The sequence below is a fragment of the Mesorhizobium sp. M0410 genome, assembly GCF_040321435.1.
Classification (GTDB): Bacteria; Pseudomonadota; Alphaproteobacteria; order Rhizobiales; family Rhizobiaceae; genus Mesorhizobium.
This window is the reverse complement of the sequence record NZ_JAMYRN010000010.1, coordinates 1-228,036: the sequence shown is the minus strand read 5'-3', so window position 1 is coordinate 228,036 and position 228,036 is coordinate 1. Positions and strand designations below refer to the sequence as shown.

211 protein-coding genes, 4 tRNA genes, 5 pseudogenes and 1 riboswitch are annotated in these 228,036 nt (G+C 62.4%); of the genes and pseudogenes, 116 read left to right on the top strand and 104 right to left on the bottom strand.

Annotated elements, in window-relative coordinates; all coding sequences use genetic code 11:
• Positions 1-41: 41 nt before the first annotated feature.
• The 3 genes from NKI63_RS17490 (at position 42) to trmB (ending at position 2,795) form a co-directional block, all read left to right on the top strand.
• Positions 42-461: a helix-turn-helix domain-containing protein gene (locus NKI63_RS17490; protein WP_023676895.1), complete on the top strand. Its 420-nt coding sequence runs from the start codon at positions 42-44 to the stop codon at positions 459-461.
• A gap of 331 nt (positions 462-792) precedes the next feature.
• Positions 793-2,082 (top strand): methionine adenosyltransferase, encoded by a 1,290-nt coding sequence (gene metK, locus NKI63_RS17485; protein ID WP_023719567.1) that lies wholly within the window; start codon positions 793-795, stop codon positions 2,080-2,082.
• 11 nt (positions 2,083-2,093) lie between these two features.
• On the top strand, positions 2,094-2,795 hold the full coding sequence (trmB, locus tag NKI63_RS17480; protein ID WP_352506139.1) for a tRNA (guanine(46)-N(7))-methyltransferase TrmB: 702 nt from the start codon (positions 2,094-2,096) through the stop codon (positions 2,793-2,795).
• Between the two features lie 58 nt (positions 2,796-2,853).
• On the opposite strand, the gene NKI63_RS17475 is transcribed toward trmB, so the two are convergent.
• On the bottom strand, positions 2,854-3,018 hold the full coding sequence (locus NKI63_RS17475) for a hypothetical protein (RefSeq protein WP_254816264.1): 165 nt from the start codon (positions 3,016-3,018) through the stop codon (positions 2,854-2,856).
• Between the two features lie 281 nt (positions 3,019-3,299).
• Here NKI63_RS17475 and rimP point away from each other — a divergent pair, with 281 nt between their 5' ends.
• From rimP to NKI63_RS17420, 11 genes are all read left to right on the top strand, one after another.
• Positions 3,300-3,932 carry a ribosome maturation factor RimP gene (gene rimP / locus NKI63_RS17470; protein ID WP_254816265.1) on the top strand — a complete coding sequence of 211 codons (633 nt, stop codon included), beginning with the start codon at positions 3,300-3,302 and terminating at the stop codon, positions 3,930-3,932.
• A gap of 46 nt (positions 3,933-3,978) precedes the next feature.
• Positions 3,979-5,574, top strand: a complete 1,596-nt coding sequence (nusA, locus tag NKI63_RS17465; protein WP_023719563.1) for a transcription termination factor NusA — start codon at positions 3,979-3,981, stop codon at positions 5,572-5,574.
• A gap of 38 nt (positions 5,575-5,612) precedes the next feature.
• Positions 5,613-6,263: an RNA-binding protein gene (locus tag NKI63_RS17460; RefSeq protein ID WP_352644408.1), complete on the top strand. Its 651-nt coding sequence runs from the start codon at positions 5,613-5,615 to the stop codon at positions 6,261-6,263.
• Positions 6,260-8,827 carry a translation initiation factor IF-2 gene (gene infB, locus NKI63_RS17455; RefSeq protein ID WP_352506141.1) on the top strand — a complete coding sequence of 856 codons (2,568 nt, stop codon included), beginning with the start codon at positions 6,260-6,262 and terminating at the stop codon, positions 8,825-8,827. The genes NKI63_RS17460 and infB overlap by 4 nt, the downstream gene beginning before the upstream one ends.
• 213 nt (positions 8,828-9,040) lie before the next feature.
• Positions 9,041-9,391: a hypothetical protein gene (locus NKI63_RS17450; protein WP_352506142.1), complete on the top strand. Its 351-nt coding sequence runs from the start codon at positions 9,041-9,043 to the stop codon at positions 9,389-9,391.
• 96 nt (positions 9,392-9,487) lie between these two features.
• Positions 9,488-9,913 carry a 30S ribosome-binding factor RbfA gene (gene rbfA / locus NKI63_RS17445; RefSeq protein WP_254816270.1) on the top strand — a complete coding sequence of 142 codons (426 nt, stop codon included), beginning with the start codon at positions 9,488-9,490 and terminating at the stop codon, positions 9,911-9,913.
• The gene (truB, locus tag NKI63_RS17440) at positions 9,913-10,866 is read left to right on the top strand and encodes a tRNA pseudouridine(55) synthase TruB (RefSeq protein ID WP_352506143.1); all 954 of its coding nucleotides are present in this window, start codon (positions 9,913-9,915) and stop codon (positions 10,864-10,866) included. The genes rbfA and truB overlap by 1 nt, the downstream gene beginning before the upstream one ends.
• Positions 10,867-11,012: 146 nt before the next feature.
• A complete protein-coding gene (gene corA / locus NKI63_RS17435) occupies positions 11,013-12,107 on the top strand; it encodes a magnesium/cobalt transporter CorA (protein ID WP_254816272.1) in 1,095 nt (364 codons plus the stop codon).
• 140 nt (positions 12,108-12,247) lie between these two features.
• Entirely contained in the window at positions 12,248-12,559 is a 312-nt protein-coding gene (rpsO, locus tag NKI63_RS17430) for a 30S ribosomal protein S15 (protein ID WP_280940423.1), read from the top strand.
• Between the two features lie 407 nt (positions 12,560-12,966).
• Complete coding sequence (gene pnp, locus NKI63_RS17425) at positions 12,967-15,114, top strand: polyribonucleotide nucleotidyltransferase (protein WP_352686808.1); 2,148 nt, start codon at positions 12,967-12,969, stop codon at positions 15,112-15,114.
• Positions 15,115-15,202: 88 nt separating this feature from the next.
• Positions 15,203-16,216, top strand: a complete 1,014-nt coding sequence (locus NKI63_RS17420; protein WP_352686806.1) for a class I SAM-dependent methyltransferase — start codon at positions 15,203-15,205, stop codon at positions 16,214-16,216.
• Between the two features lie 36 nt (positions 16,217-16,252).
• Here the strand turns inward: NKI63_RS17420 and fabI are convergent, their stop codons facing one another.
• From fabI to fabA, 3 genes are all read right to left on the bottom strand, one after another.
• The gene (gene fabI / locus NKI63_RS17415) at positions 16,253-17,065 is read right to left on the bottom strand and encodes an enoyl-ACP reductase FabI (protein WP_352475969.1); all 813 of its coding nucleotides are present in this window, start codon (positions 17,063-17,065) and stop codon (positions 16,253-16,255) included.
• Between the two features lie 13 nt (positions 17,066-17,078).
• Positions 17,079-18,299, bottom strand: coding sequence for a beta-ketoacyl-ACP synthase I (gene fabB / locus NKI63_RS17410; RefSeq protein WP_352686801.1), 1,221 nt, complete (start codon positions 18,297-18,299; stop codon positions 17,079-17,081).
• Positions 18,300-18,423: 124 nt separating this feature from the next.
• Positions 18,424-18,942 (bottom strand): 3-hydroxyacyl-[acyl-carrier-protein] dehydratase FabA, encoded by a 519-nt coding sequence (fabA, locus tag NKI63_RS17405; protein ID WP_352506149.1) that lies wholly within the window; start codon positions 18,940-18,942, stop codon positions 18,424-18,426.
• Positions 18,943-19,182: 240 nt separating this feature from the next.
• On the opposite strand from fabA, the gene irrA reads away from it, so the two are divergent.
• The gene (gene irrA / locus NKI63_RS17400; RefSeq protein WP_023676913.1) at positions 19,183-19,614 is read left to right on the top strand and encodes an iron response transcriptional regulator IrrA; all 432 of its coding nucleotides are present in this window, start codon (positions 19,183-19,185) and stop codon (positions 19,612-19,614) included.
• A 253-nt stretch (positions 19,615-19,867) separates the two neighbouring features.
• Here the strand turns inward: irrA and NKI63_RS17395 are convergent, their stop codons facing one another.
• A complete protein-coding gene (locus tag NKI63_RS17395) occupies positions 19,868-20,425 on the bottom strand; it encodes an SH3 domain-containing protein (protein WP_023676915.1) in 558 nt (185 codons plus the stop codon).
• 155 nt (positions 20,426-20,580) lie between these two features.
• Here NKI63_RS17395 and NKI63_RS17390 point away from each other — a divergent pair, with 155 nt between their 5' ends.
• Positions 20,581-21,582, top strand: coding sequence for a 2-hydroxyacid dehydrogenase (locus NKI63_RS17390; RefSeq protein WP_254816279.1), 1,002 nt, complete (start codon positions 20,581-20,583; stop codon positions 21,580-21,582).
• Positions 21,583-21,647: 65 nt separating this feature from the next.
• Here NKI63_RS17390 and NKI63_RS17385 read toward each other — a convergent pair whose 3' ends face one another.
• The 9 genes from NKI63_RS17385 to NKI63_RS17345 all read right to left on the bottom strand — a co-directional run bounded on the left by NKI63_RS17385 (position 21,648) and on the right by NKI63_RS17345 (position 31,198).
• Positions 21,648-22,136 (bottom strand): GNAT family N-acetyltransferase, encoded by a 489-nt coding sequence (locus tag NKI63_RS17385; protein WP_352644389.1) that lies wholly within the window; start codon positions 22,134-22,136, stop codon positions 21,648-21,650.
• On the bottom strand, positions 22,133-22,894 hold the full coding sequence (locus NKI63_RS17380; RefSeq protein ID WP_352822507.1) for a molybdopterin-synthase adenylyltransferase MoeB: 762 nt from the start codon (positions 22,892-22,894) through the stop codon (positions 22,133-22,135). Before NKI63_RS17380 ends, NKI63_RS17385 begins: the two co-directional genes overlap by 4 nt.
• A gap of 76 nt (positions 22,895-22,970) precedes the next feature.
• A complete protein-coding gene (gene recF / locus NKI63_RS17375; RefSeq protein ID WP_352822504.1) occupies positions 22,971-24,119 on the bottom strand; it encodes a DNA replication/repair protein RecF in 1,149 nt (382 codons plus the stop codon).
• A 25-nt stretch (positions 24,120-24,144) separates the two neighbouring features.
• Positions 24,145-25,263 (bottom strand): DNA polymerase III subunit beta, encoded by a 1,119-nt coding sequence (gene dnaN, locus NKI63_RS17370; protein WP_352822502.1) that lies wholly within the window; start codon positions 25,261-25,263, stop codon positions 24,145-24,147.
• A gap of 199 nt (positions 25,264-25,462) precedes the next feature.
• A complete protein-coding gene (dnaA, locus tag NKI63_RS17365) occupies positions 25,463-27,010 on the bottom strand; it encodes a chromosomal replication initiator protein DnaA (protein WP_502894179.1) in 1,548 nt (515 codons plus the stop codon).
• 839 nt (positions 27,011-27,849) lie between these two features.
• A complete protein-coding gene (rpsT, locus tag NKI63_RS17360; protein ID WP_023676922.1) occupies positions 27,850-28,116 on the bottom strand; it encodes a 30S ribosomal protein S20 in 267 nt (88 codons plus the stop codon).
• A gap of 159 nt (positions 28,117-28,275) precedes the next feature.
• Complete coding sequence (locus NKI63_RS17355) at positions 28,276-29,049, bottom strand: enoyl-CoA hydratase (RefSeq protein ID WP_254816283.1); 774 nt, start codon at positions 29,047-29,049, stop codon at positions 28,276-28,278.
• A gap of 24 nt (positions 29,050-29,073) precedes the next feature.
• Positions 29,074-29,964, bottom strand: a complete 891-nt coding sequence (mutM, locus tag NKI63_RS17350; protein WP_352506154.1) for a bifunctional DNA-formamidopyrimidine glycosylase/DNA-(apurinic or apyrimidinic site) lyase — start codon at positions 29,962-29,964, stop codon at positions 29,074-29,076.
• Entirely contained in the window at positions 29,957-31,198 is a 1,242-nt protein-coding gene (locus tag NKI63_RS17345; RefSeq protein ID WP_352506230.1) for a phosphopentomutase, read from the bottom strand. Before NKI63_RS17345 ends, mutM begins: the two co-directional genes overlap by 8 nt.
• A 157-nt stretch (positions 31,199-31,355) precedes the next feature.
• Between NKI63_RS17345 and NKI63_RS30745 the strand changes: the two are divergent.
• A pseudogene (locus tag NKI63_RS30745) lies at positions 31,356-31,484 on the top strand (phosphate/phosphite/phosphonate ABC transporter substrate-binding protein); the annotation flags it as partial.
• A 102-nt stretch (positions 31,485-31,586) separates the two neighbouring features.
• On the opposite strand, the gene NKI63_RS17340 reads toward NKI63_RS30745, so the two are convergent.
• The 3 genes from NKI63_RS17340 to NKI63_RS17330 form a co-directional block, all read right to left on the bottom strand.
• Positions 31,587-32,207, bottom strand: coding sequence for a TadE/TadG family type IV pilus assembly protein (locus NKI63_RS17340; protein WP_254816287.1), 621 nt, complete (start codon positions 32,205-32,207; stop codon positions 31,587-31,589).
• 30 nt (positions 32,208-32,237) lie between these two features.
• Positions 32,238-32,798, bottom strand: coding sequence for a TadE/TadG family type IV pilus assembly protein (locus NKI63_RS17335; protein WP_352506155.1), 561 nt, complete (start codon positions 32,796-32,798; stop codon positions 32,238-32,240).
• A 152-nt stretch (positions 32,799-32,950) separates the two neighbouring features.
• Positions 32,951-33,373, bottom strand: a complete 423-nt coding sequence (locus NKI63_RS17330; RefSeq protein WP_352506156.1) for a pilus assembly protein N-terminal domain-containing protein — start codon at positions 33,371-33,373, stop codon at positions 32,951-32,953.
• A gap of 335 nt (positions 33,374-33,708) precedes the next feature.
• On the opposite strand from NKI63_RS17330, the gene NKI63_RS17325 reads away from it, so the two are divergent.
• The 9 genes from NKI63_RS17325 to NKI63_RS17285 all read left to right on the top strand — a co-directional run bounded on the left by NKI63_RS17325 (position 33,709) and on the right by NKI63_RS17285 (position 42,772).
• Positions 33,709-33,879, top strand: a complete 171-nt coding sequence (locus NKI63_RS17325) for a Flp family type IVb pilin (RefSeq protein WP_254816290.1) — start codon at positions 33,709-33,711, stop codon at positions 33,877-33,879.
• 152 nt (positions 33,880-34,031) lie between these two features.
• Entirely contained in the window at positions 34,032-34,550 is a 519-nt protein-coding gene (locus NKI63_RS17320; RefSeq protein ID WP_254816291.1) for an A24 family peptidase, read from the top strand.
• Positions 34,551-34,738: 188 nt separating this feature from the next.
• Complete coding sequence (gene cpaB / locus NKI63_RS17315; RefSeq protein ID WP_254816292.1) at positions 34,739-35,554, top strand: Flp pilus assembly protein CpaB; 816 nt, start codon at positions 34,739-34,741, stop codon at positions 35,552-35,554.
• Positions 35,551-37,080: a type II and III secretion system protein family protein gene (locus NKI63_RS17310; RefSeq protein WP_352506157.1), complete on the top strand. Its 1,530-nt coding sequence runs from the start codon at positions 35,551-35,553 to the stop codon at positions 37,078-37,080. Before cpaB ends, NKI63_RS17310 begins: the two co-directional genes overlap by 4 nt.
• Before the next feature lie 14 nt (positions 37,081-37,094).
• Positions 37,095-37,829, top strand: a complete 735-nt coding sequence (locus tag NKI63_RS17305; RefSeq protein ID WP_352506158.1) for a CpaD family pilus assembly protein — start codon at positions 37,095-37,097, stop codon at positions 37,827-37,829.
• A gap of 55 nt (positions 37,830-37,884) precedes the next feature.
• Positions 37,885-39,168: a CpaE/TadZ family protein gene (locus NKI63_RS17300; protein ID WP_254816295.1), complete on the top strand. Its 1,284-nt coding sequence runs from the start codon at positions 37,885-37,887 to the stop codon at positions 39,166-39,168.
• 29 nt (positions 39,169-39,197) lie between these two features.
• Positions 39,198-40,703 carry a TadA family conjugal transfer-associated ATPase gene (locus NKI63_RS17295; protein WP_352475953.1) on the top strand — a complete coding sequence of 502 codons (1,506 nt, stop codon included), beginning with the start codon at positions 39,198-39,200 and terminating at the stop codon, positions 40,701-40,703.
• Between the two features lie 29 nt (positions 40,704-40,732).
• Positions 40,733-41,746 (top strand): type II secretion system F family protein, encoded by a 1,014-nt coding sequence (locus tag NKI63_RS17290; protein WP_352506159.1) that lies wholly within the window; start codon positions 40,733-40,735, stop codon positions 41,744-41,746.
• A gap of 9 nt (positions 41,747-41,755) precedes the next feature.
• Complete coding sequence (locus NKI63_RS17285) at positions 41,756-42,772, top strand: type II secretion system F family protein (protein WP_254816298.1); 1,017 nt, start codon at positions 41,756-41,758, stop codon at positions 42,770-42,772.
• A gap of 114 nt (positions 42,773-42,886) precedes the next feature.
• On the opposite strand, the gene NKI63_RS17280 is transcribed toward NKI63_RS17285, so the two are convergent.
• Positions 42,887-43,708: a tetratricopeptide repeat protein gene (locus NKI63_RS17280; RefSeq protein WP_254816398.1), complete on the bottom strand. Its 822-nt coding sequence runs from the start codon at positions 43,706-43,708 to the stop codon at positions 42,887-42,889.
• Positions 43,709-43,831: 123 nt separating this feature from the next.
• Here NKI63_RS17280 and NKI63_RS17275 point away from each other — a divergent pair, with 123 nt between their 5' ends.
• The 5 genes from NKI63_RS17275 to pdeM all read left to right on the top strand — a co-directional run bounded on the left by NKI63_RS17275 (position 43,832) and on the right by pdeM (position 49,793).
• Entirely contained in the window at positions 43,832-45,196 is a 1,365-nt protein-coding gene (locus NKI63_RS17275; protein WP_352822494.1) for a leucyl aminopeptidase family protein, read from the top strand.
• Positions 45,197-45,265: 69 nt separating this feature from the next.
• Positions 45,266-45,616 (top strand): MarR family winged helix-turn-helix transcriptional regulator, encoded by a 351-nt coding sequence (locus tag NKI63_RS17270; RefSeq protein WP_023676939.1) that lies wholly within the window; start codon positions 45,266-45,268, stop codon positions 45,614-45,616.
• Positions 45,579-46,490: a C40 family peptidase gene (locus tag NKI63_RS17265; RefSeq protein ID WP_502900481.1), complete on the top strand. Its 912-nt coding sequence runs from the start codon at positions 45,579-45,581 to the stop codon at positions 46,488-46,490. The genes NKI63_RS17270 and NKI63_RS17265 overlap by 38 nt, the downstream gene beginning before the upstream one ends.
• A 67-nt stretch (positions 46,491-46,557) precedes the next feature.
• A complete protein-coding gene (locus NKI63_RS17260; protein WP_352702300.1) occupies positions 46,558-49,080 on the top strand; it encodes a ligase-associated DNA damage response DEXH box helicase in 2,523 nt (840 codons plus the stop codon).
• Positions 49,077-49,793, top strand: coding sequence for a ligase-associated DNA damage response endonuclease PdeM (pdeM, locus tag NKI63_RS17255; RefSeq protein WP_352506163.1), 717 nt, complete (start codon positions 49,077-49,079; stop codon positions 49,791-49,793). The genes NKI63_RS17260 and pdeM overlap by 4 nt, the downstream gene beginning before the upstream one ends.
• A 2-nt stretch (positions 49,794-49,795) precedes the next feature.
• On the opposite strand, the gene NKI63_RS17250 is transcribed toward pdeM, so the two are convergent.
• Genes NKI63_RS17250 through NKI63_RS17240 form a run of 3 tightly spaced genes read right to left on the bottom strand, consistent with a single transcriptional unit; the run spans position 49,796 to position 54,406 of the window.
• Positions 49,796-50,731 (bottom strand): dimethyl sulfoxide reductase anchor subunit family protein, encoded by a 936-nt coding sequence (locus tag NKI63_RS17250; RefSeq protein WP_352506165.1) that lies wholly within the window; start codon positions 50,729-50,731, stop codon positions 49,796-49,798.
• Positions 50,732-50,741: 10 nt separating this feature from the next.
• Positions 50,742-51,476, bottom strand: coding sequence for a 4Fe-4S dicluster domain-containing protein (locus NKI63_RS17245; protein ID WP_352506166.1), 735 nt, complete (start codon positions 51,474-51,476; stop codon positions 50,742-50,744).
• Positions 51,473-54,406 (bottom strand): molybdopterin oxidoreductase family protein, encoded by a 2,934-nt coding sequence (locus NKI63_RS17240; RefSeq protein WP_352822488.1) that lies wholly within the window; start codon positions 54,404-54,406, stop codon positions 51,473-51,475. Before NKI63_RS17240 ends, NKI63_RS17245 begins: the two co-directional genes overlap by 4 nt.
• A 279-nt stretch (positions 54,407-54,685) precedes the next feature.
• On the opposite strand from NKI63_RS17240, the gene NKI63_RS17235 reads away from it, so the two are divergent.
• Entirely contained in the window at positions 54,686-55,588 is a 903-nt protein-coding gene (locus NKI63_RS17235; RefSeq protein ID WP_352506168.1) for a LysR substrate-binding domain-containing protein, read from the top strand.
• 5 nt (positions 55,589-55,593) lie between these two features.
• Here the strand turns inward: NKI63_RS17235 and NKI63_RS17230 are convergent, their stop codons facing one another.
• The 4 genes from NKI63_RS17230 to NKI63_RS17215 all read right to left on the bottom strand — a co-directional run bounded on the left by NKI63_RS17230 (position 55,594) and on the right by NKI63_RS17215 (position 62,719).
• A complete protein-coding gene (locus tag NKI63_RS17230; protein ID WP_352506169.1) occupies positions 55,594-56,850 on the bottom strand; it encodes an Hsp70 family protein in 1,257 nt (418 codons plus the stop codon).
• A 108-nt stretch (positions 56,851-56,958) separates the two neighbouring features.
• A complete protein-coding gene (locus tag NKI63_RS17225; protein ID WP_254816308.1) occupies positions 56,959-57,750 on the bottom strand; it encodes a TIGR02186 family protein in 792 nt (263 codons plus the stop codon).
• Positions 57,750-58,673 (bottom strand): sulfite exporter TauE/SafE family protein, encoded by a 924-nt coding sequence (locus NKI63_RS17220; protein ID WP_352506170.1) that lies wholly within the window; start codon positions 58,671-58,673, stop codon positions 57,750-57,752. The genes NKI63_RS17225 and NKI63_RS17220 overlap by 1 nt, the downstream gene beginning before the upstream one ends.
• A gap of 191 nt (positions 58,674-58,864) precedes the next feature.
• On the bottom strand, positions 58,865-62,719 hold the full coding sequence (locus tag NKI63_RS17215) for a peptidoglycan-binding protein (protein ID WP_352506171.1): 3,855 nt from the start codon (positions 62,717-62,719) through the stop codon (positions 58,865-58,867).
• Positions 62,720-63,271: 552 nt separating this feature from the next.
• Between NKI63_RS17215 and NKI63_RS17210 the strand changes: the two genes are divergently transcribed.
• From NKI63_RS17210 to NKI63_RS17175, 8 genes are all read left to right on the top strand, one after another.
• Complete coding sequence (locus tag NKI63_RS17210; RefSeq protein ID WP_352506231.1) at positions 63,272-63,733, top strand: MerR family transcriptional regulator; 462 nt, start codon at positions 63,272-63,274, stop codon at positions 63,731-63,733.
• 248 nt (positions 63,734-63,981) lie between these two features.
• Positions 63,982-65,778, top strand: a complete 1,797-nt coding sequence (locus NKI63_RS17205; protein WP_352506172.1) for an acyl-CoA dehydrogenase — start codon at positions 63,982-63,984, stop codon at positions 65,776-65,778.
• Between the two features lie 238 nt (positions 65,779-66,016).
• Positions 66,017-67,186 (top strand): acyl-CoA dehydrogenase family protein, encoded by a 1,170-nt coding sequence (locus NKI63_RS17200; protein WP_352506173.1) that lies wholly within the window; start codon positions 66,017-66,019, stop codon positions 67,184-67,186.
• An 8-nt stretch (positions 67,187-67,194) separates the two neighbouring features.
• A complete protein-coding gene (locus NKI63_RS17195; protein WP_254816313.1) occupies positions 67,195-67,650 on the top strand; it encodes an OsmC family protein in 456 nt (151 codons plus the stop codon).
• Positions 67,651-67,667: 17 nt separating this feature from the next.
• Complete coding sequence (locus NKI63_RS17190; protein ID WP_352822482.1) at positions 67,668-68,876, top strand: acetyl-CoA C-acetyltransferase; 1,209 nt, start codon at positions 67,668-67,670, stop codon at positions 68,874-68,876.
• 12 nt (positions 68,877-68,888) lie between these two features.
• Positions 68,889-71,108: a 3-hydroxyacyl-CoA dehydrogenase NAD-binding domain-containing protein gene (locus NKI63_RS17185; protein WP_352506175.1), complete on the top strand. Its 2,220-nt coding sequence runs from the start codon at positions 68,889-68,891 to the stop codon at positions 71,106-71,108.
• 81 nt (positions 71,109-71,189) lie between these two features.
• Positions 71,190-71,834: a S24 family peptidase gene (locus NKI63_RS17180; RefSeq protein WP_352506176.1), complete on the top strand. Its 645-nt coding sequence runs from the start codon at positions 71,190-71,192 to the stop codon at positions 71,832-71,834.
• Between the two features lie 11 nt (positions 71,835-71,845).
• Positions 71,846-72,685, top strand: a complete 840-nt coding sequence (locus NKI63_RS17175) for a thermonuclease family protein (protein ID WP_352738427.1) — start codon at positions 71,846-71,848, stop codon at positions 72,683-72,685.
• Here the strand turns inward: NKI63_RS17175 and NKI63_RS17170 are convergent.
• Entirely contained in the window at positions 72,648-74,303 is a 1,656-nt protein-coding gene (locus tag NKI63_RS17170; RefSeq protein WP_352506178.1) for a lysine--tRNA ligase, read from the bottom strand. The genes NKI63_RS17175 and NKI63_RS17170 overlap by 38 nt on opposite strands.
• Positions 74,304-74,551: 248 nt before the next feature.
• On the opposite strand from NKI63_RS17170, the gene NKI63_RS17165 reads away from it, so the two are divergent.
• On the top strand, positions 74,552-74,962 hold the full coding sequence (locus tag NKI63_RS17165) for a tellurite resistance TerB family protein (protein ID WP_352506179.1): 411 nt from the start codon (positions 74,552-74,554) through the stop codon (positions 74,960-74,962).
• A gap of 8 nt (positions 74,963-74,970) precedes the next feature.
• On the opposite strand, the gene NKI63_RS17160 is transcribed toward NKI63_RS17165, so the two are convergent.
• Complete coding sequence (locus tag NKI63_RS17160) at positions 74,971-75,822, bottom strand: ABC transporter substrate-binding protein (RefSeq protein WP_352822477.1); 852 nt, start codon at positions 75,820-75,822, stop codon at positions 74,971-74,973.
• Positions 75,823-76,092: 270 nt separating this feature from the next.
• On the opposite strand from NKI63_RS17160, the gene NKI63_RS17155 reads away from it, so the two are divergent.
• The 3 genes from NKI63_RS17155 (at position 76,093) to NKI63_RS17145 (ending at position 78,325) form a co-directional block, all read left to right on the top strand.
• Positions 76,093-76,824 carry a helix-turn-helix transcriptional regulator gene (locus NKI63_RS17155; protein ID WP_352506181.1) on the top strand — a complete coding sequence of 244 codons (732 nt, stop codon included), beginning with the start codon at positions 76,093-76,095 and terminating at the stop codon, positions 76,822-76,824.
• A gap of 97 nt (positions 76,825-76,921) precedes the next feature.
• Positions 76,922-77,560, top strand: a complete 639-nt coding sequence (locus tag NKI63_RS17150) for an acyl-homoserine-lactone synthase (protein ID WP_023677342.1) — start codon at positions 76,922-76,924, stop codon at positions 77,558-77,560.
• A gap of 15 nt (positions 77,561-77,575) precedes the next feature.
• Entirely contained in the window at positions 77,576-78,325 is a 750-nt protein-coding gene (locus tag NKI63_RS17145) for an enoyl-CoA hydratase-related protein (RefSeq protein ID WP_352506182.1), read from the top strand.
• A 24-nt stretch (positions 78,326-78,349) separates the two neighbouring features.
• On the opposite strand, the gene ppk2 is transcribed toward NKI63_RS17145, so the two are convergent.
• Complete coding sequence (ppk2, locus tag NKI63_RS17140; RefSeq protein WP_352506183.1) at positions 78,350-79,252, bottom strand: polyphosphate kinase 2; 903 nt, start codon at positions 79,250-79,252, stop codon at positions 78,350-78,352.
• A gap of 213 nt (positions 79,253-79,465) precedes the next feature.
• On the opposite strand from ppk2, the gene NKI63_RS17135 reads away from it, so the two are divergent.
• From NKI63_RS17135 to NKI63_RS17125, 3 genes are all read left to right on the top strand, one after another.
• A complete protein-coding gene (locus NKI63_RS17135) occupies positions 79,466-80,731 on the top strand; it encodes a sensor histidine kinase (RefSeq protein WP_352506184.1) in 1,266 nt (421 codons plus the stop codon).
• Positions 80,732-80,848: 117 nt separating this feature from the next.
• Positions 80,849-81,574 carry a phosphate signaling complex protein PhoU gene (gene phoU, locus NKI63_RS17130; RefSeq protein WP_352506185.1) on the top strand — a complete coding sequence of 242 codons (726 nt, stop codon included), beginning with the start codon at positions 80,849-80,851 and terminating at the stop codon, positions 81,572-81,574.
• A gap of 117 nt (positions 81,575-81,691) precedes the next feature.
• Positions 81,692-82,699 (top strand): magnesium and cobalt transport protein CorA, encoded by a 1,008-nt coding sequence (locus NKI63_RS17125; protein WP_023677347.1) that lies wholly within the window; start codon positions 81,692-81,694, stop codon positions 82,697-82,699.
• Positions 82,700-82,823: 124 nt separating this feature from the next.
• Here the strand turns inward: NKI63_RS17125 and NKI63_RS17120 are convergent, their stop codons facing one another.
• Positions 82,824-83,348: a GcrA family cell cycle regulator gene (locus NKI63_RS17120; protein WP_352475925.1), complete on the bottom strand. Its 525-nt coding sequence runs from the start codon at positions 83,346-83,348 to the stop codon at positions 82,824-82,826.
• A gap of 355 nt (positions 83,349-83,703) precedes the next feature.
• Between NKI63_RS17120 and NKI63_RS17115 the strand changes: the two genes are divergently transcribed.
• From NKI63_RS17115 to NKI63_RS17105, 3 genes are all read left to right on the top strand, one after another.
• Positions 83,704-84,903, top strand: coding sequence for an aspartate aminotransferase family protein (locus NKI63_RS17115; protein WP_352506186.1), 1,200 nt, complete (start codon positions 83,704-83,706; stop codon positions 84,901-84,903).
• A 14-nt stretch (positions 84,904-84,917) separates the two neighbouring features.
• Entirely contained in the window at positions 84,918-85,829 is a 912-nt protein-coding gene (argF, locus tag NKI63_RS17110) for an ornithine carbamoyltransferase (protein WP_352506187.1), read from the top strand.
• Positions 85,830-86,006: 177 nt separating this feature from the next.
• Positions 86,007-87,017, top strand: coding sequence for an Hsp33 family molecular chaperone (locus tag NKI63_RS17105; RefSeq protein WP_352506188.1), 1,011 nt, complete (start codon positions 86,007-86,009; stop codon positions 87,015-87,017).
• A 6-nt stretch (positions 87,018-87,023) separates the two neighbouring features.
• Here the strand turns inward: NKI63_RS17105 and apaG are convergent, their stop codons facing one another.
• Entirely contained in the window at positions 87,024-87,416 is a 393-nt protein-coding gene (gene apaG, locus NKI63_RS17100; RefSeq protein ID WP_352506189.1) for a Co2+/Mg2+ efflux facilitator ApaG/CorD, read from the bottom strand.
• Positions 87,417-87,644: 228 nt separating this feature from the next.
• Here apaG and NKI63_RS17095 point away from each other — a divergent pair, with 228 nt between their 5' ends.
• Positions 87,645-88,799 carry a ceramide glucosyltransferase gene (locus tag NKI63_RS17095; RefSeq protein WP_352506190.1) on the top strand — a complete coding sequence of 385 codons (1,155 nt, stop codon included), beginning with the start codon at positions 87,645-87,647 and terminating at the stop codon, positions 88,797-88,799.
• Positions 88,800-88,834: 35 nt separating this feature from the next.
• Here the strand turns inward: NKI63_RS17095 and NKI63_RS17090 are convergent, their stop codons facing one another.
• Positions 88,835-90,025: an O-succinylhomoserine sulfhydrylase gene (locus tag NKI63_RS17090; protein ID WP_352506191.1), complete on the bottom strand. Its 1,191-nt coding sequence runs from the start codon at positions 90,023-90,025 to the stop codon at positions 88,835-88,837.
• Between the two features lie 69 nt (positions 90,026-90,094).
• Positions 90,095-90,172: riboswitch (SAM riboswitch) on the bottom strand.
• A 135-nt stretch (positions 90,173-90,307) separates the two neighbouring features.
• On the opposite strand from NKI63_RS17090, the gene NKI63_RS17085 reads away from it, so the two are divergent.
• The gene (locus tag NKI63_RS17085) at positions 90,308-91,402 is read left to right on the top strand and encodes a 2'-deoxycytidine 5'-triphosphate deaminase (RefSeq protein ID WP_352506192.1); all 1,095 of its coding nucleotides are present in this window, start codon (positions 90,308-90,310) and stop codon (positions 91,400-91,402) included.
• Positions 91,403-91,457: 55 nt separating this feature from the next.
• On the opposite strand, the gene araD1 is transcribed toward NKI63_RS17085, so the two are convergent.
• From araD1 to chvE, 4 genes are all read right to left on the bottom strand, one after another.
• Complete coding sequence (gene araD1 / locus NKI63_RS17080) at positions 91,458-92,450, bottom strand: AraD1 family protein (RefSeq protein WP_352475920.1); 993 nt, start codon at positions 92,448-92,450, stop codon at positions 91,458-91,460.
• A 191-nt stretch (positions 92,451-92,641) separates the two neighbouring features.
• A complete protein-coding gene (mmsB, locus tag NKI63_RS17075; RefSeq protein ID WP_352506193.1) occupies positions 92,642-93,934 on the bottom strand; it encodes a multiple monosaccharide ABC transporter permease in 1,293 nt (430 codons plus the stop codon).
• On the bottom strand, positions 93,931-95,463 hold the full coding sequence (gene mmsA / locus NKI63_RS17070; protein ID WP_352506194.1) for a multiple monosaccharide ABC transporter ATP-binding protein: 1,533 nt from the start codon (positions 95,461-95,463) through the stop codon (positions 93,931-93,933). Before mmsA ends, mmsB begins: the two co-directional genes overlap by 4 nt.
• A 99-nt stretch (positions 95,464-95,562) precedes the next feature.
• Positions 95,563-96,627, bottom strand: a complete 1,065-nt coding sequence (gene chvE, locus NKI63_RS17065) for a multiple monosaccharide ABC transporter substrate-binding protein (RefSeq protein WP_023719486.1) — start codon at positions 96,625-96,627, stop codon at positions 95,563-95,565.
• A gap of 317 nt (positions 96,628-96,944) precedes the next feature.
• On the opposite strand from chvE, the gene NKI63_RS17060 reads away from it, so the two are divergent.
• The gene (locus NKI63_RS17060; protein ID WP_352475919.1) at positions 96,945-97,934 is read left to right on the top strand and encodes a LysR family transcriptional regulator; all 990 of its coding nucleotides are present in this window, start codon (positions 96,945-96,947) and stop codon (positions 97,932-97,934) included.
• A 287-nt stretch (positions 97,935-98,221) separates the two neighbouring features.
• On the opposite strand, the gene NKI63_RS17055 is transcribed toward NKI63_RS17060, so the two are convergent.
• Positions 98,222-98,295: transfer RNA gene (locus NKI63_RS17055), tRNA-Gly, on the bottom strand.
• A 133-nt stretch (positions 98,296-98,428) separates the two neighbouring features.
• Between NKI63_RS17055 and NKI63_RS17050 the strand changes: the two genes are divergently transcribed.
• A complete protein-coding gene (locus tag NKI63_RS17050) occupies positions 98,429-98,692 on the top strand; it encodes a DUF6460 domain-containing protein (protein WP_352475918.1) in 264 nt (87 codons plus the stop codon).
• 3 nt (positions 98,693-98,695) lie between these two features.
• On the opposite strand, the gene NKI63_RS17045 is transcribed toward NKI63_RS17050, so the two are convergent.
• A complete protein-coding gene (locus tag NKI63_RS17045) occupies positions 98,696-99,598 on the bottom strand; it encodes a histone deacetylase family protein (protein WP_352822466.1) in 903 nt (300 codons plus the stop codon).
• A gap of 50 nt (positions 99,599-99,648) precedes the next feature.
• Here NKI63_RS17045 and NKI63_RS17040 point away from each other — a divergent pair, with 50 nt between their 5' ends.
• Complete coding sequence (locus tag NKI63_RS17040) at positions 99,649-101,073, top strand: MATE family efflux transporter (protein WP_352822582.1); 1,425 nt, start codon at positions 99,649-99,651, stop codon at positions 101,071-101,073.
• Positions 101,074-101,076: 3 nt separating this feature from the next.
• Here NKI63_RS17040 and NKI63_RS17035 read toward each other — a convergent pair whose 3' ends face one another.
• A complete protein-coding gene (locus NKI63_RS17035; protein WP_352822464.1) occupies positions 101,077-102,153 on the bottom strand; it encodes a quinone-dependent dihydroorotate dehydrogenase in 1,077 nt (358 codons plus the stop codon).
• Positions 102,150-102,500, bottom strand: coding sequence for a DUF952 domain-containing protein (locus NKI63_RS17030; protein WP_352738442.1), 351 nt, complete (start codon positions 102,498-102,500; stop codon positions 102,150-102,152). Before NKI63_RS17030 ends, NKI63_RS17035 begins: the two co-directional genes overlap by 4 nt.
• A 126-nt stretch (positions 102,501-102,626) precedes the next feature.
• Between NKI63_RS17030 and NKI63_RS17025 the strand changes: the two genes are divergently transcribed.
• Together NKI63_RS17025 and NKI63_RS17020 are read left to right on the top strand one after the other, a co-directional pair.
• The gene (locus tag NKI63_RS17025) at positions 102,627-103,058 is read left to right on the top strand and encodes a hypothetical protein (RefSeq protein WP_352738444.1); all 432 of its coding nucleotides are present in this window, start codon (positions 102,627-102,629) and stop codon (positions 103,056-103,058) included.
• A gap of 127 nt (positions 103,059-103,185) precedes the next feature.
• A complete protein-coding gene (locus NKI63_RS17020) occupies positions 103,186-103,839 on the top strand; it encodes a response regulator transcription factor (protein ID WP_352738446.1) in 654 nt (217 codons plus the stop codon).
• A gap of 3 nt (positions 103,840-103,842) precedes the next feature.
• On the opposite strand, the gene NKI63_RS17015 is transcribed toward NKI63_RS17020, so the two are convergent.
• Positions 103,843-107,331, bottom strand: coding sequence for a PAS domain-containing hybrid sensor histidine kinase/response regulator (locus NKI63_RS17015; RefSeq protein WP_352822580.1), 3,489 nt, complete (start codon positions 107,329-107,331; stop codon positions 103,843-103,845).
• Between the two features lie 233 nt (positions 107,332-107,564).
• Here NKI63_RS17015 and mscL point away from each other — a divergent pair, with 233 nt between their 5' ends.
• Both mscL and NKI63_RS17005 read left to right on the top strand, forming a co-directional pair.
• Complete coding sequence (gene mscL / locus NKI63_RS17010; protein ID WP_352506200.1) at positions 107,565-107,987, top strand: large conductance mechanosensitive channel protein MscL; 423 nt, start codon at positions 107,565-107,567, stop codon at positions 107,985-107,987.
• A gap of 112 nt (positions 107,988-108,099) precedes the next feature.
• The gene (locus tag NKI63_RS17005; protein WP_352822459.1) at positions 108,100-109,266 is read left to right on the top strand and encodes a pyridoxal phosphate-dependent aminotransferase; all 1,167 of its coding nucleotides are present in this window, start codon (positions 108,100-108,102) and stop codon (positions 109,264-109,266) included.
• Between the two features lie 36 nt (positions 109,267-109,302).
• On the opposite strand, the gene hemA is transcribed toward NKI63_RS17005, so the two are convergent.
• On the bottom strand, positions 109,303-110,580 hold the full coding sequence (gene hemA, locus NKI63_RS17000; RefSeq protein ID WP_352506202.1) for a 5-aminolevulinate synthase: 1,278 nt from the start codon (positions 110,578-110,580) through the stop codon (positions 109,303-109,305).
• A gap of 265 nt (positions 110,581-110,845) precedes the next feature.
• Between hemA and galE the strand changes: the two genes are divergently transcribed.
• Both galE and NKI63_RS16990 read left to right on the top strand, forming a co-directional pair.
• Positions 110,846-111,841 carry a UDP-glucose 4-epimerase GalE gene (gene galE, locus NKI63_RS16995; protein ID WP_352506203.1) on the top strand — a complete coding sequence of 332 codons (996 nt, stop codon included), beginning with the start codon at positions 110,846-110,848 and terminating at the stop codon, positions 111,839-111,841.
• Between the two features lie 43 nt (positions 111,842-111,884).
• The gene (locus NKI63_RS16990; RefSeq protein WP_352506204.1) at positions 111,885-113,135 is read left to right on the top strand and encodes a D-amino acid dehydrogenase; all 1,251 of its coding nucleotides are present in this window, start codon (positions 111,885-111,887) and stop codon (positions 113,133-113,135) included.
• Between the two features lie 36 nt (positions 113,136-113,171).
• On the opposite strand, the gene NKI63_RS16985 is transcribed toward NKI63_RS16990, so the two are convergent.
• From NKI63_RS16985 to NKI63_RS16955, 7 genes are all read right to left on the bottom strand, one after another.
• Complete coding sequence (locus tag NKI63_RS16985; RefSeq protein ID WP_352822455.1) at positions 113,172-114,542, bottom strand: FGGY-family carbohydrate kinase; 1,371 nt, start codon at positions 114,540-114,542, stop codon at positions 113,172-113,174.
• Positions 114,539-114,856, bottom strand: a complete 318-nt coding sequence (gene rhaM / locus NKI63_RS16980; protein ID WP_352506206.1) for an L-rhamnose mutarotase — start codon at positions 114,854-114,856, stop codon at positions 114,539-114,541. Before rhaM ends, NKI63_RS16985 begins: the two co-directional genes overlap by 4 nt.
• Positions 114,856-115,857, bottom strand: a complete 1,002-nt coding sequence (locus NKI63_RS16975) for an ABC transporter permease (protein WP_352506207.1) — start codon at positions 115,855-115,857, stop codon at positions 114,856-114,858. Before NKI63_RS16975 ends, rhaM begins: the two co-directional genes overlap by 1 nt.
• Positions 115,854-116,831 carry an ABC transporter permease gene (locus NKI63_RS16970; RefSeq protein WP_352506208.1) on the bottom strand — a complete coding sequence of 326 codons (978 nt, stop codon included), beginning with the start codon at positions 116,829-116,831 and terminating at the stop codon, positions 115,854-115,856. Before NKI63_RS16970 ends, NKI63_RS16975 begins: the two co-directional genes overlap by 4 nt.
• Entirely contained in the window at positions 116,828-118,369 is a 1,542-nt protein-coding gene (locus NKI63_RS16965) for a sugar ABC transporter ATP-binding protein (RefSeq protein ID WP_352777887.1), read from the bottom strand. Before NKI63_RS16965 ends, NKI63_RS16970 begins: the two co-directional genes overlap by 4 nt.
• 83 nt (positions 118,370-118,452) lie before the next feature.
• Positions 118,453-119,448: a rhamnose ABC transporter substrate-binding protein gene (gene rhaS / locus NKI63_RS16960; protein WP_254820009.1), complete on the bottom strand. Its 996-nt coding sequence runs from the start codon at positions 119,446-119,448 to the stop codon at positions 118,453-118,455.
• Between the two features lie 54 nt (positions 119,449-119,502).
• Positions 119,503-120,312, bottom strand: coding sequence for a DeoR/GlpR family DNA-binding transcription regulator (locus NKI63_RS16955; protein WP_352702247.1), 810 nt, complete (start codon positions 120,310-120,312; stop codon positions 119,503-119,505).
• A 187-nt stretch (positions 120,313-120,499) separates the two neighbouring features.
• Here NKI63_RS16955 and NKI63_RS16950 point away from each other — a divergent pair, with 187 nt between their 5' ends.
• From NKI63_RS16950 to ggt (NKI63_RS16940), 3 genes are all read left to right on the top strand, one after another.
• Complete coding sequence (locus tag NKI63_RS16950; RefSeq protein WP_352738466.1) at positions 120,500-122,602, top strand: bifunctional rhamnulose-1-phosphate aldolase/short-chain dehydrogenase; 2,103 nt, start codon at positions 120,500-120,502, stop codon at positions 122,600-122,602.
• Positions 122,603-122,717: 115 nt separating this feature from the next.
• The gene (gene rhaI, locus NKI63_RS16945) at positions 122,718-124,010 is read left to right on the top strand and encodes an L-rhamnose catabolism isomerase (RefSeq protein WP_352506211.1); all 1,293 of its coding nucleotides are present in this window, start codon (positions 122,718-122,720) and stop codon (positions 124,008-124,010) included.
• A gap of 279 nt (positions 124,011-124,289) precedes the next feature.
• Positions 124,290-126,026, top strand: coding sequence for a gamma-glutamyltransferase (gene ggt, locus NKI63_RS16940; protein ID WP_352702242.1), 1,737 nt, complete (start codon positions 124,290-124,292; stop codon positions 126,024-126,026).
• A gap of 64 nt (positions 126,027-126,090) precedes the next feature.
• Here ggt (NKI63_RS16940) and NKI63_RS16935 read toward each other — a convergent pair whose 3' ends face one another.
• The gene (locus NKI63_RS16935) at positions 126,091-126,435 is read right to left on the bottom strand and encodes a hypothetical protein (protein ID WP_352702240.1); all 345 of its coding nucleotides are present in this window, start codon (positions 126,433-126,435) and stop codon (positions 126,091-126,093) included.
• A 124-nt stretch (positions 126,436-126,559) separates the two neighbouring features.
• Here NKI63_RS16935 and NKI63_RS16930 point away from each other — a divergent pair, with 124 nt between their 5' ends.
• On the top strand, positions 126,560-127,063 hold the full coding sequence (locus NKI63_RS16930) for a hypothetical protein (RefSeq protein ID WP_352702238.1): 504 nt from the start codon (positions 126,560-126,562) through the stop codon (positions 127,061-127,063).
• Between the two features lie 134 nt (positions 127,064-127,197).
• Here NKI63_RS16930 and NKI63_RS16925 read toward each other — a convergent pair whose 3' ends face one another.
• Positions 127,198-127,497, bottom strand: a complete 300-nt coding sequence (locus NKI63_RS16925; protein WP_352506214.1) for a DUF1236 domain-containing protein — start codon at positions 127,495-127,497, stop codon at positions 127,198-127,200.
• Between the two features lie 418 nt (positions 127,498-127,915).
• Between NKI63_RS16925 and NKI63_RS16920 the strand changes: the two genes are divergently transcribed.
• From NKI63_RS16920 to ggt (NKI63_RS16885), 8 genes are all read left to right on the top strand, one after another.
• On the top strand, positions 127,916-128,107 hold the full coding sequence (locus NKI63_RS16920) for a DUF3606 domain-containing protein (protein ID WP_254820019.1): 192 nt from the start codon (positions 127,916-127,918) through the stop codon (positions 128,105-128,107).
• Between the two features lie 102 nt (positions 128,108-128,209).
• A complete protein-coding gene (locus NKI63_RS16915) occupies positions 128,210-128,476 on the top strand; it encodes a DUF6894 family protein (protein WP_352777886.1) in 267 nt (88 codons plus the stop codon).
• A gap of 639 nt (positions 128,477-129,115) precedes the next feature.
• Complete coding sequence (locus tag NKI63_RS16910; protein ID WP_352686698.1) at positions 129,116-129,493, top strand: VanZ family protein; 378 nt, start codon at positions 129,116-129,118, stop codon at positions 129,491-129,493.
• Between the two features lie 547 nt (positions 129,494-130,040).
• Positions 130,041-130,712, top strand: a complete 672-nt coding sequence (locus NKI63_RS16905; protein WP_352506217.1) for a GntR family transcriptional regulator — start codon at positions 130,041-130,043, stop codon at positions 130,710-130,712.
• A gap of 83 nt (positions 130,713-130,795) precedes the next feature.
• On the top strand, positions 130,796-131,641 hold the full coding sequence (locus tag NKI63_RS16900) for a transporter substrate-binding domain-containing protein (RefSeq protein ID WP_352751578.1): 846 nt from the start codon (positions 130,796-130,798) through the stop codon (positions 131,639-131,641).
• Between the two features lie 130 nt (positions 131,642-131,771).
• The gene (locus tag NKI63_RS16895) at positions 131,772-132,425 is read left to right on the top strand and encodes an ABC transporter permease (protein ID WP_352702235.1); all 654 of its coding nucleotides are present in this window, start codon (positions 131,772-131,774) and stop codon (positions 132,423-132,425) included.
• A complete protein-coding gene (locus tag NKI63_RS16890) occupies positions 132,422-133,141 on the top strand; it encodes an ABC transporter permease (protein WP_352506235.1) in 720 nt (239 codons plus the stop codon). The genes NKI63_RS16895 and NKI63_RS16890 overlap by 4 nt, the downstream gene beginning before the upstream one ends.
• Before the next feature lie 21 nt (positions 133,142-133,162).
• Complete coding sequence (gene ggt / locus NKI63_RS16885) at positions 133,163-134,755, top strand: gamma-glutamyltransferase (RefSeq protein ID WP_352751522.1); 1,593 nt, start codon at positions 133,163-133,165, stop codon at positions 134,753-134,755.
• Positions 134,756-134,905: 150 nt separating this feature from the next.
• Here the strand turns inward: ggt (NKI63_RS16885) and NKI63_RS16880 are convergent, their stop codons facing one another.
• Positions 134,906-135,790, bottom strand: a complete 885-nt coding sequence (locus NKI63_RS16880; RefSeq protein ID WP_352751524.1) for a sigma-70 family RNA polymerase sigma factor — start codon at positions 135,788-135,790, stop codon at positions 134,906-134,908.
• A 106-nt stretch (positions 135,791-135,896) separates the two neighbouring features.
• Between NKI63_RS16880 and NKI63_RS16875 the strand changes: the two genes are divergently transcribed.
• Entirely contained in the window at positions 135,897-136,370 is a 474-nt protein-coding gene (locus NKI63_RS16875; RefSeq protein ID WP_352751525.1) for a hypothetical protein, read from the top strand.
• 76 nt (positions 136,371-136,446) lie between these two features.
• Here the strand turns inward: NKI63_RS16875 and NKI63_RS16870 are convergent, their stop codons facing one another.
• On the bottom strand, positions 136,447-136,812 hold the full coding sequence (locus NKI63_RS16870; RefSeq protein WP_352702230.1) for a VOC family protein: 366 nt from the start codon (positions 136,810-136,812) through the stop codon (positions 136,447-136,449).
• A 123-nt stretch (positions 136,813-136,935) separates the two neighbouring features.
• On the opposite strand from NKI63_RS16870, the pseudogene NKI63_RS16865 reads away from it, so the two are divergent.
• Positions 136,936-137,121, top strand: a pseudogene (locus NKI63_RS16865) (IS481 family transposase); the annotation flags it as partial.
• Between the two features lie 37 nt (positions 137,122-137,158).
• Here the strand turns inward: NKI63_RS16865 and NKI63_RS16860 are convergent.
• From NKI63_RS16860 to NKI63_RS16815, 10 genes are all read right to left on the bottom strand, one after another.
• A tRNA-Phe gene (locus tag NKI63_RS16860) sits at positions 137,159-137,234 on the bottom strand.
• Between the two features lie 375 nt (positions 137,235-137,609).
• Positions 137,610-137,801, bottom strand: coding sequence for a DNA gyrase inhibitor YacG (yacG, locus tag NKI63_RS16855; RefSeq protein WP_352702195.1), 192 nt, complete (start codon positions 137,799-137,801; stop codon positions 137,610-137,612).
• Complete coding sequence (locus NKI63_RS16850) at positions 137,798-138,427, bottom strand: Maf-like protein (protein WP_352702192.1); 630 nt, start codon at positions 138,425-138,427, stop codon at positions 137,798-137,800. The genes yacG and NKI63_RS16850 overlap by 4 nt, the downstream gene beginning before the upstream one ends.
• Positions 138,428-138,452: 25 nt before the next feature.
• Positions 138,453-138,671 (bottom strand): translation initiation factor IF-1, encoded by a 219-nt coding sequence (gene infA / locus NKI63_RS16845; RefSeq protein WP_006200926.1) that lies wholly within the window; start codon positions 138,669-138,671, stop codon positions 138,453-138,455.
• 89 nt (positions 138,672-138,760) lie between these two features.
• Positions 138,761-139,171 (bottom strand): arsenate-mycothiol transferase ArsC, encoded by a 411-nt coding sequence (locus NKI63_RS16840; RefSeq protein WP_353006212.1) that lies wholly within the window; start codon positions 139,169-139,171, stop codon positions 138,761-138,763.
• A gap of 58 nt (positions 139,172-139,229) precedes the next feature.
• Positions 139,230-139,715 (bottom strand): UPF0262 family protein, encoded by a 486-nt coding sequence (locus tag NKI63_RS16835; protein ID WP_352747096.1) that lies wholly within the window; start codon positions 139,713-139,715, stop codon positions 139,230-139,232.
• Between the two features lie 2 nt (positions 139,716-139,717).
• Entirely contained in the window at positions 139,718-141,010 is a 1,293-nt protein-coding gene (gene hisD, locus NKI63_RS16830) for a histidinol dehydrogenase (protein WP_352702190.1), read from the bottom strand.
• A gap of 4 nt (positions 141,011-141,014) precedes the next feature.
• On the bottom strand, positions 141,015-141,446 hold the full coding sequence (locus NKI63_RS16825) for a DUF2948 family protein (RefSeq protein ID WP_254820565.1): 432 nt from the start codon (positions 141,444-141,446) through the stop codon (positions 141,015-141,017).
• Positions 141,447-141,539: 93 nt separating this feature from the next.
• Positions 141,540-142,832, bottom strand: a complete 1,293-nt coding sequence (gene murA / locus NKI63_RS16820) for a UDP-N-acetylglucosamine 1-carboxyvinyltransferase (protein ID WP_352751527.1) — start codon at positions 142,830-142,832, stop codon at positions 141,540-141,542.
• A gap of 158 nt (positions 142,833-142,990) precedes the next feature.
• A complete protein-coding gene (locus NKI63_RS16815) occupies positions 142,991-143,191 on the bottom strand; it encodes a hypothetical protein (RefSeq protein WP_352475882.1) in 201 nt (66 codons plus the stop codon).
• A 173-nt stretch (positions 143,192-143,364) separates the two neighbouring features.
• On the opposite strand from NKI63_RS16815, the gene NKI63_RS16810 reads away from it, so the two are divergent.
• Positions 143,365-143,439, top strand: a tRNA-Thr gene (locus NKI63_RS16810).
• A gap of 144 nt (positions 143,440-143,583) precedes the next feature.
• On the opposite strand, the gene NKI63_RS16805 is transcribed toward NKI63_RS16810, so the two are convergent.
• The 3 genes from NKI63_RS16805 to NKI63_RS16795 form a co-directional block, all read right to left on the bottom strand.
• Entirely contained in the window at positions 143,584-144,939 is a 1,356-nt protein-coding gene (locus tag NKI63_RS16805) for a tetratricopeptide repeat protein (protein WP_352822440.1), read from the bottom strand.
• Between the two features lie 57 nt (positions 144,940-144,996).
• On the bottom strand, positions 144,997-145,380 hold the full coding sequence (locus NKI63_RS16800) for a hypothetical protein (protein WP_352644254.1): 384 nt from the start codon (positions 145,378-145,380) through the stop codon (positions 144,997-144,999).
• Between the two features lie 896 nt (positions 145,381-146,276).
• Complete coding sequence (locus NKI63_RS16795; RefSeq protein WP_352822437.1) at positions 146,277-146,549, bottom strand: cupin domain-containing protein; 273 nt, start codon at positions 146,547-146,549, stop codon at positions 146,277-146,279.
• 946 nt (positions 146,550-147,495) lie between these two features.
• Here NKI63_RS16795 and NKI63_RS16790 point away from each other — a divergent pair.
• From NKI63_RS16790 to NKI63_RS16780, 3 genes are all read left to right on the top strand, one after another.
• A complete protein-coding gene (locus NKI63_RS16790) occupies positions 147,496-147,729 on the top strand; it encodes a hypothetical protein (RefSeq protein WP_352508630.1) in 234 nt (77 codons plus the stop codon).
• A gap of 117 nt (positions 147,730-147,846) precedes the next feature.
• On the top strand, positions 147,847-148,155 hold the full coding sequence (locus tag NKI63_RS16785) for a hypothetical protein (protein WP_352740008.1): 309 nt from the start codon (positions 147,847-147,849) through the stop codon (positions 148,153-148,155).
• Between the two features lie 189 nt (positions 148,156-148,344).
• Entirely contained in the window at positions 148,345-148,890 is a 546-nt protein-coding gene (locus NKI63_RS16780; RefSeq protein WP_352508632.1) for a group I truncated hemoglobin, read from the top strand.
• A 92-nt stretch (positions 148,891-148,982) separates the two neighbouring features.
• Here NKI63_RS16780 and NKI63_RS16775 read toward each other — a convergent pair whose 3' ends face one another.
• The 5 genes from NKI63_RS16775 to NKI63_RS16755 form a co-directional block, all read right to left on the bottom strand.
• Positions 148,983-149,576 (bottom strand): SOS response-associated peptidase, encoded by a 594-nt coding sequence (locus tag NKI63_RS16775; RefSeq protein WP_352508633.1) that lies wholly within the window; start codon positions 149,574-149,576, stop codon positions 148,983-148,985.
• Positions 149,577-149,659: 83 nt separating this feature from the next.
• Complete coding sequence (locus NKI63_RS16770; RefSeq protein WP_352508634.1) at positions 149,660-149,917, bottom strand: hypothetical protein; 258 nt, start codon at positions 149,915-149,917, stop codon at positions 149,660-149,662.
• Positions 149,918-150,186: 269 nt separating this feature from the next.
• Entirely contained in the window at positions 150,187-150,714 is a 528-nt protein-coding gene (locus tag NKI63_RS16765; protein ID WP_352508635.1) for a hypothetical protein, read from the bottom strand.
• Between the two features lie 510 nt (positions 150,715-151,224).
• Positions 151,225-151,425 carry a CsbD family protein gene (locus tag NKI63_RS16760; RefSeq protein WP_023677416.1) on the bottom strand — a complete coding sequence of 67 codons (201 nt, stop codon included), beginning with the start codon at positions 151,423-151,425 and terminating at the stop codon, positions 151,225-151,227.
• 191 nt (positions 151,426-151,616) lie between these two features.
• Entirely contained in the window at positions 151,617-152,900 is a 1,284-nt protein-coding gene (locus NKI63_RS16755) for an ROK family transcriptional regulator (RefSeq protein WP_352508636.1), read from the bottom strand.
• A 196-nt stretch (positions 152,901-153,096) separates the two neighbouring features.
• Between NKI63_RS16755 and NKI63_RS16750 the strand changes: the two genes are divergently transcribed.
• The 4 genes from NKI63_RS16750 (at position 153,097) to NKI63_RS16735 (ending at position 158,537) form a co-directional block, all read left to right on the top strand.
• Positions 153,097-155,655 carry an ATP-binding cassette domain-containing protein gene (locus tag NKI63_RS16750; protein WP_502900480.1) on the top strand — a complete coding sequence of 853 codons (2,559 nt, stop codon included), beginning with the start codon at positions 153,097-153,099 and terminating at the stop codon, positions 155,653-155,655.
• On the top strand, positions 155,652-156,641 hold the full coding sequence (locus NKI63_RS16745) for an ABC transporter permease (protein WP_352508639.1): 990 nt from the start codon (positions 155,652-155,654) through the stop codon (positions 156,639-156,641). Before NKI63_RS16750 ends, NKI63_RS16745 begins: the two co-directional genes overlap by 4 nt.
• Positions 156,642-156,687: 46 nt before the next feature.
• The gene (locus NKI63_RS16740; RefSeq protein WP_352508640.1) at positions 156,688-157,689 is read left to right on the top strand and encodes a rhamnose ABC transporter substrate-binding protein; all 1,002 of its coding nucleotides are present in this window, start codon (positions 156,688-156,690) and stop codon (positions 157,687-157,689) included.
• An 86-nt stretch (positions 157,690-157,775) separates the two neighbouring features.
• Positions 157,776-158,537 (top strand): glutamine amidotransferase, encoded by a 762-nt coding sequence (locus NKI63_RS16735; RefSeq protein ID WP_352508641.1) that lies wholly within the window; start codon positions 157,776-157,778, stop codon positions 158,535-158,537.
• Between the two features lie 69 nt (positions 158,538-158,606).
• Here NKI63_RS16735 and NKI63_RS16730 read toward each other — a convergent pair whose 3' ends face one another.
• The 7 genes and pseudogenes from NKI63_RS16730 to NKI63_RS16700 all read right to left on the bottom strand — a co-directional run bounded on the left by NKI63_RS16730 (position 158,607) and on the right by NKI63_RS16700 (position 162,613).
• Positions 158,607-159,110, bottom strand: coding sequence for a DUF2314 domain-containing protein (locus NKI63_RS16730; RefSeq protein WP_352644236.1), 504 nt, complete (start codon positions 159,108-159,110; stop codon positions 158,607-158,609).
• Between the two features lie 118 nt (positions 159,111-159,228).
• A pseudogene (locus NKI63_RS16725) lies at positions 159,229-159,369 on the bottom strand (SDR family oxidoreductase); the annotation flags it as partial.
• The gene (locus NKI63_RS16720; protein ID WP_352508643.1) at positions 159,336-159,467 is read right to left on the bottom strand and encodes a hypothetical protein; all 132 of its coding nucleotides are present in this window, start codon (positions 159,465-159,467) and stop codon (positions 159,336-159,338) included. The pseudogene NKI63_RS16725 and the gene NKI63_RS16720, both read right to left, overlap by 34 nt.
• On the bottom strand, positions 159,457-160,338 hold the full coding sequence (locus NKI63_RS16715) for a YihY/virulence factor BrkB family protein (protein ID WP_352508644.1): 882 nt from the start codon (positions 160,336-160,338) through the stop codon (positions 159,457-159,459). Before NKI63_RS16715 ends, NKI63_RS16720 begins: the two co-directional genes overlap by 11 nt.
• A gap of 202 nt (positions 160,339-160,540) precedes the next feature.
• A complete protein-coding gene (locus NKI63_RS16710; RefSeq protein ID WP_254820550.1) occupies positions 160,541-160,894 on the bottom strand; it encodes a TadE/TadG family type IV pilus assembly protein in 354 nt (117 codons plus the stop codon).
• A 40-nt stretch (positions 160,895-160,934) separates the two neighbouring features.
• Positions 160,935-161,354, bottom strand: a complete 420-nt coding sequence (locus tag NKI63_RS16705; RefSeq protein ID WP_352508645.1) for a TadE/TadG family type IV pilus assembly protein — start codon at positions 161,352-161,354, stop codon at positions 160,935-160,937.
• Between the two features lie 26 nt (positions 161,355-161,380).
• Positions 161,381-162,613, bottom strand: coding sequence for a pilus assembly protein TadG-related protein (locus NKI63_RS16700; protein WP_352508646.1), 1,233 nt, complete (start codon positions 162,611-162,613; stop codon positions 161,381-161,383).
• Positions 162,614-162,993: 380 nt separating this feature from the next.
• Between NKI63_RS16700 and NKI63_RS16695 the strand changes: the two genes are divergently transcribed.
• The 3 genes from NKI63_RS16695 to NKI63_RS16685 are packed head-to-tail and all read left to right on the top strand — an operon-like array spanning position 162,994 to position 165,044.
• Positions 162,994-164,307, top strand: coding sequence for an NAD(P)H-dependent oxidoreductase (locus tag NKI63_RS16695; protein ID WP_352822425.1), 1,314 nt, complete (start codon positions 162,994-162,996; stop codon positions 164,305-164,307).
• Positions 164,308-164,319: 12 nt separating this feature from the next.
• Entirely contained in the window at positions 164,320-164,652 is a 333-nt protein-coding gene (locus tag NKI63_RS16690; RefSeq protein ID WP_352739989.1) for a type II toxin-antitoxin system VapB family antitoxin, read from the top strand.
• A complete protein-coding gene (locus NKI63_RS16685) occupies positions 164,652-165,044 on the top strand; it encodes a type II toxin-antitoxin system VapC family toxin (RefSeq protein WP_352508649.1) in 393 nt (130 codons plus the stop codon). Before NKI63_RS16690 ends, NKI63_RS16685 begins: the two co-directional genes overlap by 1 nt.
• A 14-nt stretch (positions 165,045-165,058) precedes the next feature.
• On the opposite strand, the gene proC is transcribed toward NKI63_RS16685, so the two are convergent.
• Positions 165,059-165,874: a pyrroline-5-carboxylate reductase gene (gene proC / locus NKI63_RS16680; protein WP_352508650.1), complete on the bottom strand. Its 816-nt coding sequence runs from the start codon at positions 165,872-165,874 to the stop codon at positions 165,059-165,061.
• A 180-nt stretch (positions 165,875-166,054) separates the two neighbouring features.
• On the opposite strand from proC, the gene NKI63_RS16675 reads away from it, so the two are divergent.
• The 4 genes from NKI63_RS16675 (at position 166,055) to NKI63_RS16660 (ending at position 170,730) form a co-directional block, all read left to right on the top strand.
• Entirely contained in the window at positions 166,055-166,834 is a 780-nt protein-coding gene (locus tag NKI63_RS16675; RefSeq protein ID WP_352822422.1) for a hypothetical protein, read from the top strand.
• Between the two features lie 201 nt (positions 166,835-167,035).
• Positions 167,036-167,935: a bifunctional methylenetetrahydrofolate dehydrogenase/methenyltetrahydrofolate cyclohydrolase FolD gene (gene folD, locus NKI63_RS16670; RefSeq protein ID WP_352822419.1), complete on the top strand. Its 900-nt coding sequence runs from the start codon at positions 167,036-167,038 to the stop codon at positions 167,933-167,935.
• Positions 167,936-167,951: 16 nt separating this feature from the next.
• Positions 167,952-168,950 (top strand): GlxA family transcriptional regulator, encoded by a 999-nt coding sequence (locus tag NKI63_RS16665; protein WP_352508652.1) that lies wholly within the window; start codon positions 167,952-167,954, stop codon positions 168,948-168,950.
• 112 nt (positions 168,951-169,062) lie between these two features.
• Positions 169,063-170,730 carry a vWA domain-containing protein gene (locus NKI63_RS16660; protein WP_352822416.1) on the top strand — a complete coding sequence of 556 codons (1,668 nt, stop codon included), beginning with the start codon at positions 169,063-169,065 and terminating at the stop codon, positions 170,728-170,730.
• 45 nt (positions 170,731-170,775) lie between these two features.
• Here NKI63_RS16660 and edd read toward each other — a convergent pair whose 3' ends face one another.
• From edd to zwf, 3 genes are all read right to left on the bottom strand, one after another.
• On the bottom strand, positions 170,776-172,599 hold the full coding sequence (gene edd, locus NKI63_RS16655; protein ID WP_352508654.1) for a phosphogluconate dehydratase: 1,824 nt from the start codon (positions 172,597-172,599) through the stop codon (positions 170,776-170,778).
• Positions 172,600-172,672: 73 nt separating this feature from the next.
• Entirely contained in the window at positions 172,673-173,386 is a 714-nt protein-coding gene (gene pgl, locus NKI63_RS16650; protein WP_254819278.1) for a 6-phosphogluconolactonase, read from the bottom strand.
• Positions 173,368-174,837 (bottom strand): glucose-6-phosphate dehydrogenase, encoded by a 1,470-nt coding sequence (gene zwf / locus NKI63_RS16645; protein ID WP_254819279.1) that lies wholly within the window; start codon positions 174,835-174,837, stop codon positions 173,368-173,370. The genes pgl and zwf overlap by 19 nt, the downstream gene beginning before the upstream one ends.
• 273 nt (positions 174,838-175,110) lie before the next feature.
• On the opposite strand from zwf, the gene NKI63_RS16640 reads away from it, so the two are divergent.
• Positions 175,111-175,857, top strand: a complete 747-nt coding sequence (locus NKI63_RS16640; protein WP_352751537.1) for an SDR family oxidoreductase — start codon at positions 175,111-175,113, stop codon at positions 175,855-175,857.
• Between the two features lie 63 nt (positions 175,858-175,920).
• Here the strand turns inward: NKI63_RS16640 and NKI63_RS16635 are convergent, their stop codons facing one another.
• From NKI63_RS16635 to NKI63_RS16625, 3 genes are all read right to left on the bottom strand, one after another.
• A complete protein-coding gene (locus NKI63_RS16635; RefSeq protein ID WP_352822412.1) occupies positions 175,921-176,772 on the bottom strand; it encodes an SH3 domain-containing protein in 852 nt (283 codons plus the stop codon).
• Between the two features lie 211 nt (positions 176,773-176,983).
• On the bottom strand, positions 176,984-178,270 hold the full coding sequence (locus NKI63_RS16630; RefSeq protein ID WP_352688454.1) for an NAD(P)/FAD-dependent oxidoreductase: 1,287 nt from the start codon (positions 178,268-178,270) through the stop codon (positions 176,984-176,986).
• Positions 178,271-178,410: 140 nt separating this feature from the next.
• Positions 178,411-179,844, bottom strand: coding sequence for a glutamine synthetase family protein (locus NKI63_RS16625; protein ID WP_352475854.1), 1,434 nt, complete (start codon positions 179,842-179,844; stop codon positions 178,411-178,413).
• A gap of 167 nt (positions 179,845-180,011) precedes the next feature.
• On the opposite strand from NKI63_RS16625, the gene NKI63_RS16620 reads away from it, so the two are divergent.
• Entirely contained in the window at positions 180,012-180,728 is a 717-nt protein-coding gene (locus tag NKI63_RS16620) for an HAD family hydrolase (RefSeq protein ID WP_352822410.1), read from the top strand.
• Positions 180,729-180,761: 33 nt separating this feature from the next.
• Here the strand turns inward: NKI63_RS16620 and NKI63_RS16615 are convergent, their stop codons facing one another.
• The gene (locus NKI63_RS16615; RefSeq protein WP_352822408.1) at positions 180,762-181,151 is read right to left on the bottom strand and encodes an ANTAR domain-containing protein; all 390 of its coding nucleotides are present in this window, start codon (positions 181,149-181,151) and stop codon (positions 180,762-180,764) included.
• A 454-nt stretch (positions 181,152-181,605) separates the two neighbouring features.
• On the opposite strand from NKI63_RS16615, the gene NKI63_RS16610 reads away from it, so the two are divergent.
• Positions 181,606-182,043, top strand: coding sequence for a RidA family protein (locus NKI63_RS16610; RefSeq protein WP_352822574.1), 438 nt, complete (start codon positions 181,606-181,608; stop codon positions 182,041-182,043).
• A 65-nt stretch (positions 182,044-182,108) separates the two neighbouring features.
• Here the strand turns inward: NKI63_RS16610 and NKI63_RS16605 are convergent, their stop codons facing one another.
• Positions 182,109-182,351, bottom strand: coding sequence for an SMc00767 family acetate metabolism repressor (locus tag NKI63_RS16605; RefSeq protein ID WP_023719402.1), 243 nt, complete (start codon positions 182,349-182,351; stop codon positions 182,109-182,111).
• A gap of 68 nt (positions 182,352-182,419) precedes the next feature.
• Positions 182,420-183,709: an isocitrate lyase gene (gene aceA / locus NKI63_RS16600; RefSeq protein WP_352822406.1), complete on the bottom strand. Its 1,290-nt coding sequence runs from the start codon at positions 183,707-183,709 to the stop codon at positions 182,420-182,422.
• 237 nt (positions 183,710-183,946) lie between these two features.
• Here aceA and NKI63_RS16595 point away from each other — a divergent pair, with 237 nt between their 5' ends.
• The 7 genes from NKI63_RS16595 (at position 183,947) to NKI63_RS16565 (ending at position 192,088) form a co-directional block, all read left to right on the top strand.
• Complete coding sequence (locus NKI63_RS16595) at positions 183,947-185,398, top strand: helix-turn-helix domain-containing protein (protein ID WP_352822403.1); 1,452 nt, start codon at positions 183,947-183,949, stop codon at positions 185,396-185,398.
• Positions 185,399-185,639: 241 nt separating this feature from the next.
• Positions 185,640-186,410, top strand: coding sequence for a DUF2167 domain-containing protein (locus NKI63_RS16590; protein ID WP_352822401.1), 771 nt, complete (start codon positions 185,640-185,642; stop codon positions 186,408-186,410).
• 268 nt (positions 186,411-186,678) lie between these two features.
• The gene (locus NKI63_RS16585; RefSeq protein ID WP_352739978.1) at positions 186,679-187,632 is read left to right on the top strand and encodes a DMT family transporter; all 954 of its coding nucleotides are present in this window, start codon (positions 186,679-186,681) and stop codon (positions 187,630-187,632) included.
• 351 nt (positions 187,633-187,983) lie between these two features.
• Positions 187,984-189,081, top strand: a complete 1,098-nt coding sequence (locus tag NKI63_RS16580) for a polyamine ABC transporter substrate-binding protein (RefSeq protein ID WP_254819291.1) — start codon at positions 187,984-187,986, stop codon at positions 189,079-189,081.
• 74 nt (positions 189,082-189,155) lie between these two features.
• Positions 189,156-190,295, top strand: coding sequence for an ABC transporter ATP-binding protein (locus NKI63_RS16575; protein ID WP_352822396.1), 1,140 nt, complete (start codon positions 189,156-189,158; stop codon positions 190,293-190,295).
• A 9-nt stretch (positions 190,296-190,304) separates the two neighbouring features.
• Positions 190,305-191,273 (top strand): ABC transporter permease subunit, encoded by a 969-nt coding sequence (locus NKI63_RS16570; RefSeq protein ID WP_352688461.1) that lies wholly within the window; start codon positions 190,305-190,307, stop codon positions 191,271-191,273.
• On the top strand, positions 191,270-192,088 hold the full coding sequence (locus tag NKI63_RS16565) for an ABC transporter permease (RefSeq protein WP_254819294.1): 819 nt from the start codon (positions 191,270-191,272) through the stop codon (positions 192,086-192,088). Before NKI63_RS16570 ends, NKI63_RS16565 begins: the two co-directional genes overlap by 4 nt.
• An 18-nt stretch (positions 192,089-192,106) precedes the next feature.
• Here NKI63_RS16565 and NKI63_RS16560 read toward each other — a convergent pair whose 3' ends face one another.
• Positions 192,107-193,957: an AsmA family protein gene (locus NKI63_RS16560; protein WP_352508669.1), complete on the bottom strand. Its 1,851-nt coding sequence runs from the start codon at positions 193,955-193,957 to the stop codon at positions 192,107-192,109.
• A 183-nt stretch (positions 193,958-194,140) separates the two neighbouring features.
• On the opposite strand from NKI63_RS16560, the gene NKI63_RS16555 reads away from it, so the two are divergent.
• Complete coding sequence (locus NKI63_RS16555; protein WP_352688463.1) at positions 194,141-196,099, top strand: acetoacetate--CoA ligase; 1,959 nt, start codon at positions 194,141-194,143, stop codon at positions 196,097-196,099.
• Between the two features lie 281 nt (positions 196,100-196,380).
• Here the strand turns inward: NKI63_RS16555 and NKI63_RS16550 are convergent, their stop codons facing one another.
• Positions 196,381-200,127: a PAS domain S-box protein gene (locus NKI63_RS16550; RefSeq protein ID WP_352822393.1), complete on the bottom strand. Its 3,747-nt coding sequence runs from the start codon at positions 200,125-200,127 to the stop codon at positions 196,381-196,383.
• A gap of 252 nt (positions 200,128-200,379) precedes the next feature.
• On the opposite strand from NKI63_RS16550, the gene NKI63_RS16545 reads away from it, so the two are divergent.
• Together NKI63_RS16545 and NKI63_RS16540 are read left to right on the top strand one after the other, a co-directional pair.
• Positions 200,380-200,838 (top strand): phasin, encoded by a 459-nt coding sequence (locus NKI63_RS16545; RefSeq protein ID WP_254819298.1) that lies wholly within the window; start codon positions 200,380-200,382, stop codon positions 200,836-200,838.
• A gap of 332 nt (positions 200,839-201,170) precedes the next feature.
• A tRNA-His gene (locus NKI63_RS16540) sits at positions 201,171-201,247 on the top strand.
• A 63-nt stretch (positions 201,248-201,310) separates the two neighbouring features.
• Here the strand turns inward: NKI63_RS16540 and NKI63_RS16535 are convergent.
• Positions 201,311-202,219, bottom strand: coding sequence for a LysR family transcriptional regulator (locus tag NKI63_RS16535; protein ID WP_352822390.1), 909 nt, complete (start codon positions 202,217-202,219; stop codon positions 201,311-201,313).
• Between the two features lie 136 nt (positions 202,220-202,355).
• On the opposite strand from NKI63_RS16535, the gene NKI63_RS16530 reads away from it, so the two are divergent.
• The 4 genes from NKI63_RS16530 (at position 202,356) to NKI63_RS16515 (ending at position 205,036) form a co-directional block, all read left to right on the top strand.
• The gene (locus NKI63_RS16530) at positions 202,356-203,108 is read left to right on the top strand and encodes an SDR family NAD(P)-dependent oxidoreductase (protein ID WP_352822387.1); all 753 of its coding nucleotides are present in this window, start codon (positions 202,356-202,358) and stop codon (positions 203,106-203,108) included.
• Between the two features lie 91 nt (positions 203,109-203,199).
• A complete protein-coding gene (locus NKI63_RS16525) occupies positions 203,200-203,928 on the top strand; it encodes an SDR family oxidoreductase (protein WP_352822384.1) in 729 nt (242 codons plus the stop codon).
• The gene (locus NKI63_RS16520) at positions 203,879-204,271 is read left to right on the top strand and encodes an Atu4866 domain-containing protein (protein WP_502900479.1); all 393 of its coding nucleotides are present in this window, start codon (positions 203,879-203,881) and stop codon (positions 204,269-204,271) included. The genes NKI63_RS16525 and NKI63_RS16520 overlap by 50 nt, the downstream gene beginning before the upstream one ends.
• 510 nt (positions 204,272-204,781) lie before the next feature.
• On the top strand, positions 204,782-205,036 hold the full coding sequence (locus tag NKI63_RS16515) for a hypothetical protein (protein ID WP_352475839.1): 255 nt from the start codon (positions 204,782-204,784) through the stop codon (positions 205,034-205,036).
• A 113-nt stretch (positions 205,037-205,149) separates the two neighbouring features.
• Here the strand turns inward: NKI63_RS16515 and NKI63_RS16510 are convergent, their stop codons facing one another.
• The 4 genes from NKI63_RS16510 to NKI63_RS16495 form a co-directional block, all read right to left on the bottom strand.
• A complete protein-coding gene (locus tag NKI63_RS16510; protein ID WP_352475838.1) occupies positions 205,150-205,632 on the bottom strand; it encodes an ankyrin repeat domain-containing protein in 483 nt (160 codons plus the stop codon).
• A 137-nt stretch (positions 205,633-205,769) separates the two neighbouring features.
• Positions 205,770-206,906, bottom strand: coding sequence for a DmpA family aminopeptidase (locus NKI63_RS16505; protein WP_352702122.1), 1,137 nt, complete (start codon positions 206,904-206,906; stop codon positions 205,770-205,772).
• A 30-nt stretch (positions 206,907-206,936) separates the two neighbouring features.
• Positions 206,937-208,502, bottom strand: a complete 1,566-nt coding sequence (xseA, locus tag NKI63_RS16500) for an exodeoxyribonuclease VII large subunit (RefSeq protein WP_352822378.1) — start codon at positions 208,500-208,502, stop codon at positions 206,937-206,939.
• Between the two features lie 70 nt (positions 208,503-208,572).
• Positions 208,573-209,529: a LysR substrate-binding domain-containing protein gene (locus tag NKI63_RS16495; protein WP_023680469.1), complete on the bottom strand. Its 957-nt coding sequence runs from the start codon at positions 209,527-209,529 to the stop codon at positions 208,573-208,575.
• A gap of 179 nt (positions 209,530-209,708) precedes the next feature.
• On the opposite strand from NKI63_RS16495, the gene NKI63_RS16490 reads away from it, so the two are divergent.
• Entirely contained in the window at positions 209,709-209,999 is a 291-nt protein-coding gene (locus NKI63_RS16490) for a DUF1127 domain-containing protein (protein WP_352822375.1), read from the top strand.
• 175 nt (positions 210,000-210,174) lie between these two features.
• Here NKI63_RS16490 and NKI63_RS16485 read toward each other — a convergent pair whose 3' ends face one another.
• From NKI63_RS16485 to NKI63_RS16470, 4 genes are all read right to left on the bottom strand, one after another.
• Positions 210,175-211,131: a DUF937 domain-containing protein gene (locus NKI63_RS16485; RefSeq protein ID WP_352822372.1), complete on the bottom strand. Its 957-nt coding sequence runs from the start codon at positions 211,129-211,131 to the stop codon at positions 210,175-210,177.
• A gap of 102 nt (positions 211,132-211,233) precedes the next feature.
• A complete protein-coding gene (locus tag NKI63_RS16480; RefSeq protein WP_352822369.1) occupies positions 211,234-212,607 on the bottom strand; it encodes a glutamate--cysteine ligase in 1,374 nt (457 codons plus the stop codon).
• Positions 212,608-212,792: 185 nt separating this feature from the next.
• Positions 212,793-213,527, bottom strand: a complete 735-nt coding sequence (locus NKI63_RS16475) for a 16S rRNA (uracil(1498)-N(3))-methyltransferase (protein WP_352476072.1) — start codon at positions 213,525-213,527, stop codon at positions 212,793-212,795.
• Positions 213,528-213,558: 31 nt separating this feature from the next.
• Entirely contained in the window at positions 213,559-214,272 is a 714-nt protein-coding gene (locus NKI63_RS16470; protein ID WP_352822571.1) for a hypothetical protein, read from the bottom strand.
• 23 nt (positions 214,273-214,295) lie between these two features.
• Between NKI63_RS16470 and NKI63_RS16465 the strand changes: the two are divergent.
• Together NKI63_RS16465 and NKI63_RS16460 are read left to right on the top strand one after the other, a co-directional pair.
• Positions 214,296-214,993 (top strand): annotated as a pseudogene (locus NKI63_RS16465) (type 1 glutamine amidotransferase).
• A gap of 296 nt (positions 214,994-215,289) precedes the next feature.
• Positions 215,290-215,421, top strand: a complete 132-nt coding sequence (locus tag NKI63_RS16460; protein ID WP_280952144.1) for a hypothetical protein — start codon at positions 215,290-215,292, stop codon at positions 215,419-215,421.
• A 28-nt stretch (positions 215,422-215,449) separates the two neighbouring features.
• Here NKI63_RS16460 and NKI63_RS16455 read toward each other — a convergent pair whose 3' ends face one another.
• The 3 genes from NKI63_RS16455 to NKI63_RS16445 are packed head-to-tail and all read right to left on the bottom strand — an operon-like array spanning position 215,450 to position 218,253.
• A complete protein-coding gene (locus tag NKI63_RS16455) occupies positions 215,450-216,220 on the bottom strand; it encodes a metallophosphoesterase (protein WP_352822569.1) in 771 nt (256 codons plus the stop codon).
• A 37-nt stretch (positions 216,221-216,257) separates the two neighbouring features.
• A complete protein-coding gene (locus tag NKI63_RS16450; protein WP_254819311.1) occupies positions 216,258-217,394 on the bottom strand; it encodes an alpha-hydroxy acid oxidase in 1,137 nt (378 codons plus the stop codon).
• A 55-nt stretch (positions 217,395-217,449) separates the two neighbouring features.
• Positions 217,450-218,253, bottom strand: coding sequence for a FadR/GntR family transcriptional regulator (locus tag NKI63_RS16445; protein WP_352822366.1), 804 nt, complete (start codon positions 218,251-218,253; stop codon positions 217,450-217,452).
• Positions 218,254-218,554: 301 nt separating this feature from the next.
• On the opposite strand from NKI63_RS16445, the gene NKI63_RS16440 reads away from it, so the two are divergent.
• The 5 genes and pseudogenes from NKI63_RS16440 to glcF all read left to right on the top strand — a co-directional run bounded on the left by NKI63_RS16440 (position 218,555) and on the right by glcF (position 224,783).
• Entirely contained in the window at positions 218,555-219,889 is a 1,335-nt protein-coding gene (locus NKI63_RS16440; RefSeq protein ID WP_352822363.1) for a DUF3422 family protein, read from the top strand.
• A gap of 136 nt (positions 219,890-220,025) precedes the next feature.
• Positions 220,026-221,522: an FAD-linked oxidase C-terminal domain-containing protein gene (locus NKI63_RS16435; RefSeq protein WP_352822360.1), complete on the top strand. Its 1,497-nt coding sequence runs from the start codon at positions 220,026-220,028 to the stop codon at positions 221,520-221,522.
• A gap of 223 nt (positions 221,523-221,745) precedes the next feature.
• A pseudogene (locus tag NKI63_RS16430) lies at positions 221,746-223,003 on the top strand (FAD-binding protein).
• Entirely contained in the window at positions 223,000-223,383 is a 384-nt protein-coding gene (locus NKI63_RS16425; RefSeq protein WP_352806154.1) for a DUF4870 family protein, read from the top strand. Before NKI63_RS16430 ends, NKI63_RS16425 begins: the two are co-directional and overlap by 4 nt.
• A gap of 68 nt (positions 223,384-223,451) precedes the next feature.
• Entirely contained in the window at positions 223,452-224,783 is a 1,332-nt protein-coding gene (gene glcF, locus NKI63_RS16420) for a glycolate oxidase subunit GlcF (protein ID WP_352822357.1), read from the top strand.
• Between the two features lie 12 nt (positions 224,784-224,795).
• On the opposite strand, the gene NKI63_RS16415 is transcribed toward glcF, so the two are convergent.
• Together NKI63_RS16415 and NKI63_RS16410 are read right to left on the bottom strand one after the other, a co-directional pair.
• Positions 224,796-225,716, bottom strand: coding sequence for a bifunctional 5,10-methylenetetrahydrofolate dehydrogenase/5,10-methenyltetrahydrofolate cyclohydrolase (locus tag NKI63_RS16415; protein ID WP_352506893.1), 921 nt, complete (start codon positions 225,714-225,716; stop codon positions 224,796-224,798).
• Between the two features lie 267 nt (positions 225,717-225,983).
• Positions 225,984-226,718, bottom strand: coding sequence for a L,D-transpeptidase (locus tag NKI63_RS16410; RefSeq protein ID WP_352688485.1), 735 nt, complete (start codon positions 226,716-226,718; stop codon positions 225,984-225,986).
• A gap of 222 nt (positions 226,719-226,940) precedes the next feature.
• Between NKI63_RS16410 and NKI63_RS16405 the strand changes: the two genes are divergently transcribed.
• A complete protein-coding gene (locus tag NKI63_RS16405) occupies positions 226,941-227,576 on the top strand; it encodes a DNA-3-methyladenine glycosylase I (RefSeq protein ID WP_352688487.1) in 636 nt (211 codons plus the stop codon).
• Positions 227,577-227,580: 4 nt separating this feature from the next.
• On the opposite strand, the gene NKI63_RS16400 is transcribed toward NKI63_RS16405, so the two are convergent.
• On the bottom strand, positions 227,581-228,036 hold a 456-nt coding region (locus NKI63_RS16400; RefSeq protein WP_352822354.1), incomplete at its 5' end, for a hypothetical protein.

The window sequence follows — 228,036 nt, the reverse complement described above, 5'->3', positions numbered from 1 at the left end:
CAGCAAAGTAGAAAAAGCCGGAAAAATTCGGCGAGGACAAAATGACAGAAGAAAACAAGAAAAAGCCGAATCCGATCGACATCCACGTCGGAAGCCGCATCCGGCTTCGCCGCAATATGCTGGGAATGAGCCAGGAAAAACTGGGCGAAAACCTCGGCATAACGTTCCAGCAGATCCAAAAGTACGAAAAGGGCACCAATCGCGTTGGCGCCAGCCGTTTGCAGGCAATCGCCTCCATACTCGGCGTGCCCGTCGCCTTCTTTTTCGAGGATGCGCCCGGTCAGGAGCCCGTGGGCAACCGTGGATTTGCCGAGGATGCGTCGATGACCTCCGCCGTCGAATTCTGCGGCAGCCCGGAAGGGCTCCAGCTGAATCGCGCCTTCGTCAAGATCGCCGACGTGAAAGTGCGCCGTAAGATCATTGAGCTTGTGAAGTCGCTCTCCACCGACGAGGTCGATTGACTGGCTCGCGAAGAGTTCAAAGAGGTAGAGTTCGTCGTGGCTGGGCAGGCAATTTCTCGCGCTTGCCCGCATCGAGGGATGTGCATTCCGCAGATGCGCCAAAGCGCGGATCGATTTTGCTCGACACGCTTCCTCGAAGCCGTTTTCCCTCAGTCTGTTGGCGCAAGGGCTGATCGCAGTGCGCCCTGCCGCCGTCTCGGGATGCAAAGATAAATAACGTCAAAATTCATGCCAGAACGGCTGCATGGCTTGACGACCGGCGCCCGGCACCGTTAACAACTGGCGCGCCAAAATCGGCGGCCTGCCGATATTTTTTCAAGAGGGGACACCCGTGACGCGGCACAATTACTTCTTCACCTCGGAATCCGTTGCCGAGGGCCATCCCGACAAGGTCTGCGACCGCATCTCCGACGAGATTGTCGATCTCGTCTATCGCGAAGCCAGAAAGACCGGCATGGACCCGTGGAAGGTCCGCGTTGCCTGCGAGACGCTTGCGACAACCAATCGCGTTGTCATCGCCGGCGAGGTGCGCGTCCCCGAGACGCTGCTCAAGAAGGACAAGGAGGGCAATGTCCTGAAGGATGCGGCCGGCCATCCGATTGTCAACCCGGCCAAGTTCAAGTCGGTCGCCCGCAAGGCAATCCGCGAAATCGGCTACGAGCAGGCCGGCTTCCACTGGAAGACGGCCAAGATCGAGGTCCTGCTGCACGGCCAGTCGCCGGATATCGGCCAAGGCGTGGACAACGCCTCCGACCGGCAAGGTGAGGAGGGAGCCGGCGACCAGGGCATCATGTTTGGCTATGCCTGCCGCGAAACCCCGGACCTGATGCCTGCGCCGATCTATTACAGCCACAAGATCCTCGAACTGCTGGCCGCTGCGCGCCATGAAGGCAGCGGTGATGCAGGCAGGCTCGGGCCGGATGCCAAGAGCCAGGTCACCGTCCGCTATGTCGACGGCAAAGCGGCGGAAGTGACGCAGATCGTGCTGTCGACCCAGCATCTCGATGAGACATGGGATTCGAAGAAGGTGCGCAACGTCGTCGAGCCCTATATTCGCGAAGCACTGGGCGACCTGAAGATCGCCGACAATTGCAACTGGTACATCAACCCGACCGGCAAGTTCGTCATCGGCGGGCCCGACGGCGACGCCGGCCTGACCGGCCGCAAGATCATCGTCGACACCTACGGTGGGGCTGCGCCCCATGGCGGCGGCGCTTTCTCCGGCAAGGACACCACCAAGGTCGACCGCTCGGCCGCCTATGCGGCGCGCTATCTCGCCAAGAACGTGGTTGCCGCGAAGCTCGCCGATCGCTGCACTATCCAGCTTTCCTATGCGATCGGTGTCGCCCAGCCGCTGTCGATCTACGTCGACCTCCACGGCACCGGCAAGGTCGACGAGGCAAAGCTCGAGCGTGCACTGCGCACCGTGATGGACCTGTCGCCGTCCGGCATCCGCCGCCACCTCGATCTCAACAAGCCCATCTATGCCAAGACGTCGTCCTACGGCCATTTTGGCCGCAAGGCCGGCCGCGACGGATCCTTCTCCTGGGAGAAGACCGATCTCGCCAAGGCGCTCAAGGACGCTCTCGCCGAACCGGTCGCCGAAGCAGTCGCCGCCTAACCGCGGCGCCTATGGACCCGAAGGACCGGCCAAGCCGTGCGACCGAGGCCTTTTTCGGTCGCCGGCGCGGCAAGACCATTCGACCACAGCAGGCAGCGGCGCTGGAGAGCGGCTTTGCCGCCTACAAGCTCGATCTGACGGTTGGACCACCGGCCGATCTGCGCAGCCTTTTCGAAGCCGGAGTTTCCGCTGTCCAGCTCGAAATCGGTTTTGGCGGCGGCGAACATCTTCTGCACCGTGCTACGGCCAGCCAGGCGACCAGCTTTATCGGCGTCGAACCTTTCGTCAACGGCATGGCCAAGATGATGATGGCGGTCCGGGAGCGGCCGCTTGCCAATCTGCGCGTCTATGATGACGACGCCACGCGCCTGCTGGACTGGCTGCCGCAGGCTTCGCTTGACGGCATTGACCTCCTCTATCCGGATCCGTGGCCGAAGAAGAAGCACTGGAAGCGGCGCTTCGTCAGCCCGGTCAATCTCGACCGCTTCGCGCGCGTCCTGAAGCACGGCGGAAAGTTCCACTTTGCGTCCGACATCGACAGCTATGTGAACTGGACGCTGCTGCATTGCCGGGCCCACGGCGCCTTCACGTGGCAGGCAAACGAAGCAGCCGACTGGCATCGGCCCTATGATGGCTGGCCGGGGACGCGCTATGAGGCCAAGGCCATTCGCGAAGGCCGACGGCCCGCCTATCTGACCTTCGTGCGGAAATAAGCGGGAAATTAGAGCTGAGTAAAGGCGAGCGGCCGAAGGCTCTCGGCGCTCACTTGGCTCAGAAGCGACGGATCTTGTCGAAGGCTGCCGGCTCCATGCCGAGATTGCGCAGATCATGCGCACGCGGCTTGCGACCGTTTTCCACAGCCCGCGACGCTGCTACGGCGCTGCCGAACACGCTAAAGACATCGCCTATGGCTGAAAAAAATCCACGATTGTTCATAATCGTACCCTTTCGAGCGCAGTGAGCGCTCCAATTGTGCAATGCAACATAGATAGTCGTGCGTGGCCGGTGCTCAAAGGGGCATAACTGCATGGGCGCCATGCATTTGGCGCAGCGCTGCGGACTCGGTGCCTTGCCGTCATGCAGGACGGGCTTGAAACGAGGACCATGATCGTCTATATCAGCTTCAAATTCTTGGTCGGTATGACGAAGAGTGGGTCCACCCGGTCCCGCTCTTTTTTATTACCTGCCGACCAACAGGGATCGAGCGACAGGACCGAATGACAGTGACGGCGAGCGAAGGCGACGACCGCATCATCCGCGAAAGCGGCATCGATGCGCGCATCGCGCTGATCGTTCAGCCGGTACTGCGCGCCATTGGCTTTCGCTTGGTACGTGTGCACCTGTCGGGCCAGAACGGGCTGACGCTGCAGATCATGGCCGAGCGCGAGGACGGCACCATGACGGTCGAGGATTGTGAAGAGGTCAGCCGGGCGGTGTCGCCGGCGCTCGATGTCGATGATCCGATCGAGAAGGCTTATCATCTCGAAGTGTCGTCGCCGGGCATCGACCGGCCGCTGGTCCGCAAATCGGACTTTGCAGCCTGGGCCGGCCATCTGGTGAAGATGGAGACGTCTGTCCTCGTCGCCGACCGCAAGCGCTTCAAGGGCAAGATCGCCGAAAGCGACGCGGACGGTGTGGTGATCGAGCGCGACAAGGCCGCTTACGGCGAGGAGCCGACGGTGCGTGTTCCCTACGATGCGATTGCCGAAGCGCGGCTGGTTCTGACCGACGATCTTATCCGCGATGCACTGTCGAAGGACAACCGGGCGCGCAAGGAAGCCAGGAAACGCCGCGGCGAACCCGAAGACGCACCAGCGGGTGCGGAAGACGAAACCGAACAGGAAATGTGATTGGGCTGCCGGCGGTAAGGTCGGCGACAAGCTCGGGAGAAACAAGATGGTTGTAAGCGCCAACAGGCTTGAACTGCTGCAGATCGCCGATGCGGTCGCGCGTGAAAAGTCGATCGACAAGTCGATCGTCATCGCCGCCATGGCCGATGCGATCCAGAAGGCCGCGCGCTCGCGCTACGGCCAGGAAACCAATATCCGGGCGGATATCAATCCGAATACCGGCGAGATGAAGCTGCAGCGGCTGATGGAAGTGGTCGAGAAGGTCGACGACTACGCGACCCAGATTGCCATTTCCTCGGCGCGCGAGCGAAATCCGGACGCCCAGCTCGGCGATTTCATCGCCGAACAGCTGCCGCCGATGGATTTCGGCCGTATCGCCGCCCAGTCGGCCAAGCAGGTCATCGTGCAGAAGGTGCGCGAGGCCGAGCGCGACCGGCAATATGACGAATACAAGGACCGTATCGGCGAGATCGTCAACGGCACCGTCAAGCGCGTCGAATACGGCAACGTCATCGTCGATCTCGGCCGCGGCGAGGCGATCATCCGCCGCGACGAGCTGATTCCGCGCGAAAACTACAAGTATGGCGATCGCGTCCGCGCCTATGTCTATGACGTGCGCCGCGAACAGCGCGGCCCGCAGATCTTCCTGTCGCGCACCCATCCGCAGTTCATGGCGAAGCTGTTCACCATGGAGGTGCCGGAAATCTACGACGGCATCATCGAGATCAAGTCGGTCGCCCGCGATCCGGGTTCGCGCGCCAAGATCGCTGTCATCTCGCGCGACAGCTCCATCGATCCGGTCGGTGCCTGCGTCGGTATGCGCGGCAGCCGCGTCCAGGCGGTCGTCGGTGAATTGCAGGGCGAGAAGATCGACATCATTCCGTGGTCGCCTTCGGCGGCGTCCTTCATTGTCAATGCGTTGCAGCCGGCGGAAGTCGCCAAGGTCGTGCTCGACGAGGATGCCGAGCGCATCGAGGTCGTCGTTCCCGATGATCAGCTGTCGCTGGCCATTGGCCGTCGCGGCCAGAACGTCCGTCTTGCCTCGCAGCTCACCGGCTGGGATATCGACATCCTGACCGAGCAGGAAGAAAGCGAACGCCGCCAGAAGGAATTCGTCGAACGATCGTCGCTGTTCATGGAAGCCCTCGACGTCGACGAGATGGTCGGCCAGGTGCTCGCTTCCGAAGGCTTCACCAGCGTCGAGGAAGTCGCGTATGTCGATTCCGGCGAAATCGCGTCGATCGACGGCTTCGACGAGGACACTGCTTCGGAAATCCAGACCCGCGCCCGCGAATATCTGGAGAAGATCGAAGCCGAGCACGACGAGAAGCGCAAGGCCCTCGGCGTCAAGGATGAATTGCGCGAGATTCCCGGCATCACCACCGCCATGATGGTGACGCTCGGCGAGGACGGCGTGAAGACGATCGAGGATTTCGCCGGCTACGCCGCCGACGACCTGACCGGTTGGAAAGAACGCAAGGACGGCGAGACGAAGGTATTCCCGGGTGTGCTCGCCAACCATGGCGTATCACGCGCCGATGCCGAGCAGATGGTCCTGGCGGCTCGCCTGAAGGCTGGCTGGATCACCGAAGACGAGCTTGCCGCCGAGGGCGTGCCGGCTGACGAAACCGTCGGTGCGTGAGGTGAAACCGCATCGCACCGAACCCGCCCTTGGACGAGATGAACGATCGCACCTGCATCGTCACCCGCAGGCAAGCCGAACCGGATGAACTGATCCGTTTCGTCGTCGGCCCGGATTCGGCCGTCGTTCCGGACATCAAGAGAAACCTGCCCGGCCGCGGTTGCTGGGTGACGGCCGACCGCCTACATATAGACAAGGCAGCGGCGAAAAACCTGTTTGCCCGTGCTTTTAAGGCGCAGGTGAGCGTGCCAGCCGATCTTGGCGGTATGGTCGACGCGCTGCTTTCCAGGTCCGCTCTGGGCATGCTTGGCCTGGCCCGCAAGGCGGGCGCCATAGCGCTCGGAGCGACCAAGGTCGAGAGTGCCGTGCGCGGCGGACTTGCACTTTTCGTGCTCCACGCGACCGAGGCTTCCGACGATGGCGTCCGCAAGATAAGCCAGGCGCGACGGGCAACCGTCCACCTCGGCGGGCCTGCGATCCGCGCTTACAAACTTTTCTCCGAGGCCGAGTTGAGCTTGGCATTGGGGGGTACAAATGTGATACATGCTGCCGTTCTCGCGGGAGACGCGGGCAGGGCGGTCCAGAAGCGCATGGTTGCGCTCGACCGATATCGGGGCGGTTCCCCGGACGATCTGGCAATGCTTGCGGCCGTTGCTGACGAGGATGATGCCGCAGAGGATATGGAATGAGCGATACGAAATCGGGCGACGACAAGACGCTGAGTGTTACGCCGAAGAAGACCTTGACGCTGAAGCGCCCCGGTATGGAACAGGGCACGGTGCGCCAGAACTTCTCGCATGGCCGCACCAAGTCGGTGGTCGTCGAGACCAAGAAGCGCAAGTTCTCGCTGCCTGGCGACAAGCCGGAGCCGGCGGCAGCGCCTGTGTCCGTTTTCACGCCGAAGCCGGTTGCGGCAGTGCCTGCCGTGCAGGAAGCTCCCAAGGCGCCGCCGCCTCCGCCGCCGCTCGAACGCGGCGGCATGGTGCTGAACGAGTTGTCGCGCCAGGAAATGGAAGCACGCCGCCGGGCTCTCGAGGGCTCGAAGGTCCGCGATGTCGAGGATCGCCAGCGCGCCATCGAGGAGGCCAAGCGCCGCAGCGAGGACGAAGAGCGCCGCCGCCGCGAGCGCGAGGAATCGGCTCGCCGTCAGGCCGAGGAAGAGGCACGGCTGCAAGCCGAGGCCGAATCCCGCCGCCGTGCCGAGGAAGAGGCGCGCCGCCGTGCGCCGCTCGCCGCCGAACTGGCGACAGTCGATGACGAGGAAGAGGTCAAGCCGAAGCGGACCGGTGCCGGTGCACCGGTGCGCCGTCTCGTCACCCCCGAAGTGGCACGTCCTGCCAAGCCGACCAAGGGCGAGGAAGACCGCCGCCGCGGAAAGCTGACGCTGAATTCGGCTCTTTCCGACGAGGATGCGCGCGCCCGCTCGCTCTCGTCGATGCGCCGTCGTCAGGAGAAATTCAAGCGCGCGTTGCATAACGAGCCACGCGAGAAAGTCATGCGTGAAGTGATCCTGCCCGAAACCATCACCATCCAGGAGCTGGCGCAGCGCATGTCCGAGCGCGCTGTCGACGTGGTCAAGTTCTTCATGAAGCAGGGCCAGATCCTGAAGCCTGGAGACGTCATCGACGCCGACACGGCCGAACTGGTCGCCACCGAATTTGGCCACACGGTCCGCCGCGTCGCCGAGTCCGACATCGAAGAGGGCTTGTTCAACATCGCCGATCGTCCGGAGGACCTGCAGCCGCGTCCGCCGGTGGTAACGATCATGGGCCATGTCGATCACGGCAAGACCTCGTTGCTCGATGCCATCCGCAATGCCAACGTCGTGTCCGGCGAAGCCGGCGGCATTACCCAGCATATCGGCGCTTATCAGGTCGAGAAGAACGGTCACAAGATCACGTTCATAGACACGCCCGGCCACGCCGCCTTCACGGCGATGCGTGCCCGCGGCGCCCAGGCGACCGATATCGCCATCCTCGTGGTGGCAGCCGACGACAGTGTCATGCCGCAGACGATCGAATCGATCAATCACGCCAAGGCGGCCGGCGTTCCGATAATCGTGGCGATCAACAAGATCGACAAGCATGACGCCGATCCGCAGAAGGTGCGCTCGGAACTGCTGCGCCACGAGGTGTTCGTCGAATCGATGGGCGGCGAGGTGTTGGATGTCGAGGTGTCGGCGACCAAGGGCATCAATCTCGACAAGTTGCTCGAAGCGATCCTGCTGCAGGCCGAAATCCTCGACCTGAAGGCCAATCCGGACCGCACCGCCGAAGGCGTGGTCATCGAAGCCCAGCTCGACAAGGGCCGCGGCCCGGTCGCTACGGTGCTGGTGCAGACCGGCACGTTGATGCCGGGCGACATCCTCGTCGCCGGCAACGAATGGGGCCGGGTACGCGCGCTCGTCAACGATCGCGGCGAGCAAGTCAAGGAAGCGCCGCCGGCAATGCCGGTGGAAGTCCTCGGTCTGCAAGGTACGCCGCTGGCCGGCGACCGCTTCGCCGTTGTCAACAACGAGGCCCGAGCCCGCGAGATCACCGAATATCGCCAGCGTCTGGCGCGCGAGAAGGCGGTGGCCAGGCATGCCGGCCAGCGCGGCTCGCTTGAACAGATGATGTCGCAATTGCAGACCAGCGGATTGAAGGAATTCCCGCTGGTCATCAAGGGCGACGTGCAGGGTTCGATCGAGGCGATCAACGCGGCGCTCGACAATCTCGGCACCGACGAGGTGCGCGCCCGCATCGTCCATGCCGGGGCTGGCGGCATTACCGAAAGCGACGTGTCGCTGGCGGAAACCTCGGGGGCTGCGATCATCGGCTTCAACGTTCGCGCCAATGCGCAGGCCCGCGCGGCCGCGGCTGCGGCAGGCATCGAGATCCGCTACTATTCGATCATCTACAATCTGGTCGATGATGTGAAAGCGGCTCTTTCCGGCCTGCTCTCGCCGGAGCGTCGCGAGACCTTCATCGGCAATGCCGAGATCCTCGAGATCTTCGACATCACCAAGGTCGGCAAGATCGCCGGCTGCCGTGTCACCGAAGGCAAGGTCGAGCGTGGTGCGGGCGTGCGCCTGATCCGCGACAATGTCGTCATCCACGAAGGCACGCTGAAGACCCTGAAGCGCTTCAAGGACGAAGTTTCGGAAGTTCCGGCCGGCCAGGAATGCGGCATGGCCTTCCAAAACTACGAGGACATGCGCGTCGGTGACGTCATCGAGTGCTTCCGCGTCGAGATGGTGACCAGGACGCTGTAGTGTCGGCATATGGAGCAAGAACGAAGCCTTGAGTACCGCTTTGTTCTGTCTCCTGCCGATTTTTCAGGGGTCTACTCAAGGGCGCGGAGCGAAAGTCGTCTCGGCGCCCTGAGACGGTTGTTTTACTGCTTTCTCGTTGGCATTCCGCTTGTGCTTGTCACAAACTATCTCGACGGCTCCGGTGCTTTGGCCGGAGTCGCGGGAGTTGTGGGCATGATGACCATTGTCACGGGTATCATGATCAATCTCGGCCCCATTCTGGCGAGGCGAGTCGAGGTTGCTCATTTCGAGCCTGAACCCACCATGATCCGAGTGGATGTCGCCGGCATCTCAAAGCGTGCCGCAGATACAGAGATCCACATCGGATGGAAATCCGTAAGCCGAGTTACTCTGACCGAATTCGGCATCGGTTTTGTGACGCAAGAGGGTGGCTGGTTTATTCCGATGAGTGCATTTGGGTCCGAGAGCGATTTGAAAGCCGAATACGACAGGATCGTTTCGTTCATGGTCTCATTACAGGCCGGCCCGGAGACAGAGCATTCAGTGCCGCGCACCTTACATTAGCTGAGGTGCAGGTTCCTTGGGGTAGCCAAGCCGGATCAACGGCGCTAAGTCAACCGTTTGAGGCGGTTCGAACCCGCACTGAGAGAAGAGATTTTCATGCCAAGACCACCATCGGCTGGCCCATCCCAGCGCATGCTGCGCGTCGGCGAGCAGGTGCGCCATGCGCTGTCCGAGACCTTGCAGCGCGGCGAGATCCTCGATCCGCTGATCGAGAATGCCGTGGTCTCGGTCTCCGAAGTGCGCATGTCGCCCGATCTGAAGATCGCCACCGCCTTCGTCTCGCCGCTTGGCGCCAAGGATGCCGGTGCGGTGGTCGAAGCGCTCAACAAGCATGCGAAGTTCGTCCGCGGCCGCGTCTCCGGCGCGCTGCGGCAGATGAAGTACATGCCGGAATTCCGCTTCCGGCTCGACACCAGCTACGACAATTTCCAGAAGATCAACGAATTGCTGCACTCGCCCGAAGTGGCGCGCGATCTCAGCGCCGACGACAAAGACAAAGACGACCGGAAGGACAGCGAATAGTGGCGCGCCGCGGCAAGAAGAAGGGCCGGCCGATCTCGGGCTGGCTGATACTGGACAAGCCGGTCGGCATGGGCTCGACCGAAGCCGTCTCCAAGATCAAGTGGCTGTTCCAGGCGGAGAAGGCCGGCCATGCCGGCACGCTCGACCCGCTCGCGTCCGGCATGCTGCCGATCGCACTTGGTGAAGCGACCAAGACGGTGCCTTACGTCCAGGACGGCGCCAAGGTCTACCGCTTCACGGTTGCCTGGGGCGAGGAGCGTTCGACCGACGACCTCGAAGGCCCGGCGACCAAAAGCTCGGACCGCCGTCCGGCGGAAGCCGACGTGCTGGCGCTGCTTTCGAAATATACCGGCGTCATCATGCAGACGCCGCCGCAATTTTCGGCGATCAAGATCGCTGGCGAGCGCGCTTATGACCTTGCCCGCGATGGCGAGACGGTCGACATTCCGGCACGCGAGGTCGAGATCGGCCGGCTCGACCTGGTCGAGCATATGGTCGATCGCACCATCTTCGAGGTCGAATGCGGCAAGGGCACCTATGTCCGCTCGCTGGCGCGCGACATGGGCCGCGAGCTCGGCTGTTTCGGCCACATCGCCGAGCTGCGGCGGGTCGAGGTCGAGCCGTTCACGCAGGAAGATTTCGTTACCCTGGCCGAGTTGGAAGCCGCCCGCTTCGGCGAGCAGGGCGAGCCGCAAGCAGCGGACGCCCCGATCGACTTCGGTGCCATCGATGCACTTCTGGTCGACACCGCCGCCGCGCTCGAATGCCTGCCGCAGGTCGCGATCAGCGATGATGCGGCAACCAAAATCCGCCTCGGCAATCCGGTCATCATTCGCGGCCGTGACGCGCCGGTAGAAGCGGAGGAGGCTTGCGCCACCGCGCGCGGCAAGTTGGTCGCCATCGGCGCTATCGAGCAAGGCATGTTCAAGCCAAAGCGGGTCTTTATCGGGTAACAGCTGTCGCCCGGCGCATGATCTCCAAACCGGATTCTATTTTGGGAAACGATCATGCGTTAAATCAACGGCGCTACGGTGCCGTTTGCCGTCCGAAAGGATGCGCTGCGCTGTAGTGCCGTTCGACGCTGCACTCGAGGGGGCACATGGCAAAGGCTGACACGGTCAACAAACGAGCGGCGCTCAAAACACGGAGGCCGCCGGTTGGGGCTTCGCCGGGCACGCTGATCGCCGACCCGGCGGCGCGCCGCTCCGAGCTCAGGCTGACGTTGATCTCGCCCGAGAAGTTCAAGACGATCGACAATGCCAGCATCGACGACGTCAACACCCATTGCCACAATTGGCCGGTCATCTGGCTCGACTGCACAGGCCTCGCCAATATCCAGCTGATCGAGGAGATCGGCCGGATTTTCAACCTGCATCCGCTGGCGCTGGAAGACGTCGTCAACACCGGTCAGCGGCCGAAGGTGGATTTCTTCGAGGACCACGCCTTTGTCGTCGTCAGGATGATCGACGACGTCACCGCGCACCGTTACGAACAGATCGCCGTCTTCTTCGGCAAGACCTTCGTCGTCACCTTCCAGGAGCGCGAAGGCGACCCATTCGATCCCGTGCGCAAGCGGATCGCAAGCTCGGTGCCCAACCGCTTGCGCTCGCGCGGCGCCGACTATCTCGCTTATGCTTTGATCGACGCCATCGTCGACAGCTATTTCCCGCCGATCGAGGCTGCTGGCGAATTGGTCGACAGCATCGAGGACCAGATGCTGCACCAGGCGCACAAGCACCAGATGCGGCAGCTTCACGAATTGCGGCGCGATGCCAATGTGCTGAAGGGCGTGCTTTGGCCGATGCGCGATGCGCTGGCGACCATGATCCGCAACGACGTGCCCTATGTGAAGGCCGAAACCAAGATATTCCTGAACGACACGCTCGATCATTCGCTGCGATTGATCGAACTGGTCGAAACCCAGCGCGACATGCTGACCGGCCTGATCGAGATGCACTTGTCGCTCAGCCAGGCGCGCACCAACGACGTCATCAGCTACCTGACGATCGTCTCGGTGATCTTCATGCCGCTTACCTTTCTCGTCGGCGTATGGGGCATGAATTTCGACCCCGACACCTCGCCCTGGAATATGCCGGAGCTGAAGGCCTATTACGGCTATCCCCTGTCGCTCGCCTTCATGGCGCTTGTTGCGGTCGGGCTCTTTGCGTACTTCAAATGGAAGAAATGGCTCTGACTAGGCGGAAGTGCCCGTTTATGCAGCGAAAAGCCGGCTTGTGAATTAGGCTGGCCTTTTTGTCGGAATTGCACTATATGCGCCGCAGCTTCGCGCTTTGACGCGTTGCTTGCACCGGCCCCTGCTGGACGACATCCCGGCTGAGGGCGTCCCGTTTCCTCAAACAGACAAGGAAAAACACGATGTCGATTACTGCCGAACGCAAGAAGGAATTGATGGGCGAATTCGCAACCGCCAAGGGCGATACCGGGTCTCCGGAAGTTCAGGTGGCCATCCTTTCCGAGCGCATCAAGAACCTGACCGATCATTTCAAGGACCACAAGAAGGATAACCATTCCCGCCGTGGTCTGCTCGCTCTCGTTTCCCAGCGCCGCAGCCTGCTTGATTATCTCAAGCGCAAGGACGACGCGCGCTATCAGACGCTGATCGAGAAGCTCGGTCTGCGCCGTTGAGGAATTGACCGGCGGGTTCTTTCGAGAGCCCGCCGGTCGCGCATTGGAGCATCGGATCATCCAAGGCTCCAATGAAGGAAGCAGAGCGCCGCGCACCGGTTTGGCTGCGCAAAGGACGCTCTGAAGTTTTAGATTTGCGCAGGATACTTTCCGAAAACCTGGTTTTCGGGTCCCCGCGCAAGGCCAGTCGGATCGATTGGCCAACCCGGTTTCGAACAGCAGAGGGCCACTCGAAACCGCCCATGGACGGTCATGGGGCAGGATTGCAGGACGCTCGTGCGGCACCGCGCCGAATAGCCGAGCTTCCCGTTGTCTTGCCCGTGGCTGCCCGAGAAAGGAAGCCAAGGGAAAGGGGCATCCGCGCACGCTGAAACGGCGCGGCCCTTTCCGCATACGAAGGACAAGACATGTTCAATTACCACAAAGTGGAAATCGAATGGGGCGGCCGCCCGCTCATTCTCGAAACCGGCAAGATCGCGCGTCAGGCTGATGGCGCGGTGCTGGCCACCTACGGCGAAACCAAGGTTCTCGCCACCGTCGTCTCGATGAAGGAGCCGAAACCCGGCCTCGATTTCTTCCCGCTGACGGTCAACTACCAGGAAAAGACTTACGCCGCAGGCAAGATCCCGGGTGGCTATTTCAAGCGGGAAGGCCGTCCGAGCGAGAAGGAAACGCTGGTTTCCCGCCTGATCGACCGCCCGATCCGCCCGCTCTTCGCCGAAGGCTACAAGAACGACACGCAGATCGTCGTCACCGTCGTCCAGCACGATCTCGAAAATGATCCGGACATCCTGTCGATCGTCGCCACCTCCGCCGCCCTGACCTTGTCCGGCGTGCCGTTCATGGGCCCGGTCGGCGGCGCCCGCGTCGGCTACATCAACGGCGAATACGTGCTCAACCCGCACGTCGACGAGATGCAGGAATCGAAGCTCGACCTGGTCGTCGCCGGCACCGCCGACGCCGTGCTGATGGTCGAGTCCGAAGCCAAGGAACTCGGCGAGGACCTTATGCTGGGCGCCGTCATGTTCGGCCACAGGGGCTTCCAGCCGGTGATCGACGCGATCATCAAGCTGGCTGAAGTCGCGGCCAAGGACCCGCGCGACTTCACCGCGCCGGACTATTCCACACTTGAAGCCGAGATGCTCAAGATCGTCGAAGGCGAGCTTCGCGACGCCTACAAGATCACCGACAAGCAGAAGCGCTATGCCGCCGTCGACGCCGTCAAGGCGAAGGTCAAGGCCGCGTTCGCGCCGGCAGAAGGCGAAGAGGCCAAATACACGTCCGAACAGATCGGCACCGTGTTCAAGGAGCTCCAGGCCAAGGTCGTGCGCTGGAACATCCTCGACACCGGCTCGCGCATCGACGGCCGCGACCTGAAGACGGTCCGCAAGATCGTCTCGGAAGTCGGCGTCCTGCCGCGCACGCACGGCTCGGCGCTGTTCACCCGTGGCGAGACCCAGGCGCTGGTCGTCGCCACGCTCGGCACCGGCGAGGACGAGCAGTATGTCGATTCGCTGACCGGCATGTACAAGGAGAAGTTCCTCCTGCACTACAACTTCCCTCCCTATTCGGTCGGTGAAACCGGCCGCATGGGTTCGCCGGGCCGCCGCGAAATCGGTCATGGCAAGCTCGCCTGGCGCGCCATCCGGCCGATGCTGCCGACCGCCGACCAGTTCCCCTATACGTTGCGCGTCGTTTCGGAGATCACCGAGTCCAACGGTTCGTCATCGATGGCTACCGTCTGCGGCACCTCGCTGGCGCTGATGGATGCCGGCGTGCCGCTGGCCAAGCCGGTCGCCGGTATTGCAATGGGCCTGATCAAGGAAGGCGAGCGCTTCGCCGTGCTCTCCGACATTCTTGGCGACGAGGACCACCTCGGCGACATGGACTTCAAGGTTGCCGGCACCGCCTACGGCATCACCTCGCTGCAGATGGACATCAAGATCGAGGGCATCACCGAGGAGATCATGAAGATCGCCCTCGACCAGGCCAAGGAAGGCCGTCAGCACATTCTTGGCGAAATGGCCCATGCCCTGTCCGGCGCGCGTGCCGAGCTCGGCGAGTTCGCACCGCGCATCGAGGTCATGCACATTCCGACCGACAAGATCCGCGATGTGATCGGCTCGGGCGGCAAGGTCATCCGCGAAATCGTCGAAAAGACTGGTGCCAAGATCAACATTGAGGATGACGGCACGGTCAAGATCGCTTCGGCCAACGCCAAGGAGATCGAGGCGGCGAAGAAGTGGATACACACCATCGTCGCTGAGCCGGAAGTCGGGGAGATCTACGAAGGCACGGTCGTCAAGACCGCCGACTTCGGCGCATTCGTCAACTTCTTCGGCCCGCGTGACGGTCTCGTCCACATCTCGCAGCTCGCCAATGATCGTGTCGCCAAGACCTCCGATGTCGTCAAGGAAGGCGACAAGGTCTGGGTCAAGCTGATGGGCTTCGACGAGCGCGGCAAGGTCCGCCTGTCGATGAAGGTCGTCGACCAGGCCACCGGGAAGGAAATCGCTCGCGACAAAAAGAGCGAAGGCGAAGAAAACGCCGCCTAAGCTGATCTAACTATGCAATCGAAGCGGGCGCGCCGGAAGGTCGCGCCCGTTTGCATTCAACAACAGCCTTGCAGTTCAAGAGTGGTGAATGTCCGCCGAGCCGCTGAAAACGCTTTTCCACCCATTCGAGGCAGGGGCTGTGTCCCTGCCACGAAAGGATGAATGCATTCTCTTTCTCGGTGCCGAGCCCGGCTTTCGCTTACCCGCAGGCTTTGATGCCAAGCTTCATCTCGTCCAAGGCTTCAGGCCGCATTTTCGTGCCTTGCAGGCCTCCGGCTTCACTGTCACGCCGCAGGTCGAAGGCGAGGCTTTCGACGCGGCATTTGTGCTCGCCGGCCGCCATCGCGGCCAAAACGAGTTGCGCGTCGCCGAAGCGGTCAAACGCGTGGTACCAGGCGGGTTGATCGTCGTCGCCGGCGGCAAGGACGATGGCGTCGCCAGCCTGCGCAAGCATGTCGGCGCCCTTGTGCGGCTCGAAGGCCACCTGCCGAAACATCACGGCATTGCCTTCTGGTTTCGCCGGCCGACCGATACCGTTGCCGCGGCAACGCTTCGCGCCGCCAATCCGGACTTGGTGGTCGAGGACCACTTCCGCACGGCCCCAGGCATGTTTTCCTTCGACAAGATCGATGCGGGATCGAAGCTGCTGGTCGAAAATCTGCCCAACGATCTGCGTGGCAGTGTTGCGGATTTCTGTGCAGGTTGGGGCTATGTCGCTGCCGAGGTCGCCGCCCGCTCACCCGGCATATCGGCACTTGACCTTTACGAAGCGGATTTCGAGGCGCTGGAGGCCGCCAAAACCAATGTCGGCAACACAGGCGTGGAGCCACGTTTCTTCTGGACAGATCTTTTGAGCGAACCGGTGGAGCGCCGCTACGATGTGGTCGTCATGAACCCGCCCTTTCACCGCAGCCGGGCGACTGAGCCGGAAATCGGTGCCGGTATGATCCGCGCGGCAGGCAAAGCGCTGAAGCCGGGCGGCCGGTTGTTCATGGTGGCAAACCGTCAGCTTCCCTACGAACCGGTGCTGGCGGCCGCCTTCTCCACCCATGCGGAGCTCGCCCGTGACGGCATGTTTAAGGTCTTCTCGGCGCGACGCTGAAACGCTGCGGCGCAAGCCGGCGACACGTCACTCGCGCTATTCCCGTCCGGCGTCAGTCTGCTTCAACTCGTCAAGCGTCGGCATGGACACGATGTGATAGCCGGAATCGACATAGTGGATTTCGCCGGTGACGCCGGAGGACAGGTCGGACAGCAAATAGAGCGCGGAGCCGCCGACTTCGTCGATCGTCACCGTACGGCGTAGCGGCGAATTGCGCTGCTGGTAGGAGAACATGTGGCGTGCGTCGGAAATCCCGGCGCCCGCAAGCGTCCGTACCGGTCCCGCCGATATGCCGTTCACCCTGATGCCGCGCGGGCCGTAGTCGTTGGCTAGATAGCGGACGCTGGCCTCCAGCCCGGCCTTGGCAACACCCATGACGTTGTAGTTCGGCATGACGCGAACCGAACCCGCATAAGTCAGCGTGATCATCGAGCCGCCGTCCTTCATCAACGTGGCGGCGTGGCGGGCAACCTCGGTGAAGGAATAGCAGGAGATCACCATGGTGCGGATGAAATTGTCGCGGCTGGTGTCGGCGTAGAGGCCTTTCAGCTCGTTCTTGTCGGAAAAGCCGATGGCGTGAACGATGAAGTCCAGCCCGCCCCACGCCTTGCCCAAGGTCTCGAAGGTGGCGGCGACCGACGCGCTGTCCTCGACGTCGCAAGGCACCACCAGCGATGCGCCCAGCTTCTCGGCGAGCGGCTTGACCCGGCGTCCGAAGGCGTCGCCCTGATAGGTGAAGGCGAGTTCCGCGCCATGTTCGGACAGTTTGCGGGCGATACCCCAGGCAATGGAATGATCGTTGGCGACACCCATGACAAGCCCGCGCTTGCCGTTCATCAATCCGTCCATGGTCGGCAAATCCTTATGCGGAATAGCGCTGGAAAATCAGCGTAGCGTTGGTGCCACCGAAACCGAACGAATTGGACAAAACAGTGTCGATCCTTGCGTTGTCGATGCGCTTGCGCACGATCGGCATGCCTTCGAATTCCGGATCGAGGTTCTCGATGTGGGCGCTCTCGCCGATGAAGCCGCCTTGCATCATCAGGATCGAGTAGATCGATTCCTGCACGCCGGCCGCACCTAGCGAATGGCCGGTCAGCGATTTCGTCGATGTGATGAAAGGCATGTTGTCGCCGAACACCTCGCGGATGGCGCCCATTTCCTTGGAGTCGCCGACCGGCGTCGAGGTGCCGTGCGTATTGATGTAGTCGACTGGTGAAGTGACGGTCGCCATTGCCTGTCGCATGCAGCGTGCCGCGCCTTCGCCCGATGGCGCCACCATATCGTAGCCGTCCGATGTGGCGCCATAGCCGACGATCTCGGCATAGATCTTGGCGCCGCGCGCTTTTGCGTGCTCGAGCTCTTCAAGAATCAGCACGCCGGCGCCGCCGGCAATGACGAATCCGTCGCGATCGACGTCGTAGGCGCGGGAGGCGACCGATGCCCTGTCGTTGAACTTGGACGACATGGCGCCCATGGCATCGAAGAGATCCGACATCGTCCAGTCGAGATCCTCATGGCCGCCGGCGAACACGATGTCCTGCTTGCCCCACTGGATCAGCTCGTAGCCATTGCCGATGCAATGCGCTGACGTCGAGCAGGCCGATGAGATGGAATAGTTGACGCCGTGGATCTTGAACCAGGTGGCAAGCGTCGCCGACGCGGTCGACGACATCGCTTTTGGCACCGCGAACGGGCCGATCCGCTTGGGGCTGCCGTTTTTGATCGTGGTCTCGGCCGCCTCGACGATTGCACGGGTCGACGGTCCGCCGGAGCCCATCACGATGCCGGTGCGCTCGTTGGTGATGTCGGTCTCGTCGAGGCCGGCATCTGCGATCGCCTGGTCCATTGCGACGTGGTTCCAGGCAGCACCCTGCGACAGGAAGCGCATGGCGCGACGGTCGATCATGCCCGACGGATCCAGTGTCGGCGCACCCCACACCCGGCAACGGAAGCCATGCTCGGCGAAAGAGTCGGAGAAGCTGATGCCGGATCTGGCATCGTGCAGCGAGGTCTGCACCTCGTTGGCATTATTGCCTATCGACGACACGATGCCGAGACCTGTGACTACGACCCGTCTCATTCGCAACTCCTTCCAGCGCGGACCTCCGAAACCTGAAATCGATTTGCGGAACGGAACCATGCGCAAAATTAAAGTGCTACAGCGTCCTTTGGACGTCCAAGACGTGGCACTGTAGGGTCTTCGTTCAGACGGCGGCCGATTGCTTGGAAAGACCGACCTTCAGATCCGTTGCCGCATATATGGGCTCGCCATCTGCCTTCAGCCAGCCATCGGCGATACCAAGCACAAGCCGACCGCGCATCACCCGCTTGAAGTCGACGCCATACTCCACCTTCTTGACCGTTGGCGTGACCATGCCTTTGAACCTCACCTCCCCGGTCGACAGCGCCATTCCCTTGCCGGGTTCACCGAGCCATCCGAGATAGAACCCCGTCAACTGCCACATGGCGTCCAGGCCCAGGCATCCCGGCATGATCGGATTGCCGATGAAATGGCAGGCGAAAAACCACAAATCCGGCTTGATATCGAACTCCGCGCGGATGAAACCCTTGTCGAACGCACCGCCAGTTTCGCTGATCTCGGTGATGCGGTCGAACATCAGCATCGGCGGATAGGGCAGCTGCGCATTTCCCGGTCCGAACAGCTCGCCGCGGGCGCAGGCAAGCAATTCCTCGTAACCGTAGCTGGATTTCGAACCCGCCATCAATCTCGTCCCCGTGATCGTCCCGGGCGAAAGGCGCCCTTGTCGGTGGTTTCCTAACACAATCTGTTTCAGGCCGGAAACCGGCGTTTGCGCTTAACCTGCCCGTCTGCCCGGGTCAATGCGCGCTATTGATCGCATTCGGTCGACAGAATATATGTCAGGACACGTCCAGTTTCGGCAGATGCTCAATTTCTGCCATGTTGGACGTGTCTGAGGCGGAACTGTGAGCGCGACGGATAGATGGATCTGGGTTGCCGGAAGGATAATGTCGCTGTGGACAAGCGGGTTCGCGAGGCCGGTCTGAGGCCGACACGCCAGCGCATCGCACTGGCCGATCTGCTTTTCGCCAAGGGCGACCGCCATCTTTCGGCCGAGGAACTGCACGAGGAGGCGCTTGCCGCCGGCGTGCCGGTGTCCCTGGCCACCGTCTACAATGCTCTGCACCAGTTTACCCAGGCAGGTCTTCTGCGCATCCTTGCCGTCGAGGGATCGAAGACTTATTTCGACACCAACACATCCGATCACCATCATTTCTATATCGAGGGCGAAAACAGGATCTTCGATATCGACAGCGGCCCGGTGACGGTTTCCAACCTGCCGGAACCGCCGGAAGGCATGGAGATCGCCAATGTCGATATCGTGGTGAGACTGCGTCCGAAACGCTGCGACTGACCGGCGCCTTATGAATTCCTGGATTTGACGCTCCGGCTTTGAATGGGTCGCCGTCGCGGTGGCGGCTTTTGTCTTCTATGCGATCGCTGGTGTTCCTGGTGGTTGTTTGGGATATGGCTTGAAGCTGTCGAGCAGTTTCCAGGATACCCATCTCGGCCGCATCGGCCGCTAAACCATCCCCGAACCGAAGATCAGCGAAACAAGTGCCGGATCCGGTGCTTGCCGTGCTGGCCCGACCTGCGGTCCAGAAACGTCAGTTCTTGACCTTTTCGCCGGGATAGGCACCCCAGACGAGCGACTGCGCGAGCCAGCCGGTATGACCGTCGAAGGTCATTTCGCACCACTGGCCATCGCAGGACTTGATCGTGCCCATCACCCCCGGTTCGAGGATCGCGATGACGCCAGCATCTTTTGCCGGGTCGTCTAGGAGGTTGACGCGAGCGTCCTTGCCGCGCTGCCAGGGGGCGACGATCGCCGTGCGGCGGCCCGAAAGCAGCGACTGATTGATCCAGCCTTCCGAGCCGTCGGCATCGCGCACACGGCGCCACGTATCGAACTCCTGGATGATCTCCATCGGCAGGCCTGGCTTCATATACATCCAGTCGACGGAATAATTGACGCCCGGCCCAACGCGCGAGTTGACGCGGCCGGATTTCAGGCTGACGAAGCGCGGCAGCGGCAAGCCGCTTGGTCCGAGCGTGACGCTCTGGGCGGGTGCCGCGGCACTTTGCGCCATCACCAGTGGGCTATGGATGAGAGCGCCGAGGAATGCTGCACTGAGGGTCAGGCGGAGCGACGCGAAACCAGACACTTTCGTTCCTTTCGGCGCCGGCCCATCGGCCTTCGCCCCTTTTTCTTTGTCTTCGGCGGAACCGCTTGTTACATGAATGACCGGTACCGCGATCGGCTCTCAGTTTCGCCGTTCTTGGTTAAAGAGGTCTCAACGAGATCGGGTTCGAGGAAACAATGGCAGGCAAAAAGAAGCCCCTCGTCATCATCACGCGCAAATTGCCCGACCCGGTCGAGACCCGCATGCGCGAGTTGTTCGACGCCCGCTTGAATGTCGAGGACAGGCCGATGACGCAGCCGGAATTGGTGGCGGCGGTCAAGGAGGCCGACGTGCTGGTGCCGACCGTGACCGACAATATCGATGCGGCGCTGATTGCCCAGGCTGGCGACAACCTCAAGCTGATCGCCAATTTTGGCAATGGCGTCGACAAGATCGATGTTGCGGCAGCGGCCAAGAAAGGCATCACCGTCACCAACACGCCGAACGTGTTGACCGAAGATACGGCCGACATGACCATGGCGCTAATGCTGGCCGTGCCGCGGCGGCTGGCCGAAGGCGCCAACGTGCTGACCGGCGACAAGAAATGGGCGGGCTGGTCGCCGACTTGGATGCTCGGCCGGCGCATCTGGGGCAAACGGCTCGGCATTGTCGGCATGGGTCGCATCGGCACCGCCGTCGCCAGGCGCGCCAAGGCCTTTGGCCTCTCGATCCACTACCACAACCGCCACCGCGTGCTTCCGGCAATCGAGGACGAGTTGGAAGCGACATATTGGGAAAGCCTCGACCAGATGCTCGCCCGCATGGACATTATCTCCGTCAATTGCCCATCGACACCGGCAACCTTCCACCTGCTTTCGGCGCGGCGGCTGGCGCTTCTGCAACCGTCAGCTTACATAGTCAACACCGCGCGCGGCGATATCATCGATGAGGAATCGCTGGTCAAGCTCATCCATGACGGCAAGATCGCCGGCGCCGGCCTCGACGTCTACGAGCACGAGCCGGCGCTGAACAGCAAGCTGCTGAAACTTGCCCACAAAGGCAAGGTCGTGCTGTTGCCGCATATGGGCTCGGCGACCCTCGAAGGCCGTATCGACATGGGCGAGAAGGTAATCATCAACATCCGCGCCTTCTTCGACGGTCATCGCCCGCCCGACCGCGTGCTGCCATTGAGGGCGTGACCTGCCGTCACACCGGCACCGGTCTTGCCGCGGCAACCGCGTGTTCGTCGTTGGATAGCGTTGGCTTACCAAAGGGCCTTGCGCATGGTGATTGAGGTCGGTCGGTCGTAGCCCTTGTGCGCTGTCCGTTCGGTTTCACGAAAACCGAGGCGGGCAAAGGCTGCGTGATTTCCGGTCAGCTCGATCCGGGTCTGGAGCTCGATGGCGGTCCTGTTATGGCCGCGGGCGAGATCTTCGACGGCCTGCAGCAGCTGTTTTCCAATGCCTTGTCCCTGAAGAACCGGCTCGACCGCGAGCTTTCCAATATAGAGGTCGTCTGCGCGCTTCAGGACGAAGACGCAACCGACGATCTCGTTTTCCTTCAGGGCCAGGAATGCTGTCTCCTCCAGCGCTCTAGCCCTGAGATTTTCAACGGTAAGTCGATGCGCCGAGGACGGCGGGTCAATGACGCCGTCCATGAAGGCGAAGGCGCGCAGGACAAGGGCCAAGAGCTCGGCCCAACGGTCGAAATCGGCCGCAAGCTGCACAATGGAGACCTCGGCAGGCTGGCTCACGGGCTGGTTCGCTTGTAGCGGATCGTATCGAAGCGTGCGGCCAGCGCATCGTAGAGCAGCAGTCGCCCGACCAGCGGCTCGCCAATCCCGGTGATCAGCTTGATCGCTTCCATTGCTTGCAGCGTGCCGATGACCCCGGTCAGCGCGCCGACAATGCCGGCCACCGCGCAGGACGGCACCAGTCCCGGCGGCGGTGCTTCGGGAAAAAGATCGCGGTAGCTTGGGTTCAACTTGCCGTCCGGGCCGGTCTCGAAAGGCTTCAGTACGGTGACCGAGCCGTCGAAGCGGCCAACGGCGGCGTGCACGAGCGGCCGGCTTTCGGCGGCGCAGGCGTCGGCCACTGCGTAGCGTGTTTCGAAATTGTCGGAGCCGTCAACGACGATGTCATAACGGGCGATGAGGGCAGGGGCGGTGTCTGCGGTCAGCCTGAAATTGTGCTCTTCCACCACGACGTTTGGATTGATGCGGCTGATCGCAGCCTTGGCACTGTCGGTCTTTGCCATGCCGACCATGTCCGTGCCGTGGATCACTTGTCGTTGCAAGTTGGAAAGGGAGACACTGTCGTCATCGACGATACCGAGCGTGCCAACGCCCGCAGCGGCGAGATATTCGAGCACCGGCGCACCCAATCCGCCGGCGCCGATGACCAGCACCCGCGCCCGCTTTAGCCGCTGCTGGCCGGCGCCGCCGATTTCGGGCAGCACTATGTGGCGGGCGTAGCGTTCGAGCTCTTCGTCGGTAAGGGCGGCTGCGATCATCCCCGGACCTTATAACGGAGGAAAAAACTTGTCAGGCATCAATACGTGCCACTCAGCAATGCGCCATGGCCGAAGGTCAAATGGTCGGCCTGACCTTACCGTGATCTACGGTCAGGAACTGCGCTCGTCCCTTGAGGCTGTCAAACAACGCGGCATCGGTCCCGGTCATGAAGGCCTGGCAGTTCAGTTCCTCCAGGATCGAGAACAAGGCCGCCCGTCGACCGCCGTCGAGATGGGCGGCAATCTCGTCGAGCAGCAGGATCGGCGTCATGCCCGATATTTCGCCGGTTAGCCGCGCATGCGATAAGACGATGCCGACCAGCAGCGCCTTCTGCTCGCCGGTCGAACAGAGCTCGGCTGGCATCGCTTTGGGCCGGTGGCGCACCACGAGGTCGGTACGGTGCGGGCCGTCGAGCGTGCGCCCGGCGGTGCGGTCGCGGTCGCGCCCCTGGGCAAGGGCGTGACGGAACCGTTCCTCGACGTCGACGGCCGGTAAAATACCGATTTCGCCTTCCAGTTCGCCCGAGATGCCGATGTCGGCTTGCGGAAACGGTCCGTCGCCGGGCAGCCGGTCGATCATGGCGGCGAGCAGGCGCACCAGTTCGGCACGCGCCGCGGCAATTGCCACGCCGGTCTCGGCCATTTGCATCTCGATCGCATCGAACCACGCACTGTCGCGCGAACCGTCGGCAAGCAGCCTGTTGCGGCCGCGCATTGCCTTTTCGTAGTCAAGCGCGCGCTGCCCGTGGCCGGGATCGATCGCAAGCACCAGCCGGTCGAGGAAGCGCCGACGATCGGCCGCCGGCCCGGGGAACAGGCCGTCCATAGCCGGTGTCAACCAGACCACGCGCAGCCATTCCAGCATGTCTTCGGCTGAGCGTGCCGCCGCGCCGTTGATCCGCACTCGCCGGCCGCCTTCGCCGTCGCTGCCCGCTATTCCGGTACCGATCTCGACCTGGCCTTCCGGCCCGTCAAGCCGGGCATGCAGAGCAAAGCCACCGTCGCCGCCTTCGCGCGCCACCTCGACATAGGGTGCGCGGCGCAAGCCGCGGCCAGGCGTGAGCAGCGAGATCGCTTCAAGCAGATTGGTTTTTCCGGCGCCATTGTCGCCGGAGAAAACCACGGCGCCGGGATCAAGGTCGATTGCCAACGCCGCATAGTTGCGGAAATTCGTAAGTGTGAGCTTACTTATGTAGGTCTGCTGCGGTTTTGCAGATTTGGTCACGGCAGCAAGATGGCCCGTTCGGGCCCTACACCCGCATCGGCATCAGCACGTAGAGCGCGGTCTCGTCGGCCATATCGTGGATCAGCGTCGGGGAACCGGCATCCGCCAGCATGAACTTCGCCTCCGTGCCGGTCAGTTGCGCGGCAACGTCGAGCAGGTATTTGGCGTTGAAGCCGATCTCGATCGGATCAGACGAATAGTCGGCCGCCAGTTCCTCGGTGGCACTGCCCGAATCCGGGTTGTTGACCGCAAGCGTGACCTGTCCTTCGGCGATCGAAAGCTTCACCGCCCGGCCGCGTTCGGACGAAATGGTCGAAACGCGATCGACGGCAGCGGCGAAACTCTGGCGATCGATAATCAGCTTCTTGTCGTTGCCGGTCGGAATGACGCGCTGGTAGTCCGGGAAAGTGCCGTCGATCAGCTTGGAGGTCAAGATAACGCTGCCGATGGTGAAACGAATCTTGGTGTCGGACAACTCGGTGGTGACTGCAACATCGGGATCGTCGACCAGCTTTTGCAACTCGCTGACCGTCTTTCGCGGGATGATGACGCCAGGCATGCCCTCAGAGCCTGCCGGCGCATCGATCTCGGCGCGCGCCAGCCGGTGGCCGTCGGTCGCGACAGAGCGCAGTTTCAGCTTGCCGCCGGCCTCGTGCGTGTGCAGATAAATGCCGTTCAGATAATAGCGCGTCTCCTCGGTCGAGATGGCGAACTGGGTCTTTTCGATGAGGCCCTTTAGTCCGACGGAATCGAGCCGGAAAATATGCGAGAACGACCCGGCTGAAAGTTCGGGAAAGTCGGACTGCGGCAGGCACTGCAGGCGGAAGCTCGAGCGCCCCGACGTCACCGTCATGGCGTTGCCGTCTTCGTCGGTCTTCAGCGCCACCTCCGCGCCGTCGGCAAGCTTGCGCACGATGTCGTAGAGCAGATGCGCCGGGACCGTTGTCGCCCCGCCGCGCTCGACCTTTGCCGGCGTCGCTTCGGTCACCTCCAGGTCGAGGTCGGTCGCCTTCATTTCAAGGCTGGCCCCCTCGGCGCTGAGCAGCACGTTCGACAGGATCGGAATGGTGTTGCGCCGCTCGACCACGCGGTGAACATGGTTGAGAGACTTCAGGAGCTTTGACCGTTCCAGGATAACACGCATGACGAAACAGGCTCGCTTGAATGAATGAACGGGTCTCCGGCAAGCGGTGCCCCGCGAAAGGTCTGAACAGGCTCAGAATCTGCGTAAACTGACAGGAAAAACCCGGCAAACGCAAGCCCGCGCCACCGGTTCGGACCGGCTGCGCGGGCTTTCTAGGCATAAAAAGGCCGAAGTCCGCGAGCCGGCGTTTTTCGGGCCATCAGGCCTGGTCGTTGATCAGCCTTCTCAGCAATTCGAGTTCCTGCGCCAGTGTGTTGTCGGCACCGGAAAGATCCTCGATCTTGCGCACCGCATGCAGCACGGTCGTATGGTCGCGGCCGCCGAAACGCCGCCCGATCTCCGGCAGCGAGCGCGGCGTCAACACCTTCGACAGATACATAGCGACCTGCCGCGGCTTGACGATGGTGCGTGTGCGCCGGTTGGACAGCAGTTCGGTCTTCGACACGTTGTAGTGGCGCGCGACGATGCGCTGGATGTCCTCGATACGCACCCGCTTCGGTTCGCCCGAACGATAGATGTGGCCAAGGATCTCATCGATGCGGTCGATGGTGATCTGCGGTTCGAAGGATTGGCGAAACAAAAGCTGGTTGAAGGCGCCTTCGAGCTCGCGCCCGCTGCCGGTCACCGTGCGGGCGACGTGGTTGAGTATCTCTTCGGAAATATCCAGCGACGCATCGTCGAGCTTGGCGGTGGCAAGCCTGAGCTTGAGCATACCAATACGCATGGCGAAATCCGGGGCCGACATTTCCAGCGCGACGCCGCCGTTGAGGCGCGAGCGGACGCGTGGCTCCAGCGACTCCAATTCGGACGGCGGCCGGTCGGCAGCGACCACCACCTGCTTGGCGCTGTCGAGCAGCATGTTGATCAAATGGCAGAATTCGTGCTGGATCGACTTGCCCTGCAGGAACTGCATGTCGTCGATGATGAGGAGGTCGATATCGCGCAGCTGTTCTTTCAACGTCAGTGCGTTGTTGTCGCGGATCGCGGTGGCGAACCGCCACATGAAATACTCAGCCGTCAGATAGACGACCCGCGATTTCGGATTCTGCTTCAGCGATTCTGCGGCGATCGCCTGCAACAGATGCGTCTTGCCCAGTCCGACCGTTGCGTGAAGAAAGAGCGGATTAAAACGCACCGCGCTCGACTGCGATTCCGCGACCGCCTTGGCGGCGGCAAAAGCCACTCGGTTCGATGGTCCTTCGATGAAGGAGGTGAAAGTGTAGCGTGGATCGAGTGGCGAACCGAGAACATTGTGCCGGAACTCGGTTTCTGCCGGCATCCCCGGGCGGGGTGCCGGGACCCGTTCGACCCTGCTGGGGCTCGCCGTGCCCGCAGAGAGCGCGGTTTGCGTCTGCCTGGTCATCTTGCGCGCCGGCGCCACTTCTGGCTCAACGCTGTTGCGGCCCTGTCGTGTGGCGGTGCGAACCACGATCTCGATCTTGAGGATCTCCGGATCCTCGTGCTTCCACAATTCGGTGATGAGATCGAGATAGTGGCCGTTGATCCATGAACGCAGGAATGCGGTTGGCACTGAGATGCGGACAATGCCCTTAGAGGATTCAGCGACCTTCATGCGCCCGAACCAGCTCGAATAGACCTCGGTTCCCAGACGCGCCTTCAACTGGGCCTTGACCCGATCGAACTTCTGTTCAGCTTCATTGGAAGCCGCCATGTCGTTCCTTCCGACTAACGTTCCAGGAAATGGGAGGTCGCCTGTAAGCTCCCTTTCGATGCCGCCGCTCTGCATGATCGAGTTCCTTGTCTCTTGTACCTGTTTTCCGCCGGGGATGCGCCTCCTGCATCCATGTTTCCGGCGACCGTGTCTTCGCTGCGACACCATCGCCGCCGCCGGCTGATGAATCGCCTCGTTGTCGGTCCGGCGCCGAAGAGCCGATCCGCTTTGGTCATGTCAGGGCAACAAAATGCCGTCCGGCGAACAACCGCCGGCGCACCGTCGACCTGCCATGTACAATTACGCCAGTCCCCTACCGTATCGAAAAGACAAACCAACCCCGTCCGCGGAGTTGAAGCCGCGCTGTAAACTCTGCCAATTTGAGCTGGCCGGTTTCAGGCTGGTCAAGGGCCAAGGGCCCATCCCTTCGATGGACAGACATTACCGAAATCGCTGTGGATAGGGCAAGGCCACCCCTAACGGATTTTTAAGGAATCTGACTAGCAAGGGACGTTTCGAACGCCATGCTGCAATAGTTGATTTTGACAAAGCCATTGTGATTCAAACCCTTTTCCGGCGAATATGAAAAAGGCCACACAACGCGAAATTTTCTGAAATAATTCACTTGACAGCCAATTGTCGCCTATCAGCCGCAGCTGATGTGAACAAGCTGTGGATCACCATCGGTAAGCTTCTGAAAGGAAACGGTAATCCGTGACGCTCGGAAATTTTCGTATTGGCGGTTTCGGAGGCTCCGAATATGAGCAGGCATGTATATGCCGGCAAAGCATTTCGAACTTTGAAATGCTCGCGGAGCGCCATTTTGCGGGCTTTCTTTTAAGTACTTGCCGGCAAACGAAAAAACCCGGCGCGATTGGCCGGGTTTGAAGTAGCGCAGTTCAAGAATGGATATATCAGGCTGACAGCACCTTGACCCGTTGGGCCAACCGCGACACCTTGCGCGATGCCGTGTTCTTGTGCACCACGCCCTTGGTCGCGGCGCGCATCAGTTCCGGCTCGGCCACCTTGAAGGCAGCCTGTGCGGCCGCCTTGTCGCCAGCCGCGAGCGCCTCTTCGACCTGGCGGATGTAGGTTCGGACGCGGGAGCGGCGGTTCTTGTTGATCGCTGCGCGACGGGCGATCTTGCGCGTTGCCTTTTTGGCCGAGGAGGTATTGGCCATGGTGCCTCTCTTCTGATCTGGTGGGCGCTTGCGGGATACCGCGGGGCGCAAAAAACAAACGGGCAGCCACAGGGCCGCCTCGGTTGTTGCGGCTTATAGTTCAGCTTTTCCGGCACGTCAACGCTGCAGTGTTTTCTTTTTGACCGGTGCCTCGTCATCTCATCGGTTCGTGAAATTCGGCTTCCGCTTGCCGGTGAAGGCCGCCATGCCTTCCTTCTGGTCATCCAGCGCAAACAGCGAATGAAACAGCCGGCGCTCGAACCGTAGACCCTCGGTGAGCGTCGTCTCATAGGCGCGGTTGACGGCCTCCTTCGCCATCATCACCGACGGTAAGGAAAAATCGGCGATCTTCGCTGCTGCCTTAAGCGCTTCCTCGATCAACTCGCCGGCTGGCACGACGCGCGAGACAAGGCCGGAACGCTCGGCCTCGGCTGCGTCCATCATTCGCCCCGTCAGGCACATATCCATCGCCTTCGACTTGCCGACAAAGCGGGTCAGGCGCTGCGATCCGCCCATGCCGGGCATGACGCCCAGCGTGATCTCGGGTTGGCCAAACTTGGCGGTGTCGGCGGCGATGATGAAGTCGCACATCATCGCCAGTTCGCAGCCGCCCCCCAGCGCATAGCCCGCCACCGCCGCGATGATCGGCTTTCGTGCCCGCGTAAATTCTTCCCAGCCGACGAAGAAATCCTGCACATAAGCATCCACGTAGGAGATCGACTGCATTTCCTTGATATCGGCACCTGCCGCGAAAGCCTTCTCCGAACCAGTGATGACCATGGCGCCAATGTCGGCATTGGCGCCCATGCTGTTCACCGAGGCGACCAGTTCCGCCAGCACTTGTGAATTCAGCGCGTTGAGCGCCTGCGGCCGGTTCAGCGTAATCAGCCCGACCTTGCCGCGGGTTTCGACGATGATGGTTTCATAGCCCATGCTTTGCTCCTCCTCGCTTCTGGTTTAAGCCTGACAGGCCCGGCAGTGGAAAGTCGAACGACCGCTTTGCACGATACGCTCGATGTGGCCGCCACAACCAGGCTTGGAGCAGGCTTCGCCCTCGCGATCGTAAACCGCGAAGGAATGCTGGAAGTAGCCCAGCGATCCATCGGTCTGCATATAGTCGCGCAACGACGAGCCGCCGGCGGCGATCGCATCGGTGACGACCGAGCGGATAGCTTCGGCCAGGCGTTCGCTCTGCTCTTTGGCTTTCTTGCCGGCTCTCGCGAGGGTGCCCGCTTCGCGCAGCGGCGACAGGCCGGCCCGCCAAAGCGCTTCCGAGACGTAGATATTGCCTAGCCCGGCAATTAGCCTCTGGTCCAGAAGTGCCGCTTTCAGCGGTGACTTGCGACCTTTCAGCAACGAAGCGAGCAGCGTGCCGTCCAGTGCGTTGCCTGTAGGCTCGACGCCTAATCCGGCCAGCATCGGATGCATGTCGGGCTCGCCTTCCGAAAACAGCATGAACCCGAAGCGGCGCGGGTCGTTGAAGATCACGCGAGAGCGGACGCCGGCAGGGGATGCGATGTCGAAGACGACGTGATCGTGAGCAGTGTTTTTCGAACGTTCGTGGTGGAACGCGCCGGGCGTTGCGCTCTCGTCGGCCGTTTCGATGCGAAACGAACCCGACATGCCGAGATGGCAGATCAGAACCGGGCCGTTGTCCATGTGCATTGTCAGATATTTGGCACGGCGGCCGAGCGCCGCAATCGTCTTGCCGGTCAGCCGCTCCGAAAATTTCGCGGGGAACGGAAACCGCAAATCCGGCCGGCGTGCCTCGACACCGACAATGCGGGCACCTTCAAGGGCCGGCTGCAGACCGCGCCTGACCGTCTCCACCTCCGGCAGCTCAGGCATGGCCGCCTATCATCGCATGGAAGGAGGTGCCGTAAGGGCCGCGCGCCAGCCCGAGATGTTCGGCCACGGTTTCGCCGATGTCGGCAAATGTCATCCTCAGTCCGATGTCTGCGCCTTTGAAACCCGGCTGTGTCCCGATAACCGGAATCCGCTCGCGCGTGTGGTCGGTGCCGCGCCACGTCGGATCGTTGCCGTGATCGGCGGTCAAAATGAGCAGATCGCCTGACCTCAGCCGTGCGAATGCCTCGGGCAGGCGCCGGTCGAAAGCTTCGAGTGCGGCGGCATACCCCGCAACGTCGCGCCGATGCCCGAACTCGGTGTCGAAATCGACAAAGTTCGCGAAGACGAGGTCGCCGTCGCGGGCGTCTTCCATGGCGCCAAGCGCTTTGTCGAACATCGCCATGTTGCCGGCAGCCTTGCGGACTTCCGAGATGCCCCGATGGGCGAAAATGTCGCCGATCTTGCCGACCGCGATAACCCGGCTGCCGCGCGCCGTCAGCCGGTCGAGCAGCGTCGGTTCCGGCGGCGGTACGGCATAGTCGCGACGATTATGCGTTCGCTCGAACGTGGCGGCGGTTTCACCGATGAACGGCCGTGCTATGACGCGGCCGATATTAAGCGGATCGACGAGCCTGCGCACCACCTTGCAGAACTCGTAAAGCCGTTCCAGGCCGAAATGAACCTCATGCACGGCGATCTGCAGGACGGAGTCGATCGAGGTGTAGCAGATCGGCTTGTCGGTACGGATATGGTCTTCGCCGAACCGTTCGATGATTTCGGTGCCCGGAGCATGGCAATTGCCGAGGATGCCAGGCACCTTCCCTTCACGCACCATTGCTTCGGTCAACTCGGCCGGAAAGGCCGGAATCGTGTCCGGGAAGTAACCCCAGTCGAAACGGACCGGCAGGCCGGCTATTTCCCAATGGCCCGATGGCGTGTCCTTGCCGCTCGAAACCTCTTGGGCCGCGCCGTGAAAGGCGGCGGCAAGCGGCGCACTGCCGGCATTCTCGAACCTGAAACCCGTCGCCGTTGCCGCGGCCTGGCCGAGGCCGAGCGAGAGCATGTTTGGTACAAGAAGGGGCCCGTCACGCAGGCCTTCGCGATCGGCGCGGCCTTCCGCGCAGGCCCGCGCGATGTGTGCGAACGTGTTGGAGCCGGTGTCGCCATAGCGTTCGGCATCGGCCGCGCCGCCGATGCCGAAGGAGTCGAGGACAAAAAGGAAGGCGCGTGCCATCGAAAGGTTCATCATTGCCTGTGTTGGCTCAGACATAGGGTTCCGCGTCGCCATTGGCAATTCGGAAACCCAAACAGCACGGTTGGCATGCTGGTCCCGGAGAGACGAATCGCGGCATGGTCGATCTGCGGATGGAAATGCGCGGCGCGGAGCTCGCATGAGGCTTGCCCTGACAGCATTCGCCGCCGTACTGGCTTTGCTGCTAGATGCGTCTTGCGCAAACCTGGCGCGCGCCGATTGGCGCTATGTTATCGGAACGTTCCGTATCGGTATCGTCGCCGAACCGTTGCCGGTCCGAGGGACTATGTGCTGGCTGCAGCCATCGTGCGTCTAGTCTCGGCCCGCGGTTGCAACCAATAGCAAAAGACCGGTTAGCGGGCTTCAGGCGTCAGCAATCACTGCACGGAATGGTCGGGCTCCTGCGCGGCCGCAGATAATAAGTTTCCGCCATCGATATCGAATTGAAGACCGAGCTCAACCCGAACCGGCTTTGGCCGTCCGCCGACCAGGTGATGATTGGCTTGTAGGCGAGATCGCTCTCGACCCGAATGAGGAAAGTGCCTTTGATCTTGAGCGCGCTCGGGACCGTTGTGGTGGAATCCTTGACCGCGTCGAGGCTAGAGACGCCATCCACCAGTTTGCGCGACCACACGACCAGGACTTTCGGCGTCGTCTCGTTCGTCACCTGTATCGCCGTGATAATGATCTTCGGTTTCGAGCGGTTGTAGGGCTGGAGCGTGGAACTGCCGATCGCCATGATGGCATCGACATCGGCCGCCTTGATGGTCTGCTGCTGTGTGACGAGGTCCGCTACCATGCTGCCGATGCGGCTGACCTTCTTGCTGGTCTCGATGGCTTGCGAGGCCTCCATTGTCATAAAGTACATGATCAACAGGACAGGCACGATGAGGGCAAACTCGACGGCCGCAATACCGCGGCGGTCCGAGCAAAGCCGGACTGCTCTTGTACAAATCCCTGCGATGCCCAACTGTGCCCCCGCACGAATCATGGCTTTGCCCTTTTCAAGCGACTAGGTGGCTCAGTTGTCGAACGGCTCGTTCTGCCAAGTGATCGAGGCAAAATGCAGCGTTTTGCCGTCCTTCAGGTTGGCCATCGATTTGGCCATAAAGTCGGTCATCACCGGCCATTTGTAAAAAACCCGCAGCATGTTTCTCGACTCCGCCAGGCCAGGTGCGACGGTGAAGGTCTGTGTGCTCGTGCCCTTGGTCAGCACGACGTCGCCATCCTGGATCTTGAAACCGGCCAGCGCCGCATCGGCGAAGGTCGGATACTCGCGCAAATCCACCAGCAGTCCGGGACAGGTCTTGGCGACCATGATCTCCAGCTTGGCGCAGATCTTGTCCCGCAGCTTGGTCCCGGACACATCGGCCGGTCTTAGCTGGCCGGTACGCAACTGACGCGCGATGTCGTCTGTGGCGTTTGCCATCACTTCCTGTGCGGCAAAAGAAATGCAGCTCTCCAGTATGGCGAATACAAGAAGTGCGAAAGGAATTGCAAGCATGGCGAATTCGATCGCCGTGCTTCCGCGGCGGTCGCCTAAAAACCGTCTTGGAGAACCTGCTCGTCCAGCCTTGCTCATGTCCTCTGCCCGCCGATGCCGCTTCTGTATCGGTCCCACCCTTAGTCGGAACCGATTGAAGTCCGGTTGGAATGACCGTTAAATTCAACGGGAAGGCCTTAACCCGGCCATAACCGAAGCACGTTCTCGCCAAAGACGGAGACGTCGGCTAGCTAATGCCCGGCGCTCATCTCGGCTTCAGAGGCCTTTTCGGCATCGCTCTTATACGAGCTTTCGCAATATGGCGCGCAGGACATCGTCTGCACTTCGGCGCGTCGATAGATGCGGACCGACGCCGCCGCCTGCCGCACGACGGTTATTTGCTCATCGACGATCGGGTTGCCCTCCTGATCGAGGACGACAAGATTGGTGACGCCAAATCCCTTGCCGGTCAGTACGATCGTCGATGCGTCCTGCACGGAGGCGTCGGCGATCGCCGGATTGCCGACGACAATCGTATCGGCGGCGCGCGACAATTTGATGATCTTTGCCTGGTTCATCGTCACCTCGATGCCGACGCCGGCCTTGGCTGGAAAGGCGAAAGCCGCTGCGGCACAAAGCACGGCAACTGGAAATGATGATCTCGGCCCGGCCATTGAGGCGCCCCCTGGCAAACTGTTCAACGGAACATGAACGAGATTGGTGAACCAACCGTTAAGCGGCTGGAGTTCACAGGAACCGGCATTGGGCCTAGCCGGCACGGCTGGAACGTCTTTGCCGAATTGCGCCTTTTGCGCCTTTTGTCGGCCCGGGGTCCTAGCGGCGGGGATTTTAGTTCTGGGTTAACCACGCAATGCCATCGAAGCGGGAAAGGAATCGGTAAGCCTGTTTATTAAGCCGATTGAAACAGCTTCTCCTTAGATTCGCAGTATCCGATCAGCCACCAAGAGAAGTTGACGGAAGTGCTGTAACAATTGGAGTAGGAGCTCAAATGTCTAACCTCATCGCACGTTTTGTGAAGGACGAATCCGGCGCGACCGCTATCGAATACGGTCTGATCGCCGCTCTCATCGCGCTCGCCATCATGGTCGGCGCCACCTCGCTCGGCACCGCGCTGAACGCCAAGTTTGACAAGATTGCCACCAAGGTCAACGCTTCGTAAGCAACAACATTCCGTTGCTTCCCAATAAGGGCCGCCGCACTGGCGGCCCTTATTTAGTCCTACGCATGATTTTGAACTTTAGACCTCATCAATCGTTAATCGAACATACCTAGGCTGGGACCGGGTACAGTTTGACCACAGGCGCCACGCCCATGCTTGAAGCCGTGATCTTCGTCGTCTTTCCATTCTGCATGCTTTTTGCCGCGATCTCCGACATGCTGTCGATGACGATCGCCAATCGCGTGCCTGTGCTGCTCGTCGTTGTCTTTGCCTTGGTTGCGCCCTTGACCGGCATGGACTGGGCCACTTATGGCGGGCACTTCGCCGCCGGCGGCCTGGTTCTTGTAGTGACATTCGGCCTGTTCGCGCTTGGCGGCATGGGCGGCGGTGACGCCAAGCTCTTGGCCGCCACTGCCGTATGGATGGGACTGAACATCCATCTCGTCGAGTATCTCGTCACCTCGACGTTCATCGGCGGTCTGCTGACCCTTGCCATCATCGCCTATCGAAAATCGCTGCTTGCCGCCGTCACAAGCCACAATCGGTTCCTGCGCCATTTCGCCGATGAGGCGACCGGCGTTCCGTACGGCATTGCGCTTGGCATTGGCGGTCTGCTCACCTATTCCGACTCACCGTTGATGGCCTGGGCGCTTACCAGGCTGGCGGGCTGAATTTCGCTTTCCGCCGTTGGCGCCGAGCAGGCGAATTGGCCCCGTTTTCCTTCGGGCCAGAGTTGTCGCTCTAATTTATGTAAACCTTAAATTAATCACGATCGTAAGTATAACATTAACCTTGTTTTGACGATTGCCGCTGCAAAGTCCGGCTTGGCTAGTGGTTTGCCAAGGCGAGGTTCGGACAGATGCCAGCATCCCGATTAATTATTCTAGGCGTGGCGATAGCCGCGGCCGGTGGTGCAGGCTATGTCGCGAAGAACATGGTTGTGGCTCCGCCGCCTCCGGTTGTCGATTCCGGTCCTCAGGCGCCGGCGATCGCGCTGCAGGATGTGCTTGTTCTTTCCGGCGACGTTCCGATGGGCAGTCCGCTTGAAAACAACATTTCCTGGGAGTCATGGCCGTCCGCCGGCATCAACGCAAATTTCATCACCCGCGCTGCCGAGCCTGAAGCGCTGGACAAGCTGAAGGGCGCCGTCGCCCGCGTGGCGCTCTATGCCGGCGAGCCGCTGCGCCGCTCGAAGCTGATCGGTGAAGGGCAAAGCTTCATGTCGTCGATCCTGCCCTCCGGCATGCGGGCTGTCGCCACAAGCATTTCGGCCGACACCTCGGCCGGTGGCTTCATTCTTCCAAACGATTTCGTCGACGTCATCATGACCCGTAGAACCGATGCCGCCAATGGCGGTGGTCCGGGCTTCACGACCGAAACTATCCTCAAAAACATTCGTGTCCTGGCGATCGACCAGACCATCCAGGAGGATGAGGAAGGCAAGAAGACCAGAGTCGGCCAGACCGCCACCCTGGAGCTGACGCCGCAGCAGTCCGAGATCATCACCGTCGCACAGCAGATGGCGGATCGCCTGACACTGGCGCTGCGCTCGATCAAGGACAGCCAGGACAAGAATGTGGGCGAGGCCGACTACCTGGTTTCCGGCAATGGCCGGCGCGGCACCGTGCGGTTGATCAAGTCGGGCGAAGTTTCCGAGGTGGGGGCAAGGAAATGAGGCTAAAAACCAAACTGCCGCTCACCCTGGCTGCGGCGATCGGCCTGTTTCTCGTTGGAACGAATGCATATGGCATCCTCGATGCCAGTGCGGCGGGCAATGCTAGGGTCACGGCTTCGACCGCCACCCAGCGGGTCAAACTCGGACTCAATAAATCGGTGGTCATCGACCTGCCGAGCGATGCCTATGATATTCTCGTCGCCAACCCCGCTGTAGCCGACGCAGTGACCCGCACTGCCCGCCGCATCTATCTGTTCGGAAAGGCGGTCGGCGAGACCAACATCTTCGTCTTTGGCCCGAATGGCGAGCAGATCGTCAGCCTTGACCTAGCGGTCGAACGCGATGTTGCCGGGCTGGAGGACTATATCAAGCGCTTCATCCCGTCATCGGAGGTCAAGGTCGAGTTGCTGAACGACAACGTCGTTCTGACCGGAACCGTCGACACTCCTCTTGACGCCAAGCGCGCGGCTGATCTGGCAAACATCTTCGTGTCCGGCGGCGAGGCTACCACGGGTCAATATTCGCAGACCGCTGCCGGCGGTTCGGCCGAAGCCGGCGTCGCCATCGACAACCCGGATGCCGAGCGCCGCGTCAGCCAGATCATCAACCTGCTGCAGATTATCGGCGACGACCAGGTGACGCTGAAGGTGACGGTTGCCGAGGTCAGCCGCACGGTGATGAAGCAGCTCGGCGTCAACATGGTCGGCAACGGCAGCAGCAACGGCATCAGTTGGAGCGCTCTCACCACGCCTGCATACGGATTGGGAAAGCCACTGTCGCAATATTCGGGGGCGGCGATCGGCAGCTCAACTCTTCAAGCGTACATAAACGCCATGGAGCAAAGCGGTGTCATGAAGACGCTGGCCGAGCCGACTCTCACCGCCGTTTCCGGCGAGAAGGCGACCTTCAAGGTCGGCGGCGAATTCAATATCATCACCGGCCGAACAAGCAACGTTTCAAACGACAATCAAACTGGCCAGATTACCTACGAGCACGAACGCCTTGAATATGGAATTGGGCTCGAATTCCAGCCGGTCGTGCTCTCGGCGGGCCGCATCAGCCTTAAAGTGAGGACGTCGGTTTCGGAACCTACGACCGAAGGCGCCGCAGTCCTGGAAGGAGCCGGCGACTTACCCGGCACCACTTTGCTGTCGATCCGCAAACGCCTGGCCGACACCACGGTGGAATTGCCCTCCGGCGGTTCCATGATGATCGCGGGCCTTGTCCGCGACGACATCAGGCAGGCGGTTGCCGGGCTGCCCGGCCTGACCAAAATACCGGTGCTAGGCACGCTGTTCCGCAGCAGGGATTTCGTCCGCAACGAGACCGAACTCGTCATCATCATCACGCCCTATCTGGTGAAGCCGGTGGCGCGCAACGATCTTGCCAAGCCGGATGACAATTTCAACGCAGCCAGCGATGGCGCCGGCATGTTCCTTGGCCGCGTCAACCGCGTCTACGGCACCATGCAGACCGACAAGCCCAACGGCCGCTATCACGGCGTTGTCGGCTTTATCTACAAGTAAGCGGGGAAGTCGACATGTCTCAGGCAGTATCGAAGGCAAGGGCGGTCACCGCGATACAGTCCGTTCATTCGCGGATCTGGCGGCCGGCCGTTCCGATCATAGCGATCGCGGTAGCGGCATCACTGGCCGGCTGCGCCAATCGCGACAGCGTCACGGTCGGTGCCATACCGGACGACTATCGCACCACCCATCCTATCGTCATCGCCGAGAAGGTCCAGAAGATCGACCTTCCGGTCGGCGCCGGCGACCGTGGCATGACCAGATCCCAGCGTGACACGCTCCTGGGCTTTCTCAACGGATACGACAGGAGCGCGGCTCCGGTGCTGACGATCGAGATTCCGAGCGGCTCAGCTAACGAAATCGCAGCGGCCGCGGCCGGCCGCGATTTCGCCAGGCTCGCCATAGCCAGCGGCATCAGCCGGAAGCGGATCGCCATGCGGTCCTATCAGTCTGTTTCAGCCGAAGCGTCCGCACCGGTCCGCGTTGCCTATGTCTCGGTGAAGGCTCAGACGGATAAATGCGGGCGCTGGCCCGAAGACCTGCTGCAGACTTCGGAAAACAAGCACTATGCCGATTTCGGCTGTTCGTATCAGAACAACCTGGCTGCCCAGATGGCCAATCCGTCCGATCTGATCGGGCCACGCAAACCGTCGCCGATCGACGCGGAAAATCGCGGCGCGGTGATCGACGTCTATCGTGACAGGGGTATTTCGGACGAATTCCTCGGCAATTCGGAAGTCGATTATTAACGAGTGTTGAGGCTCAACAAACTCTAAGCCGCGCAAGTCACGGAAAGTGATGACAATGAGCAATCTTGCCTATGACACAGAGGTACCGGGCGGCGAAACCTCGGAGCAGGATATTGCCGCGATGCAGGCGTTGCGGCCGATCCCGCGCATTTCGATCCAGGCATTTTGCGAGACCGAAGGCGTAGCCAATCCGGTCGAGCGCGCCGGCGAGGATCGCCGCATGGCCAAGGCCCATCTGAAGGTGCATATGGGGGGCATCCCCACCGCTATCGAATTCTATCAGTCGGCGCCGACACCGAACCTGATCCTGCTTGAATCCCGCAGCGAGCCGAAGCTGTTGCTTGAACAACTCGCCCAGCTCTCCGAGCATTGTGACCCGACCTCCAAGGTGGTGGTTGTCGGCCACTACAACGATGTCGGCCTGTATCGCGAACTCATTCGTTCGGGCATCTCCGAATATGTCATCGCGCCCGTATCGATGGCCGACATCGTCAGCGTGGTGTCTTCGATCTTCGTTGATCCGGAAGCTGAGCCGATCGGCCGCTCGATTGCGTTCATCGGCGCCAAGGGCGGCGTCGGCTCCTCGACCATAGCCCATAATGTGGCCTGGGCCATGTCGTCCCTTTTCAAATCCGAAGTGGTTGTCGCCGATCTCGACCTCGCCTTCGGAACGGCCAATATCAACTTCGACCAGGACCCGGCCCAAGGCATTGCCGAGGCGGTCTTCTCGCCGGAACGCGTCGACGAGGTCTATCTCGACCGACTGCTCGCCCAATGCGCCGAGCACCTGTCGCTGCTTGCGGCCCCTTCGACCCTGGAGCGGGTCTACGATTTCGATCCCGACGCTTTCACCCAGCTTATCGACATAGCCCAGCGTAGCGCGCCGCTCCTCGTGCTCGATGTTCCCCACTTGTGGGCGGGCTGGACCAAGAACACGCTGGTCAAGGCCGATGAGATCGTCATCACGGCGACGCCCGAACTGGCCAATCTGCGCAACACGAAGAACCTGGTCGACATGCTGAAGCGGCTTCGTCCGAACGATCCTGCGCCAAAGCTTGTGATCAACCAGGCCGGTGTGCCGAAGCGTCCCGAGATTACGCCGTCCGACTTCTCCGAATCCCTCGGCCTTTCGCCGATGTCAGTCATCCCGTTCGAGCCGCTTTTGTTCGGAAATGCTGCCAATAACGGACGTATGCTTGGTGAAATGGATGCCAAGAGTCCGGTCGTCGCCACGATCAACGAGATCGCCCATGTGCTGACAGGGCGCAGCGAAATCAAGGTGAAGAAAAAGGCTGGCCTCGGCAACCTGATAGGCAAGCTTTCGCGCAACAAGAAGTGATGCCTCAGCGGTGGAATTGGTAAGCGATCATGTTTGGTAAAAGAGGCAGCGATGACGGCAACCGGACCATCCCGGAATTCCGTCAGCCCGCACCCGCAGCTGCTGCGCCGGCTGCCGCGAACCCCATGGAAGCGGCTATAGCTGCCAGACCCGCGACGCTGCCGCCGTCCGGCGCGCCTGCAGCGCAGGTTCGCCGTGCAGTCGAGCCGCCGCCATTGGCGCCGGAGCCGAAAACTATCCAGCGCCAAAAGAGCGAAACCTACTACGACACCAAAAGCCAGGTCTTCGCCGCACTGATCGACACGATCGACCTGTCGCAGCTGGCCAAGCTCGATCCCGAAAGCGCGCGCGAGGAAATCCGCGACATCGTCAACGACATCATCGCGATCAAGAATTTCGCGATGTCCATCGCCGAGCAGGAAGAGCTTCTCGAGGACATCTGCAACGACGTTTTGGGCTACGGGCCGCTGGAGCCACTGCTTGCGCGCGACGATATTGCCGACATCATGGTCAACGGCTCCAAGAACGTCTACATCGAAGTCAACGGCAAGGTCGAGCAGACCGGCATCCGGTTCCGTGATAACCAGCAGCTCCTCAACATCTGCCAGCGTATCGTCAGCCAGGTCGGCCGCCGCGTCGATGAATCAAGCCCGATCTGCGATGCGCGTCTTCCTGATGGCTCGCGTGTCAACGTCATCGCACCGCCCTTGGCTATTGACGGCACCGCACTTACCATCCGCAAGTTCAAGAAGGACAAGCTGACGCTCGATCAGTTGGTCAAGTTCGGCTCGATTTCGCCGCAAGGGGCCGAGATTCTCAAGATCATCGGCCGTGTCCGTTGCAACATCGTCATCTCGGGCGGTACCGGCTCGGGCAAGACGACGCTGCTCAATTGCCTGACCAACTATATCGACCGCGAGGAACGCGTCATCACCTGCGAGGACTCGGCTGAGCTGCAATTGCAGCAGCCGCATGTGGTGCGTCTCGAAACCCGCCCGCCCAACCTCGAAGGCGAGGGCGAAGTGACCATGCGCGACCTGGTCAAGAACTGTCTGCGCATGCGGCCCGAACGCATTATCGTCGGCGAAGTGCGCGGACCCGAAGTGTTCGACCTGCTGCAGGCGATGAACACTGGCCATGACGGCTCGATGGGCACGATCCATTCGAACAGCCCGCGCGAATGCCTCAACCGTATAGAGTCGATGATCGCCATGGGCGGCTACACGCTGCCGCAAAAAACCGTGCGCGAAATCATCGTCGGCTCCGTCGACGTGATCATACAGGCTGCACGCCTGCGCGACGGATCGCGGCGCATCACCCACATCACCGAGGTGATCGGCATGGAGGGCGACGTCATCATCACCCAGGACATCGTTCTCTATAACATCAAGGGCGAGGACGCGAACGGCAGGTTGCTGGGCGAGCACGTGTCGACCGGCATCGGCCGTCCGCATTTCTGGGAGCGTGCCCGCTATTACGGCGAGGAGCAGCGCCTCGCCGTTGCGCTCGAGGCAATGGAGAAGCGCGCTGACTGATCCGTCCGGAACCGTGGGGGCCAGGATCGATGTTCGGAATTGACGGCACCGTATTGGCATTCGTCGTGCTCGCCGGCTTCAGCGCCGGCGCTGTGGCCTATGCTTTCCTGTTCAACCGGATCAGCACCGAGAAGCAGGTCGGTAAGCGGCTTGAATCGATCAAGACCGCCGAGACGGATCGTTCCGTCGTCAAGGCTTCGCGCGATCGCGTCGCGGAAGCGGCCAAGCGTCGCAAGTCCGTCCAGGATTCGCTGAAGGATCTCGATCAAAAGCAAAAGTCCAATCAGAGCCTGGTCAAAAAACCACCGCTGAAGATCCAAATCCGTCAGGCCGGCATGAAGATCTCGCTTGAGCGCTTTTATGTCTACTCGGCGGCCTGCGGCGTCGTCTTGACGGCTCTTATATATTTCATCGGCGCACCGCTGCTGGTCTTGCCGGCTGCGCTGCTGGTCGGCGTCTTGGGTCTGCCACGCTGGTTCGTCTCGTTTCGCCGCGGGCGGCGCGTCAAGGCGTTCCTCAACGAATTTCCGAACGCGCTCGATATCATTGTGCGTGCGGTAAAATCCGGCCTGCCGCTGAACGATGCCGTGCGCCTGATCGCCAACGAATCCCCGGAGCCGGTCAAGACCGAGTTCCGCCGCATCGTCGATTCGCAGCAAATGGGTTTGTCGATCCCCGACGCGGCCATGCGCATGCCAGAAACGATGCCGTGCACCGAGGCGAGCTTCTTCGGCATCGTCATCCAGATCCAGTCTCAGGCCGGGGGCAATCTTTCCGAAGCGCTGGGCAATCTTTCGCGCGTGCTTCGCGATCGCAAGAAAATGAAAGCCAAGGTCCAGGCGTTGTCCATGGAAGCCAAGGCATCCGCCGTGATTATCGGCGCGTTGCCTTTCGTCGTCGCCTGTCTCGTCTATTTGACGAGCCCGAACTACATCATGCCCCTATTCACCACCAGCACCGGCAATCTGATCCTCGGTTGTTCCGGCGTGTGGATGTCGATAGGCGTCCTGGTAATGCGCAAGATGATGAATTTCGAAGTCTAGGACTCGCGTATGACCGATCACGTCGTCAGAACTCTCACCGATCCGTCCCTGCTGATCGCACTGCTGGTCGGAATAGCGGTGTTTGCGACCGTCTTCACGCTGCTGCCCGCCTTTGGCGGGAACCAGCTCAAGGCGCGCATGAAATCCGTGGCGCTGGAGCGCGATGAGCTGCGCGCCAAGCAGCGGGCGCGGCTGGCAATCGAAGCCGACCGCCGCCGCAAGGGCCTGCGCGAAGAACAGTCGGTCGGCATGCGCAATATTGTCGATCGCCTGGATCTCAGGCGTGCGCTGGCGGATGAAGGTACCTTGCAGAAATTGAAAGTGGCGGGTTTTCGCGGGCAAAATCCGCTGACGCGCTTCCTTTTCTTCCGTCTCGTCCTGCCCTTCATCGGCTTTGCATTGGCGGCGATGTATCTGTTCGTGCTCGGCGGATTGCCCGAGCAGCCGTTTTTCGTGAAGCTGTTCGTGTGCATCGTGGTTGCCTATGCGGGGTTCTACGCGCCGGTGCTCTACGTCAACAACCGCGCTACCAAGCGCAAGCAGTCGATTCAGATGGCGTGGCCGGACGCGCTCGACCTGATGCTGATATGCGTCGAGTCCGGCATGTCGGTGGAAGCGGCGCTTCGCAAGGTCGCCGATGAGATCGGCGCGCAATCTGTGGCATTGGCGGAAGAATTCATCCTGACCAACGCCGAGCTTTCCTATCTGCAGGAGCGCAAGCAAGCCTACGAGAACCTTGCAAGCCGAACTGGCCTGGAATCCGTCAGGTCGGTGTCCCAGGCGCTGGTTCAGGCCGAGCGCTACGGCACGCCCGTGGCGCATGCGTTGCGGGTGCTTGCCAGTGAGAGCCGCGACATGCGCATGAATGCCGCCGAGAAGAAGGCGGCCGCGCTGCCGCCGAAGCTCACCGTGCCGATGATCCTGTTCTTCCTGCCGGTACTGTTCGCCATCATTCTTGGTCCCGCCGGCATCCAGGTGAGCCAGCGCGGCATCTTCGGCGACCAGCCGAAATCCAGCAGCGAGTAGCACCAGCGGCGTTGCCAGAAACGCTGATACGATTCAGCCACGCTGCCGGTGCAGCGCGGCTCTTTGCGTTAGACATGTTGCGGAATTCGCGCGCCGGTTCGGCGGTCGAAGCGGTCAGTTGGTGGCAGGCTTTGCCTTGTCCTGGTCCTTGAGCTGGCTCCAGGCATTCTGCTGCGCCAGCATCTGGCGAAGGTAAGCGACGTTAGCCTGCGCCTGATCCGGCGACAGCTCTTGCGAGGCGATCTTCTCGGCCTCGTCGAAACGGCCTTGCAGACCGACGACCAGCGCCAGGTTCTGGCGAACGCGGCTATCTGCATTCGGCTGCTGGGCGGCCGAGCGCATATAGGTTTCGGCCGTGCGCAAATCGCCTTCCAGCACGTACGACATGCCGAGATTGGAAAGGATCGACGGTTCGTTCGGCCTGAGGTCAAGCGCCTTGCGATAGCCTTGGCGCGCCTCATCCTTCTGGCCCAGCTGGTCGAGAATAGCAGCTTCCGCCGACACCAGTTTCCAATCAGGATATTCAGGGGTCTGCGCGCGGCGCACGGCATCGAGAGCCGGTTCGAACTGTCCGTTGGCGGCAAGTGCCTTGCCATAGGCGGCGAGCACGTCGCGGTCCTTCGGCAAGGCGATCGCCAGCTTGCGCATCACCGCAAGCGATTGGTCTGCGTCGCCGTCCATCTGCAGCGCCGCGGCATAATTTGTGGCGATGCGCTTGTCGCTGGGGTTTTTCGCATAGGACTGGCCGAGCGCCATCGTAGCGTTGTGCAGTTCGCCCGCCGACATTGTTTCCAGCGGCCTGCCGCTTGGACGAGAAATCGAACCAGTCGTCAATTTGCTGGTTCCGCAGCCAGCGACGCCTGCGGCAAGCGCCATCATCAACGCCGTGCTGATCAGCCTGTTTGCGCTGGCGTTCATCCTGCGGTTGGTCAGCATCGGCACCAAGGCTCCGTTCATCGCGTGACCATTTGCGTGGTCATCTTCCCTCCCGCAGAAATATTCTGTTAACCCTAACGGAGAGTTAAGAAACGCCGACTCGGAAAACCCGGAGACCAGCGAATGCCTGTCGAACTCGTCGAGAAAGAATTGAGCAATGCGCTGCCGGTCCATCTGGTGGCGAAGGATGCTCTGGCGGCAGCGGGCCTTGCGCCATCCTCGGTCGCCTGGGCCAAGGCCAACGGCTTCTCCGGCGAAGCTGGCAGGACGCTGATCGTGCCTGGCGACAACGGCGCGATTGCCGGAGCCCTGTTCGGCACCGGTGATGACGAGGGCGCACTGGCCGTCGGCGCACTGGCGAGAGCCTTGCCCGCGGGCGACTGGCGTTTTGCGTCGGCACCCGCCAAGCCGGAGCTTACGGCACTCGCCGTGGCGCTCGGCGGCTATGTCTTCACCCGCTACGGCAAGAAGCCAGGCAAGAGCCTTCGCTTCGCGCTGCCGGCAGGCACCGACGCTGCCCGCATCCGCCGCATCGCCAATGGCATTTTCCTGGCGCGCGATCTGGTCAACACGCCGACCAGCGATATGGGCCCCGGCCAGCTGGAAAAAGCCGCCCGGACCTTGGCCGCGACGCACAAGGCCGAAATATCGGTGACCAAAGGCGACGATCTTCTTACCGCCAACTTTCCGATGATCCACGCCGTCGGTCGGGCATCTGCCGACGCGCCGCGCCTGATCGACATGATTTGGGGGCCGAACAATGCCCCCAGGATAACGCTGGTCGGCAAGGGCGTCTGCTTCGATACAGGCGGTCTCGACATCAAGCCGTCCTCGGGCATGCTTTTGATGAAGAAGGACATGGGCGGCGCTGCCAACGTGCTGGGCCTCGCTTCCATGATTATGGCCACCGGGCTGAAGGTCCGGCTACGCGTGCTCATCCCGGCTGTCGAGAATTCGATAGCCGGCAACGCCTTCCGGCCAGGCGACGTGCTGGTGAGCCGCAAGGGCATCACCGTCGAAATCGGCAACACCGACGCCGAAGGACGGCTGGTACTCGCCGATGCCTTGGCCTTGGCCGATGACGAAGAGCCGCAGATGCTGGTCGATATGGCGACGCTGACAGGCGCTGCCCGTGTTGCGCTCGGTCCCGACCTGCCGCCGTTCTACACCGGTGACGAGGCGCTTGCATCCGAGCTGGCGGACGCCTCCGTTGCGGTCGAGGATCCGTTATGGCGCATGCCGTTGTGGAAGCCCTATGACGCCAAGCTGGCGTCGAAGGTGGCCGACATCAACAATGTCACGTCAGACGGTTTCGCCGGCTCGATCACCGCGGCGCTTTTCCTGAAGCGCTTCGTGGAAAAGACCGCCGGCTGGGCGCATGTCGGCATCTACGCCTGGAACCCGTCCGACCGCCCGCACGGTCTTGCCGGTGGCGAAGCGCAAGGCATCCGGGCGCTGGAGCAGGCCATTTCGAACCGCTACGGTTGATTCTCGGGCATAGCCGACGAAGGTATTGACTGAAACGGAACCGAAACAATTTTCAGTCATGCTGGACGGATGTCGATTATCATGCGTCCAAGCCAGGCCTTGCGACTATGGCAACAGGTGGTGTTATCCGAGGTGCGTGACGACGCGCCCGATCTCACCATGCGCCAGACGGCGATCCTGTTCACCATCTATCTCGATCCACCGCCACACACGGTGCGGGGGTTAGCCGCCCGCCTCAACGTCACCAAGCCGGTGATCACCCGTGCGCTCGATACGATGGGGGCGCTGAAACTGGTGTCGCGCCACCGCGACGAGCTCGACAAGCGCAACGTGCTGGTCAGGCGCACAGTAGAAGGCGCGCTCTTTGTCGAGCGCTTTGGCGATGTTATCATTGCCAGAGCCCAAGAGTTGCCCATTTGAACGAGTTGCCGATTTGACCGCCAGGGATGCCCGCCTCCATGCCTTCCGCTCCGATCTCGCCGACGCCAGGCTGAAAGGCGAGGTTTCCGCCGACCGTTTCGTCGCCGGCCGGCCGGCTCGCATATCAGCCTCCGTCGCTGACATCCGCAGGGCGCCGCGGCCGGACGCCGGCGTCGATACCCAGCTTCTGTTCGGCGAAGACGTCCTCGTCTTCGAGGACGTTGGGGGCTGGGCCTGGATACAGGCCGAGCGCGACGGCTACGTCGGCTATGTCGCCGACACTGTGCTGGGCGGTCGGGATCATGCGGCCACGCATGTTGTCTCGGTGCCGCGCACTTTCCTGTATCCGGGACCGGATTTGCGGTTCCCGGTGAGCGGGGAGCTCTCGATGGGGTCATTGGTGGCGGTGACGGGCTCAGCGGAAACGCGCGGCACGCATTATGCTCTGCTGCCGTCCGGCCAGGCGGTCATCTCGGGTCATCTCAGGCCTGTCGCCGAGTTTGCCCCCGACTACGTCGCGGTCGCCGAGTCGTTTCTCGGCACGCCCTACCTGTGGGGTGGCGTCTCCGGATTCGGCATCGATTGTTCCGGTCTCGTGCAACTTGCAATGCACATGGCTGGCAGGCAAGTGCTGCGCGACACCGACATGCAGGCGACGACCGTCGGCGAACCGCTCGATCCCGGGCCGGATTTTGCCGGGTTGCGGCGCGGCGACCTGGTCTTCTGGAAAGGCCACGTCGCGATCATGACGGATCCGGAGACCATGATCCACGCCAACGGCCACACCATGCTGGTGTCGCGCGAAGGAATGAGGGAGGCGGTCGCCCGTATCGGTTATCTCTATGGCGGCCCGACCGGGTTTCGCCGGCCATAACGCGAATCGATCACCTTTTGTTCTGATTCTGCTTGGCGATTGCGCGTCGCCGCGCTACCTCTGGCACGTGACAGAGCAGCCGCGCCTTGCCCAACAGAATGCCGCCGTCGTCCTGCCCGAGCCATTCGTCAAATGGTTTGCGGAAAAGGGCTGGTCGCCGCGCGCTCACCAGATCGATTTGCTGGCCAAAGCCCAGGACGGGCAGTCGGTATTGCTGATCGCCCCGACCGGCGCCGGCAAGACGCTGGCCGGGTTCTTGCCATCGCTGACCGAACTGGCCGGCCGACCGAGGATAAGGCCGGGGCAGGCGCATCGAGGCATCCATACACTCTACATCTCGCCGCTGAAGGCGCTGGCCGTCGACATCGAGCGCAATCTCGGCAAACCCGTCGCAGAAATCGGGCTGCCGGTCACCGTCGAGACGCGCACCGGTGACACGCCCGCACACAAGCGCCAGCGGCAGAAGCTGGCGCCGCCCGACATTCTCCTGACCACGCCCGAGCAATTGGCCCTGCTGATTGCCGCGCCCGATGCCAGGCGCTTCTTCGAGGACCTGCGCTATGTCGTGCTCGACGAATTGCATTCGCTGGTGACCTCGAAGCGCGGGCATCTCCTGTCGCTCGGGCTGGCCCGGCTGCGCTCGTTTGTGCCGGCCCTCCAGACGATAGGCCTGTCGGCGACGGTCGCCGAGCCCGACGAATTGCGGCGGTGGCTGGTCAGCCAGAATCCACCAGGGCCGATGGCCGACCTGATCGTCGTCACCGGCGGCGCCAAGCCCGACATCTCCATTCTCGATTCGGAGGAGCGCGTGCCGTGGGCGGGACATTCGGCCCGCTATGCAACGCCGGAGATCTACAACGAGATCAAGCGCCACAAGACAACCCTGCTGTTCGTCAACACACGCAGCCAGGCGGAGCTGCTGTTCCAGGAGTTGTGGCGGGTCAACGAGGACACCTTGCCGATCGCGCTGCATCACGGTTCGCTCGATGTCGCCCAGCGCCGGCGCGTCGAAAAGGCGATGGGCGAGAATGCCTTGCGTGCGATCGTCGCCACCTCGACGCTCGACCTCGGCATCGACTGGGGCGATGTCGACCTGGTCGTCCATGTCGGCGCGCCGAAAGGTGCCAGCCGGCTGGCGCAGCGCATCGGCCGCGCCAACCACCGTATGGACGAGCCGTCCAAGGCGATCCTGATTCCGGCCAACCGCTTCGAGGTGCTGGAATGCAGGGCGGCGCTCGATGCCAATTATCTCGGTGCCCAGGATACGCCGCCGCTGGTCAATGGCGGGCTCGACGTGCTGGCGCAGCACGTGCTGGGCTGTGCCTGCGGTGCGCCGTTCCATGCCGATGCGCTGTTTGGGGAAGTGCGGACGGCAGCACCCTACGCCAATCTCGATCGGCCGACATTCGATCGCGTCATCGATTTCGTCGCCACTGGCGGCTATGCGCTGAAGAACTACGAGCGCTATGCCCGCATCCGGTTGAACAAGGACGGGCTGTGGCGGGTCTCAAATCCTCGCGTCGCCCAGCAATACCGGCTCAATGTCGGCACCATCATCGAAGTGCCGGCGCTCAACGTCCGCTACGTCCAGGCCGGCAGCAGAGGCGCGGCTTCGCGTGGCGGCCGGGTTCTGGGCAAGATCGAGGAGGCGTTCCTCGAAACGCTGACGCATGGCGACACCTTCATGTTCGCCGGCAAGGTGCTGCGCTTCGAAGGTATCCGCGAGAATGAGTGCTTTGTCTCGAATGCACCCGGCAGCGACGCCAAGGTCCCGTATTACGGCGGTGGCAAATTCCCGCTTTCGACGTACCTGGCCGAACAGGTCCGCGCCATGCTGGACGATCCGCAGCGCTGGAAGAAGCTGCCGGAGCAGGTCGCCGACTGGCTTCGTTTCCAGGCCGACAAGTCGGTGCTGCCGAAACGCGACGATCTGCTGATCGAGACTTTTCCGCGCGGCAACCGCTACTATCTGGTGGCCTATCCGTTCGAGGGCAGGCTGGCGCACCAGACGCTCGGCATGCTGCTCACCCGCCGCCTCGACAGGGCGGGAGCCAAGCCGCTCGGCTTCGTCGCCACAGACTATGCGCTTGCCATATGGTCGCTTGCCGATATGGGCCGGATGTTCAGGGCGAAGAAACCGTCGCTGGCAGCGCTCTTCGATGAGGACATGCTGGGCGACGACCTCGAAGCTTGGCTCGCCGGCAGTTGGTTGTTGAAGCGCACCTTTCGCAATTGCGCGCTGATCTCGGGATTAATCGAGAAACGCCACCCGGGCCAAGAGAAGAGCGGCCGCCAGGTGACCGTGTCGACGGATCTCATCTACGACGTGCTGCGCAGCCATGAGCCTGACCATATCCTGCTGCAGGCGACGCGTGCCGACGCCGCGACCGGTCTGCTGGATGTCAGCAGACTTGCCGAGATGCTCTCGCGCGTCCAGGGCCGAATCATGCATAAGAACCTCGAGCAGATATCGCCGCTCGCCGTGCCGATCATGCTCGAGATCGGCAAAATGCCTGTGCACGGCGAGGCCGATGACACGCTGCTGATGGATGCAGCCACGCTGGTCGAGGAGGCCATGGGGACGAAATGACTGTCGCGCTGGCCATGGCTGCACCTCTGGCGGAGGTGGGTTCTGTCGATATCGCCGGCGAACGCGCGGTCTGCGACCGCCGCGGCGTGCTCTACTTTCCCGAATTCCGGCTTCTGGCCGTGTCCGACCTGCATCTGGAAAAAGGCTCCTCGCTGGCCAGGCGCGGCACGCTGGTTCCCCCTTACGACACCGGAGCCACGTTACTCCGCTTGCAAGCGGTAATCGCCGACTACCAACCTTCGATCGTCATCAGCCTGGGCGACAGTTTTCACGATGGCGGCGGCGCTGCGCGCATGCACGCAAGCTTTCGCGAAAGGCTGGAAGGCCTGATGGTTGGGCGCGACTGGTTCTGGGTCACCGGCAATCATGATCCTGAAGCACCGGCCGACCTGCCCGGCGAGACCGTGCGCGAATTGGCCATCGGCTCTCTGCTCTTCCGGCACGAGCCTTCGGCGGTAAGGGTGGAGGGCGAGATATCAGGCCATCTGCATCCTTGCGCCCGCATCGTGCAGCAAGGCCGCTCGGTGCGGCGGCGCTGCTTTGCCGGCGATGGCGGCCGCATGATCATGCCGGCCTTCGGCGCCTATACCGGCTCGCTCAATCTGCTTGATCGCGCCTATGCCGGGCTGTTCCGCCGTGAAACGCTGATGGCCTACATGCTTGGCACCGAACGCATCTTCGCGATTTCCCACGCGATGCTCAGGCCGGGCTGAACCTACCTGCCGTAGTACAAAGTGACGGTGTGCTTGGCCTCGGCGAAGAACAGCCAGCGCTCGACCAGCATGCCGGCGAGTTGGGCGATCGCGGCGAGCATCGACGAAACCGCCGCATAGGGCCACGGCAGGGCGAACGCCGCCACCAACAGCAACGCAGGCAAAGCAAAGGCCAGCACCTGCGTGATCTGGCGTAGCCGCACGCTGTGCTTGCGCGCGATGCGGAAGCCCATCTCCTTGAGCAAGTAGTTTTCCTCGGTATGCGGCCATTCCATCGACCGCACCGTGCCGCCGGCCAGACCCGTCGCCGTGTTGGCTGTGGTCGGGATTTCCAGCCGGTCGTTGTACCGCCAGGTCGCCAGCTTCCAGCCCCAGCCGAGCACGGTCAGCAATAGGGCAGCCGCGAGAAGCGTATTCGAGCCGACGGCAAAACCCTGCAGCAGCGCATTGAGCAGCACGCAGCCGGTCATTGCCGAAAAGATCAGATAGCCGGGCAGGGTGAAGCGGCTGTGCCATTGGGCGATAGGCTTCAACGACGCGTAGATCATGCCGGTGGTGCAGACGGTTGCGACCGCGCCGATGGCAGCGAGCAGCCCGGCGACAGCCACCCAGCCGCTCGTACGGCCGAGGACCACCCAGCCAATACCGAACAGTCCCGCCGGCATGAAGGTCGCAACCGACGCAACGCCTTCGCGTGACAGCCAGGAGCTTCGCCATTGCGAGAAGGCACGCCAGGCGCGTTCGGGACGGCCGAGATGGCCGGCCGACGACAGCAGGCCTGCCGAGATCAGGCCAAGCGCCAGCCCCATGCCGGTGAGGCCAAGCCAGAAATCGGGCGGGATAAAGCCCTGTCCGGCGAGCACGCCAAGTAGTGCGAGCAGGCCGTAACCGGCGCCCGTGGCGGTGGTGAAAAAGACGACGGAGAATGCTGGATGCATGAGACGCGGGTTAGTTCGAAAGCATGCGGTCGACCCAGCCGAGGAAGCCGCCTTCGGCCCGCACCGCTTCAAGCGCCGGCGCCGGCACCGATGCGGCGCGGGTGGTGTGGGCACGTGGCGGCAGATATTTGTTGGTCGGCTTATAGCCCATTTCCGGCATCAGATCGACACCGCCGCGCTCGGCCACCAGTTGCGAGATAGCCGATGCCGGATCGCCCAGATCGCCGAAATGCCGCGCGCTGGTCGGGCAAGCAGCGACGCAGGCCGGAACGCGATCTTCTTCCGCCAGATTGTTGTTGTAGATACGGTCGACGCACAGCGTGCATTTCTTCATCACGCCGACATCGGTGTCGAACTCGCGCGCGCCATAGGGGCAGGCCCAGCTGCACAATTTGCAGCCAATGCACTTGTCCTCGTCGACCAGCACAATGCCGTCCGAGGCCCGTTTGTAGGAGGCGCCGGTCGGACATACGGTGACACAGGCCGGTGTCTCGCAATGCAGACAGGAGCGCGGGAAATTGACCGTGCGCCCACCCATCTCAGTCATGTGCTCATAGCTGTGCACGCGGTTGAACCAGACCCCGTCGGCGTCGCCGCCATACGGATCGATGTCGGTCAGCGGCGCCATGTGGCCGCCGGTGTTCCATTCCTTGCAGGCGGTGACGCAGGCCTGACAGCCGACACAGGTGTCGAGATCGATGACCAGGCCGAGCTTCTTGTCGGTTTGGGCGGGAAGGCAGGTCATGGTCTGGCAGCTTCTCTTTCCCGGCGGAACTCTGCGCCGAAAGTGAGCTTGTCAGGCGAGGGTTCGAAATGCGGCGGCTGCCGGAACCGCTCGAACTGCGGCTCGGTGAAGCCGCCTTCCTCGGCCGCGCATTTGACGATGCGCACGCGCAGGTCGAACCACGCCGCCTGGCCGGTCACCGGATCGGAATTCGAATAGCGTTTGCCGCTGGCATCGGCGGAGGTCTGGTCGCCGATGATGTGGTTGAGCAGGAAGCCGCGATTGGATTCGGCCGCGCCATCCTTGAGCCCCCAGCTGCCGCGACGCTTGCCGATCGCATTCCACGTCCACACCGTATCGGCGTTGACGCCGTCGACCAGCTTGATCTGTCCTTTGACCTTGCCGTTGATGCTCTCGATCCACACCCAGTCGTTATCGACAAGCCCGAGGCTGGCGGCGGTCCGGTAATGCACGAACAGCCGGTTCTGGCTGGTGATCTGCCTTAGCCAGGCATTCTGCGAGCCCCAGGAATGATACATGTGCATTGGCCGCTGCGTCAGCGCGTGCAGCGGATAGGCTTGGCTGTCAACCGCAGTCTCTTCGAAGGGCGCATACCAGAACGGCAGCGGATCCATATAGGTCTCGATGCGGCTACGCTCGGCTTCCGGCGGCAGCACCCGGCCATGGCCGCGCGCCGCCAGGCGGAAGCGCTGCATCGGCTCGGAATAGAGTTGGAACACGATCGGCTCGGCTTTCGGGATGAAGCCCATGCTCTCGGCGAAGTCGAGATAGGAGCGGTTTGCCATCTTGTAGTAGCGCTGATCGGCGGCGAAATCCTGGTGCCAGAAGCCGCCATTGTCGATGTAGCGCTGCAACTGGTCGGGATTGACGTCGCCCTTGCCGACCAGGGTCCCGTCCTTGCCGCGCCAGCCGGCGAGTGGACCGACACCTGGCGTACGCTCGTGATTGACGATGTAGTCGGCATAGTCGCGGTATTTGGCGGAGCCGTCGTCATCGACGAAACCGGGCAGACCGAGCCGCGCGCCGAGTTCGATCAGCACCGTCTGGAACGGCCTGACGTCGCGGTCCGGCTCGACGACGGGATGGCGGATGGCGTCGCCCGGACCGTCGGCGTGGCTGATCGGCCGGTCGAGCAGACTGATACAGTCATGACGCTCGAGATAGGTCGTGTCCGGCAGCACCAGATCGGCAAAGGGCACGGTCTCGGAATAATAAGCGTCGGAATAGATGATGAACGGGATCTTGTACTCGCCCGCCGCATCGATATCGGTCAGCATCGCCATCGTCTCGACCGTATTCATCGACGAGTTCCAGGCCATGTTGGACATGTACATGAACAGAGTGTCGATCTTGTAGGGATCGCCTGCCCAGGCGTTACGGATGACCGTGTGCATGAGCCCATGAGCGGCCAGCGGCGCGTCCCAGGAGTATGCCTTGTCGATACGAACAGGCCTGCTGCCTTCATCGATCAGCAGGTCCTCAGGTCCGCAGACGAAGCCGAGCGGCATGCCTTCGAGCGGTGTCATCGGCTTCACATTCTTGCCGGCGGGCTTTGGACCCGGCGGCGCGGACCGCGGATAAGGCGGTTTGAAGCGGAAGCCGCCCGGCACGTCCACCGTGCCGAGAAGCACCTGAAGCAGATGAATGGCGCGGCAAGTGTGAAACCCGTTCGAATGGGCCGAGATGCCGCGCATCGCATGCATCGACATCGGCCGACCCTTGATGGTCTTGTGCCGGCGGCCGGCCCAGTCCGTCCAGGCCACCGGCAGTTCGATTTGCTGTTCGAAGGCGACATGAGCGAGTTCTGCAGCAATGCGTCGGATCGTGTCGGCGGAGATGCCGCACCGGTCAGCGACGGCGTCGGGTGAATAGCACTCGTCCAGATAGCGGTCGGCGACGAGTTGGAAGACCGGCACGCAGCGGCGGCTGTCGACGAGAACGCTGCCGGTCAGTGCGGGCTTTGCGTCGGTATCGCCGGCGTCGACAGGCGTCTTCGCCACCCTGTCCCAAGCCAGCGGATTGCCGTCGCCGTCGCGCATGAACAGCCCGTCATCGGCGGCTCCAGGCTCCTGAATGACCAGGATGTGGGCGTTGGTGTAGCGCAAGAGGTAGTCGAGATCGACGCGCCCTGCCTTCAGCAATTCGTGGATGAGGGCGAACACAAACAGGCCGTCGGTGCCGGGCCGGATGCCGATCCAGTCGTCGGCAATCGCGTTGTAGCCGGTGCGGCAGGGATTGATTGAAACCACCTTGGCGCCGCGCGCCTTGAGCTTGCCGAGGCCGATCTTGATCGGATTGGAATCATGGTCTTCGGCAACCCCGAACAGCATGAAATACTTGGTGTTGTCCCAGTCGGGCTCGCCGAACTCCCAGAACGAGCCGCCAATCGTGTAGAGGCCGCCGGCTGCCATGTTCACCGAGCAGAAACCGCCATGGGCCGCGAAGTTCGGCGTGCCGAACTGGCTCGCCCACCAACCGGTCAGCGATTGCGACTGGTCGCGGCCGGTGAAGAAGGCGAGTTTCTTCGGATCGGTCTGGCGGATGTTCGAAAGCCGCTCTGTCGCGAGCGACAAAGCTTCCTCCCACTCGATCTCGCGGAACTCGCCCGAGCCGCGCAGTCCGGTGCGCAGCAATGGTTTCGTCAGCCGGGCCGGGCTGTAATGCTGCATGATGCCGGCGCTGCCTTTGCCGCACAGCACGCCGCGATTGACCGGATGATCCTTGTTGCCGTTGATGTAGCGGACCTTGCCATCTTTGATATGGACGTCGATGCCGCAGCGGCAGGCGCACATATAGCAGGTGGTCTTGGCGATGCTGTCGGAGACATCAGGCGAAGTATCGACGCCGTCGCGTTCAGCGGGCGCTCGCGTATCGGCAAGCGGCCGTTGTGATGGTGCCGAATTAGCTCCGCGCAGCAGGTTGTTGGTCATGATCCGGTGATGCTCTTGCGCCCCGCGAACTTGGCTCTCGTCTTCGGGCCTGGGCCGCGCATGTAATGCTCTTCCGGGCGATAGCGTTCACCCAAGAGCCGCCGCCGCAGGCTGCGGGTCCAGTGCGCAAACACGGATTTGAACCGCCCCACCAATTTTACCCTCGACTGCTCTGGCGCGACTTTTTTCCAATTTCGAGCCAAAATTTAGAACAAAGCGACCGATCCGTCTAACAACTTGCTCTTGTAATTCCAATCGGATTTGCTTCTTAGTGTCGGAATGACCCTGGACCAGTTGCGGATCTTCGTCGCCGTCGCCGAACGGGCGCACATGACCAAAGCGGCCGAGTTGCTGGGCATCTCACAGTCGGCCGCATCCGCCGCGATCCGCTCGCTCGAACAGCAGCATGGCGTCCAGTTGTTCAACCGCGTCGGCCGCAACATCGAGCTCGCCGAAACCGGACGCCGATTCTTGCCCGAGGCCAAGGCGGTCCTCGAGCGGGCTGCGGCCGCCCACAACGTGCTGGAGCATGTCTCGCAAACGATCACCGGCAGTCTCTCGATCGCTGCCAGCCAGACCATTGCCAGCTATTGGCTGCCGCGCCGGCTCGCCTCTTTCCACGAAGCCTATCCTGCCGTCAGGCTGAGCGTGAGCATTGGCAACACCAGGCAGGTCGAGACCAATGTACTTGATGGCGCAGCCGATTTTGGCCTGGTCGAGGGGCGCACCGAATCCGACATTTTGCGGCGTGCCAAGGTCGATATCGATCGCATGATGCTGGTCGTGGCGCGCTCGCACCCTGAGATCGCGGAAGTTTCGCCTGGACATCCCGATCTTGGCGGGCTTCGCTGGATCATTCGCGAAGGCGGTTCGGGCACGCGCGAGGCGCTGGAGGACCTTGCCCGACGCGACGGGATTTCGTTCGCGGACCTGCAGATATTCCTGGTATTGCCGAGTAATGAGGCTATTCGCCAGGCGGTCGAGGCCGGCGCCGGCGCCAGCATCATCTCGGAACTCGTCGCCGCCCGCGCGGTCGCCGAAGGTAGCCTGCGTTCTGTGCCGGTCGATCTGCCGAAGCGCGAATTTGCCATGATCACGCATCGCGACCGGCAGCCGAGCCTGGCCCAGATGGCGCTCAAGGCGCATCTTGGCGGCAAAGCTGAGAGACTCGCGCCGCTTTAAGCCGATCAGCCGAACTTCCGCTGCGCGTCGAGCGCCAGCCCAAGCCCGACCGAGCCGAACACATCGCCTTGGATTACCGACGCCTGCGGCACCAGCGCCAGGATCCGCTGCCTGGCCAGCGGGATCGCGGTCGATCCGCCGGTCAAGAACAACGCGGTGATGTCCGAGGCCTTCACCTGTGCGTCGCGGATGGTCTGCTCGACTGTAGCCGCAACACGCTCAATGTCTCTGGCTATGGTGGCTTCGAGACCCTTGCGCGTGATTTCTGCCGTGAACCTCACCTCTGGCAGCGCGACCTCGACATCGGCCGACGAACGGTCCGTCAGCTCGATCTTGGCCTTTTCGACCAGCGCCGCCAGCGCGTGGCCGTAACGATGCTCGACGATGTGGATGAAGCGGTCGACCAGGTCTGCGCGCTCCGCCTCATAGCGGATCTGGCGCAGATGCGTCATCGCCCTCGCGGTATAGACCAGGTTGATGCGCTGCCACGTCGCCAGGTCGATGAAGTAGCTCGCCGGCAGATTACGTTTGCCATCCTTGGTCAGTGAGAGATAGCCGAGCTGCGGCATCACATGGGCGATGCTCAACAGCCGGTCGAAGTCGGTGCCGCCGATGTGGATGCCGCGGCTGGCCAGGATGTCGTCTTTGCGGTCAAGCGAGCGGGCGCGCTCGGGCGAGACGCGCACGATTGAGAAGTCGGACGTGCCGCCGCCCATGTCGACGATCAGCGCTAGTTCCTCGCGCGTCACCTTTTGTTCGTAGTCGAGTGCCGCGGCAATCGGTTCGAACTGGAAGGCGATGTGCTTGAAGCCGTGGGCACGAGCGGCATTTTCGAGTTCGTGCTCCGCCTTCGCGTCAGCCTCGGCATCGTCGTCGACGAACTGCACGGGCCGTCCCAGCACGACGCTGTCGACCGCGTCATGGGCCTCTTCTTCCAGCTTCTTTTTCAGATGGCCGACGAACAGGCCGACAATCTCCATGAAGCCGATCGAACGCGCCTTGATGCGCGTCTTTTCGTGGGCGAGCGAGCTGCCGAGCACACTCTTCAACGAGCGCATCAGGCGGCCTTCGATACTGTCCGTATAGTTGGCAAGGGCGCGTCGCCCGAAATAGGTGCGGTTGTCCTCGAAATTGAAAAACACCGCACTGGGCAGCGTGACCTGGCCGTCTTCCAACGCCACCAGCCGCGGCTGCCCGTTCCTGACCACGCTGACAGTGGAATTCGAAGTGCCGAAGTCGATCCCGGCGAATGCTGGTCGCATCGTGCGTTCCTGTATTTCTGATTTGGGGAGCAGCAGCTCGTGTCCGGTCGGGCCGGGGGTCGCGGTCTAACCCATACCCTCGGAAAGGGAAACCACTTTTACGAGAGTTCAGTCTTTCCTGAAGACCAGTCTTCCGAGCCAGCCTGTCAGCATGGCCAACGATACGGCAAAGACACCGTAGAGGAACGAGTAGTCGTGGGCGACGCGGAAGATCGACTGTTCGAAACCGGACTTGCGGATTTCGAGCTGGGCGGAGCTTTCCTTGATGAACAGGCCGCTCTTGAACAGGAAGGCGCGGGCCTTATGGGTGCCGACCGGAACGTTTGGGGCGAGCCTGACGGTGGCGCGGAACAGGTTCTGCGACAGGAACTGCACACCGCCGACATTCTCGCTGTAGAGGCCGGTCGCCGACTTGCGTTCGCGCAGCGCGGCGGTGAACTCCTCGATTGTCGCCGGGCTGTCGCCGGCGTCGGCTGGCTGCAAATAGAGGTTCGAGGCGCCAAGCGACAGCTGCTTGTAGCTGTTCGGATCGGTGACGTCCTGCAGCGGCCGGGTCGTCGCCACCGAATAGGAGACAGGTACGTTTTTGAAGGTCTCCGACTCCAGATTGACCCAGACGCCGAGCACCCGGTCCTTGCGGCGCACGACGACCGGTCGGGCCGGGCCTTCCAGCACGACGATCACGTCGTAGCGCCCTTGCCGCGCGACAAGCGGATCCGCATTTTCCAACGAGCCGAAGATGGTCAGGTCGGCGCCGGAAAAGCCGGCGGTAATCGAGACATTGTCGGTCGAAAGGCCGATCTGGATATTTTCGGTCAGAGGCGCCTGCGCCTTCGCTGGTGGCGCAGCCGGCAGCAGCGACAGCAAGGCGGCGGCCGCGAGCGTCCTTAAGCCAGCCATCAGCTCAGGCCCACGCCGGACAGCGAATAGAGGTTGGGTGGCGTGACGAAGAGATCGATGGCAAGCCGGATGGCGACCGCCAGCACCAGCAGCGCCAGCAGCGCCCTGAGTTGCTCGCCTCGCAGCCGCTGACCGGCCTTGGCGCCATATTGCGCGCCGGCTACGCCGCCTGCCATCAACAGGAAAGCGAGCATGACGTCGACGGTCTGGTTGGTGGTGGCGTGGACCAGCGTGGTGTAGGCCGAGGTGAAGATGATCTGGAACAGCGAGGTGCCGATGACCACGTTGGTAGGCACCTTCAAAAGGTAGATCAGGGCCGGCACCATGATGAAGCCGCCGCCGACGCCCATGATCGACGACAGGAAGCCAATCGCCGCGCCCAGCCCAAGCACCGGAATGACGCTGACGAAGAGCTTTGAGGCCCTGAACCGCATCTTCAGCGGCAGGCGGTGGATCCAATTGTGCTGGCCGGATTTCTTCAACACCGGTGCGGCGCCGCTGCGAGTGGCGCGCAATGCATTGACACTCTCGACGAGCATCAGTCCGCCGACAGTGCCGAGCAGCAGGACGTAGAGCAGCGAGATAAACAGGTCGAGCTGGCCGAGCCGGCGCAGGAGCGCAAAGACATAGATACCACCGGTCGAGCCGACGATACCGCCGGCTAAAAGCACGCCGCCAAGCTTGAAGTCGAGCGTGCCGCGCTTCATGTGCGACAGGGCGCCGGAGAAGGAGGAGGCGATGACCTGGTTGGCGCCGGTGGCGACCGCGATTGCCGGCGGTATGTTGTAGAAGATCAGCAGCGGCGTAATGAGAAAGCCGCCGCCCACGCCGAACATGCCCGACAGGAAACCCACCGCCGCACCCATGGCCAGCAGCACGAAGATGTTGACGGAAATTTCCGCGATCGGGAGATAGATGCCCACCCGTCAGTCTCGATCAGTTTGCCTCCTGGCGAATGCAACCGTTGCGGGCATTTTGCGCCAAAAGGCTATTTCGTTCTTGCGCCGGCCGGGCGGTGAAGTCAAACTTCGCCGCGCCGCCGAAACAAAAAACAACTCAATCAGTTAACAGGCAAATCTGTGGCAAGGGCGTCGCGGAAACGACGCATCCGCCGTTATTTACGCGCGAGCAGCGCCTTGACCAGCTTTTCGTCGATCGCGCCGGTTGCCCTCATATCGTTGTCGGCCTGGAAGGCCATGATTGCGTTCTTGGTTTTCAGGCCCATCATGCCGTCGGGATTGCCGGCCTCGTAGCCGTTCTTGTTGAGAATGCGCTGGATGTTCTGGACCGCTTTCTTCATATCGATGCCGGCGGTCGTCTGCGGTGTGCCGTCCTGCCACGATTCAGGAATGTCGGCCGAATTGGCGGCTGGATCGAGCGGCTTGGCTTTCCACAGTTCAGCCGCGGCCCGCGCACGCTCCAACTGCTCGGGCCTCAGCGCCTTGGCGATCTCGTCGCGCTTGGCCGCTGCATCCTTGTCGCCGGTCTTGGCGACGAGCGCGAACCATTTATAGCTCTCCTCGAGATTCTGCTTCATGCCGACACCCTTCGCCGCGAGGATGCCGAGGTTGAACTGGCTGTCCTTGACGCCGAGATCCGCCGCCGCCTGGAACCAGCGTGCTGCCGATTCGTTGTCGGTCACGCCGTCCGCCGCCATCGCAAACAGCACGGCAAGATTGTGCATTGCGCTGGCATTGCCCTGCTCTGCGGCAAGCTGGTACCAGGTCTTCGCTTTCTTGATGTCGCGTGCGACGCCGATGCCCTTCTCGTAGAAGTTGCCGATGCGGTATTCTGCCGGTGCGAAACCGAGTTCGGCAGCTTTCTCATACCATTTGGCCGCCGCCGTCATGTCTTCCTTAACGCCGCGCGACTCGGCGTAACGCGAGCCGATCTCGAACAGCGCCTTGGCGTCGCCGCCGGCCGCTGCATCGCGCAGGGCGGCCGGCCCGGCATCGGCCGGAACGTCGATCTTGGCAACGCCTGCCGGGGCAGCATCCGCCGGCGGCACAGTGCCGGTCGTGTCCTGCGTGGCAGCGGGGGCAATAGCAGGCGCGGCAGCCTTTGGCTCGGCGGTCGCCGCTGCCGGCGCGGGCACTGCGGCCGTGGTGTCTGGCGCCGCCAGGTCAGCGGACGCTCCGGAAGGCGAGGGCGCCGTCGATGCCTCGGCTGCCGGTGTGGCGGGGCCGGTTTGCGCCGCCGTGTCGTCCTTGGTCATCGATGCGGATGGCTCGGCCTGCCTGACGGTGGGCGACGGCTCGCTCTCCTGTGTTGTTGTCTGCGCGTCCGCCTTCGGCTCGCTGGCAACGCTGGCCAATGCGGTTTCCACCGGCTGTACGGGCACGGCCGGCGCCGCCTCATTGTCGGCGACTTCGACCGGGTCGGAGAAGAAGGCTTTGCCCAGTTGCAGGCCGGCAAGCGCCAGCATGATGGCGATTGCCCCCATCAGGATCGGCTTGCGCCGCGCCTTGAGCAGGTCGCCGATCCTGAGTGCCTTGACCGGGCCTTTCATCGTCGACTGGCGCTTGAGGGCGTCCGCCTCGGCGGCCGCCGCTTGCGCGGCCCTTCTGGCTGCCGCGATGAAGTCCGATTTCGCCGCCTCGGCGCTGCCTTCTCTGGCCGGCTGCCCGCGCTCGTCGCGCACGCGCTTCATGATGGCGCTGAGGTCGGGTGCGCCGGAGCCGGGTTCCAGTGGCCGGTTGGCGAGCTTGGGGTCGAGGGGCTCGTCGAGATCGACGCTCGGTATCTCGGCGCTCGGCGCCGAGCCTGCAAGCGGCGGCGTCTCGGCCTCCTTCTTGCCCTTCAGGGCGCGCGCCAGCCCGCCTAACATCGATTTCCTGCCGCCGCCTTGTTCGTTCTTTTCACGTGTCGTGTCTGAACCGAGAGCCGCCAGTGCGGCTGCGGCGGCGGCCTCGGCCGGCGTTCGCGGACCTGGCTCTCCGCGCACGAGCGCCGCGGCGCGGCCGTCGAGATCGGCCATGTTACCCGTTAACGGCAGCGACTGGTCGATGTCCATCGACGGTGCGTCCTGCACCGAGATCTTGGATGCCCGGCCGGAGCGCTTACTCAACTCGGCGCTTGCCGGTTCGCTGGTCTCCAGTGAACCAAGCCTGTCAACGATCTTGAGCAGCGTATCGTGGATAGCCTCGAACGTCCTCGAATTGCGCTCGTCCGAACGGCGCGTCAGCGCCTCGAGCGTCTTCAGGTCCTGGGCGAGGCCGGTAACGGCCGCCGTGTTGGCGCTTGATCCGGCCAGCGAGCGGACGGCACTCTCGGCCGCCTCGCGCGCCGCGCCGAGGATGGAATCGCGGGTTCCGGCCAGCGATTTCTCGATTTCGTTGAGACGCGGGCTGATGTCGTCGAATTCCGGCAGCGGCGTGCCGGGCTTGGAAAGGTGCGCCGTCAGGCCGGCGACCTGCGCTTCGAGGCTGCGGATCAAAGCCGGGTCGATGCTGGCGACTTGTGCGGCGGACGAATCCAGCCGGCTTGAGATGTCTTCGAGCCGACTCTCCAGGCCGCGGATCGCCGCCTCGTTGGCGGGATCTGGAACGCGTGTCTCCATCCGCTTGGCCAGCGCGGTGAAGCGGGCGTCGATGGCATCCATAATGTCGGCGTTGTCGACCTGCGGCATGCGCTGGTCCAGCCTGTCGGCGACCTCGTCCAACCGGCGCTCGAGGTCGCGAAACAGCATGTTGCCTTGTTCGATGGCGTCGCCCTGGCGGCGTTCCATCATGCTGGATAGCACGTCGAAGCGCTGCTCGAGCCCCTGGAAGATGTAATCGGCGTCGGGCATGGCCGGTGCGTGGTCGATCTTGTCGGAGATAAGCGCGATTTGCCTGGCAAGGCGCTCCATCGCCTGTTCCGGCAGATTGGCTCGGCCGGCCAGTTCGTCCACGCGGCTCGACAATGTGTTGAGCCGGTCGATGACCTCCCGGCCCGGACGATCCTGCGACACTTCTTCGATTTGCTGGGCCAGTGAATCGATCCGCTTCTCGATGCGTTCGAAGGGCTCGGGGTCGAACGAATTGGCTTGCGCGGCAACCGTCGAGGCGACGATCGCGCGGGAAATCTCGTCGAGCCGCTCGTCGATCTGGCTGAATGTGTCGCTGCCGCGATTGTCCTGCTGGCGGGCGAAATGATCGACCGCTCCGGCAAGCGTGCGGACCTTTTCTTCGAGCGAGCGCAGCGACAGCGATTCCGGCAGATTGCTGACGGCATTGCTGATCTGTTCGAGCCGCTCCGTCAGCGCCGACAGGCCGGGTGCGTCGGAGCGCTTGCGCTGATCGGCGTCGACGCGGTCCTCGAAGGCAGTCCAGCGGCGGTCGAATTCGTCCCAGCGGCGGCCGACCGCCTGCACGCTCTCCTCGCGCGCTAGCGTATCGAGCGCGGCCTTGACCTGCTCAAGCTCGAGCCGCAGCATATTGACGCTTCTGTCGTCGCTTTTTTCGGCCAGTGTCTGGATGGCGCCGGAAAGCCGCTCGAACTCGACGCCGAGTTCGGCGCTGCCTTTGCCGCCGCCATTTGACTGGAAGGCTCGCTCAATATTCTTGCGCAGTACGTCGAACTCGCGTTGCAGGCCGGAGGTCATCTGCTGGCGCAGCTCTTCGCGCAGGCCGCGCAATTCCCCGGCGATCTTGCCGGCTAAGGCGACGCTGTCCTCCTGACCGCGCACCCGGTCGATATCGCGGGCGATCGCCTGGTAGTTCTGGTCGAAGGCCGCTGCGGGACCTTTCGGCTGCTGCGCCTCGCGTGGGTCTTCATACCGGCGCTGCTGGCCATAGGGTTGAGCGCTGGGATAGCGCGGTTCTGCCGCGGGTCGGCGCGGATCGGGGTGGTTTGTCGTCTCCTCGCGCGTCCGCTCCAGCCGCTGCTCCAGAGTTTCCAGGGAGCGGTTGAGCTCTTCAAGCGTCGTGTGCGGCCGGCGTTGCCTGCCGGCGTTGAGTGTATCGAGGTAGGACCGCTTGCTGTTCATCAATGCGCCCGTTTCAGAATTGCTGGCTTTCACCAGGTTCCCAAAGTCCTGCCGGGACGAAGGCGACTGCGTGGCTTGTTGCAGTGGAAGACGAGCTTCCCGGGTCTCATCCGCGCTCCGAAAACCGTGAAAAATTCAATACAGGATAGACACGGGTAACCGACATGCGCACATTTCGCCCCAACGTGGTAAACAACGCGTTAACCAAGCTTAAGAAGTTGCTACTTTGTCGGCTGGCTGCGGACGGCGCCGGGTGTCTTCTATTGGACGCACAACAGACGCCGTGGAAGTTTGATCAGCCGCATGATCGTCCCCGAAATCGGCAACGACTTTTTAGGTCATCCGCCGGCGCTGCGGCATAAAGTTCCAAACCTAGAACGCTCTTGCGTGGTAAGGCGGCTATCGATATAGAATTGACGTAAACGTAAATGAGCGGATTACGCCGTTTGCGATTTGTTAGCTGAAACCACGAGTGGAAGCACGCCCCCGCTTTCACTCAGGCGACGCAAGGTCCGCGACCGCGACGCCACCAGACGGGGAAAGCCAGTGACCATGAAACTTATTTCGCCCGGTCAAGCCGCGGCCAATACCAACGATATGTCGAGCGAAACCGGTGAAGAGCTTGTCCGCATCGGCGAAATGGCCAAGAAATACGGAGTGACGCTGCGTACGCTGCGTTTCTATGAGGACAAGGGTTTACTCAACCCGCAGCGCGACGGCTCGACCCGCCTCTATACGCGCCGCGACAGGGCCCGGCTGAAGCTGATCCTGCTTGGCCGCAAGGTCGGATTCTCGCTGCGTGACGTCAAGCAGATGATGGACCTCTACGATCCGAACGGCTCCAACACAAAGCAATTGCGGCTGGCGCTCGACAAGTCGGAGAAGCAGCTTGCCCGTCTGCAGAAGCAGCGGGCGCTGATCGACGATGCCATCAGCGAACTGAGTGCTTCGATGTTGACTGTCCGGCAAATGCTGATCGAGCGCTCGACGCCGCAGGCCAGCGTGGCGAGCTAAACTAAGCTTTCGATTTCCGACGGATAAGAGCCGCGCGGCTTTCGCTGCGGGGTTCTTCGTCGTTTGCCGTCCTTCGCCGTTTGCGGTCTTGGCGCGCGGGAGAAAATTCGTCGCACCGCAGAATTGACGTTTACGCAAACGTCAACATTTGGTATCTCCGACCCGTCATACTGGCCCGCCTGCTATCCTCATACACTGGTACACTGGGGCTGATTTCGGGGCCAAGACCGCATGGTGGAGGAAAACGCATGCCGATCTACAAGGCGCCGATCCGGGACACGCTGTTCGTGCTGAACGAAGTGCTGGGGTATCAGCGCTATTCCAATCTTCCCGGATTTTCCGACGCCACGCCGGATGTGCTCGAGGCCATCCTTGCCGAAGGGGCGAAACTCGCTGAAAACGTGATGCAGCCGCTGAACCGTGTCGGCGACACGGAAGGTTGCGTGCGCCATGACGACGGTTCGGTAACGACGCCGAAAGGCTTCAAGGAGGCCTTCGACCAGTATCGCGAAGGCGGCTGGATGGGGCTCGCCGCACCTGTCGAGTTTGGCGGGCAAGGCTTGCCCTACGCGGTGCACACCGCGGTTGCCGAATACATGGTGTCGGCCAATATGTCGCTCATGATGTATGCCGGCCTGACGCAAGGCGCGATCGCTGCGATCATCACCCATGGCACCAAAGAGCAGAAGGCAACATGGTTGCCGAAGCTGGTCGAGGGCGCCTGGACCGGCACCATGAATCTGACCGAGCCGCACTGCGGAACCGATCTTGGCCTGCTGCGCACCAAGGCCGTCCCAAATGGCGACGGCACCTACAGGATCTCCGGCCAGAAGATCTTCATCTCGGCCGGCGAGCATGACATGTCGGACAATATCGTCCACCTGGTGCTGGCCCGTATCGAGGGCGCGCCGGATGGCGTGAAGGGCATCTCCCTGTTCATCGTACCGAAGTTCAAGCTCGATGTCTCAGGCAATCCCGGCGAGAAGAACACCGTCTCCTGTGGCTCGATCGAGGAGAAGATGGGTATCCATGGCAACTCGACCTGCGTCATGAATTACGACGACGCTGAAGGCACGCTGCTCGGCGAGGCCAATGGCGGGCTGAAAGCAATGTTCACCATGATGAATGAGGCGCGGCTTGGCGTCGGCCTGCAGGGGCTCTCACTATCGGAGGTCGCCTATCAGAATGCGGTTTCCTACGCCAAGGACCGTCTGCAGGGCCGCTCGCTGTCAGGACCGAAGGCGCCGGACAGGAAGGCCGATCCGATCATCGTCCATCCGGACATCCGCCGCAGCCTGATGACCATGAAGGCGTTCAACGAGGCCGGCCGCGCGCTGGCGCTGTGGACGGCGATCAAGTCCGACATCGCTCACCGCTCCGGTGACGACAAAGATCGCCAGGTCGCAGACGACTATACCGGCCTGATGACGCCGGTGGTCAAGGGCGTGCTCACCGACAAGGGTTTCGATCATGCGGTAATGGCGCAGCAGGTGTTCGGCGGCCACGGCTATATAGAAGAACACGGCATGAGCCAGTTCGTCCGCGATGCCCGCATCGCCATGATTTATGAGGGTGCCAACGGCATCCAGGCGCTCGACCTCGTCGGCCGCAAGCTGGCCTTGAATGGCGGCCGCGCGGTCCAGGTCTTCTTTAGGGAAGTCGGAGAGTTCTGCGAGGAGAACCGCACCGATGAGAAGATGGCGCCCTTCACCAAGGCGCTTAAAGAGGGCCTCGACGATCTGCAGGCGGCGACGATGTGGCTGGTGCAGAACGGCATAGCCAAGCCCGACAATGCGGGTGCCGCCTCGACCGACTACATGCATCTCTTCGGCCTGGTGGCGCTGGGCTATATGTGGGCCCGGATGGCCAAGGTGGCCGCAGCGAAATTGGCTGATGGTCCCGACGGCGCTTCGTCTTTCTACGACAACAAGCTGGTGACGGCGCGCTTCTTCATAGAGCGGATCATGCCGGAGACGTCGGCGCATCTTGCCCGCATCTCCAGCGGTGCCGACACATTGATGGCACTGGCGGCGGAAGCGTTCTAGCTTCGGCGTTCCCCTGCCCCTCGAGGGGAGGGTGGCCCGAAGGGCCGGGAGGGGTCCTGCCTGCAGTGCGCCGACCTCCATTCTGGTGCATGCCTTGGAGGAAAATGATCGCAATGCCGTGGCACATGGCGCAGGTTGTAAAAGATAAGGTCGAGCAAGTCATCGGCGACTCCACCCGGCCGCTTCGCGGCCACCCTCGTCTCGAGGGGGAGGGGGACGTCGGCGCGAGGGAGAAACCATGACCAACCCCGCCGAAATCCTGGGCCTTCCCAAGCCCGTCTGGGCGGCGGACGAGGTCGGCATGCTTTACGACATGGCGCACCGCTTCATGTCGGAAGAGATCGCGCCGCGTTACGACGAGTTCGAGAAGAACGAGATGGTCGACCGCGAAAGCTGGCAGAAGGCGGGTGCTGCCGGACTGCTGTGCGCCTCGATGCCGGAGGAATATGGCGGATCGGGCGGCACCTTCGCACATGAGAGCGCCATCATCGAGGCGATCGGCCATGTCGGCGTCGACGGGTTCGGCATTGGCCTGCACAATTCGATCGTTGCCCCCTATGTCCTCCACTACGGCTCGGAGGAGCAGAAGAAGAGGTGGCTGCCGAGGCTGGCGACCGGCGAACTGATCGGCGCCATCGCCATGACTGAGCCGGGTGCGGGCTCAGACCTGCAGGGCATCAAGATGCACGCCGAACAGGACGGCAACCGGTACAAGCTCAACGGCTCGAAGACCTTTATCACCAACGGCCAGCTCGCCAATTTCATCATCGTCGTTGCCAAGACCGATCCTGAGAAGGGCGCCAAGGGCATCTCGCTGATCGTCGTCGAGACTGACGAGGTGGAGGGTTTCGCGCGTGGCCGTAACCTCGACAAGATCGGCCTCAAGGCCAACGACACGTCGGAACTGTTCTTCAACGACGTGCGTGTGCCGACCTCGAACCTGCTCGGCAATGACGAAGGCCAGGGCTTCGTCCAGTTGATGCAACAATTGCCGCAGGAGCGGCTGCAGATCGGCACCACTGCTATTGCCATGGTCGAGCGGGCTCTGGCGCTTACCATCGACTACGTCAAGGAGCGCAAGGCCTTCGGCAAGGCCATCATCGAATTCCAGAACACCCAGTTCAAGCTTGCCGAATTGAAGACCGAGGCGACCATCGGCCGCGTCTTCTATAATGACTGCGTTGCCCGCCATATTAACGGTGGCCTCGACCCGGTGACGGCTTCGATGGCCAAATACTGGCTGTCAGACCTGCAAGGAAAAGTCGTCGACGAATGCCTTCAATTGCATGGCGGCTATGGCTACATGAATGAATATCCGATCGCCCGCATGTTCCGCGATGCCCGCGTCCAGCGCATCTACGGCGGCACCAACGAGATCATGAAATTGCTGATCGGGCGGAGCCTTTAGGAGGTCGCATGTCGAAGCATTTTGCTGGGCTTCGCTGGAAGTCGGGGGCACGGGAGGATTTCCTTTCCGGCCGCTATTCCCGGGTCCATGAACTTCATTTTGATGGTGGCGCGGTCATCTCCGCTTCCGCATCGCCGTCGATTGTGCCGGCACCTTTTAGCGATGCAACGATCGTCGATCCGGAAGAACTGTTCGTCGCTTCGCTTTCTTCTTGCCACATGCTCTGGTTCTTGGATCTGGCAAAACGCGCTAAGCTCAATGTCCGATCTTATCACGACGAAGCCGAAGGCCTGATGGCCAAGAATGCTGAGGGGCGCACAGCCATCACACATGTCACCCTTCGGCCGCTCGTCGAATGCGACGCAGATGCGGCTATGATCGAGAGTATTCATCACAAGGCGCACGACGCCTGTTTCATCGCCAATTCGGTGCGGACCGAAGTGGTGGTCGAGCCCCGATTTTAGATCACAGGAGATCACCAATGGCCGAAGCTTATGTCTATGATGCGGTGCGCACGCCGCGCGGCAGGGGCAAGAAAGATGGCTCGCTGCACGAAGTGCCGGCGGTGCGGCTCGGCGCCAAGGTGCTCGAGGCCATCCGCGACCGCGACGGGCTGGACACTAGCACCGTCGACGACATCATCTTCGGCTGCGTCGATCCGGTTGGCGAGGCGGGTGCGGTCATTCCACGTGCCGCCGCTTTCGAGGCCGGCTACGACACCAAGGCGCCCGGCATGCAGATATCGCGCTTCTGCGCCTCGGGCCTCGACGCCATCAATTTCGGCGCCGCCAAGATCGCGCAAGGCGCCGACGAGATCGTCATTGCCGGTGGCGTCGAATCAATGTCGCGCGTCGGCATGGGCGCCTCCGGCGGCGCCTGGTTCATGGATCCCTCGGTCGGCCTGCCCGGCTGGTTCGTGCCGCAAGGCATATCGGCCGACCTGATCGCCACCAAATACGGATTTTCGCGCGACGATGTCGATGCCTACGCGGTCGAAAGCCAGAAGCGTGCCGCCAAGGCGTGGGGCGAGGGCCGCTTCAAGAATTCGGTGATCTCGGTCAAGGACCAGAACGGCCTGACCATCCTCGACCATGACGAGCACATGCGGCCCTCGACCGACATGCAGTCGCTGGCCGCACTCAATCCGTCCTTCGTCATGCCGGGCGAAATGGGCGGCTTCGACGCCGTCGCCGTGCAGAAGCATCCCGAGGTGGAAGAGGTCAACCACGTCCACCATGCCGGCAATTCGTCCGGCATTGTCGACGGCGCGGCGGCCGTGCTGCTCGGCTCGAAAAAGGCGGGAAAGACGCTCGGCCTCAAGCCGCGCGCGCGCATCCGTGCGTTCGCCAATATCGGCTCCGAACCGGTGCTGATGCTGACCGGCCCGGTCGACGTCACCGAGAAGCTGTTGAAGCGGGCGAAGATGAAGCTGCAGGACATCGACTTGTTCGAGCTCAACGAGGCCTTCGCTTCGGTGGTGCTGCGCTACATGCAGGCTTTCGACATTCCGCATGACCGGATCAACGTCAATGGGGGGGCCATCGCCATGGGCCATCCGCTCGGCGCCACCGGTGCGATGATCTTCGGTACGGTGCTGGACGAATTGGAACGCCGTGATCTCAACACCGCGCTGGTGACGCTTTGCATCGGCGCCGGCATGGGCACTGCAACGATCATCGAACGCGTCTGACGGAGAGAGATGATGAGCTACACCAATTTCACCCTCGACATCGACGCCGACGGCATTGCGCTGGTCACCTGGAACATGCCGGACCGTTCGATGAACGTCTTCACCGAGGAGGTGATGCGCGAACTGAACGCCATCGTCGACAAAGTGGCAAGCGATGCAGTGATAAAGGGCGCGGTGATCACCTCCGGCAAGGATACGTTCTCGGGCGGCGCCGACATCACCATGCTGCAGAAGATGCTGGCGACCTTCGCCGCCGACAAAGCGAAGGACCCGGAGAAGGCGACCAAGGCGCTGTTCGACAAGGCGGGCGCTATGAATGGCCTGTTCCGTAAACTGGAAACCTCGGGCAAGCCGTGGGTTTCGGCGATCAACGGCACCTGCATGGGCGGCGCGTTCGAATTGTCGCTCGCCTGCCATGGCCGTGTCGCGGCCGATTCCGACCAGGTGAGGATGGCGCTTCCGGAAGTGAAGATCGGCATTTTTCCAGGTGCCGGCGGCACCCAGCGCGTGCCACGGCTGACCGACCAGCAGCAGGCGCTGCAAATGCTGACGTCCGGCCAGACGCTGTCGCCGCAGAAGGCCAAGTCAATGGGCTTGATCCATGAGATTGCCGAGGCGGACAAGCTGGTCGAAACTGCCAAGGCGATGATCAAGAACGGCTTGAAACCGGTGGCGCCATGGGATGAAAAGGGCTTCAAGCTGCCCGGCGCTCCGATCTATTCGGTGGCAGGTGCCAATCTGTGGCCGCCGGCCATCGCCATTCTGCGCCGCGAGACCTTTGGCAATTATCCCGCTGCCGCCGCCATCCTGAAATGCGTCTACGAGGGCCTGCTGGTGCCGTTCGATACCGCCTTGCGGATCGAGCAACGCTACTTCACCGAGATCATGCAGACCAGGGAAGCGGCGGCGATGATCCGCTCATTGTTCGTCTCGCTGCAGGAACTGAACAAGGGCGCTCGCCGCCCAGCTGGTGTGCCGGAAACGACGTTCAAGAAGATCGGCGTGCTCGGCGCCGGCTTCATGGGCGCCGGGATCGCCTATGTAACGGCCAAGGCCGGCATTCCGGTGGTGCTGCTCGACCGCGACATGGAGTCCGCCGCCAAGGGCAAGGCGCATTCCGAGACCCTGATCTCGGATCAGGTGAAGAAGGGCCGTGCCAAGTCGGAGGACAAGGATCGATTGCTGTCGCTGATTACGCCAACGGCCGATTACGCGGATCTTGCCGGCTGCGATCTTGTGGTCGAGGCGGTGTTCGAGGACTCGGCCGTCAAGAAGGATGCCACCGAACAGGCCGAGGCTGTACTCAAGCCGTCGGCGATCTTCGCCTCGAATACGTCGACCATACCGATTACATCGCTGGCCAGGAATTCGGCGCGGCCGAAGAATTTCATCGGCATCCACTTCTTCTCGCCGGTCGACAAGATGATGTTGGTCGAGATCATCCTCGGCAAGAAAACCGGCGACAAGGCGCTGGCCACCGCGATCGACTTTGTCCGCGCCATCAAGAAGACGCCGATCGTCGTCAACGATACGCGCGGTTTTTACGTCAATCGCTGCGTACTGCGCTACATGTCGGAAGCCTACAAGATGCTGATCGAAGGTGTTCCGGCGCCGATGATCGAGAATGCGGCGAAAGCCGCTGGCATGCCGGTCGGTCCTCTAGCGTTGACCGACGAGACGGCGATCGACCTTGCCCAGAAGATCATGAAGCAGACCACGCGCGACCTCGGCGACAAGGCGGTCGATCCGAAGCAGATGGCGCTGATCAACACGATGGTCGACACGCATGGTCGCTTGGGCCGTAAGAACAGCAAGGGCTTCTATGACTATCCGGCAAAACCGGCAAAGAAGAAGCTTTGGCCAGGCCTCAGGAACCTCTACCCGCAGCTGTCGCCGGAGCAGGTCGACTATGAGGAACTGAAGCAGCGGCTGCTGGTCACCATCGCGCTTGAGGCGGTACGGGTCATGGAAGAGGGCATCGTTACCGACCCACGCGAGGCCGATGTCGGCTCGATCCTGGCCTTCGGCTTCGCACCCTATACAGGCGGTGCACTGTCCTACATCGACGGCATCGGCGCGAAGAAATTCGTCAAACTCGCCAAGCGCCTGCAGAAGAAATACGGCGCCGAGTTCAAGGCGCCGAAGCTGCTGCTCGAGATGGCCGAGAAGGGCGAGACCTTCTACGAGCGCTTCGATCCCTATACCAGGAACGAGGCCAAGGAGGCGGCCTGACGCCGTCTCCGGCGGTGGACAAGATGGCGGCCAAGGGGTAGAACAGCGAAGGTATTTTTTCCTGTTTCGAAGGAGAGCAAGGTGCTCTCGCACGACCGCGTTTGGGCCGCCATCGACGCTCTTGCCGAGCGTTATTCGCTTTCGGCCTCCGGACTGGCCAGGCGCGCTGGGCTCGACTCGACCGCCTTCAACAAATCGAAGCGGCTGTCCTCAGATGGGCGGCCGCGCTGGCCGTCTACCGAATCGCTGGCTAAGATCATCGAGGCGACCGGCGCCTCGCTGGATGAATTTGCAGGACTGGTCGAAGGCCGGGGTAATTCCGGCGCACTGCCCGTGCAGAAATCGTCGGTGCCGCTGCTTGGCTTCGCCCAGGCGGGCGCCGGTGGCTTCTTCGACGATGCCGGGTTTCCGGCGGGGCAGGGATGGGACCTGATCGAATTGCCGGCACGGGCAACCGAAAGCTCCTATGCGTTGAAGGTCCAGGGCGATTCCATGCTGCCGCTCTACCGCAATGGCGATGTCCTCATCGTCGAGCCGGGAGCTACCATACGAAAGGGCGATCGCGTCGTCGTCAAGACCAATGCCGGCGAGGTGATGGCCAAGGTGCTCGACCGCCAGACACCGAAGTCGATCGCGCTGGTCTCCCTCAATCCCGATCACCCGGACCGCGACATCCCCATGCGCGATGTCGAATGGGTGGCGCGGATTGTCTGGGCAAGCCAGTAGGCGCGGGGCCGGTGCGTCTGCCTCACCTTGCCTTGGCTGTTCTGGCGATCCCGGCGATGGCCACGGCAATTGTCGCCGGCGGCCGCGCCGTCCAGAGCGAAAGCGGCGGCCCCTGGGAACAAATCCAGGTCGGCGCTGAACCGCAGCCCGCCGCGCCGGCTACGTCGGCCATCCCGAAACCAGTGCCGGCCAAGCAGGCGGCGCATTCGAGGGCAATCGATCCAGAAATCGTGGTGCCGCCGCAGCTCGGTTCCAACGAGCTTGAACGGATAGAGCCGCGCGCCCCGTTGAGCGATCTGGCATTGGCCGGACCGCCCAAGCCGCCAAAAACGAAAATGCCCGACGACTGGAAAGGCACGAAACTATTCCAGCCCGTCGCCTCGGCCGCCGGGGTCATCGAAGCAAAGGGCTATTCGATTGCGGTTTCCGGTATCGACATCGTCAAGCAGGAGGAGACTTGCACCGACGGCGGCGAGTCCTGGAATTGCGGCATTCGGGCGCGAACGGCCTTCCGCGCCTTTCTCCGCAGTCGTGCTGTGATCTGTGCCGTGCCGCCCGAAGGCGGTCGTGATCTGATCGCCGCCGAGTGCCGGATCGGCAATCAGGATATCGGCCAATGGCTGGTCGAAAATGGCTGGGCGCGCGCCGCCAAGGGCGGCCCTTATGTAGAAGCCGGCGAGAAGGCGCGTGCAGCAAAAAAAGGCGTCTTCGGGCCGGCGCCGAGCGTTTCAGGCCTGCCGCCGCTCCCGGCTGCTGCGTCGCGATCCGCGCCTGTAGCGCCTAGCTCGATCCTGGAGGAGCAGGACGGCGCCCTCATGCCGCCAGCTGACCAGCCAGCGCCCGCTGAATGAGCTCACGCGTTTCGGCGATGCCGTAGAGCGCGGCGAAGGAGCCGAAGCGCGGCCCGCGTTCCTGACCTATCAGCACCTGATAGATCATCTGGAAGAAGGCGACGGAGACACCGGGTCCGCCCTCCGGGCTCTGCTTGGAATGATCCTGGTAGCGCTCGATCTTGCGCGCAACATTGAGGGCAGCGTTCTGGATCGCCTCGCTGTCGGCATTAGCCGGCAGCGCGGCGAGCGCTTCCGAAAGCTTGGTCAGCGCCTCGCGCTCGACCGCGTCGGCAGCACGGTACACTTTCGCCGGCTTCACGAAATCGTCGAAATAGCGGATGGCATATTCGGCCAGCCGGTCGAGCTCGGGATGGGTCGTCGGCGTCACACCCGGCGCGTGGCGCGAAATGAAACCCCACAGCACGTCCCTGTTCTGCGCATTCGAGGCGCTGACCAGGTTGAGCAGCAGCGAGAACGGAACCGGCAGGTCGACTGCCGGGGGATTGCCGTCATGCATGTGCCAGACCGGATTGCCCAGCCGCTCCTTCCAGTCCTGCCTCTGATAGGCAGAGAGGAACGTATAATACTCGTCCACTGCCTTCGGGATAACGTCGAAATAAAGCTTCTTCGCGGTTCGCGGGCGCTGGAACATATAAAGGCTAAGACTCTCGGTCGGCGCGTAAGTTAGCCACTCGTCGATGGTTAGCCCATTGCCCTTCGACTTCGAGATCTTCTGGCCGTGCTCATCGAGGAACAGCTCATAATTGAAGCCCTCCGGCGCCGGAGCATCGAGCGCGCGGCAAATCTGCCCGGCGAGCTTGACGGAATCGATCAGATCCTTGCCGGACATCTCGTAATCGACGCCGAGTGCTGCCCAGCGCATCGCCCAATCGGGCTTCCATTGCAGCTTGGCATGACCGCCGGTCACCGGCGTCTCGAAGCGCTCGCCGGTGTCCGGATCGCGCCACACTATGGTGCCGGCGTCGAGCTTGCGCTCGTCGATCGCGACTTGCATGACGATCCCGGTTTTGGGATGGATCGGCAGGAAGGGCGAATAACTCAGCGCCCGTTCCTCGCGCAGCGACGGCAGCATAATTGCCATCACCTTATCAAAGCGCTCGAGCATCTTGAGCAGCGTCGCGTCGAAGCGGCCGGAAGTATAATAGTCGGTCGAGGAAGCGAATTCGTAATCGAAGCCGAAACGGTCGAGGAAAGCGCGCAGCCGTGCGTTATTGGCGGCGCCGAACGACGGATACTCATTGGAGAAAGGGTCCGGTATCCTGGTCAGCGGCTTGCCGAGATAGGCGCGCAGCATGTCCTTGTTAGGCACATTGTCCGGCACCTTGCGCAATCCGTCCATGTCGTCGGAGAAGCACAGCAGTCGCGTCTTGACCTTGTCTTCAGTCAGCACGCGGAAGGCGTGGCGCACCATAGATGTGCGCGCCACCTCGCCGAAGGTGCCGATATGCGGCAGGCCGGACGGGCCGTAGCCGGTCTCAAACAGCACCGTTTCCGGGTAGCCACCGATCGCGTAGCGAGCGACGATCTTTTTCGCTTCCTCGAATGGCCACGCCTTGCTTTCGGCGGCGGCGGTAAGGACTTCCGGGCTGAGATCGATCGGCTGTTGTTCGACCATGATGCTATTCCTGCAACTTGCCGGCATCCATGCCGGCAGCCGCATGCTCTAGACCATGATCCCGAAAAGTGGAACCCGGTTTCAGGGCAGGACCGCGATCAGGCAAGAAGATTAAGAGCTCCCGTCCCAATTTAGTCGGGATGGATCAAGTTCCAAGGCGTGACCGGAGCGCCAACGATGGCGGCTGTTTTTCCTTGCGGCGCTGGTCTCTCGTTCCTAACTTCGGGACCCATCTCAAGGAGTTGTAAATGCCATTGTCGCCACACGAAGCCATGATCTACCTGATGGTCATCACTTCGGCGTCGGACCGCGACATGACCGACATCGAACTGGCGCGGATCGGCGACGTCGTTCGATCCTGGCCGGTGTTTGAGGATTTCAATCAGGAGCGGCTGGTCGATGTCGCTCAGGCCTGCCAGGAAATGCTGCAGGAGAAGGACGGGCTGGAGGGCGTCCTGGCGCGTGTCGCCGAGGCGCTTCCGGAACGCTTGCGTGACACTGCCTATGCCGCCGCCTTCGAGGTTGCGGCCGTCGATCTCGAAATGCGCCTGGAGGAGGTGCGCGTGCTGCAGCTCGTCCGCCGGGAACTCGATCTCGATGCGCTGACGGTCGCCGCCATCGCGCGAGCCGCCAAGGCGCGCCTTCGCACGCTGACCTGAGCCGGCAGTCAGAAAAAGCTGACCGGAAAATAGCGAAGATAGAACTCGGCGAACGTACCTTTCACCGAAATTTCCTGCAGCGCGTAGTCGAATGCGGCCGCCAGTGCCGGATCGTCGGCCCTGGTGGCGATCGCCATGCCCGAGCCAAGGTATTCGGGCGCCAGATAGGGGCCGCCGGCAAAGCGGCAACAGCCAGCCGCATCGGAGCCGCCGAGCCAGAAGGCGAAACGCATGCCGTCGCCGAAGGCGGCGTCGATCTTGCCGGCTTTCAGCCTGCCATAAAGCTCCTCCGGCTTTGCGAAGGGGACGATTTGGACGTCGCCGAAATAAGTGCGCAGCATCCGCTCATGCGCGGAATCGGCTATCACGCCGACACGTTTGCTGCGCAGCCTGTCGAACATTGGTTCGGTCAGCGCCTGTGTCTTCAGCATGATGAAGCGTGCCGGAAATTGCAGGTAGGGGCGTGAGAATGCGTATTTCGACCGCGACTCCGGCCTCGCGGCGATGCCGGCAATGATCGCTTCGCCTTCGCCTTTCCCGAGCACACCTTCGAGCTCGGCCCAGGGCAGCGCCTGGATCTGGCATTTTTCGGCAATGCCGAGCTCGGCGCAGATGGCGCGCGCCAGGTCGACATGGAAGCCCGACAGCCGGCCTGCCCCATCGAGGAAATTGAACGGCGGGAAATCCGTGGTGGTCAGGAATCGCAGCCGCGGCAGCATCGAAAGGTCCGGCTTTGGCAGCCGCTCCTTGGCGTCCCAAAACACCGGCACCTGCGGCTCCGCGGCGAGCGCATCAGCCGCAAGCGATTGCGCTCCGATCAATATCGAAATCAATGAAATGGATATGCGCCGAAACGCCACGCGACGACTCCGTCCGATCTTGCCCGACTTTAGTACGAAGTAACACAGTTTTTTGTACGAAAATAACGCATGCACAACGGTTTTTGGTTTCATCGTGACGATTTAGGGATATTGTTTAGTGAGTTTGCAAATGACTGTGTGATGCCGGCTGAAGAGGAGCGGTAGGGCGCACAAAGGGAGCAGCTTTGCAGTCCGGGGTTGATGGCGTGGTGCGGGTTGATCACTGCCATTGGCCTCAAGAGCGGAAGGCAACATGGGGTAGATGTTGCGATGGGTCATTTCGATCGTACCCTGGAACTGATAGATCAGTTGCAGCACGCCGGCACAGCGGCCGCCGTCTGCGAAAAGCTGCTGGGGGTAACAAGCGGGTTCGGGCTGACGGCGCTGATGGCCGGGACGGTTCCGCAACCCGGCACGCCGAGAAATCGGCAAAAGGACCATGTGCTGCTTTGCGACTGGCCGGCTGAATGGCTTGAGCGCTACGTTGCGCGCAACTACGTCGATCACGATCCAGTCGTCAGCCACATGAAGCAGCTTCAAGCGCCATTCCAGTGGCGGGAAGCGTCTCAGGGCATCCCTATCGGCAAGAGCGGCGGCGATGTCATGGGTGACGCCGGCGAATTCAAGCTGCGCGACGGGTTGGCCTTCCCGCTGATCACGCTCGATGGCCAGATCGTCATGGTGTCGCTGGGCGGCGAGGCTGTCGAATTGTCGGGCGCCGAATTCGGGCTGGTGTCGCTGGTCTCGACTTATGCGATTGGCCGCGCCATGCAGCTCCACACTATGGCGGGCAAAACCATCGACCATGTCGAATTGACGCCGCGTGAGCGCGAATGCCTGCAATGGGCCGCCGTTGGCAAGTCCGAATGGGAGATTTCACAAATTCTCGGCATTTCGGAACACACGTCAGAGAAACACCTTCTTAACGCCAAAAGCAAACTCGGTGCCGTCAACCGGGTCCAGGCCGTCGCGGAAGCGATAAGGCGCGGCTATATTAACTAGGTCGGCCGCGCCGGCCTAGAAATTCTTGCCTACGCGATCGCGTAATTTTTTCGGGGAAGCACGGCCGTATCTTCCTATTGAAACTAGGAGACGGCAAATGCTTTTTTCCCTCACGACCCAGGAATTGATGGAACGGCCCGACCTCTGGGAGGCAGTTCATCGTTTGCGTTACAGAGTTTTCGTCGAAGAGATGGGATGGACCGATCTGCAGCGCCCCGACGGCCTCGAGATCGATCAATTCGACCACGACGAGGCAGTGCACCAGATCGTCATCCGCAATGGCGAGCTCGCCGGTTACCAGCGGATGTTGCCGACGACTCGGGCACATCTTCTAACCGATGTGCTGGCGGACCTTTATGAGGGAACCCCACCGTCGGGCCCGAATGTCTATGAACTGACCCGCTATGCGGTTGCACCGGGGTTCCGCGACGGCCGGCGCGGCGTGTCGACGGTCGGCACGGAGCTGATCGCCGGCTTCGTCGAGTGGGGTCTGAAGCGCAACGTCAACCAGGTTATCATCGAATTCGAGCCGATGTGGGTGCTTCGCGCGCTGCAGCTGCATTTCCTGGCAACGCCGCTCGGTTACCAGCGTACCTATGGCAACCAGCAGGTGGTTGCCACACTGCTCACCTTCAACGAGCACACGCTCGACGTGGTGCGTTCGCGCCGCAACCACTTTGCGCCGGTGCTGGCCAGAGGGTACCCGGACATGCTCGGACAGAGACGCGCCTCGTGAGATTGGAGAGAGGCCATGAACGTTCATTCAAAAGCAGAATTCCGCAATCACACGCTGATCGTCACGGTATCGTCGGGTGACGGCCGCCCGGTGCTGGACAGGCTGGCCTATGAAAGCCTGGCCAGGACATTCCATGAAGCCGCTGCCGACGACCACGTCCGCGTCGTGGTCCTGCGCGGTCTGGCCGGGTGCTTCTGCCTCGGCGCCGATTTCTCCGAATTTCTCGACGCCACCAAACATCGGCGACTGATCGACGCCGTTACCGATATGTTTCGCACGCTGGCGACATTCCCGAAACCGGTCCTTGCCTGTGTCGACGGCGACGCCGTCGGCGTCGGCTGCACCATCCTGTTCCACTGCGACATGGTGATCGCCTCGAGCAAGAGCACGTTTCGGGTGCCGTTCGTCGATTTCGGCTTGGTGCCGGACGCGGCGACCAGCATCCTGGCGCCGCAGAAGCTCGGCTATGCCGGGGCGTTCCGCTTCTTCTGCCTGGGCGACACGCTCGCCGCCGAAGATGCCAGGGCACTGGGCCTTGTCGGCGAGATCGTGACGGACGCCAGCGTCGAGGAAGCCACGTTGGCAAGAGCCAGGCAACTCGCCAAGAAGCCTGTCGCGGCGCTGCAGCAGACGCGCGACCTGCTTAGGGGCGACACCGGCGCGCTCTGCGACCGCATCGACCAGGAGATCTCCCTTTTCCAGCAGGCGCTGCAGGACGACACTACGCTGAAGCGACTGCAGCGGATTGCCCGGCTGGCGGCATGACAGCCGCGTATCGATGAGGTGAGCTTATTTTTCGAGGAAAGTCGGCCCTTCGCCGATGATCTTCTTGTCCACCTTACCGATGACGTCGAGATCGCGGCCGTCATAGGGAAGCGACAGGAGAATGCGCTGCATGACGGCCAGCCGCGCGCGCCGCTTGTCGTTCGCCCGCACAATGATCCAGGGCGCGAACTCCTTGTGCGTGCGTTCCACCATCAGGTCGCGCGCCTTGGTGTAGTCGTCCCATTTGGTGATGCCGGCGATGTCGATCGGCGAAAACTTCCAGCTCTTCAGCGGGCTCCAGCGACGGTCGTGGAACCGCTCGAGCTGTGTTTCCCGGCCGATGTTCAGCCAGAATTTGAAGAAATGGATGCCTTCGTTGCGGATCATCCGCTCGAAATGCGGAACCTCGTCCAGAAATTGCTCGTGCTGCTCGGGCGTGCAGAATCCCATCACCGGTTCAACACCGGCGCGGTTGTACCAGGAGCGGTCGAAGGTGACGAATTCGCCCGACGTCGGGAAGTGGTCGACGTAACGCTGGAAGTACCATTGTCCAAGCTCGGTGGGTGTTGGCTTGGTCAGCGCCACGTTGCGCGCCGTGCGAGGGTTCAGATACTGGCGCAAAACGAAGATCGTGCCGCCCTTGCCGGCAGCGTCGCGCCCCTCAAACAGCGACATTACCCGCTTGCCTGTCGACTGCAGCCACGCCTGCGCCTTGACCAGCTCGATCTGCAGCTTCTCTAACCTCTCGTCATACTCCTCGCCCTTCATTTTCTTGTCGTAAGGGTAGCCGCCGGCGGTGAGCTTGCGGTCCTCGATCCAGTCGGGAAGCGTCGGAGCCTCGATGTCGAACTCCCGCTCCTTGCCGTAGATCATGATCTTCAGCGGCCCCGATGAAGCTGCAGTGGGGCTTTCTTTGGCGTTTTTCATCGAGACGAACCTTTCCAGCCTCCGGACTCATGCTATTGGAAGCCTTACGGCATCGGCCCGAAAATCGGAATCGATTTTCGGAAAGAACGATGCAGCAGATAATGCGGTAGAGCGTCCTTTGTGCGCCCAATTGGACGCACGGCGCTCTAGCGTCGGTCCAGCAGGAAGTTATTGAGCGTTGGCCGCACACGGAGCGCAGGCGACGGAGCGCAAATGGCCGATATCGGCACAGAGCGGAAAGGCAGGGCGCAAGCCGTCGCCATGCGGCTGTGGAACAGCCGCTGGCTGCTAGCGGCCGGCTTCGTTGCGGTTCTGATCGTTTATGGTTTTGCCGGCATGTCTGGCTATGTGGTGCTGCTGGCAGGCGCCGTGCTGGTTGCCGCGGCGATACTGCCGGCCGGCGTCGCCCGTCAATCGACCGAAAATGCCGCGGCCGTCGAGGCGAGCGGCTTGCAACAACTTTCCGGCGAATATCTCGCGGCAGCGGTTGCCGATCCGCTGATCATTTTCGATCGTTCCGCCGCCATCGTCCATGCCAACGCCGCCGCCTTTGCAGCCTTTGGCGGGATTGCCCCCGGCATGTCGCTGTCGCTGAAATTCCGCGCGCCCGAAATGCAGTCCTTGCTGGATAATATTTTGGCAGGCAACGTCGCATCGGACAGCGTCGACTACATAGAAAGGCTGCCGGTCGAACGAGCCTATCGGGTGAGCGCGTCTTCTGTCGGTCACGCCACGGATCTCTACGTGCTGGTGTTTAAGGACCAGAGCGAAGCGCGCCGGATCGACAGAATGCGCGCCGACTTCATTGCCAACGCCAGCCACGAGCTGCGCACGCCTCTCGCCTCGATTGCCGGCTTCATCGAGACGCTGCGCGGGCCGGCCCGCAACGACCCTGCGGCACGCGAGCAGTTCCTGCAGATCATGCAGAACCAGACCAGCCGCATGGCGCGCCTCATCGACGACCTTCTGTCGCTGTCACGGCTGGAGATGAAGCCCTATCTCAAGCTGGGAACCGAGGTCGATCTGCGCCAGGCCATCGACAGCGTAATCGATTCGCTTGGGCCGCTCGCAAAGGAAAACGGCGTCGTCATCGAGCGTGATTTCGCGGAAGGACCGCTCGCCGTGCCCGGCGATCGGGACGAGCTTTTCCAGGTCTTCGAAAACCTGCTGGAAAACGCCTGCAAATATGGTCAGTCGGGCGGACGCGTCGTGGTGTCGATCACGCGCAGCGACAGCGATACCGAACCGGGGATCGACGTCACTATCAGGGATTTCGGCCCCGGCATTCCCGAAGAACACATCCCGCGCATCACCGAACGCTTCTACCGCGTCGACGTCGAGAACAGCCGGACCCAGAAGGGCACCGGCCTTGGCCTATCCATCGTCAAGCATATCCTGACCCGGCACAACGCCAGGCTCTCCATCTGGTCGGAAGTCGGCAAGGGTGCGGCGTTCACCGTCCATTTGCCGGCTCGCTGACGCAGTACTATCTCTAGCCCATGATGGGCCGTTTCTTTTTTCTGTCATCCGGCTAGCGTATCAGCGGGGATTCGAGGGAGCGACTCAACCACAAGATCCCGGGAAGGCATTTGGTCCATGCAGTCCGTGCACATCGTCAGCGCCTATGACGAGGAGCTGAAATATCTGTCGAAGCGCATCGCGGCGATGGGCGGGCATGCCGAGCGCATGGTCGAGCAGGCCGTCGCGGCACTGGTCAATGCGGATCCGGGACTTGCCCAGAAAGTCATTCGAGACGACCTGGTTCTGGATGAGGGGCAGCGCGAGATCGACGACAAGGCGATCATCATCATCGCCAAGCGCCAGCCGATGGCGACGGATCTGCGCGAAATCGTCGGTGCGATCCGCATCTCGGCGGACCTCGAACGGGTAGGCGACCTCGGCAAGAACGTCGCCAAGCGAGTGGTTGCTGTCGCTGATGGGCGCCAGCCGAGCAGCCTGTTCCGCGGCCTCGAGGCTTTGGCTAATCTGGCGCTGACACAGCTAAAGGAAGTACTCGACGTCTACGCATCGCGGTCGGTGGAAAAAATCGGTTTCGTGCGCGACCGCGACGACCAGATCGATGCCATGTACACCTCGCTGTTTCGCGAGTTGCTGACTTACATGATGGAAGACCCACGCAACATCACGCCCTGCACGCATCTCCTGTTTTGCGCCAAGAACATCGAGCGCATCGGCGACCACGCCACCAACATCGCCGAGACGATCTACTATATCGTCACCGGGGACCAGATGCCGGCCGATCGTCCGAAGGGCGACAAGACGGACAAGGTTATTCTTCCCGCAACGCAACCAGCGAAATGAGTGTCTCTCGATACTAATGCGAATTTCGGATTCGCCACCTGACAGAAAATTGCGCTAAGCTTTCGACGCGCTGACTTCTCAGTTCCGCGATGAAGGCCCCGCCTCCAGGAGGCTGCGATGGAATATGTCCGCGAGTTTGCTCCTGCGCCGCCGATGTCGGGTATAATCGCTTGCGGCGTCTATACGGCTGGGCGGCGCATCGCCGACATTCCGATCGAGGAAGCCGGCGAATGGGCCGGGAAGCCGGGCCACGTGGTCTGGATCGGACTGCTGGAGCCCGACCGCAATTTGTTACTGCGCGTCCAGGCGCAATTCCATCTGCATGAGCTGGCGATCGAGGACGCCGAGCATCCGCACCAACGGCCGAAGATCGAGCAATATGGCGATGCCCTATTCATCGTTGCCCGCACGGCGCAGTTGATCGACAGCCGTGTCACCTTCGGCGAGACGCATCTGTTCGTCGGCGCCGGCTATATCGTCAGCGTCAGGCATGGCCCCTCGACCTCCTACGCCGCCGTTCGCCAGCACTGGGAAAGCTGTCCGCATTCCCTCGCCAAGGGCGAGGATTTCGTCCTCTACGCCATTCTCGATTTCATCGTCGACAACTACATGCCCGTGCTCGAGCAGATCGAAAACGAGGTCGAGGCGATCGAGGACAAGGTTCTGCTGAAACCGATGACCGGCTCCGATATCGAGCGGCTTTACATGCTGCGCCGCGATCTCTTGCGCCTGCGCAACGCTGCTCTGCCGCTGGTGGAGGTCTGCCGGCGGCTGACCAGCGCCGATCTGCCGCAAATCCACACAGCCATGCACCCGCTGTTTCGCGACGTCACCGACCATATCCGCACTGTCCAGGAAAAGATCGACAGCCTGCGTGAGGTTCTCGCTTTCGCCTTCGAGGCGAGCCTTCTGGTCGGTCAAAGCCAGGAGACGGCGATTTCCAAGAAGCTTGCCTCATGGGCCGCCATCTTGGCCGTGCCCACGGCATTCGCCGGCATTTATGGCATGAATTTCAGCGACATGCCGGAACTGAGGATGGAATATGGCTACCCGGCCGTCCTGGCGGCAATTGCCCTGATCTGCACGTTTCTTTACTGGCGGTTTCGCAAGAATGGGTGGCTGTAAGGGTAAGGGAATAGGCAGTAGCCAGTAGCCAGTAGAGAATAGGCAATACGGGAGTGAGTTGTTGGCGAAACGACCCTTGTGAAGCGCTATCTTCCCCTACTGCCTACTGCCTACTGCCTACTGCCTATCTATGCCGCCGCCGCTCCGATGCTGGCTGAAACGCCACGCGGGCGTGGTACTTGCAGTAGGGCCCGGTTTCGGCGGCGTCGTTGCCGCAGAAATGGAAATCTTCCGAAAGCGGATCGCCATTCGGCCATTTGCAGGTGCGCTCGTTCAGCTCGACGAGTTGCAGATGCCGCGAGATCGGCACGACGACGTTCTCGACCGGACGGATATAGTGGCGCGCCACCGGTTCGGCATCGAACTGCGCCTTGAGCGCGGTCGCACCGATCGACATCGACGTGGTGGCATGGCGCGTGGCGCTTGCTGCCCGAGACACCGATTTCTGGATCGTCGATCCCTGTACCGTCTTCTTCTGGCGTGCCGGTGAGGCGGTCGTGCGTCCGCGACCGGACAGTTTCAGCCGGTGCACTTTGCCGATGACGGCATTGCGGCTGACCCCGCCAAGCTGTGCGGCGATCTGGCTGGCGCTGAGGCCCTCCGACCACAATTTTCTGAGAAGTTCGACTCGCTCGTCAGTCCAGTTCATGAGACCGCGCTCCTGCTGAAACGTGCGGCAATCGGAATCCATTCCCGACCCGGCTTCTGCCGGGCAGACACCACATATATCGGGTGATTAGGTCCGCCGCACGAAATCTAGTTATTTCTCTACTACAATTACCTTATGCGCTGACTCGGTGACAAGAGTCCCAAGGCCAACACGAATCGGTTTTTTCGGTTTTCCCCAACTTGCCCGGTCGCTTATGAGCCGGCGTTATGCTGGAGGGCTTGCCGCACGTCCTTGCGCGACCTTTTCGTTGACTTCACGGCCGAAAAACACGATAAGCCACAAGGGCCGCCGCTTTGGCGGCTTTTTGATTTTTCCGGTTCCGGAGACGCATATAATGAGCGGTTCGGCGCTTTTCGAGACCTTTGTTCGCGCACCCCTGGCTTTCGACCACGGTGAAGGCACCTGGCTGGTCACCGATAAGGGCGAGCGATATCTCGATTTCGCCGGCGGGATCGCCGTCAATTCATTGGGCTACAGCCATCCGCATTTGGTCGCGGCCCTCACCGAGCAGGCCGCCAAGCTCTGGCACGTCTCCAATCTGTACGAGATTCCGGGACAGAGCCGGCTCGGCGAGCGGCTGGCCGACGCCAGCTTCGCCGACAAGGTGTTTTTCACCAATTCCGGCGCAGAGGCGCTCGAATGCGCCATCAAGACGGCGCGGCGCTACCACTTCGTCAAGGGCCATCCCGAGCGATACCGCACAATCACCTTCGAAGGCGCCTTCCACGGCCGTACCCTGGCGACCATCGCCGCCGGCGGCCAGTACAAATACCTGGAAGGTTTCGGTCCCAAGGTCGACGGCTTCGACCAGGTCGGCTTCGACGATGTGGATGCAGCCGAAAAGGCGATCACGCCTGAAACCGCGGCGATCCTGATCGAGCCGGTGCAAGGCGAGGGCGGTATCAGGCAAGTGCCGACACAATCGCTGAAGCGGCTCAGGCAGCTCTGCGATCAGCACGGACTGCTTCTGATTTTCGACGAGGTCCAATGCGGCGTCGGCCGCACCGGAAAGCTGTTTGCGCATGAATGGGCGGGCGTCACCCCCGACCTGATGGCGGTGGCCAAGGGCATCGGCGGCGGCTTCCCGATGGGTGCCTGCCTCGCCACCGACCAGGCGGCGGTCGGCATGACCGCCGGCGTGCACGGCACCACCTTCGGCGGCAATCCGCTGGCGATGGCGGTCGGCAACGCCGTGCTCGACGTGGTGCTGGAAGACGGCTTTCTCGAGGACGTCCGGCGCAAGGCGCTGCTGTTGAAGCAGGGGCTCGCCGGTGTCGCCGACGAATTTCCGGATGTTATCGAAAGCATCAGGGGCACCGGCCTGATGCTTGGGCTTAAATGCGCGATGCCCAACACCAAGGTCACGGTGGCACTGCGTGACCAGCATCTCTTGACGGTTCCGGCCGGCGACAACGTTATCCGCCTGCTGCCGCCTCTCACCGTCACTGACGCCGAGATCCACGAGGCGCTCGAGCGCATTCGTGCCGGCGCCAAGAGCCTGGCGGATGCCATCGTCGCTGCCGCTGCGAAGTAATCCTGGAATTCCTGATGTCCCTTCGCCATTTTACCGATCTTTCTGCCGTTTCCGAAGGCGATCTGCGCTTCATGCTCGACGACGCAGCTGTGCGAAAGGCAAGGCTCAAGGCCGGAGAACGCAGCAAGCCGCTCGAAGGCAAGGTGCTGGCGATGATCTTCGACAAGCCGTCGACGCGCACGCGCGTATCGTTCGACGTCGGCATGCGGCAGTTGGGTGGCGAGACGATCATGCTGACCGGCACCGAGATGCAGCTTGGCCGCTCGGAGACCATTGCCGACACGGCCAAGGTGCTGTCGCGCTATGTCGATGCCATCATGATCCGCACCACCTCGCATGACCGGCTGTTGGAACTGACGGAAAACGCTACGGTCCCCGTCATCAACGGGCTGACCGACGAGACCCATCCCTGCCAGCTGATGGCCGACATCATGACCTTCGAAGAGCACCGCGGTCCGGTGGCCGGCAAGACGATCGCCTGGACCGGCGACGGCAACAACGTGCTGCATTCGCTCCTGGAGGCATCTGCGCGGTTCCAATTCAAGCTGAACGTCGCCGTGCCCGAGGGCAGCGAACCGGCTCAGAAGCATGTCGACTGGTCGAAAGCCAATGGCGGCAAGCTGAAATTCACCCGCTCGCCCGAGGAGGCCGTTCACGAGGCCGACTGCATCGTCACCGACTGCTGGGTGTCGATGGGCCAGGAGCACCGTGCCCGCGGCCACAATGTCTTCCTGCCCTATCAGGTCAATGCGGCACTGATGGCGAAAGCCAAGCCGGACGCGCTGTTCATGCACTGTCTGCCGGCGCATCGCGGTGAGGAGGTTACCGACGAGGTCATCGACGGACCGCATTCTGTGGTGTTCGATGAGGCCGAGAACCGGCTCCATGCCCAGAAGGCGGTCCTGGCCTGGTGCCTGGGCGCTTGATACGGGCCGCGATGATCCGGGCCGGCCTGATCTGCGCCGCCTTGATCCGGGCCGCCTTGATCTGGGCCGCCTTGATCCGGGAGTGGGTGGTGCCTATCTCAGGCGCATCACGCAAATCGAGCGCGTCTCGTCGCATGCGCCCCGGAGGGCGGCATCGCCGCGCCCCGGAGCTTTGTCATGTTGGAAACTCATCAATTGGCTGAACATAAACCCAAGCTCGGCGAATTCGGCTACGCCGGCGACGATCATGTCTTGCCGTTCGAGGTCGGCCCGCTCGACGTGCGCGGCCGCACCGTCCAGCTCGGGCCGATGCTCGACGCCATTCTCAGCCGCCACGACTATCCCGAGCCGGTCGCCCGGCTCCTGGCCGAAGCCTGTGTGCTGACGGTACTGCTCGGAACTTCGCTGAAATTCGAGGGCAAGTTCATTCTGCAGACCCGCACCGACGGGCCGGTCGACATGCTGGTCGCCGATTTCTCCACGCCGCACGCGCTGCGCGCTTATGCCCGCTTCGATGCCGACCGGCTGCAGGCTTTGACTTCTGCCGGCGAGACGTCACCGCAGACGCTGCTCGGCAGCGGCGTCCTGGCGCTGACCATTGACCAGGGCGCTCACACGCAGCGCTACCAGGGCATCGTCCAGCTCGACGGCGTCACACTGGAAGATGCCGCACGCACCTATTTCCGCCAGTCGGAGCAGATTCCGACGGACCTCCGCCTTTCGGTTGCCAAGCTTCTGACGCCCGGCGTCGGCGGTGCCCGCGAGCAATGGCGGGCCGGTGGCCTGCTGGCGCAATTCCTGCCGCAGTCGGCGGAGCGTATGCGCGTACCCGACCTTCCCGGTGGCGACGGCGATCCGCGTGAGGAAATCCATGACCCGACCGACAATTCCTGGCAGGAGCTGCTGGCGCTGCTTGGTACCATTGAACCGACCGAGCTGATCGATCCGACGATCGGCGCCGAACGGCTGCTTTACCGGCTTTTCCACGAGCATGGCGTCCGCGTGTTCGGCGGCGTGCCGGTCGCCGACCAGTGCTCATGCTCGAGGGAGAAGATCCGCGGCATTCTCGAAGGCTTTTCCGCCGAGGAGATCAGGGACAGCACCGAGGATGGCAGCATTCACGTCGCCTGCGAATTCTGCTCGAAGCAATATGACTTCGACCCGGCGGAGTTTGCAGCGGCTGGATGACGGCCCTCAATTGACGGTGCGCCGCGTGCCCGGCAAATCGAGCGAGAAGGCGGGGATGGCGACGTCGAACGTCTCGCCCCGCTTGTTGCGCATTGTGTAGTGCCCGACCATGATGCCGGACGGGGTCGAGAGCGGGCATCCGGACGTATACTGATAGCTGTCGCCGGGGTTGAGTCCGGGTTGCTCGCCGACGACCCCGGTGCCGCGCACTTCCTCGACTTTGCCGGTACCGTCGGTGATGTGCCAGTAGCGTGAAAGAAGCTGCACGAACTCATCCGACTGATTGTCGATGGTCACCTGGTAGCCCCAGACATAGCGGTTTTGCGGCGGATCGGAGTGATCCTCCAGATAGAACGGCCTGACCTGCACTTCGATGTTGCGGGTGACGGCGCTGTACATAAACTGCTCCAAAGCAATGTAGATGGAACTTTCGATGCTCAGCGCAGTTTGGTCAACGATGCGCAGCATCTTCTTGCCCGATCTCAAGCGCAGGTGCCGAAAAACAATGTCATTTGAGTGACACATGACAATGATGGTGTGCAGGCTTGTGCCGGACGACTCAGCGTTCTGTCGAATTGTTGAAAACGGCTGTCATGCGGCCGGCATTTCTGGAGTGACCAGATCTCGATGGAACCGACATACGCAGCCGCCCTCCTTTCCATAGCCCTCCTTCTTTCAAATCTCGCCAGCATCCTGTTAGCTTCGCAGAAGCTGAAGCGACCAGCCAGTATTGCACCGCCCGCGGCCAACGCGCCGCCGGTATCGATCGTCATCCCGGCGCGCGGCGTCGAGCCGTTTGCCGAAGAGACGCTGGAGCGCGCCTTCTCACTCGACTGGCCGCGCTACGAACTCATCTTCTGTGTCGCCCATGCCGACGACCCGGTGGTCAAGCCGATCACCGCCGCAATGGCGCGCTTTCCAGCTATTCGCGCCCGCCTTCTGGTCGGTGACGACCGCATCAGCGGCAATCCAAAACTCAACAATTGCGTGAAGGGTTGGGAGGCGGCGCGTTATCGCTGGGTCATCCTTGCCGATTCCAACGTGCTTATGCCGAGCGACTACGTCCAGTACCTGATGGCGGCGTGGCGGCACGACACTGGCCTCGTCTGCTCGACGCCGATCGGCTCGCGGCCGGACGGCTTCTGGGGGGAGGTCGAATGCGCCTTTCTCAACACGCTGCAGGCACGCTGGCAGTACGCTGGAGAGGCGCTCGGCCTCGGCTTCGCCCAGGGTAAGAGCATGTTGTGGAACAAGCCAATGCTCGATGCCAATGGCGGCATCCGCGCGCTTGCCGCCGAGATCGCCGAGGACGCCGCCGCGACCAAGCTGGTCAATGGGCTCGGACTGCGGGTCAATCTTGTCGCCTCTCCCTTCGAACAGCCGCTCGGCCGGCGCACGCTTGGCGAGATCTGGTCACGGCAGGCGCGCTGGGCGCGGCTGCGCCGCGTCACCTTTGCACTGTTCTTTGCCCCCGAAATCCTGATCGGCGCGGCACCGCCGCTAGTGCTTGCACTGATCGCTGCGGCTGACGCCGGCGTCAGCCTGCCGGCAACCGCCATCGCCGTGCTGGTCGCGGCCTACCTGCCGGAATGCGCCTTGGCCTCGGCCAAGGGATGGCACCTGTCGCCGCGCACGATCCCGGCGATGATGGCACGAGACCTGATGCTTCCCGCCATTTGGGCGCGCGGATGGCTGAGCGGCGCCGTCGACTGGCGCGGCAACGTGATGACTATCCAGACAAAGACTGTCGCGGAGCTGGAAGAGACCCCGTCCGGCGCCTGATCGGCACGTCCCCGCTGCCTCTGTTCGGCCCGCCCTTATCCGGCAACTCTCAGTGCCTGCTCGATGTCTTCGAGCAGGTCGTCGGCGTCCTCAAGGCCGACTGACAGCCTGAGCGTTCCCGGTCCGATGCCGAGCTCGGCGCGGGCTTCATCAGTCAAGTTCTTGTGTGTGGTCGTCGCCGGATGGGTGATCAGGCTCTTGGCGTCGCCGAGATTGTTGGAAATCAGCACGACGTCGAGTGCGTTCTGGAAGGCAAAGGCCGCCTGCTTGCCGCCCTTCACATCGAAGCAAATCAGCGTCGAGCCGCCTGACATCTGCTTCTTGACCACGGCCGCTTGCGGGTGGTCGGCGCGGCCGGGATAGATGACGCGGGCGATTTGCGGGCGCTCGGCCAGGAAATCCGCGATGCGGCCGGCACTTTCCGTCTGCTGGCGTACGCGTAGCGGCAGCGTCTCCAGGCCTTTCAGCAGCGTCCAGGCATTGAAGGGCGAGAGGCTGGGGCCGGTGTGGCGGAAATAGTCATGCAGATTCTCGTCGATCCATTTCTTGTCCGACAGAACGATGCCGCCAAGACAACGCCCCTGGCCGTCAATATGCTTCGTGGCCGAATAGACGACGATGTGGGCGCCGAGCTGCAGGGGTTTCTGCTGCAAGGGCGTAGCGAAGACATTATCGACGATCAGCCTGGCGCCGATCGAATTGGCAAGTGCCGCGACGGCGGCAATGTCGACTACCTCCAGCGTTGGATTGGTAGGGCTTTCCAGGAAAAACAGTTTGGTGTTTGGCTTGACCGCCTTTTCCCAATTGGCGATGTCGGTGCCGTCGACCAGCGTTGCCTCAATGCCGTATTTCGGCGCCAGCGTCTCGATCACCCAGCGGCAGGAGCCGAACAGCGCGCGCGCCGCCACGATATGGTCGCCCGCCTTGGCGCTACACAGCAGTGCTGCCGTCACCGCCGCCATGCCGGATGCCGTCGCGCGCGCGTCCTCGGCTCCTTCCAGCGCGCACATGCGTTTCTCAAACATGTCGACCGTCGGATTGGCATAGCGCGAATAGATGAAGCCCGGCTCCTCGCCCTTGAAGCGGGCCTCCGCCGCTTGCGCCGTCTCGTAGACATAGCCTTGGGTGAGATACATCGCCTCGGAGGTCTCGCCGAAGCCGGAACGCAGCGTCCCGGCATGCACGAGTGCGGTCTGAGGCTTCCAGTCGCGCTTCTTGGTCATCATTCCATCCAAACACCAAAATTGGTCCAAACAACAAAAAACCGGCCGCGAAAGTCGCAACCGGTCCATATGGCCTTGCGGCCGACGGTCCTTTAGCGACTTGTTTAACGTGGCTGCAAGCCGACCGGCCAAATCACCACGGGATAACGAGCTTTAGACCCGCGCCACGCTTGCGTCAATTGCCGGCATGATTAAGAGGGTTGTACCAAGCAGGTGCCAAAGGCGTCCACGGTCGGACCTGCGACAGAACAAGACCTCGCCCGGCCTTCGAACGGAGCCAGACCCTTGCGGCAGACAGGCATTCTTCCCGATCAGCATATTTCCGAGCTGTTCCAGACGGGCGCGCTGAAATCGCCGCGCATGCTCGATGCCGATCAGATCCAGCCGGCCAGCCTTGACCTCAGGCTCGGCGACAAGGCCTGGCGAGTGCGTGCTTCCTTCTTGCCCGGCCCGGACCACAGGGTTGTCGACAAGCTCGACCGGCTGAAGCTGCACGAGATCAACCTCGCCGAAGGTGCGGTGCTGGAAACCGGCTGCGTCTACATCGTGCCGCTGCTCGAAAGCCTGGCGCTGCCCGCCCATATTTCCGCCTCCGCCAACCCGAAAAGCTCGACCGGACGGCTCGATATCTTCACCCGCGTAATGACCGACCGTGGCCACGAGTTCGACAAGATCGCCGCTGGCTATGAAGGCCCGCTCTATCTGGAGGTCAGCCCGCGCACTTTCCCGATCATCGTGCGGACCGGCTCGCGGCTGTCGCAGATCAGGTTCCGCACCGGCAATGCGCTCTTGTCGGAAAGCGAGCTGCACGAGTTGCACCGCGCCGAAATGTTGGTCGCCACCGAACCACCCAACATCTCAGGCGGCGGAATCGCGCTGTCGATCGATCTCGACGGCGACAAGGACGGGCTGGTCGGCTATCGCGGCAAGCACCACACCGGCCTGGTCGACGTCGACAAGCGCGCCGCGCAGGATGTCGTCGATTTCTGGGAGCCGCTCTACAAAAGCGGCGCCGGCGAGCTGGTGCTCGATCCGGACGAATTCTACATCTTGGTGTCGCGCGAGGCGGTCCATGTGCCGCCACTCTACGCCGCCGAAATGACGCCTTTCGACCCGCTGGTCGGCGAGTTCCGCGTCCATTATGCCGGTTTCTTCGACCCGGGTTTCGGCCATTCGGCGTCGGGCGGCACCGGCAGCCGGGCGGTGCTCGAGGTGCGTAGCCACGAAGTGCCGTTCATCCTCGACCACGGCCAGATCGTCGGACGGTTGGTCTACGAGCACATGCTGAAACGGCCGCAGGCGCTCTACGGCACAGATCTCGGCTCGAACTATCAGGCGCAGGGCCTGAAACTGTCCAAGCATTTCCGCGCCGCGCGATGAGTTTGGAACTGCCAATCTCCCCCACGAGGGGGGAGATCACGCTGTCATCGACGCCTCAAAGCGCCTTCACCGCCACCTTCACCGGCTGCTCGATTTCAAGCGGGTTGCGCAGCGGCAGGCCGAAATCCTGCGCCTCGATTTCGAATACGTCACCGGCCTCGGTCCTGATGCCGTCGGCGAAGGACAGTGTTGCCGTGCCGAACATGTGTACATGCACATCACCCGGCTGGCGGAAGGCCGAGTATTTGAAGTGGTGATGCTCGAGATTGCCAATGGTGTGCGACATGTTCGCCTCGCCCGACAGGAACGGCTTTTCCCAAAGCAGCTTGCCGTCGCGCAGGATGCGTGAAGCGCCGCGGATATCGGACGGCAGGTCGCCGATCAGGATCTCCGGGCCGAACGAAGCGTTACGCAGCTTGGAATGGGCGAGGAAGAGATAGTTCACACGCTCGGTGACGTGGTCGGAAAACTCGTTCGACAGGGTGAAGCCGACGCGGAATGGGGCGCCGTCGTCGCCGATCACATAGATACCGGCGATTTCCGGCTCCTCGCCGGCATCCTGGGCGAAGGCCGGCGACACAAGCGCCGCACCGGGCGCCACCGCCATAGTGCCGTTGCCCTTGTAGAACCATTCCGGCTGCACGCCGATCTGGCCCTTCGCCGGCTTGCCACCCTCAAGCCCCATGCGGAACATCTTCATGGAATCGGTCAGCTGTTCCTCGCCGTCCGTGCTGAGCTTCTTGTGCATGGAATCGCGGGTCGCGGCGGAGCCGAGATGCGTCAGCCCGGTGCCGGTGAGATGGAGATGCGCCGGATCGGGATGGTTGATCGGCGACAGCAGTCGTCCCTTCTTGTAGGCTGCGTCCAGATCGATGGTTTCGCCGAAGCCCTTGCGCTCGATCAGGGCGACAAGCCCGCTGCCGGTGCGCGCGGCTTCCATCGCCAGCGAATAGACGCTGCGCGCGCCGTTGATGACGCGGGTCTTGCCGCCGTTGCGGGCAACGACGCGGATCGTCTCGGCGTCGTCGAGGATCTGTGAGATCAGCATGGTAACCCTCTCTGAATTGCGGGCTTGGCGTGCCTTTCTTGGCAAACCCTGCCCGGCGCGGCTCGGACCGTTGTCCGCGCCTCGATTGAAATTCTTCGTCCGGATTGCGCTCGCGGATCAGGTCCCTCGAGGGACTTCTTTGCGCCGCCCGGCAGCGCCGCGATGTGACCCGTATGCCTCCTGGTTGCCTCTCAAGCCTTGTTCTTGTTGTAGACGTCGAAGACGACGGCGCCGAGCAGCACCAGGCCTTTGACCACCTGCTGCCAGTCGACATTGACGCCCATGATCGACATGCCGTTGTTCATGACGCCCATGATGAAGCCGCCGACCACCGCGCCGATGACCTGGCCGACGCCGCCCATCGCCGAAGCGCCACCGATGAACACCGCGGCGATGACGTCGAGCTCGCTGCCGAGGCCGGCCGCCGGCACAGCCTGCCCCAGGCGCGCTGCGATAATCAGGCCGCCGAGTGCCGACAGCACGCCCATATTGATGAACACCATCAACGTCAGCCGTTCGGTCTTGATGCCCGATAGCTGGGCTGCCTTGGCATTGCCGCCCATCGCATAGATGCGGCGGCCGATCGTCATGCGTTTGGTAACGAAGACGAACAACGCGATCAGCACACCCATCACCATGAGAACGATGGGGAGGCCCCTATAGGTGGCGAATTGGTAAACGAGAAACAGCGCCAGCGCGCTGATCACCAGGGTCTTGACGACGAACAGCGAGAAGGGCTCGGCTTCGTAGCCATGCTTCTCGCGGGTGCGCCGTGCCCTGAGCCCGAAATAGGCATAGGCGAGCACGGCGACGAGGCCGATCACGATCGTCGTCAGGTGCAGCGTGAGGCCGCTGCCGACAATGGTTTTGCCGGCGGCGTTCACGGTTGGCGGTATCAGTGTCAATGGGCCGATCAGGTCCGGAATGAAGCCGGAACTGAGCGCCTTGAAGCCGACTGGAAGCGGCCCCACGGAAGACCCGCCACCGAGCAGCGCCTGGCAGATGCCGCGGAAGATCAGCATGCCCGCCAGCGTGACGATAAAGCTCGGTATTCGGTGATAGGCAATCCAGTAGCCTTGTGCCGCGCCGATCGCACCACCGACGATCAGGCAGATGATCGACACCACCAGCGGATTGCTCAATGGGCCAAGCGGCCAGATGACCATCATCATCGCCGCCAGTGCGCCGATGAAGCCGGCGACTGAGCCGACGCTGAGATCGATATGGCCCGAAACGATCACCAGAAGCATGCCCAGCGCCATCACGATGATGAAGCTGTTCTGCTGCACGAGATTGCTGAGGTTCACCGGCTTGAACAGCGTTCCGGACGTGGTGAACTGGAAGAACACCATGATTGCGATCAACGCCAGCACCAACCCGTATTCGCGCAGATTGGTGACCAGCGCCGAGACGGCAATGCGAGGTGCCTGTTGTATATCCTGGGCGACGCCGGTTTGCGGCCCGGGAGCGCTTTCGGTGCTCATGATGCTTTCCCTTCTCCACGGACGATGGCGCGCATGATCTTTTCCTGGCTGGCGTCGCTCGCCGCCATTTCGCCGACGATGCGTCCTTCGTTCATGACGTAGATGCGGTCGGTGATGCCGAGCAGTTCGGGCATTTCCGACGAGATGACGATGATTGCCTTACCCTCGGAGGCGAGACGCGCGATGATCGTATAGATTTCATATTTGGCGCCGACATCGATACCGCGTGTCGGCTCGTCGAGGATCAGCACTTCCGGATTGGCGAACAGCCATTTCGACAGCACCACCTTCTGCTGATTGCCGCCAGAAAGGTTGCCGGTCATCTGGTAGACGCTTGAGGCGCGGATATTGGTCCTGCCGCGATAATCGTTGGCGACGGAAAGCTCGCGCAAATCCTCGATCACGCCATGGCGCGAGACGCCGGGCAGGTTGGCCAGCGTGATGTTATGCTTGATATGGTCGATCAAGTTGAGACCGTAGGTCTTGCGGTCCTCCGTAACATAGGCGATGCCGTGTTCCACCGCCTTGCTCACCGAAGAGACATCGATCGGCTTGCCGTTAAGGAACACCTCGCCCGTGATGCGACGGCCATAGGACCGGCCGAACAGGCTCATGGCAAACTCGGTCCGGCCGGCGCCCATCAGCCCGGCAATGCCGACCACCTCGCCCTTGCGGGCGTTGAGGTTGATGCCCTTGATGACCTGCCGCTCGGCATGGATGGGATGGTAGACCGACCAGTTTTTCACTTCGAGAACGGTCTCACCGATCTTCGGCTCTCGCGGCGGGTAGCGGTCGTCGAGCGAACGGCCGACCATCGACGTGATGATGCGGTCCTCCGAGATGTCCTTCTTGGCCAACGTCTCGATGGTCCGGCCGTCACGGATGATCGTGACCTTGTCGGCGACCCGGTTCACCTCGTTGAGCTTGTGGGAGATCAGGATCGAAGTGATGCCCTGCCGCTTGAATTCGAGCAGCAGATCGAGCAGCGCCTGGCTGTCCTTTTCGGACAGGCTCGCCGTCGGCTCGTCCAGAATGAGCAGCTTCACTTCCTTGCTGAGCGCCTTGGCGATCTCGACCAGCTGCTGCTTGCCGACGCCGATATTGGTGATCAGCGTGTTGGGGTCTTCCTTGAGGCCGACCTTCTTGAGCAGGGCGCTGGTGCGCGTCTCGTTGGCATTCCAGTCGATGACGCCGTATCTGGCCTGCTCGTTGCCGAGAAATATGTTTTCGGCGATAGACAGCATCGGCACCAGCGCAAGCTCCTGGTGGATGATGACGATGCCCTTGCGCTCGCTGTCATGGATGCCTTTAAAATGGCACTCATCGCCGCGATAGATGATCTGGCCGTCATAGGTGCCGGACGGATACACACCCGACAGCACCTTCATCAGCGTCGACTTGCCGGCGCCGTTCTCGCCGACCACGGCATGGATCTCGCCTTCCTCGACCATGAGCTTGACGTTCGACAGCGCCTTGACGCCTGGAAACGTCTTGGTGATGTCGCGCATCTCCAAAATCGTCGATGCCATTGAGAATACCACTCCTGCGAGGTCCGCAAACAATACCGGGCTGGCTCGCCAACGAAAAGGGGCCCTGCCTGCGCAGGACCCCAGGCTTTGTAACCGCGATTACTTCAGTTCTTCGGCCTTGATGTAGCCGGAGTCGACCACCAGCGCCTGGTAGTTCGACTTGTCGACGTCATGCGGCGTCAACAGGATCGAGGGAACGACCTTGACGTCGTTGTTGTAGGTCGTGGTGTCGAGGCCTTCCGGCTTGCCGCCCGAGAGCACCTTGTCGACGAGTTCGACCGTCGCCTTGGCGAGTTCGCGGGTGTCCTTGAACACGGTCGAATACTGTTCGCCGGCAATGATCGCCTTGACCGAAGCGGTCTCGGCGTCCTGTCCGGTGACGATCGGCCATGGCTGATCGGCAGTGCCGTAGCCTACGGCACGCAGCGAAGCGATGATGCCGCGCGACAGGCCGTCATAGGGCGAGAGCACGCCATCGACGCGGCTGCCGTCCGAGTAGTTGGCGGAGAGCAGATTGTCCATGCGGGCCTGGGCGGTTGCCGCCAGCCAGCGCAGCGTGCCGACCTTGTCCATGCCCATCTGGCCGGACTTCACGACGAGGGTCTTGTCGTCGATCAGCGGCTGAAGAACCGACATGGCGCCGTTATAGAAGAAGAACGCATTGTTGTCGTCCGGCGAACCGCCGAACAGCTCGATGTTGAACGGACCCTTCTTCTCGGGATAGCCGAGGCCCTTGAGCAGCGATTTTGCCTGGATGACGCCGACGCCGAAATTGTCGAAGGTGGTGTAGTAATCGACATTTGGCGTCTTCTTGATCAGGCGGTCGTAAGCGACGACGACGACGCCTGCGTCATTCGCCTTCTGCAGCGCATCGCCCATCGTGGTGCCGTCGATCGAAGCGATGATCAGCGCCTTCGGGCCCTTGGTGATTTCGTTTTCCAGCTGGCTGAGCTGGTTCGGAATGTCGTCCTGCGCGTATTGCAGGTCGACAGTGTAGCCCAGAGCCTCGAGCTGGGACTTGACGGCGTCGCCATCGTTGATCCAGCGCTGCGAGGTCTTGGTGGGCATCAGCACGCCGACCAGGCCTTCGCCCGCCTGCGCCGGCAGCGTCATAGCCGCGATGCCTAGGGCCGCGACGGCGGCCAGTGTCTTGATAATCTTCACATTAACTCTCCCTGGTTGATGGACGCGTACCCTTGGGTTTCGTGGGCCGCGCAATCGTGCAGGAGCGCCAAAGGCGCCGCTGCCGTCAATCGATCTCCGGTATCCTCCCAATCGGCCCCGAAACTCTGGGTTCAATCGATACGAGTTTTCTCTCGTCGCCGATCGTCAAGTGTCAGGACGCGCGAAGGGTGTGTCGCTTTGCCATAACTGTCAAATGCGATCTTTGATGGTTGCTATATCGAGACTGATATGGCTTAGGCTAGTGAGGACGCTGCCGGATTTTGCCGGGGCGCCGGGCGTGCGAGTAGGGAAAAATCATGGCGGCGCTGCGAAATCCTGGCGGAATATCAGCCGGTTACGATGAAATCCCGGGCGATGGCGGAACCTTGCTGCGCAGCGGCTTGAGCCTGCGTCACATGCGCATGATCGCAGCCCTCGACGAGCACGGCCGGGTGAGCGCCGCGGCCCAGGTCATGAACATCTCGCAGCCGGCGGCCTCGCGCATGATCGCCGAGATGGAGGCCGTGCTCGATGTCAAGCTCTGCGAAAGGCTGCCGCGCGGCATCACGCTGACGCCCTATGGCAAGGCGTTGGCACGGCGCGCGCGATCGATCCTGCTCGAGATGCGCGAGGTCGACCGTGAGATTTTCGAGCTCAAGGCGGGCAAGGGCGGCTCGGTGTTCCTGGGAGCGGTAACAGCACCGGCGATCGAGCTGGCGGTACCGGCGATCCGCGAGATCCGGCGCCTCTATCCGCGCATCGAAATCACCATGCAGGTCGAGACCTCGAACGTGTTGGCGCGCGAGCTGATCGCCTCGCGCCACGATTTCATCATCGCCCGCATCCCCGACGACCTCAATCCGCGGCTGTTCGAAGCCCGCGTCATCGGCGTCGAGAAGGCCTGCCTGATCGTGCGCCGCGGCCACCCGCTGACCAAGGGCAAGGTGGTGCGGCTGGAAGACACCGCCGCCTATGACTGGGTTTTCCAGTCGGGCGGCTCGCCGCTGCGCCAGGCGATGGAGAGCAACTTTCTGAACCGAAATATCGCGTTGCCGGACCGCATCCTCAATACCAGCTCGCTGCTATTGACTCTGGTCATGGTCGCGCAATCCGACGCCATCGCGCCGGTTTCGATCCAGGTCGCGAAGTTCATCCAGAACCCGGAAGGCCTGGCCGGCGCCATCGATGTTGTCCAGACCGAGTTCGACATCGAGGTCAGACCCTACAGCCTGATCACGGTGAAGAACCGCGCGCTGTCGCCGGCAGCCAAGATGCTGCACGATTTCATTTTGCGAGAGGTGGGCTGAGGCTTGGAGCGAATAGCGGGGCGCATTCCGTGGCCCCGAGCGGCGCCGGTGCACGTTGGCAATAGCGAGGATGCTCAAAAAAGCCCGCCAGCAGAAGCCAGCGGGCAAAGGGTAGACATTCCGGTTGGGGTCATTCGAGGCCCCGCCGACCCTCAATGTGAAATATTCCAGGAACCGGTACATCGGCCAAACAGATGAAAGGCGGCCAGCCGGGTTGCAAAAAACTGCCTATAAATCCGCTGGTTTTCAGATTGGCCAAAACAAGTGCAATGCACTGGGGCAAAAGCTGGAGCGGGTAGCGGGAATCGAACCCGCGCGTTCAGCTTGGGAAGCTGACAAGCTACCATTACATCATACCCGCGCTGGTTCCTCCGATATCATGGCCCGGCGCCGATGCGCAATCCCGGTTTGAGGGCTCGGCTTGATGCAGGGCTGTCAACTGCGTATTTCTGGGCATGTGCCCGAATCGCGGCACCCGACTGTGGAGACAGGCCTTGTCCGCACTGAACCGCTTTCTCGGCGATACGCCGCTCCGGGTGATCCTTAAGCTGCTTGTGGTGTCGTTCCTCGTCGGCTTGGTCATGAATGCCTTCGGCTGGTCGCCGATGGACGTGCTTTACGGCATCCGCAAATTCTTCATCGACCTGTGGAACTTGGGCTTCCACGCCATCGACCGTTTCCTCGGCTACATCCTGCTCGGTGCTGCAATCGTCGTGCCGGCCTTCATCCTGCTCAGGATCGCCAATTTCAGGAAGTGAATTTCAGGCGTATTCCGCAGCCAGCTCGAACAGGATGGCGTGGCGTGCGGCGAGTGCTGCGACATCCGCCGAATAGCCGCCGCCGATGACCCCGCACACCGGGATATCGAGCGTGCGGAAATGGCGGATCACCATATCGTCACGGGCGCGCAGCCCGTCATCCGTGAGCGACAACCTGCCGAGCCGGTCCTCGACATGGACATCGACGCCGGCATTGTAGAAGACGAGGTCCCAGCGCCTTCGCGCCGACAGCTCCGGCAGGATGGCGTCCAGCCGCTCCAGATAGGCTGCATCGCCGGCGCCGTCGGGCAGGGCGACATCGAGGTTGGAGGCGATCTTGCGTGCGGGGTAGTTGCGGTCGCCATGCATCGAGAAGGTAAACACGCGCGGCTCGTCGTTCAGGATATCCGCCGTGCCGTCGCCCTGATGCACGTCGAGGTCGACGACCAGGATGTTTTGGGCGGCACCTTCGGCGAGCAGCACCAGCGCGGCAACCGCCACGTCGTTGAAGGTGCAGAAGCCGGCGCCTTGCGCGCGCCGCGCGTGATGACTGCCGCCGGCCGTGTTGCAAGCGATTCCGTTCAGCAAAGCCAGCCGCGCCGCCATCACCGTGCCGGCCGTTGCGAGCTGCGCCCTCAGCGAAACCCGCGGTCCCACGGGAAAGCCGATCTCGCGCTCGATCCTCACCGGCACGTCGCAGGCAAGCACCTGGTCGACATAGTCTGCCGCGTGGGCAAGCTTCAGCCATGATGGCCGCGCCACCGCTGGTGTGTTGAGCGCTTCGGGCTGCGCCAGGCCGCGCGCCCGCAAGGCATCCATCAGCAGCGGATATTTGCTCATCGGGAAGCGGTGGTTGACCGCGAAGCCGGCGTCGTAGTCGGGATGATGAACGATCTGCAAGGGCATGGGACGGGCGGTGCGCCAGAGGCGGGTTTCGGTTGACCATAGCGGGGTGGATGGTTGCGCGAGGTCCCCAAATTGGGGCACATCGGCCAGCCGATCAAGCCGCAACAGGAAGCAACACGCGTTTGGAGCAGGCTTTACCCACCGAAGCCCACGCCACCGAAGCCAGGGCCTTCGTCGTCACCAACCGCTCGGTGCTCGCCATCGCCGTGCCGATGACGCTCGCCTATCTGACGACGCCGTTGCTCGGAATCGTCGACACGGCGGTGGTTGGGCAGTTCGGCGATGCCGCCCTTCTCGGCGGCCTGGCGGCCGGCGCCCTGATCTTCGACGTCGTTTTCACCACCTTCAACTTCCTGCGCTCCGGCACCACCGGCCTCGTCGCCCAGGCCTTCGGGCGCGGCGATGCGCTGGAGGAGCAGGCGGTGTTCTGGCGCGCCGTGCTGATCGCGGTCGTCGCCGGCGTCGTGCTTGCCGCGCTTGCGCCGCTGGTTTCCGCCGCCGGGCAATGGTTCATCGGCGCCGAACCGCGCGTCAGCGCGGCGATGGACGTCTATATCCGCATCAGGATGCTCGCAGCACCGTTCTCGCTGATCAATTACGCCATCCTTGGCTACGTGCTTGGGCGCGGCGAGGGCGGGCTTGGGCTGATGCTGCAATTGATATTGAACGGCATCAACATCGCCCTTTGCTTCCTGCTTGGCCTGGAGCTCGGCTGGGGCGTTGCCGGCGTTGCCTGGGCAACGGTCACCGGCGAATTCGTCGCCATGCTGCTTGGTCTCGCCATTGTCGGCCGGCGCTTTTGGGCAGCGCCCACGCTGCCGCGCCACCGCGTCCTCGATTTGCCGGCATTCCTGCGCATGATGTCGCTCAATCGCGATATCATGATCCGCTCCTTTTCGCTGCTCGCCGCCTTTGCGCTGTTCACGCGCCAAGGCGCGCAGTTCGGCACACTGACGCTGGCCGCCAACGCTGTGCTGATGAACCTATTCTTGGTTGCCGGCTATTTCCTCGATGGTTTCGCCACTGCCGCCGAGCAGCTCGCCGGCCGCGCCATTGGAGCGCGCGCCGCCACCGCCTTTAACCAGGCGGTGCGGCTGACGCTGCTTTGGGGGCTCGGTCTGGCGGGCGCGGCGACGCTCTTCGTCCTGCTGGAGGGCACCGATCTCGTCGCCCTGATCACGACCTCGACGGACGTCCGCGCCATTGCCGACATCTACTTGCCATGGGCGGCGTTCACCGCGCTCAGCGGCGTGCTGGCTTTCGAGATGGACGGTGTCTTCATCGGCGCAACATGGTCGCGCGACATGCGCAACATGATGCTGGTGTCGTTCCTGTCGTTCAGCGCCGCCCTGCTGATTCTGGTGCCGGCCTTCGGCAATCACGGCTTGTGGGCGGCGTTGCATGTCTTCCTGCTGGTACGCGGCTTCAGCCTGCTCGCCATATTGCGGCTGCGGGTGCGCACCGCCTTTAACTAATCGCTAAAGCGGTTTCACCGCCCATTGATCGAGGCGGCTGTCGCGAAGCTCGCGCAGCGACTTCAGCCCTTGACTGTCCATGAAACGAGCCATGCCGGAAAGAATGCGCCCCGGCAGCGCGGGCCCAGCATAGATCATGCCGGTATAGAGCTGCACGAGATCGGCGCCGGCGCGGATCTTTTCCAGGGCCGTCTCGGCGGAATCAACGCCGCCGACGCCGATGATAGTGGTATCCGGGCCAAGCAGTTTTCGCATCCTTGCCAGCACGATGGTCGAGCGCTCGAACAAGGGTTTCCCCGAAAGACCGCCGGCCTCGCCGGCAAGGCCGGCGTTGCGCAGGCCGGATCGCGCGATCGTGGTGTTGGAGACGATGAGGCCGTCAATCTGCTTCTCGGTGAGCTCGGCGGCGATGTCCTCCAACTCGGCCTCGACCAGGTCCGGCGCGATCTTGAGGAAGACCGGTGGTTTCGCGGATGCTGCCGGACGCGCGGCCATGACACGCGACAGGAGTTCGCCAAGCTGTTCGCGTGCCTGCATGTTGCGCAGGCCCGGCGTGTTCGGCGAGGAGATGTTGATTGCCAGATAACTGGCATATCGCGCAAACCGGACCACGCCGCGTTCATAGTCACTGACGCGGTCGGTGCTGTCCTTGTTGGCGCCGATGTTGACGCCGACGATGCCGGCGCGGCCCTTGCGGGCAGCAAGACGCTTTTCCGCGGCGGCGTGGCCTTCATTGTTGAAGCCCAGCCGGTTGATCACTGCCCCGTCCGAAGGCAGCCGGAAGATGCGCGGCTTCGGATTGCCCGTCTGCGGCAGCGGCGTGATCGTGCCGACCTCGGCGAAGCCGAAGCCGAGGCCGAGCAGCGCGTCCGGCACTTCGGCATTCTTGTCGTAACCCGCGGCCATGCCGAGCGGGTTCGGAAAATCGAGCCCGCAGATGCGTGTCTTCAACCTGTCGTCTCGCAAAGGGCGCCCGGCGACCGGCAGGCCGCATCTCAGCGCGGCAATCGACAGCCCATGCGCGGTTTCCGGATCGAGCGTGAACAGCAGTTTTTGGCCGATCCGGTCGAACGCGCTCATTCGGCCTCCAGCGCCGGGAATTCATGCCGGCCGTGGGCGCCGAGCGGCAATGCCTGCACCGAAACGACCGCATCGAGGCTGAGCGCGTCGTAAAGATGCGGGAACAAGGCGCCGCCGCGCGAGACTTCATATTTCAGCGCATCGCCAAGGTGCGCGCCGTCGACGGCGACCAGCAGCAACCCGCCCTGGCCGGCGAAATGTTTGGCCGCCGTTTCCCGAACCTGCCCGGCGGTGGAAAAATGGATGAAACCGTCGGCGACGTCGATCGGCGCGCCGGTGAAGCGGCCTTCCCTTTCGGCCTCGCGCCAAAGCGCCTCGGGAACTATCTTGTAGATGATCTCGGACATGGTTGCGCTATAGTCCGAACCGACCACGCGGGGAAGGGCAGGCCCGTGTTCTTCCCCATTTCAGGTTCGTCCCCATTTCAGGCGCAAACTGTGATAGATTGCGCTGACTGGCTCATGGAGGAAAACATGCGTCTGAAACACGTTTTGATCCCCGCAGCACTGGTCTCGCTTACAGCGGCGTCGGCCTTTTCCGAGGAAGCCGATCGCTACCGGTTGGAAAAATCGGCCAATGGCTATGTCCGCATGGATACGCAAACCGGCGCCATGTCGCTCTGCGAGGAGCGCTCCGGTCAGCTTGTCTGCAAGACGGCGGCCGACGAACGTGCCGCCTTCCAGGATGAGGTCGACCGGCTGCAAAATTCGGTGAAGGCGCTCGACGAACGCGTCGCCAAGCTCGAAAATTCGCTTGCCGCACGTCTCGAATCGACTTTGCCCAGCGAGGAGGATTTCAACAAGACGATGGGCTACATGGAGCGCTTCCTGCGTAGCTTTATGGACATCGTCAAGGACATGGACAAGGACGAAGACGGCGCCAAGCCCAATTCGCAAAAGACCTAGGCAATTCGCAACAAGACCTGGGGCGGGAATAGCAAGCCGGCCACGCCGAACAGCAGGCATGGCGTTATGATCGTTCAGATCCTGCAAGGCGGAAAATCGCCAACGGGATTCGGGGAGGGAATCACCGTTGGGCTACACATTCGTCATTGCCGACGATCATCCGCTTTTTCGCGGTGCATTGAGGGAGGCACTCGCGGGCATCGGAGACGTTGCCGCCATTCACGAGGCCGGCGATTTCGAAAGCGCCAAGGCGCTGGTCCTGGCCAATGAGGATGTCGATCTGGTGCTGCTCGATCTCTCGATGCCGGGGGCAAGCGGTCTTTCCGGCCTGATTTCGTTGCGCGGCATCCATCCGGCGGTGCCAATGATGGTGGTCTCGGCGCATGACGATCCGGTGACGATCCGGCGCGCGCTCGATCTCGGCGCCTCCGGCTTCATCTCCAAATCGGCCAGCATGGAGGAGATCCGCAATGCGGTGCAGTCGGTGCTCGCAGGTGATATCGCGGCGCCCGCCGGGGTCGATCTCGGCGTCGAGCGCGATCCCGAGATTTCCGACCTGATCAAGCGGCTGCAGGCGCTGACGCCCCAGCAGACGCGCGTGCTCGGCATGGTGGCAGAAGGACTGCTCAACAAGCAGATCGCCTATGAGCTCGGGGTCTCCGAAGCGACGATCAAAGCGCATGTCTCGGCTATCCTGCAGAAGCTCGGCGTCGACAGCCGCACCCAGGCGGTCATCCTTTTGTCAAAAATAGGCAGCGACCCGCTGCAGACGGCCGGCTGATCCCTATTCGGCCGCCGGCGCCAGCGGCCTGACCCTGGCCATCATCGAGCGCAGCACCGCCGGTTTTAGCGGTTTGCTGATCACCGGCACGTCGAGCCTGCCGGCGGCGGCGCGAACTTCGCTGGAGCGGTCGGCGGTGACCAGCACGGCCGGCAGGTCCTCGCCATGGATCGCACGCAACTGGGCGATCAATTCGAGGCCGGTCCTGTTGTCGAGATGATAGTCGGCAAGCACGATGTCCGGCCGATGCATGCCGGACCTGTCGAGATCCTCCGCGCCGGAAAGCGTGTCGACGCTGCAGCCCCAGCCCTCGAGCAGGAGCCGCATGCCGTCGAGGATGCGGGCGTCGTTGTCGATGCAGAGCACATTGAGCCCGGCAAGCGAGGCCGCGGCACGGGCAGGCGGCTTCGCCTCCGCCTCGCGTCGCGGCGCCTGCACGGCCGCCACAGGCAGCAGCACGGAAAAGCGTGTGCCCTTGCCGGGGTTGGAAAAGATCCGGATTTCGAGGCGCAGGACGCGGGCGATGCGGTCGACAATGGAGAGCCCAAGGCCAAGGCCTTCCGCCTCGCGTGCGCCTTCGTCCAGCCGGGTGAATTCGCGAAACACGGTGTTCAGCTTGTCGCCGGCAATGCCGATGCCGGTGTCGATCACCTGGATCTCGGCCAGTTCGCCGCGCCGCCGCACGCCGACCAGGATACGGCCACGGCGCGTATACTTGATGGCGTTGGAGACCAGGTTCTGGATCAGGCGGCGCAGCAGATTGCGGTCCGTCATCACGCTGAGCGACGACGGCATGATCGAGAGCTCGAGCTTCTTTTCGGCGGCAAGCGGCCGGAAGTCGTTGCCGATCTGGCGCAGCAGCCCGTCGAGGCCGAAGGTCGTATCGTCCGGCTTCATCGCGCCGGCATCGAGGCGCGAAATGTCGAGCACCGCGCCGAGGATGGTCTCGACCGATTCCAGCGACGATTCGATGTTCATCGCCGCCTTGCCGGCGGGCCCCTTGCCGGTCTTCTCGATCAGCGACGAGCAATAGAGGCGGGCGGCGTTCAGCGGCTGCAAGATGTCATGGCCGGCGGCAGCGAGGAAGCGGGTCTTGCCGAGATTGGCCTCCTCGGCCAGCATCTGCGCCTGCGCCAGCTCCTCGTTGACGCGGGTGAGCTCGGCGGTGCGGCTCTTCACCCGCTGTTCCAGGGATTCGTTGGCGCGCTTGAGCGCCAGATCCTGCTCGACGCGTCCGGAAATGTCAGCGTAGGTGGCGACGATGCCGCCGTCCGGCATCGGGTTGGAGCGCAATTCGAGAATGCGCCCGCTGGTCTTCAGCTCCATCTGCCAGGGGCTGACGAAGCTGGTCAGGCGGTTCAGCATGGTAACGCGTTGATCTGCCGGTATATCGCCGCGCTCGGCAAGGTGGCGCAGGATACGATCGAGTGAGACGCCGACCTGGCCCATCTCGTCGGGCAGGTCGAACAGCGCCCGGTACTGGCGGTTCCAGCAGATCAACCGAAAATCCCGGTCGAAGACAGTGATGCCCTGTTCCATCTGGTCGAGCGCGATCTGCAGCAGGTCCCGATTGTGCTGCAGCGCCTCTGTGGCGTCGTCGAGCAGGCGGAAGGCGTCCTTGGATTCGCGGTCGTTGCGGCGCAGCAGCAACGACAGGATCAGCCGCGCCGAGGACGAGCCGACGGCGCTGGCCAGAAGCTGCTCGGAGAAACGGATGACATCCATGCTGGCCTGCTCGTTGCCGTGCAGTGAAGTGCCGCTGCTCTTTTCGAATGACTGGAATGACCGCTCGGTGCGTTCGACACCGAGATAGCGCGCGATCGTGTCCTTGAGGTCGTTGACGGTGATGGTGGTGCGGAAGCGGCGCAGGCTCGGCAGCGGCCCCGCCTCGCGCGGCACGAAGATCGACGCCTGGATGCGCTCCAGCGGCACCGACGCCCGCGACAGCGAGCCGAACACAAAAAACAGCGTGTTGATCGACAGGCTCCACAGCACGCCATGGTTCAGCGGCTCGGCGACGGTGCCGAAAAGAGCTTGCGGCCGCAACGCATCTAAGCCGAACAGGCCGTGGACGAGGATGCCGGTATCGGGCGCGACGAGCGAGGGAAGCAGCAGCGTGTAGCTCCAGACGACGATGCCGGCGACCATGCCGAGTGCGGCACCCCGGCCGTTGGCGCCGCGCCAGACCAGGCCGCCGATCATTGCCGGCGCGAACTGCGCGATCGCGGCGAACGACATCAGGCCGATCGAGGACAGACGCGCGTTGTTGGTGCTCTCGCGGTAGTAGAGGAAGGCGATAAACAGCATGATGAAGATCGCCGCCCGCCGCACATTCAAGATGAGCGTCGACCAGTCCTCGTTCTCGGAGGTCGTGGTCCGCAGCAATCGCCTCACGAACAGAGGAATGACCAGATCGTTGGAGATCATGATCGACAGCGCGACGCTCTCGACGATCACCATTGCGGTCGCCGCCGACAGGCCGCCGATGAAGGCGGCCATGGCCAGCACGTCGTGGCCGCTGAACAGCGGCAGTGACAGCACATAGAGGTCGCTGCTGGTTCTCGTGCCGACCAGTTCCAGGCCGGCTAGCGCGATCGGCAGCACGAACAGGTTGATCGCCACCAGATAGAGCGGAAACACCCATGTCGCGGTGCGCAGCTCGGCCTCGCTGCGGTTTTCGACGATGGTGACGTAGAACTGGCGCGGCAACATGAGGATGGCAAAGCCGCTCAGGCATGTCAGCACCAGCCAGGTAGCGAGGGAGGTGTTGTAGCCCATCGCCTGGCGCACCTGCGTGTTTTCGGCGAGCCGGTCGAACATGTCGCCCGGCCCGCCGAAGATCAAGAACGTGACCATCAGGCCGATCGCCAGGAAGGCGGCGAGCTTGACCACCGTTTCGACTGCCACAGCCAGCACCAGCCCGTCCTGGTGTTCGGTGGCGTCGGCATGGCGCGTGCCGAACAGCACCGCGAACAGCGCCAGCAGCATGGCCACGACCAGTGAGATGTCGCTGACGAACGGATCGAAGGAGGGCGGCGCGCCGGTATAGTGTTCGACCATCAGGCTGACCGAGCCGGAGATTGCCTTCAATTGCAGCGCCATATAGGGCACCGCCCCGATGGTCGCGATCAGTGTGGCGATCGCCGCGACAGCAAAACTCTTGCCGTAGCGGGCGCCGAGAAAGTCGGCGATCGAGGTGATCTTCTCGGTCTTGGCCAGCCTGATGATGCGCTGCAGCAGCGGAAAGCCGAACACAAACACCAGCACCGGTCCGATATAGATGCCGAGGAACTCGAGGCCGCGCTCGGAGGACAGCCCGACCGAGCCGAAGAAGGTCCAGGAGGTGCAGTAGATGGCAAGGCTGAGCGCATAGATGAAGGGCCGGGCGCGGCCGGGGCCGGATGAAGTCGAGCGCCGGTCGCCCAGGCTGGCGATGGCAAACAGCAACGTCACATAGGCAATCGCGATGATGACGATGAACCAGCCCTGCACGCCTCGAACTTCCTCCCTGCGCCGGCTTTTCATCCGGCCTTGCTGACGCAATCACAGCTTGGCGATCGAGTCCATCGCGGCTTTCGGCGTATTATAGCGGCTGCGTCAGGCAATCGTGACCGGCTGAAACCAGCTTTTGCTCCTGTTGCAACCGCAGGTTTTTGCTATTCTGCTGGCCGGTCAATGCCGAGGAGCGGACGGCAGAACGGCCGGTCAGGACAAGGAGGAGTCGAATGCTGAAAGAGTTTCAGGAATTCATTTCCAGGGGCAATGTGATGGACCTGGCCGTCGCCGTCATCATTGGCGCTGCCTTCGGCAAGATCGTCACCTCGCTGGTCGACGACATCATCATGCCTATTGTTGGCGCGATCTTCGGAGGACTGGACTTCAACAACTACTTCATACCCCTGTCTTCCGCGGTGAATGCAACCTCACTGGCCGATGCGAAGAAACAGGGCGCTGTCTTCGCCTATGGCAGCTTCATCACCGTGGCGCTGAACTTCCTTATCCTCGCTTTCATCATCTTCCTGATGATCAAAGCGGTGAACAATCTGCGCCAGCGGCTGGAGCGCGAAAAACCGGCTGCCCCGGCCGCTCCGCCGCCAGCCGACGTCGCGCTGCTCACCGAAATTCGCGATCTCCTCGCCAGAAAATAGCACTTGCGAGAACCTCTCTGGACCAAAACCCTGGTCGCTTGCGGCCGGGGTTTTCTGTTTTCGCCCGCCCTGAAACACGCTAGCAGTCGAGCAAACGAAAACGGACCTATCCATGACCTTGATCGATACCTTGCGCGCCGAGGCTCGGGCGGCGCCTGAAAGCGGCATTGTCGCCGTCATGAACCGTGGCCGCGGCCGCGACGGCATGATCCCGCTCTGGGCCGGCGAGGGTGACCTGCCGACGCCCGCCTTCATCACCGATGCCGCCGCCAAGGCACTCGCCGGCGGCGAAACCTTCTATACCTGGCAGAGAGGCATTCCCGAACTCAGGCAGGCGCTCGCCCGCTACTACACCAGGCATTTCGGCAAGACTTTCGCCAACGAAGAATTCATCGTCACCGGCTCCGGCATGCATGCCATCCAGCTGGCCATCGACGCGGTGGCCGGCAAGGGCGACGAACTCGTCTACCTGTCGCCGGCATGGCCGAACTTCGCCGCCGCCGCCGGGGTAGCCGGCGCCGTGCCAGTCGCGGTGACGCTCGATCAGTCGGGCAATGGCTGGTCCTGCGATGTCGACAAGATCGCAGCGGCGATCACGCCACGGACCAAGGCGCTGTTCGTCAACACGCCGTCCAACCCGACCGGCTGGACTGCCGACAAGGAAACGTTGCAGGCGATCCTCGATTTTGCCCGCCAAAGGGGTCTGTGGATTATCGCCGACGAGATCTACTCGCTGTTTCATTACGGCCACGGCCGCGCGCCGTCGTTCATCGACATCATGGCCGATGAGGACCGCATTCTGTTCGTCAATTCTTTTTCCAAGAACTGGGCGATGACCGGCTGGCGCATCGGCTGGATCAAGATCCATCCCACCTTGCAGCATGTGTTCGAAAACCTGGTCCAGTATTCGACTTCCGGCGTTGCCCAGTTCATGCAGCGCGGGGCCGTCGTTGCGCTGGATGAGGGCGATGCCTTCATCGTCGAGCAGGTGGAGCGGGCGAGGGCGGCGCGCGACCTGGTCTGCGGTATTCTTGCCGAAACCGGCCGGGCGCGCTTCACCGTGCCGCAGGGCGCATTCTATCTGTTCTTCGCGGTCGACGGCGTCACCGATTCCCGCGCCGCCGCCTTCGACATGGTCGACCGCGCCAATGTCGGCCTGGCCCCCGGCACCGCCTTCGGCCCCGGCGGCGAAGCCTTCCTCAGGCTGTGCTTCCACCGCCGCCTCGACCAGCTCGAAGAAGCCGCGCACCGGCTGGCGAAATGGATGACGAGTGTGTGAGCTGCCTCAAAGCCTGAGTAGAGTTTCAAACGGGCTTCACCCGCCCGACTTCGGCACCAGCAACGGAATGACGCGGTCGCTCTTGGCTACTGAAGGCCGGCCGGCCGAACCGTAGGGAATCCCCAACGCGTCCCATGTCTCGACCAGCGCGTCCTGCAGGGAGGCAATCAGCGCGTCCGAATGGAACGGTGTAGGCGTGATGCGCAGCCGCTCGGTGCCGCGCGGCACTGTCGGGTAGTTGATCGGCTGGATATAGATGCCGTGCACACCGAGCAGGCGGTCGCTGGCCATCTTGCAGAGCTCGGGATCGCCGACCAGAAGCGGCACGATGTGGGTAGGCGATTCCATCACCGGCAGGCCGGCTGCGGCCAGCACTTGCTTGGTCCGTGTCGCCTGACGCAGCTGTGCGTCGCGCTCGGCCTGCGAACGCTTGAGATGGCGGATCGAGGTGGTTGCCGCTGCAGCGATCGCTGGCGGCAACGCCGTGGTGAAGATGAAGCCCGGCGCATAGGAGCGCACCGCGTCGATCACCGCAGTGTTGCCGGCGATGTAGCCGCCAAGCGTGCCGAACGCCTTGGCCAGCGTGCCCTCGATGATGTCGATGCGGTCGGCCAGCCCTTCGCGCTCGGTGATGCCGCCGCCGCGCGGCCCGTACATGCCGACGGCGTGGACCTCGTCGATGTAGGTCATGGCGTTGTAACGCTCGGCGAGTTCGACGATCTGCTTGATCGGCGCGATGTCGCCGTCCATCGAATAGACGCTCTCGAAGACGATCAGCTTGGCGCGCTCGCGGCCGGCCGTCTGCAGCAGGGTTTCGAGATGTGCCACGTCATTATGGCGGAAGATCTTCTTCTCGGCGCCCGAGCGCCGCACGCCCTCGATCATCGAAGCGTGGTTGAGTTCGTCCGAGATGATCAAGCAATTGGGAAGCAGCTTTGCAATGGTCGAGATCGACGCCTCGTTTGAAACGAAGCCGGAGGTGAAAACCAGTGCCGCTTCCTTGTCGTGCAGGTCGGCAAGCTCCAGTTCGAGCTCGACCAGCGGGTTGCTGGTGCCGGAGATGTTGCGGGTGCCGCCGGCGCCCGACCCCATCTTGCCTGCCGCCTTCTGGAACGCGGCAATGACGTCGGGATGCTGGCCCATGCCGAGATAATCGTTGGAGCACCAGACGGTGATTTCCTCGGCGCGGCCATTGGCGCGCCAGATGGCGCGCGGGAATTTCCCGACGATACGCTCAAGGTCGGCGAAGACGCGGTAGCGACGCTCTGCATGGAGCTGGTCGATCGCTTCCTCGAAAAACCGCTGGTAGTTCATGTCGCCTTCCCAATTTTGCGCGCGATCATAGTCATTGGCCCATTCATCGTCCACTTGGCCTTTTTGGTCAAAATGCCACGCCCCGAGCCTGTTCCTAACGACCACGGAACGTGGCCTATTCCCTTGATGTGGATCAATCTTGTTTCAGGACAATGCCACGCGCCGATGAGACCGGTTACCGCAGGTTCTAATGGCTCGGCGGCAGGTTTTCCAGTAAGGCGACGATTGAGACAGTTCCGACAAATCATGAATAGCGAGGATGCGGATGACGGTTTTGGTGACAGGCGGGGCCGGCTATATCGGTAGCCATATGGTCTGGGAATTGCTGGACACGGGTGACAGCGTCGTCGTCCTCGACCGGCTTTCCACCGGCTTTGAATGGGCAGTGGCTCCGGAAGCAAAGCTCGTTGTCGGCGATGTCGCCGACAGGGAACTGGTTGCCTCGATCATCCGCGACAATAAGGTCGACGCGATCATCCATTTCGCCGGCTCGATCGTGGTCCCCGAATCGGTCGCCGACCCGCTTGCCTATTACGAGAACAACACCTGCAAGACGCGCACCTTGATCGAGACCGCGGTGCGCGAAGGCGTGCCCAATTTCATCTTTTCCTCGACCGCCGCCGTCTATGGCGGCGCCGGCCTGGAACCGGTACGCGAGGATGCCCGGCTTGCGCCGGAATCGCCCTATGGCCTGTCCAAGCTGATGAGCGAATGGATGCTGCGCGATGCGGCGATTGCCCACGGGTTGCGCTATACGGCGCTGCGCTATTTCAACGTCGCCGGCGCCGATCCGAAGGGCCGCACCGGCCAGTCGACGCCCGGTGCCACGCATCTGATCAAGGTCGCCTGCGAGACGGCGCTCGGCAAGCGCCCCTTCATGCAGGTGTTCGGCACCGACTATCCGACGCCGGACGGCACCTGCATGCGCGACTATATCCACGTCAGCGACCTGGCGGCGGCGCATCGGCTGGCGCTGCAGCGGCTGCGTGCCGGCGGATCGAGCCTGGTCGCCAATTGTGGTTACAGCCACGGCTATTCGGTGCTCGAGGTCATCGACAGCGTCCGCCGCGTCTTCGGCCATGATTTCGAGGTACGGATGGGCGATCGCCGCGCCGGCGACGCCGCCGCGGTCGTCGCCAATTCGGAGCTGGCGCGCGGTGAGCTCGGCTGGACCCCGCAGCGCGACAACCTCGACCAGATCGTTGCCGATGCGCTTGCCTGGGAGCGCATCCTGACCAGCAAGAATTCGGCTCTGGGGTGAAGCGGGCTCTCCGCAAAGGTTGGTTCGGCGCGCTGGGGGCGGAATGAAAATCCTGGTACTTGGGGCCGGCGTCGTCGGTACGGCGGCGGCCTATTATCTGGCCAGCGACGGCCATGAGGTGACGGTGATCGAGCGCCATCCGGCGGCAGCACGCGGCACGAGCCGGTCGAATGCCGGCCTGGTGTCGCCCGGAGACGCCACCGCCTGGGCCTCGCCAGCCGCGCTGAAGACGTTCCTGCGCGGCCTCTACAACCACGATCTCGGCATCAAGGTGCGGCTGCGCTTCGATCCGTATTTTTTCGCCTGGAGCCTGCGCTTCCTGCGCCAGTGCACGCATAAGCGCATGCGCGCCAACACCGATGTCAAGCTGCGTCTGGCGCTTTATTCGCGCGACTGCATCAACGCCGTCTCCGCCGAGACCGGCATCCACTATGACGAGCGCAAGAAGGGCATTCTGTATTTCTTCCGCTCGCAGCAGAGCTTTGATACCGGCACCGACAATTACCGCTATCTCGGCGAACACGGCCTGCCGATCGAGATCGTCGGCCGCGACCGGTTGGTCGAGCTCGAGCCGGGCCTCGCCGGCGCCAAGGACAAGATTGCCGGCGGCGTCTATTCGCCGATCGACCAGACCGGCGACTCCAGCCAATTCACGCAGCGCCTCGCTGCCTATGCCGCCGAGAAACTCGGCGTCCAATTCCTCTACGGCACCACGGTCGAAGGCCTCGACATCGACGGCGGCCGCGTGCGCGCCGTGATGACCTCGGCCGGCCCGGTGGCCGGTGACGCGGTGGTCATTTCCATGGGGCCGGAGAGCGGTCTGCTCGGCCGCCGCTACGGCATCGATCTGCCCGTCTATCCGGTGAAGGGCTATACCGTGACTGTTCCGCTGGAAGATGAAAGCAAGGGGCCGATCATGGGCGGCGCCGACGAGGACCGGCTGATCGGCTATTCCAGGCTGGGAAACCGGCTGCGGATGTCCTCGACGGCGGAGTTCACCGGTTTCGACCGCGCGTTCAAGCCACGCGATTTCAACTCGATCCTGAACACCGGCAAAGACTTGTTCCCCGGGGCTTTCGACGAGAGCAAGGCCGAGCTCTGGGCTGGACTTCGCCCGATGATGCCGAACTCCGTGCCGGTCATCGGCCGGGCGCGGTACGACAATCTCTACCTCGACACCGGCCACGGCCATCTCGGCTGGACCATGGCCTGCGGCTCGGGAAAGTTCCTTGCCGACATAGTTGCCGGCCGCAAGCCGGAGATCGATCCGCAGGGATTGCTCTACGTGGGCTAGGCATCTCCGAACATCAGGACGCCATGAGCTCGGCGGTCAGGCTCGTTCGTCGACCGCCGAACGCCAGGAGCGCACGTAACTTGTCCAGACCGGATCGGCCGACGGTTCGGTCCTTTCGCCTCTGCCTTGCGGTGTCCCCTGGTCCGACGCCAGCAAGGCGGCGCCGATGCTGGTACCAGTCGCAGCCTCGGAGGCAATGGCGGCGCGCGCAGTCGCCGCAGCCAGCATGCGGGTGAACAGCCGGTTGCGGGCGAAGGGTCCTTCGACGACGGTGGGACCGTCCGCGCCGATCAGGTCGAGGCAGGTCGCGGTCATCAGCGCCAGGTAGAACGAGATGGCGACAAAGCGCTGGCCGGCGCTCATACCGTCCGCGTTAAACCATGATGCGGTACGATGCGGAAACGGCCCCGAACCCTGTTGCGTGGAAGGCAATAGGGACGTCTTGCGCGCCAGCACCGTAGCAACATCGTCTTCCGTCCAGTCCTCCGATTGGCCCTCGGTCAGCACGGAAAACTCGCGGCCGCCCATGAAGCGCGCCGACGGCACGGGATCGCCGAGTGCGTTGACATTGACCAGCGTGTCGCGTGCCGGATCGAGCGTGACCTTGCTGCCGCCGACCGCCATCGACACCACCCAGGTGCCGGTCGAGACGACGGAGAAAGGCGGCTTGCTGGATAGGAGATGCGGCAGCAGCGAGGCGTTGGAATCGTGCAGGCCGCAAAACACCGGCGTTTGCGGGTCGAGGCCGGTTTGCCGCGCCAGAGCGGGCAGGATCGGGCCCAGGCGGTCCTTGGCCGGCCGCACCGGCGCCATTAGCCGGCGCCATTGCAGCCGGTCGACCAGCGAGGAAAAATCCGCTTTCCACGGGTTCCATAGATCGGTGTGGCAGCCGAGCGAAGTCACCTCGCTGGCGGCGACGCCGGTCAGGCGCAAGGCCCAGTATTGCGGATACATCAGCATAGCGGCGGTTCTGGCGAAATCCGCCGGAAAGCGCTTCTGCTGCCAGAACAGCTGCGCGCCGAGATTGAGGCCGGCCGGCAGGCGCGGCGTGCCGGTTTCGGAGAACGCCGGACGGATCGTGTCGTAGTCCCCGGCAAGGGCATCCGGCCCGTCGAATTCGTAATCGAGCACCGGCAGCGCCAGTTCGCCTGATGCATCGACCAGCACTCCCGTCGCGCCATGGGTGGTGATCGATATCGCATCGATGCGCTGCTCGCGATCGATCTCGGCCAGGCTGCCGAGGATGAACGACCACAGAAGCTCGACGTCATGATGCGGGTACGTCCCTTGCCGAACCGGCTCGTTCGCCACCGTGCGCAGGGCCACTTCGCTCGATGTGGCGAGATCGACCAGCGCCACCTTGGCGTTGGTCTTGCCGATATCGATGACGGCGACGTTGCGGGTCATTCCATATGGAACATTGTTTCCAGCGGCACCGCCACCGGCTCGTTGTTCGGCCTGGTCTCCATGATGTCCGCCATCTCGGCCCACCAACGCTGCATCACCGGATGCTTCGGCAATTCGTCCATCCCGTGGTCATCGCGTCGCCACAGCACGCCGAACAGGATGTTGGTCTCCTCGTCGAGATGGATCGAATAATCGGAGATACCGGCCTGTTTCAGCAACGCTACGAGTGACGGCCAGATGTCGTCGTGGCGCCTCTTGTATTCGGCCTTCATGCCCGGATTGAGCTTCATCTTGAACGCATATTTTTCGGGCATCAGGCAAAGCGCTCCCGCCGTACGCGCCGCCACAGGATCGGCAGTGCGATGACGATGATCAGCAGCAGGCCGATGAAGATCGACATGACGATCCCCGGCACGTTGAGCAGGCCGAGGCCGAAGGTCACCAGCCCCATGATGAAGGCCGCGAGCACGACGCCCACTATGCTGCCGGCCCCGCCCAGGATGCTGACGCCACCGAGCACCACCATGGTGATGACTTCCAATTCATAGCCTTGCGCGATCGACGGCCGGGTCGAGCCGAGCCGCGAGGTGATCAGCACCGAGGCGATGCCCGCCATCAGGCCGGTCAAGCAAAACAGGATGAATTTGATGCGGCCGACGCGCACCCCGGAAAACTGTGCCGCGACCGGGTTGTTGCCGATGGCAAAGATCCGGCGGCCGAAGCTCGTGCGGTGCAGAAGGAACCAGTAGACAACTGCCGCGATCAGGAACAGCGTCAGTTCGAACGACACCACCCACCAGACATAGCCCTGGCCGAAGAAGGCGAAGCTCGCGGGATAGCCCTTGTAGGCCTGGTCGCCCAGGATGATGAAGGCAATGCCGCGAAACAGGCTCATCGTGCCGATGGTGACGACGATCGACGGCAAGCCGAGCCTGGTGACGAGCACGCCGTTGAAGGCGCCGCAGCCGAGCCCGACGACGAGGCCGATTGCCACAAGCGCCGGAGTGCCGGCGCCGGCCTGCACTGCCATGCCCATCATCGTTGACGCCAGCGCAATGATGGCGGCGACCGACAGGTCGATTTCGCCGGAGATGATCAGCAGCGCCATGGCCAGCGCGATCAGCGCCTTTTCCGTGAAGTTGAAGGTCAGGTCTGAGAGCGACCAAGCGTCGAGGAAATAGGGCGAGGCAAAACTGTTGACGGCGAAGATGGCCACCGCGACGGCGACCAGCAGCGCTTCCCATGAAAAAATCGCCGCAGTGAAAGGCTTGTCGAGCCGGTCGGGAATATGGCGTGGAGCAGGGGTGTCCATCATGCCGCTTCCGCCTTTTTGAGAATGATGCGGCCTTGCCGGCGTTCGCCGCGCGCGTTGAGCACCACGGCCAGGATGATGGCGCTGCCTGAAATCGCCATCTGCCAGAAGGGTGAGATGTTGATCACCGGCAGCGCGTTGGAGATGATGCCGAGGAACAGCGCGCCGAGCACCGCGCCGCCGACCGAACCGATGCCGCCGGCAATCGAAATGCCGCCGATGACGCAGGCCGCGATGATATTGAGCTCATAACCATTCGCGACCTCGACCGAGGCGATGACGTAGCGCGAGATCCACAGATAGCCACAGAGGCCGCCGATCATCCCCGAGATGCAGAAGACGATGAATTTCGTCCGGCCGACATCGATGCCGGCATAGACCGATGCGGTCGGGTTGACGCCGATGGCATAGATCGAGCGGCCGAGCGCGGTGCGCGTCATCACCAGGAAAAACAATGCAATGACCAGTATGGCGATCCAGGACAGAACCGGAATGCCGAGGAAAGCCGCGCGCTGCAGGCCGATGAACTCAGCGCTCATCTGGTCGGCGTTGACCCAGGCGCCGCCTGATATGACGAAGGTAGCGCCGCGGTAGATGGTGAGGGTGCCGAGCGTTACCACGATCGAGGGAATGTTCAGCCGCCATACCAGCAGGCCGTTGATGGCGCCGAGCACCAGGCCGACCAGCAATGCGATGACGATCAGCAGCGGGATCGGGATCGCCGGATGCGCGGCGTTCAGCATTGCCACCACCATGCCGGTGAAGCAGAGATTTGAAGCCATCGACAGGTCGATCGAGCGGGTCAGGATGACGACCATCTGGCCGAGCGCCAGGATCATCAGGATCGACGTGTCGTTGAACACCTGGCGCAGGTTGGCCGGATCGGCAAAACCTGGAAACCGCGTGGAGATCAGCCCGATCAGCACGACGATTGCCGCCAGCAGCCAGACCTCGCGATGTTTGAGAAGAGCCTTCATGCCGCGATCCCCGCTGCCGTCCTGACCAAGGTTTCGGCGTCGAGCCCTTTATTGTCGTAGACCGCGGCAATGCGGCCCTCGCGCATAACGACGACGCGGTCCGACATGCCGAGGATTTCCGGCAATTCGGACGACACCATGATCACCGACAGGCCTTGCGCGACGAGCTCGGCCATGAAGCCGTGCACGGCCGCCTTCGAGCCGATGTCGATGCCCTTGGTCGGCTCGTCCAGGATGATCACCTTAGGCGCGGTCGCCAGCCATTTGGCGATGACGATCTTCTGCTGGTTGCCGCCCGACAGCGTGCCGACGTCCTGGCTGAGCGAGGAGGCGCGCAGATCGAGCCGCTCGGTGTAGGAGCGGGCCAGCGCGAACTCTTCGGCCAGCCGCAATATGCCGGACTTGGATGTCCGTTTGAGCGAGGGCAGCGAGACATTCTGGAAGATCGGCAGGCCGATCACCACGCCTTGCTTGCCGCGCTCCTCCGGCACATAGACGATGCCGGCGTCGATCGAATCCGCCGCCGATTTCGGCGCGATTGCCTTACCCTCCAGCGTGATCGTGCCGCCGCTGGTGCGGGTGATGCCTGATATCGCCTGCATCACCTCGCTGCGCCCGGCGCCGACAAGGCCGTAGAAGCCGAGGATTTCGCCCCTGTGCAGCTCGAAGCCTATGTCGTCGAACTCGGTCGGGTGCGACAGGCCGGAGACGGCCAGCACCGGCGCGCCGATCTCGGCCCTGCGCTGCGGAAAGATGTGATCGACCGAGCGACCGACCATCATGCGCACGATCTGGCTCTGGCCGGCGTCCTTGATCAGGCCTTCGCCGACCATCTCGCCGTCCCGGAACACGGTATAGCGGTCGGCGATGTGGTAGATCTCATCGAATTTGTGGCTGATGAACAGGATCGCCTTGCCGTCGCTTTTGAGGAATTCGATCAGCAGGAAAAGCTCTTCGATCTCCTTCATCGAAAGCGCTGCCGTCGGCTCGTCCATGATGACGATCCGCGCGTCGATGGACATAGCGCGGGCAACCGCGACTAGGTGCTTGTTGGCAATGCCGAGATCCTTCAGTCTGGCGTCGGCGTCGATATGGCCGGCGCCCATCGTGTCGAGCACCTCGCGGGCATTCTTGCGCATGGTGCGCCAGTCGATGGTTTTGAAACGCGTGCGCGGCGCATGGCCGAGGAAGATGTTTTCGGCCACCGTCAGGTCGTCGAACAGCACGGTTTCCTGGTGGATGGCGGTGATGCCATGCCCGAACGCGGCGTGGGCGCTGGGCAGTGTGACCGGCTGGCCGTCGATGCTGATGGTGCCAGCATCCGGTTGGTAGATGCCGGTCATTATTTTGACCAGCGTCGACTTGCCGGCGCCGTTTTCGCCGATCAGCGCGGTCACCTGGCCGGGATAGAGCGACAGGCGGACGTCGTGCAGCGCGCGCACGCCGGGAAAGCTTTTCGAGATGCCGGACAGCGTCAGGCGCGGTCCGGAAGACAAAGGCGCTTCCTTTGCCATTTCGTGTTGGGCTGTCGTGTCCATAATCGTATCAAGCCCTGAAACAAGGTTCGTTTGAAAGCGCGGCGGGACCTGAGCCCCGCCGCACCGTTTCGAAGGCTCCAGGATCAATAGATCTTGGAGAACTTTTCGATGTTCGACTTGTCGAACTGGAAGGGCGGAGCCATGGCAGCCGAATTGGTGTCGTCGAGCGTGACCTTGCCGACGCGGCCGATCGACAGCGTAGCACCGGGCTTGGCTTCTTCCTTCTTCACCGCCAGGTCGTGGGCGAGGTAGACGGCGGAGTAGCCGAGATCGATCGGGTTCCACAGCGCAACCGCCTGGCTGGCGCCATTGTCGATGAACTTCTTGAACTCCGACGGCAGCGCCAGGCCGGTGACGTTGACCTTGCCGATCAGGCCTTCATCGGTCACCACCTGCGCGGCGGCAACGACGCCGACCGTGGTCGGTGCGATGATCGCCTTGAGGTTCGGATAGGACTTCAAAAGACCCTTGGCTTCATCCGTGCTCTTGGCCGAGTCGTCGTCGCCATAGACGGTGGCGACGAGCTTGATCTTGGGGAACTTCTCCGGCAGCACCTTCTTGGCCGCGTCGATCCAGGCATTCTGGTTGGTCGCGGTCGACGAAGCCGACAGGATGGCGACGTCGCCGCCTTCAGGCAGGTAGTCGGCGGCAAGCTTGATGATGGTCTCGCCGATCAGGTTGGTGTCGGAGGGGTTGAGGTGAAGCTGGCGTCCTTCCGGCGCGACGCCCGAATCCCACGAGATGACGGTGATGCCGCGCTCCATCGCCTTCTTGAGCACCGGCACCAGCGCGTCGGCGTCGTTCGCCGAAATGGCGATGGCGTTGACCTTCTGTGCGATAAGCGAATTGACCACTTCGATCTGCGCTTCGGCGGTCGCCTTGGTCGGGCCGGTGTAGATGATGTCGACATCGCCTAGTTCCTTGGCCGCCTCTTCGGCGCCTTTGTTGGCGGCGTCGAAGAAGCCGTTGCCGAGCGACTTCACCACCAGCGCGATTTTGACGTTCTCAGCATAGGCGGCATTCACGAACATGGCGGCGGAGAACGCCGCCGTAACCATCAATTTCCTAAAGAAGCTCATCGAATATCCTCCCTTGAGCGTTGCATTCCATCGCCGCTGCGGGCGTGAGTTTTCTCAGGCCTGCAGCGAAGATTCTTCTTTATTGCTTGCCGTTGTGCGGGCGATGATCAGCGTCACGCCGGCGGTCTCCAGCATCTTGGCTTCGCGATCCTCGATGCCGTCGTCGGTGATCACCGTGGCGATGCGCGACAGGCCGCACAGGATCAGGCTCGAGCGTCTGCGGAACTTCGAGGAATCGACCAGCACCACCAACTCGTCTGCCTGGTCGATCAGCTTCTGCTCGGCCTGGATCAGCAGCGGGTCGCCTTCCATCAGACCGAGCGGTCCCAGTCCCTGCGCGCCCATGAACATGCGGCGCGCGTAAAAATTGCGCGTCACGTCATTGTCGAAGGGCGACAGGATGATGTTCTGCTCGCGGTAGATGGTGCCGCCCGACAGCATTACCGTGTTCTTGGAATGTCTGAGCAGGTGCTCGGCGATCGGAAAGGAATTGGTGAAGATCGGCATGCGCCGGCCGGTCAGGAAATGCACCATCTGGAAGGTGGTGGTGCCGCCATTGATGATGATCGGCTCGCCATCCTTGCAGAGTTCCACGGCTTCCCGCGCGATTGCCCGTTTCTGCGCAGCGTTGATGGTCTCGTTGACGGAAAAGGGCCGGCCGGCAAGGCCGATGAACTGCGGCGGCGAAAGCGCCTCTGCACCGCCGCGCACCCGGCGCAGGCGTTTTTGCACGTGCAATGCCGCGATGTCGCGCCGAATCGTCGCCTCGGACGACTCCGTCAGGTCGACCATCTCCTGCACCGTCACCACAGGTTTTTCCTGGACGGCGGACAAAATGATCCTGTGGCGCTCTTTCTCGTGCATGGTTCCTCCCTGCTTGAGCATCTAGGCACCCAAAGCGCGCAGTGTCAATCATTTCCGATCAGATAATTTCATTGTGCAATGCAATATGACTGATATTGATCGTTTGTGATTGACAAGACAGCCGCTTGCGTAGAAATTCGTACAAAAGGGACCGGCGCCGTTTGCGTGTCCCAAAGGGAGGATACCTATGCTCGACAAGCGCTCCGGCACGCGCCTCGCCAATCTTTGGGATAACGCAAAAGCGCAAGCAATGAGCGAACCGGAACGTCTGGTCTATCGCTCGAACGTCCTTGGCTCCGACAAGCGCGTCACCAATTATGGCGGCGGCAACACCTCCTCCAAGATCTGGCAAAACGATCCGCTCACCGGCGAAAGCGTGGAAGTGCTGTGGGTCAAGGGCTCGGGCGGCGACAGCGCCTCGATCAAGCTCGACGGCTTCGCCACACTGTACATGGATAAACTGCGGGCGCTGAAGGGTCTCTATCGCGGCCTCGAACATGAAGACGAGATGGTCGGCTATCTGCCTCACTGCACCTTCAATCTCAACCCGCGCGCGGCCTCGATCGACACGCCGCTGCATGCCTTCGTGCCGAAGCCTTATGTCGATCATATGCATCCCGACGCCATCATCGCCATTGCCGCCGCCAAGGATTCGCAGGCGCTGACCAAGGAGATCTTCGGCGACACGATCGGCTGGCTGCCATGGAAACGTCCGGGCTTCGAACTCGGCCTGTGGCTGGAGAAATTCTGCCTCGAGAACCCCGACGCCAAGGGCGTCGTGCTGGCCAGCCATGGTCTGTTCAGCTGGGGCGACACGCCGAAGGAATGCTACGAGACCACGATCTCGGTTATCAATCAGGCAATCGACTGGTTCGAGCGCAAGAGCCAGGGCAAGCCGATCTTCGGCGGCGAAGTCGTCAAATCCCTCGATGCGCCGGCGCGTCGCGCCGTGGCCGCAAAACTGATGCCGAGGATCCGCGGCCTGATCTCCGAGAACAGCCACAAGCTCGGCCATTTCGATGATTCGCCTGCCGTGCTCGAATTCGTCAATTCCAGGGATTTGCGGCCGCTGGCGGCACTCGGCACGTCCTGCCCGGACCATTTCCTGCGCACCAAGATCCGGCCGCTGGTCATCGAGTTCGACCCTCAAAATCCCGACGTCGATGCCGTCATTGCCCGTCTTGCCGATGACGTGGCGGAGTATCGCGTCGGCTATCAGGCTTATTATGACCGCTGCAAGCACCCGGATTCGCCGCCGGCGCGCGATCCCAACGCCGTGGTCTATCTGGTGCCCGGCGTCGGCATGTTCACCTTCGCCGGCGACAAGGCGACGGCGCGCATTTCAGGCGAATTCTACGTCAACGCCATCAACGTCATTCGCGGCGCCTCGACGGTGTCGGCCTATGTCGGCCTGCCCGACCAGGAAGCCTTCGACATCGAATACTGGCTGCTCGAAGAGGCAAAGCTGCAGCGCCTGCCGAAACCAAAGGCCCTTGCCGGCCAGATCGCGCTGGTCACCGGCGGCGCCGGCGGCATCGGCCGGGCCACCGCCAACCGGCTGCTGCGCGAAGGCGCGTGCGTCGTGCTGGCCGACATCGACGAAGCAGCCCTTGCCAGCGCCAATGAGGAGCTTGCCAAGGCTTATGGCAAGGATTTCGTGCGGCCCGTCGTCATCAACGTCACGTCCGAGGACCAGGTGATCTCCGGTTTTGCCGAGACGGCGGTCGAATTCGGCGGCATCGATATCCTCGTGTCGAATGCCGGCCTGGCAACCTCGGCGCCGATCGAGGACACCACGCTGGCGCTGTGGAACAAGAACATGGACATCCTGTCGACCGGCTATTTCCTGGTTTCGCGCGAAGCGTTCCGGCTGTTCCGGGCGCAAAACATCGGCGGCAACATCGTCTTCGTCGCTTCCAAGAACGGGCTTGCCGCATCGCCCAACGCCGCCGCCTATTGCACGGCCAAGGCCGCCGAGATCCATCTGGCACGCTGCCTGGCGCTGGAAGGGGCGGAAGCACAGATCAGGGTCAATGTCGTCAATCCCGACGCCGTGCTGCGCGGCTCGAAGATCTGGAGCGGCGAGTGGAAGGAACAGCGCGCCGCCGCCTACAAGATGTCGACCGACGATCTCGAGGAGCATTACCGCTCGCGTTCGATGCTGAAGCGCTCGGTATTCCCAGAGGACATCGCCGAAGCGATCTATTTCTTCGCCTCCGATATGTCGGCAAAATCGACCGGCAACATCATCAACGTCGACGCCGGCAACGCACAGAGTTTTACGCGATAAGCGACCGTCTTTGAGGGGTTGGCGCCGAGGCCGGAACTTTACCCTTCTCCCCGGGGGAGAAGGTGCCGGCAGGCGGGTAAGGGGCAGCGCCAACCGAACGCATTTGGGAGGAACCATGTCCGAAACCATCATCTCCGTCGACCTCGTCGACAAGCATAATGCCGCGCGCAACGCCGACCTCAAGCGCGATTACGACTCTCTCGGCGAGCGCCTCGACCGCCGCGGCATCGCCATCGACGCTGTCAGAGACAAGGTCGAGAAATTCGCGGTCGCCATTCCGTCCTGGGGCGTCGGCACCGGCGGCACCCGCTTTGCCCGTTTTCCAGGCGCTGGCGAGCCGCGCGACATTTTCGACAAGATCGAGGACTGTGCCGTCATCCGGCAACTGACGCAGGCGACGCCGACCGTCTCGCTGCATATTCCCTGGGACAAGGCCGATCCGAACCGGCTGAAGCAGGCGGCATCCCGCTTCGGTCTCGGCTTCGACGCCATCAACTCGAACACCTTCTCCGACGCCAGCGACCAGAAGCTTTCCTATAAATTCGGCTCGCTGTCGCATGCCGATGCAGCAACACGCCGGCAGGCGGTCGAGCACAACCTCGAATGCATCGAGATCGGCAGGACGCTGGGCTCGAAAGCGCTGACGGTGTGGATCGGCGACGGCTCGAACTTCCCCGGCCAGGTCAACTTCGCCAAGGCATTCGAGCGCTATCTCGACGCGATGAAGGAGATCTACGCCGGGCTGCCGGACGACTGGAAGCTGTTCACCGAGCACAAGATGTACGAGCCGGCCTTCTATTCGACCGTCGTGCAGGATTGGGGCACCAACTACATCATCGCCAAAGAGCTTGGCGACAAGGCGTTCTGCCTGGTCGACCTCGGCCATCACGCCCCCAACGTCAATATCGAGATGATCGTGTCGCGGCTGATCCAGTTCAAAAAACTCGGAGGCTTCCACTTCAACGATTCGAAATATGGCGACGACGACCTCGACGCCGGCTCGATCGATCCCTACCGCCTCTTTCTGGTCTTCAACGAACTGGTCGATGCCGAGCTTTCAGGCGCCGAAGGCTTCGATCCGGCCCACATGCTCGACCAGAGCCACAACATCACCGATCCGATCGAAAGCCTGATGCTGTCGGCGATAGAAGTGCAGCGCGCCTATGCGCAGGCGCTGCTGGTCGACCGCAGGGCGCTCGAAGGCTTCCAGGATACCAACGACGCGCTGATGGCGACGCAGACGTTGAAGATAGCCTATCGCACCGATGTCGAGCCGATACTTGCCACGGCACGGCTGAAGACAGGCGGCGCCATCGATCCAGTCGCCGCCTACCGCGCCGCCGGCTACCGGGCGAAGGTTGCAGCGGAACGGCCGGCGGTGGCGAGCGTCGGCGGCGGGATTGTTTGATGCTGGTGAAAATGAAAAACCCGCCTGAGGCGGGTCGTTGGAGCCAAATAGCACCATACCCAAATTAGTAGCATAGCTGCCGGCACAAAGCAAGAACAAAATTGCTTGTCAGCGTTGGATCGTGGCTTCATTTCAGCTTGGGTTCCTCTCCGCCATGAATGGGTGCCATGAATGGTGTCGATAGAAGGCGCAAGCCTCGCCATATCTTCCCATTAATGTCAGTAGACTCAACCTCTCCAAGCGCGTTTCCTAGGCCTACCCACGCCTCGGAGAACGGCCATGCACAACACCCGCCGAACCCTAATCGCCGTCACCCTTTCCCTCACCCTGACCTTCGTGCCGTTCCTCGCCTTTGCCGCCTCGCCGCAGCCGGCGAAGGGCGAGCACGGCATGGTGGTGACCGCCCAGCATCTGGCGTCGGAAGTCGGCGTCGAGGTGCTGAAGAAGGGCGGCAACGCGGTCGATGCAGCGGTCGCTGTCGGCTACGCTCTGGCTGTCGTCTACCCGACCGCCGGCAACATCGGCGGCGGCGGCTTCATGACCATCCGCTTCAAGGACGGCCGTTCGACCTTCGTCGATTTCCGCGAGCGCGCGCCGCTCGCCGCGACCAAAACCATGTATCTCGACAAGGACGGCAAGCCGGTAAAGGGCGCCAGTCTCGACGGCTATCTGGCGGTCGGCGTGCCCGGTTCGGTGGCCGGCTTCGAGATGGCGCGGGAGAAATACGGCACGCTGACGCGGCAGGATTTGCTGGCGCCGGCTATCCGCTATGCCAAGGACGGTTTCGTGCTGGAGCAGGGCGATGTGGCCTCGCTCCTGGGCGGCGCCGAGCGGCTGGCCAGGGACCCAGCGGCGGCCGTCATTTTCCTCAAGCCGGACGGCAAGCCCTATGCCGTCGGCGAGCGCCTTATCCAGGCCGATCTCGCGGCCTCGCTTGCCGCGATTTCGGAACGCGGCGTGGATCCCTTCTACAAAGGTGCGATCGCCGACGCCATCGTCAAGGCGAGCGGCGAGAAGGGCGGCATTCTGGCCAAGGCGGATTTCGAAAATTATGCCGTGCGCGAGCTCAAGCCGGTGACCTGCAATTATCGCGGCTACGAGATCATTTCCTCGCCGCCGCCAAGCTCCGGCGGCGTCATCATCTGCGAGATCCTCAACGTGCTTGAGTTCTACCCGCTGTCCTATCTCGGCGCCGGTTCGGCCGAGACGGTTCACGTCATGGTCGAGGCGATGCGCCACGCCTATGTCGACCGCAATTCGGCGCTCGGCGATCCCGGCTTCGTCGACAATCCGGTCGCAAAACTGCTCGACAAGAATTACGCCAGGGAAATTCGCGAAAAGATCGATCCGTTCCGGGCCGGCGTCTCGCAGGAATTGATGCCGAAGGGCTTTGGCGAGAGCAGCGAGACGACGCATTTTTCGATCATCGACAATGATGGCAATGCCGTCGCGGTAACCTACACGCTGAACGGCTCGTTCGGCGCCGGCGTCGTCGCCGCCGGCACCGGCATCCTGCTCAACAACGAGATGGACGATTTCACCCAGAAACCCGGCGTGCCCAATCTCTATGGCCTGGTCCAGGGCGAGGCGAATGCGATCGCGCCGAAAAAGACGCCGCTGTCGTCGATGAGCCCCACCATCCTCGCCAAAGACGGCAAGCCGTTCATGGTCATCGGCAGCCCCGGCGGTTCCCGCATCATCACCATCACGCTGGAGGCGATCGTCAACGTCGTCGACCACGGCATGAACATCCAGGAGGCCATCGACGCACCGCGCATCCATCACCAATGGTTGCCCGACACGGTCTATATCGAACCTTTCGGCCTGTCGCCCGATACCGAAAAGCTGCTTACCGGCATGGGCTACCGTCTCGATCTTGCCGACACGACCTGGGGCCAGGCGGCCGGCATCCTGGTCGGCGGCAAGAGCCTGGCGGAAATCGAGAAGGGTGGCGGCGCCCGCTACAATGGCGCCATCGACAGCCGCGCCGCAGCCGGCAAGGCTATCGGGTATTAAACCCCAAAAAGTGGGAACCGGTTTTCGGATAAGATCATGGTCAACAAGAAGATTGCGCCTTGCTTCAGGTGACCAGCGCGATTGTCGACGCAATCAGCATCAGCGCCGCGATGCCGACGAACAGCGCGTAGATGCGCGGCCGGTCGAGCAGAAGCGCATTGCCGGATATCCATGCTGCAGTGGCGCCGCCAAGCGCGAAAAAGAAGGTGCTGCGGCGCCCGAAGCTCAAGCCGGCAGCCATCAGGCCGCCGATGATCAGGGCGCCGAACACGATGATCACGGCGACTGCGTATTTTTCGAAATCGTTGCCGCCGGCGCTCGGGCCGATTGCGTTCAACCTCGACAGATCGTCCGGATCGAACGGGCTGGTCGACCCATATTCGTCTTGACCGACAGGCTCATGCATCATTCGTTCTCCGCAAACCGACAGCAAATCATCAAGCCTCGCCGAGCGCAACCGCTCGCCGAATGTGATTGGCACGGTGTTCAACACTTTCTGGCGGCGGCTTGCCAGAGATTTTTGGGTGCGTGCCTTGATCGCCCCGCTGTGCGGTCTGGTCAAGCGCTTTGCAGGAGTTGAATCTTCAGGCCGCTCTGGCCAAAGACTGCGTTGCCTGAACGGAAGCTCCAAGCACCGCCTGTGCGGTGTCGGCCTGCCTTTCATCGACGTGCGCCAGCACCAGGATCACACCCTGTTCGGCATCCCGCCGGCCTGGCTGCTTGCCGCTATCGGACAATGTGTCGAAAAGCCTGCCGGCAATGCAGCCCAAGGCTGCACCGACGAGGGTAGATGCCAGCCATCCCGCGCCGACGGGATCGACGCCTGGGATATCAAAGGCGCCGAGGCCGGCCAACAAACCCGCCGCCGCGCCAAGGGCGGCACCGCTGCCTGGACCGCGCAAGACGGCGCCGATTTCATCATCGTAGGGTCCGATGACGCTGATCTGGTGGCGCGCAATTCCTGCTGCCTGAAGCGTTTCGACGGCACGCGCCGCCTGGTCATGGGAATCGAAAAGTCTGCTGATTGTTCGCATTGAAACTGCCTGTGAGGCCCCCCGGCCGTCCATGTACGGCGGGTTCCTGCCGAGCGACGACGCCGCGGAGCCGCCTAACGCAAACGTCACCCGCCGCTCATTCTGAGCGGCGGGTGACGGCTGCCTGAATTTTCACGTCACTCGATGATCTTGACGATCTTGCGCGTGCCGGGATCGACGACGACGGTGCGGTTGTCGACGACGACATAGCGGTATTTGACGTTGGGGACTTCATGAAGCTCGACTGTATCGGGAAGCGTTGAGCCGATATTGAGCTCCACCCCAGGGATTTTCACCGAGGCCAGCGGCTGCTTCTTCACATACTCCTTGATGACCGTTTCCTGCTCCGGCTCGATGACGACGTCTTGCGCCGCAACGGCTCCGACGCCTGCCAGCAGCAGAAATCCCGCCACTGCGGTGGAAAAATGCATTCTCATGGATCGTCTCCTTTGCGAACTCGGTCCGCTCTTCACGCCAAGGCTCACTCGAACGGAAGGCAGCTGAAAACGTTCCGTCGACGGGGCTTCGGTCCTGCCCGGCAGGGACCAACCGACGTGTTACCGCAGGACCTAAGTCTGATCCGTGCGCGCAAAGGGTGGGTTTGCCGCGTGACCCGGAACCGTGGCGGCGCGTGGCCGTTTCGGGCTGCACGTGCCGGGAGGATTCCATGGAAAAGTCGACGGTTGCTCGCACCGATCTTGGCTGTTCCACTCCGATCGAACCCGACAGCTGCGCAGCCTGTCCCTTCCTGCGCCGATAGGTTCGCCCGTCAGTTTGTGGCGAGCGAAACCTCAAATTGCTGCGTGCGTCAAAGCTGACCCCCGGAAGCGAAGAGAAGGGGCGAGGAGAACAGAAATGGCCGACGACAAGAGCAAGCGAGACTTCAGCGACCGCAAGCGTGTTTCGGTGGATGAGTATTACGAGGTCGAATATTTCGCGCGGGAAAATGGTGTTTCGCCCAGCCAGGTGAGCAAGCTGATCAAAAGGACCGGCGGCGACCGGATGATCCTCTCGCAGGCGGTGAAGGCATTGCGCGAGCGCAAGTGAGATGGCGGCGAAGCCAACGGTGGAGAGGCACTGATCGCGATTGGCCGAGATCGCGGCCATCTGCCGACAACGTGCCCGGATGCCGAGCTTCGGCCAAGCGCAATGCCCCACTACTTCTTTGATTCCGATGAAGACGGAATCGTCTATTCCGACGATCAGGGAACCTTATATGACGATTTCCCGCTGGTCAGGAAAGAAGCCCTTCGCACATTGGCCGAGATGGCCAGGGATGGCCTTCCTCACCGCAGGATTGCAGTCAAGGTCCGGGACGACCGTGGCGGTATGGTCCTCGAAGTGGCTTTGACCTTTGCCGTCGAAACGCAGCATTTCGACGAGCGTATTTTCCAGATCGACTTGCGCACGAACTGACGCCTCGATCGTCATCGCGCCGACCATGAGTTTCTGGTGCAGCCGCATCTTCCCTAGACTGGAACATTAGAAGTCTCTAATTGTTATCCTAAGCAGCGGGAACCTCCCGGGTTTCTGCTGCAGATCGGGGTGCAAACCCGGTCGGCCCGCGCCCTCCGCCAGAGGCGCGGGCTTCGTTTGTTTAGCCGATGCGCAACGCCGTTCGGCAGCAGCATATTGGAGACCTGCGGGAGCATTCGTAGCATCAGTCGCTACCGCGGCGCCCTGGCGCCCAGGCAACGGAGCCCGTCGTCCGACAGGGCGGCGGGCTTTTGACCCCTTTGCGCAATCGGTGGAATTCTGGCCGGCGCCGATTCGTGTGGCATGGGTAAGGTGCCCCGACGCAGCGCCGGCCAAGCGGAAAATCAGGTCCGCCGCAGCCAGATAGTAGCCGGGTCAGCGCGGCAGGGAATTGCGTGATCGCGGAAGCTACCGCTGGCCTATTGCACTCGCCACGGGCCCGGCCTGTGCAGCGGCTGACCCGAGGCATTCATTCATTCTGACGATGCACCGGACGCCCCGACGGCGGAAATTGGACGCCGCGCTCGCTCTGGCCGGTGGTGTTCCCCCGCAGATTTCGGACGAAAGGCCATTTTATCCTTGTTGCGCCTGGATTCCTATCAGATCGTGGCAAGGATTGCCTTTCCGGCCGCGTTTGCCGGCGTTCTGCTGTTCGCCCTTTTGCCGGAGCAGCTCCTGCTGGGTCTTGGCCTGGCTTTCACGTTTGATCACGACAAGCTCAATCACGCCGCCGCCTTCGTCGTCCTGGCGGCTCTCGGAAGTCTCGGCTGGCCGGAACGCAAGGCGAAGCTGATCGTACTGCTCGTTCTCACGGGCGCAGCGATCGAGGGGCTTCAGGCCGTGCAACTGATAGGGCGCGACCCGGATCTGTTCGACTGGGTTGCCGACTGCGTGGGAATTGCGTGCGGACTGATGGTTGCAGGCTGGACAAAGCGGCTCGCTGGGGGATTGCCATAGGTGCTGAGAGCCTAACGTCGCCGGCGCACCCGCGCTCCAGGGTTGTGAAAATGGCCGGCGCCACTTGGGGGGCGCGTTGGGGTAAGTTGCCTGATCGGGCGCCGGCCAGGCGGAAAAATCAGATCCGCCGCAAAGTAACGTAGCAGGAATGGCAATGCGCGGCAGTAGCGTGATCGCGGAATGTCCGCGCTCGCGCCTCCGGTGCGGTGACCCGTTTTGGGTCAACAATTCTGGCACCTGAATTGCACTGTAAGCAATGCCGGGGAACACTCCGGCGATCGTCCCCGAATATGGGGCCTCGCCGCTTCGCAAATGGAGCGGCGGGCCTTTTTTTGAAAGTTCGGTGGCGTCGAAGGTTTCCGACGCGTGGGCGTCGAAAAGCGGCCGATCAGCGGCTTAGCTGACCACGGTGCGCTTGCCCGATTTCCCCGATCAAGTGCTTATTCTCACAAGAGAAATTCTAACGCGCGCAAGCTTCTGTGCTTGACACAGGTCTCGACAATTGGATAAGTGGATACACAGATACGCTTTTGACCGGACCAAGGACGTGGCAGCAGACGCAATCGAGCCGTTGGGTATCACGACCGCCGAGGAGGAGGCTTATCGCCACATTCAGCGGGCTCTGAGGATGGGGCGTTACCGGGCCGGGGACCGGCTGATCCCGGAAGAGATCGCGACGGAAATCGGCATGAGCCGCATGCCGGTTCGCGAAGCATTCCGCCAACTGGCTGCGGAAGGTCTTGTGGTCATTCGCCCGAACCGTGGCTGCATCGTCGCCGGGCTTACCCTCGATGAGATCTACGAAACCTTTGAAATACGCTCCGTGCTCGAAGGGTTGGCGGTGAGGCTTGCCATGCCGCACATCGATGTCGAAGTGCTTGAAGAACTGGAACGCCAGCTCGACCGGATGGAGCGCGCCAGCCAGACCGGCAGCAGCGACTGGGTCGTGCGCCATCAGGCCTTCCATCTGCAGATTTGCCAATTGAGCAACAGAGCCAAGCTGGTCCGGCAGATTGCCAGCCTGCACGTCGTGATCGAGCCCTACCTGCGCATCTGGTTCGACTATGTCGACAAACCGGCCAGCGCGCGCGCCGAGCACGAGATCCTGATCGAGGTGTTGCGGTCAGGTGATGCCGGCAAGGCAGAGATCGTCATGCGGGATCATATCGTCGAGACAGCGCCGCTTCTGGCTAGCTTTGCAAGTCCCGGCCGCCGCTAGGAATACCATCTAAATCGTTGAAGCCGGAAGATAATCCGGCACGACGGAAGGGAACTGCCATACCGGCAAAAGAGGAGATTGACATGAAAATTAGCCGCATCGCAGCCATTGCGTCGGTCCTGTTCGGCCTGGTCCAGGCCGCTGTCGCACAAGAAACGCCAAAGGCAATTACCATTGCCACCGAAGGAGCCTACGCGCCTTGGAACTTCACAACGGCCGACGGCAAACTGGACGGCTTCGAGGTCGATCTGGCCAATGATCTGTGCGGGCGAATGAAGATCGAGTGCAAGATCGTCGCACAGGACTGGGACGGCATGATCCCCGCGCTGACCGTCGGCAAGTTCGACGTGATCATAGCGAGCATGTTCATCACTGAAAAACGTCTGAAGGTCATCGATTTTACCCAGCCATATGCCGTGGATCCCTCAGGTTTCGCGGTCGCCAAGGATAGCGAACTGGGCAAGCTCGGCATTTCCAACGAGCGGTTCAAGCTGGACAATGAAGCCTCTGCGCAGGCGGCAATCGACAGGCTCAAGCCATTGCTGAAGGGAAAGATCATTGGAGTTCAGGCTGCGACGGCAAACCTCGAATTTGTGAAAAAATACTTCTCGGACGTCGCCGAGATTCGCGAATACAAGACCACCGAGCAACACGATCTCGATCTCGCCGCGGGTCGCATCGACGCGCTCTTCGCACAGCAGACAGCGCTGGCTGCCACGGTGAGCAAACCGGAGTTCAGCGACTATACGCTTGCAGGACCAGGATTTGTCGGGGGTCTCTTCGGTCTTGGCTCCGGGGCCGGTATCCGCAAAGAGGACACCAAGCTGAAAGACATGCTCAACGGCGCCATCGACGCCGCGACCGCCGACGGCACGATCAAAACCCTGTCGCTTAAATGGCTCAAGAGCGACGTCACTCCAGTCAAGTAGGCGCTTGCCGGCGAACGGCCATTCCTGACCCGTTTCGGAGCTGAGCCGTTCGTCCTGCCGGGGGTATTAATTGGTTGACGCATTCCGGCTGCTTGGTTTCCAGAACGGAGGTTGGGGGGCTGCTCTTCTCATGGCGGCCTCGATCACAGTGCTCCTGTCTGTGCTGGGCTTTGCGCTTGGCGCTGTATTTGGCGGGCTGGCAGCGGCCGGGCGTCTCCACAACTCCCAACTGCTAAGGTTCTTGGCCCTTGGCTATTGCACGGTTTTCAGGGGCGTGCCCGACCTTCTGACCATTTATCTGCTTTACTATGGAGGTAGTGTCGCCCTGACCTCGCTTGGTCATAGCCTGGGCGGGTCCGGATTCGTTGGCGTTCCGGCCTTTGCCACTGGAACCTTGGCTATCGCAATCATCTCGGGCGCCTATCAAGCCGAGGTCTATCGAGGGGCTTACGTCGCCATCGACCAGGGACAGCACGATGCCGCTTGCGCGCTTGGTCTCAACCGGCTGCAGCGGCTGCGCCAGATTATTTTTCCCCAGCTCCTGAGATACGCGCTGCCAGGCCTCGGCAATGTGTGGCAATTGGTTCTGAAGGACTCGTCGCTGATATCGGTAATCGGCCTCGTTGAACTGATGCGCCAGGCACAGATCGCCGCAGGTTCGACCCGTGAACCGTTCATCTTCTACATTGCTGCAGCCTTGCTCTATCTGGCTATCGCTTCCGTCACGGGCAATGCCTTTTACCGTCTGGAACGAAAGGCGCCGTGGCGCGTCCGGTCGGCATGATAGATTTCAGGTTTTTCCTCGAAATCCTGCCGAAACTACTCGCCGGCCTGCCGCTTACGATGGAACTGGCCCTGACTTCCATCGTTGCCGGCTTCGTTCTTGCCGTCACATTGGCGCTTGCCCAGCAATCGGAATCGCCCTTCGTCGTCCTGCCGATCCGTGGCTTCGTTGCCGTGTTCAGGGGGACGCCCCTGCTGGTGCAGATTTTTCTGACCTATTATGGCCTTGGTCAGTTCCGGCACCAACTGTCGGCAATTGGATTATGGGCCGTTTTCCGCGAACCCTACTGGTGCGCAATCATCGCGCTGACACTCAACACCACCGCCTATGGCAGCGAAATCCTGCGCGGCGCGATTCAATCGGTGCCACACGGCCTTGTCGAAGCGGCCCGGTCTGTCGGCCTGTCCACCTGTTTGACCTATCGGCATGTTATCCTGCCGCTGGCCTTTCGCCAGGCGCTGCCGAGTTACGGCAATGAAATCATCCTGATGATCAAGGGCACGTCTCTGGCTTCCATCGTAACCTTGATGGAGGTGACTGGAATTGCCCAGGGATTGATCTCCCAGACCTACCGCGCCTTTGAAGTCTTCATCTGCGCGGGCGCCATTTATCTCACTTTGAACTTCGCGATCATCCGTGCCTTGGCGGCACTCGAATACTGGATGTCGCGGCATCTGCGGCACCGCCCCTCGACGATGAGCGACGCCGCCTCTTGAGCACGACCAGAAGGGCATAGCATGCGAAATTTTGAGAAACCAACGCGCTCGGTTGTCGTTTCACGCGAGGCCATGGCCGCCACCTCTCATCCGTCGGCGACCCTGACGGCGGTGGAGATCATGGCGGCCGGCGGCAACGCCATGGATGCCGCCATCGCAGCCTGCGCCGTGCAATGTGTCGTCGAGCCAGCCTCGACCGGCATTGGAGGCGACTGCTTCGCTCTTCTGTCGCGAAACGGATCCGGCGAGGTCATCGCCTACAACGGATCGGGCAGGACACCCGCCGCCCTGACAATTGACTGGTTCCTCGAACGTGGCATGGCCGAAGTGGTCCGCAATTCTCCTGGCTCCGTCACCATCCCGGGAGCCATCGATGCATGGACCAGATTGCACGCTGATCATGGACATATGCCCTTCGATCAAATTCTGGCCCCCGCTATACGTTTCGCCGAGGAAGGCTACGCCATTTCACCGCGGGTCCATCGTGATTGGGCGTTGGAAGAAGAACTTCTGGCCTCTGATGTTACGGCGAAACGGATTTTCCTGCCAAACGGCCGCGCGCCAGACGTTGGCGAAGTGCATCGCCAGCCTGAGTTGGCTGCAACGCTGCGGCTGATCGCCAAGAAGGGACGAGAGGCCTTCTACACTGGCCCTGTGGCCGAAGACATGGTCGCCTATCTTCGTGGGCTCGGCGGATTGCACACACTCGAAGATTTCGCCGCGGCAACAGGTGAGTACGTGACCCCGATCAGCGCGGCGTTTCGAGGCTGCGATGTGTTCGAATGTCCGCCGAATGGCCAGGGTGTGATCGCCCTGCTGATTCTAAACATCCTCTCGCGCTTCGAAGCCCACGGCGATCCGCAATCCGCGGACCGGCTTCACCTGGAAATTGAAGCAACGCGCCTCGCTTACGCCGCGCGTGACCTGCTCGTCGCCGATCCCGACATGTCCGAGGTCCCGGTGGCCGACATGTTGTCGAATGCCTGGGCCGATCGTCTGGCCGGCATGATTGACCTAAAGCGCGCCCGCGCGGATCTGCCGGCGTTCGATATGCCGCTGCACAGCGACACGGTCTATATTTCCGTTGTCGACAAGGATCGCAATGCGGTCAGTTTCATCAACTCGGTCTTCGACAGCTTTGGCTCGGGCCTGGTCTCGCCACGCTCCGGTGTCGTCTTGCACAATCGCGGGCAAAGCTTTTCGCTTGACCCCAGGCACCCTAATGCAGTGGCGCCGAACAAGCGACCTTTGCATACCATCATACCCGGGATGCTTGCGAGAGGCGGCCGGGCAGAAATGCCTTTCGGCGTCATGGGTGGCTACTACCAGGCAATGGGCCATGCGCACCTGCTGACGAAAGTGCTCGACTTCGGGATGGATCTGCAGGAGGCGATCGATCTGCCGCGGATCGCCCCTGTCAGCGGCACGATGAAGGTCCAGGCCGAACACGGGCTCGCTGGCGAAACCCCAGCTGAACTTAGCCGACGCGGTTTCGAAATCATTCCTGCCACGGACCCGATCGGAGGTGCGCAGGCCATTCGCATCGATTGGGCAAACGGGACCCTGCTGGGCGGTTCTGAACCGCGCAAGGACGGCTGCGCCCTCGGTCTGTAGGTTGTGGCCAGAGCGGGATCCGAGATGCCGAAGACGTTTTTCATCGACATTTGACCGGCGTCGCCGGCGCCATGGTCCAGATAATTCTCGCACGCCATCGGCAACGGCAGGCAGCTGGATGTAGCGACAAATCATAAGTCGCGACTTGTGCTAATCTGGTGAATTGAGCGTGGCAAAATCGATCTGACTCAGGCGAGCGGGATCGCCGATCACTTCAATGGCTCGGATTTTCTCCCCTGCCGCGTCTATCGTCAGTGCATATCGCGCACGTCCGGTCGGCGCCACAACAATCCCTGGCGCCCCGTTCAGAAGCATTGGCGTCGCGAATTGCGTACGTGCCGCGAAGGCAAGAGCCCCCCTCGCAACTGTTGTGGACCCATGTGCTTCCACCGCTCTTCCGTCAGGAGCCGCAGACGAATCAACACGGATAACGACGTCCGGGTCGAGGAGGGCCACGATCGCATCAATGTTGCCGGAACGAACTGCGTTAAGAAACTCATCCACAAGCCGCCGCCGCCCGTTCAATTCAGCAGCGGAAACAGTGGGCTGACCCCGTATGCGACGACGAGCTCGGCTTGCCAGTTGCCGCGCCATGACCGGGGTGCGGGCGACGATAGGGGCAATCTCTTCGAAGGGCACATCAAAGACGTCGTGCAGCACAAAGGCGACACGTTCGGCAGGAGCAAGCTTTTCGAGTACGACACTCAACGCAAGGCCGACCGAATCGGCAATCGCTAATTCCTTGTCGAGGTCCGCGGCGTCTCCCGAATCCGCGCCCCACGCGGAGAGCGCCTGCAGAGTCTCCGCGCGTGATTTGCGCGCCCGCAGCATGTCGAGGCAGACGCGCGCAACGACAGTAGTGAGCCAAGCGGTAAGATTGTCGACGCTCCGGGCATCTGAGCGGCTGAGGCGCAGCCACGCTTCTTGCACTGCATCGTCGGCCTCTGTCGATGAACCGAGCAGGCGGTATGCAACCTTCCGCAGACGCGTGCGGTCAGCTTCGAAGCGCTCTGCCAGCCATTCATCAGGTTCCATCTGTCACATTTTCCCATCGCTGTCCGTCACAGTGATGACGGAGGAGGCTCATCCGATGTGACAACTCCATTTCAACGGCCTGGGATGAGACAAAGGAGATATCATCATGGAACCGACCAACCCACTGATTCCGATCTTTGTTGCCTTGCTCGGGACTTGGTTCGGCGCAGCCGTGTTTTATGTGGTGGTCATAGCCCCCGCCGTCGTTCAAGCGGGGCCGTCCGGCGTCGGATTCCTGCAGACGCTCGCGCGACGCTACGGCACCGGCCCCTTCTATGCCGTCTTGGCCTTTCTGACGGTTGCGACCGGCATGTGGATGTACGTGGCCGGTGCCCGCGGCGTGTGGACAACGCTGAGCGTAGGCTTGGCAATACTGGCGCTGTTTCTCGGTGCATCGGCCAATCGGATCGCCGAGAGGAAGTGGGTCCACCTGGTCGGGAACATCCGGGGCTCTGCAACAGGAGACCAGGGCAGCGACGTGGCGACAGCAATCGCCAAAGCCGAAAGGGTCAACGTCGTGACGACGGTCGTGCTCGGGCTCGCGCTCCTCTGCGTGGTTCTGAGTCGAACTATGGAGTAACAACTCGCAAACGCGCGGCAATCCACATTGATCGCGGGAATTCGTATTCCCTCAACCACCGGCTATTTGTTCAAGCTCAGTCCTTCTTGAACTCGAATAGCTCGATGACGTTGCCCGATGGATCTTCGAGCAAGATGGCGCGACCGGCACCGCCGTCGCTGATGTCGCCGCGGAATCTTGCATCAGCCCGGCGCAACCGCTCAATGAGCACATCGAGTCCCTTCGTAACGATCATAAATCGGTTCCACCCGCCCGGCTTCGGAACGCCGCCCGCCTGACCACCGCTCCCCGCACCTGGGGCGCTGAGATACAGCGTCAAGTCGTCACGCAGCAGCGCGGCGAACTTGCCCGGATTGCGCATTTCGATCTTGAAATCGAGATAGTCTCGATAGAATGCGGCCGCCTCATCGACGTCCGCAACGATGTATCGGACGGAAGCCATTCAACCTTCTCCTCTGTCTTGGAGCTACAACAGTCAATTTCGGCAAAGGTTTCCCTGTCGGTGGAGCTGAGTGCAGAAGCGGGCTTTCTGGATGCCAGCCGAAAAAGTCGGATGAGGTTTTTGGACAAAAAGATCAACCTCGGCCAGGTCTTCGCAGGCCAGACCGTCGGCATCAAACAGGCCGAGGACCATATCTGGCTGGTCAGTTTCCTGGACTATGATCTGGGCTATTTCGACGATGAGACATGTAGGCCCGAACCACTCCAAAACCCTTTCGGGCCAAAAGTGTTACCTATGTCTCCGGTATAAACCGTAACCTATGTGTCCAGAATGGACCGGAGGTGGATGGTGCCCAGAGGCGGATTCGAACCACCGACACGCGGATTTTCAGTCCGCTGCTCTACCAACTGAGCTATCTGGGCTTGCTCCGGTAGGCGGCAATCTGCACACCGGGTTCATGAAAGCGCCGTCGGCACCCCTTGAAAGCGCGTGGGTTATAGCACGGGAATTCGGCCTGTCCAGCGCTTAGAGCATGATCCCGAAAAGTGGAATCCGGTTTTCGGAAAAAGATTATGCTCAGACAAAAAGCATGATCCCGAAAAGTGGAATCCGGTTTTCGGAAAAGATCATGCTCAGACAAAACGCCAAAACCTGTTCCGTCCGACACTACCCGGATGGAACAGGTTCCGGACATTGATTTCAGTCAGAAGCGACAGGCAGTCCGCAAGGCCGATCATCGGTCACGATCGCGGCTGCGAAACCGTCCCAAGCCTGTGGAAAACCGCAGGTGGACGGTGCTATTTCTGGTCGTCGTTCTCATCCTCGTCGTCGCGGCCCGGGATGACGTAGACCCCCTTCAGCCAGCGGTTGAGGTCGATGTCCTTGCAGCGCGTCGAGCAGAACGGATAGGTTTCGCGCGCCGATGGTTTGCCGCATTCCGGGCAGGGCCGCTTGGGACGCAGCGGCGTGACCTTGTCGTCCGAGCTCATATCCGTGCACCCGACAGCCAGTTGGCGTGCACCTTGAAGCCTTCGCCGCTGAGCAGCGCCACCGTCTCGTAGAGAGGCAGGCCGACGACGTTGGTGTAGGAGCCGACAAGCTTGACGACGAAGGCGCCGGCAAGCCCCTGGACGCCATAGCCGCCGGCCTTGCCGCGCCATTCTCCGGATGCGATGTAGGCCTCGATCTCCTCGCGCGGCAGCCGCTTGAAACGCACCCTGGTCTCGACCAGCCGCAAGCGCTGCTTGCCGCCCGGCGTGATCAGGCAGATGCCGGAATAGACGCGGTGCGAACGGCCGGACAAAAGCCCGAGGCAGTTGGCGGCGTCGTCGAACGTCTCGGCCTTGGGCAGGATGCGCCGCCCGACGGCGACCACGGTGTCGGCGGCCAGCACGAATGTCGGCACGTAGTCGGTCTCGGTCTTCAGCGAGGCCAGCGCCTTCTCGGCCTTCTGCGTCGCCAACCGCTTGGCCAGCGAGCGCGGATGCTCGGCACGCAGCGGCGTCTCGTCGACATCAGCCGGCAACACACGGTCCGGCTCGATGCCGGCCTGCTGCAGCAGCTCTATCCGGCGTGGCGAACCCGAGGCAAGCACGAGCTTCTGCAAAATGCCCATCGCGATCCCGGCCGGGTCCTTGAACTTACTTGAAGCGGTAGGTGATGCGGCCCTTGGTCAGGTCGTAGGGCGTCATCTCGACCAGGACCTTGTCGCCGGTCAGAACGCGGATGCGGTTCTTGCGCATGCGGCCGGCCGTATGGGCGATGATTTCATGTTCGTTTTCGAGCTTGACCCTGAACATGGCGTTGGGCAGCAGTTCTGTCACGACACCCGGAAACTCGAGGACTTCTTCCTTCGGCATTCGATACCTTTGCTTGGATGGATACTTCCAGCGCCCCGGCCGGAAAGTTGCGCGGAACCTATATGATAAACGTCCGCTTGTGAACATGCTTAATCCGCGGCGTTTTCAGCCCCGTTGCCGAGAAAACGGCGGCCGATCCGCGCCTTCAGCCGCTCGCGCACGTCGCGATAGGCGGCCATGATCTGCTCGCGCGTGCCGCTGACGCCGGTCGGGTCGGGCATCGGCCAATATTCGACTTCGACGGCCAGCGAACGGGTGAGCTCGAGCGCGGTGTGGTGGGCTTCCGGCGCCAGCGTCACGATCAGGTCGAAATAATCGTCCTCGAGGTCGTCCATCGTTCTCGGGTGCCGTTCGCCCAGTGAAAGGCCCTCTTCGGCCAGTACGGCATCGACGAACGGGTCGCGTTCCCCGCCGCGCACCCCGGCCGAGGCAACGAAGGTGGTGGGCGGGAGCACCTTGCGTGCCAGCAATTCGGCCATCGGCGAGCGCACTGCGTTCATGCCGCAGACAAACAGGATCGAGCGGGGCAGATTCGAGCGGGGCAGCGGGGCGGCCAGCTCAGCCTCGCCAGTGCAGCACGCAAACCAGCGTGAACAGCCGGCGCGCCGTGTCGAAGTCAATCTCGATCTTGCCGGCAAGCCGGTCCATCAGCGTTTGCGAGCCTTCATTGTGCAGGCCGCGCCGGCCCATGTCGATCGCCTCGATATGGCTGGGCGTCGCGGTTCGGATGGCATCATAATAGCTTTCGCAGATCATGTAGTAATCCTTGACGATGCGCCTGAGTGGCGTCAGCGACAGGATGTGGGTGACCACGGCTGCGCCGTCCTCGCGCGTCACGGCGAAAACCAGCCGGGATTCGGCCAGCGACAGTTTTAGTCGGTACGGCCCGGCGCCATCGTCATTGACCGGTTGAAAACGGTTCTCCTCGATCAGGTCGAAGATCGCCACCGCCCGCTCATGCTCGACATCGGGCGTCGAGCGGCCGATCGTCTCGTCGAGCTCGACATCGATCAGCCTGGCGCGGGTTTGGTCGTAGTCGGACATTTCTACATGTTCAGCCGGATGCCGACGGAGCGTCCATGCGCATCGAGGCCTTCCGCCTTGGCGAGCGTAATCGCCGCCGGCGCCAGCGCCCGCAACTGCTCCGGCCCGAGCTTCAGGACCGAAGTGCGCTTGACGAAATCGAGCACCGAAAGTCCGGACGAGAAGCGCGCTGAGCGCGCTGTCGGCAGCACGTGGTTGGAGCCGGCGACATAGTCGCCGATGGCTTCCGGCGTATGGCGGCCGAGAAACACCGCGCCGGCATTGCGCATCCGCGCCAGGAATGCCTCGGGATCGTCGATGGCAAGCTCGACATGTTCGGCGGCGATGCGGTCGACCAGCGGCAGTGCCGCCTCGATCGTCGGCACCAGGATCACGGCGCCGAAATCGCGCCAGCTCGCCGCCGCCGTTTCTCCGCGCGGCAGGTTCTGCAACTGCCGCTCCACCGCCTGTTCGACCGCCTCGCCAAAGGCAGAATCATCGGTGATCAGGATCGACTGCGACGATACGTCGTGCTCGGCCTGGGCGAGCAGGTCGGCGGCGATCCAGTCCGGATCGTTGCTGCCGTCCGCCACAACCAGCACTTCCGAGGGCCCGGCGATCATGTCGATGCCGACCGTTCCGAACACCTGGCGCTTGGCCGCCGCGACATAGGCATTGCCGGGGCCGACGATCTTGGCGACAGGTTTTATCGTTTCGGTGCCAAAGGCAAGGGCGGCGATCGCCTGGGCGCCACCGACGCGGTAGATTTCGGAGACGCCGGCAAGGTCGGCCGCCACCAGCACCAGCGGCGGCACGTCGCCGCCGGAGGCCGGCACCACCATGGCGATGCGCTCGACGCCGGCGACCTTGGCCGGCACCGCGTTCATCAGCACCGAGCTCGGATAGCTCGCCGTGCCGCCCGGCACATAGAGCCCCACGGCCTCGATCGCCGTCCAGCGCGAGCCGAGCTCGACGCCGGCGGCATCGGTGTAGCGGTCGTCCTGCGGCAGCTGGCGCTGGTGATGGGCGCGGATGCGCTCGCGGGCGAATTTCAGCGCCTCGACCGTTTGCGGATCGGCTGCATCGTAAGCCTGGGCAATGTCGTCCCTGGAGACGGCGATGCCGAGCTCGGCCAGGTCGCCGCCGCCGAATTTCTGCGTGTACGCGACCAGCGCGGCGTCGCCCTCGGCGCGCACCTTGGCGATGATCTCGCGCACGACGGCGTCGACATCGGCCGAGACTTCCCGCTTGGTCAGCAGGAACGCGGCAAAGCGCTGCTCGAAATCGGCGTCGGACTGGCGAAGCGTGATGGCCATCGGCTCAAACCCTGTGGGCCGGGCGCGACGTCGCTTCCCAGGCGCCGCCGACATCGGCAAGCCGCGCCTCGATGCATTCGACATCGAGCATGATCGCGCCGCCGCCCGAAAAGATCAGCTCGACGATGCCGGCCGGCTTGTCGAGCGCGAGAAAGCTGATCGCCAGCAGCGACAGCACTTCGTCGGGCTTGTCGCGGGCAATGCCGCTGGTCTTGGCGCCGAGCACCCGGTCGAAATGCAGCACAGCCTGCCGCCGCTCGTTGTGCTGGCGAAAGAAGCCGGATTTGGCCTCCCAGACGAAGCGATTCATGGTCAGCACGAAGCGCTTTACCGAAGGCAGGTATTCAAGATCGCTGACCTTCATGACGGCATCCTGGACATGCGCCGAGATGATGCTCAGATCCTGATCGTCGAGCGCGACAAGCTTGAGGGCCATGCGGATTTCACACCTGAAGGTTGGACTATTCAGCCTTCTGTTAGGCGGTCTTTCCGGTCCGTGCAACCGCGCCACAAGCCCTGCGGAAAGGCTCTAGCCCGAAATGCGCTCGATCTCCGCGCCGCAGCCGGACAGCTTTTCCTCCAGCCGCTCGAAGCCGCGGTCGAGATGGTAGACGCGGTTGACGGTGGTTTCGCCTTCGGCGGCGAGGCCGGCGATGACCAGCGACACCGAGGCGCGAAGATCGGTCGCCATGACCGGCGCGCCCTTCAGCTTCGCCACCCCGTCGACGATCGCGGTCTGGCCGGACAGCGTGATGTGGGCGCCGAGCCGGGCGAGTTCCTGGACGTGCATGAAGCGGTTTTCGAAGATCGTCTCGGTGATGCGCGACTTGCCCTTGGCCATCGTCATCAGGCCCATGAACTGCGCCTGCAGATCGGTCGGGAAAGCCGGGAAGGGCGCCGTCGTCACGTCAACCGGTGAAATGCCGGCGCCATTGCGCCTGACGCGGATGCCGGAATTGGTCTGCGTGATCTCGGCGCCGGTCTGCGAAATGATGTCCAGCACCGTCTGCAACAGGTCGGGCCGCGCGCCTTCGAGCACGACGTCGCCGCCGGTCATCGCCACCGCCATCGCATAGGTGCCGGTCTCGATACGGTCGGGGATCACCCTGACGCGGGCGCCCGACAGCGCCTCGACGCCGTCGATGGCGATGGTCGCCGTGCCGGCGCCCGAGATCTTCGCGCCCATGGCGTTGAGGCATTCGGCGAGGTTGACGATCTCCGGCTCGCGGGCGGCATTTTCGAGCACCGTCTCGCCCTTGGCCAGCGAGGCCGCCATCATCAGCACATGGGTGGCGCCGACCGAGACTTTCGGGAACACATAACGGTTGCCGACAAGCCGTCCGTTCCTGGTCTTGGCGATGACGTAGCCGGTGTCGACGTCGATATCGGCGCCCAGCGCCTGCAGGCCTTCGAGGAAGAGGTCGACTGGGCGCGTGCCGATGGCGCAGCCACCGGGCAGCGACACCTTCGCCTCGCCCATGCGGGCCAGCAACGGACCGATCACCCAGAACGAGGCCCGCATCTTCGACACCAGCTCGTAAGGCGCCGTCGTGTCGACAATGTTGCGGGCGGAGAAAGTGATGGTGCGCGAATAGCCTTCCTGCTGCTTTTCGCGGCGGCCATTGACCGAGTAGTCGACGCCGTGATTGCCGAGGATGCGGATGAGCTGTTCGACATCGGCCAGATGCGGCACGTTTTCCAGCGTCAGCGTGTCGTCGGTCAAAAGCGAAGCGATCATCAGCGGCAGCGCGGCGTTTTTCGCGCCCGAGATCGGGATGCTTCCGGCAAGCTTGTTGCCGCCGACAATTCTGATGCGATCCATGAAGAGCGTCCCCTCGGCTAAAAGGCCGGTTTAAATCGGTTGAGTCTGTTGCCGCCCATCTAGACCATTGGCCGGCTTGGTTCAAGAAACAGGCTATTCCCCACTTTGGCCCACGCTGATTTGGCCAAAGTACCGGCGACCAACATAGCCGATTCGCGTTAATCTTTTTTCATCGCCGCCTGCAGCCCGTCCGGCCGCTGGTCGGCGTCGCCGGTCCTTCGTGAGCGCAATTGCGCCTTGCGCTTCTGCAGATTGGCGCGCAACTGCTCGGCCAGGCGGTCCTTGCGGCCAGTTCCTGCCTTTTTCGCGGAACCATCCTTCTTCGGTGGCTTGTTCGGAGAAACTGCCTTGTCGTTCATCGTTCCGTCCCCGGCCCGGCGACCCGCCGGTACGGATCAAGGGATAGCCAACATTGTGGCACGGCCATGTCCGCAACGATCGCCTGGTGCGGCCTTTCAACCCGGCCCCGTTTGTGCCCTTGTCTTGGCCTTGCGCTTGCCGGTTCGATATGGCAGAAGCCCCGCCATCGGCGGCTGCGGTAGCTCAGTGGTAGAGCACTCCCTTGGTAAGGGAGAGGTCGAGAGTTCAATCCTCTCTCGCAGCACCAGATCACCTACCCAGCACACGTCAGGCCAACGGCGAAGGTGGGTCTTTGTCAGCAGGGAGGCGCCGTTCCTGGGCGACACGCGGCTGACCCGACCGACTTTGTTGCCACCGACAGAGCCCCGGAACATAATACCCGCAGCGCACCCTATGGAGTTACGCCCAGGGCGCGCAGTGCCTTGCTTGCCGCGACATATTCGATGAAATCGCGGGGGCAGTCGCGGACGGCTAGCCGGTAAAGTCGCAAGGCCTTGTCGGGATGGCCCTTGAGTTGGTGGAACTCCGCGGCATAAAAATCGGCCTCACACACATTTCCCCGGTTCCTGCTCGGGACCGGGTCGTCTGCTTCGGCGAGTGCCGATTCGGGCGTCTGCTCCCCAAGGAACATGCGAACGAGCGGGGCAGGCCATTTGGTCATGTCCAACTTACTGGTAGCCTCACGCAAATTGCTAACGCCGCTATTGCGCTGCTCCGCCAGATCCGCCCAAATCGCATAATAGGCATTGTCGGGTGCTAGTGCTGCCGCCGTGGCAAGATCGGCTTGCGCTTTCGCCGGATCTCGGCCGTAGAAATAGTAAATTCCCCTGCTTCCATACGGGTTGACATAGGTCGGATCGAGTGTGATCGCCTGGCTATAATCGGCGACGGCGCGCTCTGCATCACCCTTTGCGCCCCATGAAATGGCCCGGTTATTGTAAGCGTAGGGGTGTTGGGGATTGAGGCTGATCGTCTCGTCGAAATCGGCGATGGCGCGGTCGAATTCGCCCATCCTGTTGAAAACGAAGCCGCGGTTGTTGTAGGCCTCCAGATATTTCGGATCGAGCTCGATGGCGTGGCTGTAGTCGGCGATGGCGCGAGTGTCGTGGCCCTTGTGAGCCCAAGCGAGACCGCGGTTATAGATGGCCATGGCTTTTTCCGGATCGAGCTCGATCGCCCGGTCGAAGTCGCTGATGGCGCTGTCGTTCTCGCCCTTATCGAGCCAAAGAAGTCCGCGCTCGTTGTAGGCATCGGTGTCGTTCGGATCGAGGGCGATGGCGTTGTCGTAGTCCACCATGGCCAGGTCATTGTCGCCGCTGTCAGCCCAGGCGATCGCCCGGTTGTGGTAAGCGTTGGCGCGACTCTTCGGGCTTCGCGCCCCGTCCTCGATGATCCGCGTGCAGGCGGCGATCCGCTGTGAGCCTGCAGCGGCGCCTCCGCAATCGTCAGTATCCTCAGCCAAGGTAGGGGCAGCGAGCGCAAGCAGCACAACAAGACCGACCAGCACCCGCTGTGCCGCTTGAATTGACCGTTCGATTGGCCGCCCATCAAACATCATGCCAGCAGATTTCGGATCACAATTGCGGGTTGTTGGTCTCCTGCCAATCTGATCAAACAAATCCTGGTTCTGCGCAAGGCATCGCCGCAAAGAAAATGGGTTGATAAATATTGGATTGAGCTGATCGCGAGATGTGGGCTTGCTCGCGCTCGAGTCCGCGCTCCAAAGGAGGCTAGGTCGTAAACTCATAAATGCGGAATGACCAAGATGGGTGAAATGGGAGCTGTCCTTAAAGGTTGCGGAGGTTCAGCCGGGGATAGGGGTGCGGAAGCCGTGAGTGTCGCAAAGCTTTTTGGCCCTGCCATCGACTTTGGAGTCACTATCAATTTCTTCGACTTCGACAGCCCCATCCGTCTTATGCGCAAAGAAGAGAATGGAGGTCGACATGCTGCCACCATCCGTAAGCCCACAAAGGTAGACAACCCCACTTTCTCCCATGCGAGCCATCGCGATCCACACTGTTGGTTCCGTCGAGATGGCAAGGTGCTTCCGGATTGCAAGCTTCAAGGGAGCTACATCGCTAAGCGTGGTGTCGTGGGGAAAGGTTTTCTCGGTGGCGTCTTGAGCTAATGCCGAACTAGTCCACGCTCCGACGACAATCCATGCAAGAAGAATCAAACCTCGCGTCATCCGAACTTCACCAGTGCAGGTTGCCTTTTGTGATTAGGATGTTTGCGAAGGGAAGGTATACAAGTCGGAAAGCGTCCGCAATGCGTCGGTGAGACCACATGGCACGCGATGCTCCCAGTGAAACTCTGGCAAGAAATAGATCGCTTAGGGCACTTAGCTAGGCCTCGATACCCTGCTTACTGTCGTCTACGTGCGGAGTCAGTTCTGGTGGGGTATCAAAATGAAAGACCGTAACTCGGCGATCCTGCATCGGCTCAGTTCCATCGCAAAGAAACAGGCACTGAGCACCACGACACGGCGCCGGACCACAGGTGGGCTGCTCATCGGGTTCGTGGCTGTGTTTCCTCTCGCAGCACCATCGAATTCAGCATGCACCTGTTAGCGTCAACTGGTCGCTAGTATCCCGGGCAGACTCCCGCATCATTCGAACCACACTGAAGCGATCGATGACAATCGCACCCTGGTGCGCTTCTCGTGTTTGGGCCGTACTTCACCAGACGACCGTGAATGCCGACGAGGAGTTGTCTTTGCCATTGGCTTAGGTGACCGCGACCCAGCGCAATCTCGATGCGGGTCTGAGGCCAGGCACCCTGGCGAGGGCTGAGGCGACCAAGGCCAAGGCCGTTGTGGAGGCCAAGCAGCTCATGGCCGTCATTGGGCCGCTGAAGGGGCCGGTCGGAACCCCAGTCAGATCGCGGCAACGCTCGCTGGCATGGGGGTGGCGACGCCCCCGAGCGGGAAGTGGACGGCTATGGGTCAGGCGAACCCAATCCCATGGCGTTGGGGCCAAAACCCAACACCCTGAAGGACCCGAGTTCGACCCCAGGGCGGACATTCTCAGCTTGTTGACCGATTGTCTGCAACAGAGCGGAAGTACCACCCTGGGAAATGTCGCCTCAGTCGAGGCTGGCCGGCGACGAGAACGGCTGATTGGCGTCGACCACGAAGATCGCCAGCTCATCGAGATCGGTTGTGCCGGCGCTGAACACCTCCATCGGCGTGTTGGCCCCGTGTCCGATCATGGCCGTACCAGCTTCAGCATAGGTCATTCCGTGGGGCGTTCTCTGGCCGAGCTTGCCGGTCAGCACATAGAAGGCCTCCGGTCCCGGATGCGTATGGATCTTCGTCTTGACGCCGGGCGCTCCACCGGCGCGGTTCACGCGCAGCAAATACTCGCTTGCTCTGATCGGAGGGACCGGTCCGATCTCGACGACCTTGGTTCCGCCGGTCGTAGAGCCATCCTTCGGTCCAAGCGTGAACAGCCAGACCTTGCCTGCGACCTCCGCCGCAGCGAGGTCGGGCCCGCAGCGCTTTGGGCCTGCGCCAGCGTTGGGAAATTTTCCAGCCGCCAGTACAACGGTCCGGAGGGCAGTTCCTTCACCTTTTTCTCAACCACCGGCTCGACGGCGAATTTGCTGTCTGCGGGCATTGCGGCTGACGTTATCAGCCCGAAAGCACACACCGAGAATATAAGCAGGCCAATACGGCGGGCGCTGAGGGAATGCGGCTTCATGGTTGGTCCTCCCTTTCATGGTCGCCCCCTCGACCAAATATTAGCTATAGCACATGTACCGCGTTACGGCACTGACCAAGTTTCGGGTCACCCTAGAGCGCCTGCCGCCAAAGAAGACTGTTCATGATGCCAAACCGTCTAGGAAGAGTTTTCAAATAGTTTCAAATATTGGAACTCGGTCGTCGCGGTGGCACTGGCTGTGATGGCGATTGTCAGGGGCGGAAGGCCTGGCTCCTCCGCGTCGTCAAATGGGTAGCCGACGGCCCCGTTTAGGGTTCGAAGCAGTCTTGCCCCCAGGCTACTGTGTCTGACGTGAGCCCAACGGTCCACCCGTCCGAAATCGGCCCGCGCATGGCGGGCAGCTCCGTTCGGGCGGGCGCCCGAAAATGCCTGAATGCCAAGCGTCTCGCCATGATAGGAAAATGCCAAGGTCGAGGCACAGTTCCGGTCGCACGCGCCATGATGCGCATGGGGAAGCGCTCTGGTCTGCCCCGCTGCAGGCGACTTAACAAAGCTTGCAGCCGGGAACAATCGCTCAATGACTCGCGTTTCTTGCGAAGACCCGCTTCTTTTGCACGGGCAGCGGCCTCGAAGGCTCGCAAATGTCGCGCCGGCGTTTCAATCGCACCCGCCTCAGCCCTCACGATTTGGCTATTTGTGAACGCGTGTTTGATCAGGTTTGCGCAGATGAGCACATTGACCCTCTAAGCCTGGATGCCGAAGCCTTGGCGGTGATGATTGTCGCAATCTTCCGAAACGTGACTACCAATGAGCGCGAACTGCTGGAAGAAGTTAGGTTTCTTCGTCGCTCAAAAGGCGCAGAGAAGGCGCATTAGCTTGGCGGCGTTCCGAGGCGAATTGGCCTAGTCCCGCTTTGGCACAGCCATTTGGTATCTGAATTGCTCATTGAGAATCGCCAGAGTGTAGCCACCGAGCTTGCGAAGGGGATGGAAATGGGCTTAGCCGAAGACTTATCAGATGTCGCGCTCACATTCGAATGTCCGGATTGCTTGCATCCGGCGGTAAGAAAGGGCTCTGCACTAAGAACAATCGCGCACTTCAAATGCGACGGGTGCAACGCAAAGGTGCGGATCACCTATCCGCAGAAGCTAGCGATCTTCGAAAAGCACAGGCTATTGGCCGCAGGCGACCGCCGCCAGCAAGGCCAGGAACACTACGGTGCCCGCAACAACATCGATCGGGCCGCCGATGCGGCCGAAATGGCTTCGCGACCGCTGCCGCGCGCGGCGACGCGTGCTTAAGCCTTCCTCATCCGCGCGACCTTTACGCATGTTGACCACAGCAATGCCGTCCATCGGAATAATTCGGACGAAGGGTGCGTTAGTTCATTAGATGATGCTAAAAATACGGCAACGTGTCCGAATGTCACTTCATGAAGCCCGCCAGACAGGCTGCGGCTTGCTCTGGCCTAACCTCGAAGGGAACCAGGGATGAAAATTTCGACCTCTTTGACAAGACGAAGTGTTGTCGCCGGGCTGGCGCTGGCCGCCGCATCGACGTCGGTATTGCCTGCCGACAACGCACTCGCCCAGGCTAAGAAAACCACATCGGGGAAGACTCTATATGAGCGCCTGGGTGGTGTGTTCGCCATCGCGGCGGTGATCGATCATTTCAGCGACGCCGTCGTGATGAACCCGATTGTCGGCAAGAAGTCCAAGAACCCACAATTGCGCAAATGGCACACCAAGAACCTTGAAAGGTTGCCCGGCCTCAAGTTCATGCGGACGCTGTGGGTCTGCGACGTTTCTGGCGGGCCCTTCAAGTTCGTCGCCACCAAGCCCGGCACGACGCCGCTCGGCCTCGAGGAGGCACATCGCGACCTGCGGATTTCCCCCGCGGAATTCGATGAGGTCGCAGCGGAACTCGGGCGGACCTTGGATCATTTCAAAATTCCGAAGCCTGAGAAAACCGAAGTCCTGGAAGCTTTCGCCGCTCACAAGGACGAGGTCACCGCCGGCTACGTCAAGCCGGGCTGAAGCGCTTATATCGCGCGGGCATTCGTTCTGAGCATGGGGCGCGGCGCCGTGGCTATGCGGCGCAGCCGCACCGCGCAATTTTCCGATGGTTCCTACTCCGAACCCGCCCGAGCTGTCTCCACTCTGAGCGACCCTTCCGGCAACGGGCGCAGGAGTTCAGCCTCGGACCTCGTCAAGTGGATCCAGGCCGCCCAGTCCGATGGCCGCAGCACAACCACTTGCCGGTTGTGATATGGCGCCACGTCCGGCCCCGGCTCGCTCGTCAGCATCGTGAACGTCGGCGGCTTGTTGCCGATACCCTCGCGCCACAACCCGGCAATCGCCATGAACGAATGGCCATTCAGCGTGAACCTGTGCTTGGTTTTTGGATATTTCGTTCCCGTGAATTCGAAGAATGCCGACGCCGGAACGAGACAGCGCTTGCTGTTGCCGAACTGCCGGCCCTCCGAGCGAAAGTTGAATACAGGTCCGCCTTTTGGCCCGGCCGGGGGAAAGCCGAACGTCATCGACGCCAGTTCGATTGCGTCGCCGGCGGCGCGCATTACAGGCGCGGGGTCGTTGATGTGGATGTCATCCGCCTGCGGCAGATCCAGTTCGCTTTGATGGCTGGGGATTTTGAGCGCCAGCGATTCCATCATCCTGCAGTATTCGGCCCAGGCGATGTGCTGCTCGTAGTCGTTGCACATGGAAAGGCTCCGGACGCTCGACCGAGATCAGTTCAATCCATAGCGTCTGGTTGGCGCTGATTGCCGGCGGATTTGATATAAGCCTATTTGGGCCGGCGTGCGGCAGCGATGGTCTGCAACAGATTGATGCTGTTCACGTCGGGTTGACTGGATGCGGCGACCGCAAGTGCGGCGGCCTCGGCTATTTTCGCGACGTCGTCGCTGCTGATCGTTCCGCGCTTTTCCAGCAGGTTTACAAGCTCGACAACGAGAAGAAAGGCGTTCACACCATATCGTTCGGCTTTGAGCTCGAACTCGCCTCGGGCCAATTTCTCCCTGTCTCCTTCAGCCCGTTTGTCCACGTCGGCGTCCTCTCCTATGGCTACAAGCTATTAACGCTTAGCACGAATGGTTTAATCCTTCGAACTGGCCACAACCTTCGCCAATTGCCGGGCATAGTGTCGCCGGTGGCAAGGGCATGGGTTCGGTTCAGCCAAGGATGAGACCAGCCAACAGAACGGTAAGAATAAAGGACAACTCGACGGTAAGTAGCCCGCATGCTTCCAAAGTGTTGGTTTGCCAAGCTTTCGTCGGGCGCCTCCGGTTTGAATTCCTGTTTCGCGAACCAACTTCATCGGGCACTAGATCGGACGCGGAGCCGGCTTGAATTTGGCAAAGCGCTCCTCTTCATCGGCCCGGAAGGCATCTCCGCGAAACTCCGGAGCACCGTATGCGCGGCGCCGGCCTGCCTTTCATCGACCCGGGCCATCACCAGTATGACACCCTCAGCGATCCTCGGCTTGCGCGGCTTCTGGGCGAAATTGGCGAAAGTTCCGAGAAGCACGCCGGCAAAGCCGCCCCACGCCGCACCGACCAGAGCCATGCCGGTCATCCCCGCAGGATCGACGTCTTGAGCTCCAAAAGCGCTGAAACCGGCCAACAGACCAGCCGTGGCGCCAAGTGCGGCACCGGCGACGGCGCTCCGCCAGACAGCGCTCATCTCATCGTCGTAATATCCAGCAACGCTGATCGGTTCATCGTTGTCGTTGTAAGATCCGACGACGCTGATCTGGCGGCGGCGAATCCCGGCAGCCTGAAGCGCGGCAACGGCACGTGCTGCCTGGGCATGGGAATTGAACAGTCTGCTGATTGTTTGCATTTACGCCCAGGCCCGACGCTCGTTAGCAGCGTCGGGCCTCTCCTCCCTGGCTTTGAACTCTTCCGCCCGGACGCATCTTCGTCGCGCCAAAGCTCACCACAACGTGAGCCAGCCGGCTACGTTCCTCAGCCGAGGCTTCGGTCCAACCCCAGAGTGTCTTGCTTGGGACCTAAGTCTGACCAGCTTGGGCGTGCTGAGGCCATGCCGCGCGGGGAAGGTCGCCGGCTCGAAGAGAGGGTTCAGATGCTATCGCAGACCCAAAAAACTCAAAATGGCTATTATGATCACGATCGCGCCGACCAGCCAGATAATGTTGTTCATGATTGCACTCCTTCGCCTCCGGGCGGGGCGCACGCCGGGGCGAAGCCCGCCACGCAAGTAGAACATTAGATACGGCTAAAGGTTCCTCGCGGGGCCTTGCTGTCGAAAGAGCCCACCGCACCAGTCGGCACGGCGGGCGAGGCAGAGTTTCACCCCGGTGGGGGCAGAAGACGGCGTTGCGTCCAAGGCTCAGCTGATGCTTCTGGACCAGTCATCAACCTGGCGCTCCGCCTCTTCCTTGGCGATGCCATATCGCTCCTGGATACGCCCCAAGAGCTGGTCCCGGTTGCCCTCGATCCGATCAAGATCATCGTCGGTTAAGTCACCCCACTGCTCTTTCGCCTTGCCTTTGAACTGCGTCCATTTTCCCTTGATTTGATCCCAGTTCATATGTTCCTCCTTGCTTCCTGGGCCCGCACTGAAGCGGAGCGCGGACCGATCGGCATTTCAATGTCGGTGACGAATGAAGATTAGCGGCCGCTAAAAGTTCCGGTGCCGGCGCAAAAAGCCCGCCGTGCCCGTGCCGGACTGCGAGGTGATGTTGATGATGCCTGGAGCTTGATGCTCCTTGCAGCGCCACCCTATCCCGTTGAAGTCGCTGAGCTTCTTCCTGGTTGGCTTTGGCTGGCAAGTCTCGACAGGCTGCCCAGCAGCATCGTTCTGTCCTTGCCGATCATCAGCACGCCGCTGTCGGGCGCCAACAGTGCCGAGAACGGCAGCATCGCCGCGCCGATCGGCGAAGCCTCGGGGCCGAATTGTCCCGATACGATTTCCGGCGCCACGATGCCGATGGCGCTGATCCTGTTGAACTGGGTCTGCACCTTTGCCAGCAGCTCGAGATGGATCGGCCGCGGCAGGATGCTGTCGAGAACGATCGCCTCGATGTCGATGACCGAGGTGATGGCGATGATCGCCTCGACCAGCGCATTGACGCAATCGTCGATCCATTCGGACAGCGGCTCGCGCGCCCCCGGCGGCAAGGGGTCGAGTTCGCGCACGCGATTGATTTCGATGCCGCGCGATTTGAGATGATTGACCAGCACATAGATCGAAGCGCGATGCAGCAGGCTCTGGTAGCGCGCCGGCTTGGCCGCCACCGAATCGAGGCTTGAAGGCGAGACCGGCAAAGGACCGAGCGCGGCGCTGTTGCCGTGCGGCCCGGTGTGGACCTTGCCGCCTTGCACCAGTCCGCCGCCGACAAAGGTGTCGATCGAGATATGCATGAAGTCGCGGAACCGTGCGCCGGTCCCTTGGATGAGCTCTGCGAGTGCAGCCGATGACGCGTCGTTTTCCACGAAGACCGGGGTCTTCGGCTTTGTGGCGAAGAACGTCGTCAGATCGATTGCTTCCCAGCGGCTGCCAAGGTCGTCGGGAAAGCCGAGTTCCTCGCTCCAGCCGCCGAGGAAATACGGCGAGGCGATGCCGACGCCGACGATGCTGGCATCGTCAAGCCCCTCGATCAACTTGTCGAAATTGGCCAGCGACATGTTGCCGGCCTTTAGCACCATGTCGGGGTCCGGAAAGCGATATTCGTGCGACTCGCGCGAGCGGACCTCGCCGGCGAAGTCGACGAGCACGGCTTCCAGCGCGCGCCGGCCGATCTTGATGCCGACGCTGTAGATGCGCTCCGGTGCAAGTCGGTAGAGAGTGGACGGCGATCCGCGTTGTCCGAACCTTTTTCCCACTTGCTTTACGAATCCCGATGATTCCAGCCCGTCGACAATAGCGGCGACCGCGGCCGGCGTCAGATTTGCGGCGCGCGCCAGGTCTGACTTGGATGCCTCCTTCAGGCGGCGGATGGCATCAAGCACGAAACGCTCGTTATAATGCCGCACCTTGACCGAATTGCTGCCTTTTCCGGACAAAACCGGCGCCTCCCCATTCATTCCCGCAGAGTCACTCCAGTCGTCGGCAGCTTTGGGACTGCCGTGGGAGAGAGCACTCAAATCGCACCCGTGCGCGACGCGACAGTGCCCTTCGCGGCCATGGAAGTCAATTTTCCAGTTGCGGCATTCAGCCATTTAATATAGCAAATTGAAAAAACAGGACCAGGGAGGAAAGGTGCTGCACTTGGGCGCATTAGGCGAAGCCGACGCCATGGTGAAGAACGACGCGGCTGTCCCCGTTGCCCTGGTTCAGGCGACAAAAGCCTTCGGCGGCACGATTGCCCTCAAGGACGCGTCCTTCGAATTGCGCTCAGGCGAGGTGCTGGCTCTGCTTGGCGAAAACGGCGCCGGCAAGAGCACCTGCGTAAAGCTGCTGGCCGGCGTGTATCTCCCGACCGGCGGCCATGTCGAAGTCGATGGCAAGCCTGTGGTCTTCCATTCGCCGCACGACGCCCAGGCTGCCGGCATCTCGGTCATGCACCAGCACCCCGGTCTTTTCCCTGATCTTTCGGTGGCGGAGAACATCTATCTCGGCCATATGCCGTGCGACCGCTTCGGCGGCATCGACAACGCCGCCATGCTTACCGGCGCGCGCAGGGTGCTGTCGACAGTCGGCCTCGACGTGCCGGCCGAAACCCGGCTCGGAACGTTGCGCACCTCCGAACAGCAACTGGTCGAGATCGCCCGCGCCCTGTCGCTCGACGCGCGGGTGCTGATCATGGACGAGCCGACGGCCGCCCTGTCGCAGCGCGAGGTCGAGCGGCTGTTCACTGTCGTCGCCGACCTGCGGCTGCACGGCGTGGCGATGATGTTCGTCGGCCACCGCATGGACGAAATCTTCCGCATCGCCGACCGCATCGCGGTGCTGCGCGACGGACGTCTCATTGGCGTCAAGCCGAAGGCCGAGCTTGGCCGCGCCGCCGCCATCGGCATGATGGTCGGCCGCGAGGTGACCGACCTCTATCCGCAACGAAGCCACGCCACCGGCGCACTGGTGCTGGAGGCGAGGGGGCTTTCGCACGCCGGTGGCTTTTCCAATATCGACCTCAAGCTCCATGCCGGCGAGGTGCTCGGGCTCGGCGGCCTGGTCGGCAGCGGGCGGACCGAGATCGCGCGCGTGCTGTTCGGCATCGACCAGCCCGATGCCGGCGAAATCCTGATCGACGGCGAAGCTGTGCGCTTCGCCTCGGCACGCGACGCCATGGATGCGCGCATTGCCTATGTCTCGGAAGACCGCATGGGCCAGAGCCTGGTGATGGATTTTTCCATCCTCGACAATGCGGTGCTGCCAATCCTCGACGAGGCAGCCCGCTCCGGCTTCTACGGCACGAACCGCGCGACCAACCTGGTCTCGGACTGGCTGAAGCGCATGAAGCTTCGCTTTTCCGGCTACGCGCAGCCGGTGAAGGAACTGTCCGGCGGCAACCAGCAGAAGGTGGTGTTGGCCAAATGGCTGCGCACCGAACCGCGCGTCCTCATCCTCGACGAGCCGACGCAAGGCATCGATGTCGGCACCAAGGCGGAAGTGCATGCGATGATCGCCGACCTTGCCGCCCAGGGCATGGCCATCATCCTGATCTCCTCCGAAATGCCCGAACTCATCGGCATGTGCGACCGCATTATCGTCCTGCGCGAAGGCCATCGGACGGCCGAATTTGCCAGGGGCGAAGCCACTCAGGAAAAGGTGCTGGAAGCAGCGACGAAAGCCGGCGAAAGCGCCGGCCCGGTAGCACAGGCCGCCGGCGAGGAGAAAAGAAAAGGGCCGCTCGACATACTGAAGCGGCGGGAGTTCGGCCTGCTCGCCGCGATGCTGGCGGTCGCGATCCCGGTCACCATCATCAACCCGCGCATGGTGAGCGCTGCAAACCTGACCGCCGTGTCGATGGATGCCGCGCTGCTCGTGGTTGCAGCACTCGCGCAGATGCTGGTGCTGATCACCCGCAACATCGACCTTTCGATCGCCGCGGTGATTGGCCTGTCGGCCTACATGGCGGCCAGCATGGTCCAGGCCTATCCAGGGCTCGACATCGGCATCGGGCTGATGACCGCATGCGCCGTCGGTGGCGTCGCCGGCCTGATCAACGGCCTCGTCGTCACCAGGGGAAAGATCCCGGCGATCGTCGTCACGCTGGCCTCGATGTCTATCTTCCGCGGCTTCAACTCGATCTGGGCAGCCGGCGACCAGATCAGCGCCGACGAAGTCACGCAAGCCTGGCTCGACATGACCGGCCTGAAGATCGCCGGCGTGCCGCTGATCGTCGTCATCGCAATCGTCATCCTGTGCCTGGGCTACGTGCTGCTCTATCGCACCGCCTTCGGGCGCGAATTGTTCGCCGCCGGCTCCAATCCCGACGGCGCGCGTCTGATCGGCATCCCTGTCGACCGGCGCATTCTGCTGGCCTTTGGCATGGCCGGCCTGCTCGGCGGCCTGTGCGGCGCGCTGTGGGCATCGCGCTATGCGACCATCGACGCCCGCGTTGCGCTCGGCTTCGAACTCACGGTGATCGCGTCAGCGGTGGTCGGCGGCGTCGCCATCCGCGGTGGTTCGGGCACGCTGCTCGGCATCATTCTCGGAGCCCTCACGCTGCTGGTCATCAAAAACGGGCTGACGCTGGTGCGCGTCGATCCGCTGTGGCTGCAGGGCGTCTACGGCCTGGTGATCCTGGTCGCCATCGGCATCGACACCTTCATCGTACGGCGCGCCGAGCAGGCAAGACAGGCGAGGGCGCGGTGAAAAAGTTCCTCCGGTCGATCGACTTCTGGGATCTGCTGCTGGCGACCTCCTGTGTAGCCATCTTCCTCTATGCCGCGATCTTCGTGCCGAATTTCGTTTCCGGCTTCAATCTCTCGCAACTGGCCGCCAGCGCCTCGGAAAAGGCATTGCTGATCCTGCCGATGACGCTGCTCATCATCACCCGCGAGATCGACCTGTCGATCGCCTCGGTGCTGGCGCTGACATCCGTCGTCTTTGGCTTGCTGGTCCAGGCCGGTATGCCGACGCTTGCCGCAATTCCGCTGACACTCGTCGGCGGCGGCCTGCTCGGCGCCTTCAACGGCTATCTGGTCTCGGGCCTTGGACTGCAGTCGTTGGTTGTGACGCTCGGCACCATGGCGCTCTATCGAGGCCTTGGCTACATCCTGCTCGGCACCGGCTCGGTCAACATCCTGCCGCCCGCGGTCGTCGATTTCGGCATCAACAACCTGCCTGGCACCGAGATACCGTGGACCATCGTGCCCTTCCTGGTGCTGGCGCCGGTGTTTGCGGTCGTGCTGCAGAAGACGCCGACCGGCAAGCGCATCTACGCGCTCGGCGGCAGCCCCGAAGTGGCGCGCTATTCGGGCATAAACACGCGGCGGATGGTGCTGAACCTGTTCGTCGTCTCGGGCGTTGTCGCCGCCATAGCCGGCATCGTCTATACCGCGCGCCTCTCCAACGCCCGCGCCAACAATGCGCTCGGCATGGAGCTCGACGTCATCACCATTGTTCTGCTCGGCGGCGTCAGCGTCTTTGGCGGCAAGGGCCGCCTGACCGGCGTCATGCTGGCGCTGGTCCTGATCGCCATCATCCGCAACGTGCTGGCGCTCAACCAGATCGGTGGCGACGCGCAGGGCATGATCATCGGCCTGCTTCTGATCGGCTCGCTGCTGGTCGGCAATTACTGGCGCTCCACACAGGAGCTGCTCAGCAGATCCCGCGCAATGCGCGAGACAAAGGGGTGATCTCGGGCCCCTTCCTTCAAGCCCGAATTTTGACGGAGGAGTCACAATGAAAGCGTTTAGATTAGCCCTGCTCGCGTCCGCGGTTCTGCTTGCGCCAACGTCGCTGGCCTTCAGCCAGGAATGCGCCAAGGAACCCGTAACGGTCGGTTTCCTGCCCAAGCTCGACACAGATCCCTATTTCAAAGTGGCCTTCGGAGGCGCACAAGAGGCGGCCAAGGAAATTGGCGGCACCGCCACCCAGGTCGCCCCATCGCAGGCGACTGCCGAGGCGCAGATCGAATTCATCAACAGCCTCGTGTCGCAGAAGGTCGGGGTCATCGCAATTGCCGGCAACGACGCCAATGCCGTCGCGCCGGCGCTGAAGCGCGCCGTTCAGCAGGGCGTCAGGGTGATTTCGTATGATTCCGACGTGGCCGCCGATGCCCGCGCGGTGTTTGTCAATCAGGTGAAGGGCGACAGCCTCGCCGAGATGATGCTGGAAAGTGCATTCGCCCTCAGCGGCGGTGAAGGCGAATTCGCGATCCTGTCGTCGACGCCGACGGCGACCAACCAGAATGCCTGGATCGACTTCATGAAGGCGAAGATGGCGGCCGAGCCGAAGTTCTCCAAGATGAAGCTGGTGCAGGTGGCCTATGGTGAAGAAAGCGAACAGATCAACCAGCAGCAGGCATTGGCGCTGGTCCAGGCGTTTCCCGATCTCAAGGTGATCATCGTCCCGGCAGGCATTGGCCTTCCGGCGGCCGCGCGTGCACTCGAGGAAGCGGGCATGATCGGCAAGGTCAAGCTGACCGGCCTCGCGCCGGCCACTCTGATCTCGAAATACATCAAGGACGGGGCGGCTCAGGATATCTGGTGGAACGTCACCGATCTTGGCTATCTTACCTATCAGACAGCCCAGGCGCTTGCGCAGTGCAAGATCACCGGCAAGGAGGGTGAGAAGTTCACGGCAGGCAGGCTCGGCGAATACACGATTGGCGCCGGCGGCGAACTGATCCTTGGTCCGGCCAAGATCGTGACCCCCGAAAATCTGGCCGAGTTCAAGTTCTGATTCTATGGAGCTCAAGCTCCAGAGGGGCGCCGGTCGATCCGGCGCCCTTCCTAAAACATCTCGAATGAAAACAGTGCGGGGCGGCAATGAAGATCTTGCTTGCAGGCGAAACCTTTGCAGCGACGACGTCGGTTGCCATCGGCAGCGACGTGCTTACAAGTGCGGCCTCGACCAATGGCGCTATGGCCTTCAATGCCGCGCTGGCCACTGAAGGCATCGCCGTCACGCAGATCGGCGGCGAGCGTTGCAGCGCGGAGTTCCCTTATGACCTCGATGGGCTCGCCCAATATCAGGCGGTGGTGATCTCCGATGTCGGCGCCCTGACATTGCTGGTCACGCCGGATGCCCGCGCCGGGCGTGTCGGCGTCAACCGCCTCGATGTGCTCAAGGCCTATGTCGAAGCTGGCGGCGGGCTGATGCTGGCCGGCGGTTACATGGGCTTTCAGGGCATGTTCGGGACGGCGCGTTTCCACGACACCCCGGTCGAGGACGTTCTGCCCGTCCGCTGCCTACCCTACTGCGACGGCATGGAGGTGCCGCAAGGCCTGCAGGCCTCCATCCTGCAGTCGTCACATCCGATTTTTTCCGGGGTGGAGGGGCCTTTGCCGCCGATTCTCGGCATGAACAAGCTGGAATTCAGGCGCGACGGTTCGTCCCGGCTTCTGGCGACCTGCCACCATCGCGGCACCGACTGGCCGCTCCTTGCCGTCGGCAGCCATGGCCGCGGCCGCGCGATTGCCTGGGCAACCGATATCGGCCCGCATTGGCTCTCGCAGGATTTCCTCGCATGGCCGTTCTACGGAAAACTGATGGCGAACATGGTCCGTTGGCTCGCCGGCAATGAATGAGAAAGCTGGTTTGACCAGTGCGGTGCCCAATCCTCCAACGAAAGACCAGGCCATTAAGCATGCGTTGAATCAGGACGGCAGTGGCTCATAAACCGAAACCCCGATGTATCGATCGTATGAGCCGCGATCTTTCTCAGGAAGCTTGTCTCGGGTTACGCGCAATGTGAATCCCCCATGCAAGTGCCCCGCGTCGAGAACCATCCAATCGAAAATATCGTCGCCTTCAAATGCAAGTCGCTGTCCGACTTGATGCCATTTCTGAAGCTCGGGTGGCACCCCGAAAAACGTACCCGAAAATAGCCGCTCCTCAGCATGATAATGCACTGCGGCAAGCCAAAGGAAAACAAAGTTGTCCTCCCCAAGACGTTCGGACTCGTCGGGATCGCGAAACCGAAGCTTCGCGGAACAGAAGGCATCTGCATTTCTCTCGATGTGTTCGACAAATGTCGGCACACTCGCAAGTGCGCGATCGTAAGCTGCAAGGAAGGCGGGGTCTGTCTGCGAGATAGTCGTGAAGAGTGGCTCATTCCGCGGTTCGTCGAATTCACTGTTCGATTGAGATTTTTCGCCCATAAAAGACCTCTTGGACTAACCTTGAACCGCTCAACGACCTGCGAAGTCCGCGCGCTTCTTCCGGTGTGGGGAGGCGGCACTCGCGAGGCGGTGTCGCACTACCAGCCAAAGAGCCCTATCACGCTAGCGACCAACCGCCATCCACCAATATATTCGCGCCGGTGATCAGTGACGCCGCCGGCAAGGCGAAGAACACCACGGTGCCGGCGACGTCGATCGGGTCGCCTATGCGGCCGAGCGGGATGTGGCCGAGCACATGCAGGCGAGTGCGCAGGCGCGGCCGATGCCGCGCGAGGCGCCGGTAACCAGCACCACCTTGCCGGCCAGGTCGAATTTCGGCGTGAATTCATTTGTCATGCGATTCCACCTTGTTCTTCAAATCGGTCCGGCTGCCGTGTCGGACCGAATAGGCTCGCGTGAATTCGGCGCCCAGCAGAAATATCTCCGCCGAATAGTAGACCCATAACAGCACGACGAGCAGAGCGCCGGCCGCGCCGTATGACGATGAGATGGCGCTGGTTCCGATATACCAGCCAATCAGCGACTTGCCGATGGTGAACAGAAACCCGGTGACCACGGCGCCGAGGCCGACATCGCGCCATTGCAGGCTGCGGTCGGGCAGCACCTTGTAGATCGCGGCAAACAGCAGCGTGATCAGGGCAAACGAGACGATCCCGTTGATGGCGCTCAGGATGATGGTGCCGAACGGCAGATAGGCGTTGATGACCTCTCCGAGCGCCGAAATTGCAGCGCTTACGACCAGCGACACCAGGAGCAGGAAACCAAGCGCGGCGACCAGGCCCAGGCTTGCAATGCGTGCCCGAACCAGCCGCGAGATCGTTGCCCCGCTCGGTTTGACTTTCCAGATCTCGTTCAGCGCCAGCTGCATTTCGCCGAACACGCCGGATGCGGCGACGAACAACGTGACCAGCCCCAGAATGCTGGCAAGGGTTCCCGCTTCCTTCTGCGAGGCGTTCTCGATCGTCGCCTGCAGCAGCTCGGCACTTTGCGGCCCCATCAGGCCGGCGATCTGTGCCGAAAGGGCGAGTTGCGCCGCCTCGTGCCCGAAGGCCATGCCGGCGATAGCGACAACGATGAGCAGGATCGGCGCAAGCGAAGTCGTGGCATAAAACGCTATCGCCGCCCCATGGCTCAGCGCATTGTCGTTGACGAAGCCGAGGATGCTTTGCCTGAGGAGTACCCAGCCCTCCGTCGCCAAGTTCCACATGTGGGCCTCGCATAGTTGTCATTAAACAAGTAGCGGCGAGATAGAAGTGGGCGAGGGGTAGTGGACGACCTGGCCGCCGGCTCTGAAAAAACCTCGCGGAGGCGCAGGTGTTGCTGGCCGAATTGCGGTAGCCCGCGAGAAACCGACGCAGCCACTTTCGTTGGGCCGCTCACCCCTTATTGCCTAAGGAAATTGGACGCGCTCATGATCCAACCAATGGAACTGCGACAGTCGTCCCATAATTTATCGGATACCGATCGAAGTACGGGAACTCGATAACGAAAGCATACCTGGCCGTGAGATGTGCCATTCGAAAGCCGCCGTTGGGGGCGTCGATTGCTATTGTTACGTCTACGTCTTTCAATCCCAAAGTCAGCAATTTTGCCGTGGCTATGGCTTCTATCTCGGCCTGCGTCAGCGAGTTCTTCATCTGCAGCGCACGCGCGGACGTTTCCAGCGTATACCGAACACTGGACATGGCATTCAAGGCCCAGCCGAATGCGAAGACGCCGATCAAGACCATTATCAGAACAGGGGCGATCAGCGCGAACTCCAACGCAGCTCCGCCTGATGCTCCCCGTATGAAGGCCCTCGCTTTAGCGAACACGGATCACCTGTTGGTGGCTGAGCTCGCGCGAGAGCGAAAACGCGCCGAAACTGAAGGGCGGTGACCAGGTGGCTGTCGCTTGGATTTCGACGAAAACCGCGGGAGCTTTCAAACTGTCGCACAGGACAGATGGATCGACCACGGTGGTCCCGCACATATATTTCCGGCTCAGCGTCACCTGCGCGTCGCCGGGATGGTTTTCCCAGCCTGAAAGAGCGACAGCTTGGATAGTCGCATCCTCGGCTGCTCCTTGCATCACGAGATTCGCCGCCGTTTTGACGCCTGCACGCATCGACAACGCGTTCGACACAAAAGACCAGCCGTCAATGATGCCAAGGAGTACCAGGCAAAGGATCGGCACAATCAGCGCAAACTCTACCGCGGCAGCACCCGAATCGCTGCGGAACATCCGGACTGCTGACCCTGTCACGAAGATTACTCGACAAGCTTTATGGATTGCGTCGCCGGAATGTCTCGCATTCCAAGGCTCGTGCAGTCCTGATTGACGTTCGCGTTGCCGGACCACTGCACGGTACTGGCGACGACCTGAGTGCAACCGCCTTTGCCCGAGAAATTGCCGAGATAATTAACGTCTTGCGTTGGAAAATACAAAGCGCCGGTCAAAAGCGAATCTGCCGTGCCATTAACCGTGTTCGATCCAGTCAGGTTGGCTTTGTCGCCGTAAAACAGCACCCCCGAATAGGTGCCCGACGTTGGTGCGCTGAGCTTGATGGTGGCCGTGCCGTTCATGCTGACGCCGGAGCTGCCGGCCAGATAAATGATGACTCCGTCGCCGGAAATATTCGCGTTCGAGTTCGCTTTGAAATCACCGCCTTGAATGACGTATATCCCGGGCGAAAGCGTTACATTGCCGCTCAAGCTGAGCCCCCTGCAGTATGTTCCAGGTTGCAACACCGACTGATTGCTGTTTCGACAGGGGTTCGTGGCCGGTGGCGCCGGCAAGTCGGCAAAAGGATCGGCAGCGGGCAACGCCTGGGTTATCGGCCTGGCGCACACGGTCGTCACGGGGTTGCTCAACGAAACACCGCCTGCCGATACCAGGCAATCGACCTGAAGGCTTGCCGATCCCTGAAGCTTGATGGCGTCCGCGGCTATCGAATTCGACATCACGACGCAGCCGTTCAGTTTGAGATTCGAACTGCCGGAAAAGAGCGCCGCTTTCGGAGCGGAATGATTGAGAGCTAGAGCGCAGGCCTTTGAGGCGTCGGTGATAAGAGCCACCGCTCTTGCCTGTGCGCCGACCGCATTTTGCGTGAATATCGATGTAAAAAACCGATCGAGGGTCTGATGAACGATGACCTCGACAGCCTTTTGGGCCACATTCGGGCCGGAGGACGGGGGCGTGAAGATTTCGATTGTGCCTGTCGACGGGTCCCAGCCATTCGTTGTCGCAGACAATGTCGCGGCGGAGACTATCGTTGGTTTGTCGGATCCTGAAACCTTTTCCAAAGCGCCAGCATAGGCTGCCGCATCCGCCACCGCTTGTAGCTTCAGGCCGCTGTAATACCAGTAGGAAGTCTCAACGCCGAGACCCGCGCCGCCGACGACGATCGGCAACGACAGGGCAAAAATAGTGGCAACGTTGCCACTCTTGCCGGTTCGTCGCATGCAGAAAAAACGCCTGAAGATACGGGCACGCCAGTCCATTCCTCATTTAAGCCGGGATGCATAAAGGAATGACTAAGAATTTCCGTCCATTTCTTGGCTGTGATCCATTCAAACGGCGCTTAGCGGTTCTGCTGCACCCGTTCGCCGGTTGTGCCCTGAGAGGCATTTTCTAAGATCTGAGAACGCGGACGTTAGGCCCACAGGACCGTCGGTAACACTTTGGCCGGGTGCATTGTCTTCACAGAAAGCAATCCGATTTTGGGGCCAAGCGCAAGAAAACACCGCCGGCGGCCGGTTTCGTTGGCAAACCGTTACCGTTCCCTGCTATTCCCGCATCCTGATGCATGTTGCCCAAGTGTGCCGCGGTTTTGGGACAGCGACATGCGCAAACAAAGACTTAAAGCAGTGGACGCTCTCGCATGACCAATGTCGCCTTGACCGGGCTTGCCCGCGATCTTGCCAAGCGCGCCGCACAAGGCCGCCCGGTGCGCATCGGCGTCATAGGTTCCGGCGAGATGGGAACCGACCTGGTGACGCAAGGCATGCTGATGCCGGGCATTTCGGTTTGCGCGATCTCGACGCGCCGCCCGCATACGGCGCGTGATGCCATCCGCATCGCCTATGGCGACGGGGCGATGGCACGGGAGGCCGATACGCCGTCGAAGCTCAGCCAGGTGATCGAAAGCGGCAAGATCGCCATAACCTCGAACGAAATGCTGGTCACCAATCCGCTTATCGATGTCGTCATCGATGCTACCGGCAAGCCCGGCGTCGCCGCCGATTTCGACCTGATGGCGATGCAGCACGGCAAGCATCTGGTGATGATGAATGTCGAGGCCGACGTCACTATCGGCTGCTATCTGAAGCAGCAGGCCGACCGGCTCGGCGTCGTCTATTCGGTCGGCGCCGGCGACGAGCCGTCGAGCTGCATGGAGCTGATCGAGTTCGCCTCGGCGCTCGGCTACACCATCGTCTCCGCCGGCAAGGGCAAGAACAACCCGCTCAACCACGACGCCGTTCCCGACGACTATCGCGAGGAAGCGCTACGCCGCAACATGAATCCGCGCATGCTGGTCGAGTTCGTCGACGGCTCGAAAACCATGGTTGAGATGTGCGCCATTGCCAACGCCACCGGGCTGGTGCCCGACGTTCCCGGCATGCACGGCCCCAAGGCCGATCGCGACGAGCTGGTCAAGGTGCTGATCCCGCGCGAGCAGGGCGGCATCCTGTCGAAGAACGGCGTCGTCGACTACACCGTCGGCAAGGGCGTGGCGCCCGGCGTCTTCGTAATCGTCGAGGCGACGCATCCGCGCATCATCGAGCGCATGGACGATCTGCATATCGGCCACGGCCCCTATTACAGCTTCTTCAGGCCCTACCATCTGACCTCGCTGGAAGTGCCGCTGACGGCCGCTCGCATCGCGCTTTATGGCAAGCCCGACATGGTGCCGCTGCCACGGCCGGTGGCCGAGGTCTGCGCCGTGGCCAAGCGCGATCTGGCGACGGGCGAGACGTTCGATGCGATCGGCGAGACCTGCTACCGCTCCTGGACCATGACCGTCGAAGAAGCCCGCGCCCATCGCGCCGTGCCCGTCGGCCTGCTCGAAGGCGGCAAGGTGCTGAAACAGGTGCGGAAAGGCGAATTGCTCACCGCCGACAATGCCGCGCCCGACCCGACGACCAGGCTGTTCGCCTTGCGCCGGCTGCAGGACGGGATGCTGTATGGAGCGTAAGGCTCTCGACCGGTGAGCCGTCGCAATGGCCTCCGGCCGAGCACTGGCTTTGTCATGACGAATTCGCTATATTGTAGTGACGATGAAGGCGGAGGCGATTACATGAATCTTCAGATCAGGGATCCGCGCGCACGCGAACTGGCGCGAGAGCTTGCTGCCAAACGCAAGATTTCTATGACGGAAGCGGTCATCGAAGCGCTTGAATCCGAGTTGAAGCGGGAGAGCGGACGCATTCCCTTGGCCGAGCGGCTTGCTGCCATTGCCAACGACTTCAAGGCCAAGGCAGGCCAAGATGGTCGGGCTATGACGAAGGATGAGATCGATGAGATGTGGAGCCATTCCTGATGTTCGTCGACACCTCCGTGGTTGTCGCGATTCTTTCAGGCGAAGAGGATGCCCGCGAGTGGAGCAACCGAATCGAGGCAGCGCCCGCAAGAATAACTTCGGCGTTGGTGGTGCTTGAAGCGGCGATGCGGCTTTCGACCATGCTTGCCGTGCCGCCGGTTGTCGCCGGAGATGCGATAGAGGCGTTTCTTCGCGAGGCTGAAATCGAAATTGTGCCTATCGACGCCAGCGATGCCAAGCTCGCAATCCATACATTTTCAGATTACGGAAAGGGGCGCGGACATCCCGCCCAGCTCAACTTAGCCGACTGCCTTTCTTATGCTTGCGCAAAAAGTCATGGCTCCGCACTGCTCTACAAGGGCAACGACTTTTCGCATACCGATCTCGCGTAATCCGAAATCAGCTGTTACTTCCCCAGTTCGATCGACCGCAGCCGCGCCGCTTCCACCGCCTCAGTGAGCAGGCGCGTCAGACGGTCCTCGCCCATCAGCACGGCAAGGGCGGCAGCCGTGGTGCCGTTGGGGCTGGTCACCTGCTGTCTAAGCACGCCGGGCTCCTCGCCGCTTTCGGCGGCAAGCGAGGCGGCGCCGTAGACCGTTTGCATGGCCAGGAGCTTTGCGACCTTGCCAGGCAGGCCAGCCTTCTCGGCGGCCACGGTCAGCGCTTCGATGAAGTGGAAGATATAGGCCGGCCCCGACCCGGAGACCGCCGTCACCGCGTCCATCAGGCCCTCGTCGTCGATATCGGCCACTTGCCCGCTCGCCGAGAGCAGGTCGGCGACGAAACGTTTAGTCTCGTCGGAAACCAGCCTGTTGGAAAACACCACCATCATGCCCTTGCCGATCGCCGCCGGCGTATTGGGCATGCAGCGCAGGATCGGCGCGCGATCGCCGAGAATGCCTTCGAACGTAGCGACCGGCGTCCCGGCGGCGATGCTGAGGAAAGTGGTTCGGCCATCGTTGAAGCGGATGTAGCCAGCCGTCACGTTACGGATCACCTGCGGCTTGACCGCAATGACGACGAGGGCCGGCACGGCGTCCGCCGGGATGGCGCCGGCGTCCGCGGCAGCAGAGCAGCCCAGTGCTTCGGCACGCTTGCGCAACTCGGCATTGGGCTCGACCACGAACACCGCAGCCGGAGCGAGCTTGCCGGCTTTCAGCCAGCCCGAGAGCATGGCGGAGCCCATATTGCCGCAACCGGCGAGAACAAGCCTGATCGTCATCGAAAGCCTCCATAGAGATGGCTTCCCCATAGACGTTCGCGGCAGGGCGGGGAAGCCCTTTTGGGACCGTGATCAGGCGGAAACCCGGACCTTGCGGTTGGGATGCGCATGTAGTCGCGCAGGGGCGCGGCGACCACATTAACCTTTTATTTCCTATGCCTGTTTAGCATCGCTTAACCAGTGGCGGTCGCTACGTCCCAGCCCGAGGGGGAAGCTCCAGAAACCATGGCTTATAGGAATAATCGTGAACACTGGAGGAACGAGCAGTCCCTGCTGTCGTTCGTCGAGGCAGCGCGCGACGAAGACGAAGCAGCGCTGGTTTCCCTGGAGGACCGTACAGCCCGGTCATGGCGCGAGGATGCCGCCACACGCCATCGTCTGGCCCGCTCGCGCCGCGAAGCGCGTGCCAGCCCGATCCTGTTGGCAGCCGCAGGCATAGGCCAGCCCCATCCTGATGCGTCAAAGGCCGGCCCCATACTGATGGAAGAGGCTACAGCTGCCGATGCATTTTTCGACCCCGTAGGCTCCCTTGACGGCCCCGATTCCGGTTCCGCCGATCGCGCCGCATACCCGGCAGCGCCGCCTCTCGCTCTGCTCGAGGTCGCGCGCACCAAACGGCCGGGTCCAATCGGTGCCGTGTTGTCGGCGCTGGGCCGGCTCATGCCCGGCAGAGCGCAGGAGGAGATGACGTCGGGTGAAACTTCCACCGCGACAAACTCAAGCGCAGCCATGTCGCCTGCCTTCTACCCGCAGCCGCTCTATGCCGGTCGGGCACCGTATCCGCAGCAACCCACGCCGCCGCATTCGGCACATACTCAGGCCTGGTCGAGGGACGCAATTCAGGCCTCGGAAGCCGCCGATCAGCAAAGCCAGATCGAGGAAATCCGCGCCAGCCTGCGCGAATTCCGCGAGGCGGTTCGCGAGCTCACCGAAAACCGCACGCATCGCCGCTATTTCTGAGCGTCGAATAAAACATGCCGGTTTCGAGTTAACGGCATGGGACGGCGCATTGACGGGATTGCCCGGCTCGATTTTCGTGAAAATGCCGCGCTGCATGTCCGCCCGCCCGCGCATGGTTCTGGGCAACGACCTGCATAAAAACATATCTGGAGCACGCCGCATGGATGCGGCAGGCTTAGCAATAGGCGTCGAGGGTGGTTCATGGCCGAGTTGATTGACGGAAAAAGCGTCGCCGAAGACGTGGTGCAGCGGGTCAAGACACTGACCGCCGAACTAGCGGAAAAAGGTGGGCAGCAGCCCGGTCTCGCGGTGGTCATCGTCGGCGAGGATCCGGCGAGCCAGGTCTATGTCGCATCCAAATCCCGTACCGCCAAGGAATGCGGCTTCCATTCGGTTCAGCACACACTGCCGGCCGAAACCTCCGAGCCGGACCTTTTGAAGATCATCGGCCAGCTCAATGCCGATCCGGCCATCAACGGCATCCTGGTGCAGCTTCCGCTTCCCGGCCATATCGACGCCGGCAAGATCATCCAGACCATCGCGCCGGAGAAGGATGTCGACGGCTTCCACTTCATCAATGTCGGCAAGCTCGGCACCGGCGAGCTTGAGACCGCCTTCGTGCCTTGCACGCCGGCCGGCTCGATGCTGCTGATCGAACGGGTGCGTGGCAAGGACCTGTCCGGCCTCAATGCGGTCGTCGTCGGGCGTTCGAACATCGTCGGCAAACCGATGGCCAATCTTCTGCTTGCCGCCAACTGCACCGTCACTATCGCACACAGCCGCACCAGGGACCTGCCGGCGCTTGCCCGCACCGCCGATATTCTAGTTGCAGCCGTCGGCCGGCCCGAAATGGTCCGCGGCGACTGGGTCAAGCCTGGCGCAACCGTCATCGACGTCGGCATCAACCGCATCGCCGCACCTGAGAAGGGTGAAGGCAAGACCCGCCTCGTCGGCGATGTCGCCTTTGCCGAAGCAGCGACGGCGGCCGGCGCCATCACGCCGGTGCCTGGCGGCGTCGGACCGATGACCATTGCCATGCTGATGGCCAACACGCTAGCTTCCGCCTATCTCGCGGCCGGGTTGAAACGGCCTTCCTTCTGACCAGAAAGCAGCGTCCTTGCCGAACCTCACTGTTCCCTTAGAACGGCCGGTCACCAATGATCCCGTTCAGGGCGGCCGGCAGTTCGGGTTTCTGCTGGTCGACAAGTTCTCTATGTTCTCGCTGGCCGCGGCAATCGACACGTTCCGGTCGGCGAACCGGCTGCTCGGCCGCGATTTCTATGGCTGGACGACGGTGTCGGCCGACGGCGATGCCGTCATGGCGTCCAACGGCCTGCCGCTCAAGATCGACTACGCCGTCGCCGATCTGCCGCCGGTCGATATCCTGTTCGTCTCGGTCGGGCTGACGACGGAATTTCCGGGCAAGAGCAAGGTGCTGGCAGCGCTGCGCAGTTGGGGCCGGCGCGGCAATGCGCTCGGCGCGCTTTCGGTCGGCTCCTATTTGCTTGCCGAAGCAGGCCAGCTCGATGGCTATCGCTGCACCATCCATTGGGAAAACCGCGCCGGCTTCCTCGAACGCTTTCCGGACATCAACTGCACCGGCAACGTCTTCGAGATCGACCGCAAGCGCTACACCTGCGCCGGCGGCACCACATCGATCGACCTGATGCTGGAGATCGTGCGCGGTGATTTCGGCTCGAGCCTCGCCAATGGCGTCGCCAACCAGTTCCAGCATGAGCGCATCCGCTCGGCCGGGGACCGCCAGCGCGTCGGCCCGGAACGCGACCTCACCGGCAAGTCGGAGAAGCTGCGCCGCATCGTCGAGCTGATGGCCGACCATCTCGACGAGCCGCTGTCGGCGGTGCAGCTCGCCAAGTCGGCGGGCCTGTCGGTGCGCCAGGTCGAGCGCCTGTTCCTGCGCCATCTCAGTGTGACGCCCGGGCGCTATTATATGCGGCTCAGGCTCGAGCGGGCGCGCGAATTGCTGCGCCAGACCAACATGCCGATCCTCGACGTGGCAATCGCCACCGGCTTCACCTCGCATTCCTATTTTGCCCAGAGCTACCGGCTGCAATTCGGCCGGCCGCCTTCCGATGAACGCCGCACGGCCTATTGAGGGTTTGGCAGAGAGGCGACGCAGCTTCGTACTCCGTCCGGGCTTGTGTCGCGACCCGGCGTCAAATAGCTTTCCGGCGCCGAGCGGCGGCGACTGACGGGGGAGATTTTTGATGGCGGGATTTGTGCAGAGCGTCGCTGCGGCGGCCTTGTTGCTGTGGACGACGGGGTTCGGCTTCGCCGCCGATCGCGTCATCGTCGTTCTCGATGCCTCCGGCTCGATGTGGGCGCAGATCGACGGCAAGCCCAAGCTCGAAATCGCCCGTCAATCGCTGCGGAACGTGCTGCAATCGGTCCCGGCCGAGGAGGAAATAGGCTTCATGGCCTATGGCCATCGCGAGAAGGCCAGTTGCGACGACATCGAACTCATCGTGCCACCGCAGGCAGGCTCGGCAAGTGCGATCTCAGCCGCGGCCGACAGCTTGAAATTTCAGGGCAAGACGCCGCTGACCGCTGCGGTCAAGCAAGCGGCGGAAGCATTGAAATACACCGAGGACAAGGCGACGGTCGTTCTCATCACCGATGGCATCGAGACATGTAGCGGCGATCCCTGTGCGCTCGGCAAGGAACTGGAGGCTGCTGGCGTCGACTTCACCGTCAATGTCGTCGGCTTCGGCCTGACGGCGGCCGAGGGCAAGCAGGTCGGTTGCCTCGCCGACAATACCGGCGGCAAATATATCGAAGCGTCGGATGAAAAGGCATTGCAGGACGCCCTCGTCGAGACCGTTGCGCCTCCGCCACCCGCCCCTGAACCGACTCCCGCCCCGCAGCCTGCTCCCCAGCCGGCGCCCGCCCAGCCGGCGGAGTCCAATTTCGTGCCCACCGTCGTGCTTGCCGAGGGTGGCGATCCCGTCACCGACGGCAATGCCTGGGAGATCTACAAGGCGAATTCCGACGGCACGCGCGGCGATCCCGTCACCACCGAATATGGCACCTACAAGGGCAATCTGGAGCCGGGCGACTATATCGTCGTCGCGCGTGCCGGCGAGGCCAGGGCCGAACAGAAGATCAAGATAGAGCCTGGCCAGGTCGCCAAACCGCACTTCAACCTGAATGCCGGCACGCTGGTCATCCACCCGCGACCAAGCGAAGGAGCGGACGTTGATGACGGCGCGGCTGTCGTAATCGGCTATCCCGGCGTCGACACCCCGCCGACCTACTACGGTGACACGAAAGTCGTGCTGCCGGCCGGTGACCAGAAGGTGACGGTCACGATCGGCCAGGGCATGGTTATCGAGACGATCCCGCTTGCCGCCGGCAGGGTCATCGACAAGGACATCATCGTCGGCGTCGGGCGTATCATCGCCAACGCCTATTATGCTGCCGGCGGCGACAAGGCCGAGGGTTCTGGCGTCGGCTTCAAGGTGCTCCAGGCGAAAAAGAACATCGACGGAACCAGGCAGGAGGTGACCTATGCCTACGGTCCGGACAGCAAGTTCGATCTGCCGCCCGACGATTATGTAATGGTCGCGACGGTCGACCTTGCGGTGGCCGAGCAGCCGTTCAGCGTCAAGGTTGGCGACCATCAGGATCTGAAGATCGCGATGAACGCCGGCATGCTGACGATAACCGCGCCAGGGGCCTCGAAGATCGAGATATTCGAGGCCAGGAAGGCCATCGACGGAACCCGCAAGTCGGTCGGCTACGCCTACGACCAAAAGTATCAAGCCACCCTGTCGGCCGGCGACTACGCGGTGGTTTCGGAGAAATCGGACAACAGCTCGAGGGAAGGCACGGTAACGGTCAGGGCCGGCGCGCGAGCCGAGCTGACCGTTCAGTAGATATAAGGGAGAGCGGCCACCAGCCGCTCTTCCATGGTCGAAAAGTCACGCCGTACCGAAGGCGCTGGCGCCATGGTCGGCGCGTCCCACCAACTGCCGGAACCCGGCGAAAAGCTCGCGGCCGAAGCCGAATTCATTGCCTATGAGGTCGCTGTCCGCGGGGCGGCGCAGTGCGAAATCGCCGGCTGGCACCAGTACCTCCAGCGTCCCGGCCTCGGCGTCGAGCCTGATGATATCGCCGTCATGGATCCTGGCGATAGGCCCGTCCTCCGCCGCTTCCGGCGTCACGTGGATCGCCGCTGGCACCTTGCCTGAAGCGCCCGACATGCGGCCGTCGGTGACCAACGCCACATGCTGGCCGCGGTCCTGCAGGATGCCGAGCACGGTGGTCAGCCTGTGCAATTCCGGCATGCCGTTGGCCTTCGGTCCCTGGAACCGAATGACGGCGATGAAGTCGCCGGTCAGCGACCCCGCCTTGAACGCCTCGTTCAGGCCTTGCTGGCTGTCGAACACCTTGGCCGGCGCCTCGATGACGCGCCGCTCCGGCTTGACCGCCGATGTCTTGATGACGGCGTGGCCGAGATTGCCCGAAAGCACTTTCAGACCGCCGCTCGGCTGGAACGCCTTCTTGAACGGCGCCAGCACCTTCTCGTCCCCGCTCTCGCGCGGCGAAGCCTCGCGCACGACGCCGCCGTCCGCACCGAGCTTGGCCTCGACCGCGTAGGGGCGCAGCCCTTCGCCCCACACCGTCTGGACATTCTCGTGCAGGATGCCTGCGTCGAGCAGTTCGCGGATCAGGAAGCCGAGCCCGCCGGCGGCGTGGAAGTGGTTCACATCGGCAAGGCCGTTCGGATAGACCCGCGCCAGCAGCGGCACGGCTTCCGAGATGTCGGAAATATCCTGCCAGGTAATGGCGATGCCGGCCGCCGCCGCCATGGCGATCAGGTGGATGGTGTGGTTGGTCGAACCGCCGGTGGCGTGGAGGCCGACGATGCCGTTGACGATCGAGCGCTCATCGATCATCCGCCCGACCGGCGTGTAGGCGTTGCCGAGCGCGGTGATCGCCAGCGCCCGCTTGGTCGCTTCCCTGGTCAGCGCGTCGCGCAGCGGCGTGCCGGGATTGACGAAGGAAGCACCAGGCGTGTGCAGGCCCATGATCTCCATCAGCATCTGGTTGGAATTGGCGGTACCGTAGAAAGTGCAGGTTCCCGGCCCGTGATAGGATTTTGATTCCGCTTCGAGCAGTTCGGCCCGCCCCGCCTTGCCCTCAGCATAGAGCTGGCGGATCTTGGCTTTTTCGTCGTTCGGAATGCCGGTCGTCATCGGCCCGGCCGGGATGAAGACCGCCGGCAGATGGCCGAAGGTCAGCGCCGCGATCACCAGCCCCGGCACGATCTTGTCGCAGACGCCGAGATAGACGGCGGCATCGAACATGTTGTGCGACAGGCCGATTGCCGCGGCCATGGCGATCACGTCGCGCGAGAACAGCGACAGCTCCATTCCGGGCTGGCCCTGGGTGACGCCGTCGCACATCGCCGGCACGCCGCCCGCCACCTGGGCGATGCCGCCGGCCTCGCGCGCCGCGTCCTTGATCAGCGCCGGAAATGTCTCGAAAGGCTGATGCGCCGACAGCATGTCGTTATAGGAGGTGATGATACCGAGGTTCGGCACCCGGTCGCCGCCAAGCGCCACCTTTTCGGAAGGGCTGCACACGGCAAAGCCGTGGGCCAGGTTGCCGCAGGACAGCACGGCCCGGTTGGCGGTGCGGTTCGAGGCTTCGGCGATGCGGCCGAGATAGGCCTCGCGACCGGGCTTGGAGCGCTCACGGATGCGCTGGGTGATGGCTTCGATGTCGCGTCTTGCGGTCATGGCGGTCGGTCCTTTCAGGCGAGGTCCCGCAAATACCTTCCGGCTGTTGCCGGGACCTGCAGCCAAGTTGAGATCAGGGTGCCCAGAAAACCTCTACGGGCTTTTGAGTGGCATCGAGCACGGCGCGAATGGGCTTTCGTGTTCCAGTTCCAAGCGCGGCCTCGAATGCGGTGCGTTTTTCCGCGCCCTCGATATGCAGCGCGATGAAGGCGGCATTGATGATCCGCGCCAATGACAGCGTCAGCCGTGGCTCGCCGGCGCTTGCCGCGTGAACCGGAAGCACGATCCTTTGCGACGACGGATCGAGCAATCTTGCCAGGTTGTCGGCATCCGGAAAGAACGAGGCGGTGTGGCCATCAGTTCCCATGCCGAGCACAACGACGTCGAGTGGCCAGGGCAGCACTTGCAGCGCCTCACCGTCGGAGACCGCTGCACCCTCGATACTTGCCGCGGCGCGGTAGAGCGGCACGAAATTCGCGGCCGCGGCCGCGTTCTGCAGCAGGTTGGCGGCAACCAGGCCGGCATTGGAGCGCGGCGATGAGGGCGGCACGAAGCGCTCGTCGACCAATGTTATCGTCACCTTTTCCCAGGCGATCGGAACGGTCGAAAGCGCCGCGAAGAATTTCGCCGGCGTCGTGCCGCCCGAGACCGCGAGCAGTGCCGTGCCGCGCTCGGCGATCGCCTTTGACAGACGGCCGGCGACGTGGCCGGCAAGCGCTGTCGCCAGCTCCTGGCGTCCGGCAAATTCGTGCCAGTTGTAGGCGCCGCCTAATTGCTCTCGTGCCATGTCCGCCCGTCGCGTTCGATCAGCGCAATCGAGGCCGAGGGGCCCCACGTGCCGGCGGTGTAGCCTTGCGCCTCTTGCCTGCCGCTTTCCCAGGCGTCCTGGATCGGGTCGATCCATTTCCACGCCGCCTCGACCTCGTCGCGGCGCATGAACAGCGTCTGGTTGCCACGGATGACGTCCATGATCAGCCGCTCATAGGCATCGGGGGCGCGGCCGTCGAAGGATTGCGCAAAACTCATGTCGAGCGGGATCTGGCGCAGCCGCATGCCGCCCGGCCCCGGATCCTTGATCATGATGAACTGCTTGACGCCTTCGTCGGGCTGCAGCCTGATGACCAGCTGGTTGGCGGAGATCGGCCCGGCGCTCTCGCCGAAGATCGAGTGCGGGATCGGCTTGAATTCGATGACGATCTCCGAAACGCGGGTCGCAAGCCGCTTGCCGGTTCGGAGGTAGAACGGCACGCCCGCCCAGCGCCAGTTGCCGATCTCGGCCTTGAGCGCAACGAAAGTCTCGGTGTTGCTGTTCTTGCCGAGTTCCTCGACATAGCCTTTCACCGGCCCGCCGGCCGAGGCGCCGGCACGGTATTGCCCGCGCACCGTGTGCTTCGGCGCTTCGTTGCCGTTGATGCGCTTCAGCGCCCGCAGCACCTTCAGCTTTTCGTCACGGACAGCATCGGCGTCCATCGACGACGGCGCCTCCATCGCGACCAGGCAGAGCAGCTGCAGCATGTGGTTCTGCACCATGTCGCGCAATGCGCCGGCCTTGTCGTAATAGGTGACGCGGTCTTCCAGGCCGACCGTTTCGGCCACGGTGATCTGCACATGATCGACATTGGCGGAATTCCAAAGCGGCTCGTAGAGCGCGTTGGCAAAGCGCAGCGCCATCAAATTCTGAACCGTCTCCTTGCCGAGATAGTGGTCGATGCGGAAAATCTGGCTTTCATGGAAGTCGTCGCCGACCAGGTCGTTGAGCGCGCGCGCCGAAGCGAGATCGCGGCCGATCGGCTTTTCCAGCACGATGCGCGAATTCGGCGTGATCAGCCCGTGCTCCTTCAGCTTGTGCGAGATGTCGCCGAACAGCGCCGGCGCCACCGCCAGATAGAAAGCGCGGATGTGTTCGCTGTCGCCGATCGCCTTCTTCAGCCTGTCGAAGCCGGCACCTGTGGTTGCATCTGCCGGGACATAGGAGAGCCGCGCGAGGAACGTCTTCAGTTCCGTGGCGTCGATATCCTCCGGTTTCACATGATCGGCAATCGCCTGCCTGGCGAACGACTGGAATTCCTCGTCGGTCATCTTCGAACGTGATGTGCCGATGATGCGCGTCGGCTCGGAAAACTGGTGGTCGCGCTGCCGGTGGTACAGCGACGGCAGAAGCTTACGTTCCGACAGGTCGCCGGTGCCGCCGAAAATGATGAAGTCGAAGGGGTCGACGGGAATGATCTGGCTGGTCATGGTCTGTCCGCTGTGACGCCGGTCGCGATAACGCGGCTGATATAATCTAATCGATTTAAACTTGCCAGTGCCATTGCGTCACATCCGCGTGTGCTCTTGACACGGGGCGCTAGCCGGAGGCTTGTCGGCAAGCGATGCTTCCGGAACCTTCGCAGGTGCAGCATAGTGCCGGATGGCAGCGAAAGCCAAAGGAGAAATCGGCGATGGACACACATCTTTCGATGGCTTGGCCAAAGGCGTCGTCGATCGCCTTCAACGATGAGTGAGAAAAGCATGCGCCTGCAAAACAAAGTCGCCATCATCACCGGCGCTGCCTCGGGCTTTGGCGAGGGCATGGCCAGGCGCTTTGCCGAGGAGGGCGCGCGGGTAGTCGTCGCCGATCTGAACGCCAAGGGCGCGGAGCGCGTTGCCGGCGAGATCGGCGAAAAGGCGATCTGGACCCAAACCGACGTCTCGCTGCGGTCCGAATTCGACGACATGGTCCATGCCGCAATGAGCGCCTTCGGCCGCATCGACATCATAGTCAACAATGCCGGTTACACCCATCGCAACGGTGAAATGCTGGAAGTCGACGAAGCGACCTTCGACCTGATCACAGCTGTCAACATGAAGGCGATCTACCACGCAGCGCTTGCCGTGGTGCCGGTCATGGAACGGCAAGGCGGTGGCGTCATCCTGACGACGGCCTCCACGGCCGGTATCAGGCCGCGGCCTGGCCTCACCTGGTACAACGCATCGAAGGGCTGGGCGATCACCGCGACCAAATCGATGGCGGTGGAACTCGCGCCGAAGAACATCCGCGTCAACTGCCTCTGCCCAGTTGCCGGCGAGACCGGCATGCTCGCGAAATTCATGGGCGCCGACACACCCGAGATCCGCGAGAAGTTCCGCGCATCCATCCCGCTCGGCCGGCTTTCGACGCCGCTCGATATTGCCAATGCCGCGCTTTGGCTTGCTTCGGACGAAGCGGCTTTCATCACTGGCGTGGCGCTGGAAGTCGACGGCGGACGTTGTATTTGAACGGCCGGGTCCTCAGGCGCAGGACTGGCTGATGGCGAGCCACCCGCGATCGCTGTGCCGGCCTTACGCCCCGGTTTTGACGTAGCTCTTGTACACCCAGCCGCGCTTACCGTTGTAGACGATCTGGCACCATTGCTTGCAGCTCATCACCTGCACCGAGGTCTTGGCAGGCACGGTGAGAATGGCGGCAGCATTCTTCTTCGGGCCGATCCGCATGGTGACGGATCTCAGGATGCGTCCGGTACCCGCAGTATTGGCTTTTCCGGATTTTGCCTTGGTACCGTCGCCGTCCTCACTCGCGGACTGCGCCGCCGGCAGTTGCGGCTTGGGTGTGGGGATGGCGGCGGTCTGAGCACCGTCAGGCCCTGTGTTTTTCGTCGAGCTGCCGGGAGCCGCCACTTTGGCAAACAGTGCCGCAGCGTCGGGCTTCGCTGCCGGGTCAGCAAACGCCACCGCGGCGGACGATTTATCGGCCGCCTGCTCGGTCTGGCTTGCCAGTTGGTCGGATGCTGCCGTGGCGGCGGCCGATGCCGTCTTTGGCCCCGTCCAGCGCGGATCATTGGGAGCCAGCGCCGGTATCTCGGCTTCCGCCGCGGGAACCGCCGGGGAAACCGCATCTGCCTTGCCCGTCGTCCGCGGCGCCGCAGCGACCTTGGCAGGCATGATCTTCGTCGTCTTGACCGGGATGGTCGGAACGATCTGCCCAGGGCTTGCGGCCGCTTGTCGCTCATTTGCCGGCAATGCCAGCCACAGTGCCACCGCGGCAACGCCGAGCAGTGCGGCCGTGCCAAGCGCGGCGATTACCAGATGCGCGTTCGACCGGACCCCATGCCAGAACGTCGGCCGCATATCGTAACCGAATTGCATCGCAAGGCGCCGTCGTTCCGGCGCGCCGAAACTGAAGGGCTCTTTCACTCTTGCCACCTCCATTTGCGGGCCGATGTTCTTACGACCCCTTGCCGGAGAGCCGGCATTTCGATCGGCATCGGTCCCAAACCAAAAGCGGGCAAGCCCGCAAAATTCCCCGTTCAGCTGCCCACGAGCATCATCTTTCGCCCGCGATTGTGGCATCACTGCGCCCTTGGCGGGAATTCTGCGCCCAGGTTAAGGATTCTGCAACGTCTGGTTAAATCCTGTCCCGCAACGCGTACCAGTTGAGCGCAAGAAAGAGCAATGGCGCGCGCAAACGCCGGCCGCCGGGGAAGGGAGGAATTTTCAGGTCCTCGATCAGCTTCAGCCGGTCGCGGTTGCCGGCGACCGTCTCCGCATAAAGCTTGCCGAAAAAGTTCGACAGCATGACGCCATGGCCGGAATAACCGCCGATCGAGATCACATTGGGCATCACTTCGCGCACGAACGGCTTTCTCGGCACGGTGATGCCGACATAGCCGCCCCAGCCATGGGTGATCTCGACGTCCTTCAATGACGGATAGATCTCGGCGATCTGCCGGCGGATGTGGATGTGGATGTCCTTGGGATCGTTGACCGCGTAGATTTCGCGTCCGCCAAACAGCAGCCGCCCATCCTTCGATTTGCGGAAATAGCGCACGACGAAGCGCGAATCGTCGACCGCCTCGCCACCCGGCAACACTTTGGAATCGGCTCCCAGCGGCACCGTTGCACCGATGAAGGAGCCGATCGGCATGATATGCGCGGCACTCACCGGTTCGAGCGTGCCGCCATAGGCGTTGACCCCGATCAGGCATTTAGCGGCGGTGATCGTGCCCTTCGGCGTCGCAACCCTGACCTTGCCGCCGCCGGAGGTGATGCCGGTCGACGGCGTCTGCTCGAAAAGCTTTGCGCCGGCCTGCGTCGCGACTTTCGCGGTGCCGATCACCAGCTTCAGCGGATGGATGTGGCCGGTGCCGGTATCGCGGGTGCCGCCGAAATAATGCGTCGAGCCGAGCCGCTCGGCAGTCTCCGCGGCATCCATGAATGAGATGTGCGGATAACCGAACCGGTTTGCCATGATCTCGGCATGAGCCTTGTAGTCGTCGACATAGCGCTTCTTGTGCGCCACCGACATTTGGCCGGGCATATAGTCGATCTCGATCTGGTTCACCGCGGCGAAGTCGAGCAGATGCGCCTTGGCCTCTTCGGCCAGGTCGAACAGCGCCTTGGCGCGGGGAAAGCCGTATTCCGCTTCCAGCTCCTCTGCCCAGGCCCGCTGTCCGGTGCCGAGCTGGCCACCATTGCGGCCCGATGCGCCATCACCGAAACGATGCGTTTCGATAAGCACGACATCTGAGCCTGTCTTGGCTAGGTGAGCCGCCGCCGACAGGCCGGTAAAGCCGCCGCCGACGATCACCATATCGCATGTCCGGTCGCCGTCGAGCGCCGGATATTCGGGCCTTGGCCCGGCGGTGTCTTCGTACCAGGAGCGGCCGGGGGAGATTGGGGATTGGTAGGGCATGATGCAGCCAAGACTCGGAGATTTTTGCAGAGGCGGAGAGAAATAGTGAGTAATGAGTAGTAGTTGGTGAATAGGAACGGACAGTAACGGTCTTGGTGCGATCCAGCCCCGTTCACTACTCACTAATGACTACTCACTACTCACACATTCAGCAGCAAATACTCCCTCTCCCACGGGCTGATCACTTCCATGAAGGTCTCGAATTCCGCTCGCTTGATCGCCGCATAGGTCGCTGCGAAGGATTTGCCGAGCAGGGCGCAGAGTTCCTCGTCGGCCTCGAACAGGTCGACGGCTTCGAGCAGGCTGCGCGGCAGGTCGATCTGGTCCTCGTTGGCGGTCGTCAGAACCGGCGGCTCGGCCTGGATCTTGTTGGTCATGCCGATCAGCCCGCAGGCGAGCGATGCCGCCAGCGCCAGATAGGGGTTGGCGTCAGAGGAGGGGATGCGGTTTTCGACGCGCCGCGCCGCCGGGTCGGAGCGGGGCACGCGGAAGGCCGTGGTGCGGTTGTCGTAGCCCCATTTGTTGTTGACCGGCGCCGAGGCCGACTGCGTCAGCCGCCGGTAGGAATTGACGTAGGGCGCAAACATCACCAGCGCGTTCGGCACATGTTTCTGCATGCCGCCGATGAAGTGGAAGAAGGCGTCGGTCTCCGAGCCGTCCTCCGCCGAAAAGACGTTCTTGCCGGTCTTCTTGTCGATGATCGACTGATGGATATGCATGGCGGAACCGGGCTGGCCCTGGATCGGCTTGGCCATGAAGGTGGCGTAGATTTCGTGCTTCAGCGCCGCCTCGCGGATTGTGCGCTTGAACATGAACACCTGGTCGGCGAGCTCGATCGGATCGCCGTGACGCAGATTGATTTCGAGCTGGCCGGCGCCCTCCTCGTGGATCAGCGTGTCGATCTCCAGCCCTTGGCTTTCGGAGAAATGATAGATGTCGTCGATCAGTTCGTCGAATTCGTTGACCCCGGCGATCGAATAGCCAGCGCCGCCGCCGATCGGCCGCCCGGAGCGCCCGACAGGCGGGGTGAGCGGGTAGTCCGGATCGGGGTTCTTGCGCACCAGGTAGAACTCGATCTCAGGCGCCACGACCGGTCTCAGCCCGCGTCTGTCATAAGCGGCGAGCACGCGCTTCAGCACGTTGCGCGGCGTGAACTCGACCGAGCGGCCGTCCTGGTGGACGAGGTCGCAGATAACCGCCGCCGTCGGGTCCTCCTCCCACGGCACCACGGTCAGCGTCGAGAGGTCAGGCATCAGCTTGAGGTCGCCATCGTCTTCCGGATAGTGGAAGCCATTGCCGTCCTCCGGATAGCCGCCGGAAATCGTCGTCATGAACACCGCCGAAGGCAGTGCCAGCGAGGTATTGGAGGTGAATTTCTTCGATGGCATCATCTTGCCGCGCGCAACCCCGGCCTGGTCGGGCGTGATGCATTCGATGTCTTCGATGCCGCGCCATTCCAGCCAGGCGCTGACTTCCTTCCAGTTCTTGACGCCACGTTGGTTTTTCACGAAGGCAGGCGTGCGGGCACGTCCTCCGCGGCTCGACGGACGGACTTCCTTTTTTGCAGGCGGCATCAATCACCAGATTTGTTGCAGATTGTGGAGTATAGCCGTTGCCGACGACGGAAGGGAAGGGGAGCCGGCGGGCGTGCGCCTCGATAATCGGGGAAACACAACGACTTCCGGATGAAAGCTTCCTGGTCTAGGGTCGGCCTCCCGCAACGCTGCAATTAATGGGCCACATGCAACACAGCCGCAAACTGACGACGATCGGCTTCGACGCCGATGACACGCTGTGGCAGAATGAACAGTTCTTCCGCATGACCGAGAAGCGCTTTGCCGCACTGCTCGCCGATCACGCCGAGGAGGACCGGATTTCAGCAAGGTTGTTGGAGGCCGAGAAGCGCAACCTCGCGGTCTACGGCTTCGGCATCAAGGGATTTACGCTGTCGATGATCGAGACGGCTATCGAGGTCACCGAGGGCCAGGTGCCGGCCTCAACGATCGCCGAAATTCTCTACGCGGGCCGCGAGATGCTCAGCCATCCGATCGAGCCGCTTCCGCATGCGCGCGAGACCGTGGAAAAGCTGGCCGGCGCCTACCGCCTGGTGCTGATCACCAAGGGCGACCTGTTCGACCAGGAACGCAAGCTGGCGCAATCCGGACTGGGAGAGCTGTTCCACGCGGTCGAAATCGTCAGCGACAAGAGCGCTGCCACCTATAGCCGCATCTTCAGCCGCCACGGCGATGGCCCGGAAAAGGGCATGATGGTCGGCAACTCGCTCAAATCGGACGTCGTGCCGGCCATCGAAGCCGGCAGTTGGGGCATCCACGTGCCGCATGAACTGACCTGGGTGCTGGAGCATGTCGAGCCGCCGGTCTCAGCACCGCGCTTTCGCCAGATAGCCAATCTCGGTGAACTGCCAGGCCTGATCGAGCGTATCGGCGAGATTGATTGATCCAGGTCTGCGGTCGGCGCGTCGCCGTAGAGGTCAGTTGCGGCCGACCCCGACCAGCCGGTCAATCACCGGCTGCAGCCGTTCGGTGGTGATCGGCTTGACGACCACCGCATCGACGACGCTCGACAGGCCCAGGCTCTCCGGAGTGCCGGTCTTGACTGAAAGCAGGATCACCGACGGAAGCGATCTGCCTGACGCCCTTCGCAGTGCATCGATACCCGACAGCAAGGCGTCGCAGTCCCCGTTCTCCGCGCCGCCGTCGAGAACGACAGTCCCGGGTATCAGCGCGTGCAAGGCCTTTGCCGCGGTTTCGGGAGTTTCCGAGATCGGTTTGAGGCCGGACCGCTCCACGATTTTTGAAACCACGACGCGGTTGATCGGTGATTTTCCGACCACCAGCACCCGCGAGAAATCCGGGAGCATCCCTGTCTCCAAGTCTCGGCTAGCGAAAGGCGGCTGTTTTGCAGGCTCGATATCGCGATTCGCTGGGCACATGGCGGGGCAGGCCGTTGTTCAACATTTCAATGCAGGGTTGAAACTCGAGAGTTAATTGGCGTGAGATCACTGCTCATGTCAAGCTCAAATGGCATATCAGGAGAATATCGCAAGAAACATTAAAATTAAAATTAAGTGCTTTCTTTGCCGCCGCCCGGAGGAGAAGTTGCCACCACAACGGGGCAGACTCCAGTGAACTTTAGCTTTGCAGCGCGAACGCACCAACTCGCAGCCGTAGCCGGGTTGACGAAAGGTTGGGATGAAGGCGAGGCAGGTCTGTCGCGAGCTTGTCGTATCGTCTCGGCGGACTACCCTTCCTCGTTGGCTAAGCACGTCTCTTTGATCGACGGGAGATGACAATGGAACTCGTGACTCACAAGAAATTCAAAAATGGCCGGTTGAGCCGTGGGGAAAGGGTACGGTCGTTACCGGCGCAAAGGGGTTTGTCTACCTTTCCGGAAACACCGCGACCGTCGAGGACTACGATCCGATCGGCAAAAGCGGCGGCGGCGCCGTCGGCGGTGCGGCCGCGCAGTGGCGCGAAATTCTCACCAACATCAAATCAGACCTGGAAGAGCTTGGTACTGCGCTCGACCATCTCATCAGACTGACCTTCTTTGTTAAGGGGCCATGTCCCGATGGCGGCGTTCTGAGCTCTCCCAATTTTCGCCTGGACGTCCTGGACGAATTCTTTGCCGAGCACTGCCCGAAGCACTGCAGCTACAACAACCCGCCGCCCTCGGAAGGTATCGGCGTTGCAGCACTTGCGCAGCCTGATCTTGTCATTGAAATCGTTGCACTAGGGGCTCTGCCGGACTAGGCAGAGCCGCGGCGTGCGGGGTGCGATAACATGCGCTCACAAAAGGCGCGGTGCGGTAGAATTCATCAGTCGTGGCTCCGTTGCGTGACGATGACCGGGATCAGCAGGTCGCCCCAGTTGCCGTCGCCGCCATGGTGCCGTGCCGAGCGCACCAGTTCGACCGAGACGCCGGCCTCGACCGCCTTCATTACCGACTGATTGAGCCTGTGCAGATCGTTCGCCAGCATTCGGATGGTCGCCTGCTGGTCGACATTCATGCTGGTGGCCTGCTCTTCGGCCCGTTCCTTGACGCGGCTTATCGATGCCATTGGTCTTCTCCCTGTGTTGCCATGCCTGTTGTGTTGCCATGCCGTTTGGGCGTTCCTCTGTTTGTCTGCTATTCCGCCGCCGGCCTGAATTGGGCGTGCTCGGTCGATCCATGCATGGCCGTGGTCGAAGACTGGCCACCGGTGATCGCCATCGAGACGGCGTCGAAATAGCCGGTGCCGACCTCGCGCTGGTGCTTGGTGGCGGTGTAGCCATAGGCTTCCGCGGCGAATTCCGCCTCCTGCAGTTCCGAATAGGCTGCCATCTGCCGCTCCTTGTAGCCGCGGGCGAGCTCGAACATGCCGAAATTGAGCTGGTGGAAACCGGCCAGCGTAATGAACTGGAACTTGTAACCCATGGCGCCGAGTTCCTTCTGGAACTTCGCAATCGTCGCGTCATCGAGATTCTTCTTCCAGTTGAAAGACGGCGAGCAATTATAGGCAAGCAGCTTGCCTGGATGATGCTTGCGCACGCCCTCGGCAAACGTCCTGGCCTGCCCCAGATCGGGCCTGGAGGTCTCGCACCAGATCAGGTCCGCATAGGGCGCATAGGCGACGGCACGGGCGATGCAGGGCTCGATGCCGTTGCTGACATGGTAGAAGCCCTCCGCCGTACGGCCGGCGCCATAATCGACGAAGGGCCGGTCGCGTTCGTCGATGTCGGAGGTCAGGAGCTTTGCCGCTTCCGCGTCGGTGCGCGCCACGACCAGTGTCGGCGTGCCCATGACGTCGGCGGCAAGGCGCGCCGCGTTGAGATTGCGGATGTGTGCGGCGGTTGGGATCAGCACCTTGCCGCCGAGATGGCCGCATTTCTTCTCCGAAGCCAGCTGGTCCTCGTAATGGACGCCGGCCGCACCCGCCTCGATGAATGCCTTCATGATCTCGAAGGCGTTGAGCGGCCCGCCGAAGCCGGCTTCCGCATCGGCGACGATCGGCGCGAACCAGGTGTCGACCGACAGGCCCTTGCCTTCGGAAGTCTCGATCTGGTCGGCGCGCTGCAGGGTGCGGTTGATGCGCTTGACCAGTTCGGGCGCCGCATTGGCGGGATAGAGCGACTGGTCCGGGTACATGGCGGAAGCGGTGTTGGCATCTGCGGCGACCTGCCATCCCGACAGATAGATCGCCTTCAGCCCGGCCCGCACCTGCTGCATCGCTTGGTTGCCCGACATGGCACCCAGCGCGTTGACGAAATCCTCTTCATGGATGAGCTGCCACAGCCGGTTTGCCCCCATTTCGGCGAGGCTCTGCCGGATCTGCACCGAGCCGCGCAGCCGCTTCACCTCCTCCGGCGAATAGGGCCGTTCGATGCCATCAAAGCGGCCTTGCGGCGCCGACGGGACAAGGTTGTAAAAGTCGGTCATTGGTCACTCCAGGCGGGTTTGATGCCGGTTTTCGGATAGCGTCGCAGAGGGAAAATGTGTGCGCCATGTGTGACATCATTTACACGCCGGCACGACGCAAGCGAGGTAAACCTCCAGACCAGCCAGAAAATAAGGGAAAACCTGTGTTGTGTTTGACTAATGAGAGCTGTAAATCTGTCATGATTGTAAAGGCCGCCATGCCATCGGCGGATGTAAATTTCTGTCAAGGGCAGTCGATTGGCCGACCATAAAATCTTCGCCGGGCCGCGCATTCGTCGCATCCGGAACGCCAAAGGGCTAACCCAGACGGCGATGGCCGAAGGGCTCGGCATCTCGCCGTCCTATCTCAATCTCATCGAGCGCAACCAGCGGCCGCTGACAGTGCAACTGATCCTGAGGCTGGCATCCGTCTACAAGGTCGACCCGCACGAACTGCAAGGCGAGGCGAGGGGGTCGGTGGCCGATTTGAAGGAAGTGTTTTCAGATCCGCTGCTGGCCGGTGAACTGCCGGGCGACCAGGAACTCATCGAGCTTGCCGAGGCGGCGCCCAACGCTTCCGCCGCTGTGATAAAACTGTTTCGCGCCTATCGCGAGCAGGCCAAGCGATTATCGGATCTCAACGAGCTGCTCGCGCGCGAGGGCAAGGCCACCGCACTCTCCGGTGCCCGGCTGCCGATCGACGAGGTGCATGAGATTTTCGAACGCCGGCCGAATCATTTTGCCGCGCTCGAAGAGGAAGCCGAGGCATTCACGTCGGTGCTCGATCCCGGCGACGATCTGTTCAGTGCGTTGAAGGCTTGGCTGCGGCGTGAATTCGGCATCGTCGTCAAGGTACTGCCGGTCGCCACCATGCCCAACTGGCGCCGTCGCTATGACCGTCACTCGCAACGCCTGTTCCTGTCCGAGCGCCTGTCGCCATTCGATCAGCTGCGCGAGGTGGCTATGGAGGCCTGTCTGATCCGGATGAGCGTCGCTGTCGCCGCTGAGATCCAGGCGCTGAAGCTGACCACGGACGAGGCCCGCCGGCTGGCGCGTTTCGAGCTCGGCCGCTATGCCGCGCACGCTCTGATGATGCCCTATCAGCCTTTCCACGCCGCTGCGGTCCGCACCCGCTACGACATCGACATGTTGCGGTCGCGCTTCGGCGTTTCGTTCGAGCAGGCGGCGAACCGGCTGGCCACGCTGCAGCGGCCGGGGGCGTCAGGTGTGCCGTTCTTCATGCTCGAGGTCGACAGTGCCGGCAATCGCTTCCGCAAGGCGGGCAGCCACGGCTTTCCGCAAAGCCGCTTCGGCGGCGGTTGTCCGAGGCTGCCGGTCCATGCCGCCTTCGCCCAGCCCGGCCAGATCCTGGTCGAGGCGGTGGAAATGCCCGACGGCGCAGCGTTTCTCTGCATTGCCCGCACGCTCGAGGGGCCGCAGGGCTCGTTTGCCGAGCGGCCGCGCCGCACCGCGCTGCTGCTCGGCTGCGACATCGGTTTTAGCGACGAGGTCGTCTATGGAGCGGCGTTGCCGAGGCCCGGCGCCATCGGCAAGACCGGACAGAGCGCCACGGCGACGGCGACGCCGGTTGGCCCTGCCTGCCGGCTGTGCGAGCGCATCGGCTGCCTCGCCCGCGCCGAGCCACCCGTTACACGCCCGCTCGGCCTCGATGAGATGGTGACGGGGCTGTCGGCATTCGATTTTCAGTGATCCGGCTCCAGCAATATTGCGGCTGAATCTTCGACCGAAGAACCTCATCTGTTCCTGCGGCGGCAACCAGTAAGCTGGTTCGCAGCTGCCGGCCAAAATATTGGTTCAGCAAAAATATTGATTCAGCCGAATATTGATTCAACATTGACAGTACGGTATCAAAAAAAAGAACTGCGCAACGGTCGGGGGATCAATGATGGGCAGGACAGTTTTTTGGCTTGGCTTGGCGCTCGCGTTTTCGGTGGCCGATCCCGCATTGGCTGAAAAGTCCTCGGATTTCTTCAAGTCCTATCAACAGTATAATGATGCCGGCAAGGCGTTCCTGGACAAGATCGATCCGAAGACCGGCGCGATAAATCTTGCCGAAGGCATCCATCTCGATCTCAAGGACAAGTTCTATTTTCTGGACAAGAAGGACACGCTCTCCGTCCTCACCGAAGCCTGGGGCAATCCGCCCGACTCTGGTTCCGATGCCCTCGGCATGATCTTTCCAGTCTCCCATGATCCCATTGCCGATAACAATTGGGGGATAGAGCTGCGCTGGGAAAAGATTGGTTACGTCGACGACAGTGACGCCGCGTCCATCGATTACAATGAACTGCTGCGCAACATGCAGTCAGACACTCTGTCCGGCAACGATCAGAGGGTAAAGGACGGCTACGCGCCCATTACGCTGATCGGCTGGGCGTCGCCGCCGGTTTATGACGCGGCCCACAAACGCCTGCACTGGGCCAAGGAGCTGCAATTTGGGAACGATGCCGCCCATACGCTCAACTACGACGTCCGTTTCCTTGGCAGGGAGGGCGTCTTCGTGATGAGCTATATCGCGACGGTGGAACAATTGCCGGAGATAAGGCAAAGCCTGGATGAAGTGCTTGGCCTCGCGGACTTCAACACCGGCAAGACATACGCCGATTTCGTGCCGGGCGTCGATACGGTTGCGGCGATTGGCGTCGGTGGCCTGATTGCCGGAAAGCTGGCGGCGAAAGCAGGTTTTCTGTCGTGGCGCTGATCGCGCTGAAAAAGTTTGGCCTGCTCCTGCTGGTTCCGCTGGCCGGTCTCTGGCGCTTTATCCGCGGCAACAGGGGCACGTCCTAAAGCGATCGTCGACAGGTCGCCTCGGATCATCGCCGGGCGAGGGCGAGGCGCCCTCATCAGTGCGCCAAACGGAACATTGAACTGGATCACGCCCGGCCTTCTGCTTTGCGTTACGCGAATGAGGCACGTCTCTGTCGTCCATTGCCCGTCGTGCTGCTCCGAATTCGCCGACAGTCGCACCCATGACCGATACCGCATCATCTCCGGTTGCCGCCTCGCCGATCGTGTCGCCGCAAGGGGAACGCGTCGGTTTCCTGCTGGTATTCCTGTCGGCGCTGATGTGGAGTTTTGGCGGCACAATTGCGCGCTTCATCGACAACACTGACAGCTGGACGGTGGTGTTCTGGCGCTCAGTTTGGGCCGCTGCCTTCCTGCTCTGCTTCATGGTCTGGCGCGACGGCTGGCGTGGCACGCTGAAGCTGTTTCGTGGCATGGGCCTGGCCGGCCTTGCGGTGGCGTTCTGCTTCGCCACGGCGTCGACCTCTTTCGTCGTCGCGCTTGCCTATACCACCGTCGCCAACATCCTGTTGATGCAGGCCGGCGTGCCGCTTCTGGCGGCGCTGTTTGCCTGGGCGCTGTTTCGTGAACGGGTGGCGGTGGCGACCTGGTTGGCGATTGCCGCCGTCATTGCCGGCGTCGCCATCATGGTGTCGGAATCGCTCGATGGCGCGGTATCGCCGATCGGTGACGGGCTGGCGCTGCTCATCGCCGTCATGTTCTCGGTCGCCACCGTCATCACGCGCCGCTTTGCCCATGTGCGCATGACCCCGGCGACTTGCCTCGGCACGATGCTGGCGGCCGCCTTTGCGGCATCGCAAGCGTCGGCCCTCGGCGTCTCGAGCCACGACATGGGCTTTCTCTTTGCCTTTGGCGTGATCAATCTGGGACTCGGCCTCGCCTTCTTCGCCACCGGCGCCCGGCTTGTTCCGGCCGCCGTCGCGGCGCTGCTCGGCACGTTCGAACCGATCCTTGGCCCGATCTGGGTCTGGCTCATCCATTCCGAGATGCCGTCGGCGCGCACCATCCTCGGCGGTGCGGTCGTCGTCACCGCGCTGCTCGTCCATATCGGGCTCGAATTCAAGCGTCAGACGCGGCCCGCGCGAGCGGGCGTCACCGGTGTGCCGTCGCCTAATTGATGCAGCGCACGCGTCAAAGCGAGATGAACCATTGACAATGTCGCGGCCGCGCGGGCAGGCTGCGATCAGGCAACAACAAGACAGGCGTATCTTGCCAAGTCTCCATGCCGGCCGCATCGAGGCCGGACAACATCGTCGTCTCCCTGCCCGCGCCGTAGCGAAAGCTTCCGACGGCGCCGGAACACCAGCAACGCCACGCCAAGTCTTCGCTGTCGCCTCGTCGCCGAACCATAATGGCGCCGGCAATTCGCGCTTGTCGCCTGCCTGCAAGCCCAATACCCTGAAGCAAATGCCCAGCCGCGCGAACGCCGCGACGAGCTGGCGACGGAACACTCATCAAAGGAGAATAGCATGACCCGCAAAGCGCTCTGGCTTTCGGCGACTTCGGCGTTTCTGGCAGTTTTCACCCTAGGCGCGCATGCCGAGGATCGCGTCGTCAACGTGTTCAACTGGTCGGACTATATCGACAGTTCGATCATCGACGACTTCACCAAGGAAACCGGCATCAAGGTCGTCTACGACACTTTCGATTCCAACGAGATCCTGGAAACGAAGCTGCTCGCCGGCGGCAGCGGCTACGATGTCGTCGTGCCGAGCGGCAATTTCCTTGCACGCCAGATCCAGGCGGGTGTGTTCCAGAAGCTCGACAAGTCGAAACTGCCGAACATTTCCAATATGTGGGACACGGTCATGGAACGGACCGCCAAATATGATCCCGGCAACGAATATTCGATCAACTACATGTGGGGTACTGTCGGCATCGGCTACAATATCAAGAAGGTGCAGGCAGCGCTCGGCACCGACAAGATCGACAGCTGGGACGTGTTCTTCAATCCCGAAAGCCTGGCCAAATTGAAGGACTGCGGCGTCTATGTGCTGGATTCGCCGGCCGACATCATACCGGCGGCATTGAAATATCTGGGCCTCGACCCGAACAGCACATCGCCCGATGAGATCGCCAAGGCCGAAGAAACATTGCTGAAGGTCCGGCCCTATATCCGCAAGTTCCACTCGTCCGAATACATCAACGCTCTTGCCAATGGCGACATCTGCCTGGCGGTTGGCTGGTCGGGTGACGTCTTCCAGGCCCGCAACCGCGCCGACGAAGCCAAGCAGGGCGTCGAGATCGGCTACTCCGTGCCGAAGGAAGGTGCGCAGATGTGGTTCGACCAGATGGCGATCCCGGCCGACGCGCAGCATGTCGCCGAAGCGCATGAGTTCCTGAACTACATGATGAAGCCCGAAGTGATCGCCAAATCGTCGAACTATGTGCTCTACGCCAACGGCAACAAGGCTTCGCAGCAGTTCATCGACAAGGCGATCCTGGAAGATCCGGCGATCTATCCAGACGCCGCCACCTTGCAGAAGCTCTACACCGTCTCGCCTTACGATCCCAAGACCCAGCGCATCATCACCCGCACCTGGACCAAGATCGTCACTGGCCAATAACAATCTGACCAGGCCCCGGCAGCCGGCTGCCGGGCCCGCTTTCTCATGGGGCAAGCAGCAGGACGGAGTGGGACATGAAATCGCTTGGCAGCATCCGCAGGGATTTCGCGCCATGGAACGATCCGAACGCCAAGCCATACATCCAGTTCGACAACGTCACCAAGAAATTCGGTGAGTTCACGGCGGTCAACAACCTGTCGCTGACCATCTTCGAACGCGAATTCTTTGCCTTGCTTGGAGCCTCAGGCTGCGGGAAATCGACGCTGCTCAGGATGCTTGCCGGCTTCGAGGAGCCGACCGCCGGCCGCATCCTGCTCGATGGCCAGGATCTGCGCGGCGTTCCGCCCTACCGGCGGCCGGTCAACATGATGTTCCAGTCCTACGCCTTGTTTCCGCATATGACGGTCGAGAACAACATCGCGTTCGGCCTCAAGCAGGAAGGCATGGTCAAGGCCGATATCGAAAAGCGCGTCGCCGAGATGCTGAAGCTGGTCAAGCTCGAGCAGTTCGCCAAGCGCAAACCGCACCAATTGTCGGGCGGCCAGCGCCAGCGCGTCGCGCTCGCGCGCTCGGTGGCAAAGCGCCCGAAAGTCTTGCTGCTCGACGAGCCGCTTGGCGCGCTGGACAAGAAGCTGCGCGAGGAAACCCAGTTTGAGCTGATGGACCTGCAGCAGAATCTCGGCCTCACCTTCGTCGTCGTCACCCATGACCAGGAAGAGGCGATGACGATGGCCGACCGCATCGCCATCATCGACAAGGGCGAGGTGATGCAGGTGGCGACACCGGCCGAGGTCTACGAAGCGCCGGGCTCGCGCTTCGTCGCCGGCTTCGTCGGCAACGTGAATATGTTCGACGGCAGGATCGCGGCTGGCGAGGCCGGCAGCGCAAGCATCGATGCCGGCAACGGCATCACCATCCGAACTGAAAACGCCGGTAGTGCCGCCGCCGGGACATCCGTTACCTTCGCCATCAGGCCGGAGAAGATCAAGGTGTCCTCGACGAAACCCGCCGGTGCCGTCAATGCCATCCAGGGCGAGGTCTACGATATCGCCTATCTCGGTGACATGACCGTCTATCACGTCAGGCTGGACGATGGTCAGGTGGTGCGGGCAAGCACCATGAACGCGGCACGCCTCACCGAGGATCCGCTGAGCTGGAACGACCGCGCCTGGATTTCCTTCCGCCCTGACGCCGGCGTCGTGCTGACACGGTAGGAATTGATCATGTCCGCTGTCACTGCCGCAACAAGCTCTCCGGCAAATGCTGCCGGCAAATCCGCCTCGGCCAGGCTGAGCGCGGCTTTCGTTAGCCGTCTCGTCATTATCGTCCCCTATCTCTGGCTGCTGTTCTTCTTTCTTGTCCCGTTCATCATCGTCTTCAAGATTTCGCTGTCGCAGACGGCGATCGCCATGCCGCCCTATACTCCGGTGCTCGATTTCCGCGGCGGCATTTCCGGGTTCATCTCGGGGGTTGGCGCGCTCAATTTCGACAACTACACGTGGCTGACGAAGGATGCGCTCTACTTCAACGCCTATGTGACGAGCGTCGTCGTCGCCGCCATCTCGACGGTCCTGACATTGCTTGTCGGCTATCCCATTGCCTATGGCATGGCGCGCGCTCCGGCGACGATCCGCCCGACCTTGCTGATGCTGGTGATCCTGCCGTTCTGGACCTCGTTCCTGATCCGTGTCTATGCCTGGATCGGCATCCTCAAGCCCGAGGGCCTGCTCAACCAGCTGCTGCTCGCCAGCGGCATCATCAGCCAGCCGCTGATCATCCTCAACACCTATACGGCTATCTTCATCGGTATCGTCTACTCCTATCTGCCGTTCATGGTGCTGCCGCTCTATTCGTCGTTGGAGAAGATGGACCATACGCTGATCGAGGCGGCGAAGGATCTCGGGTGCCCGCCGACCAGCGCCTTCTGGAAGATCACCTTTCCGCTGTCGCTGCCCGGCGTCATCGCCGGCTGCCTCCTGGTGTTCATTCCCGCCGTCGGTGAGTTCGTCATTCCCGACCTGCTCGGCGGCTCGCAGACGCTGATGATCGGCAGGACGCTGTGGAACGAGTTCTTCGCCAACCGTGACTGGCCCGTGTCGTCCGCCGTTGCCGTCATCCTGCTGCTGCTGCTGATCGTGCCGATCATGATTTTCCAGCGGGCCCAGGCGCGTGCTCAGGAGCAGGACCAATGAACGCCACCTGGAGCCGCTTCAACGTCATTTCGATCGTGCTCGGCTTTGCCTTTCTCTACCTGCCGATCGTCCTGCTCGTCGTGTTCTCTTTCAACGAGTCGAAGCTGGTCACCGTCTGGGGCGGCTTCTCGACGAAATGGTACGTCTCGCTGTTCCACAACCGGGGTCTGATGGACGCCACCTGGGTGACGGCCCGGGTCGGCGTCATCTCGGCAACCGTGGCGACCGTGCTCGGCACGCTGGCGGCGCTCACCTTGACACGCTACACGCGCTTTCGCGGCCGGCTTCTGTTTTCGGGCATGGTGTTTGCGCCGCTGGTCATGCCCGAAGTCATCACCGGCCTGTCGCTGCTGCTGCTCTTCGTCGCCGTCGGCCTCGACCGCGGCTTTCTGACGGTGACGCTTGCCCACACCACGCTGACCATGTGCTTCGTCGCGGTGGTGGTGCAGTCGCGCCTGATCACCTTCGATCGGTCACTGGAAGAAGCCGCGATGGACCTCGGTGCACCGCCGGTAAGGACCTTCTTCCAGATCACGCTGCCGGTCATCATGCCGGCGATCGTCTCCGGCTGGATGCTGGCCTTCACGCTCTCGCTCGACGACCTGGTTATTGCCAGCTTCACCTCGGGTCCCGGCGCCACGACACTGCCGATGAAGATCTACAGCCAAGTTCGCCTCGGCGTGACGCCGGAAATCAACGCCGCCTGCACCATCCTGATCGCCGTTGTCGCCGTCGGTGTGATCATCGCTTCGCTTGTCAACAAGAGCCGCGAAGTGCAGCGCCAGCGCGACGAGCAGGCCGCGCAGCGCGGTTGAAGCTGCTGCTGCTGCTGCTTACTCTCCCGAAACGCCGCGGCTTATCGGCGAGATGAACGGCGTGCTCCACGTGCCGCCGACGAAGAACGACGACTGATTGGGTCCCTGGGCGTTCGTCTGCGTGGCAGCCTGGCTCGGCCGGACGATGCCGCCGGACAGTGCCAGCCCGCGTCCGGCATAGGATGCAATGCCGGAAAGCCAGATCTTGTATTGCGCGGAATTCACCTCGGCCTTGTCGATGCGTGCCACGCCGTTCGAAATGCTCGCCTTGAGCTCTGCCCCGTCGATCGGCAGCGTTCCGTCCGAGACGTCGTCCAGCGCGAAGAATCCGCCCTGTTCGGTGTGCTTGAGGAACGCCGGCAGGTTAAGCCGGCTCAGCGCACCCGCGCCGAACGTCGCGGACAGCGAGCCATTGGCGTTTTCGAAAATCGAGTCCCAGGTTCTGCCAGGCCCCTTGAGGATGACCGAAACGGTTCCAGTGCCGATCGGCACCAGCCGTGTCATCCCGGCCGCGGTGCCGAAAGCGCCGCCGTCGATATCGGAAGCAAGCAGCCGGATCTCGACTTCGGTGCCGGCGGGCTTGCGGTCGAAACGGACGCTGCTCTGGACGTTGCCGCCAAAGGCGGATGCATCCGAGATGTCGAAGACGGCAAGGCCGTTCTTGACCTGGGCGGTGGCGGCGACCTCGGCAAGCTGGATGGCGCCGGCCGTGGCATGCGCCGCCGACAGCCTGAGATCGAGATTGATCCGGTCGGCGAAGCTCGTATCGATTTCGCCCGGATCGGTGCCGCCGGCCGATGGCACCGGGGCAAAGGCGGAAAGAAATGATCTGAGGTCGAGCGTATCGAAGGCAAGTGTGCCGGAGATCACCGGCAATGCCTCGCCGTAGGTGAAGTCCAGCGCGCCCATTCCGGGGTTGTTGTCGAGGGTCAGGGCGGTGTTTTCGAATTTGACGCGCCCGGCCGTCGCCGTGATCTTGCTTGAAACCGAGATCGAGCCGATTGCCGCACCGGGCGCGATGCCGGCCTGCGACCATTCGAGCACGCGTCGGAGCGAAGGTGCGGCGAATTTTGCCTGGCCGTCGAAATAGCCGTTTTCCGACATGCTGGCGCGGCCGTCGAATGAAAAACTGGCCGGCGCCGCCTTGAAGGAAAACGTGACCGGTGCTGTGCCGCCACCAAACAACACAAGCGGGTTCGGCGATGCGGCGTCGATGGCAACACTTTCGCCGCGCCATATCCCGGTCGCCGACAGCGTCGCATTGCTGTTCATCGCGGCCCAGTTCGCCTGGCCGCTCAGGCTGCTCAATATCTCCTGGTCCTTGTCGCCGATGGCAGCCACCACGCGGCCGTCCCTGAACTCGACTGTGCCGAACGGATCTGTTGGCAGCTTGCCGAGATCCGGCTTGGCGGGATTTGTGTTGATCACCGCGCGGGCAGCATCGATCGAACGCGTAATGCGCCCGCCGCTGGGAATCGCAGGCAGGAAAAACCCGCTCGCGGTACGCTGAACCCGGATCGTCGGTCGTACCAGCCGCGCCGTCGAAAACACCACGTCGCCACGCAGCGCCGCCATCGCCGAGAGGTCGACCTCGACCCGTTCGGCTTCGACCACGGGCGGCGCATCCGTCTCTGTCCATTGCGACAGCGTCACGTCGCTCAGGATCGCCCGGAAATTCGGCCAGACCTCGATGCGCGGCGCGCCGTCGATGGTGACCCGGAAACCGCTCCAGGCGCTCATTTCCCATGCGATGCGGTCGCGTACGATGCGGGTCGAGGCGATCAACGGCAAGGCTGCGACGACCAGCGCGATGACGATGACGGCTGCGCCGATCGCCCATATTCCGCGTCGGATCAAAGGTGATGGCATATCGCCCTGTATGCTTCCATTCCGACAAAATCGCCCGACGGGTGTAACCGACGGCTGACGCATTTCAAGTCTTTATGGCCCGGCGATGGCATTTGCGCACACCCTGACCGGCGCGGTCCAACAAAATCTTGCTCTGCTGCATCGCGATATTGCATAAGCGATGCAGCCTGCGGAGGAACAATGATGGCTGACGACGCACCGCTCTGGATCCCGACGCAAGAGCAGATCGACGCGGCGCCGATGACCGCCTTCATGAACGCCGCGGCGAGCATGGCCGGCGAGTCTTTCTCCTCCTATGCCGACCTGCATCGCTGGTCGATCGATGACCGCGAGACCTTCTGGAGCTTGGTCTGGGACTTTTGTGGCATCGTCGGCGACAAGGGCGAACGCGTGCTGATCGATGGCGACAAGATGCCCGGCGCGACCTTCTTCCCTGATGCGAAGCTGAACTTCGCCGAGAATCTCCTCAAGAAAACCGGGCTTGGCGACGCAATCGTCTTTCGCGGCGAGGACAAGGTCGAGCGGCGGCTGTCCTGGAACGAGCTGCATGCGCTGACCTCGCGCCTGCAGCAGCTTTTCCTGTCGCTCAAGGTGAAGAAGGGCGACCGCATCGCCGCGATGATGCCCAACATGCCGGAGACCGTTGCTGCGATGCTGGCGGCCGCCTCGATCGGCGCGGTCTGGTCGTCCTGCTCCCCGGATTTCGGCGAGCAGGGGGTTCTCGACCGGTTCGGCCAGATCGAGCCTGTCGTGTTCATCGCGCCGGACGGCTACTGGTACAATGGCAAGGCGATCGAAGTCGCCGACAAGATCGCGGCCGTGGCGGGCAAGCTCGCCACCGTCCGCAAGGTCCTCATTGTCGACTATCTCGGCACCTCGCTCGACGTCGCGGCGACCATCGGCAAGGCGGCCGCGCTGGAAGAGGCGCTGTCACCCTTTGCCGCCAGGCCTGTCAGCTACGAGAGGCTGCCGTTTTCGCATCCGCTGTACATCCTGTTTTCGTCCGGCACGACCGGCATCCCCAAATGCATTGTCCATTCGGCCGGCGGAACGCTGATCCAGCACGTCAAGGAAGAACGGCTGCATGCCGGCCTGCTCGACGGCGACCGCTTCTTCTACTTCACCACCTGCGGCTGGATGATGTGGAACTGGCTGGTGTCGGGCCTGGCGTCGGGCGCCACCTTGCTGCTCTACGACGGCTCACCCTTGTACCCGGACGGCAATACGCTGTTCGACTTCGCCGATGCCGAGAAGATGACGTATTTCGGCACCTCGGCCAAATTCATAGATTCCGTGCGCAAGGCCGGCCTCAAGCCGATCCGCACGCATGATCTTTCCAGCGTGCGCGCCATCTCCTCGACCGGCTCGCCGCTATCGCCGGAAGATTTCCGCTTCGTCTACGAAGGCATCAAGAAGGACGTGCATCTGGCTTCGATTTCCGGCGGCACCGATATCGTCTCCTGCTTCGTGCTCGGCGTGCCGATCGAACCGGTATGGACCGGCGAGATCCAGGGGCCTGGGCTCGGTCTTGCCGTCGATGTCTGGGACGATGACGGCCGGCCGCTCCGCCAGGAGAAGGGCGAGCTCGTCTGCACCAAGGCGTTTCCCGCGATGCCGCTCGGCTTCTGGAACGACCCTGACGGCAGGAAATACCGAGCCGCCTATTTCGAACGGTTCGACAATGTCTGGTGCCACGGCGATTTCGCCGAATGGACCGCCCATGGCGGCCTGATCATCCATGGCCGTTCCGACGCCACGCTCAATCCGGGCGGTGTCAGGATCGGCACGGCGGAGATCTACAATCAGGTCGAGCAAATGCCGGAAATCCTCGAAGCACTATGCATCGGCCAGGATTTCGACAATGACGTTCGCGTGGTGCTGTTCGTGCGGCTGGCGGCAGGCGTCGAGCTCGATGCCGAGCTGGAAAAACGCATCCGCGCGAAAATCCGCATCGGGGCGAGCCCGCGCCACGTGCCGGCCAAGATCGTCGCCGTCAGCGATATTCCGCGCACCAAATCGGGCAAGATCACCGAGCTCGCGGTACGCGACATGGTGCATGGCCGCGCCATCAAGAACAAGGAAGCGCTCGCCAATCCCGAAGCGCTCGAGCTGTTCCGCAACCTGCCGCAGCTTGCCGACTGACCCGGGATCCAAGGCGGGAGCCGTTTTGAGGTCTCAGGTATCGTTAACAAATTATCTCTTCGGAATTTACCTAGATTTCATGAGTGGTACACATTGGTAAATTTTCCGGCGTGCCGGTAAGGATTTGTTAAGGCCCGGCATCGATAGTCGTGCGTAACTTGAGGGAGAAATCCCGTTCCTCTTAGCCCCGAGAGGATCTGATTCGCTCAAGCCCCGTTGTGACAGCAATCCTATCATTCAAGGCGTCCTGTTGGACGCCTTTTTTCTTTGCGCAACCATAGCTAACCGGCGAGCACACGGGTCGAGGGAAAGGCGACTTCGACCAGGGTTCCCTCGCCGGGCGTCGAGTTGATGGTGAACCGGGCCCGGTTCGCTTCGACCATCGCCTTGGTCAGCGGCAGCCCAAGACCGGTGCCGTCGCCGCGGCCGCGCTTCAGCGCATTGATCTGCTTGAACGGCTTCAGCGCCTGCTCGATCTCGGACGGGCTCATGCCGATGCCGGTATCGCGCACGCGCATGACGACATCGCCGGAGAGTTCGTAGGCCGTCGACACGATAACCTGGCCGCCGGCCTGCGTGTAGCGGACGGCGTTCGACAGGATGTTGAGCGCGATCTGCCGAACGCTGCGCAGATCGGCCACCACTTCCGGCAGCCGCGAGGCGAAGCTGGAGCGGATGATGACGCGTTCCCGGTTGGCTTGCGGCTGCATCATCGCCACGGTTTCGGCCAGCGTGTCGTTAAGCGACACCGCCTCGTAGGCCATCTCCTGCTGGCCTGCCTCGATTTTCGAAATGTCGAGCAGGTCGTTGACCAGATCGAGCACGTGGTTGCCCGAACGGTTGATGTCGCGCAGATAGTCGCGATAGCGGTCATTGGCCACCGGCCCGAATTTCTCGTCGACCATCAGCTCGGAAAAGCCGATGATGGCGTTGAGCGGCGTGCGGATCTCGTGGCTGATGCGGGCCAGAAAATCGGTCTTCTGCGACGAGGCGCGTTCGGCGACCGCGCGCGCCTGGGTCAAGTCCTCTTCGGCCCGCTTCCACTGGGTGATATCGCGCACCACCGCACAGAAGCCGCTGTCGTTGGGCAGCCTGCCGATGGTCATGAACAGCGGAATGAAACGCCCCTGCGCCTCGCGCCCGATCACCTCGCGGCCATCGTTCATCACGCTTGCAACGCCGGGCTCCGACAACCCCTCGAGATAGTCACGCGCCGCGCGCTGGCTTTCGATCGCAAACAGCGAGACGAACGGCTTGCCGGTCACCTCGTCGCTGTCGAAGCCAAACAGCGCTTCCGCCGGACGGCTAATTGAACGGATCGTTCCGTTACGGCCGATCAGCACGACGCCGTCGGTGGCGGTGTCGATGATGGTGCGCATTTCGGCAATGCGCGCCTTGAGCTCGGAAACATCCGGCTGCGTTTGGTCGTCGGCAGCGCCATGCGGAATGGCTGATGCTTCGTCGTCGCCGGAACGGCGTACGACCAGCATCAGTGCCTTGCCGTTCCCCCACGGGACGGAGCGCAAAATCGCGTCGATCGGAAACTCCTGACCGTCGCGCGTCCTCAGCCGTAATGCGCGGTCGCCGCCCTCCGAACTGCCGTCGTCGGCATAAGGGTCGGCAAACAGCGCGCCGAGCCCGCCCGCCTCGTCCAGGGCGTTGAGCGTCGCATAGCCGGTCAAGCCGAGGAATTCGTCGTTCGCGTAGTACAGTTGATCGCCGGAATGGATAAGCACCGGCACCGGTAGCTTGCCGAGCATCGAGGTATCCGGCCCCTTGTTGTCCGCTCCGGCAAACGCCGACGGCACGAAGCCGTCGAGTTTGAGCGGTGGTGCCTGCGGCCGCTCGACGGGCGGCACCTGGCCGGCAGCGTCGGCTGCGCTGTCCTCGGACCAATCCTCACTGTCCTCGGCGTCACGGAAATCTTCGGCCGTCATGCTATCGTCGTCGCCATCCCGCGGCGCTTCGGCGACGATCGTTCGACGGTCCGTGCTGGGCTCATCGCCTTCCTGCGCTTCATCGCTGGGTTCGCGGTCGGCATAGTCGAGCAGCGATCCGGAAACAGGGCGTGTGACGGGTTCGCCGGCTTGCGCCTCTGCTACCGCCTCATCCGGCTGCTCGCCGTCGAGCCGGGCGAGGTCCTTCTGGTCCTCGGCATCGGCCTCGGGCGGTTCGGCGGCAGCCGCCCCGCTTTCCGGACCTGGTTCCGGCATCTCACCCTTGTCCGTCGGGCCGGCTCCTTTCAGCTTTGGCTCGTCGGCATTGCCGGCTGCCTCGACTTTCTCAACCGGCTTCTGCTTTCCGGCGCTGGGCTGTTCTTCGGCCGGGGTGCTGTCCTTCTTGAGACGCTCGCCAATCTCGCGAAACGCGCTGCGTTCCAGCGTCGACAGGCCCTTGTCGTTGGCCGGCTGCCGGTGCTCGGCCAGCCGGATCACCTTGTCGGCAAAGCGCCGCTCGGGCTTTGGCACGATGGTCAACGCCGGCACTTCGCCCCTGAACGGATCGGCGGGTTTCGGTGTCGCCGGGGCAGGTTCGACGGCTTCCGGCCCGACGCTCGCGGCGGGCTTTTCCTCGGCGACAAGGGCCATGCCGACGGCATCCGGATCGACCACCGCATCGCCGCTCCTGGCGACACCGAAACCGCGAAAACCTTCGAAAACCCGGCTGCGGCTGTAAACCGGGAGCGCCGCCAGATCGACGGGTATCTTCAGATCGGTGCCGGCGACCGGCCACAGCACGGAGCGGCCGGACCAGGTGTCGCGCCGTTCGAGCAGGCCGGCAATCTCGCCAGAAGCATCAAGGCCATAGGCGGCCGAAACATCCTCGAAGCGGCGGCCGATCACGTCGGCGGCAGGCCTGCCGACGAGCTCGGCAAATTCCGGCGACAGGGCGCTGAACCGGCCCTCTGCGTCGGTACGCCAGACGAAACGCATGGGCGCGGCGGTGCGATCGATCGCCGAAGCGCGGCGTTCGGCCGGGGAGGCGGCTTTGGTGGCTTTTGCGGCGCTTTCCGGCGAAGTATCCGCGCCGGCCTGCGAAGCGTCCGGGCTGGTCTCGGCTTTGCCGGACGCAGCTGCCCCGGGCGGGACCTGCGCGTCGTCGCCGGCATTGAAGTACCAATGATCATGCTGCGTCGGCGTTTCGCCAACCGTGTGTTGATTGTCAGCCGCGTCGACAGCTTCGTGCTCCGCCGATGCTGAGGTGCCTTCCATCGCTGCAAGGTTGATCTCCGCCGCGCCCATCCTGGCGATTGGCGGCTCGTTGTCTTGGCCCGTCGGCTGGGGAAGATCGCCACCGCTCGGTGCCGCTGCTGCTTCGCTGCCGGTTTCCCCGCCGGCGCGCTCGCCATCAGGGGCCTCGCCGTCGAGCCGGTCCTCGTCGATGACCACCAGCAGGTGCCGCTCGTCCGTCAGCCGGGCAAGGCCCGCCGGATAGGAGCTGGATCCACCCGGGACCAGGCGCTTGACGATGCGGTCGCTCTCGTTCGCCACGTCGGCGACAAGCGCGGCCAGCGTCTCAGGCCGGATGCCGAGTGCCGAAAAGCCGTCCGATGCGGCGTCGATATTGCCCTTGGCGTCGACAAAGGCGATGTAGTGGCCGTCTTCCGTAAAACCACCGATGGCGCGATCGGCGATCTCGGCCGCGCTGCGCGAGCCGGTCTGCGCCGCCGGCAGCGCCAGCATGATTGCTTCCTCGCCATCGGGCATGGTCACCGCGCTGGCCAGGAAGCCGACCGCGCGGCTGGTCAGGCCGGTCGCCAGCCGGACCGTGATGGCACGGTCGCGGCCGATCTGCGGAAAACCGCTGGTTGCCATGATCTGGCGCCTGGCGATCAGCGGCAAACCTGCCGAGGCGCCGATGATCGCGCCGATGTCGGGATAGCCGAATACCGCTGCGCCGGGGCCGTTGGCCCAGATCACCTGCTCGAGATCTGCCGAGAGAATAGCGATCGCGTCGCCTGCGGCGAAGCGCAGGCGGACCGCGTCGAGCACGGCGACATCGAGGAAGGAGTAGTTTTCAGCCGGCATGCGTTTGGCGACCCTCACAGAGCGGGCAATTTGCGGTTAACGCTTTGTTAATAAAAGCCGACGGCGCGAAGGTCCACAAGTCATAGCGTGCAACCAATGGAATCTCTAGGCGCGTGGTTAACGCCACGAACAAATAATTTATGGTGCGATGCAACAAACATGTTGCAATGCACAAAAGTTGCCTTTATATTGCCATTATACATGAACGAGACGGCTTTTCGTCAAAGCCGCTGCCGCTGAAAAGGATGGAAAATGTCCAGGACCAAGACCGCTGAAACGATCGAAAACGTTGAATTCCCGAGCTTCGACGCTTCCAAGGCCACCGACCAGATCCGCGCCTTCGCCGAAAAGGGCGTCGAGCAGTCGAAAGAGGCCTATGCCAAGCTGAAGACCGGCGCCGAGGAGACCCAGAAGGCTCTGGAGTCGACCTACGAGACCGCCAAGTCCGTTTCCAGCGACCTGTCGCTCAAGACCATCGCCGCCCTGCGCGCCAATGCCGAAGCCGGCTTCTCGCATTTCGAAGCGCTCATCGGCGCCAAGTCGCTGTCGGAAGTCGTCGAGTTGCAGACCGCTTTCCTGCGCAAGCGCGTCGAAATGACCGTCGAGCAGGCCAAGGACTTCCAGGCGGTTGCTGCCAAGGCGGCCGAGGACGTATCCAAGCCGATCAAGACCGCCTTCGAGAAGGCCGTGAAAGAAATCAAGATCGCCTAATATTTGCACATAGTCTAACGATGCATCAAAAGGTCGCATTTCGTCAGACAAATAGATGTGCGATATAGTGGTTTAAGTGAATACCCGGCGGGCGGAACCTCCTCCCTCTGCTCACCGGGGTAACCAGCCAGCACCTCCTCCCGCTGGCTCGTAACAGGAAAAGGCCGGCACCTCCTCCCGCCGGCCTTTTCTTTGTCCGGCGGAAAATGACGCGATGCCGGAGCGAGCTTTTGCCTTGCCAAAAGCCTTGAATTAAACTCCGATAGCCCGTATGGACGCATCGCCGAACGACAGAGCGGGTCCCTTCATCTCGATCCCGCTCTGGCAAACGTGCCGTTGTAGCTCAGATGGTTAGAGCGCCGGATTGTGGATCCGGAGGTCGCTGGTTCGATCCCAGCCAACGGTACCATCACCTTTCAGCTACACTTCTGACCGGCAAAATACTGCTAAAGCGGTCTTATGACCGGTTGCCTCACCCACGGTCCCGCGCCTGACGCGCGCCGCGCAGGTGGTCCACGAGGGCTCTCAGCTTCGGCGCGACATTCCGTCGGCTGGGGAAATAGAGATAGAAACCCGCAAACGGCGGGAAATAGCCGTCGAGGATTGGTACAAGCTCGCCGCGGTCGATCCAGGGGCGGAATGTATCCGCCATGCCGAACGTGATCCCGGCGCCTGCAACGGCCAGCCGGATCATCAGCCACATGTCGTTGGTCGTGATCTCGGGCGCAACCGCCACGTCGAATTCGCGCCCGTCCTCGCCAAACTCCCACCGATAGGGCGAAACTCCCGGCGCCGGCCGCCAGCCGATACAGCGATGAGCCACAAGCTCGCGCGGATGGGCGGGTGCTCCGAACTTTTCGAGATAGCGCGGAGCGCAGACGGCCATCTGCCGCTGATCGCCCGATACCGGCACGGCAATCATGTCCTGCTCAATCACCTCGCCGAGCCTGACCCCGGCATCATAGCCTTCGGCAACGATGTCGAATTCCTCGTCGGTGACCACAATATCCAGATGCACCTCGGGAAACGTTTCGGTAAAGGACGCCAGCAACGGTCCTGACAGAAAGGCCTCTGCGATAGACGAAACCGCGATCCGCAGCAGGCCGCGCGGGCGGTCCAGAAACTCCGTAGTGGCTTCGACTGCCGCGTTCAGGTCGGCGATCGCCGGTGCGACGCTCGCCAGCAGGCGCTCGCCCGCTTCGGTCAGGTTTACGCTGCGTGTCGTGCGCTGCAGCAATGCGATGCCAAGGCGCTGTTCAAGCCTGAGGATGCTCTGGCTGACCGCTGAGCGCGTCACGCCCAACCGGTCCGCCGCAGCGCGAAAATTGCGTTCCTCGGCCACCGTGACGAAGACGGCAATTGCATTGAGATCGATGTCCATTGGTTAGCAAGACTTATCTTAGTGGTTAACAATGGGCGGCTTATCGCGACAATGCCCTGGCTCTATCTCTGTCGCAACGGCAAGAAGGCTTGATGCCCCCGATCCAAGCCGAAGCCGACCGACAAGGAGATATCCCATGACATCACTCCCTTCCTCCTGGGACCTGGATGGAAAAGTCGCCCTCGTGACCGGCGCGGCACGCGGCATCGGTCGCTGCACGGCGGAGCTGCTGCGTGCGCGCGGGGCCCGGATCGTGGCAAGCGATCTCAGCGACACCGTACGCGAATTGGAAGCCGAGGACGTGGCAACCCTGGTCGGCGACGTCGCCGACGAGGATCTGGCCAGACGCTCGGTCGAGCTCGCGGCGAAGCGCTTCGGACGCCTTGACATCGTCGTGAACAATGCCGGTCGCACGCTCAACAAACGTCTGACGGAGACCTCGGTCGACGACTACGACCGCATTCTGCAGATCAACGCGCGCGGCAGCTTCGTCACCGCCCGTGCCGCTGTGGAACTGATGGCCGCCGGCGGTGGCGGCGCGATCGTCAATGTCTCATCGATCTCGGCCGTCGCGGCTTTCGAGACGCAGGCGGCCTATGCCTCCTCCAAGGCGGCTGTCGCACAGCTGACCAAGGTAATCGCGATCGAATATGGGCGTATGGGCATTCGCTGCAACGCCGTTGCCCCTGGCGTGATCGAAACCGATATCATGGAAGGTGTGGTGGAGAATGGCCGGGAGATGCTGCGCAGCTTCGGCAATGCGCATCCGATCGGCCGGATCGGCCAGCCGCAAGAAGTTGCCGAGGCCATCGCCTTTCTTGCCTCGCCGACATCCAGCTTCATCACCGGGGCGTTGCTTCTGGTCGATGGCGGCTACACCGCCCAGTGATCCCCTATAAAGCCGGCGCGCCGCGGGAGCTCATCCGCACGCCATCCCTTCACATCGTGAAATAATCACAAAACCAAAAGGATCATCTACGATGACCATGAACAAAGTTGTTCTGATCACCGGTGCCTCCAGCGGCATCGGTGCTGGCATCGCCCGCGAACTTGGCGCGGCAGGTGCAAAGCTGATGCTCGGCGCGCGGCGCACCGACCGCCTTGAAGCGCTTGCGGCAGAAATCGAGGCGGCTGGTGGAACGGTTCGCGTGCGAGCGCTCGACGTCACCAAGAGGGCGGACGTCGCAGCATTCGCCGATGCCGCGCGGGCCGAATGGGGCCAGGTCGATGTCATCGTCAACAATGCGGGCATCATGCCGCTGTCGGCCATGGCAGCCATGAAGGTCGACGAGTGGGAGTTGATGGTGGACGTCAACGTCAAGGGTGTTCTGTACGGCATCGCGGCGGTGCTCCCTGAGATGACGGCACGTGGCTCCGGGCATATCATCAATATCGGTTCCATTGGCGCACTGGCCGTCTCGCCCATGGCTGCCGTCTATTGCGCAACGAAATACGCTATCCGCGCGATTTCCGATGGGCTCCGCCAGGAGAGTGACGATATCCGGGTAACCTGCATTCATCCCGGCGTGGTGGAAAGCGAGCTGGCGAACACGATCTCCGACGAAGCCGCTGCCGCCGCCATGAAAACCTGGCGTGCTATTGCCCTGCAACCCGATGCCATCGCCAGGGCAGTGCGCTACGCACTCGAACAGCCCGACGATGTCGACGTCAACGAGATTGTCGTGCGTCCGACGAAGGCGGCGCATTGATGCCATCCACTTGACCGCAGTGCTTACGGGTATTGCCCTTGCTGTAACTCCAGCCGGCCTGACCCTTCCTTCAACTCCAATCCTTGCAGAGGAACCAATGACGCAGCAAGATCATCCTTATGTCGGACTGTGGGTCACCGGGGATCGCCATATCAGGCACGAACTCCTGCCGAACGGCCGTTATGACGAAGCGCGCGGTGACCGCGAGAGCGCCTACCGGGGACGCTACGAAGTGCGGGGCAACCACATAGAATACTGGGACGATACGGGCTTCACCGCGGATGGTGAGTTCGTCGAAGGCGTCCTCCATCATGCCGGCATGATCCTTTACCGCCAGCGATAGAGAGCCACGCTGAGACAAGCACTTCAGGGTTCCACAAGACGCTATTGCATGCCTTGCATGAGGCGCTCGGCAGCTTGCACTGCAAGGCCGGTCACACCACATCTCTCCCAGCAAGCGCGGCGGAAAGAAGCAGGACCGGGAGCGGAGTCGACATTGCAAATGGTTGTCACTATATAGCGGCGGCTTTGACGGCTCGCCTTTTACGTCGTGCCAGCGAGAGCGCGGTAAATGTGCTAGCTATTGTGACATCTATTGTGATCTAAAACGGCTTGAAAACCGAAAAAAAGCAAATAGAAACAATAGCGCGGGTCGAACGAGTTTCCTCGAGAGAATCAGTCCTCAAGAACTAGAACGTGCTCCTTGAACCCTCCATTCCCTTCGGCTCTGTGGACCTCGGACAAGTTCGGCTTGCCGGGCGAAGCCGACTCGGCTCGAATGGCAGCACGCATCTTTTCGAAGATGCCGACGTTTATGATTACCAATCGGCATAGCCGCTAGGGAAACAGCAGTATGAGTGAACACGCGATCGAGTTCTTGCGCGGGTGGATTGGCGAAAAAGTCCACTGCCAGCCCTCGCCAGCCAGAATCGAGAAGCAGGCCGAGACCCTCGCCAGGGAATGCGCGGCCAAGGCTGCCGAAGCCGGCATACCCCTGGAGGATATTCAGGAAGAGGTCGGCGACATTCAGGAGCTCATTGCTTCGAGGCTCGAAGAGGCGGCCGAGGCCGAGCAGGACGAAAAGAATTCGAACAAGCCCGCCGAGTAATATGCTTAGGAACAGGATGCGACAGTGGCTTGTCGAGATCGAAGTTCCTGGCGCCAGCTATTTGAAGCACAGCATACACCATTAATTGCTTGCTGGGTGAAGCTAGCGGGTTTTCAGCCCAGGAACGCGTTAATGTCGTAATTTCCAATGGTCTTTGCGAGGTCTTGCGGCGAACAGCCAAGCTTGTTTTTCAGTGTCTTATCTGAGCCAGCTGAGAGAAGGAGCTTGATCAACTCGCCACGGCCCCGTGATTCAAACACGGCACGCCACAGGGGCGTGTTTCCATGAATGTCTTGGGAAGAAACATCTGCGCCGCCCTTGACTAGAAGTTCCGCCACCTCGAGCCGATATTCGCGAGCAGCAAAGTGCAGCGGTGTTTCCAGATTCTTGTCCTGCACATTCACCTTCGCTCCACGCTCGATCAGTGCAGCGACGATTGCGGTCTCGCCATCTTTTGACGCATAAAACAACGGCGTCCGGCCTTCGCGATCTAACGCATCGACATCTTTCCCCTCTGAGATGGCCTGGATGACTTCAGCCGAGCTATGTCTCATCACCGCCTTGTGCACGGGTGCGGGACCATCTGGGTTGCTCATACTATGGCTCCGATTGGGCGATGAGTCTTCCAATTGATATTTTTTGGGGTCGTTTATTCGTCGTTGAGCTGCTTTGGGTTAATTCTTCGCGGCTTCCAGGGCCATTCCGTGCCGAAGACGGCGAAGACCGCGAAAGCTTAACCAAGATCTGCAGTGTGATGCGCCCCGAATCTACCTTCGAGCCACCCTTTCGGCAATGCCGGCACGAAATTGCCGTCGCGCCCGATCATGTCTTCATTGGCGACCAAAGCATTGAGGATTGCTTCCTCCACGCTCTGGATGACGGCGTCGAAGAACGGGTTGATGTCGGCATCCGGTATGTAACCGGCGCTGGCCAATTTGCCGGCCGCGCCGCGCGCCGCGTCGGCATTGGCCGTGCTGAACGCCAGAAAAATATCGCCGGACGAATTGTATCCATAGCCGCCGGTCAGCGCGACGCCGAGGGGCACGCGTTTCGCCAGCCGTTTCAACTGGTGCGGCATGAATGGCGCATCGGTGGCGACGATCGCGATGATCGAGCTCTTTTCGGCTCGCGGCGTGTTGTCCCGGATCGCCGGTTCGGCGAGTTCCGCTCCGGCCCTGATGCCACCGATGACGAGGTTTCGCCTTGCACCGAAATTCGACTGGACGAAGCAGCCGATCGTGAAACGCTCTCCGTTCCAGTCGACGCTGCGCGACGATGTGCCGGACCCTGCCTTGAAGCCGAAGGTGATCATGCCTGTGCCGCCGCCGACGCTGCCCTCTTCGATCGGCCCGCTTTCAGCCGTATCGAGCGCGGAAAACACGTGCTCGAAGCTCAGATGATGGCCGTTGATGTCGTTGAGAAAGCCGTCATAAGTCTCGCCCGCCACCGGCAGCGCCCAGGCGCTGTCGAGCGCGTGCGGCAGCACCGTCTGCATCCAGCGCAACGTTGCGTCGCGGCTGACGCCGCAGGAATGCGTGTTGGTGATGGTGATGGGAAGATTGAACGCTCCGAGTTCCTCTATCAGATGCGAACCGGTCAGCTCGCCATTGCCATTGGCGCTGAACACGCCGGCGAACACCGGGACGGCCAACTCGTCTCTGGGCCTTGGCAGGATCGCGGTCACGCCGGTGCGTACCGGACCCTTGCCGACAACGAGCGGCCCGTCCCCTGAGATCAGCGTCGTATAGCCGACCGTCACGCCGGGCACATCGGTGATCGCATTGAAGCGGCCTGGGGTGCCTTCGAATGGGATATCGAGGGCGCGTGCACGCAGTTTGCCCGAGGGCGTCGTAAGATGCGGATCGGTCATTTCTTCCTCAGAAAAGCGCCTTGGTCTTCCTCAGAAAAGCGAGCCTTGGCTGCCCGGCGCCTTGAGCTTGGCTGCCGACTTGGCAATCGCCTTCGGCCGCGCCGTGCCACTGATGGCGACTGCATCGGCGGTGCCGTCGGCGAACTCCAGCGAAAGCGCCATTCCCGACACGACCTCCGCCGAACGCTTGACCACCGCGCCGTCCGCATCCTTGACCAGTGCGAAGCCTCGCGCCAGCACGGCCTTGTGCGACAGCGTCGCCAGCAATCGATCGGCCTGCGTCAGTTTTCCACGCAGACGGTCCAGCCGCCGCGAAATCGCCTGGTCCTGCCGCCGTGTCAGTGCCAGCAGGGCATCGCCTTGCAGTTTCTGCCGTCTGGCGATCGGCGCCGGTGACAGTCTGGCGGCCGTGCGCGAAAACCGTGCCCGACGCTCGCGCACGATGGCGAAGAACGCCGCTTGCGCTCGGGCGAGGTCGCGGCGGGTCAGTGTGCGGGCTTCGTTCATGCGCCGCGACAAGGTCGCCGGTGTCAGACGCTGGCCCAGAAGCCTGGCCCGCTTGCGCTCGACGCTGACCGACAGCGCCCGGCCGAGCCGGCTCGTCGCCTCGTCGAAGCGCCGCCGCGGCAGCGCCAGCAATTGGTCGGGCGAGGGCAGCGCCCGGGCGGCTGCGCGCGCCGCCTGCCGCTTGCGTTCGAAATTGCGCGACAGTGCGGTCTTCAACCGCGCGCCAAGGCCGGCAAGCGTCGCTTCGAGGTCGACTTTGACCGGCACGGCGATCTCGGCGGCGCCTGTCGGCGTCGGCGCCCGCACATCCGCAGCCAGATCGATCAGCGTCCAGTCGGTCTCGTGGCCGACTGCCGAAATCACGGGAATGCTCGAAGCGGCGACGGCCCGGGCGAGCGCTTCGTCGTTGAAGCCCCACAGATCCTCCAGGCTGCCGCCGCCGCGCGCCACGATCAACAGATCGGGCCGCGCGATGGCGCCGTCCCAAGGCAGTGCATTGAAGCCGTTGACGGCAGCGGTCACTTCCGCGCCCGCCGTCTCGCCCTGCACCCGCACCGGCCAGACGAGCACGTGCAGCGGGAACCGGTCCTTGATGCGGTGGATAATATCGCGGATCACCGAACCTGTTGGCGAGGTGACCACGCCGATGACGCGCGGCATGAACGGCAGACGCCGCTTGCGGGCCGCGTCGAACAGCCCTTCGGCCTGCAGCCGGCGCTTGCGCTCGTCCAGCAGCGCCATCAGCGCACCGGCACCGGCCGGCTCGAGATTGTCGATGACGATCTGGTAGTTGGATTTTCCGGGATAGGTGGTGAGCCTGCCGGTGGCGATCACCTCCATGCCTTCCTCGGGACGGAATTTCAGCCGGCTCATCGTGGTCTTCCACACCACGGCATCGAGCCGCGCGCGATCGTCTTTCAGGCAGAAATAGGCATGGCCGGAGGAATGCGGTCCGCGATAGCCGGAAATCTCGCCGCGCACCCGTACATTGCCGAAGACGTCCTCGACCGTGCGCTTCAGCGCGCCGGAAATCTCGCTCACCGTATACTCGGTGGCGTTGGTGCGTGATTCGGGTGCTGCGTCGCTCATCGGCCGATTGGGGAACGGTTGTTGGCCGCCGTCAAGGCGGCCGTGTTCGATGTCGGCCCCAATCGCGCGATCACCAGCCCGGCAGGATCTGGTTCGGCTTCGTCCGTTTCATCTTGGCGAAGGCGAGGGCGGCGAAATCGAACGTGCCGGTCTCCTCGCCGAGCGGCACGGAAATATTGTCGAGGCTTTCCGAAATGTGGCGCGCAAGCGCGTCGACGATCTCCGGCCGCGAGGTCTGGCCGCGCATGATGCCGATGCGGCAATCGGGCAGGGCGCCGAAACCGTCGGCCTCGCCCAGCACCCGCATGCCGGGCCGCAGCGCGCATTCTGGCAGCACCGAGATCGCCAGGCCGGAAAGCACCGCGGCGGCGATGACGGTGGCAGAGAAGCTGGTGAACAGGATGCGATAGTCGCGGCTCTGCTGGTCGAGCACGTCGGCGGCGGCTCGCCGCCAGATGCAGTTCGGCCGGCCGAAGGCCATCGGCAGGATCGGCTGCTCATGCGTCGCGTGGTTGGCCGAGGTAACCCACAGCAGCGGTTCGCGCCGCACCACTTCCGACTGGCCGCGCGCGTCATTGTGCGTCACCAGCGCCAGGTCGAGATTGCCGCGCTTGATGTGTTCGACCAGTCCCGGCGTCGGTTCGCAGATAACGGTCAGTTCGACATGCGGGTTGGAGCGGGCAAACCGCGCCATGATCTCTGGCAGGAAGCGATCGGCATAGTCATCCGGCGTGCCGATGCGGATGGTGCCTTCGAGCCGGCGGTCGTCGAAGGCGGCCAGTGTTTCCTTGTTGAGATAGAGCAGCCGCCTTGCGTAGGAGAGCAGTCTATCGCCTTCCTCGGTCAGCCTGTTGGTGCGGCCGTCTTTTTCGAACAGCGGCTTGCCGATCCGTTCCTCCAGCCGCCGCATCTGCATCGACACCGCCGACTGGGTGCGATGCACCGCTTCCGCCGCGCGGGTAAAGCTGCCGGTGTCGACAATCGAGATGAAGGTCTGCAACTGATCGAGATCGAGCGGCGCTTTCATTGGCCTAATCCATCATTGATGCTGATGCTAAAGATTAGAAACATTCGTTGGATTAATCAATCGGGCCATGGCAAATTCCGATTTGTCCACATGAACGCATGTGAATCGAAGCCGGAACGGCCGCTGTTGCCAGCGCCCGATCGACCGGTTTCGCCCGTTCGAATGTGAAGGAGACCGACATGGCTACGTTTGATTTCGCTACCGAGACCTCGCGCATCACCTCGCGTCCGGCCGTTGCGACGCGCGTGGCCAATGCCGCTGCCAATGTTTACCGCGCCTGGAAAAACCGCCGCGCCTTTTATCGCCTTGGCGAGATGTCGGATGCCGAGCTCGCCGACATCGGCCTGACCCGCGCCGACCTGCACGTCGCTGTCGGTGTACCCTTTGGCCGAGATCCGACAGAAAGGCTTCGCGTCATCGCCATCGAGCGCGCCGAAACGATCGAGGATATGGCCCGCCAGGTGGTGTGATCGCATAAATTCGCGATTTTGGTCGCATTGAACCTTTTGAGGCATGACGCCACCAAGTTACGCAGGCTCCCCACTCCCTGCCGGATCCCCCCGGCCAGCCTGCGCGCTGCCCGGTCCTCCCAGGACCGGGCTTTCTTTTTTGGGCGGCACTGATGATTGGTTGCCGGTGTCTGGTCTAGCGCCGGCCCATGCCCTGCTTGAACTGGTCGAAGATCGACTCCATGCCTTTCTGGTAGTCGTCGCGCTGCTGGGCGCCTGTCTCGAACATCTTGCCGAACAGGTCGTCGAACGGATTTCTCGGCCTGCCGCTCGGATTGGCCTGCGGCTGCGGCGCCTGGGGTTGCTGCGGCGCCTGACGCGGCTGAGACTGTTGCGCGCCACCGCCGAACATGTCCTGCAGTACTTTGCCGAGCGGATTGTCCCCATAAGGGTTCTGTGTCTGCTGGGGTTGGTTCTGCGGCTGCTGCCCGCCGCCGAACATGTCCTGCAACACCTTGCCCAACGGGTTGTCGCCGTAAGGGCTCTGCGTCGGTTGCGGCTGCTGCCCGCCGAACATATCCTGCAGCATCTTGCCGAGCGGGTTATCCGTGGGGGCCGCAGGCTGAGGGGCCGGTGCCTGGCTGCCGCCGCCCGCCTGCCGCATCATCTGCTCGATGAGTTCGCCGAGCGGATTGCCGCCACTGACTGCCGCATGCATCTGTCCGCCTAGCTGGTTGGTGGTCTGCTTGAACAGCCCGCCCATCATCATCGAGGCGATTGCCGGCAGCATCTGCTGCAACACCTGCTGGCTGACGCCGCTCGCCTGCGCGGCCTGGCTGGCGACTGCGCGCGACAGGTCCTTCGAGCCAAACAGATGGCCGAGAATGCCGTTGCCTTCATCGAGGCCCTGCGGCGAGAAGGCCCGGCTTGCATCCTCGAAATATTTGGCGTGCTGGCCGCTGGCCATCGCCGTCATGAAGGAGCCGAGCCCATAAGGGTCCGCCGTGTTGCGCTTGAGCCCCTGCGAAAAGGCCGGCAGCAGCGCCGCGACCGCCGCCTGCGTCTGCTGTTGGGACAGCCCGAACTGCTGGGCCAGCGCCTGCATGCCGTTGCCGTTCTGGGCCTGTGCCAGAATATCGAACAAGGAAGGCATTGTTTTCTCCTCCGGGAAAATCCTCGTTGGAGAAGCCTAGTTCGTTTCCATCACTGATTGAAGCGAATTTGCCGGACCGTGGCTCATGCGGATTGCGAAGCGTTAATACGCGTATTCCATGAATACCGGCTCGATCGAGCCGCCCCAGCGTGTGTGGTAGGCGGAGAGCATCTCCTCGGCGCTGGTCGTCCCGCGCGCGACGACCTCGTCCAGCGTGTTGAGGAACGAGGTCTCGTCGTAGCCCTCGCGGTTCTTGCGGCCACGGTTCTTCAGTCCCATGCGCGAGATGACGAGCACGTCGCGGGCGATCTCGCGCAACGTCGTGTTGCGGAAGGGCGCCGAAATGCCATGTTGCGGCACCGCGTTGCGCATCGCCAGCACTTCGTCATAGCTCCAGCTCGAGGTCAGCGCCTCGGCCGCGTCGAGCGCCGCCGGGTCGTAGAGCAGCCCGACCCAGAAGGCCGGCAGCGCGCAGATGCGCCGCCACGGCCCGCCATCGGCGCCGCGCATTTCGAGAAAGCGCTTCAGCCGCACGTCCGGGAACAGCGTCGACAGATGGTTCGCCCAGTCGCCCATCGTCGGCAGCCCGTCCGGCAGTTCGTTACGGGCAGCGCCCGCCATGAACTGGCGGAAGGTGATGTGCGTCATGTCATGATACTGGCCGTTGCGGATGACGAAATACATCGGCACGTCGAGCGCCCATTCGACATAATCGGCAAAGCCGAAATCGGGCGAGAAGCAGAATTCGAGCAGGCCGGAGCGCTGATTGTCGGTGTCGCGCCAGATCTCGCCGCGCCAGCTCTGCAAGCCGTTCGGCCGGCTTTCGGTGAAGGGCGAGTTGGCAAACAGCGCCGTCGACAGTGGCTGCAATTTCAGCGACACCTGCATCTTGCGGCGCATGTCGGCTTCGCTTTCGAAGTCGAGGTTCACCTGGATCGTGCAGGTCCGGTACATCATGTCGAGGCCCTTGGTGCCGACCTTGGGCATGTAGCGGGTCATGATCTCGTAGCGCGATTTCGGCATTTTCGGCGTCTCGGCCAGCGACCATTTCGGGCTGCCGCCAAGGCCGAGAAAACGAATGCCCATCGGTTCGGCGATCTCGCGCACCTGCGCCAGATGCGCATTGCCTTCGCGGCAGGTCTGGTGGATCGTCTCCAGCGGCGCGCCGGACAGCTCGAACTGGCCGCCTGGCTCCAGCGAGATCGCGCCCTGACCGGTCGGCTCGACCAGTCCGATGATGCGGCCGGCATCCATGATCGGGTCCCAGCCGAGTTTGTCCTGCATGCCTTCGAGGATGGCGCGGATGCCGCGCTCGCCGCCATAGGGCACCGGGGCATTGCCGTCGACATAGAACGGGAATTTCTCGTGCTCGGTGCCGATGCGCCATTTGTCGCGCGGCTTGTTGCCTTCGGCTAGGTGCTCGACGAGTTCGTCGACGCCTTCGATCGGCCGGAAATCGGTGGTATCGCGCGCCATAATAGCCCTCCGCACATGACCCCGAAAACCGGCTTCGATTTTCTGAAGGGATCAGGTGCCCAATCAAATGCTACAGCGTCCTTTGCGCGTCCGAAAGGACACGCGGCCACTGCCGGCGCTAGATGGACGAAATGTCAGTAGCCGATCAAGCGAAAAATCCTGAGCCAGAGGGTAACGGGAATTGATCACCAATCGCCGATTGTCGCCTGGATCAGCGCCAGTGCCGCCACCGCCGCCGTATCCGCTCGCAGGATGCGCGGCCCGAGCGGAATGGCGGTAACGAAGGGCAGCGCTCTCAGCATCCTGCGCTCCTCGTCGGAAAAGCCCCCCTCAGGCCCGACCAGCAGACCGAGCTTTCTCTCCCGCACCGCCTGCAATGCCGGCAGGGGATTGTTGGTCGATGCATCCTCGTCGCAGAAGATCAGCCGCCGCTCGCGGTCCCAGCCCGCCAGCAGGCGCTCGAATTTTTCCGCTTCCCGCAGCTCCGGCACCGCCAATATGCCGCATTGCTCGGCCGCCTCGACGACATTGGCGCGCAGGCGCTCGATGCCGGGTTTTGCCACTTGCGTATGCTGGGTGATGACCGGCTGCAGGATGCCGGCGCCCATCTCCACCGCCTTTTGCACGAGGTAGTCGAGCCGCCCTTGCTTCAGCGGCGCGAAGCAATAGACGAGATCGGGCAGCGGCGGCTGCGAGCGCTGCAGCCTCATCACCTTCAGGCGTAACGCCTTCTTCGACTTCGCGGCGATCGCCGCCGACCATTCGCCGTCGCGCCCGTTGAAGACCAGAACCTCGGCGCCTTCGCCGAGCCGCAGCACATGCGAGAGATAATGGCTCTGCTGCTGGCCGACGTCGAACTCGATATCCAGTCCAAGTTCGTCCGGCACGAATAGCCGCTGCATCTTGTAATTGGCGCGCATCGCCGAGGAATGGGCGAGGCCGTCGCCGGCGTCAAGCCTCCGCGCTGGCGTGCCAGACAGGTCTGTAGCCACGCTTCAGCACGGAAACAGTTGTCGCCGGCGTGAGCATGCCGATTGGACCGTGGGTAAAATCGCCGAATCCCACCGGATCGCCATAGCCGCCGAAACTCCAGGGCAGCGCGGCGCCGTCAAACAGGGCGTACGCCCTGTTTCCTGACGAGATCATCGTGCCGTCCGGCAAGTCCGCAAGCGCCTCCGGTTTCAGTCGCGGCGCCCGCCCGCCCGATGCCAGGCGCTCCTTGTGCAGGCGCTTGTCGAGCTGCGGCGCGCGTGGCTCGGCAATGTCGAAGGCATCGCCGAAGCGCTGGACAAAATCCCTGGCCCGCTCGCGCCGGCAGAAGAAGCAGGGCCGGTGCCCGGCGGCAAGTGCCGTCACCTCGTCGAGGAAAAACAGCTCGGTCCAGCCGGCCTTGCCGCCCAATTGGTCGTCGCTTTGCCGGTTGCGCCCCATCGGCTGGCGCCGCACGTCGCCGTATTCGCAGACACAGATGATCCAGGCTTGCAGCGCCCAGCGCTTCTTCAACAGCGTTCTCGTCTCGGGGTCGTGAATGATGCCGCGATTGCCCATGAACTGGCCGCGCTCCGGCACGGCATGGATGGCGCCGAACGGGTCGACCCGGTTTTGCAGTGGCGTAGGCGTTCCCTGTTGGCTGCAATGCTGACGCCATGATATCGCTCGCTGCATCAATTTCATGTCAGCAGGTTTCGATGCGGGTCTTGGTCGTCCAGAACTTCGACAATGAGGGCCTTGGCCAGATCGGCGCGGCGCTTGTCGAGGCGGGCGCCGATATCGACCTGCGCCGGCCGTATCGCGGCGACGCGCTGCCGCAAGATAGCGGCTGGCATGACGCCATGGTGGTGCTCGGCGGCGCCCAGAATGCGCTGGACGACGAGCTCTGCCCGTATTTCCCGGGCCTGCTCGATCTGACGCGCAACTTTGCCGACAGGGATCGCGCGGTGCTCGGCATCTGCCTTGGCAGCCAGTTGGTCGCGCGCGCCTTTGGCGGCGAGAACCAGATAGGCGGTGCCTCGGAGTTCGGCTGGCACGAGGTCGCGCTCACCGCGGCGGCGCAGGCCGATCCGGTGCTCGCCGCCTTGCCTGAAAAATTCCCGATCTTCCAATGGCACGACGACACCTTTGACTTGCCCGAGACTGCCGTGCGGTTGGCCGGCAATGCCGTCGCCGAGAACCAGGCGTCCGCATCGGCCGCGCCATCTACGGCTTCCAGTTCCATTTCGAGGCCGACAGTCCGATGGTGCGCGACTGGAGTACCTCCTTCGCACCGCTGATCGCCGAGCGGCATCCTGAATGGGCGGGCCGGCTCGACGATGAAATGGCCCGCAGCGGACCGCAAGCCGATGCCGCCGGCCTGGCCATCGCCCGCGCCTGGGTGGCGACCATCTGACGGCTCATACAGCCAACGTATTTGGCGACGTTGCATATTTGGCACGCGGCGGCAAATCCGCCGGGGATAACGCGTTTCATCCTTGGCCTGTGTCAGTCCGCCAGCCTAAAAGGCGCCCGCTCTGCATCTTGCGTGCAACCGCGATGAACCTTTCCTGTGACCCGCGCGACACACCGCCGATACAGAACATGCCTAGAAGCGCGAAACCGTCAGACATTTGCGACGTATTTCGCGTTTCAACGCATTGGTAACCCGCTCGTGCATAGATGCAGAAAGCTCAACAAGAGATGACGTCCGTGAAAGCAGCCTTTTTGTCCTTTGCCATGTTGTCGGCCATCGTCTTGTGCGGCCTCGGCATTTATTCCGCCGACGCGGCCAACAACCACAATGCCGTCGACGGCTACGGCGTCACCGCCGCGCTTCGCTAGACCCTCTGCACATAACCTCACGCCTTACCTACGCCCGCTCACCCGTCACCGTCAGGATCCGTTTCTCCGCGCCGTCCACGACGAGCGCGGTGAGGTTACCTGAGTGCCAGGCGAGGGTGTCGACATTGACGCGGTTGCCGGTGATCTCGGGCTTGGCCACCGGCGTATGGCCGTGCACCACGATCTTGGGATGAAGGCCGGTGTGGTCGTGGAAGACCTCCCGGATCCAGATCAGGTCCTGCGGGCTCTGGCTTTCCAGCGCAATGCCGGGCCGGATGCCGGCATGACAGAAGAAGAAGTCGCCGAATGTCACTGAAAAGGCCAGCGAGCGCAGGAACTCGACATGGTTCTGCGGCACCGCCTCGACCAGCGCGGCGTGCCCTTGCCGCAATGCCGCATCGGCGCGGCCAAACCAGGCGCTGCTGCCACCGAGCGACACGCCATAGGATAGCGCCGTCTGGATGCCGCCATAGCGCATGAACAGGCCGTCCGGGTCGGGGAGATCGAGAAAATCGAGGAAGCCGAGATCATGATTTCCGGCCAGCATCAGATGACGTGGATCGCGTTTTTGCGCGTCGATCAGGAAATCGATGACGCCTTTGGAGTCCGGACCCCGGTCGACATAGTCGCCGAGATGGATCACGCGCCAATCGGCAATGGGCTTCCTCTCCAGCTCGCCCTCGATCCGGCGGTGCATGGCGGTCAGCAGGTCAAGCCGACCGTGCACATCGCCGATCGCATAGAGGCGCATACCTTCCGGTCCGCGCGCTTCGAAAAAATTAATGCCGGGCTCCGTCAATGCCTGCGTCGCCTCCGTGGTCATGCCGTCACGGACTTTAGCGCCGGAGCTGATCCTTGCCCATGTCGGTGACCAGACGCTTTCCGCACAGTGCCAGCGTTATGTCCATCTCCTTGCGGATGATTTCCAGCGCCTTGGTAACCCCTTCCTTGCCGAGTGCGCCGAGGCCGTACAGGAAAGGCCGTCCGATATAGGTGCCCTTGGCGCCGAGGCACAATGCTTTGAGCACGTCCTGGCCGGAACGGATGCCGCCGTCCATGTGCACCTCGATCGTGTCGCCGACGGCGTCGGCGATCTCTTCCAGCGCCATGATCGACGACGAGGCGCCGTCGAGCTGGCGGCCGCCATGGTTGGAAACGATGATCGCGTCGGCGCCCGTCCTGGCCGCCATCAGCGCGTCTTCCTTGTCGAGTATGCCTTTCAGGATCAGCTTGCCGCCCCAGCGCTCCTTGATCCAGGCGACGTCCTTCCACGACAGATGCGGATCGAACTGCTCCTTCGTCCAGGACGACAGCGAGGCGAGGTCGCCGACGCCTTTGGCATGGCCGACGATGTTGCGGAAGCTTCGGCGCTTGGTCCCGGCCATGCCGACGCACCAGCGCGGCCTTGTCGCCATCTGCCAGATGTGCTTCGGCGTCATTCGCGGCGGCGCCGAAAGCCCGTTGCGGATATCCTTGTGGCGCTGACCGAGGATCTGCAGGTCGAGCGTCAGCACCAGTGCCGAACATTTCGCCGCTTTTGCGCGGTCGATCAAATCGAAGACGAAGTCCTTGTCGCGCAGCACATAGAGCTGGAACCAGAACGGCTTCCTGGTCACCGACGCGACATCCTCGATCGAGCAGATGCTCATTGTCGACAGCGTGAACGGCACGCCGAACTCCTCCGCCGCCTGCGCCGCCAGCATCTCGCCGTCCGGGTGCTGCATGCCGGTCATGCCGGTCGGCGCCAGCGCCACCGGCATCGTCACTTTCTCGCCGATCATGGTCGATTCCAGCGAGCGGTTGTCCATGTCGACAAGCACGCGCTGGCGGAACTTGATCTTCTGGAAATCCTCTTCGTTGGCGCGGTAGGTGCTTTCGGTCCAGGCGCCGGAATCGGCGTAGTCGAAGAACATCTTCGGCACGCGGCGGCGCGCCAGGTCCTTGAGGTCGGCGATGGTGAGAATGCTGCTCATGGATCTTTTTCCGCTGGTTCTTCGCTGGTTCGTCGTTGGATTTTCTGGGCGGGGCCTACGGCTGTTTTCTTGCCGCCTCACCGTCACCGGGCTCGGAGCGTTGCCTGAGCCTCAGCCGCGACACGCGCTGCCAGTCGCCGCTGCGCTCGGCCTCGGCCATCGATCGTTCGACGTAGGAGATGTGGTCCATCGCCGCCTGCCGCGCCGCAGCCGGATCGCCGGCCTTGACCGCCGCATAGATTGCCCGGTGCTGCGAAAGCAGCGCCTCGCGCGCGCCCGGCACGTTGAACACCAGCCGCCGGTTCTGGAACACGCCTTCCGACAGCAGCCGATAACAGGAGCGCAGCGTGTGCAGCAGGATGATGTTGTGCGCGCATTCGCAGATCGCGTGATGGAACTCGATGTCGATTTCCGCCTCGTCGTCGAAATTGGCGGTCCGGTGCGCCTCGTCCATGCGCGCCATGATGCGGTCGAGCAGCGCCAGATCGTCCGATGTGGCACGCCGCGCCGCATATTCGGCAGCCACCGCCTCGATCTCGCGGCGGTACTCCAGATAGTCGGTCACCGCCTTGCGATGCATCGAGATCAGGTCGGTCACCGGCTTGGTGAACAGCTGGCCGATGACATCGGCGACATGGGTGCCGCCGCCTGGCCGTGTCGTCAACAGCCCGCGCCCTTCCAAGGCTTTCAAGGCATCGCGCAGGATCGGCCGCGACACCTCGAACTGCCGCGCCAGGTCGCGCTCGCCCGGCAGCCGGTCGCCGGTGCGCAACACGCCTTCGAGGATCAGGCTCTCGATCTGCTGCACCACCTCGTCGGCGGTGCGCGAATGCTCGATCCGGGAGAAAATGTCGCTCAAACGGGGTCCTGGGGGTTGAACCGAAGTCGCGCAAGATAAAGCCAGCGTCGCCAACTGGTCAAATTATTTATCCAATTCGCCGGGGCCGGGTCCGTTTGACTGCCGCGGCTTCATATCAGCTTGTGCTAAACTGGCCGTTTGCGTCCTCTGGAGATTGCCTCTAGAGCAATTCCAGGAAAAGTGTGAAACGGTTTTCCGCCCGGAATTGCGCAGAATCAAAGAGATAGAGCGGTTCGGCGTTTCCGTGAACAAGAGAGACATCATTGCCAAAAAGGGCTCAGAGAAGCCCGGGGGACCAGCTGTGCCAGACGCCGACCCGTCCAACCTTGAATTCCGGCTGCGCGCCAAAGCCGTGGGCGGCACCGTCATGGGCTTTCCGGCGCATGAAGGTCGGCCGGGCGCCCTCGGCGAGGTCCACGCCCGGCCGCATCCGCTGGTCGAAAAGCCGCGCGTGCTGGTGCAGCTTTCCTTCATGACCGAAGCTGGATCCGGCGTCGATCAGGCCGTGCTTTCCGAATTGTCGCGACGCCTCGGTATCGCCGCGCCCGACCCCCACGCCCGCCACCACGCGATGAAATGGGGCAAGGGCTCGCTGCGCTGGGAACGGCACACGGAGTTCTCGACCTACCTCTGGGAAGGACCGCTCGCCGAAAACGGCAGAGGGCAAGAGGACACACCCTTCGGCAACGGGTTTTCGCCGCCGGGCACGGTGATTTCCGGCATTAGGCTCGAAATCCGCAAATGGACGCCGGCGAACGAGAGGCTGATCGCCGGCTTCGACCCGACCAGCCTGTGCTACTCGCTGGTCGAGCGCGGCAACGCCGCCATCGTCACCGATTTCCGCCAGGACGGCGACGGCTTGACCCGCATGCTGGTGCTCGACCGCGGCCTGACCCCGGCGCGCACCGGGGCACTGTCACAGCGGCTGATCGACATCGAGACCTACCGCACGCTGGCCATGCTTGGGCTGCCGCTGGCGCTGACGCTGTCCGGTCGCGCCCGCCGCATCGAAGACAGGCTGGCTCAGACCACCTTGGAAATGAAGGTCGCCGAGACCCGCGACAGCCAGACGCTACTTGCCGACTTGACCGAACTGGCCGCCGAGCTGGAGGCCGATGCCGCCTCCAGCCTCTACCGCTTCGGCGCCAGCCGCGCCTATGACGGCATCGTTCGCGAACGGCTGGAAGCGCTCGATGAAGAGGCGGTGCCCGGCTACGACACCTGGGGCGGTTTTCTGCAGCGCCGCGTGGCGCCGGCGATGCGTACCTGCCGTTCGGTCGAGGAGCGTCAGGCCAACCTGTCGACGAAGCTCACCCGTGCCACCACGCTGCTGCGCACCTGGGTCGACGTCGAGGTCGAAAAGCAGAACCGCGATCTTTTGGCTTCGATGAACAATCGTGCCCGCCTGCAATTGCGGCTGCAGCAGACGGTGGAGGGGCTCTCGGTCGCCGCCGTCTCCTACTATGTCGTCGGCCTCATCGGCTACGTCGCCAAGGGCGCCTCGGTCTTCGGCCACGGCTTTGCGCCGGAAATGGTCACCGCCGCCTCGGTGCCGCTCGCCGTCGTGCTCGTCTGGTGGGGCGTGCGCCGCGTCCGCCGCATGCACTCCGAACCAGGCAAGCAGCCCGGCGAGTAGCGAAGGGCGGAGCGGCAGATTGCCGCTGCGGAAGGCTGTCCCGGCCATAGGCCTCCCAACCCGGCCAAAGCGGCATTTGCAAGCGACCACCGTCGCTGGTAAAAGATTTTTACCAGTCGATCGAAGGAAGCTGTCGATGTCCGGCCTTGCCATGCCGAAACCAGACGACGCCACGATGCGCCGGCGCGACGAGATCGTCGCCGATATGCGCATCATCGTGCCGGGCGAGGGCGTCGTCGACGCCGCCAATGCCATGCGCGCCTTCGAGAGCGACGGGCTCACCGCCTACCGGCAATTGCCGCTCGTCGTGGTGCTGCCGCAGACCGTGGCGCAGGTGTCGCGCGTATTGAAATATTGCAGCGATCGCAACGTCCGCGTCGTGCCGCGCGGTTCCGGCACCTCGCTGTCCGGCGGCGCGCTGCCGCTCCAGGACGCGGTGTTGCTGGTCATGAGCCGCTTCAACCGCATCCTCGAGATCGATTTTCAGAACCGCGTCGTCGTCGCCCAGCCCGGCGTCACCAATCTCGGCATCACCACCGCCGTCGAGCAGGAAGGCTTCTATTACGCCCCCGATCCATCCTCACAGATCGCCTGCTCGATCGGCGGCAATGTCGCGGAAAATTCCGGCGGCGTGCACTGCCTGAAATACGGTCTCACCGCCAACAATGTGCTCGGCATCGAGATGGTGCTGATGAATGGCGAGGTGGTGCGCCTCGGCGGCAGCCATCTCGACGCGGAAGGCTACGACCTGCTCGGCGTTATGACCGGCTCCGAAGGACTGCTCGGCGTCGTCACCGAGGTCACCGTGCGTATCCTGAAGAAGCCGGAGACGGCTCATGCCCTGCTGATCGGCTTCCCGACCAGCGAGCAGGCCGGCCAATGCGTCGCCGACATCATCGGCGCCGGCATCATCCCGGGCGGCATGGAGATGATGGACCGTCCGGCCATCCACGCCGCAGAGGATTTCGTCCAGGCCGGCTATCCCCGAGATGTCGAGGCGCTGCTGATCGTCGAGCTGGACGGGCCGGGTGTCGAGGTCGATCACCTGATCGGCCTGGTCGAAGCCATCGCCTATAGGAACGGCTCGACCACATGCCGCATTTCGCAATCGGAGCAGGAGCGGCTGAGTTTCTGGGCCGGCCGCAAGGCGGCTTTCCCGGCGGTCGGCCGCATCTCGCCCGACTATTACTGCATGGACGGCACCATACCGCGCAAGGAACTGCCGCGCGTGCTCGCCGGCATGCGCGAACTGTCGGAGAGATACGGGCTCGGCGTCGCCAATGTCTTCCACGCGGGCGACGGCAATCTGCACCCGCTCATCCTCTACGACGCCAATGTGCCGGGCGAACTCGAGAAGGCGGAGAGTTTCGGCGCCGACATATTGCGGCTCTGCGTCAAGGTCGGCGGCGTGCTGACCGGCGAGCACGGGGTCGGCGTCGAGAAGCGCGACCTGATACCGGAAATGTTCAACCAGATCGACCTCGACCAGCAGATGCGCGTCAAATGCGCGTTCGACCCCAACCATCTGCTCAACCCGGGCAAGGTGTTTCCGCAGCTGAGGCGATGCGCCGAACTCGGGCGGATGCACGTGCATCGCGGGCAAGTGGCGTTTCCGGACATTCCGAGGTTTTGAGGGGTATGTTGGCGCTTGGACACCCCCCTCTGTCCTGCCGGACATCTCCCCCGCAAGGGGGGAGATTGGCTGCTTCAACGTCCTGCTCGCCTTCAAGCGTTGATGGTTGGCGAAAGCCTAAGCGACATCCGATCTCCCCCCTTGCGGGGGAGATGTCCGGCAGGCCAGAGGGGGGTGGGAAGGATCGCGGCTTCTCGTCATTTACGACTGGTGGTTCTGCCGCATGACCACCTTCACCCCGACCACATCAGCGGAAACCCTCTCCGCCGTCGCTTGGGCAGCCGCCGAAGACTCGCCGCTCGAAATCATCGGCCATGGTTCCAAGCGCGGCATCGGCCGGCCGCAGCAGAGCGAGCCTACGCTCGACCTTTCCAAACTCTCCGGCGTCACGCTCTACGAGCCGGCCGAGCTGGTGCTGTCGGCGAAGGCCGGGACGCCGCTGGCCGAGATCGAAAGCCTGCTTGCCGAAAACGGCCAGCAACTGGCCTTCGAACCGATGGATTACGGCCCGCTGCTCGGCGGCGAGCCGGGACAAGGCACCATCGGCGGCGTGCTTGCCGCGAACCTTTCCGGCCCGCGCCGGCTGAAGGCCGGTGCTGCGCGCGACCACATTCTCGGCATATCTGCCGTTTCCGGGCGCGGCGAGGCCTTCAAGTCCGGCGGCCGCGTGGTCAAGAACGTCACCGGCTATGATCTGTCCAAGCTGATGGCCAACAGCTGGGGCACGCTGGCGGTGTTCACCGACGTCACTTTCAAGGTGCTGCCTGCCGCCGAGACCGAAGTCACGCTCGCCATCCGCGGCCTGCTCGACGATCATGCCGTCGCCGCCATGGCGCTGGCGCTCGGTTCCAGCGCGGAGGTGTCGAGCGCTGCCCATCTTCCCGAACGGGTCGCAGCTAGGGTTGCTGACGGCAGTCTCGGCAGCGATGCGGCGACGCTGCTGCGCATCGAGGGCTTCGGCCCGTCGGTCGCCTACCGCATTGCCGCGCTGAAAGACCTGCTGAAAGACGCTGGGCCGCTGCAGGAGATTTCCGGTTCGGTCTCGTATTCGGTCTGGCGTGACATCCGCGACTGCGCGCCGTTCGCCGATGGCGGCGGAAGGCCTGTGTGGCGCGTCTCGATGGCGCCGTCACAGGGCCACCAGATGGTGCTGGCGCTGCGCATGCAGGCCGCGGTGGGATGCCTTCTACGATTGGCAGGGCGGGCTGATCTGGCTGCGCATGCAGCAGGACGATCCCGAGGCCGGCCTGTTGCGCGGCCTCATCAGAAGACATGGTGGCGGCCATGCGACGCTGGTGCGCGCAACCCCCTCGCACCGCGCTGCCGTTCCCGTGTTCGAACCGCAAGCGCCGCAACTGGCAGCACTGTCGGCGCGGCTGAAGGCCGAATTCGACCCGAAGAATATCCTCAATCCCGGCCGTATGGCGCCGGGCGCAGGCTCTGCTACTCTCGCCCCGGCAACCGAGGGAGGAGCCCAATGAGCGATCCAGGCCAAAACGGTACGTCACGCCAGACCGACCGCTGGCTGGAGCCCGGTCCGACCAATGCGCTGGTCATCTACATCCTCTATCTCGCCGGCCTTGTCATCGGCGTCAGCGGCATTGTCGGTATCGTCCTGGCCTATATCAACCGCGGCAAGGCCGGCGGCTTCGTCGAGAGCCATTACACATTCCTGATCCGCACCTTCTGGATCGGCCTGCTCTATGCGCTGATCTCGGCGCTGCTGATGATCGTGGTCATCGGTGTCGTGCTGATTTTCGCCGTCGCCGTCTGGTTCATCGCCCGCTGCATTCTCGGCCTGCAGGCGCTGCAGCGCGGCGAAGCGGTCAAGAACCCCGAAAGCTGGTTTCTAGGATTATGAGCGTGATCCCCAAACGTGGGTACCGGTTTTGGGAAAAGATCATGCTCAAACGGTAAGGATTTGTTTACGTGCAGACCAATTTCTCAGCTGCCCAGCTCGCCGATCGGCATGTCGCGGAATCGGAGAAGATCCTGCGCAAATGCGTACATTGCGGCTTCTGCACCGCCACCTGCCCGACCTATGTGACGCTCGGCAACGAGCTGGATTCGCCGCGCGGCCGGATTTACCTGATCAAGGACATGCTGGAAAATGGCCGGCCGGCCGACAAGGAGATCGTCACCCATATCGACCGCTGCCTGTCCTGCCTCGCCTGCATGACCACCTGTCCGTCGGGCGTCAACTACATGCATCTGGTCGACCACGCCCGCGCCCACATCGAGGAGACCTACAAGCGTCCCCTGGCCGATCGTCTGACCCGCGCCATGCTGGCCTTCGTGCTGCCCTATCCCTCGCGTTTCCGCGCGGCGCTCAAGCTGGCGAAGCTCGGCCAGCCATTCGCCGGCCTGTTTGAAAAAATCCAGGCCTTGAGGCCTCTGGGCGCTATGCTCAAGCTCGCACCCGCGTCGGTCCCGGCAGTCTCGCCGATGGCCTCGCCGGGCGTCCATGCGGGGCAGGGCCCGAAGAAAAATGGCCGCGTCGCCATCCTCACCGGCTGCGCGCAATCCGTGCTCGATCCCGGCATCAACGACACGACGATCTCGCTGCTGACCAGGCTTGGTGTCGAGGTCGTCGTACCCGAAGGCGAGGGCTGCTGCGGGGCGCTGGTGCACCACATGGGACGCGAGGACGCTGCCCTGGCGTCGGCCAGGCGGAATGTCGACGCCTGGACGCGCGCCATCGAACAGGGTGGGCTCGATGCCATCGTCATCACCGCGTCAGGCTGTGGCACCACGATCAAGGATTACGGCTTCATGATGCGCCTCGATCCGGCCTATGCCGGCAAGGCGGCGCGAGTGTCGGCGCTGGCCAGGGACATCACGGAGTATCTGGCAAGCCTCGACCTGCCCGAGCCGGTGCGCAAGCCGGGCACCGTCGTCGCCTATCACTCCGCCTGCTCGATGCAGCACGGCCAGAAGATCACCCGCCAGCCGAAGGAGCTTCTGGCCCGTGCCGGCTTTGTCGTGCGCGAGCCGCGCGAGGGGCATTTGTGCTGCGGTTCGGCCGGCACCTACAACATCCTGCAGCCCGGGATTTCGGCGACGCTGCGCGACCGCAAGGTCAGGAATATCGAGGCGACCGGTGCTGACATCATCGCCACCGGCAATATTGGCTGCATCACCCAGATCGCCTCTGCCGCGAAGCTGCCGGTGGTCCATACGATAAAGCTGCTCGACTGGGCCTATGGCGGGCCGAAGCCCGAAGGCGTTCGCGAAGAGATGGCGGTTATCGCGGCCGAGTGATCCGCCAGTCGCCTACTCCGCCGCCAGTCTGTCCGCCGTGCCGTAGGTTGCCTGGTAGCGGGCGCGCTGGCGGCTGAGCGCCACCATCGTGTTGCGCAGCAGGATCGCCACGGTGATCGGGCCGACGCCACCAGGCACCGGCGTGATCCACGACGCGACATGCCTAACGCTCTCGGCATCGACGTCGCCGACGATGCGGCTCTCGCCGTCTGGCCCGATCTCCGAATTGATGCCGATATCGATGACGGCCGCACCCGGCTTGACCATATCGGCCTTGATCAGCCGCGGCTTGCCCACGGCGACGAACAGCGCGTCGGCGCGGCGTGCGTGTGCCGCCACCGAGCGCGTCATGTGATGGCAGACCGTCACCGTCGCGCCTTCGCTCATCAAAAGGAAAGCGATCGGCTTGCCGACGATCTCGGAATGGCCGACGACCACCACTTCGAGCCCCTTCAGGTCGAGGCCGGTTTCCTTGAGCAGTTCGACCGAGGCAGCCGCCGTGCAGGGCGCCAGATCGAGCTGGTTGTAGACGATGTTGCCGATCGAGGCCGGATGCATGCCTTCGACGTCCTTGAGCGGATGCACCGCCGCCTGCAGCGTCTTGATCGGGATGTGCACCGGCACCGGTCGCTGGATGATGATGCCGGTGACGCGCGGGTCGGCGTTGAGGCCGTGGATCGCCGCTTCGAGTTCGCCGGCGGTGATGTCGGCGCGAAAGCGCCTTTCCTCGAAGCCGATGCCGGCAAGCCCCGCCTTGGCGCGCTGGTTGCGGACATAGACGTCGACCGCCGCTGTGTCGCCGACGGTGATCGACACCAGCTTCGGCGGAAAGCCTTCGGCGGTGGCGATCGCCGCGTCCTCGCGCACGCCGGCGATGATGCGTTGGGCAACCGGGCCGCCTCGGAGATAGCGGCTGTCGTCGGAGAGGGTCATCGAGATAGGGCCTTTGTCTGAACTTTAGCCGCCACATAGCAAAGCAACCGCGAAAAGGCAGTGCGAAAAACGAACCGCCATGCCCGTCGCGCGACGTGCCGGCGAAATCTTCCCGTCAATTCTTGCTGGCGCTGGCGGAAACAAAAAGGGCAGCACGGCTTGCCGCGCTGCCCTTTCGTGACTGGCCGCATCCCCACACGGCCCGTCCCCCGTTATTCAATACTCCCGAGGCTTCTGAGCAGAATCATCGGTGAGGTCAACCGCAGATTACATCACTACAACCGTCGTGCCAACATTGACCCGCTCGTAAAGGTCGACCACGTCCTCGTTGCGCATGCGGATGCAGCCTGACGACACCGCGCCGCCGATCGTCCAGGGTTGGTTGGTGCCGTGGATGCGGTACTCGGTCGAGCCGAGATAGAGCGCGCGTGCGCCAAGCGGGTTTTCCATGCCGCCGGCGAGATAGGTCGGCAGATAACGGCCCTTGGCGGCCTCGCGGGCGATCATCACCGCCGGCGGCCGCCAGTCCGGCCAGACGCGCTTGTTGGTGATCTTGTGGGTGCCGGACCATTCGAAGCCCGGCTTGCCGGTGCCGACGCCATAACGCCGCGCCTTGCCGTTCTTCTCGACCAGATAGAGGAAATTCTCTCGCGTATCGATGACGATCGTGCCCGGCTTCTGCGGGCCGTCATAGGCGACTTCCTGCGGCAGATAGATCGGGTCGATCTGCGGCCGCATGATCATGCGCTTGGCCGGTGCCTGCACCGCTGCGGTGCGCAGCTGATCGGGTTCGGCCTGGCGCCGATAGCGCCGTTGCGGCTGCGCCTCTTGCCGGCTCTGCCGCACGATGCCCGGCGCATGGCCGAGCTGCAGCACCCAGGGCGCCGAAAGGTCGGGACTGACCACCACCGGCGGCCTCTCGGCATAGCGGTCGTTGGCATTGGCGGCGCCGGCGGCAAGCACGGCGGCGCCGCCGAACAGTGGGAACAAGAATGTCTTCATCGCAACGCACCTTGATCGTCGAACATGCCGGGGTGCAAAGCCTCCCCGATTTCGCCGACATTGAGCGCGAAGCGGCCACCGAAACATGAATCGGAATGCGTAAAATGCCGATCTGTCAGTAAAGCTTTTGGTGTGGTTACCGCCCGGTTCAGGAATCTGGTAAAGCCACGGTAAAGGCCGCGTCAAAACGCGTTAACGCCAAGACACGAACGGAATTCCGCCATGGACGAAAAGACAGGTCTGCTTGCCGGTCCCGACGGCGTCGCCCGCTGCTTCTGGCACGGCAACCTGCCGGATTATCTGCACTACCACGACCACGAATGGGGCCGGCCGGTCGCCGACGATCGCCGCCTGTTCGAGAAGATCTGCCTCGAGGGTTTCCAGTCGGGCCTGTCCTGGCTGACCATATTGCGCAAGCGCGACAATTTCCGCGAGGCCTTCGCCAGCTTCGATGTCGACAAGATCGCCGCCTTCACCGACGCCGATGTCGAGCGCCTGCTCGGCAATGCCGGCATCATCCGCCACCGCGGCAAGATCGTCTCGACCATCAACAACGCCAGATGCGCCCGCGAGCTCATCGACGAGGCCGGCTCGCTGGCCGCCTGGTTCTGGAAGTTCGAGCCCGGCCCCGACGAGCGGCCCGAGATCGTCGATCTCGCGCATCTGCGCGCCAATCCGACGACGGCCGTCTCGGTCCGCATTTCGAAAGAACTGAAGAAGCGCGGCTGGAGCTTTGTCGGCCCGACCACCGTCTACGCCTTCATGCAGGCGATGGGGCTGGTCAACGACCATCTCGAGGGCTGCGTCTGCCGCGAGCCGGTCGAGGCGGAGCGGAAAGCCTTCAAGCGGCCGAAATAGCGGCTCAGGCGCCGCCGGCGCCGGCGAGGAAAAACCCGGCGAGGATGGCCGCCAGCGCGGCGAACACCGGATAGATCACCAGCAGGCCGGTCATCAGAACGTCGCGCATGGTCGGCCCGTTGCGCTGTTGCGCCGCGATCTCGAACGGTCCCGCGATTTGCTTCGTCGCCTTCGGCGCATGGCCATCGGCCGGCCGCAACCGGACCGAAGCGTCGCGTGCGCCGCTATCGATGATGTCGAACTTCTGTAGCGTGGCCATGGCCCGAACCCGTTGTTTCGGCGCGCTTATCGGCCCGGATTGTGTCGGCACGATGCCGCGCGCATGGCGTAATTGTTTCAGCTTCTTTTTCTTGCCTTCTCCCACAAGGGGCCTGTTGCGTAATTCGCTGATTGTGATTCTCTGAGACGAAGCTCGGAGGGAATCGCGATGGCAGTGAAGCAGATGGGCCAGTTGAGCTTG

Coding starts and splice junctions, on each gene's coding strand:
- NKI63_RS16620 (WP_352822410.1), top strand. CDS start 180,012: ATGCAACACAGCCGCAAACTGACGACGATCGGCTTCGACGCCGATGAC.
- NKI63_RS16730 (WP_352644236.1), bottom strand. CDS start 159,110: ATGGGCGAAAAATCTCAATCGAACAGTGAATTCGACGAACCGCGGAAT.
- NKI63_RS17390 (WP_254816279.1), top strand. CDS start 20,581: ATGGCAGGCAAAAAGAAGCCCCTCGTCATCATCACGCGCAAATTGCCC.
- NKI63_RS17345 (WP_352506230.1), bottom strand. CDS start 31,198: ATGGCACGCGCCTTCCTTTTTGTCCTCGACTCCTTCGGCATCGGCGGC.
- NKI63_RS16520 (WP_502900479.1), top strand. CDS start 203,879: ATGTCGACGTCAACGAGATTGTCGTGCGTCCGACGAAGGCGGCGCATT.
- NKI63_RS16555 (WP_352688463.1), top strand. CDS start 194,141: ATGGCTGACGACGCACCGCTCTGGATCCCGACGCAAGAGCAGATCGAC.
- NKI63_RS16975 (WP_352506207.1), bottom strand. CDS start 115,857: ATGATGGACACCCCTGCTCCACGCCATATTCCCGACCGGCTCGACAAG.
- pdeM (WP_352506163.1), top strand. CDS start 49,077: ATGACTGTCGCGCTGGCCATGGCTGCACCTCTGGCGGAGGTGGGTTCT.
- NKI63_RS17240 (WP_352822488.1), bottom strand. CDS start 54,406: ATGACCAACAACCTGCTGCGCGGAGCTAATTCGGCACCATCACAACGG.
- NKI63_RS17090 (WP_352506191.1), bottom strand. CDS start 90,025: ATGATGACCAAGAAGCGCGACTGGAAGCCTCAGACCGCACTCGTGCAT.
- NKI63_RS16630 (WP_352688454.1), bottom strand. CDS start 178,270: ATGCCCTACCAATCCCCAATCTCCCCCGGCCGCTCCTGGTACGAAGAC.
- NKI63_RS16585 (WP_352739978.1), top strand. CDS start 186,679: ATGACCGATACCGCATCATCTCCGGTTGCCGCCTCGCCGATCGTGTCG.
- NKI63_RS16545 (WP_254819298.1), top strand. CDS start 200,380: ATGTCCAGGACCAAGACCGCTGAAACGATCGAAAACGTTGAATTCCCG.
- NKI63_RS16535 (WP_352822390.1), bottom strand. CDS start 202,219: ATGGACATCGATCTCAATGCAATTGCCGTCTTCGTCACGGTGGCCGAG.
- rimP (WP_254816265.1), top strand. CDS start 3,300: ATGACAGTGACGGCGAGCGAAGGCGACGACCGCATCATCCGCGAAAGC.
- NKI63_RS17355 (WP_254816283.1), bottom strand. CDS start 29,049: ATGGGCTATGAAACCATCATCGTCGAAACCCGCGGCAAGGTCGGGCTG.
- infB (WP_352506141.1), top strand. CDS start 6,260: ATGAGCGATACGAAATCGGGCGACGACAAGACGCTGAGTGTTACGCCG.
- fabI (WP_352475969.1), bottom strand. CDS start 17,065: ATGGACGGATTGATGAACGGCAAGCGCGGGCTTGTCATGGGTGTCGCC.
- fabB (WP_352686801.1), bottom strand. CDS start 18,299: ATGAGACGGGTCGTAGTCACAGGTCTCGGCATCGTGTCGTCGATAGGC.
- hisD (WP_352702190.1), bottom strand. CDS start 141,010: ATGGCCATCACGCTTCGCCAGTCCGACGCCGATTTCGAGCAGCGCTTT.
- mmsA (WP_352506194.1), bottom strand. CDS start 95,463: ATGGCATCGACGATTTTGGAGATGCGCGACATCACCAAGACGTTTCCA.
- cpaB (WP_254816292.1), top strand. CDS start 34,739: ATGCCAGCATCCCGATTAATTATTCTAGGCGTGGCGATAGCCGCGGCC.
- NKI63_RS16660 (WP_352822416.1), top strand. CDS start 169,063: ATGGCGGGATTTGTGCAGAGCGTCGCTGCGGCGGCCTTGTTGCTGTGG.
- NKI63_RS17165 (WP_352506179.1), top strand. CDS start 74,552: ATGCCATTGTCGCCACACGAAGCCATGATCTACCTGATGGTCATCACT.
- NKI63_RS17150 (WP_023677342.1), top strand. CDS start 76,922: ATGCTTTTTTCCCTCACGACCCAGGAATTGATGGAACGGCCCGACCTC.
- NKI63_RS17115 (WP_352506186.1), top strand. CDS start 83,704: ATGAGCGGTTCGGCGCTTTTCGAGACCTTTGTTCGCGCACCCCTGGCT.
- NKI63_RS16780 (WP_352508632.1), top strand. CDS start 148,345: ATGAAAATTTCGACCTCTTTGACAAGACGAAGTGTTGTCGCCGGGCTG.
- NKI63_RS17095 (WP_352506190.1), top strand. CDS start 87,645: ATGGAACCGACATACGCAGCCGCCCTCCTTTCCATAGCCCTCCTTCTT.
- NKI63_RS16970 (WP_352506208.1), bottom strand. CDS start 116,831: ATGAAGGCTCTTCTCAAACATCGCGAGGTCTGGCTGCTGGCGGCAATC.
- NKI63_RS16470 (WP_352822571.1), bottom strand. CDS start 214,272: ATGCAGCGAGCGATATCATGGCGTCAGCATTGCAGCCAACAGGGAACG.
- NKI63_RS17265 (WP_502900481.1), top strand. CDS start 45,579: ATGTTATCATTGCCAGAGCCCAAGAGTTGCCCATTTGAACGAGTTGCC.
- fabA (WP_352506149.1), bottom strand. CDS start 18,942: ATGGCGGGTTCGAAATCCAGCTACGGTTACGAGGAATTGCTTGCCTGC.
- NKI63_RS16925 (WP_352506214.1), bottom strand. CDS start 127,497: ATGAGAATGCATTTTTCCACCGCAGTGGCGGGATTTCTGCTGCTGGCA.
- NKI63_RS16760 (WP_023677416.1), bottom strand. CDS start 151,425: ATGAACTGGGATCAAATCAAGGGAAAATGGACGCAGTTCAAAGGCAAG.
- NKI63_RS16605 (WP_023719402.1), bottom strand. CDS start 182,351: ATGGCATCGATAAGCCGCGTCAAGGAACGGGCCGAAGAGCAGGCCACC.
- NKI63_RS16950 (WP_352738466.1), top strand. CDS start 120,500: ATGCTCGACAAGCGCTCCGGCACGCGCCTCGCCAATCTTTGGGATAAC.
- NKI63_RS16490 (WP_352822375.1), top strand. CDS start 209,709: ATGGCTACGTTTGATTTCGCTACCGAGACCTCGCGCATCACCTCGCGT.
- murA (WP_352751527.1), bottom strand. CDS start 142,832: ATGGATCGCATCAGAATTGTCGGCGGCAACAAGCTTGCCGGAAGCATC.
- NKI63_RS16705 (WP_352508645.1), bottom strand. CDS start 161,354: ATGTTCCGCAGCGATTCGGGTGCTGCCGCGGTAGAGTTTGCGCTGATT.
- araD1 (WP_352475920.1), bottom strand. CDS start 92,450: ATGCTGATCTCACAGATCCTCGACGACGCCGAGACGATCCGCGTCGTT.
- NKI63_RS16415 (WP_352506893.1), bottom strand. CDS start 225,716: ATGACCCTCTCCGACGACAGCCGCTATCTCCGAGGCGGCCCGGTTGCC.
- NKI63_RS17310 (WP_352506157.1), top strand. CDS start 35,551: ATGAGGCTAAAAACCAAACTGCCGCTCACCCTGGCTGCGGCGATCGGC.
- aceA (WP_352822406.1), bottom strand. CDS start 183,709: ATGACCGACTTTTACAACCTTGTCCCGTCGGCGCCGCAAGGCCGCTTT.
- NKI63_RS17295 (WP_352475953.1), top strand. CDS start 39,198: ATGTTTGGTAAAAGAGGCAGCGATGACGGCAACCGGACCATCCCGGAA.
- mutM (WP_352506154.1), bottom strand. CDS start 29,964: ATGCCTGAGCTGCCGGAGGTGGAGACGGTCAGGCGCGGTCTGCAGCCG.
- galE (WP_352506203.1), top strand. CDS start 110,846: ATGACGGTTTTGGTGACAGGCGGGGCCGGCTATATCGGTAGCCATATG.
- NKI63_RS17325 (WP_254816290.1), top strand. CDS start 33,709: ATGTCTAACCTCATCGCACGTTTTGTGAAGGACGAATCCGGCGCGACC.
- NKI63_RS16740 (WP_352508640.1), top strand. CDS start 156,688: ATGAAAGCGTTTAGATTAGCCCTGCTCGCGTCCGCGGTTCTGCTTGCG.
- NKI63_RS16735 (WP_352508641.1), top strand. CDS start 157,776: ATGAAGATCTTGCTTGCAGGCGAAACCTTTGCAGCGACGACGTCGGTT.
- NKI63_RS16485 (WP_352822372.1), bottom strand. CDS start 211,131: ATGCCTTCCTTGTTCGATATTCTGGCACAGGCCCAGAACGGCAACGGC.
- NKI63_RS17380 (WP_352822507.1), bottom strand. CDS start 22,894: ATGATCGCAGCCGCCCTTACCGACGAAGAGCTCGAACGCTACGCCCGC.
- NKI63_RS16915 (WP_352777886.1), top strand. CDS start 128,210: ATGCCCCACTACTTCTTTGATTCCGATGAAGACGGAATCGTCTATTCC.
- NKI63_RS16900 (WP_352751578.1), top strand. CDS start 130,796: ATGAAAATTAGCCGCATCGCAGCCATTGCGTCGGTCCTGTTCGGCCTG.
- apaG (WP_352506189.1), bottom strand. CDS start 87,416: ATGTACAGCGCCGTCACCCGCAACATCGAAGTGCAGGTCAGGCCGTTC.
- NKI63_RS16955 (WP_352702247.1), bottom strand. CDS start 120,312: ATGCACGAGAAAGAGCGCCACAGGATCATTTTGTCCGCCGTCCAGGAA.
- rbfA (WP_254816270.1), top strand. CDS start 9,488: ATGCCAAGACCACCATCGGCTGGCCCATCCCAGCGCATGCTGCGCGTC.
- NKI63_RS17170 (WP_352506178.1), bottom strand. CDS start 74,303: ATGGTCGAACAACAGCCGATCGATCTCAGCCCGGAAGTCCTTACCGCC.
- NKI63_RS17035 (WP_352822464.1), bottom strand. CDS start 102,153: ATGAGCGCGTTCGACCGGATCGGCCAAAAACTGCTGTTCACGCTCGAT.
- ggt (WP_352751522.1), top strand. CDS start 133,163: ATGCGAAATTTTGAGAAACCAACGCGCTCGGTTGTCGTTTCACGCGAG.
- NKI63_RS17040 (WP_352822582.1), top strand. CDS start 99,649: ATGGTTGCGCGAGGTCCCCAAATTGGGGCACATCGGCCAGCCGATCAA.
- NKI63_RS16765 (WP_352508635.1), bottom strand. CDS start 150,714: ATGCAAACAATCAGCAGACTGTTCAATTCCCATGCCCAGGCAGCACGT.
- NKI63_RS17125 (WP_023677347.1), top strand. CDS start 81,692: ATGGAATATGTCCGCGAGTTTGCTCCTGCGCCGCCGATGTCGGGTATA.
- corA (WP_254816272.1), top strand. CDS start 11,013: ATGGCAAAGGCTGACACGGTCAACAAACGAGCGGCGCTCAAAACACGG.
- NKI63_RS17025 (WP_352738444.1), top strand. CDS start 102,627: ATGCGTCTGAAACACGTTTTGATCCCCGCAGCACTGGTCTCGCTTACA.
- NKI63_RS17145 (WP_352506182.1), top strand. CDS start 77,576: ATGAACGTTCATTCAAAAGCAGAATTCCGCAATCACACGCTGATCGTC.
- NKI63_RS16615 (WP_352822408.1), bottom strand. CDS start 181,151: ATGCTCCCGGATTTCTCGCGGGTGCTGGTGGTCGGAAAATCACCGATC.
- NKI63_RS16895 (WP_352702235.1), top strand. CDS start 131,772: ATGGCGGCCTCGATCACAGTGCTCCTGTCTGTGCTGGGCTTTGCGCTT.
- NKI63_RS16890 (WP_352506235.1), top strand. CDS start 132,422: ATGATAGATTTCAGGTTTTTCCTCGAAATCCTGCCGAAACTACTCGCC.
- irrA (WP_023676913.1), top strand. CDS start 19,183: ATGGATCTGGGTTGCCGGAAGGATAATGTCGCTGTGGACAAGCGGGTT.
- dnaN (WP_352822502.1), bottom strand. CDS start 25,263: ATGCGTGTTATCCTGGAACGGTCAAAGCTCCTGAAGTCTCTCAACCAT.
- NKI63_RS16875 (WP_352751525.1), top strand. CDS start 135,897: ATGGAACCGACCAACCCACTGATTCCGATCTTTGTTGCCTTGCTCGGG.
- NKI63_RS16495 (WP_023680469.1), bottom strand. CDS start 209,529: ATGAAAGCGCCGCTCGATCTCGATCAGTTGCAGACCTTCATCTCGATT.
- NKI63_RS17330 (WP_352506156.1), bottom strand. CDS start 33,373: ATGGCCGGGCCGAGATCATCATTTCCAGTTGCCGTGCTTTGTGCCGCA.
- NKI63_RS17290 (WP_352506159.1), top strand. CDS start 40,733: ATGTTCGGAATTGACGGCACCGTATTGGCATTCGTCGTGCTCGCCGGC.
- NKI63_RS16990 (WP_352506204.1), top strand. CDS start 111,885: ATGAAAATCCTGGTACTTGGGGCCGGCGTCGTCGGTACGGCGGCGGCC.
- NKI63_RS16425 (WP_352806154.1), top strand. CDS start 223,000: ATGAGCGATCCAGGCCAAAACGGTACGTCACGCCAGACCGACCGCTGG.
- NKI63_RS16685 (WP_352508649.1), top strand. CDS start 164,652: ATGTTCGTCGACACCTCCGTGGTTGTCGCGATTCTTTCAGGCGAAGAG.
- NKI63_RS17335 (WP_352506155.1), bottom strand. CDS start 32,798: ATGAGCAAGGCTGGACGAGCAGGTTCTCCAAGACGGTTTTTAGGCGAC.
- NKI63_RS16640 (WP_352751537.1), top strand. CDS start 175,111: ATGCGCCTGCAAAACAAAGTCGCCATCATCACCGGCGCTGCCTCGGGC.
- edd (WP_352508654.1), bottom strand. CDS start 172,599: ATGACCGCAAGACGCGACATCGAAGCCATCACCCAGCGCATCCGTGAG.
- NKI63_RS17420 (WP_352686806.1), top strand. CDS start 15,203: ATGTCCGCCGAGCCGCTGAAAACGCTTTTCCACCCATTCGAGGCAGGG.
- nusA (WP_023719563.1), top strand. CDS start 3,979: ATGGTTGTAAGCGCCAACAGGCTTGAACTGCTGCAGATCGCCGATGCG.
- NKI63_RS17210 (WP_352506231.1), top strand. CDS start 63,272: ATGAAACTTATTTCGCCCGGTCAAGCCGCGGCCAATACCAACGATATG.
- NKI63_RS17200 (WP_352506173.1), top strand. CDS start 66,017: ATGACCAACCCCGCCGAAATCCTGGGCCTTCCCAAGCCCGTCTGGGCG.
- trmB (WP_352506139.1), top strand. CDS start 2,094: ATGGACCCGAAGGACCGGCCAAGCCGTGCGACCGAGGCCTTTTTCGGT.
- ppk2 (WP_352506183.1), bottom strand. CDS start 79,252: ATGAAAAACGCCAAAGAAAGCCCCACTGCAGCTTCATCGGGGCCGCTG.
- NKI63_RS16805 (WP_352822440.1), bottom strand. CDS start 144,939: ATGAGTTTACGACCTAGCCTCCTTTGGAGCGCGGACTCGAGCGCGAGC.
- NKI63_RS16580 (WP_254819291.1), top strand. CDS start 187,984: ATGACCCGCAAAGCGCTCTGGCTTTCGGCGACTTCGGCGTTTCTGGCA.
- pnp (WP_352686808.1), top strand. CDS start 12,967: ATGTTCAATTACCACAAAGTGGAAATCGAATGGGGCGGCCGCCCGCTC.
- NKI63_RS17190 (WP_352822482.1), top strand. CDS start 67,668: ATGGCCGAAGCTTATGTCTATGATGCGGTGCGCACGCCGCGCGGCAGG.
- NKI63_RS17005 (WP_352822459.1), top strand. CDS start 108,100: ATGACCTTGATCGATACCTTGCGCGCCGAGGCTCGGGCGGCGCCTGAA.
- NKI63_RS16695 (WP_352822425.1), top strand. CDS start 162,994: ATGACCAATGTCGCCTTGACCGGGCTTGCCCGCGATCTTGCCAAGCGC.
- NKI63_RS17235 (WP_352506168.1), top strand. CDS start 54,686: ATGACCCTGGACCAGTTGCGGATCTTCGTCGCCGTCGCCGAACGGGCG.
- NKI63_RS16410 (WP_352688485.1), bottom strand. CDS start 226,718: ATGAAGACATTCTTGTTCCCACTGTTCGGCGGCGCCGCCGTGCTTGCC.
- xseA (WP_352822378.1), bottom strand. CDS start 208,502: ATGAGCGACGCAGCACCCGAATCACGCACCAACGCCACCGAGTATACG.
- NKI63_RS16835 (WP_352747096.1), bottom strand. CDS start 139,715: ATGTCCGACTACGACCAAACCCGCGCCAGGCTGATCGATGTCGAGCTC.
- NKI63_RS16560 (WP_352508669.1), bottom strand. CDS start 193,957: ATGCCATCACCTTTGATCCGACGCGGAATATGGGCGATCGGCGCAGCC.
- NKI63_RS17155 (WP_352506181.1), top strand. CDS start 76,093: ATGGGTCATTTCGATCGTACCCTGGAACTGATAGATCAGTTGCAGCAC.
- infA (WP_006200926.1), bottom strand. CDS start 138,671: ATGCCGAAGGAAGAAGTCCTCGAGTTTCCGGGTGTCGTGACAGAACTG.
- hemA (WP_352506202.1), bottom strand. CDS start 110,580: ATGAACTACCAGCGGTTTTTCGAGGAAGCGATCGACCAGCTCCATGCA.
- NKI63_RS17490 (WP_023676895.1), top strand. CDS start 42: ATGACAGAAGAAAACAAGAAAAAGCCGAATCCGATCGACATCCACGTC.
- NKI63_RS16785 (WP_352740008.1), top strand. CDS start 147,847: ATGGGCTTAGCCGAAGACTTATCAGATGTCGCGCTCACATTCGAATGT.
- NKI63_RS16575 (WP_352822396.1), top strand. CDS start 189,156: ATGAAATCGCTTGGCAGCATCCGCAGGGATTTCGCGCCATGGAACGAT.
- NKI63_RS17030 (WP_352738442.1), bottom strand. CDS start 102,500: ATGTCCGAGATCATCTACAAGATAGTTCCCGAGGCGCTTTGGCGCGAG.
- yacG (WP_352702195.1), bottom strand. CDS start 137,801: ATGAGCTCGGACGACAAGGTCACGCCGCTGCGTCCCAAGCGGCCCTGC.
- folD (WP_352822419.1), top strand. CDS start 167,036: ATGGCCGAGTTGATTGACGGAAAAAGCGTCGCCGAAGACGTGGTGCAG.
- NKI63_RS16935 (WP_352702240.1), bottom strand. CDS start 126,435: ATGATGCATGAGCCTGTCGGTCAAGACGAATATGGGTCGACCAGCCCG.
- NKI63_RS17045 (WP_352822466.1), bottom strand. CDS start 99,598: ATGCCCTTGCAGATCGTTCATCATCCCGACTACGACGCCGGCTTCGCG.
- rpsT (WP_023676922.1), bottom strand. CDS start 28,116: ATGGCCAATACCTCCTCGGCCAAAAAGGCAACGCGCAAGATCGCCCGT.
- NKI63_RS16510 (WP_352475838.1), bottom strand. CDS start 205,632: ATGAGCAACCCAGATGGTCCCGCACCCGTGCACAAGGCGGTGATGAGA.
- NKI63_RS16985 (WP_352822455.1), bottom strand. CDS start 114,542: ATGACCCGCAACGTCGCCGTCATCGATATCGGCAAGACCAACGCCAAG.
- ggt (WP_352702242.1), top strand. CDS start 124,290: ATGCACAACACCCGCCGAACCCTAATCGCCGTCACCCTTTCCCTCACC.
- NKI63_RS17060 (WP_352475919.1), top strand. CDS start 96,945: ATGGCGGCGCTGCGAAATCCTGGCGGAATATCAGCCGGTTACGATGAA.
- NKI63_RS16715 (WP_352508644.1), bottom strand. CDS start 160,338: ATGTGGAACTTGGCGACGGAGGGCTGGGTACTCCTCAGGCAAAGCATC.
- NKI63_RS16800 (WP_352644254.1), bottom strand. CDS start 145,380: ATGACGCGAGGTTTGATTCTTCTTGCATGGATTGTCGTCGGAGCGTGG.
- NKI63_RS17135 (WP_352506184.1), top strand. CDS start 79,466: ATGGCCGATATCGGCACAGAGCGGAAAGGCAGGGCGCAAGCCGTCGCC.
- NKI63_RS16815 (WP_352475882.1), bottom strand. CDS start 143,191: ATGAACGACAAGGCAGTTTCTCCGAACAAGCCACCGAAGAAGGATGGT.
- NKI63_RS16505 (WP_352702122.1), bottom strand. CDS start 206,906: ATGACCGATCCGCATCTTACGACGCCCTCGGGCAAACTGCGTGCACGC.
- NKI63_RS16825 (WP_254820565.1), bottom strand. CDS start 141,446: ATGGCCCTCAAGCTTGTCGCGCTCGACGATCAGGATCTGAGCATCATC.
- NKI63_RS17105 (WP_352506188.1), top strand. CDS start 86,007: ATGTTGGAAACTCATCAATTGGCTGAACATAAACCCAAGCTCGGCGAA.
- NKI63_RS16790 (WP_352508630.1), top strand. CDS start 147,496: ATGTCGCGCCGGCGTTTCAATCGCACCCGCCTCAGCCCTCACGATTTG.
- NKI63_RS16840 (WP_353006212.1), bottom strand. CDS start 139,171: ATGAACGCAGTGCGCTCGCCGATGGCCGAATTGCTGGCACGCAAGGTG.
- NKI63_RS16850 (WP_352702192.1), bottom strand. CDS start 138,427: ATGGGCATTTTGCAGAAGCTCGTGCTTGCCTCGGGTTCGCCACGCCGG.
- NKI63_RS17460 (WP_352644408.1), top strand. CDS start 5,613: ATGAACGATCGCACCTGCATCGTCACCCGCAGGCAAGCCGAACCGGAT.
- rhaI (WP_352506211.1), top strand. CDS start 122,718: ATGTCCGAAACCATCATCTCCGTCGACCTCGTCGACAAGCATAATGCC.
- NKI63_RS17245 (WP_352506166.1), bottom strand. CDS start 51,476: ATGACCTGCCTTCCCGCCCAAACCGACAAGAAGCTCGGCCTGGTCATC.
- NKI63_RS17270 (WP_023676939.1), top strand. CDS start 45,266: ATGTCGATTATCATGCGTCCAAGCCAGGCCTTGCGACTATGGCAACAG.
- NKI63_RS16625 (WP_352475854.1), bottom strand. CDS start 179,844: ATGCCGCCTGCAAAAAAGGAAGTCCGTCCGTCGAGCCGCGGAGGACGT.
- NKI63_RS17185 (WP_352506175.1), top strand. CDS start 68,889: ATGAGCTACACCAATTTCACCCTCGACATCGACGCCGACGGCATTGCG.
- NKI63_RS17450 (WP_352506142.1), top strand. CDS start 9,041: ATGATGACCATTGTCACGGGTATCATGATCAATCTCGGCCCCATTCTG.
- NKI63_RS17340 (WP_254816287.1), bottom strand. CDS start 32,207: ATGATTCGTGCGGGGGCACAGTTGGGCATCGCAGGGATTTGTACAAGA.
- NKI63_RS16480 (WP_352822369.1), bottom strand. CDS start 212,607: ATGGCGCGCGATACCACCGATTTCCGGCCGATCGAAGGCGTCGACGAA.
- NKI63_RS17195 (WP_254816313.1), top strand. CDS start 67,195: ATGTCGAAGCATTTTGCTGGGCTTCGCTGGAAGTCGGGGGCACGGGAG.
- NKI63_RS16475 (WP_352476072.1), bottom strand. CDS start 213,527: ATGCGCGCCAATTACAAGATGCAGCGGCTATTCGTGCCGGACGAACTT.
- NKI63_RS17225 (WP_254816308.1), bottom strand. CDS start 57,750: ATGGCTGGCTTAAGGACGCTCGCGGCCGCCGCCTTGCTGTCGCTGCTG.
- NKI63_RS17285 (WP_254816298.1), top strand. CDS start 41,756: ATGACCGATCACGTCGTCAGAACTCTCACCGATCCGTCCCTGCTGATC.
- NKI63_RS17305 (WP_352506158.1), top strand. CDS start 37,095: ATGTCTCAGGCAGTATCGAAGGCAAGGGCGGTCACCGCGATACAGTCC.
- NKI63_RS17230 (WP_352506169.1), bottom strand. CDS start 56,850: ATGCGACCAGCATTCGCCGGGATCGACTTCGGCACTTCGAATTCCACT.
- mscL (WP_352506200.1), top strand. CDS start 107,565: ATGCTGAAAGAGTTTCAGGAATTCATTTCCAGGGGCAATGTGATGGAC.
- NKI63_RS17215 (WP_352506171.1), bottom strand. CDS start 62,719: ATGAACAGCAAGCGGTCCTACCTCGATACACTCAACGCCGGCAGGCAA.
- rhaM (WP_352506206.1), bottom strand. CDS start 114,856: ATGCCCGAAAAATATGCGTTCAAGATGAAGCTCAATCCGGGCATGAAG.
- NKI63_RS16435 (WP_352822360.1), top strand. CDS start 220,026: ATGTCCGGCCTTGCCATGCCGAAACCAGACGACGCCACGATGCGCCGG.
- proC (WP_352508650.1), bottom strand. CDS start 165,874: ATGACGATCAGGCTTGTTCTCGCCGGTTGCGGCAATATGGGCTCCGCC.
- NKI63_RS16920 (WP_254820019.1), top strand. CDS start 127,916: ATGGCCGACGACAAGAGCAAGCGAGACTTCAGCGACCGCAAGCGTGTT.
- NKI63_RS16530 (WP_352822387.1), top strand. CDS start 202,356: ATGACATCACTCCCTTCCTCCTGGGACCTGGATGGAAAAGTCGCCCTC.
- NKI63_RS16450 (WP_254819311.1), bottom strand. CDS start 217,394: ATGAGCAGCATTCTCACCATCGCCGACCTCAAGGACCTGGCGCGCCGC.
- NKI63_RS16405 (WP_352688487.1), top strand. CDS start 226,941: ATGGACGAAAAGACAGGTCTGCTTGCCGGTCCCGACGGCGTCGCCCGC.
- NKI63_RS16870 (WP_352702230.1), bottom strand. CDS start 136,812: ATGGCTTCCGTCCGATACATCGTTGCGGACGTCGATGAGGCGGCCGCA.
- dnaA (WP_502894179.1), bottom strand. CDS start 27,010: ATGCAGAGCGGCGGCATCGAAAGGGAGCTTACAGGCGACCTCCCATTT.
- NKI63_RS17300 (WP_254816295.1), top strand. CDS start 37,885: ATGAGCAATCTTGCCTATGACACAGAGGTACCGGGCGGCGAAACCTCG.
- NKI63_RS16570 (WP_352688461.1), top strand. CDS start 190,305: ATGTCCGCTGTCACTGCCGCAACAAGCTCTCCGGCAAATGCTGCCGGC.
- NKI63_RS16880 (WP_352751524.1), bottom strand. CDS start 135,790: ATGGAACCTGATGAATGGCTGGCAGAGCGCTTCGAAGCTGACCGCACG.
- NKI63_RS17250 (WP_352506165.1), bottom strand. CDS start 50,731: ATGCATCCAGCATTCTCCGTCGTCTTTTTCACCACCGCCACGGGCGCC.
- NKI63_RS16775 (WP_352508633.1), bottom strand. CDS start 149,576: ATGTGCAACGACTACGAGCAGCACATCGCCTGGGCCGAATACTGCAGG.
- NKI63_RS16525 (WP_352822384.1), top strand. CDS start 203,200: ATGACCATGAACAAAGTTGTTCTGATCACCGGTGCCTCCAGCGGCATC.
- argF (WP_352506187.1), top strand. CDS start 84,918: ATGTCCCTTCGCCATTTTACCGATCTTTCTGCCGTTTCCGAAGGCGAT.
- NKI63_RS17205 (WP_352506172.1), top strand. CDS start 63,982: ATGCCGATCTACAAGGCGCCGATCCGGGACACGCTGTTCGTGCTGAAC.
- zwf (WP_254819279.1), bottom strand. CDS start 174,837: ATGACCAGCCAGATCATTCCCGTCGACCCCTTCGACTTCATCATTTTC.
- phoU (WP_352506185.1), top strand. CDS start 80,849: ATGCAGTCCGTGCACATCGTCAGCGCCTATGACGAGGAGCTGAAATAT.
- NKI63_RS16700 (WP_352508646.1), bottom strand. CDS start 162,613: ATGGACTGGCGTGCCCGTATCTTCAGGCGTTTTTTCTGCATGCGACGA.
- NKI63_RS16720 (WP_352508643.1), bottom strand. CDS start 159,467: ATGACAAATGAATTCACGCCGAAATTCGACCTGGCCGGCAAGGTGGTG.
- NKI63_RS17275 (WP_352822494.1), top strand. CDS start 43,832: ATGCCTGTCGAACTCGTCGAGAAAGAATTGAGCAATGCGCTGCCGGTC.
- NKI63_RS17280 (WP_254816398.1), bottom strand. CDS start 43,708: ATGCTGACCAACCGCAGGATGAACGCCAGCGCAAACAGGCTGATCAGC.
- NKI63_RS16565 (WP_254819294.1), top strand. CDS start 191,270: ATGAACGCCACCTGGAGCCGCTTCAACGTCATTTCGATCGTGCTCGGC.
- rhaS (WP_254820009.1), bottom strand. CDS start 119,448: ATGAGCTTCTTTAGGAAATTGATGGTTACGGCGGCGTTCTCCGCCGCC.
- mmsB (WP_352506193.1), bottom strand. CDS start 93,934: ATGAGCACCGAAAGCGCTCCCGGGCCGCAAACCGGCGTCGCCCAGGAT.
- NKI63_RS16965 (WP_352777887.1), bottom strand. CDS start 118,369: ATGGACACGACAGCCCAACACGAAATGGCAAAGGAAGCGCCTTTGTCT.
- NKI63_RS16550 (WP_352822393.1), bottom strand. CDS start 200,127: ATGCCGGCTGAAAACTACTCCTTCCTCGATGTCGCCGTGCTCGACGCG.
- NKI63_RS16515 (WP_352475839.1), top strand. CDS start 204,782: ATGAGTGAACACGCGATCGAGTTCTTGCGCGGGTGGATTGGCGAAAAA.
- NKI63_RS17120 (WP_352475925.1), bottom strand. CDS start 83,348: ATGAACTGGACTGACGAGCGAGTCGAACTTCTCAGAAAATTGTGGTCG.
- NKI63_RS17320 (WP_254816291.1), top strand. CDS start 34,032: ATGCTTGAAGCCGTGATCTTCGTCGTCTTTCCATTCTGCATGCTTTTT.
- pgl (WP_254819278.1), bottom strand. CDS start 173,386: ATGGCACGAGAGCAATTAGGCGGCGCCTACAACTGGCACGAATTTGCC.
- NKI63_RS17475 (WP_254816264.1), bottom strand. CDS start 3,018: ATGAACAATCGTGGATTTTTTTCAGCCATAGGCGATGTCTTTAGCGTG.